Genomic DNA, 230686 nt, shown 5'->3' on the forward strand with positions numbered 1-230686 from the left:
ACCTGTATAAACGGGGCGGATGAAGGTACATGTCATGTCTTGACCAATAAAATGAAACTGACCGCCAAGCTTAGTAGCCAGACTTGCTGTGAGAAAGCCGTGAACCACTCGCCTCCCCCGGTCATCCAGCTCGGTATGGTGTTTGCCGAGATCGCCTGTCATTTCGCCGAATTGAATCACGTCTTCGTGTGTATAGGTTCTGCTTGTTTGAAATTGATCGCCCGGTTGAATCATCTTTCCTTCAACTCCTTTTTTTAAATGTATCAAAGGAATAAATGAATGTACATTCATTTTTAAACGATAGGTCTGCATCATTAATTTGCGAGCAAAAGAGAAGGTATCTCTTCAACTCCTTTGCTAAAAGGAAAACATGCAGTTTCATATCGTGTAATCTAGTAGAAAAGTTCATACATTTATCAGGTCCGATGGCCTGTTCTTTTTCTGACATACACATTTCTTTTGACTCCTCTCTTGATTATTAGTACCATTTTATTAACCAGTTAAGAGTGGAGGTTCAGATGGAAACAAAAGAGCAGATTGTATTAAAAGCGATTCAAGATCTGATTATGCATAGGGAAAAGAGACGGAATGATCCAACAGATCCACTGATTACCACGACTGATACACTCAAGCAAGATTGGACACTCACACAGCTTCACATTTTATCGATGATTCAAGCCAATCCAAACGAATCAAATAATACATTTCTATCTCAACAACTGAAACTATCAAAGCCAGCCATTACAAAGGCGGTGAAAAAACTAATTGAAAAAGGCATGGTGGACTATTGCCACCGGCAAGGTGATAAGAAATCGGTCTATTATTCATTGACAGAAAAAGGGGCGCAATTGGCGGCGCTGCATGATGAACTCCATGAAAAAGCAGTCACATCCTATTTAGAATTCCTCCATCAGTTTAATGAAGACGAATTACAAGTGATCGAACGCTTCTTAAAGGCTTGGAAGGAAAAGATATAGATAAAAAAAGACCGAAACCATCCTACATACTAGATGATTTCGGTTTTTTTATGGTAAAATTAACATATATTGACGTTATTCGTAATCATGATCAAAAGGAGGGAGCCTTTTTGGAGAAAGAAATGATAGAAAATTTTAAAAAGTCCATGTTCATCATGCCGTTCGTTGGATTGTTTGTCAGCTTGCTATTATTTGTTTATTTTTTTGGCATTACAGGAGTGGAAGGGTCGATTTGGGCTGCTGCTTTGTATTGTGCTCTGCCTTTTTTGGGGTACACGATATTCTGTTTGCCGTTAAGTATCTATTTTTCGGTCAGCAAAAAACGCTCAATCCATAGAAATGAGGAACATACGTGATAGTCGTCAGCGCTTGTCTTGCTGGTTTGAAGGTCCGTTATAATAGCAGCCATCGATTAGATCAGCGAATCGAGGAGCTTGTTCAGGAGGGAAAGGCAGTCACGGTTTGCCCCGAGCTGCTAGGCGGCTTCTCCACGCCAAGGCCTCCAGCAGAAATCATTGGTGGCGATGGATATGATGTATTACAGGGCATTGCCTCTGTTGTCGATGTGCATGGAACTGATGTGACAGAGATGTATGTAAAAGGTGCAAAAGCCACGCTTGAACAGGTTCAGTCTCTTGAAGCGACAGCGGTTGTGTTAAAAGAGTACAGCCCTTCTTGCGGCAGCCGGATGATTTATCGGGGCGATTTTAACGGTAAGACGAAGGCTGGAGATGGTGTGACGTCCGCCTTGCTGAAACAGCATGGGATTCAGGTGTTCTCTGAGGAGGATGATTGGACCTCGTTGTTTTTATAGGTGTGACGGGATAGAAGGGGGAGTCAGGTTGAAAAAGTGGATCATTGGTTTAGTAGTCGTTATTTTAATTGGCATTGGCATTGGCATTTATTTTATGATCAATGCGAAAACATACTCTTTTGATGATGTGGTCTCAATTGATAAAAACAAGGTGACTTCGATTCAAATTGAGCATGATAAAGAACGTGTTGTGGTGGAAAAGAAAGAGGATATTCAAAAGCTGCTGAAGGAATTTTCAGGTATCAAATTAAAGAAAACGAATGAAGCTAAAAAAACCTCAAAAGAGCCCTATTGGATCAGAGTGTATGAGAATGAGAAGGAAACATATGGTCTGACTTTTTACGACCAATCATTTTTAGAGATATATGATTTTTCTAAAACGAAAGATCAAACGAGCGAATATCGAATCGTTGATGCCAATCAAGCCGATATGGGGCAATATATGAAATAACATCAATCAGCATTTCATGCATGATAAATAAAAAATTCGGGTATAGTGCTTGGTAAGTAAAAATGAAGCGGAGGTTTGTTTGATGAGTGGATTAATAGATACAGTCACATTAGCAAACGGAGTAAACATGCCAAAGCTGGGCTTTGGTGTATGGCAAGTAAAAGATGGGGATGAGGCTGTCAATGCAGTCACAGACGCTCTTGAAGCGGGCTACCGAAGCATTGATACAGCAGCGGCCTATCAAAATGAAGAAGGGGTAGGCAAAGCCATTCAGCAATCAGGCATCTCTCGCGATGATCTGTTCATTACGACAAAAGTCTGGAATCGTGATCAAGGCTATGAGTCAACACTCGAAGCCTTTGAAACGAGTATGAACAAGCTGGGTCTGGATGTATTAGACCTTTATTTAATTCATTGGCCGGTTGAAGGCAAATATAAAGAGACATGGAAAGCGCTAGAGAAGCTGTATAGGGATGGACGCGTTCGAGCAATCGGGGTGTGTAATTTCCATCAGCACCATCTAGAGGATTTATTAGAAGAGGCAGAAGTCGTGCCAATGGTCAATCAAATTGAGCTGCATCCAAAGCTGACACAGGAGCCTTTACGAGACTACTGCAAGGAGAAAGGCATTCACGTAGAAGCGTGGTCGCCATTAGGCAGCGGGAAGCTTCTTAACCATCCCGTTCTTCAGGATATCGCGAAAAAACATGACAAATCAGTGGCCCAAGTGATTCTTCGCTGGGACTTGCAGCATGGCATTGTGACCATTCCGAAGTCTGTGACGAAGAGTCGAATTATTGAAAACACACAAGTATTTAATTTTGAGCTGTCCGCACATGAGATGGGTGTCATCGATCAGTTAAATGAAGACGAGCGGACGGGTCCAGACCCAGATAACTTTGATTTTTAACATGGAGAAAAGCACAGGCTGCGACGCCTGTGCTTTATTGTTTGCCAGCATGTTCAGACGGTTTTTTTGGACTGATATGTCTCAATGATATGAATGGCGTCGACAATTTGCTCTTTCGAATAGTCACCAATCAAACAAAAGGTTTCATCTGCGCGTGCAGCATGGCTCGCCACCGTAATAGCAGCTTCGTTCAGATCAGTCCTGATGCCAAGCTCATGCATATTTCTAGGTAATCCAAGTGTTTGATAGAGCTCTAGTAATTCATCTACTTCGGACATTCGGTTTTCTGCGGCAAGCTGAACGAGAATGCCATAGGCTACTTTTTGTCCATGTAACACATGATGCGTTTCTTCAATAAATGTCAATCCATTATGGATGGCATGGGCTCCTGCCATTCTTCCATAGCGTCCCCCATACCCGCCGACCGTACCGGCTAATGTAATAATCGTATCCGTGACATCCGCAAATGCTTGCGAAAGCTGACCTGTTTTTAAGCTGTTGACGGCTTCTTCACTATGAGAAAGAAGAATATCTCGAACATATACAGCTTGTTTTAATGCAGCATGTACCATGAGCGGCAAGGAATCTTTTGCATTACGAATAATGGCTTCCGCTTCATACCATTTCGCGAGCGTATCACCAATTCCGCTTTGGAGATAGGAAAGTGGAGATGAAAGCAAAAAGGTATGATCAATTAAGGTAAGATAGCTGGACCGCTTATGATAATCGACTCTCACGAAATTCCCTTTGTCATCATAAATGACGCTGAGCGGTGTAGACGCAGCACATGTACCTGGAATCGTTGGAACCATGATGACTTCAATTTGAAGAGCATCTGCAACCGATTTGGCGGTGTCTAAAATAGTGCCGCCCCCGATCCCGATGACCACATCTGCTCCTTTGAGTTCTTCTGCAATTCGTGTAATCGCATTCGGTGAACTGTATCCTTTGTGCTGGACAACCGGCCAATGGGACGGGAGCTTTGAGTACTGTGAAAAAGCATGATATGACTGATATCCAGTCACTACAGCGGGTGATTGAAAGGAAGAAGCAAGTGTCTCTAGTTGATGATAAATCCCCTTTTGAGAAATAAATTGGTTGGGACCGCTTCTGACGATATCTTCTGGATGGATCATTGATCTCTGCTCCTTTTCAAAATCATATAGTCCATAAATCATCTCATTATACAGAAAGTTCTGTCAAATTATCCGACAATATGAGGGAATAAGCCCTTCCGTTTTATGGAATTAAGCCACTGACATTGCCTTTAGGTATGTATTTCCTGTATGATAAACAATGGTATATTTTCATTAAATTTAAGAGGTGTTTATATATATGGAAAAACAATATCGTGTATTACTTTACTATCAATATGTCCCCATTGAGGACCCAGAGACGTTTACAGCAGAGCATTTAGCTTTCTGTAAGGAGCTTGGTTTGTTAGGCCGTATCCTTGTTTCATCAGAAGGCTTAAACGGAACGGTTTCAGGAACCATTGAGCAAACGGAGAAGTACATGCAAGCGTTAAAAGAAGATCCACGCTTTGCGTCTATGCCGATTAAAATTGACGAAGCAGAAGGCCATGCATTTAAGAAAATGCACGTCCGCCATCGTAATGAATTGGTGAATCTAAGCCTTGAAGATGACGTGAATCCGTTAGAACTAACGGGTAAACATCTCAGCCCGGTCGAATTTTACGAGCAAATGAAATCACCTGATACAGTGGTCATTGATGCGCGTAATGATTATGAATTTGATGTTGGTCACTTCAGAGGTGCGGTGCGTCCTGACATTGAAACATTCCGTGAATTACCTGAGTGGATTCGTGACAACAAAGAGATTCTTGAAGGGAAAAAAATCCTGACTTATTGCACAGGCGGCGTCCGCTGTGAGAAATTCTCAGGCTGGTTAAAGCGTGAAGGCTTTGAAGATGTATCTCAGCTTGACGGCGGGATTGTCACTTACGGAAAAGACCCGGAAGTCCAAGGGAAGCTATGGGACGGTCAATGTTATGTGTTCGATAACCGTTTAACAGTGCCAGTCAATCAAACAGAGCACGTGGTTGTCGGAAAAGATTTCTTCTCTGGTGAGCCTTGCGAACGTTATGTGAACTGTGCGAACCCTGCATGCAATCGCAAAATCATTGCGACAGAAGAAAATGAGCACAAATATATGCGCAGCTGCAGTCATGAATGTCGTACAAGCGAACGCAACCTTTATGTCAAACAGCACAATCTGTCTGAAGAAGAAGTTCAAGAAAGACTAGCTGTGATTGAAAAAGAACAAACGATTTCACAAGGATAGGAGGGTTTCCCTTTTATCCTTTTTTCTTTGCATCATCGTGTTCATAAGAAAGAAGAAGTCATTTCTTCTTTCTTTTTTGTTTTGCTTTTTTCAAAATAAGGGTAAAAGTAGTTAATCAGTCTAATAGATTGACAGTTGAAAAAGCGTTCTCTTTTGAAATAAGCATGTTCTCCTATTTCAGAAAATGAAGAATTGAGAGATAATGTAGCAGGCGAAAAAATGAACAAGGGTAAAGGTTCCATTTAGAAAATATTTACAAGTTGAATGAAAAGTGAGCTGCTATGAAGAAAGACGCTTGCTCGACACATGCTCTTTATTTTAATCGAAAGGTGTTATGAACATGAATCATTTGCATCGTAGGATGGGAACTTTCGCTTTAATGATGGTAGGTCTTGGCTCAATCATTGGTTCAGGATGGCTCTTTGGTGCTTGGCGTGCCGCTCAAATCGCCGGCCCTGCTGCTGTTTTGTCCTGGTTGATTGGGATGATTGTGATTTTATTTATCGCTTTGTCTTATAGTGAACTCGGATCGATGTTTCCCGAGGCAGGCGGGATGGTTAAATATACGCAATATTCGCACGGCTCTTTTATCGGGTTTATCGCAGCATGGGCGAACTGGATCGCCATTGTTTCTGTTATTCCTGTTGAGGCGGTTGCTTCCGTCCAGTACATGAGCTCATGGCCTTGGGAGTGGGCAAAGTGGACAAGCCACTTGGTCACAAAAGGAGTTTTGACAACAGAAGGGCTCATGGTCGCTAGTGTACTTCTTGTGATTTACTTTCTGCTCAATTATTGGACAGTTGGGTTATTTTCAAAAGCCAATACCTTTATTACAGTGTTTAAAATTATCATTCCAGGATTAACAATTGGTGCGCTCTTATTCGTAGGTTTTCATAGTGAGAATTTTACTTCTGGAACAAGTATTGCCCCAAACGGCTGGGCTAGTGTGCTGACAGCTGTTGCGACATCAGGGATTGTGTTTGCCTTCAATGGCTTCCAAAGCCCGATTAATATGGCCGGTGAGGCAAAAAATCCAGGCCGCTCGATTCCAATTGCGATTGTAGGATCGATTTTGATTGCAACTGTCATCTATGTGCTTTTGCAAATCGCCTTTATTGGAGCGGTCGATCCATCCATGATTGTGAATGGGTGGGGGCATTTAAATTTCAACTCGCCATTTGCTGATCTTGCCATTGCGCTTGGGATTAACTGGCTTGTCCTGGTTTTATATGCGGATGCGTTTGTGTCACCTTCTGGAACAGGCATTACGTATACCGCGACGACGTCTCGTATGATTTATGGAATGGAAAAAAACAAATACATGCCAAGTGTGCTTGGCCGTCTGCACCCTATTTACGGCGTGCCTCGCCAAGCGATGTTTTTTAACTTAGCTGTATCGTTTATCTTTCTGTTTTTATTTAGAGGCTGGGGTGTACTTGCTGAAATCATTTCTGTCGCGACACTTATTTCTTATCTGACAGGACCAGTTACTGTCATGACGCTGAGAAAGACAGGGGCGGATTTATATCGTCCATTGCGAATTAAAGGGCTCAGCATCATTGCTCCTCTAGGCTTTGTCTTTGCATCATTGACGCTGTATTGGGCGAGATGGCCGTTAACAGGTCAAGTGCTGTTCATTATTCTCATCGGTCTTCCCATCTATTTTTACTATCAAGCAAAAGCGAAGTGGAAGGGATTTGGGCGAAACTTTAAAGCAGGTGCTTGGATGGTTGTGTATTTACTTGTGATGATGACCATTTCCTGTCTCGGCAGTGACAAATTTGGCGGCTACAATGTGATCCATTATGGCTGGGATATGGCACTCATAGCGGTCGTTGCCTTGCTATTTTATATGTGGGCACTCAAAAGCGGATTTGAGACTGAGTTTTTAGAAGGTGCGAAGAAAATCAATGATGAACTGCGTACTTCTCAGAAAGAAGCTGCATCATCAAAAGAATAAAGGAAAGGCTGCCTGAACATTGCGGGCAGCCTTTTTTATTTTGATGAGCTATGCATCACATGCCGCTTCAGCCAAGTAGTGACGCCGCGCAAAACAGCTGCTGTGACCAGTGAGATGAGCACATATCTCCATAGCTGATTCAAGCCTTGTCCACTAAGCCAAAACACTATTCCTAGAAAAACGAGGGTGAAGATGAGCATGAATAAAAAAGATGCTGACCAGAAAAAATTCTTCATAGATGGACACCTCCTCGGGGTATTGTATGCAGGCTGATGGAGGATCAGACCAGTAATGAAAAAGTAGAAATATTGATGAAATCTATTTCAAAAGTCAGATAAAAACACCAAGTGATTTGACAGTTGTGTTAAGATGAGAGATATTTTGAGTGAAGTTGTGGGTCATAGACGGAGGTGTTTGGAGATACAGATTCAAAAGGTTCTAAACAATAATGTCATTAGTGTGATAGATGAACACGGAAAAGAAATTGTCGTCATGGGCAGAGGCATTGCTTTTCAAAGACGTCCCGGGGACCCGGTGGACGAAGCGTTAATTGATAAAGTCTTCCGCCTAGAAGATCATTCCGTTCACGAGCGGATGAAAATGCTGCTGCAAGAGGTCCCGTATGATGTGGTCAAGGTGACCGAGGAAATGATTCAATATGCACATACAAAGCTGAACCGAAGATTAAACGAAAGTCTGCATGTATCGCTCGCAGACCATATTCATTACGCCATCGAACGATTAAAGAAAAATCACCTGATTGAGAATTCGCTCATTTGGGAGATTAAACGCTTATACAAAGATGAATTTCTCGTGGCGAAAGATTGTCTTGAGATGATTGAAGAGCGTCTTCATATTGAACTGCCTGATGATGAAGCGGGCTTTATTGCCATGCATATCATTAATGCAGAGCTGAATGAGGATATGAATACGACGGTCAATATCACAAAAGAAGTCAATGCTATTCTCACCATTGTGAAATATCATCTCAACATGGAGTTTGATGAGGACTCACTCAACTTTTACCGTTTTCTCACGCATTTGCGCTTTTTCGTTCAGCGTCTGATCAACGAAACATTACTTGCCAGCGAAGATCAGGATTTATACCAGCTGATCAAAGTGAAATATCCAAAGGCATACGAATGTGCAAAGAAAATCGCAGAATATGTCTATCAAACGTATCATCGAGATCTTACATCAGAGGAAATGCTGTACCTGGCAATTCATTTGAATCGGCTCATCAAACGAGAGAAATAAAGATAGATTTTCAAAGAAAGCGTTGACATGAGAAAAGGTGAGTGGTACTATTTGCTCATAAACATAAAAGAATACGGTTTCACAATGATCGTCTTAGAGGATTGTGACTGTTCGGCAGGCAAAACCTAAACGTTCACTGAAAAAGCGCAATGGCAAGTTGCGACTATTTTTGGTGCCCGTTTAGGTTTTTATTTTGCCTAAAAACGTATTTTTTTGAAAAAAAGGGGGTTTTTGTATGAGTCATCGTCAATTAGCAGAAGACATTATCAAACACATCGGCACAGAGAAAAACGTTCATTCATTGGTCCATTGCGCCACAAGACTTCGTTTTACATTAAATGACAGGTCAAAAGCAGATAAAGCAGCCATTGAAAAATTAAATGGTGTCGTGACGGTCATGGAAAGCGGCGGCCAATTCCAAGTGGTCATTGGCAATACCGTACCAGAGGTCTATCGAGAGATTGGGGAGTTTACGAATCTATTAGAGGATTCAGCTTCTTCATCTGCCAGATCGAGTGAAGAGAGTACAAGCCTTTTTGGAAAATTCGTTGACATTGTTTCAGGCATTTTCACACCACTTCTCGGCGTGATGGCGGGTGCCGGTATTTTAAAAGGTCTGTTGGGCATTTGTATCAATGCGAAATGGTTATCTCCTGAAGATACGTCGTATCAAATTTTATTTGCTGCGTCAGACAGTTTGTTCTACTTCCTGCCATTACTGCTCGCATTCACTTCTGCTAGGAAGTTTAAGGCGAATCCGTTTGTCGCTGTGACGATTGCAGGTGCACTGATCTACCCAACCATTCAAGAGCTGACAAAAGGCGGCGGAGATGTTACCTTCTTCGGTATTCCAGTTGTCTTAATGTCATATACATCAACGGTCATCCCGATTATTTTGGCAGTGTTTGTCATGGGATATATCGAACGTTTCTTTAACAAAGTGATTCATGAGAGCGTCAAAAACTTTATCACACCACTGATTTTACTCGTCACGGTTGTTCCGCTGACACTCATTGTGTTTGGACCATTTGGTGTGTATGCAGGAAACGGCATTGCAGCCGTATTGCTAAAAGTATTCTCCTTTAGTCCTACACTTGCCGGTGCTTTAATTGCGATGGCATGGCAGGTTCTTGTGATCTTCGGCATCCATTGGGGGCTTGTGCCAGTCATTTTAAATAATATTGCGGTCCATGGTAAGGATCATATCAAGCCGGCCACTGCGCCAGCTGTGTTCTCTCAAGCCGGTGCCTCAATCGGTGTTATGCTGAAAACAAAGAATAAAAAACTGAAATCATTGGCTGGATCGACAGCGGTTTCTGCTGTGTTTGGGATTACAGAGCCTGCTGTATACGGGGTTACGCTTCGTTTGAAAAAACCATTTATTGCAGCTGTAATCTCTGCCGGGGTCGGCGGTGCGATTATCGGTTATTCACAAAGTATTGCCATTGCGTCAGGGCTTCCAAGTTTACTGACACTTCCGATCTTCTACGGCCAAGGATTTACAGGTTTCTTAATCGGAATCTCGGTCTCGTTCGTCCTATCCATCGTCTTAACATATTTAATTGGATTTAAAGATCCTGTTGATGAAGATGAGACGTCTGTATCGAGTGCCGCACCAAGGGCTGAACATGAACATGGTGTCCAAGCAGCTCATGTGAAAAGTCCTTTAAAGGGCGAGGTCATCAAGCTGGAGGAAGTGCAAGATAAGGCATTCTCATCTGGTGCACTCGGAAAGGGCGCAGCCATCATTCCAGCAGAAGGCAAGCTGTTTGCACCGGTATCAGGAGTCGTGACAACGGTGTTCCCAACAGGGCATGCGTACGGTCTCACCTCTGAAAGCGGAGCAGAAGTACTCATTCACATTGGACTGGATACCGTACAATTAGGCGGTCAGCATTTTACCCCGAAGGTTGTGCAGGGACAAACGATCACGGAAGGTGAACTGCTTGCTGAGTTTGATATTGAGGCGATTCAAGCAGCCGGTCTGTCAGTCACAACACCAGTGATTATTACCAATTCCGGTGAGTTTAGCGATATGATTGAAACAGAAGAAAAACAAGTCACACCAGGACAATCATTTTTACACTTAGTTTAATAAAAGGGAGGAAGAAATGATGAGATATTCAACACTAGCACCATTTCCAAAAGACTTTTTCTGGGGCGGATCTACTTCCGCCTATCAAGTAGAAGGTGCATGGAACGAGGATGGAAAGGGGCCTTCTGTCATTGACATGAGAGAAAGTTACCCTGAAGGAACAACTGATTTTAAGGTAGCCAGCGATCACTATCACCGCTATAAAGAGGATGTGAAGCTGTTTGCAGACATGGGCTTGAAGGCTTACCGCTTTTCCATTGCGTGGACACGCATCATGCCAGATGGAGATGGGGAGATCAATCAAAAGGGGATTGATTTCTATCATTCTCTCATTGACGAATTGCGCCGTTATGGCATTGAACCAATCGTGACGATGTATCACTTTGACCTGCCTCATGCGCTTCAAGTGAAGGGGGGATGGTCGAATCGTGCGACAGTAGATGCCTTTGAACGCTATGCAGAGGTTCTGTTTCAGGAGTATGGTCAGAAGGTAAAATATTGGCTGACCATTAATGAACAAAATATGATGATCTTACATGGATCGGCTCTAGGTACACTAGATCCAAATTTAGAAAATCCGAAAAAAGAGCTGTATCAGCAGAACCACCATATGCTTGTGGCACAGGCGAAGGCAATGACGTTATGTCATCGTTTGCTGCCTGAGGCGAAAATTGGACCAGCACCAAACATCGCCCTCATTTACCCGGCATCTCCAAAGCCTGAGGATGTACTTGCTGCGGCAAATTACAATGCGATCCGCAACTGGCTTTATCTTGATATGGCGGTCTTCGGCCGTTATAACAACCTTGCTTGGGCTTATATGAAAGAAAAAGACATTCTTCCTGTGATTGAAGAGGGAGATATGGACATTTTGAAAAGTGCGAAGCCAGACTTCATTGCGTTTAATTACTACACATCTCAAACGGTTGAAGCAAGTAAAGGAGATGGCAATGACGAGTTTGCACGCGGCGGAGATCAGCATTTGAAATCCGGTGAAGATGGCGTATACAAAGGCGGCAATAACCCGTACTTAAGTAAAAATGCGTTTGGCTGGGAGATTGATCCTGTCGGCTTCCGTTCAACGATGCGCGAGATTTACGACCGCTATCAGCTGCCGCTCATTATCACTGAAAACGGGCTGGGTGCTTTTGATCAGTTAGAAGAAGATGGATCGATTCAAGACGATTATCGAATTGATTATTTAGAAAAGCATATCGAACAAATCAGGTGGGCGATCACTGACGGTGTCGAGGTGTTCGGATACTGCCCGTGGTCAGCCATCGACTTAATCAGCACACACCAAGGATGCTCCAAGCGCTACGGTTTCATCTACGTCAACCGTGACGAATTTGACCTAAAAGACCTGAAGAGAATTCGTAAAAAGAGCTCTTACTGGTATGAAACCCTGATTCAGCAAAATGGAGAGAACATCGGGAAGTAAAACGTGAAAAGCCAATCACCTCTTGTTAGCGGGTGGTTGGCTTTTTTCTTGTTCACTCTGTTGGCAAGATCATATTGTTCAAGTTGTTCTAAAATGATAGTCTAATGATATATTGTAAAAATTGGTTAAACATCCATTATAAGAAAGAGGGCTGTTTATATGATGACGATCCTTTTTATGTTCTTCTTATTATTCTTCCTGTTTTATGCTTTGAACTATATAGGTCAGAAATTAATTGCGAAGGAATACCCAATGAACCATGGAGTGATTGTGACACTGTCAGCTGTAGAAGGTATTCTTGTTTTTGTCCTCGTTGGAATCAATTGAAATTCCCTTTTTTTTAAATCGTTCATATCCATCACGTCTTGTTCTCTACTATTATGATAACCCGATTTGAATATCATTTATAGACTGTTTTCCACCCCTATCAGGCCGTATACTGTTATACGCAAGTCAAAAACGATAGGGGATGTGGCTGTATGAATGATAAGCAACAGGTTTTAGATCCTGGTCCATTTTTTCATGGGACGAAAGCAGAGTTGAAGATTGGAGACCTGCTTGAACCGCAGCACTTATCGAATTATCAGGATCATAAATCAAACCATATCTATTTCACCGGAACATTAAACGCTGCTAAATGGGGTGCTGAATTAGCAAGGTCTGATGCAAAAGAGAGAATTTATATTGTAGAACCATTAGGCGAGTTCGAACATGATCCGAATTTGACCGACAAAAAATTTCCCGGCAACCCCACACGTTCTTATCGATCTAAATTCCCCCTGAAAATAGTCGCTGAATTAGGTTCGTGGGAAAGACATTCCGATGAAGAAATTCATCATATGCTGTCATCTTTAAAAAAGTTAAGTGAAGAAGGAAAAAATGTCATATACGATTGATGAACCATACATCTAAATACATGAAGGCCGCCTGATCAACAACTGGGCGGCCTTTGTTCTATTTTATTGAAACAATGCATCCATCAGCTCATCAAATGTTTTTGCTTTCTTGAGTGAGTGAATGCGGTCTGGACTGTCCAGTAAATCGACGGCTTGCTCAAAAAATTGGTTCATGCAGGCAGCGTCATCTTTATGAATGGCTAATAAGAAAATAAGTGATACTTGATCCCCCTGCCAGTTAATCGGCTGTTTCAGGCGTGCGATGGCTACGCAGGAGGTGCCTTCATTTGTGATGAGCGGGTGCGGCATGGCAATTCCTCTGCCAAGATAGGTGGACGACATTTGCTCCCGCTCAAGCACCGAGGATCGAAAAGAAGATGATACAAGCTGATGCGCCTCTAAACGGCTGCATAGCGTGTCTAATACCTCATCTTTGCTTGATAAATGAGCATCCAATAAAGTCAATCGTTCTTGGAAGAAGCCCATCAGCTCTTTGGAGGGTGAACCGTGTCCGTTTAATAAATGAATGACCTCACTCACGCGCTGTACATCATGATGTTCAAAAAAGGCGTTGACCTGAATCATCGGTTTTCCCTTTGATGCTAGCGGGACGGTTGTGATGATGACATCACAGGGCAAAGAGGTGCTAAATGCATAATCTTGATAAGAATAGAGCTCGACAATCTCAAGTTCATGCTGAAAGGCGGCCTTCAATTTAATTTCAAGCAGTCTTGCCGTCCCTAGTCCAGATCCGCACACGATAATGGCTTTCTTTTTTTGCGAGGTGCCGAGCTGACTTCTTTCAAATGAAGCAGCGATATGCAAGGCAACATATGCGGCCTCGTCTTCATTTGGTGTACGCACCAGCTGTAAAGCATTCAGTCCGCTGACAGCCAAGTCAAACGGGTAAGGATAAGACGCTTTGATCTCATGCAAAAGCGGGTTTTGTAAGGACACGCCGTATTGGATTCGATTTAATAATGGCTTCATATGAAGCATCAAGTCTTGCCGCAGGATGTCATCATCAGCAAAGCGATGTCCGCTTGTTCTTTCAATGTACTGGAGAAATACCGTAACCGCCTGCCGTACTTCCTCTGTCGTTTGATGCTGGTCAGCTTCTTTCCACGTTTGATTCGCCAAGAGATGCATCACTAAGTAATCTGTTTCATCCTCTGACAAGGTAACATGAAAAGTGTCGCTTACTTGCTGAGTGATTTTTTCGGCAATTTTAGTGAACACTGGCGACCTTTGTGTGCGTTCGGTGCTGGCGGATATTCTCTGTTCTTTTCGTGTTTGCTGAATCGCAATGGCTAAATGAATAACTAAATTTTTTAGGGCAATGTCTTTAATGAGTAATGATTCCTGATACAGATTCGTCAGCACAATGGACCGAATGGTTTCAAGAGAAATATCAGGAAAATGAAGCTGCTCCCGCTCGGTGATATTTGATAGCGCAGGCTCTTCCTCAAGCAGCAAGTCTGCATAGCACGTTCTTTTTTGCAATTCGTCTCCCTCAACCTTTAAGCCAAAGCCAGGCTTTGATACAAGGGTCATGCCGTAACGGGCTAATAGTTCTCGTCCTTTTTTTAAATCACTGCTGACCGTCATGCGGCTGATAAACAGCTCTTCAGCCAGTTGATCAATTTTTAAGTAGTCAGATTGAAGCAATAGTTTTCTCATCATAAATCGTACACGCTCTTCTGGCATGACGGGTACGAGAGAGCGGGCAGGAAGCTTCTGTTGATGAAGCCAAAGCAGGAAAGCGTCTTGGTCACTCGTTAAGAGAGTGTATCCTCTCCCGCGGATGGTCTTAATGATGGCCCCGGCTTCCTTTAATAGCTCATTTGCTTCTTTAATTAAATTGCGGATGGAGCGGTCAGATAAGCGAAAAGAGGCAGTTAGCTCCTCCAGCTTCACGAACCCTTTCGTTTCAAATAGCCGCTGAATGAGCTGATAGGTTCGAGTATCTGCCGTCATCATCATTGCGCCGCTCCTTGTGCCTGTAAGGCATCAGTACCAAGAGCGATTGCACCCATTAAACCAGATAATCCGTCAAAGGATGGCTTTGTGATAATTTCATTTAAAGGCTTTGGCAGTTGCAAATACCCATGAAGCCGCTTCTCTGTTTCATCAAGAATGAGCGGCAGCATAGCTGGCTGTTTCATCACACCTCCGCCAAGAATGATACGCTCTGGTGAAAGAGTGAGTAATAAATTGGCGGCCATTTGCCCGAGGTAGTAGGCATGAAGTGACCAGGCAGGATGATCTTCTGGCAGCATTTGTGCCAATGTATGATAGCGTTCTTCTATGGCGGGTCCAGATGCCAGTCCCTCTAAACAATCATGGTGAATAGGGCAGCAGCCGCCATAGGTATCATGAGGATGGCGCTGGACTGTGACATGGCCCATTTCTGGATGCAGCAATCCATGAATGAGGCGATTTTCAATATATGCACCGCCGCCTATTCCAGTTCCAACGGTGATGTAAACCAAAGAAGCAGGATTTTCTGCTTCAGTCGAAAAACGGGCTTCCCCGAGCGCTGCACAGTTCACATCAGTATCAAGCTTCATAGGGAGCCCGAGCGCTTGTTTTAAGGTAGAGAGTAATGGAAATTGGCGCCACGCTGTTTTTGGTGTGTCTAAAATCGTCCCATAGCTTGGGCTGTGTTCCTTCACATCGACCGGCCCAAACGCCCCAATTCCAAGTGCATCGACTGGATGCTCTGTAAAATAATCGATCACTTTTTGGCATGTTTCATCTGGATTCCCTGTTGCAAAGGAAGTCATGTGTTCAATCGTTCCGTCTGTTTTTCCGTAGCCGCAGACAAATTTCGTACCGCCTGCTTCAATGCCTCCAATTCTCATGATCAATGCCCTCCATTAAAGAGGGACGGAATCCAAATGGATCCCGCCCCTACATGTTCATTTTTTCTTTACAATGTAGGTTTGTACCTGACAAGGTGTGAGCGGTTCAATCTGTAATGATCCATGTTGTGCTTTGAGTATATGTCCTTCAGGTGTTTCGCCTAAATTCGCTGTTTCTCCGTGTTGTAGAGATGAACTATTGATTGAAGCGGCTGTTTGACGCGTTAAATATGGATTGAAGAGACGGATGACAATGCCTGTTCCATGCTCTTCCTTTTTCAAGGCGCTTAGAATCGCTCCGTCTGTTTCAATGTCAAGCAGGCTATAAGTAGATTGTAAGTCTTCTTCTTCATCTCGGAAAGAAAAAATTAAACGACCGTTTAAAAAGTCTGCCCGCCCGTAGCATTGAACTGGAGTGGAATACCGCTTGGCAAGCTGCGCTAAGTGTCCTTCGCTTACTGCTTCTTGGCTATAGTGCATGCCAAATGAGAACGATAGCGCGCCTTGAAGCTGAGCGTCAGGTGTCTCAACGATTTTTTCCCCAGATGCCCGGCCAGGACGGTAAAGAAGATTTTCTTTCCCCATCTTTCCGAAACAGCGGAAGAGGGTGTAAGCAATCGTTGTGTAGTCTTCGCCTGTGATTTGGTATTCTCTCACACAGTCGGTCAAAAGAGTGACGCCGTAGGCTTCATCACGAAGTGCAACAAATGATTGCATCGGTTCAATGGTGATCGGCTTTTCTTCCCAATGCTCATTGCTCCACCATTCAAGCTCTTGCGTCAGCTCTGTTGGACGTTCGATTGTGCCAAACTGCTGATCGCTCAGTGATACTTTTGATGCAATGCCTGTATCAAATAGTACACGCAGACGATGGTCTAACGCATGGTTGTCGACATCCACATGAAAACGGATGACAGCCTCATCTTTATTTAACGCCACCTTCGCTGTGATTGGGAGGGAAGTCGTGACCTTTTGCTCCGATCGTTCCTTTAAGTCATACGGGACAGTGAGATGAAGCTGGATGGTAAGCTCCTCCTGTAACCCGCTTTTAGACACTGTGATGCCTGCTGATGAGATATCTTTAGACGATACATAAAGATCCTCACGCGGTGGTGAATAGTTGTAGGAATCCCCATCGTCTCCATTGTCTTCAAAGATCATTTGCTCAGAGAATGTTCGTCCTGTTTGTTTATCAGTGATCTCGAGTGACCCATTGTCATTTGCCGCAATGCGGTAATACGTATTTTCAATGACACGGCCCTCTGTTTGTTCCCATACGGATTCGCTTGATTCATCGAAGACCATGCTGACTTGTGTATAACCAACTGATGGTAAATCGATTGCTTCAATGATCAGAACGGCTTTCCATACTTGTTTTGGCATGTACACCTCTTTGCTTGGATTAAGAGAAATTTGCTGTGCCAAGACATAATCAGTGACATCGGTTTTGCTTTTCACCGTGTAGTGAAGAGTTCTTCCATTTGCGTCTTTTAGCGTAAAAGGACGTTCCGTGATAAAGGTTTCGACTTCAATGACTTCAGAACGCTTTGAAGGCAATGTATTAAATAAAGTGAACGTGATTTCTTGCTCTGTTTGCAGTCGAATGGCGATGAGACGCATGTGTAAATCGACAAGGTTCTCGGCGATTTCTTTTGCCTGCTTGTAGCGGAAGAAGACGTCTTGATTCGTCGTGTCACTATTACAGCCGCCAATGCTGTCGTGCGCTGCATTCTCAAACATGAGGTACCAAATATCACGAACGGTGTCATGCGGATAATCGTGCCCGAGTGAATAGCTGATCGTTAAGATGGGTTCCATCACATTAACGAGATAGTTTTCAATTTGATTGTTTAAGATTTTTAAATCTGCTCTTGTTGAAAAAATAGATTTATGAATCCGCATATGCTTCGCATGAATGAGCTCTCCTTGTAATGTGTCAAAAGACGTCCGCTCTTTTTTCACCGCTGCAATGTAATCTTCTAGACTGCTGATTTGATAGTGATGCTCGTCAAGTTCATTGGCTTTTTCTAATAAGTCAGGCAGGTTTTTGCGGATAGGTGCCTGGTCAAAGCCGTTTGGAAAATAGACATTTTTTGTGGTCGCCTTTGCTTGCAGCGCACCGATTTTTTCAGACAGAAAAGCTTGTAATTCCTCATCCTTCTCAGGAATATTTCCACCGTAGTAGTAGCCAAATGGCAGGTTCACTGCAAAGACTTCACTGCCATCAGCGCCTCGCCAATTGAATTCTGTATGATTCGTCATATGGTCAGAAACGCCACGCCAAAATGCTGTATCTACAATGCCAAAGCCTTGATAAATTTGAGGCATTTGTGCGGATTGACCGAAGGAGTCAGGGACATAACCGACTTTCATGACATGGCCAAACTGCTGACAGCGCTCAATTCCATATTGCAGGTTACGTACAATCGATTCACCTGAAATGACGAGCTGATCGGTTTGTGTATACCATGGGCCGATGATGAGGCGTTTAGCCGTGACGAGCTTTTTGATTCGATTTTCATCCTCTGGACGCCATTTGAGGTAATCGTCCAATAAGGATGCCTGGGCATCGAGCATGAAGTAATGGAACCTTTCATCTGTTTCAAGGGTGTCTAAAATGTCCATTACGCTTTTCATTAAGTAGATACGGGAGCGGGAGGTGGTGAAATACCATTCCCGGTCCCAGTGTGTATGTGGAATCACATGTACATTGACAGTCATTGATCAACGACACCTTTCTTTGTTCAAATTATCCTTCTAGCACAAGGTCAAAATCGTCTTCTTCTTTCTGCTTCTGATCATGTTCGGGCTTTTGAGGCTCTTTTTTCTCAGAGAAATTTACAAGCAGGTTGGCGCCAATACCGATAACGAGTGCGCCAGTAAGAGCACCGATTAAATAAGCCCACCAGTTTCCAACTGAGAAGAACCCATATAGTCCACCAATTGGCGGCATGATGTCATGGACACCTAATAATGCAGCTACCCCGCTTCCAGCAGCACAAGCGACGACATTCAGCGGAATCAATTTCAAAGGATTGACGAGGGTAAAAGGAATCGCTCCTTCTGTAATGCCGATAATGCCCATGACCAAGCCGCCTCGTCCGGCTTCTCTAAAGGTTGGGGAGAAGTTGCGTTTTCGAATCAATGTCGCAAGTCCGTACCCAAGCGGCGGAATGACAATCGCAATATTGACGAGGATGGCAGGGAGGTAGACGCCTGACAGGAAGAGTGCGTTACCAGCCATCCAAGCAGATTTATTCACTGGTCCGCCAAGGTCGAAGCCAATCATCGCGCCTAGAATCAGAGCGAGTGCAAGTGTGCTTGTGCCGTCAGCGACCATACCTTTAATCCATTCAATTAATGCCGTGTTCAAAGCGCCTAATGGCCCGCCCAGCAGAACGGACATGAGAAGTCCGGTTAAGCCAACGGTAATGAGCGGCAGGATGAGCAGAGGGACGAGCCCTGCTGCAGAGCCTTGTATTTGAATTTTTCTTTTCACAAAAAGAGCAACATATCCTGCGAAGAATCCTGCAATGACGGCACCAATAAATCCAGCATTTGTTGAGCTGGCGAGGGCACCGCCGATAAAACCGGCCGCAAGACCTGATTTATCCGCAATCGAATAGGCGATAAATCCAGCGAGCAGGACGTTCATTAAGCCAATACCTGTCCAGCCAACCTGCTCCATTAAATAGGCGCCGTGTAAAATGCCGCCAGCATCCTTATAGGCGTTTAAATCTGAAACACCAAACCCTAACCCGACTAGTTTTGCTAAACCAACGATAAGTGAGGCACCGATGATCACAGGAAGAATATAAGAAATACCGGTCATGAGATGGCCTTCAATGACTTTTAATTTTGCTTTCATTTTGCTTTGCTCCTTTCTATATGGCATTGCTCACGTTTATTGAGATTCAGATTTTTTCTTTTCAACAAGTGCTACGGCTTTTGTGATGATTTGCTCGGCATTTTTTAAGGCGCGTCCAATCTCGACACGTACTGTGGGAATGCCTGAGAAACGTTCCGCATCGTTGATATGCTGATTGGAGGCAATGATACAAAGGTCTGCCTGTCTTGCTTCCTCTGCTGTAATGCCATTCACCTGTCCCATAATTCCTTGCTGCTCGATTTTGATCTCGTGTCCGAGCTGTTTACCTGCATTCTCTAATGCTTTTGCTGCCATTGGTGTATGAGCTAACCCTGCTGGACATGAAGTGACACCGACAATTTTCATTGTGTAATCCCCTCTTTCAATTGTTGTTCAATGACTTCGTAATAATAGTCAGCTGTTTGACCAGGTTGAATCTTTTCGATGAAAGCAGGCTCCATTAAGCTAGTGGCAATGCCTGACAGTAGTTTCAGATGCGTGACATTTGCCTCTTCTAGTGGAACCAGCAGTGTAAATAAATAGCTCGTCGGTAAATCGTCGAAGCTTCCCCATTCAACGGGCTGTTCAAGTTCTAAAAAGAGAAGTGAAGCCGTTTGTACAGTGGAGCTTTTTGTATGAGGAATGGCAAAGCCTTGCTGAAGTCCTGTTGAGACTTCGTCTTCGCGTTTCAACAAATCTGCTAATAACCTCGACTGATCGTTTGTAATATGAAGGTCTTCAGCTTTCTCGGAAATGTATTGTAAAATCTCATTCTTTGATTGACCGTTTACTTGTGTGAAAACATGATCTTTTTGGAACAAGCTGATCCCTTCTCTCTTGTTTGTTAAGCGCTTACAAGTTGATTGTAATGTACTTTTCGACATGGTTAAATAGCATCATTTTCCGTTTGAAATGGCAAAAAGTTTATGAGGCAATAAGTCTTGCTGTCTGATTATCTCAAATCCTAGCTTAAAACGAGTTTAATTATGTGAAAAACAGATTCTACTAAATGTCTTTCTGTGATATTCTTCCAAGGTATCGTAAAAGATAAGGGGGTCTTTTCATGTTCAAAAAGCAGGTCAAATCCTGTGTGATGGTACTCATGGCCATCATTTTATGTATGGCAGCATTACCTGGATACGAGGCAGCAGCTGCCAGTAAAGGAACAAATGTCAATGAAGCCATTGGATTGAAAAATGGTGAAGTCATCTCAGGTGCATTACAGAATGAAAAGGAAGAGTCATGGTATCAAATTACGCCACCTGCACAAGAGGTGGCAAAACATACGCATATGAAAATTTCTGTAAAAAGTAAACAAATGTTGTCCATATCGGTCTATCCAAGTAAGGACAGAGCGATGAAGGATGACACTTATTCCAGATATCGTGTGGACACAGCAAGCGGAGAGACAGAGATCGACTTCCCGCATGCATGGTCAGGTCCTTACTTTGTCAAAGTGCTCTATTTAGGTTCGGAGGAAGACAGCCGTGATGAGGAAGAGGATGCGGCATATACAATCGGGTATAAAGGAGCCAATCTTCCGCCATCTGAACCGATTTTTCCTGAAGAAGAAGAGCCTGGAATCATTATTATTGAGAAAAAGTATGGGCGTGAAATCCTTCAATCCATTCGTACGATCGAAGATAAACGTTTCAATGAAACAGCAGATGGTCAGAAGCTCGCTCGTTTGCTTCAAAAAACAAAGCCGTTTCTCAAATCGAAGCTGATCAAACATCAAAAAGAGCAGCAAAAGGTATACAATCATCTGCTTACATTAAAATCACTGCTAAGTGACATAGAGAAAAATGGTGCATTCAGCGGTCATATCGTCACAGAGAAAGAACAACAGGCGATCCGCTCCCTTTTTAATATGCTCAAAGAGGCAAGTCCGGCATATTTAAAGAAGGAATTAGAAGCAGTGAGTCAAAAAATTGGAATCGATCAGCTTGAAGGAAAATCGGTCGGTTATGTACTAGAGAAGCAAAAGCTTGTAAAAGAAGAAAAGGTCAAAACGAACAAAATCATTTTTAAATTAAAGGATGGCCAAACGCTTCAATCAGCGAAAAAGAAGATGAAAAGCTATGGAATCCAAGAAAATCGTGTGACATCGCAGTCAGTGAGTCCTTTATTTAAAGGAATGTATGTCTATGATGTGCCAGTAGGGCAAGGATCAGCTGGAAAGACACTAAAAGCAGGCAAAGCCGTCATCAAAAGCACTGCAAGAAAGCTATCCAGCATGCCGAATGTTGAATTTGCAGAGCCTGTGCAAACCTATCGTGCGTTTAGCAATGATGTGCAGTATGGTTACCAGTGGCCGCTGAAAAACAGTGCACAAAACAGCGGGAAAAAAGGCGCCGATGTGAAGTTTGAACAAATGAATACACTAATTGGCACAAGCAAAATGAAGCAAACGTTAATTGCTGTTGTGGATACAGGTGTCGACAGCCGTTTGACAGATTTAAGCGGAACCGTTCGTACGGATTTAGGTGCGAATCTCATTGGACGAAATAAAGATGCGATTGATGACAATGGACACGGTACTCATGTAGCAGGCATCATTGCTGCAAAAGCCGATAATCATTACTCGATGGCAGGGCTGAACCAACATACGGGCATTATTCCGGTCAAGGTGCTGGATGCCTATGGATTTGGAGATACAGAGCATATTGCTCTTGGGATCAAGCATGCGGTGGACAAAGGCGCAAAGGTCATCAACATGAGTCTTGGCGGCTACTACAGCAGGGTCATTGAATATGCCATGAACTATGCTGCACAAAAGAATGTACTAGTGGTCGTGGCGAGCGGAAATGATGGCATTCCAGAAATGGGCTATCCTGCGACTTCAAAATACGCAATGGCGGTTGGCGCAAGCAACCGCATGGATATTGCCGCTGAGTTCTCAAGCTATGGCAAAGGACTGAGCATGTCTGCACCGGGTTCTGATATTCCAAGCTTAATGCCGGATGGGAATGTCTCCTACCTTAGCGGGACATCAATGGCTACACCATATGTTGCAGCAGCAGCAGGATTACTGCTTTCTAAAAATCCATCCTTAAAACCAAATCAAGTGAGGAATATTTTGCAAAGTACAGCCGATGATATTTCCTTTACATCTGTTGATGGAAAAGATGACGTTTTCTATGACGAAAACGAGGAGCCAATTGTCGATCCGAAAATTCCGGGTATCGATTGGATGACAGGACATGGCAGACTGAATGCATTTGCCGCATTAAGTGCTGTTGAACTGAATGCATCTGTCAACAAAGTAGAGGATCAGCATCAAAAGGTGACAGGAAAAGCGAAAGCAGGTGCTGCTATTTCTGTGTATAGAGGCAAGACATTACTCGGAAAAGGCACGGCAAGCAAAAAGGGAACCTTTAGTGTGAAGATCAAGCATCAGAACAAAAACAAAGTGCTGCACATCAAGATTTCTAAAGGAAAGGCCGCGACTTCTCTCAAAACAGTCGTGAAAAAGGGCAAAGCACCTGCTAAGCCGAAGGTAGGTAAAGTAACGGTCAAAAGTAAAACGGTCAAAGGGACTGCGGGTGCAGGCTTGACCATTAAAGTGAAAAACAAATCAAAGAAAGTCATCAAAACGGTGAAAACCAATAGTAAGGGTGCATTTACTGCCCAAATCAAGCCGCAAAAAGCAAAAACCGTCTTATACGTGACAGCTTCCGATGTGAGAAAAAGAGAAAGTAAAGCGGTGAAAGTTGTCGTGAAAAAATAGCTTAAGTGCTTCCCTTTCTAAAAAGGGAAGTTTTTTTGGTTTGTTACTGGAAAAATACCAATTACTGTCGATAGTAATAAAGTAGGAAAAAAAAGGAGGATTTATAGATGAAAAAAATCATGTTTGCATTCTTTCTATCATTGCTTCTCGTATTCCCAAGCTTTGCACATGCAGAGGAAACAGGAGCAGTACCAGCATCTGTACAAGTAACAAGTGTCACAGCAGCAGATGGTGGAAAGGTGAATTACGGATCTGGCAGCAAATATCGAGTGGGTTCCTATCATCCAGCTGTTTTTAAAGGAACATTAAAAGATACGAACGGAAACCTCATGGCTAATCAGCCAATCCAGCTTTATTTTGAAGCAGCCATCAAATCATTGGCCCAAACAGCGACAGGCACAACGGATGAGAATGGACAATTTTCACTGACGATCCAAGTTCCTTCAGGTGCAGGCTACCGTACGTACAACAATGCAGGCTGGTCTACACATTATTACGATATCGTTCCAGTGACGTTCACTTCAAACGACATCAAGCTTTCCTCAAATGTCACAAGTGTGTATCATTTGGCATATACATTACGCAATCGTTAATACGGTAAAAAAAGACGACTTGGCTGCAGCCTTGTCGTTTTTTTCATAGAAAAAGATGTCAGCTAGTGACATCCTGAACCTGGTGCTAGACACCAGGTTCTTCTCGTTTTTTGCGAATCCAAGCCGTCACGTAATATGCAGCATAGCAGAGCGCGATGAAAGGAATGCCGCAGATGAGGGCAATCCGCTGATTTGGATCAAAGGCAATGCCGATCACAGATGCAAGGCACAGGAAGAAGGCAGCAATCGGAACCACTGGATAGAGCGGGGTTCGAAAGGATAAATCATGCAGCTGTCCGCCATCCTGTAAAAATTTTTTCCGAAACATGAACTGTGAGGCAGCAATCCCCATCCAGACCACAACAACGGCCAGTCCAGAGATCGAAACAAGAACAAGATACACCGTTTCCGGTGCGATGACACTCGATAGCAAAGAGAGAATACCGCCGATCATACTTAAAATGAGTGCATTCAAAGGAATTCCCTTTGATGTCAATTTCGCTAGCTTCTTAGGCAGTGTCCGTTCCTCAGAAAGTGACCAGAGCATGCGAGATGACGCGTACAGTCCCGAGTTGGCGGCTGATAAGATCGCCGTCAGAATGACAAAATTCATGAAATCTGCAGCATAAGGAATACCGATCCGATCAAAAACCACGACAAATGGACTTTTGATCACCCCGGCTTCTTCCACTGGAATCAAGCCGGCTAAAACAATGATCGTTCCGACGAAAAACAGGACGAGACGCAGCACGGTCGTTCGAATCGCCCGCGGGATGGTCTCATCTGGATTGACGCTTTCACCCGCAGCAATGCCAATTAATTCAGTACCCGAAAAAGCAAAATTGACGGCAAGCATGGTCATTAAAATCGGTAAAAATCCGTTTGGGAAAAGTCCGCCTTCTCCAGTAAAGTTAGAAAAGAACGGAGCGGCCTCGCCACCTTTTAATGGAATCAAGCCAAACATTGCAGCTCCGCCAAGAATAATAAAGAGAATGATCGCCATCACTTTAATACTAGAAAACCAAAACTCTGATTCTGCAAAGAATTTGACTGTAAATGCATTAAGTAAAAAGATGATAAGAGCAAAAACACCACTCCACATCCAAACCGATGTGTCTGGGAACCAGCGCTGCATTAAAAGTCCTGCCGCTGTAAATTCCGAACCAAGTGCGACTGTCCACGTCAGCCAGTAAAGCCAAGCGACCGTATAGCCCGTGCCAGGACCAATGTATTTTGTTGCATACGTATGAAAAGCCCCTGTAACCGGCATTGCGACAGACAGCTCACCTAAACAGAGCATCACAAGATACACAATTAATGCCCCGACAAGATAGGCAAGAATCGTTCCTGCAGGTCCCGCTTGGCTGATGGTATACCCTGAGCTTAAAAAGAGCCCTGTTCCAATGACGCCGCCTAACGAAAGCATGAACAGGTGCCGGCTCGTCATTTTTCGTTGATATTGTTGTGACTGATCTTTTGCTTGTTCCATGTCTTCCCGCCCTTTTGCTTAGAAGTATGTGAGTTGATTCATGTTGCTACGATGTTGTCCGTTTGAGGATGTCAGTAATATCTTCTGGTGTCGTCCGGCAGCAGCCGCCGATGATGCGCGCGCCGTCTTTGTACCATTGATGCGCACATTCACCAAACGTATGATGAGACGTATCTCCGCTCCATACCTTTTCTTTAGGATCGTATAATTCACCTGAGTTTGGATACACCACAATCGGTTTGCTCGTTCCCTTTTTCATCTCTTGAATGAGAGAAGAGATGAATTGCGGCGGTGTACAGTTCACGCCAACAGCAGCAATCTCTTCATACGGCTCAAGTGCTTGTACACATTCTCTCAGCAAATCACCTTCACTAATGTGCAGGTCATCCTTTGCGCTGAAGGTGATCCAAGCATACACACCGCTGAATTCATCCCGCAGCAGTTTTGCGATGGCCGTTGCTTCAACCAGACAAGGAATCGTTTCACACGCAAGAATATCTGCACCAGCCTCGACTAATGCCTGAATTCTTGGTCGGTGAAAATCAATGAGTGCCTGCTCTGTGAGTCCGTAATTTCCCTTATATTCTGAACCATCAGACAAATAAGCGCCGAATGGCCCCACAGATCCAGCGACAAAGGGTTTTGTCCTTCCTTCACGACGCGTTTCATCCTGCCAAAAAAGATCGCGTGCATCTTTCGCTAAAGTGACAGATCGTTTCATGAGTTCAATGGCTTCTTCTTTTGAATAGCCTTTTTCTGCGAAGCCATCAATCGTTGTTTGGTAGCTGGCGGTTGTTGCACAGTCAGCACCCGCTTGGAAGTAGTCCAAATGTACTTGCTGAATCAATTCTGGCTGTTCAATGAGTATTTTGGCTGACCATAAACTGTCGTTTAAGTCACAGCCCTTTCGTTCAAGCTCCGTTGCAAGTGCGCCATCTAAAATCAAAGGTGCGTGAGCCTGTAAACGGCTTTGAATAGGGTTCATAGGAATAGAACAACCTCCTTTTTTGATCGGAAATGATGGGTATGATATGAGGCAGTAGTTTAAATGACTAAAGTGTTTTTGTCAAGGAGAGGAAAAAGCATATCATGGCGGAAAAACCCTGAAAACAAGCGAGTTTTCGTGCATAAACATGCAGTTAAAATAATAGAAAACCAAGTCATTGACAGCCTCTAAAAAGAGATATATATTATGGAAAGGTTCATTTCAGAAAGCTTCATCAAAAGGCGCTGTCTTTTGATTTTATTTTGTCCAACGACAGTCTTCTTTCGTGCAGAAAGAGGGTTTTTTATATGCTTAAAAAAGGAGGAAAGAAGAAAATGAAAAAATGTGTAAAAGATATTGCAATGATTCTTGTTGGTTCTTTTTTATTTGCCGCAGCTGTGAACATGTTTGTCATTCCGCTTGAATTTGGTGAAGGCGGCGTAACGGGGCTGTCCATCATTTTTTATTATTTGTTTGAGATTGCACCATGGCTGACGAATCTTGTGTTTAATGCCATCTTATTGCTGGTGGGGTATAAATTTTTGGACAAGAAGACGACGATTTACACAGTGGTTGCCGTCGCAAGTAACTCCCTATTTCTACACCTGACCACAACATGGGTCGTGAATGTACATGAATTGATCATTGGAGCGATTTTCGCAGGAATTATCATCGGTATTGGAATTGGTCTTGTGCTAAGAGCAGGCGGTACAACGGCGGGTTCTGCCATTCTCGGAAGAATTGCCAACAAGTATTTAGACTGGAACGTGAGCTACGCCATCTTGTTCTTTGATCTCATCGTCGTATTTGCTTCCTATTTTATTATTGGTGCGGAAAAATTAATGTTTACCATTGTGATGCTTTACGTGGCCACAAAGGTGATGGACTTCGTCATAGAAGGACTCAACACGAAAAAGGCGGTCACGATTATTTCTTCATGCAAAGATGATATTGCCGAAGAAATCAATCACACCCTTGACCGAGGCGTGACGATTTTAAACGGTCGCGGTCATTATTCAAAGGAATCGAAGGAAATTCTCTACGCTGTCATTCAAAAGCAAGAGCTCATGCGGTTAAAGAAAATTATCAAGAAAATTGATCGAGACGCATTCGTTGTTGTCCATGATGTGCGGGATGTGTTTGGAGAAGGATTTGTGAATATATAAAAACGAAAAGACCCAAATCGGGTCTTTTTTTATGCTTTATACCTCTTGTCACACAATACTATGTATTGTATAGTATAAATGGTTAGGAGTTGTAATCATGAATGCACAATTAAAAAAAGGATTGCTGGAATTTTGTGTACTGGCGGTATTAAAGAAAGGCGATTCCTATGGTTATCAAATCATTAAAGATATGTCCCATTGTATTGAGATATCTGAATCAACATTATATCCAATATTAAAGCGGCTAGAGCAAAACAATTATGTAGAGACCTATTCCCAGGAACATAACAGTCGATTAAGAAAGTACTACCGGATGACAAAAAGCGGCAGGGAGCATATGGCGCAGTTTTTAGAGGAATGGGATCAGGTGATGGCGATTTACGACTTTATTTCTGGAGGACAGGGCAATGAATAAAAAAGAATTTTTAGCCAGCTTAGAGAAGCACCTGCATCGTCTAGGCGAAAAAGAAAGTGAACGGTTTATCGAATACTACGATGAGATGATCGAGGATTATCAGGAAGATGGATACAGTGAACAGGAAGCGGTTCATCAAGTCGGGCAGCCTGCCATCATCGCTGAAGGAATTATGAAGGAACAAGGAATGAAAACTGCTCAGGTGCCGACGTTTGGAGAAAAAGCCACAAGACTCTCCATTCTCATTTTAGGCTTTCCGTTATGGGGCAGTATTTTAGCAACAGTCTTCCTGCTGATTCTTTCTGTGTATATGGTGATTTGGTGCATTCCGCTCGTGACAGGTACAGTGACGCTGATTGGTCTGCTTGGAGGTTTTTGGAGCATCATTGGTTCTCCATTTATTTTTCAGGACGGTTTGCATGTGGTGGTGACGCAGATTGGCGTGGGTATTCTTCTATTAGGTGTTGGATTATTATGCGGCATAGCCACGGTGTATTTGACAAAGCTATTTGTGCATTTGACTGTTCAAACCACTAACGCATTCATGGGGATGTTTAGAAAAAAGGTCGTGAGAATATGAACGTGAATGAATTAAAGAAACAATGCTTCAAATGGGGTATCATTTTCACCGTTGTCGGAGGAATTGTCATGGCAATTGGTTTTGCGCTATCAGGCTTTGATGTAGATGCATATCACACAAATGACGAGCACAACGTGTTCCGCACCATCAATTGGTAGACGGTCATTATGAAATGAAAAAACCCGCTTATGCGGGTCTTTTTTTCGCTCGGGCAACAAAGAAGAAATAACAACAAAGTGCGCCAAGTTCACAAAGCATAATAATCAGGCCCATTGGAAAGGCCGTTTGGCTGCCGGCTAAGCCGACAAGAGGTGTCATGCATGCGCCTAGCAGCATTTGCGCGACACCGATGAGGGCAGCAGCACTCCCTGCATGCGCACCGTGGTGCTGCATCGCAAGAGACGGTGCAGAGGTGCCGACAATCCCAACGCTTGAGACAACAAAAAAGAGCGGAATGAGAATGCCATACAATCCTGCATCAATGGAAATCATGATAAATAGGGTGACGCCGCCTAGGGCAGCTGTCAGCAGTCCAATGCGAAGGACTTTCTCTTCTCCGATTTTTGCAGCGACACGGGCAAATACTTGTCCAGCTGTGATAATGCCAAGACTATTCACCGCAAAGGCAGCACTAAATCCTTGTGGAGAAAGGTGAAAAAGATCCTGGAGCACAAACGGTGAGCCAGAAATATAGGCAAACATCGCTGCGAATACAAGACCTTGCGAGAGAGCATATCCAACAAAGAGACGGTCACTCGCTAAAATTTTCATGGCACCAACAATCTGTTGAAAACCTCCGGTCTGTCTGCGCTCCGCAGGTAAGCTTTCCTGTAGTGAAAACATTGATCTGACCAGCATCAAAGCCCCAAGGATTCCTAGTAGAACAAATACACCCTGCCATGTTGTGAAGCGTAAAATCTGTCCGCCCACAATCGGTGCCGCTGCCGGAGCAACTCCGTTGACTAGCATTAGCAGTGCAAAGAATTTCGTCATCTCTGACCCTTCATAATGATCTCGTACGATGGCTCGTGCAATCACAATACCTGCTGAACCAGCGAGTCCTTGAATCAGCCTTAAGAGAATGAACGTCCAAATCGATGTGACCACTGTACATAAAAGAGATGCTGCTATAAAGATGAGTAAGCCAATCATCAGCGGCTTTCTTCTGCCGATCGTATCACTGATCGGTCCCGCAATCAGCTGTCCAAGCGCGAGTCCAATCAAACAAGCCATGAGACTTAATTGGGACAAAGCCGTGCTTGCTTCAAAATCCCGGGCGATATTAGGCAAAGCAGGTAAATACATATCCATTGCCAGCGGTGCAAGGGCTGTTAAAGAACCAAGCAATGCGGCAAGGAGAAATCGATTTTTTTTCGATTCTTGGGGATAAGATAAAGAACTCATATGATGACAACACTCCTCGTATACTTCCTCAAATCAGCATAATGAATCAAGCGTTCCTTTTCAATGAAAAATTTCGAAAGCCGATTTCGGGCAAAATGATTGATCTTTCGAATGAGACTCTTTACATTGAATGAGTAGAGAAAAGAACGAGATCATCGGCATGCATTGATTACATGATACGTATATCGATCCATAGACAACAGGAGGTGCTGACATGAAGCAGAAAGAGTTGATGATTCAAAGAAGATCATAAGGCCATCAGGCACGTGCTGATCAAATCATACGCACAGTATGAACCTCAATTTACAGAAGAAGGCTGGCAAAATTATTCTGCAGCACTTGCAGCAGCTGTAGATAATCCGAACATGGAGCTCATGCTTGTAGCTGAGCTTGAGGACAAGGTTGTGGGGACGCTTCAAATGTTCCGGTCATCTGAACAAGCGTATGACAAACCTGAAATGGGCATTACATCAGCCATTGTCCGTTTTTTAGGAGTAGATCCTGATGTCAGGGGAAAAGGAATCGCAGAGTCATTGTTACGTAAAAGTATTGAACTGACGCAATCATGGGGCGAGAATGTCCTGTATCTTCATACATCTGATAAAATGCAGGCCGCCATTCGTCTATATGAAAGAATGGGCTTTGAGCGTGCACTTGATAAAGAATTTGTGAATCAAAATGGGACGCATGTGAAGAGCTATCGATATGTGATCCAGAAAGAACAGCCGGCTGGTTCATCACATCACGCGTAATAAAAGGAAGAGCAAGTCCTTCAGGGACAGCTCTTCCTTTTTCAATTTACGCCCACAATTACAAGCGCCCAATATGATACCCCCCACGAGAGTAAACCGAACATGACAAAGAATTTTAACATGCGCTTATAATGGGACAGCTTTCGTTCTATCTTCGTTTTCACCTGCCGCCAATAAAGGGCATAGCCGCAAAAAATGAGGATGATTTGTCCAAGCTTTGTAAGGTTTTCAAGAATCGTGACTCCGTTCATTTAATTCACCTCATCATAGGTCTTCCATAAGTAAATACAGCAATCCTTTATTTCTTCAAAAAAAATCGGTGTATACTGGAAAGAGAGAACCTAGATGCAGAGGGAGTTGTGACATGTTGTTTTCGCTACAAGCGGATCGTTGGGATGAAGTAATCGAGAGAAAAATCAAATACGATCAGAAAGTTGTGGAACATACCTGTCAGCTGTTAGACGCACAGGGACAGCAGGCTGTGCTGTTTCACAAGATAGAAGACACGTTTATGATGAGGGCAGGCGATGGTGCTCTGACCATTCCAAAAGGGAGCTATACGACCGCCTATTATTGGAAGGATCGTCCTTACAATTTATATTTCTGGAGGAATGATCAAGGGAAGGAACTTGGGTCTTATTTTAATATTGTGGGAGATACACGGTTCAACGGCCAGCTGGTCATGTTTGAAGATCTCATTGTTGATCTTCTCGTTCTTCCGAATGGTGATTTCTTTGTGTTGGATGAAGATGAGTTGCCAGAGAGTTTAACGGATTTTGAACACGGTTCAGTGCGCCGGGCATTAGAGGGTGTGATGGCTTCGTTAGAAAGCTTACTTGATCAAGTGAGGGCAGATGCCAAAGGAAAATATCATCACAGCTTGTTTGAGCCGATGTTAAAATAGAAAAAACGATTCCTTTCAAGCGAGGAATCGTTTTTTCTGTTAAACCTTGATACGGTTTAATCGTTTTTGTAAACTGGTTTTCGTTTTGGAGGCTTTTAGCTGTTTGACAGCACTTTGAGCCGATGCTTTATTTTTCTTTGTCCGTTTGGCTTCAGCTTTTTTGACCTTTTGTTTGGCGTCTGTCACTTTCTTTTGATAGGCGACTTGTTTTTTTACCTTGTCGAGACGGTTTTGCAGGCTTGTTTTTTCTTTGCCTTTGTTTAGCTTTTTGATGGCCGTTTGGGCGCTTTTAATGGCGCCCTGCGTTTTGTTTTTTTCGGCTTTTTTGACCTTTGCACGTGCGGAACGGATATCGATGGTTGCTTGTACTTTTTTCACCCGTTCTGTGAGTGCTGTTTTTTGTTTGCTTGCAGTGAGTCGGCCGATTCTCGTTTTGGCTTGATCGACATCTGCCTGCTTTTTAGATGTTTCGGCTTTTTTGACAGCGCTTGTCGCAGCCTTTAAAAAGGTTGATTGCGGAACATATTGCACGCGGCCATAGCCGAATTGTGAATCCTTTCCTTTCGCACCAAGATCCACTGTATAGCTGCGCAATAAGGTGCGAAGCTGTGCATTTGTTTTCTTCGGATGAAGCTGCTTTAACAGCGCCAGCATTCCTGTGACATGCGGTGCAGCTTGTGATGTACCAGTTGCATACCAATATTCATTTTTCAAATAAGTGCTGATGACGTTCTCGCCAGGGGCAGAAAATTCGATCCCTTTCCCTGTATTGGAGATAGACGCGAGTTTGTCTTTGGCAGTTGTTGCGGAGACAGCAATGACGCTATTGTATGCGGCAGGATAGCTAATATCATTCTTCTTCCCGTCATTTCCGCTTGCAGCAACCACCAGCAGTCCTTTTTTGTATGCTTCATCTACAGCTGAGCGCAAAATCGGAATATTATCTTCAAAGCCTAGACTTAGATTGATGATGTCCATCTTATTGGTAATGGCCCAATCGATGCCTCGAAGCAGACTGTATAAGTCGCCTTCTCCCTTTTTATCTAACACTTTCACAGCATACAGCTTCACGCCAGAAGCGACGCCGACTGTGCCATAATCGTTATTGAGCGCCCCAATAGTGCCAGCGACATGTGTTCCATGTCCTTCATCATCTTTATAAGAGGATGTGTAATTCACGAATGACTTACCACCGGCTACCTTTAAATCCTCATGTGGGAAAATACCAGTATCTAAAACGGCTACTTTCACATTTTTACCTGTGACGCCTTCTTTGATCGCTTGCTTTACATTTAGCTTTTGCAGGTTGTACGACTTTTGTACCAATGCATCCTGGCCAGTAGCACCTGCGTTTTTTTTCACGGTAGAAGAAGCGAGTTTGACTTTCACATTCTTTGAGACATAAGCGATGTTAGGGTCTTTTTTGAATGAGGTGACCGCTTGTTCATCTGCTGTCACAGCGACAGCGGGAAGGTGTATGTACTGTGCGTTCACTTTTTCACTTTCTTGAATAGCGGTTTGCTTCCCTTTTTGATTTTTATAGACGATGATAACATCTGTTTCTTTTGGCGGTGCAGCTGCCTGCGAATGGAAGGGCAAAGCAGTTGTCAAAGCAAGAAGAAACGCGATGACCACGAATATTTTCTTTTTCAAGGCAATGGCTCCTTGCATACGAGATGACCTCCGTCTTTTTTTCTTTATTATATCGGAGAAATCAGATGGATGGTTAGAAGAATCATAGTCTTGTCAGAAAATTTTTTTGCAAGTAGCCTGAAATTGAAATTCATACAATTCTAGTAGACAATAGAGAGATCATAATAAGAGAAAGAAGGACATGCCGATGAACGTAAAAGAGTATATGACGTATGATGCGACTGGCCTGGCAGCACTTGTACGGAAAAAGCAGGTAACACCTGAGGAGCTTGTACATGCCGCATTTGCTAGATTGGAGGAGGTCAATCCAGAACTAAATGCGGTGATCCAGACAAGACATGATCAAGTGTTAAAAGACATGAAGCAATTAGATATGGATCAGCCGTTTGCGGGTGTTCCGTTTGTGCTGAAAAATATATCGCAAGGGCTGAAAAATGAACCGCTGACAGCAGGTGCTATGCTGCTAAAGGATATAAAGGCGAAAACGGACTCCCACTTTGTCCATCGATTGAAGCAGGCTGGGCTCATTATGATCGGCCATACAAACACACCGGAATTCGGTTTGAGGAATGTGACAGAACCCGCTTTATATGGTCCAACGAGGAATCCTTGGAACGCCGCGCATTCCCCGGGCGGTTCAAGCGGCGGGACGGCTGCGGCTGTTGCAAGCGGTATCGTTCCTGCGGGCGGAGCAAGTGATGGCGGAGGATCCATTCGTATACCCGCATCCTTTACGGGTTTGTTTGGACTCAAGCCAACACGAGGTAGGACGCCAGTAGGTCCAGGTGCAGGAAGACAGTGGCAGGGTGCTTCCATTGACTTTACACTCACAAAAACAGTTCGAGACAGTGCAGCTCTTCTTGATCTGCTTCAGGTCATTCAGCCAGAAGCAGCTTTCCAAACCCCGTTATACGACGGCAGCTACCAAGAGGATCTGGTGAAACGTACCTCTTCAATGCGAATTGCTTACAGCGTAGAATCTCCAGTTGGCACAAAGGTCAGTGAGGAAGCGAAGCAGGCGGTACTGCAAACGGTGAAATGGCTGAGTGAGCAAGGGCACCAACTAGAGGAAGCGAAACCGGCAATCGATGGTATTCATCTGATGCAGCAATATTACGTCATGAACAGCGGAGAAATGTCTGCATTATTCACTTCCTTGGCTCGTTCACTAGGGCGTCCAGTGAAGCCCGAGGAAACAGATATCGTGGCATGGGTGCTGGCGGCGGCTGGAAAGAATGTGACCGCTGCCGCCTATACAGAAAGTCTTGATGCGTGGGATATGGCCGCAGCACAAATGGCCGCATTTCATCAAACCTACGATCTTTATGTGACACCAGCTACTGCCTATTCGGCTCCAAAGATTGGTGAGCTTATGCATTCGGATCAGGAAATAGCCGCACTTTTACGTGTGTCTTCTCTTTCCATGCAAGCGCAGCAGGATCTCATTTATGACATGTTCCTAAAGAGTCTGACCTACACTCCATTTACACAGCTTGCCAACTTAACAGGTCAGCCTTCTATGAGTGTTCCTGTTCATCTCACTGGGGCGGGCATGCCTTTAGGTGTACAGGTGACAGCGCCTAAAGGAAAAGAGGACTGGCTGCTCAGACTTGCAGTTGAAATGGAGACTTCCTCGATTTGGAAAGGGACAAACCAATTAAATGAATAACACGATGAAATCGACTTTGGTCTATAGAGGGAAAGGGGTGTCACACGTGAGTACGAAGGACAAAGTCATTCAAACGGCCGCACTTCTTTTGCGTAAACAAGGGTATCATGCGACAGGATTGAATCAAATCATTAGAGAGAGCGGCACGCCTAAAGGATCTCTTTATTATTACTTTCCAAATGGAAAAGAAGAGCTAGCCATAGCAGCTGTTGAATATATTAGTCAAAAGGTCATCAATCGAATTGAAGAAAGCTTTGCCTATTCGGATGACCCATATATCGCCATCGATCGTTTTATGACAAACATTATTCAGGGATTTATGGAGCAAGAAAGTGAAAGAGGGATTCCGATTGTCTTGCTGGCGGCAGAGTCAAAACCAGAGCATACAAAGCTGCATGATGCTTGCAAACAAGAAATGATCCGCTGGCAAGAGCTTGTGAAAGAAAAGCTGATGAACACCGGTTATGAAGAAAACAAAGCCGATGAGCTGGCTTCTCTCCTTCATTCAATGGTGATCGGAGGTCTATCGATGACCACTGCTCTCAAGCAAACGACACCTTTAGAACACGTAAAATGTTACCTTAGACACTTATTTATGCGAGAGGAGTAAAATCTCTCGCATATTGTCTATCTATTATATCGATTGGTCTATATAATAAAGATAGTCAATTAGTCATGAGGAGTGATGGGATGTCGGAGCAACCGCAATCGATCAAGCAATCCGAAGGTACCTCTTTTTATACCGTGTCTGGTTCGGGAAAGCTGTATGGTTTGGAGAATCAGCTTGTTCATGTGCTGGCAGAAGCAAATCAAACGAATCAACTGTTTGAGCTTGTCTTAATCACAGGTGGGAAAGGAGCTTATTTTCCACTGCATTGTCATGAGACATTATTTAAAACCATCTTTGTGCTCGAAGGTAAGCTTGAGGTGATGCTGGACGGTAAAAAATATATGGTGACAGCGTGCGATTATATTCATATTCCGCCTAAAACAATTCATGGCTACAGAATGCATAGTCACAAAACAAGGTTTATTTCGTATACATTGGGCGGACAAATGACAGATATCTATCAGCAAATTGGGAAAAGGCTCTTGCAGAATGAATGGCCGATGACCGATCAAACCTTTGATGCAGACTGTTTTCAACAAGCTGAAAAAGAAAGCGATCTCATGCTGATGCACGGAATCAGAGAGCTATCGAATACAACCAAGCCCTCAGTGTTATTTCATAGTCAGCTCCCTCATTCAGTGCAGCCCTATGTATTAGAGGCTGGTGAAGGGAAGCAATACATCATTGATGGTCAGCTTCATGAGCTGATTGCGACAACAGAAACAACAGGAGGCGGATTCAGTCATTTTGTGATAGAAGGGACGAAAGGAAAATATTTTCCTCCGCACTATCATCAAGTGCATACAGAAGCACTCTATTGTGTTGAAGGGAAAATGAACCTTCATTTGAACGGAGAGGATATTTGTCTAACGCCGGGTGACTTTGCCTATATACCGCCGGATACCATCCACGCTTATGAATTAGTGTCTCATTCAAATAAATTTTTGATTTTGCTGCTCCCTGGAGATATTGAGCAATTATATGAACAGTTTGAAGAATCTCAAAGCCCAAGTATGTGTCCTTATTTTATTCACGAAGGGAACCTGATGATCGATCGGGAGACATCAGCTCAATATGATTTGTATTTTCTCGAAAAAGAATGAGTGTGTAACGCGTTACACATGTTCCATCAAAAGCCTGTCGAATCAATCGACGGGCTTTTTCGCCTTTCGCCTTCGTGACATATATTCCTGATCTGATGAATGAACTGTCCATTCAAGGTGAAGATAAGGGAAGATGACTCGAGTGAAAGGAGGAAATGCATGTGAGAGCTGTTACCTATCAAGGAAAAAATCGCATTGCAGTGAAGAAAGTAGATGCGCCGTCTATTCAAGATCGTGAAGATGTCATCGTTCGGATTACATCAACAGCGATTTGCGGCTCGGATTTACATTTGTATCAAGGGAATTTCCCGCTTCCTATCGGCTATGTGATTGGGCACGAGCCGATGGGAATTGTGGAGGAAGTTGGGCCGGATGTTACGGCGGTAAAAAAGGGAGATCGTGTTGTCATTCCATTTACGGTTGCATGTGGTCAATGCCAGTATTGCCATCATCACTTAGAAAGCCAATGCGACCACTCAAACCCGCATTATGATTCGGGCGGACTTTTTGGATATAGTGAGAAATTCGGGAATTATCCCGGAGGACAGGCTGAATATTTACGCGTACCCTTTGGAAACTATACCCCGTTTAAGGTACCGGATGATTGTGAGTTAGAGGATGAACAATTATTGTTCTTATCAGATGTCCTGCCAACTGCTTATTGGAGCGTGGAGCACGCAGGAGTGAAAAAAGGCGATACGGTCATCGTGTTAGGCTGTGGACCTGTTGGGTTAATGGCACAGCAATTTGCTTGGCAAAAAGGTGCAGAGCGGGTGATCGCCGTCGATTATATTGATTACCGCCTGCGGCATGCAAAACGGATGAGCGGTGTAGAAGTATTTGATTTTACAGAAGATCCCGATATGGGAGAAACATTAAAGGAGCTCACCAAGGGCGGAGCGGACGTTGTCATTGATTGTGTAGGAATGGACGGGAAGAAATCGCCGCTTGAAAAAATTGAGCAGAAGCTCAAACTGCAAGGCGGAACGATTGGACCGATTCAAATTGCCACAAAAGCTGTTCGAAAATGTGGAACAGTTCAACTGACTGGTGTGTATGGAGGGCTGTACAATATGTTCCCATTAGGCGCTTTTTTCGCAAGAAACGTCACGCTGAAAATGGGACAGGCCCCGGCAAGAGGGTACATGACAAAGCTCTATCAAAAAGTGACAACGGGTGAAATTGATCCTAGAGCGATCATCACACATCAATTGCCATTAGATGATGCCGCACATGCTTACCAAATATTCAACGAAAAACAGGATGATTGTATAAAGGTCATCTTAAAGCCATAAAAAAGAAGGCTTAGGAATTCTCCTAAGCCCAGCGTGAAGACAAACCCTCGCATTCGGTGTCAGTCTGCGTGCTGATGCTCACGAATAAAGAATATCAAATTCGCTCCGCGCCAGTACTCGGCATTCCTAGACTTCAAGGGTTTTCACGCTGAAAAGAAGACAAAGGGCTAAAATAAAGATCATTTTAGCCCTTTGTCAACAATCTGAGGCTTAGGAATTCTCCTAAGCCTTTAATGTGCGCTCATCCATCATTTTTTCGATTAATTCAAAAAATGTTTTTTTGTCGTCCTCAGATAAATGGTTGAACAGTTGATTGACAAGCAATTGTCGATTGTCGATCATTTGTTTTGCTATTTGTTCACCCGATTCAGAAAGGGTAATCCATACAGTACGGCGGTCATTGTTATTTCGAGAGCGGATAATCAGCCCTTCATCTTCTAAGTGATTGAGAGCGGTTGTTGTCGCAGAGGGAGATAATGAAACTTCCTGTAGAATATTTTTCACAGTACATGATTGATGGCGGTAGATGATGCGTAAAATAAACCCTTTGACATTCGTGACGTTTCTCGGAATGTTCTCTTCGTCTATTCGTTTCGTCGCCTTTAAATACTTTGTCAGTGCATGGTCTAACAAACTTGCCTCTAGCTTGAAATGTTGCATTCTCCATACCTCTTTTCCTATTGCATTCGCATTTTCCGATCAATTACTAGGTCTATCTTATCATAATAATCATCATCATTTAAACCAAAATGGAAGACGGCTATAAAATTACCTGTATTATCAATTAATAAAAAGAATAATTCCAAAATGAAATGATTTTACTTTCAGCTATTTTTATTTTAGAATGTGAATGAGATAAAATCTGCCAATCCAATTCTCTGGAAATTGGCTATTGAAATCAAACGTTTGGAGATGAAGATATTGAATACTTTACAGGCATTGCTAAACGACAGAATGGAACGCTCTTCACAAATTGAAGCGGTAACTGGCGGAGGTGTGTCTTATACATTTGAAGAATATGCAAAACGCATTGACCAGCTCGCTCATTACTTACATCGTAAGGGGATTCGAAAAGGTGACCGCGTTTGCTTTATTTGTCAAAACCATCATCACTTTTCAACGATTATGCTGGCAGCCATCAAAGCGGGTGCAGTCGCAGTCCCACTTAGCTGGCAGCTTACTTCTTTTGAACTGGAAGGCATTTTGAAAAAAGCAGAGCCAAAGGCTTTATTTTTTGACCGAGAATTCCGTGACATCATTGCCGCTGTGAATGTGTCTTTAGAGGATTGCCTCATGGTGGAATCCGGTGTGAATGCGAAAACAACGCAGCTGTTTGAAGACCTATTGGCTTCAAACGATGGAAGTGATCTTGCTGAGGAGGTGTCAGAAGAGGATCTAGCTATGATTCTATTCACATCCGGCACAACGGGTAACCCAAAAGGCTGTATGGTTGGACATGGACGACTCTATCAATTTTTAACAAGACATGGGAATCGAGGATTTGACCTAAAAGGAAAACGATATTTGGCGAGTCACCCTCTGTATCATATGAGCTCGATTAACCATCTCATCGCAGCTGCAATTGAAGGGTATACCCTAGTCTTTTTACATGATGCAACGCCGAAACGCATTTTAGAAACGATTGAAAAAGAAAGAATTACGTTTATGATGGCCTTCCCATCAGCTTATACGTACATGTTAGAAGAGCTGAAACGCGGTTCGTATGATCTCTCTTCCTTTGAAATTGCGATTTCTGGCGGCACGAAGGTTCCAGTACGCTTGATTAAGGACTACAAAGAAGTGGGTATTCACATGATGCATGGCTACGGAAGTACCGAAGCGTGGGTTGTCAGTGCATGGTACCCTGCAATGGGTGAAGATAAAATGGGATCTGCCGGTAAAGTCGATGCGGATGTAGAAGTAAAAATCGTTCATCCTGAGACAGATGAGACACTGCCAGCTGGAGAAATTGGCGAAGTTGTCATGAGAAGCCCATTTTATTTCCTAGGCTACTACCATCAGCCTGACGCTACTGAGAAGGTACTCAAAGATGGCTGGTTCCATATGGGAGACGCAGGCTATCTAGATGAAGAAGGTTTTCTTTATATCACAGGCAGATACAAAGATGTCATTTTGTACGGCGGCGATAATATTTATCCTGACCAAGTGGAAGAAGTCATTGATCAAATTCCAGGAGTCATTGAATCAGCTGTCATTGGTGTACCAGACGATTTATATGGTGAAGTGCCAAGTGCATATATCGTGAAAGACGAATCCGTCGATTTTTGCGAGCAAGATGTTGTGAACTATTGCCAGGAGCGTTTGGCAGATTACAAGGTTCCGTCCATTCATTTCACGAAGGAACTGCCAAAAAACAAACTTGGTAAAATTATGAAGAAAGATTTGCGTGAATTGGTTGTGAATGCGTAGGACCTATTCTGCTATAATGAAATTTGAATAATTTTTTGTTTTTCTAACGTTTTGGAGGGAAAGGGTTTGCGACAAATTCTTCGTAAGAAACAAATTCACGATTTGTTAGAACAGAGTAGGCAGCAAAAGGTAAAGAGAACGCTGGGCGGGCTTGATCTAACGCTTCTTGGTATAGGGGCTGTGATCGGCACAGGGGTCATGGTGTTAACCGGAATGACAGCAGCTAAGGATGCAGGACCGGCTGTCATTTTCTCCTTTGCGATCGCAGCGATTGTGTGCAGTTTAGCAGCACTTTGTTATGCAGAAATGGCTTCAGCGCTTCCTGTATTCGGCAGTGCATACATTTATTCATATACAACGATGGGTGAGCTTGTGGGCCATCTGATGGGATGGACCTTATTGTCTGTTTATATGCTGACTGCTTCGGCTGTGGCCAGTGGCTGGTCTAGTTATTTCAACAGCCTGCTGGAGGGGTTTGGAATCTCTATCCCCCATCAATTCCTAGCAGGGCCAGAACAAGGCGGATACATGAATCTGCCAGCGATTATCATTGCTTTACTGATTGCGTGGATCTTATCTAGAGGAACGAAGGAAAGTAAAAAATTCAATAATATCATGGTGTTTGTGAAGCTTGGCATTATTGTTCTTTTCATTGTAGTAGGCGGCTTTTACGTACAGCCAGACAATTGGCAGCCGTTCATGCCGTTTGGCGCGGAAGGTGTCATTGCCGGTGCAGCCGCTGTGTTTTTTGCCTTTTTAGGATTTGATGCGATTTCGGCCTCTGCAGAAGAGGTGAAAAATCCACAGCGGAACCTGCCAATTGGTATTATTGGTTCATTACTGATTTGTACGGTCATTTACATTGTTGTTTGTTTGGTCATGACAGGTATGGTGCACTATACAAAGCTGAATGTGACAGAGGCCATGTCCTATGTGCTGCAAAGTGTGCATCAAAATAGCGTGGCTGGTATTATTTCTGTCGGTGCTGTCATTGGATTGATGGCTGTGATTTTCGCCAATAATTATGCAGCAACTCGAATTGCCTATGCGATGGGTCGAGACGGGCTCTTGCCTAAAGTGTTTTCGAAAACAAACAAGAGCGATACACCTGTTGCAAGCATATGGATGATTGGCGGAATGACAGCTGTTATTTCAGGGTTTATTGATTTGAAGAATCTGTCCAACTTAGCGAATATCGGTGCTTTATTGACGTTTGCGATGGTGAGCTTATCTGTGCTTATTTTGAGAAAGACACATCAGCAGCTTGAAAGGGGATTCCGGGTTCCTTTTGTACCGGTTTTGCCAATCATATCAATGGGCTGCTGCTTGTTCCTCATGCTCAACTTACCGGGACGCACATGGCTTTACTTTGGGGTTTGGCTGTTAATCGGTGTCGTCATGTACGCAGCGTATTCAAACAAACATAGTGAATTAGCGAAGTCTTCATGAGAAAAAGGTGCAAATCCGTTGACGATTTGTGCCTTTTTTCTTACGATTTGGGATAAGCTATAAAAGAGAAGATGGACGGAACAAGAGGAGGATGAGGGATATGATCAGCGTTAGTCCTTATATTGTAGTAGAAGATGTGAAAGAATCTCTTCAATATTATCAAGGAATTTTTGGCGGAGATATTCATATTTTAAATGAACATCAAGACCGTGTGTTACATGCTGAATTGCACCTTGGAGAATCACTGCTCCACTTTTCAGATACGTTTGGCCGCACACCAAAATCGGAGAATCTCAGATTGATTATGCAGTTTGACAATGAAGAAGAACTAAAGACCGTATATGAAGCGCTCGAAGCTGACGGGGATGTACTGGTGGAATTACAGGATACGTTCTTTGGCGCACTTCACGGACAAGTACAGGACCGGAAAAATGGGTTGATCTGGGTTCTGAATTATATGAAATAGATAAAGGCCTTCACAGTGGTGAAGGTTTTTTTGGAGTGTTTTCATTTTCTGAAAAATGGAAAATATGCTATGTTGGAAGAATAATAAGACATGGGGAAGGGTGGCAACGGAATGGAACAAGTTGAGTTTCAATATATCCAAACAAATGGCATAAGGCTACATACTGCAATGGCTGGCCCTGAGGATGGCCCGCTGCTTGTCCTGCTGCATGGATTTCCTGAGTTTTGGTACGGCTGGAAAAATCAAATCATTCCCTTAGCAGAGGCAGGCTATCGTGTCGTTGTTCCTGATCAAAGGGGCTACCATCTAAGTGACAAGCCAGATGGAGTCGAATCATATGTATTGGATCAACTGAGAGATGATATCGTGGGCTTGATTAAGACGCTGAGTCCAAATCAAAAGGCCATTGTCGGCGGACATGATTGGGGCGGAGCGGTTGCTTGGCATTTGGCTTCTACACGTTCTCAATATGTAAATAAATTAATCATTGTCAACATGCCGCATCCGCGTGTGATGATGAAGGTTCTCCCTTTTTATCCGCCACAGTGGAAGAAGAGCTCCTATATCGCTTTCTTTCAGCTTCCAAATGTACCAGAGGCAGCACTTCAAGAAAACCAATTTCAAAGGCTGGATGAAGCGATTGGGCTGACTGATAGACCACACTTGTTCACCAAGGAGGATGTCTCAAGCTACAAGCTCGCTTGGACGCAGCCAGGAGCTATTACGTCAATGCTGAATTGGTATCGGGCCATCAAAAAAGGCGGCTTTGAAAAGCCAATTTCAAAACGGATTCTCGTTCCTGTTCGCATGATCTGGGGGATGGAGGACAAGTTTCTAAGCAGAAAGCTGGCAAAGGAATCGATTAAGATTTGTCCAAATGGACAGCTGGTTTTTGTCGATGATGCCTCTCATTGGATCAATCATGAAAAACCAGAGGTCGTCAACAAACTCATACTCGAATTTTTGAAATAAAGGGAAAAGCTCTGATCAAAGGACCAGAGCTTTTTTTATTTACCCGATTTGATTCTTTTTCAAAGAAGCAGGTTCGTCGTCCCAGCATTCAATATGTTCATTGTTCGGAACGGCATTTTTATAGAAAACAGGATCTTTTCCTTCTTTTTTCTGTCTCGTATAATCTTTCAATGCTGCAAAGGCGACCTTAGACAGCATGGTGATGGCAATGAGGTTGACGATGACCATCAGTCCCATGAATAGGTCGGCGAGATTCCAAACAAAAGGAACACTTGCCACAGCACCGAATAAAATCATTCCAATAACTGCAATACGGTAACCGATTAGCCATGTCTTGCTTGATTTAAGGAACTCGATGTTCGTTTCACCATAGTAATAATTCCCGATTAACGTACTAAACGCAAACAAGAAGACCATAATGGCAAGTACACCAGAAGCCCAAGGGCCAATGTGCTCACTTAAAGATGCCTGAGTGAGTTCAATACCCGTTAGTTTTGTTGTTCTATATGCATTTGAGAAAAGTATGATAAAAGCAGTACTTGTACAAATAATGAGGGTATCAATTAAGACACCTAATGCCTGAATGAGTCCTTGCTTTACAGGGTGACTAGTCACGGCCGCAGCAGCAGCATTTGGTGCACTACCCATCCCAGCTTCGTTTGAGAAGAGACCTCGTTTAATCCCTTCCATAATGACGGCACCCATCGTACCACCTGCAAATTGTTCAATACCGAATGCATGGGTAACTATTGTGTGAACGACGCCAGGAAGCTCTGTAATATTCGTGACCATGACAAAGAGAGCAATCCCGATATAAGCTACAGCTAGGAAAACAACAATGTATTCTGCCATCTTTGCGATCGTTTTGACACCACCGAAAATGATGATGCTAAATCCAATAGCCATAATCACTCCAACAATTAAGCGGTTTGTGCCAAATGAATTTTCAAAAGCGATGGTGATGGTATTCGACTGTACAGCATTAAAGACAATACCGAAAGAAATAGTAATCAATACAGCAAATAAAATCCCCATCCATCGTTTCTTTAAGCCTTTTTCAATGTAGTAGGCCGGCCCCCCACGAAAGCCTGACACATCCTTTGTTTTATAGACTTGGGCAAGTGTGCTTTCAACAAAACTAGAGGCGGAACCAATAATCGCCAGAATCCACATCCAAAAAATAGCACCAGGACCACCCATGGCAATAGCGATAGCAATACCGGTAATGTTTCCTGTTCCAACTCGAGCTGCCATACTAATAGCGAACGCTTGAAACGGTGACACACCAGATTTTTGTTTATTTGTTCCTTCTTTAAGAACGATCACCATTTCCTTGAGCATACGAACCTGAAGGAAACGAGATCTAAATGTAAAATAAAGGCCAACAAGAACTAATAGTGCAACAATAATATATGACCATAGAAAACCATTTGTTGTTGTTAATAAACCATTGATAAAGTCATTCATAACATCACCTCTTCTAATTCCATCCTATTTCTTTAAAAAATACTGAGATCCCACTCTTTGGCGAGTTTTTTCAGCATCATGACACCGGTAATACTATTTCCGCAATCATCAATGGCGGGACCGTAAATGCCGATTCCACAGCCTGTCTGAAATGGGAATTCTCTTCTTGCGCTTGGCGGAACGCAAGCCATAATTCCTCCAGACACACCACTTTTGGCTGGAACGCCTACGAAAGCAGCAAAATTACCAGACGCATTATACATGCCGCATGTCAGCATCAATGCTTTTGTTAGTCTTGCGATATCTTTTGGGATGACTTGAACTTGTTTAAAGGGATGGTAGCCATCACTTGATATAATCAGTCCAATCAAGGCGATGTCCTCTGTTGTGACTTCGATGGAACATTGTTTTAAATACACTTCTAATGTGTCCTCGACATCTGATTCTAAGTAATTGGTTTCTTTCAAATAATAAGCAAGTGCCCGGTTTCGATGGGCAGTTGCCCATTCTGATTGATAAACCTCTTCATTAACAGAAGGACGCTTACCTATTAAGTTTTCGATTAAATCGAAAATATATGCTAGCTTTTCTGTAGAAGTCTTTCCCGGAAGGATGGAGGAAACGGTAATAGCTCCAGCATTAATCATTGGATTAAAGGGCTTCCCTGGTTTATGCATCTCAAGGCGGTAGATGGAATTAAATGCATCACCAGTTGGCTCTACATCTACCCGATCCAAGACGTAAGGTACGCCCCTTCCTAAACAGGCAGCTATAAAGCTGATGACTTTTGAGATACTTTGTAGGGTAAAGGGAACGTCCCAATCACCATATTGTACAGATGATCCATCTGGGCCTATCACGCTGATACCAAGTTGAGAGGAATTCACTTTTCCGAGTGCTGGAATGTAGCCAGCATTCTGACCGTTTTTGTAATAAGGCCGTATTTCTTCTGCCCAGTGATCAACAGAAGACTGGCATGCGTGTTGTGTATTATTAGAAATTGCTGTTTTCATACGATTCCTCCAATCAAAAATCAAAAAGTACCCTATTGAATTGGCGGATGACAAAAAATGCGATCAAATAGGCACGAAAACATGTTACACATCTTCAAAGAACTTGTCATGCGCTGCTTGTACCACTCCTTTACACCTAAATATATGTTTAAATGAAGGCTTTGGCGGCGAAAAAACAAAAAGGGTTTTTAGTGAAAATTCAGAAAACGCTTACATATAGTTTCACTAAAATTGTTCATTCAATTTATCTTGGAAACTACACAATCTGACGTAAATCTACAGAAAAACTTACAAATAAAAATCAGTCTGTCGACAATTGTCTAAACAATTCCCATTATTGTAGACAATCCCCATAATGCAGAATAGCTGAAAGGTCACCTTGCTCCCTCGGAGAATAGTCATAAAAAAGGATTTTGGAGATGAAAGGCGTAGTGAAAATTATTTTTTTGCACATTGTGAAGAAAAGAGTCTCCTTGTATACTGTGGCTATGCAAACAGGGGAAGGGATGTCAGTCATTTGAGTTTAAACCAGCTTGTCAAAAAAGACGCATTCATTTTAATTTTTATGGTGGTCATTGTGCCGCTTGCAGGAGAGCTGAAGTTTTATCCTGTGAACGAGACATTTCGCATCAGTTTTGGAGCACCTGCGTTTTTCTTTTGTTTATTACTCTTAAGAAAATCTAGACCACTCCTGCCGGGATTTTTAACAGGCGCAGCCATTGTACTTTTTCGAGTAGGCTTAGATCTGATTCAGCAGAATGCTGATATGGCTGCGTCGTTTTATCAGCAATTCCCAAGTTTCTTTTTCTATTTTACTTATGCTTTTCTGTTTTTTGCCGTTCGTACGGGACGTTTTAAGCAGCGCTCTATTTTCATTGGGATCATCGGTCTCATGATCGAATTACTGGCTGATTTTGTCGAGCTGTTTGTACAATTTCTAGTGTTCGATACAACGATGACCCTATCAAAGCTGAGTGATATGTTCCTCATCGCGTTTGCTCACAGCTTTGTGGTGATCAGCTTTTTTAATATGATGAGGCTGTACGAGGCACAATCAAGAGAGAAACAAATCATGAAACAAAATGAGCATATGATGATGGTCATTTCGAATTTATATGAGGAAACGGTTCACTTAAAGAAAACGTTAAATCATACAGAGCACATTACGCAAGAATCGTATCGGCTTTACCGTCTACTGCATGACCACGAACTAGGGAAGAAAGTGAGTCAGGAGCTGCTAAAGCTCGCAGGAGAAATCCATGAGGTGAAAAAGGACAATCAGCGTATTTATGCTGGGCTTTCAAAGCTGATTTCAAAGGAAAATATGCAAGACTATATGAGAGCCGAAGAGCTTGTTCGCATTGTGATCCGCATCCAAGAGAAATACGCCCTATCTCTAGGGAAAAACATCTCCTTTACCTCTGATATACGTGGCATTCATTTGCATGATTATCATGTTTTTATTTTCTTATCTTTGATTAATAATTTAATGGCAAATGCAGTTGAAGCAATAGAAGATAACGGAACGATCTCACTCGTATTAAAAGGCGGTCATGATAAAATAGAGATTCGGATTGAAGATGATGGCCAGGGTATTCCTGAAAAATTGAGAGATGTTGTGTTTGATCCAGGCTACACTTCGAAATTTGATGCATTTGGTACACCGTCAACTGGGATTGGCTTATCCTATGTGAGAGAGCTGGTTCAAGAGCTTGGGGGTCAAATCCAGATCGAACAAAAAGAAACAAAAGGTACAGCATTTCAGCTTGTCCTTCCTATACAAAATTTAATACAGAAAGGGTGAGTGTATGCGATTTTTCATTGCAGATGATGATCGTGCAATACGCTCGATTTTAGGTCAAATTATTGAGGATGAGGATTTGGGAGAGGTCGTGGATGAAGCCGATGACGGAGTTGGATTAGAAGCTCATTCATTAAATCTCAAAAAAGTAGACATCCTTCTGATTGATCTTTTAATGCCTGCTAGAGATGGCATTCAAACCATTCGTCATATACACCCTGAATTCAAAGGCAAGGTCATCATGATTTCTCAAGTAGAGGCGAAAGAGATGATGGCAGAAGCCTATGAACTGGGGATTGAATATTATATTCATAAACCTGTCAATCGAATTGAGATCGTCAGTGTCATTCGAAAAGTCATGGAGCGCATCAAGCTGGAAAAATCGATTTACGATATTCAAGCTTCCCTTCGTCATGTGCTGCCATTAGAGCCCGTGATTTCTCGTGATGGGGGCTCTGGGGCGAAGCGAAGAACGATGAAAGAGGCAGGAGAATTTCTCCTGTCTGAATTAGGAATTGTCGGAGAGAGCGGCTCTAAGGATCTAATAGAGATACTGATCTACTTACATGAAACACAGACAGCCAATTCCCATGAGGTCAATTTTCCTCCACTAAAGCAGCTGTTTATCAAAACGGCTGAAAGAAAGCTGGATCATGGTGCGACTGATGTGGAAGTGATGCGGGAAGTGAAAGCGGCAGAGCAGCGAATTAGACGAGCCATTCATCATTCCTTGAATCATTTCGCTTCACTAGGATTAACAGATTTTTCGAATCCTAAGTTTGAGCACTATGCGTCGAAGTTTTTTGATTTTACCGATGTCAGCCAAAGAATGAAAGAAATGCAGAAGACATCTTCACCCGCAGGATCGACGGGCAGAGTCAATACGAAGAAGTTCGTTCAAATCTTTTATTTCGAAGCAAAACAGTTATTCGAAGGAATGAGCTAAGAAAAATCTGTTGGAATGATTGGAGAAAATAAACAGTGGAAGGGAGCCCTTTTCTATGATCAGACGTGCTCGTCAGGTGTCTTTGTTATTTATCTGATCATTCTGATTTTTCTTTTTTCTTGAAAATAAAACCCTCCTGTGCAATCGTTTGTTAAAATAGTGAGGTTAGACTAGAATGTCGGAGGTTTTATTTTGGGAAAAATTAAACGAAATGCGCTCTGCCCTTGCGGAAGCGGAAAAAAATATAAACATTGCTGTGGTCAAAAGTCAGGCGGAGAACAAACGTCTGAGCTTGTGTTTAAGGAAGCTGTACAAGTTCAAAAGGATGTAATGAATTATGCTTTCTCTAAGCATCAGAGAGCCATCAATCAATTCATTAATGAGTTTTCTTTCCTTGCAGATATGGATAAAGAAACGCAACAAATTTCAGTTTTCCATTTGAGTGTATGGGGCATTTTCTTCCGTCCATTAACGGATCAGAAAGAAACCATCTTCCATGAATTCCTGACAAAGAAAGCAGAGGAAATTACCCGTCCGAAAACAAAACAAGTAGTTCAATCTTGGACAGACATGGAACCATCATTGCTTTTATTAAATGAAAAAACGGACGAGTCTCTTTACTTTGAGAATATGGTGACAGCGGAGAAGGTTGAAGTTGATGTAAAACCGGATCAAACAGTGCTGCCAGAGAAGGGCAGTCTCGTGCTTGGTTTCCCTGTTCAGTTTGAAGACAAAGCAGAGTTTTTCATTCAATATACGATGTTTGCGAAAGAGTTTACAGATACCCTTCTTCTTCAGGTTCGCCAGCTCGTTGAAGCACACGAAGCAAATGGAGGAGCGCGCAGCACATTTATGAGAGAATCATTCCCTGAAGTGCTGAAGTGTATGTTTGCGAAGCAAGAAGTAGAAGAACCGGAAACACCTGCTCAAACAGAAGGCGGTACAGGACTATTAGCAGATCGTATGGACTGGGCAAGTGACGTTCAGCTGGAAACAGCCAAGCAGATTGAAGACGGGATGAAGGAGCACGGTGATCAAAGCCTGACAGATGGCGCTTTAACGGTTTGGAAAGCGTACTGTGATCAGAAATCACCTGTGATCCGTAAAGCAGCGTCATTTGCTGCGGGAATCGAATATTATATTCATTCGCTTGCAAGTGATGCCCCGCTTTCTCAAGCACAAGTTGCTAAAAAGTATGGCATTAGTGCGTCTACTGTATCGAGCCGTTTTAAAGATATCGAAAAAGCGGTTAAAGAAGAGCAAGAGGCGACTGTATAATAGTAATCAAAAAAGACGCGGTAACCTTATTGAGGGTTCCGCGCCTTTTTTAAACATTATTCTGTGATGATAAAACTGTTCATATATTCTTTTGTGTTAAAATCGTTCAAATCAATTTTCCACTGACCTTCACCGTTACGTTTCATTTTCACTTCAAATTCAGTAGGGCTGGATGCCGGAGGAAGTTTTTCAAATTCACTCGCATATATCTTCAAGCTCTTTTTGTACAACTCTTTTTTTGTGATTTTCCCTTTATAAAATTCTTTTGAAATATCAGCCAGCTTGTCTTCTAATTCAGATGCGTCAATGCCTGTAACTTTTGCCACAACTTCAGCTTCTTCATTTTTGATAGCTTTTACACTAGTTTCTACTTTGGCTTTTTCCTTCACTGTGTTTTGAATGCGCTGATACATGCTTAGAATGTCTTCATCACTGACTTCGTTCCCATAGATACTTGCACTTCTTCTAAAGTCTTTAATAAACATTTCATTATATTTATTCACGAGATCAGCCTTATTGTCACCAGTTAGTTCAGGGAACTGTTTATTTTCTTTACCGAATACGATGACATCTGTATATGCATTAAGGGCCTTTGCTGCGTTGTTTAATTTTTCTGCTGTATCAATAATCTTTTTTCCATCAAGGTCAATTTCAATTGGATCACTATCTTTATTGATTGGATTTTGATAAACGAGTTGGTATTTCGCTCCTTTATCTACCAAGAAATAAAGAGAGCCTTTTACAGATTTGCCTTTATTTAATGAAGTTGAATTAAGTCTGTCTTTGCTGCTATAAAAATCTAATTCTGACACTTGTGAATCACCCTGATAGAGAGTAAAATGTCTGCTTAATAATGAAAGTGGTTTATTTTCTTTGTTCGTAATGGTTAGGTTGACTTTTAACACTAATTCATTTTCTCGAAGAGTGGTCGATGCGTCGTCTGGCAAAGTATATTCATAGCTATTCACTTTTACCTCTACTGTATTAGAGGATTTTTTTTCAGAATCTGTTGTTTTTACTGAGCTTTGACAAGCTGCAGAGAAAATCATCATTAATGCAATCATGACTAGTACACTTGTTTTTTTAATCATTTCATACTCCTTTGTATATATTCCCGCTTTCTTTAGCGTCATCCTTCTAAGATAAAAGTGATATATTGAATGGTATATTCGGGTTAGAAAGGGGAAATTATCCTAATGTCAATTTACCTTATTTATTTTATCGGTTTTATTCATGATGATGAATAGGTTTTAATTCCTATTTTGGTAGGTTTTTTCACAAAAATATATGAATATAAGAAGGTGATGAGAGGAAAAGACTAGTAAAAAAGAATTGATTATAGATTTATTTTTAGATGCTTTTAATGAAAAATCTTGAAAGAGAGATAGTAGTTATATACAAGAAGATGACGGATCACGAAGACCACGATCCGATCATATTGCCAATTTGGTAGTAATGCCAGGGCAAGAAGACCATCAGCAAATCTTATACATGGGAGCTGACTGTCATATGGAGCAGGATGATGATGACGATTTTGATGGTCATGAGAAGCTCCGCTTTTCGTTTTAGTGTATCTTCACCTATTTTCGCGACGTCCACCTGCAGGTTGATTTTCAGAGAGCAGGATACTTGAATTTTGAAAATGATTCATGGGAAAATAAGGATGATTAAGCAGATAAGGGAGATGAGCTTTTGAAAAAGGTAACGCTTGGACGAACTGATTTACAGGTGAATCCGATAGGGCTTGGTACGAATGCGGTAGGTGGGCATAATTTATTCCCGAATTTGAGTGAAGATGCTGGACGGGAGCTTGTGGAAACGGCTCTTGATCAAGGTGTCAATTTCTTAGATTCTGCTTTTATTTATGGGCTGGGCCGTTCAGAAGAATTGATCGGTGAGATCATTGCCAAACGAGGCGGCAGAGAGGAGCTTGTCCTTGCGACAAAAGGAGCTCATAAAGAAGTAAACGGGCAAATTGAACTTGATAATAGCCGCAATTTCTTAAGAGAACAGGTCGAAAATAGCCTGAAGCGACTGCAAACAGATTATATTGATTTGTACTATATGCATTTCCCTGACGGCCGCACGCCGTTGGATGAAGTAGCAGGCACATTAAAGGAATTGAAGGATGAAGGGAAAATCAGGGCAATTGGTGCATCAAATCTTGATTTTGAACAGCTTCAAGTCTTTAACCGAGATGGCTACTTAGATGTACTTCAATCGGAGTATTCTCTGCTGAAACGTCAGGCGGAGCAGGATCTTCTCCCATACTGTGTCGAACATGGCATTTCCTTTATTCCTTATTTTCCGTTGGCATCAGGCTTGTTGACTGGAAAATTTACGAAGGATGCGACATTTGATGACATTCGAGCAAAGGACCCGCTTTTCCAAGGCGATGCGTTCCTTCAAAATCTCGAAAAAGTAGACAAGCTGAAGGTCATTGCACAATCAAAGAACGCAGAAACAGCACACGTAGCACTGGCCTGGCTTTTAGCGCAGGACGGCATTGATGCCATTATTCCTGGTGCAAAACGAGCAGAGCAAGTCTTGCAAAACCTAAAAACAAACGATGTTCAATTAACAAAAGAGGAAATCAACCAAATCGACCAGATCTTCTCTTAATATATAAAAAAATAAGGTGCGCAGCTGCACCTTATTTTTTTATGTCATCGTGAGAGGGATTTTGATCACGAGCCGAAAATTTGGAGAACGGTAAGTGAAATCAAGCGTACCGTCTGCTTTTTCAACAAGCTGATGGATGATATAAGTCCCCATTCCTTGGTGATCGCCGCCTTTTGTGGAACGGCCAAAAGTTTTGAACAAATGATCTAATACGTGTTTCTCCATTCCTTTTGTGCTGTTTTCACAATGGATCAAAAATAGCCCGCTCCGTATAGAGGTCGTGACCGAGATGCTGCCCTCTTTCCCGGCTTGCTTCGCTTCAATTGCTGCATCAAGGGCATTGTCGAGCAGGTTGCCAGTAAAACTCACCTGATCAGCCTTAGAAAATGGAAGAGAAGAAAATGGTGCTTGAAGATCTACGGAAAGTGCAATGTTCTCTTTTTCAGCCCGCTGGAAAAAGGGATGAAGGGTTGAGGCCAGATAAGCGTTTTCCCCTTTGATCCAAGGGAAATGTTTGACGTATTGTTGAATCAAATCCTTGATATCATGCTCGTCTTTCGACGCGGAAAAGGCATTTAAATGTCTGGCTGTTTCATGATGTTTACTGCGCAGCTCAAGCAGCAATTCATTGGTTCTCGATTCTGCGTTTGTCAGCTCTTGAAGCCGTCCGTTTAACCGGCGCTCCGTCTGCATCATCGTCAATGTAAGGAGATCTGCTGTGATCATGATCATGAAAGCCAAAAGATGGCCCAGCCCATTCCCTTGAGTCAGAAAAAGAGAAAGCCCTGCGCAGGTGATCAGCACAAAAGCGCCTAATATCACGTATCCACTGATACTAGGCCAAAACCTTTTGTACATGAAGAATGTATAAAGACAAATGACACAAAAGGTGAGGAGCCACAAAACCACTGACGTCACCGGAAGAAAAGCTTCAGCAGTTGCTTGAAACGCAAGACCTAACCATATGAGAGCATATATGCGGAATCCAAGATAGTAAGCGTTCACGTTCGTTCTCCTTAAAAGTAGTATTTCTTAAAGTATTCTAATTGCTGCTTGGTCATCATGGCCTTTTTATCAGTGCCTTCAAAAGACACGACAAATGAATTTTTGGCATACGCCGAAAAGTTTTTAATGTAATGAATATTGATGATAAACGAGCGATGGGAACGGATAAAATCCTTCTCAGCTAAATCGCCCTTTAACTCGTTTAATGTCTGGTACGTTTGGATATCTCCTGTTGTTGTGACAATGGTCGTTGATCGGCCGGTTCGTTCAACAAAAATGACATCCTTCTTCTGCAGCACATGGATATCTGACTGCTGCTTGATGAGAAGCCGTCCATGAATGCTTTTCTCCTGCTTGGTTGACATGTAGCGCTCTAAGGATTTGGCGATTCGATCGGCGTGGTATGGCTTCATAATATAATCATGTACATTCAAATCAAACGCATGGACCGCATATCCGCTGTTTCCTGTCACAAATACAACATCGACATTCAGTGCGTGAGAGTGAATGAGGTCCGCTAATTCATAGCCGGACATTCCAGGCATTTCAATGTCTGCAAACAACAGATCAATGTCTCCCTGTTTGACCTTCTCGTATGCATCCTCTGCTGACTGCGTGACAAAGACAATGTCAACAGCCTCCATTCTGCCGAGAATGGCGTGCAGCTTTTCTAAGTCCACTCGGTAATCATCGACAAGACCTACTTTTATCATAAAAATCACCTATGACCATTCTTATTATTTGTCTATTTTACCATTTGTTTTTTTAAAATCGATCATTTCAAGACAGAAAAAGGACGTTTCGCGACATTTTTATGTCAGGCAGGCATCATTTTTTCTATCATAGACTTAGAAAGACGAAAGGGGCGAACCAAATGATTACTCTCAGCGATTGCAGCTGCTGGTTTAAAGATAAGAAAAAAGTCGTGAAGGCGATGAAGCATATGACGTTCTCCGTGAAGGAAGGGGAAGTCGTTGGCATCCTAGGAGAAAATGGTGCAGGAAAAACCACATTATTGCGCGCCGTTGCGACTTTATTAGAGCCTACTCATGGAACCGTGAATGTTGCGGGCTTTGATACAGTAAAAGAAGCAACAGAAGTGAAGAAACGAATTGGTGTCTTATTTGGCGGAGAGACGGGGCTTTACGACCGTTTGACGGCTCGAGAAAATCTTGAATACTTTGGGAAATTATATGGCTTAGATCAGCATGAAATCAAAGCAAGAATAGAGGATTTAGCAAAGCGGTTCGGAATGAGACAATATATGGATCGCAAGGTGAAAGGATTCTCACGGGGGATGAAACAAAAGGTGGCGATTGCCAGAACATTGATTCATGATCCTGACATTATCTTATTTGATGAACCGACAACAGGCTTAGACATCACGTCAAGTAATATTTTCAGAGATTTTATTCATCAGCTTAAACAGCAAAATAAAACCATCCTATTTTCAAGCCACATCATGGAAGAAGTCAGTCTGCTTTGTGACAGTGTCATGATGATTCATCAAGGAGAGCTTGTGTACAAAGGAACACTTCCAGAATTATACGCACAGGAACAAAGTGAAGACTTGAACTATATCTTTATGTCGAAGCTCGCAAGGGGGATTTCATAATGTGGAAAACCGTATTTTTAAAAGAAATGACAGATGCGTTAAGGGACCGGAAAACGCTCCTCTTAACAGTGCTGATACCCCTTTTGACGATGCTTGGACTAGTGTTCTTCTATGAAAGCATGATCGCAGATCCAGGGGATGAAACCTATACGGTCGCAGTCAATGAAAAGCTTCCATCCGAAATGAATCAAATGATCAAAGAGGTCAAAAACATTCATCTTGAAACATTTGATGACCCGCAGCAAGCTGTCAAGGACGGTGAGGCAAATGCTTACCTGGAAATGCCGAAAGAGGCTGACGAAATGCTTCAGCATCAAGAATCATTTGCAATTAAAATCCATGGGTATACAACGGACGATGATTCGGTCATAGCGGTTCAAATGCTGCAATCATTGCTGGAGCAGTACCAAAACCAAGTGGTGGAAAAGCGTTTAGCAAACAATCAGATCAACACGTCCGTTATTCATCCGTTTGAGGTACAGTCCGTTGATGTAGAAGAAGGCGAAGAAGGGGAAAACGGAATGACCGCTATGCTTTTGTCGATTCTCCTTCCTATGATTTTAGTAACTTCCGTCATCTCAGGCGCTTTGCCAGCTGCGCTTGATATTGTAGCGGGTGAAAAAGACCGAAAATCGATTGAAGCATTGTTCCTGACACCTGCCAGCAGACTCCAGATTCTCATAGGAAAATGGCTTGCTGTCTCCATGTTCGGTATTTTAAGTGGAATTGTGGCGATCGGCATGCTGCTTCTATCCACATTACTCTTTACAGAAAAGCTGAAACAAGCACTGAACTTTGGTGATCAAATGTGGAGCATTATCGGCGTCATGTTTGCGGCGCTCATCATCTTCTCATTCATGGTATCGATGATTGAACTGCTGCTCAGTGTGGTTTCAGGCTCAGTCAAAGAAGCACAGTCGTACATGTCCATGATCATTACACTAGGTGTGATCCCGATGTTCTTTACCATGAGAGCAGGTGCTACGCAGCTAGATACGTATTACTTTGCTGTCCCATTCCTTAATATTCATGCGCTGTGTAAGCAATTGATGTTTGGCATCCTCGATCCAATGTCGATTGCACTCACCCTAGGCTCTACTGCGCTCGTTGTGGTTATCTTATTTGTGGCCGTTAGAGTCATGTTTATGAAAGAAAAATGGATGCTTGCAAAATAAAGAAAGCAAAAACTTGTAGATTTCTTCTGCAAGTTTTTTTATATAAAGAAATTAATATAAAAATGGCTCGCGACATGGTTAAAGGTTATGGCATAATGGAAGGCGAAATGACATAATTAACTCAATTTTACTAAAGAGGTGATTTGTGTATGTCTTATCAAACAGATGATGATGATGTTTTAGAGTTATGTAATATATATGCTCAACAAACATACCATTTTGAAGCATGTATTTTGGGGAACAGGAAAGGTTTATTAGAATTAAGAAATGCAATAGACAGGGCTTTAGAAACTGGTCGTTCTGTTGCACATTTATACCCATCTGATTTTGAAGGATATGAAACTTATATTGCTTTAGTAGACGATGAGCAAAGGTTTAAGAAATTAACAACTCCTTATGTAGAGGAATACGTACAAGAAGATGATGCGGTTGATCCAATTGACATGATAAAAGAATATGATGCTAAAAAGGGGAATTCCTCTTGATAGAATGTATCATTTTTCAGCCATCCATATCATGTTATTTTTAAGCATAAAGAATAAGGTGATGAAAAATTGAATATAACGATGATCAACTTCATAGCCTGCTTTATCATCATTTTCGTTCTCGCTCATAAAAACCTTGAAAAAAAGCTCGATCTCACCATTTTGATAGTAGCAGCTATTATCATATTTATAATGAACAGTAAGTGGGTGTGGGTCGCAGTTTTCTTACTTACTTGTATGTATTTCGGAATCAAATATAGGAATCAACCGAAAAAAGGATAAAGAAAAAAACCCCGGAAATCGGGGTTTTTAAATCGGGGTTTTTTCATTAGTTCTTGATGAACTTTTCAACTAATGAGCTTGTTTTGTAATCGTTCAAATCAAGTTTCCATTGGTCGATGTCATTTTTCTTCATGTTAACTTCTACTGTTTCTTCAGAAGATGATGGTCCTAATTTTTTAAACTCTTCTGGGTAGATCGAGAGTAAATATTTTTGTGCATCATCGTAAGACGCTGTACGGTTTTTGCTGTAGAACTCAGTTGCTTTCTCTTTCAAACGATCGACAAGCGGACTTGCATCAATTGGTGTAAGGGTCACAGTCACGATTGCTTTATCACCACTGATGGCTTTTGTTTTTGTTGATACTTTTGCTTTTTCAGCTAATGTTTCTTTCACAGCTTTTAGAAGCTTATCAAGGTTTTCGTCTTTCGCTGCGCTAGATGAAATACCAGATGAGGAGATATAGCCCTGTTTGAATGATTTATCAAATTCGTTCACAACTGTTGATTTGTTATCACCAGTTAATTTTTCGAAATCGTCGTTTTTCTTACCAAAAATCATGACATCAATATAAGAAGAAAGAGCTTTTGCAGATGCTTGAAGTGTATCTGCTTTTTTCATTAAGTCTTTTCCTTTAATATCGAATTCTAGTGTTTTATCATCTTTTTTCGATCCAGTACTAGGCTCTGTGTAAACAAGTTGATAGTCTTTGTCTTTATCAACAACATAGAAAAGACCGCCTTTTGATACTTTTCCTGCATTTAGAGAACTTGTAGATAATACTTCGTTGTAGTCATCTGGAGAGATGGTAGACACCTGTGCGTCATCTTGGTAAAGCGTAAAGTTGCTTTTATCAACATTAAGAGGCTCTTTGCTGATGTTTTTCACAGATACGTTCACTTTTAGCACATACTGATCGTCTTGTACAGATGTATCGTATTGAGGTGGTAATGTGTACTCAGCACTTTCTACCTTTATTTCTGCTGCATCAAGGGATTTTTTTGTATCGTTTTCTTTCGCACCTGTTTTGTCTTTTCCACCACTACAAGCAGCAGCGACAACAGTTACACACAAAATTAGAAGAAACAGGGATAATTTCTTTTTAAACATGACATGTTTTCCTCCTCGGGTTTATGGTGAATTTCATTGGAAAGCTTTAGTTCATATCGTTCTTTTTGCACAAAAAGAAAAATACTGTATGTTTTTTACTGTTGAATGAAGCGAAAGTACTGTCAATCCCTTAGTGCGTTTCGAAGGTTGATCAGCTTCAAGTAGTAAAAATGACACTAAGTTGAGAGGAGAAACTTGTATTTTATTGTTTGTTATCTCCTGTAAAAACTCAACATTTTATATTTTAAGGTTTTGAGTCGGATTATTGAATAGGTTCAAATGACTGTTTTTGAAGAAGTTGCATCAATTAGAAGGATTTTTATGACTTGTAAATGAGTCTATGGTAATGAATATTTTTTCCTGCTATGTGTATGATTGCATGGTTTGTGTGTTGTTGACAGAGAGACACATGTCTAGCGAAATCTTGAGATGTATAGACAGGCTGTCGACACTGAACGTGCTTTTTCATGTCAAAATGGCAGTCATCTACACAGAAATGCCACATAAAATAAAAGAGAAATGAGAAGGAGGTGGATGTATGGCAGTGGTAAGAGCGACAAGCTCTGATATTGATTTAATGGCCAGACTGCTAAGAGCGGAAGCAGAAGGTGAAGGGAAGCAAGGGATGCTGCTTGTAGGAAATGTAGGCATCAATCGTTTGCGTGCCAACTGTTCTGACTTTAAAGGGCTGCGTACGATTCCACAAATGATTTATCAGGAGCATGCGTTTGAAGCGGTCACGCACGGTTACTTTTATCAGCGGGCACGAGAAACTGAAAAAGCACTTGCGCGGAGGAATATCAACGGAGAACGATTTTGGCCTGCGAAATTCAGCCTTTGGTATTTTAAACCGCCTGGAAATTGTCCACCCACTTGGTACAATCAGCCGTTTGTGGCAAGGTATAAGTCGCATTGTTTTTATCAGCCAACAGCTGAAACGTGTGAAAATGTCTATAACACCTTTTAGATTGATGAACAGCACAATCCTCTTTGAACGAATACAGGGGGGGTTGTGTTTTTCTTTTTTTCAAAATGGGTAACCATTGTGTATCAACAAGGTGAAGCGCGTGATTGGAGGAAATGAAGATGTATCAAGATTTAAAAGGGAAAACAGCCATTGTCACAGGTTCCTCAAAAGGAATTGGACAAGCCATCGCATTGCGGTTTGGACAAGAGCAAATGAATGTGGTTGTGAACTATAAAGGCGATGAAGATGGAGCTGAAGAGACAGTACAAGCCATTCAGCAGCATGGAGGTCAAGCGGTGAAAGTACATGCCGATGTCTCCAAAGAGGAAGGGATTCAAGCCATAATGGATACGGCACTGGATCATTTCAGTACAGTGGATGTGTTCGTCAATAATTCAGGTTTTAACGGCGAAGAAGCGATGCCGCATGAGATGACACTGGACCAATGGCAAAAAGTTATTGATGTGAATATCACAGGCTCATTTTTAGGAGCAAAGGCTGCAATCTCCTATATGATGGAGCATGACATCAAAGGATCGGTTTTAAATATATCCAGCGTACATCAGGAGATTCCGCGCCCGTTCAATGTTCATTATTCCACTTCAAAAGGCGGAATGAATATGTTGACGAAGACGCTGGCTCTTGATTATGCTGAAGCGGGTATTCGGGTCAATGCGATTGCACCAGGTACAATGGCAACCGAATCGAATGATGATTTGCAGGATGAACAGAAAAAACAAAAGCAGCTCGAGAAGATTCCGATGAGGGCCTTTGGTGATCCGAAGGAGATTGGGTCCGCCGCTGCTTTCCTCGTATCCAAAGAAGCTGCCTATATCACAGGCACCACATTATTTGTGGATGGAGGAATGACGCTTTATCCTCCTCAAATGAATGATTAATAGAAAAACATCCGTCCGATTAGCCGGCGGATGTTTTTTGTTCGTAGCGGTGTGCTGCTTTGGCTGGTTTGCCGAGCAGCATAGGATACTTGCTCAGGAAGGAAATGCATGGCACCATGAGCAGCAATGTGCCGATCGTATAAAAGAGTGTCCAAGAGAGCTGCGCTGTATCAGAAATATTGATGCCAAGTCCATAATAAACAAATGCTTTCATGATATCGATGCCGGCAAACTGCAAGACGAGAATGACAATGGAATTTCGTCCGAGATACGTCAAAATAGGGGATGTTTTCAATTTGAAGCTTAAATAAATAACAGCAGCTGAACCGAGCAGTGCACATACATAGAAAATGAATAGATCGCCATAGTCGTTAACGCGCATATCGATCCGAGAATTATAGCTTTGCATGTAAGCCGTCAGCACAAGCAGACCAGTGCATAGCAGAAGAGTTGGATCTGTTTTTAATTCCACAAACCATTGCTTTGCCAAAAATCCAATCGAATAAAACACAACAGCCGTCAAGGCAACATTGGCATTCCAAGGAAGACTTTGATCTAAAAGAAAAGTAGAAGCATATCCAGCACCCCCGCAAAGAACAGTCAGTAAAATCAAGGCGGCGGGTTTTCCTTTTGTCAGGCGGTGCATAAAGAAAAATAAGATTTCCACTAAAAAGAGTGTCGTTAAAAACCAGATCGCTGGGTTATGTGTCAGCCTTGCTTCATCTGCATTGGATATGAAAATACCTGTAAATGGAACGAAGGGATCAATATCCGTTTGCCCCTTGAATGCGAAAAAACGGGTAACGGAGAACCAGAAAACATACGTAATGATGGAGAAATAGAGATACGGTAAGAGTAAGCTTTTGGCTTTCTTCTGAATAAATGACAGAGCAGGGCGTGAGGATGATCTAAACATCATGCCAGATAGTAAAAAGAAAAGCGGCATATGAAAAGAGTAAATGAATTGCTTTAACGAATCTGGAATGGGCACATGCGCCATGACCACCAGCAGAATGCCGATTCCTTTTGCTGCATCTACCCAATCGAGTCTTTTTTTCATTTCCTATCATCTCCTTCCCTCTCAGCATCGTAAACCGTTCATTCAATCTGTACCTCTACTATATAAAAGGTACACCTTTCATGCGTTTACAGTTCGCTAACGATTAGAAGACACATTTGCGATCAGATGACAGACGGAAGGATTTTGACATCTCTATGTTACAATTCCCATTTTTTATGACAATGTAAAAAAGAAGCCAAGAGGATTGGCTTCAAAATAGTTGTGCTATTCGCTTGAAGGAGCGCTGTTTTTCTAGTGGATCAAATGAATTGTTCAAAATCATGATCTCATCCGTTTGATAGCGATCCATTAAGATTTGTAATTGCTCTTTCACTGTTTGCTTCGAGCCAACAATCATTCGCCGGCGGTTTTGTAACACTTTTTTCTTTTCCTGTGCGGTGTAGTGATATTCAGCTGCTTCTTCTAAAGAAGGAACGCGGCTATCGAGTCCCTTTTCAACACGAAGCAGCCATAAATCTGTACTCCTGGCGATCCGGTCGGCCTCCTCATCTGTTTCACTGCAGATCACAAAGACAGCAAACATAGATTGAGGCTGGCTGGAAAAAACAGACGGAGAAAAGTGTGACCGATACGTCTCAAATGCTTGCTTGCCGCGCGCAGGGTGGATAAAGTGGCCAAAAATATAGTTGATGCCAAGCTCCGCAGCCTGCTTTGCACTATTTTCTCCTAGTCCAAGCAGCCAAACCGGCGGATGAGAATCAACAAGCGGAGCCGCTTTTACCCCTGCATGCGGATGACCGGAAGGCAGACTGTCTGATAAGTAAAAAAGCAGATCCTTCAGCTGGCGGTCAAACTGAGACAGATCTTTATTCACGCCGTCCGTCAAAGCGAGTCTCGTCCTTTCAATCCCGCCTGGAGATTTGCCGACACCAATCTCAATTCGTCCAGGATAAAGAGCTTCAAGCTGACGCGTGACCTCTGCTACTTTAAAAGGACTGTACTGCGGAAGTAAAATACCGCCAGACCCTGTACGCAAGGTCGATGTATGAGCCGCAATATGAGCCATTAATATTTCAGGCGCTGTACTAGCGAGCCCTCTTGTGCTGTGGTGTTCAGCGAACCAATAGCGCTCATACCCAAGTGTTTCTGCAAGCTGAGCCAGCTGCGTTGTGTGAATCAATGTCTCCTGCGCTGTCTGACCCTTAGGAATGGCGACTTGATCTAATATATGAAGTGATGGCATCATCAACATCCTTTCATCAACACGTTGAATGTTCTCTATTCACAAGTATAAAGAAATAGATGGATGGAAGGAAACGAAAGGGTTTATCCTCCATACGAATGCATTTATATTTTCTATATCAACATATGAAACCTTGCCCACACTTCCGTTCATCAGTAAAGACTGTTTACCGGGAGCATTCGACAATGTTTCACATGAAACACTTCGTTTACGACATGGATCTTTCTTTAAAAAAATATTATGTTGTTGAAACCTATCATGAACATAGATCGTATATACTAGTAAATAGAAAAAAGAGTAAGAGGCTCCAATGTCATTTCATGAATTTTGTCGAATTTTCATGTATGATGATTTTAATAGGGTCCATCGCTTAATAAATAGATTTTTATTATGCTTGAGGAGTGATTGATTTGGCGATTACATTAGAAAAAGGTCAACGTATTGATTTAACAAAAGGGAAAGCAGGACTAACGAATATTCTGGTTGGACTTGGCTGGGACCCTGTATCACAAGGCGGCGGTTTTTTAGGAAAGCTGTTTGGCGGCGGAGGCGGCGCTGATATTGATTGTGACGCTTCAGTACTGATGCTGAAAAATGATAAGTTTGTTGAAAATAAAGATTTGATTTATTTTGGCAACTTGAAAAGCAAATGCGGCAGTGTCGAGCATACAGGTGACAACCTGACAGGAGAAGGAGACGGAGATGATGAACAAGTCCTCGTCAACTTAAGCAAGGTGCCGGGCAATGTGAATAAATTGGTGTTTGTCGTGAACATCTATGATGCCCTTAGAAGAAACCAACACTTTGGTATGATTCAGAATGCTTACATTCGCATCGTTGATCGTTCAAACAATCAAGAATTAGTGAAATATAATTTGAAAGATGAGTATGCAGGAAAAACCTCATTAATCGTGGGAGAGCTTTATCGTCACGAGAATGATTGGAAGTTTGCGGCTGTTGGAAATGGTACAAATGATGCGAAGCTAGCCGATATTACGAGAAATTACATTTAACCAGAAGGGAGAGGTTCCTAGTGGGAATTTCTTTAGCGAAAGGTCAAAAAATTGATTTAACAAAAACGAATCCAGGTTTAACAAAAGTGGTAGTAGGTCTTGGCTGGGACGTAAATAAGTATGACGGCGGACAAGACTTTGATCTAGACGCAAGTGTATTCCTTTTAGATGCGGCAGGTAAAGCGAGCTCTCCATCTGACTTTGTCTTTTACAATCAAACAACTGGCGGAGGCGGCAGTGTCGTACATACTGGCGATAACCGCACTGGAGAAGGAGACGGAGATGACGAGCAGGTCAATGTCGACCTTTCAGCTGTGCCAGCGAGTGTTGAGAAGATTTCATTTGTCATTACGATTCATGATGCAGAAGCACGCAGTCAAAATTTCGGACAAGTGTCTAACGCATATGTACGTATTTTAAATGCGGCATCGAATGAAGAGCTCATTCGTTATGATTTGGCAGAGGACTTCTCAATAGAGACGGCCATTATTGTAGGTGAATTATACCGTCATGGCGGGGAATGGAAGTTCTCAGCTGTCGGATCGGGCTATCAAGGCGGACTTGCACGTATTGCAACGGACTTCGGCTTAGATATCGGGTAACGACTGGTTTTCATATTTTCAAAGACAGGAGAGAAACGAATATGGCGATTCAGCTTTCAAAAGGACAACGTGTCGATTTAACAAAAACCAACCCAGGGCTGACAAAAGTGATGATCGGACTTGGCTGGGATACGAATAAATATTCTGGCGGAGCCGAATTTGATTTGGACGCTTCGGCTTTCTTAGTGGATGCAAACAATCGTTGTCAGCAAGATACAGACTTTGTGTTCTATAATAATCTTCAGCATCCGAGCGGCAGTGTCACTCATACAGGTGATAACCGGACGGGTGAAGGAGATGGAGATGACGAGCAAATTCTCGTTGATTTCTCGAAAATTCCTGCTAACATTGATCGTATCGGAATTACAGTTACGATCCATGAAGCAGAGACGCGCAGCCAGAATTTTGGACAAGTCTCAAATGCATTTGTTCGTGTTGTAAATGAAGAGGGCGGGGAAGAATTGATTCGCTTTGATTTAGGGGAAGACTTCTCAATTGAAACAGCTGTCGTGGTGTGTGAATTGTACCGCCACGAAAGCGATTGGAAGTTTAACGCAATCGGAAGCGGATTCTCTGGCGGACTTGCAGCTCTTTGTCAAAATTATGGGTTAGAAGTGTAAATAAGAGAAACAAATCCATTCGAGAGGCGCTGCCAATGACTCATATAAGGGCCTTTTCCAAAGTGAGAAAGAAAACAGCGATCAAGAATAGCAGCAGGCGAAAGCCTGCTGATGCTTCTACACTTATAGGAGGAAAACCAGTTGGACATTTTGAAACATATGTTGGACACGTATGCCTCGTTTTTTGATTGGCATATGTGGGCAGAGGTATTATCAGACCCTGTCTCTTGGGGGCTCATCGGGACCCTTGTTGTGCTTGAAGGATTGTTATCAGCAGATAACGCACTTGTATTAGCGGTCATGGTGAAACATTTACCAGAAAAACAGCGTAAAAAGGCATTAACCTACGGATTAATTGGCGCTTATTTCTTCCGTTTTCTATTCATTGGCGTAGGGATGCTGCTGATTAAGTTCTGGTGGATTAAGGTTCTAGGAGCTGCATACTTAGCTTGGCTTGTCATTAAGCACTTCTGGTTAGGTGATGGAGATGACGAAGCGAAGGAATTGAAAAAAGAAGGCTGGATGATTCGTGTATTTGGTGTCTTCTGGGCAACCGTTATTTCTGTAGAAATTATGGACCTTGCCTTCTCGGTTGACAGTATCCTTGCTGCATTCGCTGTATCTGAGGAAGTATGGATTCTTCTATTAGGCGGAATGCTTGGCATTCTCATGATGCGTACAGTCGCACAGTTATTCCTTGTTCTCATTGACCGTATACCAGAGCTTGAGAATACAGCATTTATTCTCATTGGGATTATCGCAGCCAAAATGGCATTGAGTGCGGCTCATATTGAAATCCCGCATCTTGTATTTTTTGCGATTATTATCCTAGCCTTTATCGGAACGTTTATTGTTCATAAAATCAATAAGAAGAAACATCAAGATGTGACAAATGAAGCTGCGGCTTCAAAAGAAGAATAGGACGATCAAAAAGGAATGGAGTTGACTAGCGGCTCCATCCTTTTTTGAATCATCAAGTCATTTGTTCGATTTTCTCTAAACAACAGGAGGTGGCACAGCATGCGGTATTTTCGATTTTTATCAGAGGCGAGGCAGCACGATATTTTTTTCAAGCGGCCGGCGGCGATTCATTCAATGACGCCAAAGCATGTACTTGCGCATGCATTAGGTGCTACTTTGTATATGCCTGCGACAAGACAGGATGTAGCAGACATGCTGCTTTCGCAGAAATATGAAGCGCTTTGCTCTGTTGTGTTTTGTTTGGAGGATGCCATCGGTGATCAAGAAGTGGACATGGCCGAACAGAATGTAGTGGCACAATTGGCGAGTCTCAAGGAGAAATTAACTCATTTTCCTGAAACAGCTGAACATTTGCCGCTTTTATTTATTCGGGTGCGTTCGCCGAAGCAGCTGCTCAAAATGGCAGACTTGCTTGGTTCATCTCTTCATTTACTTACGGGTTTTGTGTTCCCGAAGTGTTCCGTTCATAATGCAAAGGCATATTTGGACAGCCTGAAACGGGCTTCGGCACAAACGAAGACGAAACTTTATGGAATGCCCATTTTGGAAACACCCGATTTATTAGAAAAAGAAACAAGATATGCGGTGTTGTCCGAGTTGAAGCAGATCATGCTGGGTGACGAGGAATATATTTTGAATATTCGCATTGGGGCTACAGATCTTTGTGGGTTATATGGCATTCGCCGTGATCGTGAGACCACTATCTATGAGATCAGACTCATTGCTGATTTGATCACAGATATCATCAATTATTTTGGCCGTTCTTTTGTGATATCTGGTGCTGTATGGGAACATTTTGGCCCGGCACGAAAAGAACAGAAGCCATTCATCCGTGCGCTCTCTAAGGGCGTGGAGTCTTTTTCATCTGAGTTCGATCCTGTACAAGGCTTACTCAAGGAGACAAGGCTGGATGTGGCAAACGGCATACATGGAAAGACAGTGATTCATCCAACACATCTTAAGCCAGTTCAAAGCATGTACGTTGTGACAAAGGAAGAGTACATGGATGCATTAAGCATTTTGGAATATGCAGATGGCACAGTTGGCGTGATGAAGAGTGTATTCTCTAATAAGATGAATGAAACGAAGCCGCATTATCGTTGGGCAGAGCACATTTTAATTAAGTCAGACATTTACGGGGTGTTTCATGAAAATAGAAGCTATATCGACATACTCACAGAAGCAGAAGCTTCATACGCTGAACATCTTGGAACATATGGAGGTTGACCTTGACCTCAAAGAAGGTGCGCTTCAGCTGGAAAAAGAGCATCTTTTTGAAATGGCGGCAAGGGTGAATAAAAAACGAGCCTTTTTATTTGTTAGTAAGGTGCTCGGTAAACATATTCCCGTTCATCCAGTGAAGCCGCTCCTTGTCTCTGGTCTTTTGGCAATGGCTTATGCCAAAGAGCAAACGGGCAAGACGCCCCTGCATCAAGACCGTCTAGTAGAGTCACTCAAGACGGATGACCACGCGACGTTAACAGAAGCCTATGAAGCGCTCAAAAAAGAGAAGCTTTCGGCAGGCAAACAGCCTATCGTGATCGGTTTTGCTGAAACGGCAACAGCACTTGGTCATGGTGTGTTTGACGTGATAGAAGGAGCATCTTACATTCATACGACTCGTGAACAGCTGCTAGATTTTGATCCTGCATTGGTATTTGAAGAAGAGCATTCGCATGCAACAGATCAGCTTTGTTATGCAGACGAAGCATTACTTCGTACAGACCGCCCCATTGTGTTAGTAGATGATGAAGTCACGACAGGCCGCACAAATATCAACATCATTCGGGACCTTCATGCAAAGTACCCGCGGAATTCTTATACCATTCTTTCCATTTTGGATTGGCGGACAGAGGAGCACGAGGAAGCCATGCTTCAGCTTCAAGAAGAGCTTGGTATTCACATCACAGCATTGTCTTTATTAAGAGGACAGATGGTCTTTCGGGGCAAAACACTAGATGAGCCTGCTTATTCATATGAGATTACTGAGCAAGAGAATAGACCAGATCTCTCTTTTCATTCCCTTCAATCTTTCTTTAGGCAAGTTCCATATTCACTTTCTCATGCAACAAATTTGGCTGGTCATACGCCATATATACATGAAACAGGTCGTTTCGGTTTAAACGAAGCGGATACGGAAGCCATCGATCAAGCAGCTGCTGAGGCTGGGCTGAAACTAAAGAAGGAGCGGAAAGGGAAACTGACACTCTGTTTAGGAACAGGCGAGCTGATGTATGTGCCGATGAGACTTGCAGCACATATGGGGGATGGCGTTCTTTTTCATTCAACGACGAGAAGCCCGATCCATCCGGTCGAAAAGGATGGATATGCTGTTCAGAATGGGTTTGCGTTTATGAGTCCAGAGGATGCTCGAATTCAGCACTACGTGTACAACATACCAAAAGATCAATACGATGATGTATTTCTCTTTTTCGAGAAAAAGGTCTCTCAGGGGGCATTGCTTCCGCTTGTTCACTTATTTGCCGAGCGGCATGTGAAGCATGTGCATATTGTGACTTTATCAGACGAGGTGAAGGTGAATGGCTAATGTGTATACAAAAATGGGAAGCTATCCAGAGCAGGATGTAACCTTCTTACTCAAGGATTTATCATCAATTGAGATGGAGAAAAGTACAGAGGAGCGAGAACGTTCTATTCAGAGCGGTGCGCATTATTCAGAAATGCTGCCAATTGAATATAAACCAACGCCATCTTATATGACCTTATTCTATCAATCTCTAGAAGAAAGTAAGCAAAAGGTAGCAGAAGCAGTAGCGGTTGTGGCAGAACAAATTGTGAAAAAGCGAGGCTTCCAAACCGTACTTTGCAGCTTGGCGCGGGCTGGGACACCGATCGGGGTGCTTATCAAACGATATATTCGCAAGACGTATGGTCTCGATCTACCTCATTACAGCATCTCTATTATTCGAGACCGAGGAATAGACGAGAATGCGCTGCATTATATGCTCAAAGAACATCCAGGCTTTGAGATTGCCTTTATTGATGGCTGGACCGGAAAAGGTGCTATTTCCAAAGAGCTTCAAAAAGCTGTGATTGATTTTGAACATAAATATGAGATTCGTCTTTCTAGTGAGCTGGCTGTGCTGGCTGATCCTGGCTATTGTACCAATGTATACGGAACAAGGGAGGACTTCCTCATTCCAAGTGCCTGCCTGAATTCGACGGTGTCAGGGCTTGTTAGTCGAACGGTATTAAACAACCGCTGGATCAATGCCGATGATTTCCATGGAGCCAAATATTACGAAGAGCTGCTGGATGAGGACGTGTCCAATCTGTATGTGGATACGATTGAAGAAGCATTTTCTTGTCTCGGACCAAATGTAAAAGAAAAAGCAGAGACCATTCTCGCGCAAGGGACGCCTGCTGACTGGCGGGGGATGACATCTATTGAAGCAATCGGTCAGGAATTCGGAATTGAAAATACACATTTGATTAAGCCGGGTGTTGGTGAGACGACCCGTGTGCTGCTCAGAAGAATCCCTTGGAAAATCCTGATTCAGCCTGGGTCTCAGGAGAAGCTTAAGCATATTTTGCTTTTGGCAGAGGACAGAGGCGTTCCAGTCATTGAATATGCGAATATGTCTTACACGTGCTGCGGATTAATTCGCCCAATGGAGCAATCGTCATGAAGAAATGTGCGTTTGCCAGTGATTTAGACCGGACGCTGATATACTCACATCGAATGCTTGAACAGTATGCGTATGAGGGATCATATGATTTAGTTGAGGTATTGGATGAACGGCCGCTTTCCTATATGTCTGTTGAAACGAAAAAAACCTTACAGATGATTCATCAAACAGGCTGGTTCATCCCAGTGACGACAAGAACGACTGCACAATATGAACGGATCACCTTCTTTCAACAAGAGCTCAAACCGGAGTATGCCGTCACGACAAATGGCGGCTGTATCCTTCATCATGGCAAGCCGCTTGAGGATTGGCAGGTCATTGTTGATGAGAGACTCAGAGAGTGTATGCCAGTTAGAGATATGCTGCGGGCCATCTCTGAACTTCCGGTTGCCGCATGGGTCAAGCGCACCCGGACAGCAGAGGGAAGATTTCTTTATTTGATCATGAAGGACGAGCATCTTTCTCACATTCCGCTTGCTGAATTGAAGCTGTGGGGCGAGGAGAGAGGCTGGCAGGTTTCACTTCAGGGCCGGAAGCTCTATTTTATCCCACAGCCGCTCAATAAGTGGGCTGCTGTTGCTTTTCTAAAGGAAAGGCTACAGCTTGAATACGTATATGGTGCGGGCGATTCCTTGTTAGATGCAGATCTCATTCGTCAGGCGGATACGGGCTTTGCCCCAAGGCATGGGGAAGTTCTCGACTTTGACCCATCACTTGAGCCGACAGCAGCATCTGGCATGGCTGCGGCAGATGAAATCACCGCTTGTGTCATAAAGCAGATGACCACTGCAAAAAAGCCTTCAATTCGATAGCAGAAGTAGAAGGCTGAATGATATGATAGTAGTAGCTTTCGAGAAAATATAGGAGAAAGGAAGGAGCGGCGTGAGCTATAAAGAAATCAATGTTACCCATACACGGGCGGAGCAGGAAGCCTGGAAAAACGTGCTGAAAAAGCCGCTCCCTGAACGAGACGGCTATGTAAAGGACGAGCATACGTTATCCTTGCCGCATCTCGCCGCCCGGGTCCTTGGAACTCCGCATGATGCAACCGATTATTTTATTTATTTACATGAATTATATGAAACAGACGGCATGCATATTTTAAGTGAATCACTTAATCGTCATATTGAGCCGGAGCATTTTCAAGCTCTTCAACGAATTCATTTGATTAACCAAGAAGAAAAGGGATTGTCCGTGAATCGCTTTGTGGCTTTTTTAGATGGCGAACAGCTGATTGTACGCCATCCAAACCCTGTAATGAACCGGCATATCCGCCTTTCATTGATCAAGGTGTTTGAGCATTTCAAGCAGCTGCATGAGGGCGGATTTCAGCATCCCGATTTCCGCCGCGTCCTACTAGATGTGGTGAAGTTTTCAAATAACCATCTAGGACCATGGCTGAAGGAAGTAAATGTAGAAGAAAAAATGCCGGCAGTCATTTGGTATGGAGAGGCGAATAAAAGTCAGCTTTATTTTCTTTACTATGTCATGCTGATTGGCTGTGATGTTGTGCTATTTCATCCGGAAGGCAAGGATCCGTTCCGCGAATTAGATCCAGAAGAAAAGCTGACTTTTATTGATCAGTATCCGGGGACTTCAAAGCTTGAGCCGTTCCCCACTGAAAAGCCTGAGAGAAAATCAACGGTGGCGTACCGCTCGACAAGAGAGCTTGAAGAGGTGCTTCACACAGAAGATTCAATGCTGTATAAGCCGTGGCAATTCAGAGATCATACACCTCATTCCATTACGTTAAAGACAACGTATGACGAGCTGTTTTTAATTGCGAAAGAACGATCTTTTATCCGCCCTAATTTCAAAGCAGACCGGGACACAATACAGATTCCGAATCTTTTTGCGAAAATGATGGGGGTCACGCGAGACAAGCGTGAATACTGGGACCGTATCCACACATTAATGGAGGGGAAAGAGACGAAGATCATTCGCCATTTCCCTTTTACGAAAGAAGTGTCTTCGAATTATCAATTTCATTATCAGCATGCACTTTCTCCTGTGGGAGAGATTGATCCTGAATTATTAATGAAAAGCAATGTGTGGCAGTTTTCTCATTTATATGAGGGCACGCAGCGTGCGATGGCAGAGGCGATATCTCGAATCTGTCAGCATCCGAAGCTAATAAAAGAAGGCCAAGAGACCGAATTAGATATTCGTATTTATTTATTCAAGCAGGTTCTGCATATTAGCCAGGATCTCATTGAACTCATTCAAACCTTTGATTATGCACAAACCGTACCGAAAGTGATTTTATACCATACGGAATACAATGGTGAGCTGACTCGTTCTGATGCGGCTGCCCTGATTTTTCTGAATGAAATGGGTGTGGATCTCTTCGTGTATCATCCGGCGGGATATCAGTGTATAGAGCGGTATATAGATGACCAATTATTTGATATACATTGGCTCGATGAAATGGTCATGAACCAGGAGTTTAAAGAGCCGTCCATCGTCAGAAAGTTATTTCAATCCATTAAAAACCGATAAGGAGATCAAAGCTTATGACAAATACAAACGGAAATGACATCATTTCAATTGATAAAGAGGAAATCACCATTGAGAAGGCAGACGACATTCGCGTTCAGCTTCGAAATGAACCAGAAGTGCAGAACATTGCGAGACAGATTGATGCGAAAAATCAGCTGGATCTGCTTGAATACGGAAAGCAGCCTGCTGTCGAAATCTCTAAGTTTTCTGATCGTATCCTTTCCATGATGCGTTCAACAAGCGTCACAGACTCAGGAACGATGCTCACGCAGCTTGGAAAGATTATGGATCGTTTTGATAAAAATGATTTTGACGAACCAAAGGGTGGTTTATTGTCAAAAATCTTTAAGCGCGGCGGCAGCATGATCGAAAAGATTTTCAGTAAATATCAAACACTCGGTGCAGAAATTGAAAAAATCAATGTGGAAATCAGTAAATATAAAGACGAAATGACCAAATCGACCGTGACGCTTGAAGAAATGTATGAGCATAACATTCAATACTATATGGAGCTTGAAAAATATGTCGTAGCAGGTCAAATGAAAATCGAAGAATTAAAGCAATTGGTTCCATCTTATGAAGAAAAAGCGGCTGGTGGGAACCAGCTGGCACAAATGGAGCTTGATACGCTTCGTAATGGCATTCAAGCGCTGGAAGAGCGTGTATATGACCTTGATATGGCACGGATGGTGGCTCTTCAAACGGCACCGCAAATCCGTTTGCTGCAGCGTGGTAATACGAAATTGATCGGGAAAATCAACTCTGCCTTCATCATCACCATTCCAATTTTCAAAAATGGAATCATTCAAGCTGTCACAGCGAAGAGACAAAAGCTTGTGGCTGATTCAATGAGTGAGCTGGATAGAAGAACAAATGAAATGCTGAAGCGAAATGCTGAAAATATCTCTAGTCAAAGTGTTGAGATTGCCAAGTTATCCGGACGGCCGAGTATCGACATTGAAACGATCGAATCCTCCTTTAATACGATTGTACAGGGGATGAAAGAGACGAAGCAGATCGAAGAGGAAAACAAACGATTACGCGAAGATGGAACAAAACGAATGCTCGAGCTTCAAGATAATATTAAGCGGGCTGCCCTAGAGTCCTAAAAAAACGAGCTGCCTGTAACAAAAGTTGCAGGCAGTTTTTTATAAATTTTATTAAAATTTGAATGAAAAAGGTTTTTATGTGACCATTTTCGGGTAAATCCTGTTCAGGGGAAAGATTCACCCATCAATGAAAAGTCCGGTGTCATGAGCATTCGACTTATTTTTTAGCACAATTAGGAATTTACAGTAAAATATTGTCTGATGAGAGAAAATACCCCGTAAAATATGTAGTTTTTGAAGCATTCTATAGGATTTAAGAGTAAAACGGCGTATGGTCTCTAATCACCAGACCTCTATATGGAATTCATACATATTGTGCGGAAATAAGCGAATTCTAAAGATTGTTCGCATCATAACGCTTATGTTACGGTTATAAAGATGCTAATTTGGAGGGAAAAAATGAATTCTGAAGAGAGAAATATCAAGATCAAGATAAATAATGTATCTAAAATTTTCGGTAAAAATGCTAAAAAAGCATCTCAAATGCTTGAACAAGGGAAAACAAAAAGAGATATCCTAAAAGAGACTGGCGCAACAGTTGGTGTCAATCGAGCAAATTTTGATGTTTATGACGGCGAGATATTTGTCATCATGGGGCTATCAGGGAGCGGAAAGTCCACACTTGTGCGGCTGCTAAATAGGTTAATCGAACCAACCTCCGGAGAAATATATATTGATGGGGATATGATAACAAATATGTCAAAGGATCAATTGCGTGAAGTGAGACGAAAAAAGATGAGCATGGTCTTCCAAAACTTCGCATTGTTCCCGCATCGTACAATTCTGGAGAACACAGAATACGGACTTGAATTGCAAGGTGTAGAAAAAGAAAAACGAAAGCAAAAAGCAATGGATGCACTCAAGCTTGTAGGTCTTGAAGGGTTTGAGGATCAGTATCCAAACCAATTAAGTGGAGGAATGCAGCAACGTGTCGGACTAGCTCGGGCACTTGCAAATGATCCAGACATTTTATTAATGGATGAAGCATTCAGTGCGCTTGATCCACTTATTAGAAAGGACATGCAAGACGAGTTATTAGACCTGCATAGTTCGGTCGGCAAAACAATTGTTTTTATTACACATGATTTAGATGAAGCTCTTAGAATTGGTGATCGTATTGTATTAATGAAGGACGGTAACATTGTACAAATTGGTACACCAGAAGAGATATTAATGAATCCTTCAAACGAATATGTAGAGCGATTTGTTGAGGATGTAGATTTGTCTAAAGTGTTGACAGCTGGGAATATTATGAAAAGAGCTGAAACGGTTCAGATTGATAAGGGGCCAAGAGTTGCTCTAACCTTAATGAAAAACTTGGGTATATCTTCGATTTATGCTGTTGATAAACAAAATCGCCTGTTGGGGGTCATTTCTGCTGAAGAGGCGCAGCGTGCAACGGAAAATCAACTGACTTTAAAAGATGTGATCCATCAAAATATGAAAACCATTCACCAAGATACGGTTTTAACCGATCTTTTTGAACTTGTTTCGGAATCCAATATCCCAATTGCTGTAGTAGACGATAAAAACCGTATGAAGGGTATCGTTGTGAAAGGAGCACTCATTGGAGCGCTTGCAGGAAACGATCAATACATTAATTTAATTCATACACAGGAGGTGAACTAAATGCTATCTTTATCATCACTTCCTAGAATCCCTTTAGCAGATTGGATTGATCAATTTATTGATTGGTTAACTGCGACTTTTGGCGGTATATTTGATGGTATTGCTAATGGTTTAGCTGCATTTGTTCAAATGATTACAGATGGTTTAGGATTTGTTCCACCCATCATTTTGACGATTATTTTTGCTGGTATTACGTGGTTTATTAGTAAAAGAGGAATTGCTATCTTTGCTTTAGTTGGTTTCTTTATTATTGATTATCTAGGCTATTGGAGTGCCATGTTACAGACATTATCCTTGGTCTTAACATCTGTTATCATTTCGATTATTATCGGTATTCCAATTGGTATTTGGGCTTCACAGAAAAATACAGTTAGGCAGATTGTTACACCTATTTTAGACTTAATGCAGACAATGCCTGCTTTTGTTTATCTGTTACCTGCTATTTTCTTCTTTAATATTGGGGTAGTACCTGGAGTTGTAGCTTCTGTTATTTTTGCGATGCCTCCAACGATTAGAATGACGATATTAGGTATCCAACAAGTTCCGGCCACTTTAATTGAAGCGACTGAGGCATTTGGTTCGACAACGAGTCAACGATTAATTAAAGTACAGCTGCCACTTGCGACAAAGACCATTATGGCAGGGATTAACCAAAGCATTATGTTAGCCTTATCTATGGTTGTCATTGCATCAATGGTTGGTGCGCCTGGATTAGGTGAAGAAGTATACCGAGCTGTGACTCAATTGAAAACAGGAACTGGTGTAGAGGCAGGGATTGCCATCGTTATTTTGGCTATTGTTCTTGACCGAATTACACAAAATATAAAAACCAAAAAAACTAGGGGGGACGTTTAATGTTTAAGAAAATTGTAGGGATAAGTGCGGCGGCGATTTTGACTTTGGGATTAGCTGCTTGTGGTAGTGCAACAAATAATAAAGATGCAACAGTTGGAGAACAGGTGAAGTATAAAATTACTGGAATTGACCCAGGTGCGGGAATTATGGAAGCTGCAGATAATGCTTTAAAGGATTACGATTTATCTAAGTGGTCAGTGACTTCAGGATCTAGTTCTTCTATGACAGCGTCTTTAAAGAAAGCTTATGATAAAAAAGAACCGATCATCATCACTGGATGGAATCCTCATTGGATGTTTTCTAAGTATGATTTGAAGTATTTAAAAGACCCTAAGGGTGTGTTTGGTGAAGCAGAAGAAATTCACACAATCACAAGGAAAGGTTTTGCAGAGGATCAACCTCAAGCAAATCAATTACTTAGTCAGTTTAACTGGTCTGAAGATGACATGGGAGAAGTCATGCTTGCGATCCAAGAAGGGAAAAAGCCAAAGGATGCGGCTGCGGACTTTGTGAAGAAGCATAAGGATTTAGTAAGTAAATGGACTAAAGGTGTAGATAAGGTAAATGGAGAAAAAATGAAACTTGTCTACGTTGCTTGGGATAGTGAAATTGCTAGTACAAATGTGGTAGGAAAAGTGTTAGAGGATTTAGGTTATAACGTAACATTGACTCAAGTTGAAGCTGGTCCAATGTGGACAGCGATTGCTGATGGAAGCGCAGATGCTTCACTTGCAGCATGGTTGCCACAAACACATAAAGTATACGCAGAGAAATTTAAAGGCAAATATGAAGATGTGGGAACAAGTATGAAAGGTGTTAAAATTGGTCTAGTTGTTCCGACATATATGAAGAACGTGAATTCCATTGAGGATTTGAAAAAATAGCCAATTATGTAACGGTTCCCTTATAATAGAAGGGAGCTATGGAAAAAGCAGTCTGCTCAAAAAGCGGCTGCTTTTTTCTTATACATAAGGATGGTGGACGAGTTGTCGATGATGGATAAGCCAATCATGATTTTCCTGCATGGTGGAGGAGTAAGCAGCTGGATGTGGCAGGAACAGATTGAAACATTTAAAGAAGTATATGATTGCTATACCCCTGATCTCATCGGTCATGGGACAAGAGCAAATGAACAGCCGTTTTCCATGCGAGAAAGCACCCGTGAGATCATCTCATGGATTGAGGAGCATGCGCACGGCCGTACAGTCATTCTCATTGGATTCTCTCTAGGTGCGCAGATTGCCGTTGATATGTTATCGAGAGAGCCAGACATCGTAGACATAGCCGTGATCAATAGCGCCCTTGTGATGCCGTTGCCTTGGCTCTATTTGATGGTGAAGCCTATTTTACCTCTTACGTACCCGTTATTAAAGAAAGATTGGTTTATCCAGCATCAAGCTGAAAAGATGGGGATTCCAAAGCATGTACTGGAACATTATGCGGCTGATTCGAAACATTTGCAAAAGGAAATTCTTCTTACAATGTTTCAAGAAAACCTTCATTACAAGCTGCCAGACACGTTTCAGCAAGCAAAAGCACGGATTCTTGTGACAGTAGGAGAAAAGGAAAGAGGCATCATGAAACGGTCAGCGAAAAAAATCACGAATGCACACCCAAAGGCAGAAGGATTCATCGTTCCAGCCATTGGACATACGTTTACTTTTGAAAAGAAAGACCTCTTTACCGAAATGATCAAATGCTTTGTAGAGGCGCGTGAGTTACCAGCTGAATTAATAGAAATCAGGTAGTCATGCCATGATGAAGTGAAGACAGGCATAAAAGGGGCAGCCGTGTCTTAGAATTTGTATGATATAGATATAAACATGCTTACAGCTGAGCTGTTGCACGACTGGAAGCTCGTGAGCCATAGAAGGAGGAGCTAATGAGAAAAAACTATATCATTTTCGGTGCAAGTCAAGGATTAGGGGATGCTTTTGTGAAAGGTCTTCCTTCAAGTGGAGATACAGTTTGGATTGTGTCACGAAGTGAACCAAGCAGTTTGAACATAGATGACGGAGTACATAGAATTTGGCTGAAAATCGATTTATCAAGCCAAACACATATCCCTTTTATGCTCGAAGCATTGGGGAACAAGGCCATTGATGTCCTGATTTATAATGTGGGTTTATGGGAGAAACGAGGCTTTGAAGACGATTATTCTTTCAATGAGGATCAGCCAGAGGATATCGCTCATTTAATCAATGTGAATGTTACCTCAACCATTACCTACATCCAAGCATTGCTTCCGCACGTAAGGAAATCTGAGAGTGGAAAGATCATCGTGATTGGCTCTACTGCGGGACTCGACCATACGAACCTGCCGCAGGTTTCCTTTGTAGCGTCTAAATTTGGATTGCGCGGGATTGTGAATGCACTGAGAGAGCATGTGAGAAAAGATAAAATATCCGTGACCTGCATCAATCCAGGAGAGCTTGCGGCTGAGATTCCTTATGAAGATGGAGTAGAAAAAGCCATCACCCTATATGATGAAACAAGAATACCTGTGCAAGATATTGTGGAGCTTGCGAGATGCGTGATTCATTTATCAAGGGTATCTTGTGTGAAAGAAATCAACGTCCCAGCGATGACAGATTTGAATGCTTAAATGGTCGGAATAAAGTAGACCACCCGCTTTAAGAAAAGACGGGTGGCTTTTTTTATTTTACGATACATGCTGCTGAAGCGTTTTGTATACAGCCTCAGTCAAAATCTCAATGCCGGTAAAGATAGCAGAGCGGTCGAATGTCATATAAGGATGATGAAGCCCTGGTGTTAAATCACAGCCTAATCCGAGCATCGTGGATTTGATATGCGGAACTTCTGCTGCATAAAAATGAAAATCCTCTCCACCTGTCGTCACGATCGGCGGATCGAGCTGCTCTTTGCCTAAAACGTGTTCAATCGCATCAGACATGATCTGGACGGCATCCTCATTTAATGTCGCAGCTGGCAAACGATGATCTGTTGAAAGTGTAATAGAAGCGCCAAAGGCGTCCGCTACAGAATGACAAGCTCTTTCAATTTCCTTTTCTAGTTCATCCATCACTTCGTTTGTTTGTGCCCGAATATCTAGTGTAAAAGAAGCCTTACCAGGTATGATGTTTGAGCTGCCGCCGCCTGCATTCAGATTGGTCATTTTCACAGAATGCGCTACTCTTGGGTCGACATGTATATGCGCTAGTCTTTGCACGAGGGTAGCAGCGACTTCAATAACATTGATACCGAGGTGTGGGCGTGCACCGTGCGCTTCCTCTCCAATAATTGTTCCGATGTAATGATTACTTGACCCGTGTAAAATCGCTGGAGCGCAGCGTCCGTTTAGTGTTTCTTGAATTGGGCGCACGTGCACTCCGTATAAGTAATCGACATCTGATAACACACCTTTTTCAATCATCTTCAGAGCGCCTCCGCCTCTTTCTTCAGCTGGCTGAAAAATGAACCGGATCGTGCCGTTCGGTCGTTCTTTTTCCTTTAATGCCATGAAGGTGCCGAGGGCCATCGTCATGTGCGCATCGTGACCACATGAATGATTGGCTTGAAACACCCCATCTACTTCCTGCCAAAGTGCATCAATATCGGCTCTCACTGCGACCACTGGTGCGCCTTCTCCAATTTCACCGATCACCCCTGTACAGTCTTCAAATGTTCGTGTCTTGCAGCCCAGCTTCTTTAAAGTGTCTTCGATATAAGCGGTCGTATTCGTTTCTTCCCAGCTTATTTCTGGATGGGCATGCAGGTGCTCAAAGATGTCTGTCACGGTTTGTTTCATTTCGTTTGTCAAAGTTGTCATGAGAAGCCTCCTTGCTGACAGATAATCTGCCAAAACATTCTTTTAGTGAAATAATATTGATCTTAAATATCATTGATGTTTATAATATAACACATCATTTGATTATTCAGAAAATTAAGTTAAATTCTGATCGGGACAAAGGGGTTATGCCAGATGAAAACAGCGACAGTATCAGCACCTAAGAAGCAAAAACGAAAACTTCAAATGCCGGATGCGTATGTGCTCTTATTTATGATTGCACTGATTTGTACTATTGCAACGTATTTTGTACCAGCAGGTGAATTTGACCGAAAAACATCAGGAGATATCACAACAGCCGTTCCTGGCAGCTATCATCGCATTGATCAATCATCAGTGAGTGCGGTTGGCTTTTTCACAGCCATTCAAGAAGGAATGGTGGGGTCATCTTCTATTATTTTTCTGATTTTATTTACTGGCGGAACCATTGCGATCTTGGAACGGACAGGTGCAATTAACGGGATGATTCACCATGTCATCAGCCGGTTTCAAACAAAGCAGTTACTGTTCATTTGTATTGTCGGTGGCTTATTTTCTGTGCTTGGGACGACCGGAATTGTCGTGAACTCTGTCATTGGCTTTATTCCTATCGGCATCATTGTGGCACGATCTTTGAAGTGGGACGCTGTGGCGGGGGCGGCGGTCATTTACATCGGCTGTTATGCCGGCTTTAACGCAACGATTTTATCACCATCTCCACTAGGTTTATCTCAAACGATTGCAGAGCTGCCAATCTTTTCTGGAATTGGTCTTCGTGTCATTATTTATCTTTGCTTTCTGATTTCTAGTATTGTGTACATCTACTTATATACAAGGCGCCTGAAGAATAAAGAAAAGGGAAGCCTTCTTGGCGATCAATGGTTTCCTGCTAAGGGGCTTGGAGGAGCTGAAGCGGAATCAGTGGACAAGCCTGCCTTTACCAGCAGACATAAGCTGATTTTAGCGGTGTGTGGTTTGTCACTTGGGGGCTTTTTATATGGCGCGCTTCAGCTTGGCTGGACCGATAAGGAAATGGCGGGTGTGTTTATTTTTATGGCGATCGCTGCTGGACTGCTTGGCGGATTAGCAGCCAATGATATTGCGAAAACGTTTATTGTCGGCTGTCAAAGCCTTGTATACGGCGCACTTATTGTCGGGATGGCGCGCTGCATTTCAGTTATTCTAGAAAACGGTAAATTGCTTGATACAGTGGTCAATGGCTTGGCGAGTATGCTGACAGGATTTAGTCCAATTGCTGGTGCGATCGGGATGTATATGGCGAGTGCGCTCCTTCACTTTTTGATTTCATCAGGGTCAGGAGAAGCTGTTGTCTTTATTCCGATTCTTGCGCCGCTGGCTGATTTAATGGGCATCACGAGACAGGTAGCTGTAGAAGCTGTCATGCTCGGCGAAGGAGTAGTCAACTGTGTCAATCCTACTTCAGGTGTGTTGATGGCTGTGCTTGCTGCAAGTGGTATTCCTTATGTGAAGTGGCTGCGTTTTATGGTGCCGCTTGCGCTCATTTGGTTTGTCATCGGTCTTGTGTTTATTTGTATCGGAGTGATGATTAACTGGGGACCTTATTAAACATGTATGAAGCTGCTGAAGAGAGTTTGGCAGCTTTTTTTGTGGAAATATGTATGGAAACAGCGGTTTTAAAGCACAATAAGTGTGTTCACAAATTCGCTACATATTTTTTTGAGTAACCCCCTTGCAAAAGTTTGTGAAATATTGCACAATAAGTATGTGAAATACTTCACAAATAAACACAACCTAGTTTTACTCAGGAGGATGAGGAAACATGACAAACGAAAAAGTAAACAAAGTAGCACTTATTGGAGCAGGTTTCGTCGGCAGTAGTTATGCCTTTACATTAATAAATCAAGCGATCACAGATGAATTGGTTGTGATTGATCTGAATCAAGACAAAGCAATGGGTGACGTAATGGATTTAAACCACGGGAAAGCATTTGCCCCGCATCCTGTGAATACGTGGTATGGAGATTATGAGGATTGTAAGGATGCAGATATTGTGTGTATCTGTGCTGGAGTGAACCAAAAGCCAGGTGAAACGAGACTTGACCTTGTTGAGAAAAATTTAAATATCTTTAAAGGCATTGTAGACAATGTGATGAAAAGCGGATTCGATGGCATTTTCTTAGTTGCCACAAACCCTGTTGATATTTTGACATATGCCACTTGGAAATTCAGTGGACTTCCAAAAGAACGAGTGATTGGTAGTGGGACCACTCTTGATACCGCAAGATTTAGATACATGCTCAGTGAGTATTTTGAAGCAGCGGCACACAACGTGCATGCGTACATCATTGGAGAGCATGGTGATACAGAGCTTGCTGTTTGGAGTCATGCGAATATCGGGAGTGTACCGATTACAGAATTAATGAAGAGAAATGATCAATACAAACAAGAAGACTTAGATGAAATCATGGAAAATGTCCGTCACGCCGCATACCAAATTATTGAGAAAAAAGGTGCCACTTACTACGGCGTAGCGATGAGTTTAGCCCGCATCACAAGAGCGATCTTGCACAATGAAAACAGCATTTTGACTGTCAGCACTTATTTAGATGGAGAGTACGAAGCAGAAGATGTCTACATTGGTGTACCTGCCCTTGTGAACCGAAATGGTGCAACAGAAATTATGGAGCTTGCACTGGACGAGACGGAAAAAGAAAAGTTCGCACACAGTGTAAATGTGCTAAAAGAGATTTTGGCTCCTCATTTTTAATCAATCAAAGACAATCTATCTGAGCAGAAAAGGATGAATCACTATGTGGCAGCAAATATATGATCCGTTTGGTAATGAGTTCGTAAGTGCATTGGTGGCAATGCTTCCAATTTTATTTTTTCTATTTGCATTAACCGTATTTAAGTTAAAAGGTGTTTTAGCCGCTTGTTTTACCTTAATCGTCAGTTTTGTAACAGCTGTTTTCTTCTTTCATATGCCAGTTGAAAAGGCACTATCTGCTGTGCTGCTCGGTATATCTAATGGGCTGTGGCCGATTGGATATATCGTCATCATGGCCGTATGGCTCTATAAAATTGCTGTGAAATCTGGAAAATTTGATGTCATTCGTTCTAGTATTGCAGGAATATCTCAAGATCAACGTCTTCAGCTCTTATTAATTGGTTTTAGTTTTAACGCATTTTTAGAAGGAGCAGCTGGGTTTGGGGTACCGATAGCGATCAGTGCCGCCCTCTTAACAGAGCTTGGATTTAAACCACTCAAAGCCGCAATGCTCTGCTTAATTGCCAATGCTGCGTCTGGCGCATTTGGTGCAGTGGGCATCCCAGTCATTACAGGGGCGCAAATGGGCAATATGACGCCGCTCGCTTTATCTCAAACCCTTGTGTATACGATCCCATTTATTTCTTTCTGTATCCCGTTTCTACTCATTTTGATTGTAGACGGCTTCAAAGGGATTAAAGAAACGCTGCCAGCCTTGCTTGTTGTTAGTGGAAGTTATGCGATTTTGCAAGCTGTAACGATGGTGATGATGGGCCCTGAGCTTGCCAACATTATTTCAGCCTTAGCAAGTATGGGAATTTTGGCTTTATTTCTTCGAAAATGGCAGCCAAAACACATTTATCGTGAAGAAGGAGCACCAGCCATTGAACAGAAACAAACGTATCGCGGAGTTGAAGTCTTGAAAGCATGGTCTCCATTCTATATTTTAACTGCCGTTATTACTGTATGGAGTCTGCCAGCATTTAAAGCATTGTTTGCTGTGGGAGGACCACTCAACTGGACGACGATTTTAGTGAAAATGCCGTTTCTACATCAGCAAATTGTGAAATTACCACCAATTGCACAAACAGAAACCCCCATTGATGCGATCTTTAAAATTGATGTCATCAGTGCAACAGGTACTGCCATTTTCATTGCGGTCATGCTGACAGGATTGCTTAGTAAACATATTAAATTAACAGAAGGCGCTGCCTGCTTAAAAGCAGCGGTGAAGGAGCTGTGGGTACCTGTTCTCACCATTTGTTTTGTCATGGGTTTTGCAGGCTTGGCGAACTTTGCCGGACTGAGCTCTGCAATTGGACTTGCGCTTGCAAAAACAGGCGATTTGTTCCCGCTTGTCAGCCCAGTACTTGGCTGGATCGGTGTGTTTATTACGGGATCTGTCGTGAGTAACAACGCATTATTCGGTAACCTTCAAGCGGTCACTGCTTCTCAAATCGGCTCACAGGCAGGTTTGTTAATCGGTGCGAATACAACCGGTGGTGTCATGGCGAAGTTAATTTCTCCACAATCAATCGCCATCGCTACAGCAGCCGTTGGAGAAACAGGTAAAGAATCTGAGCTATTCCAAAAGACAGTGAAGTACAGTGTCATCCTGCTTGCCATCGTGTGTATATGGACGTTCATTCTTGCTCAATTTGTATAGGTTTTAAAAAAGACTGAGAGCCATATCAGTCTTTTTTTGTTTATGTAGATTCTCTTGTCACGAGCCGGGTAGGCAGCTGAATATGCTCACGCTCTAATGGTTTTTGGTTTTGCAGGAGCTGGATCATTTGCTGCACAGACCGCTGGCCAAGCTCTACGATCGGAATGTCGATGGTGGTGATCGTTGGAGCCGTTACCTCGCAAATGTCTTGGTTGTCATAGCCGATAACCGCTAGATCCTCGGGGATTTGATAACCATATGAAATGGCTTGTTTAATGAGCCCTGCTGCGACTTGATCATTGCCGGTAAAAATGGCATCAGGTGTATCCGGCATGTCATGGATCAAATCCATTAAGCGAAAGCCGTCTTCAATGGTAAAGGCCTCCCCAAACAGCCAATCTTCATTTAGCGGCAAACCGTGAGCAGAAAGCGCATCAAGATAGCCCTGTCTTCTTTGTTTCTGTGCCTCACTACTTTCTGTATCAAAGCAAAACCCAATCGATTTACGTCCTGACCGAATCAAATAGTCAACAGCTTTATAGGCGGCTTCGCGCTCATCGTATCCAATAATCGGGATGTCTGCTGTTTGATGATATTCATTCGCCATGACAATGGGGCCGTTTGCTAAAAACGGCTCGATCTTTTCCCACTTATTTTCTAATGCCCCTAAGATGACGCCATCTACTTCTTTTCTTTTTAATAATTGAAGCCCTTCGATCTCTAGGGATTCTTGGTAAAACGTCTGGAGCACGATAGCTTTATACCCTTGATCCAGTGCTTCCTTTGAAATGCCTTTAATCAATTGTGCAAAAAAAGGATGGTCCACAGCCGGGACAGACACAGCAATGGTCTTTGTCTGATGTGAACGAAGGGTGCGAGCCGCTGAACTCGGCGTATACTCCATTTCCTTCATCACCTGTAAAATGTGCTGCCGCTTTTCCTCTGACACATATGGATGATGATTCAGCACCCTAGAAACAGTAGTGGTTGAAACCCCGCAGCGCTTGGCAATTTCATAAATTGTACACATATTAACAAATCCTTTACACAAAGTTATTGTTCTGAAATCGATAACATCATTTACAATGTGAAACAAGTTAAATATTAACAAATGGAATTGATTAATTGGAGGGAATGGAATGCAAATATTGACGAAGATATCAGGTAAAAGCAAGGATTATCTACCTTTGCTGGATATGATCAATCAAGGTGTTCAAGTAAAGTCTGATTCAGTTGAAAAGCATCTAGCGAATGAAAAGCTGGTGACGTTCCTGGAGCAAGATATTGAGCACACGGGCTTGGAAAAAATTCTCTTCCATTATAAACAAAATAAGGAAAAAAAGATACCGTTCCTGCCAGTTGATAAATTGATTTCAGAGGATGAGATCGATGATATTATGCAGGTGCTGAAAGAAGTATTGAATTCTGGCCGTTTTACTTCAGGGCCATATATTCCACGTTTTGAAAAAACGCTCGCTGAGTACTTAGGAAAAAAATATGTCATTGCCACGTCAAGTGGAACAGATGCCCTCATGATCAGCCTCATATCAGCAGGCGTCCATCCAGGAGACGAGGTCATTCTGCCAGCCAATAGCTTTGCTGCAACAGAAAATGCAGTACTTGCCGTTGGGGCTGTTCCGGTTTATACCGATATTGACCCAGACACCTACTGTCTGGCACCGAGTGAAATAGAGAAGCATATCACGGATAAGACGGTATGCATTCTTCCGGTTCATTTATATGGAAAGCAAGCGGATATGAAGGCCATTTCGGCAATTGCGAAGCAGCATGGTCTGAAAATCATTGAGGATGGCTGTCAGGCGATTGGCAGCAGCGGCCTTGGGGCATTTGGAGACGGACTTGTTCTCAGCTTTAACCCATACAAAAATCTCGGAGTCTGCGGAAAGGCAGGAGCCATCGCAACGAATGATAAAGCCTTAGCCGAAAAATGCATGGAGATCAGCTATCACGGCTTTGAACCTGGAAAGAAAAATGTCAAACGCAGTGACTACGGCTTTAATTCCAAGATCGATAACTTGCAGGCAGCGATCGGACTAGAAAGGATGAAGTATTTAGGTCTGCAAAACTTTAAACGTTTTTACTTAGCAAAGCGATACATTGATCAGCTGCAATCGCTTGAGGATAAAGGGTATATTAAGCTTTCGAAGTTGACGGATGATCATGTATGGCATCTATTCCCAATCAGGGTGCTGAAAGGAGACCGAGATGAGCTGGCGGCGCAATTGCTGGAGATGGGCATAGAGACAGATGTCTATTACCCAATTCTATCGCATCAGCATCAAACAAATCTTGTTTCTCAAAAGTATAAACAAACGACGCTTCCGCACACAGAAAAAGCAGCACAGCAATTGCTCCATTTGCCACTTTACCCAGGAATGCCGCTGCAAGATCAGGAGAAAGTCATCGAGGGGGTCCGTCATGTTCTCAAATCTTCCATTCAATAAAAAGCTGTTAAATCAGCCGCAGAACCCTCAGTGGATCGTCTTCTGTGACTTTGATGAAACCTATTATTCTCACGGGATGACGGAGAAGCAGAGGGAGGATGTAAAGCGGCTGGAAGCATTTGTGGCAGAAAAGAGTGAAGCAGGGCAGCTCATGCTGGGCTGGGTGACGGGAAGCAGCCTCGATTCTGTCACGAGCAAAATGGAAAAAGGCGGCTTCAGCCAATTTCCGCATTTCATTGCGTCGAACTTAGGAACTGAGATTGTGTATACGTCGGATGCTCAATTTGGACAGCCAGATGCGGAATGGATGAAACGGCTGGATGCACAGGGTTTTTCAGATGAAAAAATCGAAGACATCCTGCAAACCGTACGTGAAAAGGGGATTACCCTCAAGGCGCAAACGCAGCTGGGCAGCTCAGGATATAAGAAAAATTTCTATTATCAGGAGCAGGATGAACGGACAGACCTTCATCATCTCTCGTTCATACAAACGCTTGCCAAGGAGCGGGGTGTGGCAGTCAACATCAACAAATGCAACCCACTCGCAGGAGACCCTGCGGATTGCTATGATGTCGATTTTTTACCAGTCGGAACAGGGAAGGATGAAATTGTCCGCTTTATGCTGAGTCAATATGATCTATCAAAAGACCAAGGCTTTGCCTTTGGAGATAGTGGGAACGATTTGAAGATGCTTCAATCCGTCACGCACGGGTTTCTCGTCCAAAATGCGACGGCCGAGGCCAAACGGCACCATCACCAAATTTGTCATCATGGGTATGCAAAAGGAATCTACGAAACACTGAAAACAGTGATGTATAAACATGAGGAGGCACATTCATGAAGAAAATTGGAATTGTTGGAGCTGGGAATATTGCAAAAGCACATGCAAGAGCATTATCAACGATCAAAGGTGCAGAATTATCTGGAGTCTATGATTTGCACGAATCAGTAGCACAGGGATTCATTAAACAGTACGGAGGGCGGGTGTATTCAAGTATCGATACGCTAGCGGATGCATCTGATGGGTTGATCATTGCCTCCCCTAATTTTTGTCACAAGGACCATGCCCTTCAGGCGCTAAGAGCGGGACAGCCGATTTTATGCGAAAAACCGATGGCTGTGTCGTTGAAAGAAGCGAAGGAAATGGTGGAGACAGCCAAACAGTTCCAGGTTCAGGCCAGTATTGGTTTTAACTATCGGTACTTATCCTTTGTGAATATTTTGAAGAACTTAATTGCCAACGGTGAATTGGGCCGAATTTTAACAGTCAGGACACACTTTAAGAAAAATAGTGCCCTCAGGAGAAAAACATTTTCGTGGAGAGACAGCGGCGAGAGTCTGCGTACAAGCGGCGCTCTGGGGGATCTTGGGATTCATTTGATTGATATGCTGTGGTACTTATTTGGCAGTGAAATGAAAAAAGAATCTCTTAACACGAAGATGCTGACACATGTAAAGGAAAAAGAAGAGAAAAAGGTGCAGGTCGATGATCATACCGAAATTTTTGGGCAAATGGAGAATCAAGTGTTCTTTCATTTGGTGACGTCTAAAAGCTCGCAGCCAGAGGAATGTGGATTTAGTGTAGAAGTGATTGGTCATGACAAGGTATTCAAATACCATACGAACATGAAAAACGAATATGAAATTAGTGATGGTTTAAGTGTAGAACGTCATCAAATGCCGCAAACCCTGCTGACTGATCCGCTTAATGAATTTTACGGATGGTCCGATACATTCCGTGATCAGCTATTGCATTGGGTGAATACAGATCCATACCCATCTCATATGAAGGTGGCTGATTTTGAAGATGGATATCGCGCGCAGGCTGCGCTCAATACGTGCTTCGAGAGGGAAGAGGCTGTCGTTTCTGCCCGTGCATATTAAAGAGGTGGAGCGGAGGATTTATGACTCCGCTCCTTTTTAGAGGAAGTGAAAAGATGAAAAAAGTGTTTTATTTTGGCTGTGTCTTTTATTTTTTTATTGGGACCATTCATGTGTTTTTTGGCAGCTTAACTCCTTATTTGCTATCTAGTTATGATAAGGGTCCCGGGGAATTATCTTCTTTAATCTTTTTTCAGTTTATTGGTTTTTTGACAGGTGTTCTTTTATCCCCCATTCTTGTGAGAAAAAAAGGCTATGGCGCAGTTCTGACCATGGGTTTGCTGCTGATGATCGGCTCACTTCTCCTTGGGCTTTTGGTGCCGGGCTGGACAACGCTTGTGCTGGCAGGGTTTTTTCTTGGGAGCGGTGCGGGCAGTCTTGAGACAACAGCTGGGGCGTATGTGATTTCAATGGCAAACAGTGCTAAACGAATTAGCATCATGGAAGTCTTTTTTGGATTGGGTGCACTCCTATTCCCTCTTTTGATTCTGCTGACCGTCACAGAACAGACGTGGCATTATGTGTTTTTATTTCAGGTGGGTGCGCTGACATTTTTCCTCATGCTCTGGCTTGTCTTTATGAACAAATTGCCTCATGGGCAGATGGCAGCTCCTTCTCAAAAGATGAAGAAGCCGTCTTTGCTTGTTGATCGCAGCAATCGAATGATTGTCGTGCTCATGATATGCTTTGCTTTTTTCTATGCAGGGATTGAAACGAACTTTGCGAACTTTTTGCCGTCTATCATGCTGGAAAAAGGGGGGGACAATTGGGGTCTCTTTGCTGTCTCCACTTTTTGGACGGCGATTGTCATCGGCAGAACCGTGATTGCGAGAAAAGCAGATCAGCTGCATCCGCTGCGTTTTTTAAAGCTCAGTGCAGCTCTCATGATCCTGCTGCTCGTTGTATTTGCACTGACAACCCACATAGCCGCACAGCTGATTCTCATCTTTTTCATCGGCTTGTGCGCAGCTGGCATGTTTCCAATTGCGCTGACTGCCTCTGCATTAATGATTGAAAATGCCATCGACGAGGCAACGAGTTATTTTATTGCAGCCGCGAGTTTGGGCGGAGCCTGCTTGTCCTTTTTCATTGGATTTAGCCTTGAATGGGCAGGAGCGGCAAGTGCCATCTTTGTTTTCGCCTTCTTAGCCGTTCTTCTGTTTGCGGCTGCTATTCAAATGAATCGCTTCAGGAAAAGAGAAACGGCCCTTCCGCAGCAGTCGGCGCTGAAAGCAGATCGGTAGGTAAGCAGCGTACCCAATGGCTCCTCTTTTTTTGAGTCCGCCTGAAAAGATGACAAAGGACTTGTACTAAAACACAGAAAGTTTGAATAACATGTACAAGTCAGCATCAAAAGGAGGAAGTCTATGTGGCGGTGTTTTTTGGTTATATCTTTTTAGGGTTGTCACTTTCAGCGCCTGTTGGGCCAGTCAATGCAGCCCAAATCGATAGAGGGATTAAAAGTGGATTTTGGCACGCGTGGATTTTTGGTGTTGGGGCTATGGCTGCGGATATCGTCTATATGCTCCTCATATATTTTGGTGTCGCCCAGCTTTTGACCGCACCTCTTGTGAAAACCTTTTTGTGGCTGTTTGGTTTTTTCGTTCTGACCTATACCGGCATTGAAAGTCTGCGTAAAATCAATTTGCAAGAGAGTCCAAAGAAGGACGGAGGAAACACAACGATTGGCCATTCCTTCATGACGGGATTTTTCATTTCTCTTTCCAATCCGCTCAGTATTTTATTTTGGCTTGGAATCTACGGCAGTATTTTGGCCAATACGATCGAAAAGTATGGGGCTTCCCAAATGCTGATGTACAGCATGGCTATTTTTATCGGCATGCTCATATGGGATTTCAGTATGGCGTTACTTGCAAGTACGTTTAGGCGCTACTTGAATGAGCGCATTTTACATGGCTTATCTGTTCTTGCAGGTGTATCCTTACTTGGCTTCGGTGCCTATTTTGGGTATCAAGGCATCATGGCATTGATTGGGTAGAAATGTTGTAAAACAGACTGACGCAATCAGTCTGTTTCAGCGTGTAGACAAACCCTCGCATTCGTTGTCAGGTCTGCGCGCCGGTGCTCACGAATGTCAAATTCGCTCCGCGCCGGTGCTCGTCCTTCCTAGACTTCAAAGGTTTTCTATCACGCTGAAAAGAAGACAAAGGGCTAAAATAAAGGTCATTTTAGCCCTTTGTCGACAATCTGAAACAGACTGACGCAATCAGTCTGTTTTTTTGTAAGGATTGACAGACATAGAACATACTTGATTAATGGTGGAATATAAAATTGATTCAAGGAGCTTCTGCCATGCGCATTTTTCTGCCAGTATTCAACTATGCATGTATGCTAATGTTGTCTGTCATTTCAGCGACATTCGTGTATACCATCTTATTCACTCCGCCTGAAGTGGGCTTCAGTTATATGGAGATAACCAGTCTTTTGATTTTGATTGCTATGTGATTTTTGCTGCACCGATACAAATTGTTTTACACCGAAACCCTAAAAAGTTTCGAGGCCGTGATTTGCTGATTTATTTGATTGCGGCGTGGGTTGTTTGTTCGGCGTTGGCTTTGTGGATTGATGATGGACTTGTCGTGTTCATTAGCTACAAAGTCTATCTGTTTAGCTTTTGCGCCGCTCTCATTTATTGGTTGTTGGATTCCGTCTTTTTGATGAAGAACCGATCATAGGGTTTTACGAGGTCATCTGTATATTACTAAAGCGAGAGTGCGCTCTCTATGAAAAGGAGTAGCATGATGGTTACATACACTTGATCATACATAATTGGACTCAATTGAACCAATAGATCCACCTTATGGGTGCGCAGGGAAAGTCGTTGAAGGACAGTCACCACAGCCTTTTTTCCTCATAGGCTATGGAGAAGACGCTAAAACGAGGTGGAAGGAAATGGCCCAGCTGTATGCAAAAAGTTGCCTTGATCAAAATCTACGATCGCTAGAAGGATGGAAGCAGGATGCTTTCACGCAATTTGGAGAGATGGTAGGAGATGAGGCAGATACATTCCCTTGTGTACCAGGAAGACAAGGATTTTTCCTCGATCATTTACGTTATGGTTTTGTTGGTGACCCGAGGGGAGAAGAAGCTGTCAATGAGCTTGCAGAGCTGTTAAGGGCTTATCAAAGCTGTTCAAGACAAACCGGTCAATATGCTTCATTCATCTGCTTTTTTGAAACGCCTCAGGATTTGCAAGAACGTTCGATTGAAGAGTTTGAGGATCAGTTTTGGTCGCTCGTTCAACGATTACATCAAAAAGATGAAATGAAATGGCCTGATGACATTCCGGCAGATCCTGAGCATCATGAATGGGAGTTTTGTTTTCACGGGGAGCCTTATTTTATTTTATGCGCCACACCTGCTCACAAGCTCAGAAAAAGCCGTCACTTCCCTTATGTCATGATGGCGTTTCAGCCAAGGTGGGTGTTTGAGAAGATGAATGGTTCGACCACATTTGGACAAAAAATGAGCAAACTCGTTCGTAAGCGGCTCAAGGCATATGATCAAGTAGATGTACACCCTGCGTTAAAATGGTATGGGGATCAGAAGAATTTAGAGTGGAAGCAATATTTCCTCTCAGATGATGAGGCGGAGAAACCAGCCTCCGCCAAATGTCCATTTACTGCATTAAAAAACATGATGAAATTATGATGCGGTCTGATCCTGTTTCCACTTTTTCTTCATAAATAGCACCATGATGGCAATTACTGCAATGATCCCAATACTGATAAAAAAGCCTGGTCGTCCGCTGGCCTCTGTCAATGTCCCTGAAACGGCGGCTCCAATTAAGAGCAGCGCAAGAATCATTTCACACGTTTGGCGAGTGGATGGCTTTGATAGCTTTTTACTTGAGAACAGGATGAACACCCATGTGTACAGAAGGGTAAGACCGGCTGCTGTTGTGAGGTGCTCATAGATGTGTTTGGACAAAAAGAGCGCAAGCAAAATCGAGACAATTAAGCCAGCGGCAGTTAAGATAATCGAAGGCCATCCGACATGAGTTGGGTCTTTTTGTTTAAAACAAGCAGGTGCATCTTGATGCTCCGACATTGAGCCAAGCAGTGTCGTGACCGCATAAAGAGAGGCAACCAATGTCGAAAAGCCGGCAATAATGAAGATGCCATTAAAGATATGAAGAAAGATCGATAAATGAAACGGCTCCAATGATGTAATAAATGGACTGCTGTTCTTGTCAAAGGCGGTTACTGGGACAAGCAAGAGAGCAAGTCCAATTGAGACGATATAGATGACCGCTAGAATGATCAGCATGACGCGTCCAGACTTTGCCGCATCCTTCGGGTCCTTTAAATGAACCGCCATCAGCCCCATGACTTCAATTCCCCCAAATGCATAAAACGCGTAAATCAATCCATTCCAAAGACCAAGCGGACCGAGGGGCATCCATTCGTGATCTTTGTTTGGCAGATGCAGGGTCGGTTTATGATCTGTCAGAATGCCGAATAACACAAGCACAGCAAGGATCATAAATAGAAAAATCGCCGCTGTCTTCAGTACTGCAAGGACATTTTCTGTCTTTTGAAAAGAAGAAAGCCCTATGATAATCACGAGCAGGGCAAGAGCGGAATAAATCGCAGAAAACACCCAGAGCGGAACAGATGGAAACCAGTGGCGGGTAAAAAGAGAAATCGCTGTTAACTGACTTCCCGTAATCAACATTTCTGCAAACCAATACACCCAGCCATTGCTAAACCCTGCCCAGCGTCCATATGCTTTACGAGCATAGGAACAAAATGACCCTTTATCAGGGTTATCGGCTGTCATCGCAGCCAAATGCTTAAAGACGAGATAGGTTCCGACGGCAGCAAGCAAAAAAGAAATGCAGACGGAAAAACCGGACTTTGTAATGGCAATGCTGGAACCAAGGAAGAAACCAGTGCCAATTGTACAGCCGACTCCGATGAGAGAAAGCTGCCACCAAGATAAAGTTTGTTCTTCTTTCAAAGCATGTGCAACACCTTTCGATTTCAATGACATTAGCTTGTGACCGCCGTCTTTTTTTATACATGATCAAGGGGACGTTTTGGGCATACTGACATGGAAAGGAGTGCATGTGATGAACGGAGAATATGTCATTTTACCAAAGGATGGACACGGCTTTCGCTTAGGAAAAGGCCAATGTATGCGGGTCGTTGATATTGAAGGTCAGCAAGTAGCAGATGTCATGGCCTATCATGAAAAGGATTTTTATGAAAAATTTGACCAAGGCGCGACAATGGACAGCCTATTTTCGTCAAAAGTGAAAAAAGGGGATAAGCTCTATTCTAATTTATATAAACCGATGTTTACGGTCATTGAAGACACAGTCGAATGCCATGATTTATACATGCCCGCCTGCCGGCAAGAAATGTATCAGCTTTTATACGGACGGACGCATTTAGAGGTCATGCATACATGCTACGATAATTTGCGGACTGCCTTTGAACCATTTGGGATTCCTAAGGAGGATATGTACTATCCTTTTAATGCCTTTATGAATACAGTCATTGATGAAAAAGGAAAACTGTCTGTGGAGCTCCCAAAATCTCTTCCCGGTGATTACATTCGTCTGCGAGCCGAAATGGATCTCATTGTGGCCGTATCCGCATGTCCTTCTGATATTGGGAAGTGTAATGGCGCAGCCTGTACATCTATACGGGTAGAAATTGATTGAAAAAGAAAAGGGCCAGTCCTTATAGACATGGTCTTTTTCTTTTGTGAATGTTTGATCATTAATGAAATAGGGGAACGTCTAACAAAATGTTCTTCTTGAAAACATGCTATAATGAAGATTCTAAAATCGTTGTCAAACCAATTAAATTGAGAGTAAAACCTGTTCTCTTCATGTAGAGGATGCTTAGGAGGAAAAGTGTATGAGTTTGCAGAAAAAGATCAGCCAAGAGTTGCATGTGCAGCCCTCAATTGACCCAAAGCAGGAGATCGAAAAACGGGTTGGATTTCTAAAGGATTACTTGAAAAAAACCGGTGCAAAAGGCTTCGTCCTCGGCATTAGCGGCGGACAGGATTCGACGCTTGCTGGCCGTCTCGCTCAGCTGGCTGCATCTGAGCTGCGTCAAGAAGGAAAAGAAGATGCTGTCTTTATTGCGGTTCGTCTCCCGCATGGCGTGCAGCAGGATGAAGACGATGCTCAGCTCGCTCTATCATTTATACAGCCAGACAAGTCATGGAAATACGATATTGCGCCTGCGGTGGCTGCATTCAGTGATCAGTATCAAAAGGAAACAAACAAGCCGCTGTCTGACTTTAATAAAGGGAATGTGAAAGCACGTATGAGAATGATCGCACAGTATGCCATCGGTGGAGAGGAAGGGTTACTTGTCCTCGGTACAGATCATGCGGCTGAAGCAGTGACCGGTTTCTTCACGAAGTATGGTGATGGAGGTGCAGATGTTCTGCCGCTCACGGGTCTAACGAAACGCCAAGGACGGACTCTGCTAGAAGCTCTTCAAGCACCGGAACGCCTGTACTTAAAGAAACCAACAGCCGACCTGCTGGATGACAAGCCTCAGCAAACGGATGAAACAGAACTCGGTATTACGTACAATGAAATTGATGATTACTTAGAAGGAAAACCAGTTTCCGATCAAGCTGCTGAAGCGATTGAAAAGCGCTATGTTCAATCAGAACATAAACGCCAAGTACCAGCTTCAATGTTTGATGACTGGTGGAAATAAGAAAATGCCGGAACCCTCTCCAGTGAAGGAGAGGGTTTTTAATTTCAGGTGAATTTGACAGAATAAAAAGAACATGTTGCATTTAAATTAGTAGAACGATATACTTACGTCTGTTTTACTAAATGAAGGGTGAATTTTTTGATAAGATAGTGAAATGATTAGTTCGATTCACTTAATTCATCAACAAATGACTGTATTTTCAGAAAAAATATTGACGGCAAAAACGAATGCGCTTACAATGAAATCACATTCCAAAAAGTGAAATTAAATTCCACTAGACGGAATAAGAGGAGCTTCATCTCCAAAAATAAGCTAAAGGAATGAATGACACAATGAAAAATCGCAGTGCACTGGAAATATACAACGAAGGGGGTGCTTGGTGGGAGACAGAGATTAGTGATATTCAGAAAAACTCCATTGAGCTACGAGGGTATCCAATTGAAGAGCTCATTGGCGAATTGTCATATCCACAGATGCTTTATTTATTGCTTGTCGGAGAATTGCTGGATGATTCTAAAGCTGCCCTTTTTGAGAGTGTTCTTGTCGCAGGTGCAGACCATGGGCCAAGGGCACCGTCTATTGCAGCAGCAAGAATGGCCGTTACGTGTGGCATTTCATTTAATTCCTCTGTAGCGACAGGGATGAATCTATTAGGTGATATTCACGGTGGTGCCGGCGAAAAGGCGATGTGTATGCTGTACGAGGCAAAATCAATTTACGATGAAAACAAAGATATAAAATATGCTGCAAAGCAAGTGTGTCAGGCTTGGTTAGCCCGTAAAGCCAAGATACCAGGTATCGGCCATCAGCTGCATGATGACGATCCGCGGGTGAGACGTTTATATGAATTGAGTCAGACCTATGTCGAGCACGGTCATATTAGCGGTATTTACTTGAGGTTAGCGGAGGCAATCAGGCACGAACTTGAAAACCGAAAAGGGAAAAAAATAACGATGAACATAGATGGCGTATCAGCTGCGATTCAATGTGAATTAAACATCCCGGCTGAAGCAGCAAAAGGCATCTTTTCCTTATCAAGAGGAATGGGCATTGTGGCGCATGCGTACGAGGAGCTGACAAGGGGAGCCCTCGTGAAAGGACCTTGTCCAAATGAAGAAAGACTGGTTCGTTACGTTGGGCATGGAACGCGGCATTTGAAGGAGGGTGAGACAATTTGAGTGAATTGAAAGCGTTGTCATATGTAGGTGGAGATTGGCTTGAAGCAAATCGTGAAAAAGAGGACATCATCAATCCGTACTCTGGAGAGACAATTGGCACATCTTATTTAGCGTCAACAGGAGATATAGAACACGCACTTACTGTTGCACAGCAAATCAAAAAACAACTAGTGGGTATGTCAGCGTTAGATCGTTCGATTCTTTTGAAAAAAGCAGCTACATTGCTAGAAGATCAAAAAGAATATTTTGCGAAACTCATTTCTTTAGAATTAGGAAAGCCGCTTAAAAACACACGAGATGAAGTCTCACGATCTATTGAAACGTTAGTGCAATCAGCCGAAGAAGCCAATCGATTAATAGGGGAGACCATTCCTGGTCATGTATCATCTCGCGGACAGGGAGCAATGGCGATGACATTTAAAGTGCCAGTTGGTGTGGTGTTAGCCATTACTCCTTTTAATGCACCACTCAATCTCATTTGTCACAAAATTGGTCCTGCTTTTGCAGCAGGGAATGCCATTATATTAAAACCGGCTCCGCAAACATCAGCGGTTGCCACAGCATTTGTCAAACTGCTGCTTGAAGCGGAATTCCCTGAAAAAAGCGTGCAGCTCATTATCGGTGGAGTAGATGCCGGAAGACAATTAGTGACGGATGAAAGAACAAATCTTGTTTCTTTTACCGGAGGCGCAGTTGGCGGAGAACATATTTCTAATTCCGCTGGATTGAAAAAGGTACTACTAGAGCTTGGTGGAAATGGAGCTACTATTGTCCATCATGATGCGGATATTGAAAAAGCTGCATCCCTTTGCGCAAAAACGGGTTTCAGTAATTCTGGTCAAAGTTGTATTTCCGTTCAACGAATTTATGTCCACAAGGAAATCCTGGCAACATTTACTGAGACACTAAAAGAAAAAGTGGATCAGCTCATCGTTGGAGATCCGCTGTCCAGTGAAAGCGATATCGGCTGTATGGTTGATGAACAGGCAGCAAAACGTGTAGAAGTTTGGATACAAGAAGCAGAGAAAATGGGCGCTAGCATCATTTCTGGAGGACAAAGAAATGGAGCAAGCGTTAGACCAACTATTTTGCTCAGCCCGCCAAAACAGGCCAAAGTCGTGTGCGAGGAAGTATTTGGTCCGGTTGTCAGCATCCTTCCTTATGAAGATTTAAATGAAGCGATCAAAGAAGCAAATGATAGCCGCTACGGTTTGCAAGCCGGAATCTTTACGAGCCAGCTGGCTGTAGCGTTACACGCAGCGAAAGAGCTTGAAACTGGGGGCGTGATCATCAATGGGACATCGAATTTCAGATTGGATCACTGGCCATATGGCGGTATTAAGCGAAGTGGTATTGGAAGAGAAGGTCCACGTTTCGCCATTGAAGAGATGACGGAAACCAAAATGGTCGTCCTTCCAGAAGGGATATAAGGGGGAAGCAGGTATGGATGGAAATGCATTTCAGCACAAGCTGAAAGTCGTGCAGGCAGGTGGTCGGCCCATGGTTTGTACTCCATTAATAGGGCAAACAAAGGAAGAACTGCTTCATGAACTAGAGGTGTTAGCCGAGAAGAAACCCGATGTGATTGAGTGGCGAGCTGACTTTTTTACGAACCTCCATGATAAGGAACAAGTAATAGAGACCCTTCATTGGATGAAAGACAAGGCGCAGGGAATTCCAATTTTGTTCACCATTCGTTCTGAAAAGGAAGGCGGCGAACCAATATCGCTTTCAACGGAAGAAAAGGTAACGCTGCTTGAAACGCTATGTGCCACTCAACTTGTGGAGGCCATTGATTATGAATTGATGCATGATGAGAAATTTATGCAGAAAGTCAGTCAAGCGGCCAAAAAGAATGGGGTGACCTTGATTGTCTCTTATCATGATTTTGACAGTACGCCTGAAGTCGCTCGTCTCGTGCAAATATTCGGTAATGCGGAATCGGTTGGCGCTGACATTGCAAAGGTAGCTGTGATGCCGCATTCATATGAGGATGCATTAAAGCTGCTCTATGCAACCAGTCATGCCAAAAATCAATTGAAGGTGCCTCTCATCTCAATGGCAATGGGAGAGTATGGAGCTTTTACAAGAATGATTGGCGGACTTTTTGGGTCAGTCATGACCTTTGCCGTGGGGAAAGAAAGCTCAGCCCCTGGTCAAGTCGCAATACAAGATTTGAATACCGTTTTATCTGTTGTGTTTTCAAAGAATGAGTGAGTAGTAGAGTCATAGCTGCACCAAGAGAGGAGAGAAATATGAAAAAGAATATATCATCACAGGTCATTCAGTATTTAGAAAACCGGGGAGTGGAGCATATTTTTGGCCTCTGCGGTCATACGAATATTGCTTTTCTATCAGCGCTTGAAAAAAGCAGTATCAAATTTGTGAATGTGAGACATGAACAGATTGCTGCACACGCGGCAGATGGATATGCAAGAGCGAAGAAACAGACATCTGTTGTTCTCAGTCATTTAGGACCGGGACTTACGAATGCGGCAACAGGAGTGGCGAATGCAGCACTTGATTCCATTCCAATGGTTGTTATTGCAGGAGATGTCCCAAGTCATTACTACGGAAAGCACCCACATCAAGAAATTAATCTTCATTCCGATGCTTCTCAATATGAAATTTATCGACCGTTTGTGAAAAGAGCATGGCGTGTCGACATTCCAGAATTATTCCCAGAGATTTTGTCAAAAGCATTTCAGTTAGCCGAAAGCGGCCGTCCTGGACCAGTACTCATTTCAGTTCCAATGGATGTGTTTTCAAAAGACTTAGATGTTTCCCTATTTAAACAAATGGAACAACATACACACACAATAGAAAAACCATCCATTGATGATCATACGGCAAATCGTATCATGGAACGATTACTGCAGGCTGAAAAACCACTTTTATATGTAGGAGGAGGCATTTTACTAGCCGATGCTGCGGAGGAATTAAAGGCATTCTCTGAGCATCTCAGTATCCCTGTTGCCCATTCATTAATGGGGAAAGGAGCGATGCCGGATAATCACTCAATGACCCTTGGAATGACCGGGTTTTGGGGCACAAAGTTCATCAACGATCAGTGTAAAGAGGCGGACTACATTTTCGCCTTGGGAACACGTTTTGCTGAAGCGGATGCAAGTTCTTGGGAATCGGAATATACATTTAACTTCTCAACAACCAAGCTGATCCATATTGACATTGACCCGAATGAAATTGGACGGAACTATCCAGTAGAAATTGGAGCTGTAGCTGATCTCAAGCAGGCGTTAACCGTGCTGAACCGTGTGGCGAGAGAAAGACTGCCAGAAGGTCTGGATCGACCTGAATTGAAAAAAGACATTGCTGCATATCGTGAGGAATTTCGGAAGAGCAATCTGACGAATATTCAAGATGAATCCTTCCCGATGAAGCCGCAGCGTATTTTGCAGGAAGTACGTGAAGTATTGCCTGCAGATGCTTTTATTACAACCGATGTTGGCTGGAATAAAAATGGAGTAGGACAGCAATTCTCTGTGTATACGCCAGGTACGATTTTAACACCAGGTGGGTTTGCGACGATGGGATTCGGAGCACCCGCAGCACTTGGAGCAAAGGTTGCTCAGCCTGATCGTGTCGTTGTGTCACTTGTTGGAGATGGCGGGTTTGGCCAAAACCCATCTGTTCTGGCAACAGCCGTGGAAGAAAACATTCCTGTTGTGTGGATTGTGATGAACAACAGTGCGTTTGGGACGATTGCCGGCTTACAAATGGCACATTATGAGACGACTTATGGCACGGTCTTTAGAAAAGATGGTGAGAGCTATTCTCCTGACTTTGCCGCCATTGCTAGAGGTTATGGAATGAAAGGAATAAAAATTACTTGCGCTGCTGAATTCAAAGAGGCATTAGCTGAAGCAATTTCATCCCAAGAACCGTGTGTGATTGATGTGGCAATGAAAAATGATCCTGTGCCTACTGATGGGCATTGGAATATCAATGATATTTATTCACCAAATACAAAACGCTCACACGTCAGTGTGAATTAAAAAATGGGGAGGAATTATCAATGAAAATTAAAGTATTGAACCCGTTTAAAGATGGGCATCCATTATGGTTAGGTTTAGATCATCCTGAAGAGCAAATGATTCGGAAAGTATTTCAAACCATTACACCAGATACGGTTGGATCGGAGCATATGATGGCAGGTCTCACCATTTTTGAGCCGGGGGAAGCAAGCTCTGTTCACAATCACCCAGGTTCAGAGGAATTTGATTATGTGATTAAGGGGTCTGGCGAGGTCATTTGTGATGGAGAAAAACAGTCCTTTAAACAAAATGACTTTATGTTTATTCCAGATGGTGTCTCGCATCAGCATGTGAATACAGGGGATGAACCTTTATGGCTCATTTGGCTGTATACACCACAAGGACAGCTGCCAAAGGATTAAGAAATCAGCCCAAGAAGCTCATCCTTCTAGCCTTCAAGGGTTTTTAGGTCACACTGAAAGAAGACAAAGGGCTAAAACAGGCAATATTTTAGCCCTTTATCACATGAATGAAAGGGAGTCACGCAATGAATAAGAATACACCACTTGAAGGATTGAAAATATTGGACGTTTCGACGATGATTGCTGCACCCTATGGCGCAGTTCTTCTAGGGGATTTTGGTGCAGAAGTCATCAAAGTTGAAATCCCTGGAAAAGGAGATACGCTTCGGCATGTTGGTCCTTTTGCGGACGGTGAACCGCTAAGATGGTCAGGACTATCAAGAAACAAAAAATCCCTCACACTTGATCTTCACAAAGAAGAAGCGAAAGATATTTTTAAAAAGCTTGCAGCGCAGGTCGATTTGATTATCGAAAATTTTCGTCCAGGAACACTTGAAAAATGGGACGTTGGGTACGATGTATTAAAGGAAATCAACCCTCGTTTAATTATGATTCGTGTATCAGGCTATGGACAGACAGGCCCATTTAAGGACAAGGCGGGGTTTGGAACCCCTGCGACGGCGTTTAGCGGCTTTACGTATCTTCAAGGGTTTCCAGATCGCCATCCAGTCAGTCCGTCCTTTTCACTGACAGATTACATTGCGGGTATCTATGTGGCGTTTGCCGCTGTGACAGCCATGTATTATCGGGATACACATCCAGAAGGTACCGGGCAAATGGTGGATCTAGCACTCTATGAGTCTGTTTTCCGTATGCTGGAGTTTTTGGTTGCAGAATATGACAAGCTTGGCAAGGTACGCGAACGTTCACCAGGGCTAAGCGGTCATTCGAGTCCTGCTGGCACTTACGAAACAAAGGATGGGCATTATCTCGTTCTAGTAACGAGTACAGATTCGACCTTTAATCGACTGGCAGAGGCGATGAATCGATTAGATTTACTAGAAAACGAAAAATTCTCCGTAAATGCAGCGAGGCTGAAGCATAACGATGAAATGGATGCTATCGTCTCTCAGTGGATTGCATCCAAATCAAGGGATGAGGTATTGGACACTTTAGATACTCATGGCGTACCTGCGAGTCCGATCCTCAGCATTCGGGATATCTTTGAACATCCGCAATTCAAAGAACGAGAAAATATCGTTGAAGTTCATCATCCTCGGCTTGGAAAAGTGAAAGTACCTGGCATCATTCCGAAGTTTGAAAAAACACCAGGGAGTATCCGCCATATTGCACCTGATTTGGGTGAACATAATTATGAGATTTTAACGAACATGCTCGGACTGACAGAAGAAGAGTGCAAACAGTTAGAAGAAAAAGGAGTTATTTAAGGACGCTCAACCGATCCGCACAGTGCGGAAACAAAGGAGGATGGTTATGAAAGTGCATTCAGAACTGAAGGGGAACGAACTGCAGCCCGCTTATATGAAACCAACGAAAGCCCGTTTTGGTATATTGATTCTGTTGTTTTTTATTACGGCCATTAATTATATTGATAGAGCCAGTGTGTCCATTGTTGCACCAGCTATTCAATCTTCCCTGCAATTAAATCCTGCATTATTAGGCCTGATTTTTTCGGCGTTTAGCTGGACGTATACAGCCATGCAAATACCAGGCGGCTTTATTCTTGATAAATTCGGATCAAAGGTTACGTATGGGATTTCGCTCATTACTTGGTCTATTTTCACTGGCTTACAGGCGTTTGCAAACAGCTTTGCTTTTTTATTCGGCTGCCGTTTGTTTATTGGAATTACAGAATCTCCAGCATTCCCTGCCAACAACCGCATTGTGACAACGTGGTTCCCTAGAAGAGAGCGGGCTTTTGCTACAGGCGTTTACACTGCTGGAGAATATGTTGGCCTAGCTTTTGCAACTCCTCTTCTTTTTTGGATCATGACCACTTTCGATTGGAGAACTGTATTTATCACTGCAGGTGCGCTCGGTATTATATTTGCTTTTTTTTGGTATAAGTATTATCACGAACCGAAAGAACATCCGAAAGTCAATGAAGATGAGCTAGAGTTGATTCGTCAAGGGGAAGGGCTGACAGTGGCCTCACAGGAGAAACTGAAATGGGCAGACTTTGCCGCCCTTTTAAAATATCGCAAATTGATTGGGCTCTATATTGGTCAATTTTCTGTGGCGTCCACACTCTTTTTCTTTTTAACATGGTTTCCTACTTATTTAGCTGAGGCGAAAAATATGGCGTTTCTAAAGGTAGGTTTTGCAGCTTCTCTTCCATACATTGCGGCATTCTTTGGAGTGCTGTTTGGCGGTTATGTATCCGATTGGCTGCTCAAAAAGGGTGTATCTGTCAATGTGGCAAGGAAGCTGCCTGTCGTTGTTGGTTTGCTCCTGACAAGTACCATCGTGTTGGCGAATTTCACGACAAGTATTCCGCTTGTACTGACCATTTTGTCCATTGCTTCCTTCGCACAAGGGCTGTCAAATATCTCATGGACCATGCTGTCTGAGGTAGCGCCGAAAGAGATGGTAGGCCTTGCTGGAGGCGTGTTCAACTTTTTTGCTAATTTATCTGGGATCATCACACCGCTGATCATCGGTTTGATCGTATCCGTGACAGGCTCGTATAACGGAGGTATTTTATTTGTCAGCCTTGTCGCATTAGGCGGGGCGTTATCCTACATATTTATCGTAGGTAAAATTGAACGCATCCAATTAAAACCATAGAATGAAAGAGAGCTCATCTCAGTGATGAGCTCTTTTTGTTATGAATAAAAGATGACGGTGATAACCGTTGCGAATATGATTCCCATACTGATGTAAAAGCCAGCAAACCATATATTCCAGCGGGTGATACGATAAGGGTTGACCTTCATCAAATCTGCCAATAGCGAGACGGAAACATTAAATGGACTAAACATGACCGTCGACGTTCCAGCCGTAATGAGTACAATCGCGATAGGCAGGGCAGGGAGCTCATGAATGAAAGGTGTTAACATGCTTACTAACAGAGCAAGCGACACAAGTGGATGGAAGCCGCAAAGTGCAGTGATCAGAAAATATAAGCCAATGACACAATAAACCCAGATCGAATGGTCTGATATACTGACAATAAATGCTTGGATAGGCTTTAGACTGTTAGTAACGAGGAGCATATCGACAAAGAAACCGGCACTTAAAAATAGACACATATAATTGGAGAGATGACTGGTGCGCTCCTTCCAATGAGGAACAGAGACGGCGACATATTGTTTCCGTTTTTTGATGACAGATGAGAATAATAGAGCAAATGGAATAATCGCTAACACAACGGCGAATAAATAACCTTTCTCAACCCATCCATCAACTAGCGAGACGACTGTGATAAAACTCAGCAGCATCAAAGCGAGCTGAAGGGTTTTTCGCTTAATTCTCTTTGGGTTGGTACGTGTATCCTCTAATTCGATGATATCTGGTAATTGCTTGCTCTGGCGAGAAAACAGGAGCCAATCCGTCATCAATACAATCAGCATTAAACAAAAGGTAACAGGTGCAATTTGATAATATTTCAGCTTGGTTGCATCAATGGTCACACTCACCAGCACTTCAACAGGGCTCCAGCTTAGGCAAAGCGCATAGGACCTTAAGAGATTGCGCGTATAGAGCTGCTGTCTGACATGTTCTGTAAGGGAGTCCAGTGAAGGTTTTAAAGAGGTATATAGTAAGGGAATGGTGGCGATATTTAAAAACATTCCGAGGACATGCGTCACAAATGAGCTCTTTTGATAGAGCTGTTTTGTGCTGGTTGTATGTAAGGTGAGCAGCTTATTTAATTGTGTATCAAAGTGTCCAACATGTATGAGAGAATGAATAAAAGGCAGCATGAAAAACAGAGCTAGTAAGCCTAGCATGGAATGAAAATGGAGAAAAAACGTATGCAAAGGCTGGTCAGATAAGAAAAACAACACCAAACCAATGAAGAGAAACATAGAACCAGTTTTCAAATAAAGCCCATTGGCCTTCTTGAGAGAAATGGTGAGCGAAGCGACAGCCAGTAAACCGACAAAATAGGAGAGAATGGGAGCAGGAAATAGTTGATTGACGATGTAAAAACTAATCAGAAGTGTATAAATCATCACGTACATCAGAACATCTCCTCCGACAAACAGCATTGATTGTTTTCGTTCCATCTAGTGGAATTTGTTTTCTTATAATGGAATATTTAAAATGGATTATAGCAAAGTTGGCTGTTCATGTCGACACAGAAATCAAAAGGAAAAGGAGAAATTGAACATGGCTGATAAAAAGTCAAAAGAAGAATCGGGACTGCGTACCGTTCAGCGGGCTTTGGATATTCTTCATTGTTTTAGCGAAGAACGGCAAGAGCTGACGCTAACGGACATTTCAAAAGAGATGAATTTAGCAATGTCTACCACGACGAGACTGCTCAAGGCACTTGAAATGAATCATTTTGTGGAAAAGAACCAAGATACACTCAAATATCGACTCGGTCAAAGGCTTTATCTGCTCGGTTACATTGCTGGGAAGTCCATCAAATTGAGGGAACTGGCAAAGCCGCTTATGTACAAACTTCGTGATGAAACAAAGGAAACCGTCAATTTATATGTGCTAGATCATACAAGCCGGATTTGTATTGAACAAGCTGAAGGGCTGCAATCCATCAGGCATCTTGTCAAGATTGGTGAGAAGCTGCCATTATACGCAGGTGCTGGTGGAAAGGTTTTGCTTGCCTTCCAAAGCGAAGAATTTCAGCAAAAAGTATTCATGTCTGAGGCTGAAAACGTGAAGAAAGATGACTGGCAAAAGGAATGTGCACATATTCTTAAGGCGTATACTGCTTGCAGTATTGATGAACGGGAGGTCGGATCTGCGGCAGTGGCAGCGCCGATCTTTAACATTCATGGCGAGGTGCAGGCATGTTTATCAATATCTGGTCCAACTCATAGATTTACTGAAGAAGTCATTCCTCAGTTGCAGCAAAAAGTGAAGGAACACGCCCAAAAGCTCTCCGAACAGCTCGGTTACGTTGTCAAACACAATTTTTAAGAATGCCTATCTTTTCACAGCCCATTTATCATATAATAGAAACATTATGTAGCATTCCTTGTCGTAAGGAGGACGTGTCACGAACATGAAAAACAATAGAGAAATCCCTGTGAGACAGCGAAATATTGTCCTCATTGGCTTTATGGGCGTTGGTAAAACAACCATTGGGCAGCTCGTCGCCAAAAAGTTATATAGAGATTTTATTGATGTCGATCAGGAGATTGAGAAAAAGTACAACATGACGATTCCAGAAATGTTTCAGCAAAAAGGAGAAGCTTTCTTCAGGCAGGCTGAAAAGGATTATATCGTCGATTTATGTGAACATACACAGCTGAAGATTGTGTCCCTAGGGGGCGGTGCGTTCAAACAGGAAGAAATCAAACGATCCTGCTTGAAGCATTGTACGGTTCTTTTCCTTGATTTATCTTGGGAGAATTGGAAGCAGCGGCTGGATATTTTAATCGAAAACCGCCCTGTTCTTCATAACCGGTCGATTGACGAGATGAAAGAGCTGTTTGAAGAGCGCCGGGAAATTTATGCCCTTCATAACTCAAGAGTCGAAACAGATCATCTAGAGGCTGAGGAAGTTGCCAATTATATTGTGGACACACTCAAGCTTGGCTGGGATTTATACTCGAAATAAAAAGTCTACCGTCTAGGGTAGACTTTTTTCTATATAGAAGAGGGCTAAACAAACGTTTAATTAAACACGAAGATTTCGTTTTTTAATATAAGTCTAGACGCTGATCTGTCATGACAGGAATTTGTTGTCTCACTTCATCCACTAGCTGAAGATCAATTTCTGCATAATGAATGTCTTCGTCATGGCTTGTTTCAAGCAGTATACGGCCGAGTGGGTCAATCACCATGGAATGTCCAGGGAATTCAGTGTCCCTGCTTGTGCCCGTCCGGTTGACAGCAATCATAAAGGATTGGTTTTCGATGGCTCTTGCGATGAGCAGGCTGCGCCAATGGTCCACTCTTGCTGACGGCCATTGGGCGGTATTGACGAGCACTTTCGCACCTTTGTTCACAAGTGTTCTGGAGAGCTGCGGGAAACGGAGATCATAGCAGATCATCGCGCCGATCTTCACATCTTCACCATAGTCAAATAAACCAAGCTGATCACCAGCGGTTAAATAGTTGTGCTCATCCATTAAGCGGAATAAATGAATTTTATCATAATCTAATACAAGCTCACCTTGGCGGTTAAACACATACATCGTGTTGGTGATGTCTTCATTTTCTGCACGCTTATTCAATACACTTCCTGCGATGAGATACACTTGGTGCTTGCGGGCAAAGGAAGAGAAGAGCTGTTTCGTGCGTTCTCCGTTTACATCGGCGAGCTGATCTGCCTGTTCTAGCGCATATCCGGTATTCCACATTTCGGGTAAAATGATCAGGTCAGGCTGTTGACGGATCGCTTCTTCTAAAAACGCTTCTGCTTTCTTAAAGTTCACATCAGGTTTTCCAATTTGTACGTCCATTTGGATAAGGGCGATTTTCATGACGGTTCCTCCTTTATTCGTTTGCGTGCAAATGTAAAAATTCATGAATGATCCACCTTCATGAATGAATGTATAGGCTGATCCTGCCTGAGAGCATCTAGGCTTCAAGCCAGTTTCTTTATCATAAAGGTTTATGTCATCTTTGCCAATAGAAATGTCAGAAGGTTTCGTCTATATTGAGAGAAGAGAGTGAAAAGGACTGTCTAAGTAAGGAAATCAGTGATATGATACATATAACTAATAAAACAAAGGGGAATAGTATGATATGCAATTGTTCGATTTACCACTAGAAGAGTTAAAAGGATATAAACCAAAGAAAACAGCACGTCCTGATTTCTCTGCCTTTTGGAAGACATCGCTTGAAGCATTGCATCAAGTGGAGCCGAAAAAAGCACTTGAACCTTACGACTATCCAGCAAAAGGGGTCAAAGTGTACCGCCTGACGTATCAAAGCTTTGGGCATTCTCGTATTGAAGGCTGGTATGCTGTCCCGGATCAAACAGGTCCGCACCCAGCACTTGTTCAATTTCATGGCTACAATGGCAGCTATGACGGCGGCATTCATGACATCGTCAACTGGGCGCTGCATGGCTATGCGACGTTCGGAATGCTTGTTCGCGGTCAAGGCGGCAGTGAGGATACGGCGGTAACACCAAGCGGGCACGCATTGGGGTGGATGACAAAAGGCATTTTATCAAAGGATACCTACTATTATCGCGGCGTTTATTTAGATGCGGTTCGTGCACTTGAAGTCATTCAGTCCTTCCCAGAAGTTGACCAGCACCGCATCGGCGTGATTGGCGGAAGTCAAGGGGGCGCATTAGCCATTGCAGCTGCAGCACTTTCAAACATTCCGAAGGTCGTTGTGGCTGATTACCCTTATTTATCAAACTTTGAACGTGCAGTCGATGTGGCCTTGGAGCAGCCTTATTTAGAAATCAATTCATACCTTCGAAGAAACAGTGATCCAGAAGCTGAAGAAAAGGTACTTGAGACATTAAGCTACTTTGATTTAATCAATTTAGCCGGTTGGGTGAAACAGCCAACATTGATGGCGATCGGTCTGATTGATAAAGTGACACCGCCATCTACTGTATTTGCGGCATACAACCATTTAGAAACTGACAAAGAGCTCAAGATTTATCGGTATTTTGGGCACGAGTTCATACCCGCTTTTCAAACAGAGAAGCTGTCCTTTTTACAAAAGCATTTGCTTATATAAAAAAGAAAGAGGCCGCTCAGCGTTTAGACAAACCCTCGCATTCGTTGTCAGTCCTGCGCGCTGGTGCTCACGAATGTCAAATTCGCTCCGCGCCAGTGCTCGTTCTTCCTAGACTGCAAAGGTTTTCTATCACGCTGAAAAGAAGACAAAGGGCTAAAATAAAGATCATTTTAGCCCTTTGTCAACAATCTGAGAGGCCTCTCAGCGTGAGGGCCTCTTTTTCAATAACTCGTGTTCTGTCTTGTTTTTTCATCAGGCACTAAAGCAGTGATGATGAGGACAAGAGCTGTGATGATATGCAGGATGAATCCGAGAATCGGAATCCAGGCCAGGCAGGATGTGACAATTCCGATGATACTTCCAATCATTGGTCCATGGTCTCGCTTCGATAAGACGAGTGTGATAATATGCAGAATAAGCATGACCATGAGCGGTGTGTAGCCATTGCTGATGACAAATAGTCCTCCAATCACAGGGATGGCAAGGCAGGCTTCAAAAATTCCGGTGATCCATTTCATGATGCGAGATATAGACATCAGATCCAACTCCTTTTTCATATATGTCTTATTCGTATTTTCCCAAAACGTGAAGAAGTCATGCAGAATTCTAAAGAAAGAGTTGATGGACGCTTGAGAGAGAGAATCAAGGAAGAGCTGAAAATCATCGAAGAAACGTATGACGTAAGGATTTGTCTTGCCGTCGAATCAGGCAGCAGGGCATGGGGATTCCCCTCGACTGACAGTGATTATGATGTTCGTTTTTTATATGTTCCCCGGAAGGAATGGTACTGGTCGATTGAAGAACATCGTGATGTCATTGAGCTGCCCATTGATGACGAGCTTGATATGAGCGGCTGGGAGCTTAGAAAGGCGCTGCGCTTATTCAATAAATCAAATCCATCCATTATGGAATGGCTGTCTTCTGATATTATCTATGCTGAATCTTTCTCTTTGGCAAAGCAGCTAAGAGAATTAAAGGATCGAGCGTTTTATCCAGCAGCATTGATGTATCACTATCTCAATATGGCCAAGCGGAATGAAAGTCAATATTTACGAGGAGAGCAGGTGCGAATCAAGAAGTACTTTTATGTGCTTCGTCCTCTGCTTGCCTGTCAGTGGATTGAACGCTACCGGACGGTTCCTCCTATAGATTTTCATGAACTTCTAGAGGAACTGGTGGAGGATGGACCGCTTTTAGCTGAAATTCATGAGCTGCTCAAACGCAAAATGGATGGAGAAGAAATGGATGTAGAGAACCGCCTCGCCTATGTCCAGCCATTTATCGACAAAGAGCTGGCTCGCTTTCATGAATTGGTGAAAAGCTACAATCAGCCGAAAGACAATCTGATGCAAGAATTAAATGAGCTGCTGCACTCTACCCTTGATGAGGTGTGGGCGTAAGCGAGGAAGAGCCAGCCGGTTAGCGGCAGGCTCTTTTTTATCTCGTATTGTGATAAAACCACAAAAAAAGTCAGAATTTTTGTCATCTTCAAATATTGTAGCGGACAGCTCATGAGCCTTACAATAAAGACATAGCTTACAAAGAGTGGGAGGTGCCCTTTATGGAGTCGGTCACAAGAAATTTCTTCTTGTTTTTGTCAAAGAGCAGTCTCTTGAACCATATTGCTCGTAATTGGGGAAGTGCTGTTGCATCAAAGAAGATCATCGGGGGGAAGAATTTTGAGAGCGCTATCCCTGTGATCAAACGATTTAATAATCAAGGTATGGCCGTAACAGTCGATCACCTTGGTGAGTTTGTCACAAAGGCAGAGATTGCAAATGAGCGGACGAATGAGTGTATTCAAACCATTCAGCAAATTGCAGAGGCGAAACTCAATTCCCACGTGTCACTCAAAATGACATCACTTGGACTAGATATTGACGATGACCTTGTGTATCGCAATATGAAAAGCATTTTAGATACGGCAGAGAAGCATCGTATCATGGTGACAATTGATATGGAGGATGAACAGCGCTGTCAAAAAACGCTGGACATTTTTAAAGAGATGAAATCTCAATATGAGTATGTCAGTACGGTTCTTCAGGCGTATTTGTACAGAACAGAAAAGGATCTTGATGACCTAAATGAGCTGCAGCCATTTTTAAGACTAGTAAAGGGTGCCTATAAGGAGTCCGCCGAAGTGGCGTATCCAATCAAAAAAGATGTCGATCAGAATTATAAGAAGCTGATCGAAAAGCAATTACTGACAGGGAACTATACAGCCATTGCGACTCATGACGATCAAATGATCGAGTTCACGAAAAATATTGTGAAAAAACACAATATACAGACAAGTCAGTTCGAATTTCAAATGCTGTATGGCATGAGGTCAGAAACCCAGCTAGCGCTTGTGAAAGAAGGCTATCAAATGAGGGTCTATACCCCGTATGGACGAGAGTGGTATGGCTACTACATGAGACGTCTTGCAGAACGGCCGGCAAACATTGCATTTGCTTTAAAAGGGATGACGAGAAAATAATTTGAAACGGGAGCGTGACAAAGATGACAACACCTTACAAACATGAACCATTCACGGATTTTAGCCAGGAAGAAAACCGCCAAGCGTTTGAACAAGCATTAGCAAAAGTAACTGAATCTCTTGGTCAAACCTATCCGCTAGTGATTAACGGAGAAAGAATCGAAACAAAAGACCAGATTGTATCGATCAATCCGGCGAAAAAGGATGAAGTCGTTGGAACTGTGTCAAAGGCGGGGAAGGAAGAGGCGGAACAAGCGGTTCAAGCTGCGGCAAAAGCATTTGAAACATGGCGCTATACCTCTCCAGAAGAAAGAGCAGGCGTATTATTCCGTGCTGCGGCAGGTATTCGCCGTAAAAAGCATGAGTATTCAGCACTTCTTGTAAAAGAAGCAGGAAAGCCTTGGAATGAAGCAGATGCAGATACAGCAGAAGCGATCGACTTCCTAGAGTATTATGCCCGCCAAATGCTGGAGCTGGCGAAAGGTAAACCAGTGAACAGCCGCGAGGGCGAACGAAATCAATACGTGTACACACCAACTGGCGTGACGCTCGTCATTCCGCCGTGGAACTTCTTGTTTGCGATCATGGCAGGAACAACAGTAGCTCCAATCGTAACGGGAAATACAGTCGTCTTAAAACCAGCAAGTGCTACTCCTGTCATCGCTGCCCGCTTTGTGGAAGAGCTTGAGCAAGCAGGTCTTCCAAAGGGTGTTGTCAACTTTGTACCAGGAAGCGGAGCAGAGGTGGGAGATTACTTAGTGGATCATCCGAAAACAAGCCTCATTACATTCACTGGTTCAAGAGAGGTAGGGACACGTATCTTTGAACGTGCGGCAAAAGTGCAGCCAGGTCAGCAGCATTTAAAACGTGTCATTGCTGAAATGGGTGGTAAGGATACAGTTGTTGTAGATGAGGATGCAGATGTTGAACTAGCAGCTAACGCCATTTTTACATCAGCCTTCGGTTTTTCAGGACAGAAATGTTCGGCTGGATCTCGCGCTGTCGTCCACGAGAAGCTGTATGATCAAGTGATCGAGCGAGTGAAGGAAATCACAGAAACGAAAACCACAGCCAATCCTCTATCAGCTGATGTCTACATGGGACCTGTCATTGATCAGGCTTCCTTTGACAAGATCACGGACTATATCGAGGTTGGCAAGCAGGAAGGCCGCCTAGTCACTGGCGGAACGAGTGACGATTCGCAAGGTTACTTTATCCATCCAACCATTTTTGCAGATCTTGAGCCAACATCTCGCTTGATGCAAGAAGAAATCTTTGGACCTGTATTGGCCTTCTCAAAAGTCTCAAACTTTGATGAAGCACTTGAAGTAGCCAACAATACAGAATACGGTTTGACTGGTGCTGTCATTACAAATAATCGTGATCACATCAACCGTGCGAAACAGGAGTTTCACGTGGGGAACCTCTACTTTAACCGTAACTGTACAGGAGCAATCGTGGGATACCACCCATTCGGCGGCTTCAAAATGTCAGGGACAGATTCAAAAGCAGGCGGTCCAGATTACCTAGCGCTACACATGCAGGCGAAAACGATTAGTGAAATGTTTTAATTTGGAAAAGCATGAACCTGTGCAGGCGGGTTCATGCTTTTTTTGCTTGTCTGCGACTTGTTTCTATGCAAATCTGTCCGGAAAGAAGTATGATAAATGTATCACTTAATCAGGGAGCAATCGGGATGGAAGAGATATTAGAAAAGCTTCATACATTTTTTGATGTCGATAAGTTAATTGCATTTATTAGCGGGTATTTAAAAAAACCAGTCATTTTAGAAAGCACAGAGTGCCAGCTCCTTGCTTATAATTCTTACAGCATTCAGCAGTTTGACCCAGTCAATCAGCAAACGATTTTCTCAAAGGAATGCCCGGGGTCTGTAGTCGATTGGTTAAAGAAAACCGGGGTAATCGAGCGGCTTCTCGCGGAGTCAGAGCCTTTTTATGTGAGCGGTCATGACGAGCTCGGTTTTAATCGGCGGGTGGCTGTGAGCGCAAAGCATAAACAAGAGGTTGTGGGCTTTATTTGGGTGCAGGACATTGAGGATTCTCTCTCTCAGGAGGAGCTGCAATTTTTGCACGAAGCTTCCTTTCAGGTTGGAAAAGTTATTTATAAAAATAAGAAACAGCTGGAGAAAAAGGAAGGTAAAATTGAGGAATTTTTCAAAAAGGTCATGGATGATCATTTTTATACAGAAGAAGAGCTGAAATGGGAGGCTGAGAACTTAAGCATTCCACTTCCGGCTGTATTTACCGTCATGGTTGTACACGCTGCCGATAACAAAAGTGAGACGGCAGAAGATGTGAAGGATGTCATTAGAACGTATTTGCAGCTAGAAGATAAGGTCAATCACGTCTATTCCGTGCAAGCAGACATCGTCGTCATATTAGGCAGTCTGTCAGACCGGCACTCACCGAAAGCGACCGCCGCTGATGTCATCGCTCATCTGAAATCGAAAACGCATTCACATCCATCCCCTTTGTATATTGGGATGGGAAGAGAATATCGCGATGTGATGAAAATGAGTACAAGTCGATTTGAAGCGATAGAGGTAGTGAAGGCTGTGAAAATTGTCGGGGGACAGGAACTGATTCCCTATGATTACGAGAATCTGGGGGTCTTCCGTTTCTTAGACTCAATTTACAGCCACCAAAAGAAGAAAAACGACTTCAATCCAGATTTGTTACGTTTGAAGGAAAAAGACCGCGATAGCCAAACCTCTTTTTTAAAAACCCTTGAGGTCTACTTATTGAATAATTGCAAGCTAAAGCCAGCTGCGGAGCAGTTGTTTATTCATCAAAATACATTAAACTATCGAATGAAACAAATCTTTGATATGACCTCGATTGATTTGAGTCATTTTAGTCAGCGATGTGAGTTATTTATTGAATTGATGCTGATGAAAAAAGATCAATAATCATGGAATCCGCAGGTGCTCAGGATCACCTGCGGATTTTCATGCGAGTTGTGAAAATGGCATACAACTACTGCGTTTCGTTGTATGATAGATAAAGATTTTATGAGAAAAGTGAAAGGGGGCCACCCTTTGGGATCAGTCACCTTGGCCATTTTGATTTTCATCATGACCCTCGTCCTTGTCATTTGGCAGCCAGGACGTTTAACCATTGGATGGTCAGCATGTGGCGGAGCCATTCTTGCTCTTGCCTTTGGTGTCGTTCATCTGAGCGATGTGTGGGAAGTCACGCAAATTGTATGGAACGCCACCTTTGCATTTATTGGCATTATTATCATTTCGTTAATTTTAGATGAGATCGGTTTTTTTGAATGGGCTGCACTGCATATGGCAAAAGCCGCAAGAGGGAACGGTGTCCGCATGTTTATTTATTTAACATTGCTCGGCGCTGTGGTGGCAGCTTTCTTTGCCAACGATGGAGCGGCACTGATTTTGACCCCAATTGTCTTATCTGTGGTGAGAGCGTTGAAGCTGGATGAGCGTATGATCCTGCCCTTTGTGATGGCAAGCGGCTTTATTGCTGATACCACCTCCTTGCCATTTGTCATTAGCAACCTCGTCAATATTGTGTCTGCCGATTATTTCCATATTGGCTTTCTCGAATATACAGCGAACATGTTCGTGCCAAACCTCGTGTCACTTGGAGCGAGCATGCTTGTGCTTTATGTGTTTTACAGAAAGTTCATCCCAAAGACATACGATCTGTCACAGGCGAAGGAACCAGCGTCAGCCATTCGTGATATGCGCATGTTCCGCTTGTCTTGGTATGTGTTAGGACTCTTGCTAGTTGGTTATTTCGCAGGGGAATTGATTGGCATTCCCGTGTCAATCATTGTAGGAGGCATTGCTCTTGCTTTCTTGTGGCTGGCGAAAAGAAGTCCGCAAGTGGCGACAAAGCGCATCATAAAAGAAGCACCGTGGTCCATTGTATTTTTCTCAATCGGCATGTATGTCGTCGTCTATGGACTGAAGAATGTCGGTCTCACAGAAATATTGGCGGCATGGATTGAACAAGGCGCATCGCATGGGTTGCTTGCCGGAACGATGTTTATGGGCGTGCTTGCGGCAGTGCTGTCCTCTGTCATGAACAATCTGCCTACCGTGTTAATTGATGCGATTGCGATCGGACATACAAATACAGCAGGCGTCATGAGAGACGGACTGATTTATGCCAATGTCATCGGTTCCAACCTTGGTCCGAAAATGACCCCAATCGGCTCATTGGCGACATTGCTGTGGCTTCACGTTCTCAAGAAAAAGGGCGTCCATATTTCTTGGGGTGCATACATGAAAGCCGGAATCATCCTGACCATCCCAACATTGATCCTTACTTTATTGGGGTTATATGCGTGGTTATGGCTGATACATTAAAGAGCAGGTGCTCTCAGTCAGGTCTCGTCCTTTTTTCATCTACGCTGAATATAAAAAAAAGAGAAGATCGTTGGATCTGCTCTCAGCGTGTAGACAAACCCTCGCATTCGTTGTCAGTCCTGCGTGCCGGTGCTCACGAATGTCAAATTCGCTCCGCTCCAGTACTCGTCCTTCCTAGACTGCAAAGGTTTTCTATCACGCTGAAAAGAAGACAAAGGGCTAAAATAAAGATCATTTTAGCCCTTTGTCAACAGTCTAAGAGAAGATCGATTGGATCTGCTCTTTTTGTTACAGATATTTTGCATAGCGTTTTTCCAAATAATCTTGCAGCAATGAGACCACACTGCAAATGCCCCAGTAAATCAATGCGACCAAAATATACATGGTCATATAATCGAATTCTCGTCCGCCAACAATTTTTGCCTGCTGGAAGAGCTCTGGTACAGTAATCATCGCTGCCAGTGAGGAGGCTTTGATCAAGTCGAGCATGACATTGGTCAATGGCGGCAGTGCAATGCGAACGGATTGAGGCAATATGACACCACGCATGGTTTGCCAATAGCTGAGACCTAATGATTTAGCGGCTTCCACCTGACCACTTGGAACAGAGGAGAGGGCCGCTCGGTTGATTTCTGCTATATAGGCAGCACTATTGAAGGTGAACCCAATAATGGCAGCAGTTACAGCTGTAAACTCAATGCCGATATAAGGGAATCCGAAATAAAGAATAAACAAAATCACCAGAATGGGAACGCCTCGCATGAATGAAATATATAGCCGTGCAGGCAGCCGAAGCAACCACGTATTCGCCATTCTGGCAAGGGCAATAAAAAAGCCAAGAATCGTGCCAAAAAACATGCTCACAAAGGATATGAGCAGCGTCAGCCAAATGCCTTTCATGACAAACGGAAACGACGCCTTTGCCAGTGCAGGATTAAATATATATTCTAAATGAATATCTCCCACGATTGCGGCTCCTTATTTGGAAATGTCGACATCTTCGACATCAGCATCAATTTTCTTTGAGACGTCTGCATGATGAAAGAACTTCTCGGAAATCTTTTTCATCGTTCCGTCTTTTTTCATGTCTTTTAATACACGATTTAATTCTTTTTGAAGCTCTGTGTTGTCTTTCTTCATCACAAAGCCCTGTTCATTCGGCATGTATTTCAGGTCAGGGTGAATCGTAATATTTAATTTAGGAAATGCAGCAAGAGCCAGTGTTTGCAAGTAATAATCATTTAAAATGACATCTGTTCGGCCGTTTGCGACATCCTTTAAGTATTGCTCGTTTGTGGCATTATCATAAATGACTTCCTTTGCACCGTACTTACGGGCGACATCCATGTAAATGGTCGTTGCAGCACCTGCTGCTTTCTTGCCTTTTAAATCTCTTAAAGTTTTAATGCCAGACAAATCATCTTTCCGTACGATAGCCGTTCCGTAGGAATATTTATAAGGAGTTGAAAATGCAAACTTATCCTTCCGGTCATCTGTGATGTCGATATCGTTTGCAGCGGCATCTACTTGACCAGAATTAATGGCACTCAGCATCCCATCATAGCCCATTTCTTTAAATTCTACTTTCACGTCAAGGCGTTTAAAAGCTTCTTTGACGACTTCAACTTCATAGCCAGTCAGCTGATCCTTGCCGTTTGATGTATCATGATAAGACGTAGGATAAAGGGTGCCTGAAGTAGCAACCACGATTTTCCCTTTCTTTTGAATCTGATCCCACTTTGATTCTCCAGACTGAGATGAGCCTGATTGACTGCAAGCAGACATGACAAGCATGAGAGCAGACACAACAAGCAACACCCATATAGGTTTTCTATGATAAAAACGACTCATTTAAGAATCCTCCTCTATTTTTTATACAAAACAAAACATAGCACGCTTTTTCAGTTAGGACAACGTTTTCAGATGAAAAGCGAAAAAGTAAGAATATTATGCTCAATTTGACGTTGTCAAAGAATGTATAAAAAAGGAAGGAGCGTACAAAATAAATTCGAATAAAGGAGGGAACAAAAGATATGAAAAAAATAAGTGGCTTGATCTTATTATCAATGATGCTGTTATTTGGTTTTCATATGGAAACGGCTCATGGAGAAACACCACAAATGGAAAAGCGTCCAGTGACGCATCAAGTAAAATTAACAACAGAACAACAAAAACAAATCGAAAAGCTTGAGCAGCAAATTCTTTCGAAACGAAAAGAAGTCATTGAGAAATATGTTCAGTATGGTGTGTTAACAAAGGAACAAGGCACACACATCACGAAACGAATGGATGAACATTACAATCACTTAAAAAATAACGGATTTGTTCCACTACTGAAAAAACCACAGCACCATCGACCATAATGATGAAACCGGCAGCGAGATGCCGGTTTCATCTTGTTTATCGATCCTATCTGAAGGTGAGAGTCTCACCATCTTTAGGGACAAAAATAGCTTGATCTGCATGATGTTCATGAATGTAAGCTTCCAATGCAGCTCTTGTTAACAGGCAATGATTCACAGCTTCAAGATGACAAGCGATCATTTGAGCATTTGGGTGAGAGCGGTGAATGTCTAAAATCTCTTCCTTGGTCATTGTGATCGGATCACCTTCTAAAAATTGAGCAGCCCCACTATTGACCACAATGACATCTGGCCTGCATGTATTCACAACTTCTTTCGGCTCATCACACCAAATGGTATCACCCGCAATATAAAGGGTAGGTTCATCAGGATGAGAGAAAACAAAACCGCTGACCTGTCCCATCCGTTTTGCCGTTTCCCCTGTCCCATGCTGCCCGCCTGTACGTCTAATATGAACACCACAAATGTCCATTTCATCTTCAATGCATGTGACATGCTGGAAGCCAGCTTCTTTGACTTCTTTTTGATCCTTTTCCGATTGAGTATAGATTGGTTGGTCTTGAGCTAATGTCTTTTTCGCCTCGTCGTCAAAGTGATCCACGTGTAAATGAGTGAGCAAGACAGCATCCGGCTGTAACATCTTGTCTAAATCAATGTTTACAGGCAGATCCACAATGGGGTTGTTCAAATGTTGATTCGCTGTATGAGGGAACGGTGGATATGTTCCTTTGGCTGCTAAAAAGGGATCGATTAAGAAAGTTGACTGACCATATTGAAGGTATAAAGTAGCATTACGAATGAGCGTTATTTTCATTAAAAAGGCCTCCTTTTTTTCTGATTAAGTTTACAGTATATTAAAAGAGCTTCATGTGAAAGAGGATCATGAAAGTCTTTCAGCGGAAGGACTTGATTTTTGAAAGAGGTGAGCCAATGCTAGATCAAACAGATATGGACATTTTAAAAGAACTCTCAAAGAACAGTCGATTAACCATGAAAGCACTAGGTGAAAAAGTTCATTTAACCGGTCAAGCGGTTGCAAATCGTGTGTTAAAGCTAGAAGAAGATGGTGTGATTGAAGCTTATACCATTTCGATCGATTGGCGGACACAGAAGACCATCCAAACATTTATGCAGCTCTATACCCGAAGCCTTCATCATGAACCGCTACTGTCGTTTCTTCATCAAAAGGAAGAAATCAAGAATCTATTTAAAATAAGTGGAGAGGGCTGTTATATGGCTGAAGGACATTTCTCCAGTCACGATGAGCTTGATCAGTTTTTAACGGAGCTGACAAATTACGCAAATTATAAATTGTCTATTGCGGTTAAACGTCACATTCATCGGTAATAGAAGAGCCGCAGGAGGATAGCAACAATGCAAAAATTCATTAGAAATCAAGCTGAACCGATGACAAAGGAAAGAATCAAAGCTGACTTGGTTCAACTTGGTGTGAAAAAAGGCATGATTTTATGTGTTCACTCATCTTTATCATCTATCGGCTGGGTGAATGGAGGTGCTGTAGCCGTCATACAAGCATTAATGGAAACCTTAACAGAAGAGGGAACCTTGGTTATGCCGGCACAAACGTTAGAGCTGTCTGATCCCGCCGATTGGATCGATCCGCCCGTTCCCTACTCATGGTGGAAATCGATCAAAGAGACGATGCCTGCATTTGATCCGGCTTACACGACGCCAACAGCAATGGGAAAGGTAGCGGAAACATTTTGGAAGTACCCAGGCGTGGCGAGAAGCACTCATCCCAATTTTTCATTCACAGCTTGGGGGAAAAGGAAACATGAAATTCTGAAACACCATGCGCTTTCTTATGGTTTAGGAGAAAATTCGCCGCTTGGGCGCATGTACGATCTTGATGCTCAAGTACTGCTGATTGGTACGTCATTTGAGAGCCATACAGCCTTCCACTTAGCTGAATATAGAATCTCTCAGCAAGACCTCATGATACGAGGGGCCCCTATTTTAGAAAATGGATGGAGGGTATGGAAAGAGTATCAAGATATCATGACAAGAGAAGAACTATTTGAACAGATTGGTCGTGATTTTTTACATTCAGGATATACCCATTACCGTGGTCAAATCGGGCTTGCCAATTCGTATTTATTACCGGTAAGAGGATCGGTAGACTATGCGGAAAAGTGGCTTGAACAGTACGACCAGTCATGATCTACACAGTCTGAAAATGAAAGTAATAGAGATCTTGATCAGGTTGTTGTGAAGTATAGCAGGTGAGCTGATAGTCTCCTTTTGGAATGGAGAAAGACAGAACCTGTGCCATGACGCTTGTGATATGAACTTGATCGCTTGAATGTGTAAATGGCACCGTTATGACTCTATCAAAGGATGCTGGGGGCTCATTTTCATTTAATGTCACGAAAATAAAAGCCTTTCCATTGTTGACGCCTTCAAAAGAAACACCCTGATCTCCAGTTGCGAATCCTTGAAGAATGTCATCATCTGTCCAATCAATCACAGGGGGTGTATCGCTTCCAGCGTATACGGTGATTTGGTGATAGGAAATCGATAAGGAATAGGTTTGATTTAAGTCATTCATATAAAAAACTCCTTTATTCATAAATTTATGTTGAAAAGTGAATGTTTGAAAGAATGAACTTTGAAGAGAATGTTAGGCAGCAAGACGATTGTCGCCGTCTTGCGCTACTGTTTGAGGGGTCTAGATGTGAAATTGTGAGACCATTTCTTTTAAGTCTCCTGCTAAATGGGAAAGAGCTTCTAATGTAGAAAAGATGAATGGGACTAATCAATGATAAATTGAATTTTTGTGCCATCAGGATCATCTGATAATTGATGACTTACCCAAGAGCCTGCCCCTCTGTTATCTGAAGGACGTACATATTTAACAGAAGCTCCTTTGCCCCCTTCTTTACACATCGCCATCGGCCATTCGTCCCGGTCATATCCGCGCTTTGTCGGGATGCCATGAAGTGAGCGGTCTCTCTGCTCATCGCTATTTTTACGATCAATTGTACAAATGGAGGATTGACCTTCCTCAATTGCCTCTTCTATGTGCTTCGCTGTTTCTGGATAACGATCTGATGGAAAGTGAATGGTTTTGTCGTAAGATGAATTCGTCGTCTCTTGTTTACTTTGCTCCAGCTGGATATAGCCTGTTGCTACACCAATGACAATCAATAAAAGCAAGAGAATGGTTTTAAGAAGTTTCATAGATGCTAGCTCTCTTTCTTTTTTGCGTATTTTGTAAACAGAAGTATAGCAGAATTACTTACCAATTTCTCCTGGTTTTGAAAAAACGTCTTTTAAAGTTCGAAAAACGTTTTTTAACCGTTTTCTCTCCCTTCATATTTGTAGAAATTCATAAAAATTTTAATTTTGCTGCTCATAAAATGATTATGCTTATGCAAAACGGCTTTATCACTGCTTTTTGGGCTAATTTCAAGAATTTAACACACAGAAATTTTAAAAAAATAAAATTGACTAGACCGATATGCTTTAATAATATGGAGTCAAATATCAAAAAATGTCGTAATTTATCAAAATATGATTCTATTTACATTGCAGGAGGGAAGTACAAATGGCGGATGTCTCTTATCGGCTCGGAATAGACATAGGCGGAACATTTACTGATTTATCGCTGATGAATGAAGCAACAGGGGAGCTGATCGAACTCAAAACACCCACAGTGACAGATGACCCAGCCCAGGGAATTATCAATGGGCTACATCTTTTAAAAGAAAGAGATGTCGATTTATCCAACATCCAATATCTCGTACACGGAATGACAATCGGCCTTAATACATTATTGCAGCGAAAAGGAGCAGATTTAGCCCTTTTTGTGACGGAAGGTTTTCAAGATATTTTATCACTACAACGTTTACGACTACCCATTCCTTATGACTTCAATTCTCGTTTGCCAGAACCATTGATACCACGAAAGCATGTATATTCAATCTCTGAAAGGTTGATACACGATGGTACGATCAAAAAACCTCTCCACCTGCAGCCATTAGATGATGCTGTCCAGCAGGTCATATCTAAAAAGCTAGCAGGTATTGTCATTTCATTTTTACATAGTTATCAAAATCCAGTTCATGAATTACAGGCAAAATCCTATATCAACCATCATTACCCGCAGTTAGAAGTCCTTACTTCATCTGAATTATGGCCTCAAATGAGGGAATACGAGCGTACAGTGATGTCTGTTGTCAATTTGTACATTCAACCAAAGGTGAAACAGTATTTACAAACATTGAAAAGCCGCTTGAAAGAAGAAGGTGTACCAATTTCTCCATACATTACGCAATCAAATGGTGGTTTAATGGATGCAGAAAGTGCAGCAACCTCACCCGTTAAAACCCTTTTTTCTGGTCCGGCAGCTGGTGTCATTGGTGCAGCAAGAATTGCAGCATCTGCGAACGAATCCAATCTGATCACTTTTGATGTTGGGGGTACAAGTGCGGATATCTCGATCATTCAAAATGGCCAGCCTACAATGGCCCAATCAAATCAGCTTTCAGGTTTTCCTATCATTCTTCCATCTGTTGCGATGTATTCAATAGGAGCAGGTGGAGGTTCTGTTGCGTGGATTGATCAGGGCGGACTTCTAAAAGCAGGACCGGAATCCGTTGGCTCGCAGCCGGGTCCAGCTTCGTATGGAAAGGGAAAGAAAGCAGCTGTAACCGATGCGTTTCTCATATGCGGTTATCTCAATCAAGAACGTTTTGCCGGAGGACATTTACAATTGCGGCTGTCTGCAGCGAAAATGGCCTTTAAGCCAATTGCGGATCAGCTCCATAAAACGATTGAACAGGCGGCTGACCAGCTGATTCAAGTAGCTGTAGCCAATATGTACACGGAATTAAGCAATGTCATGGAGCAGCAAGGGTTTGACCCGAGAGATTTTAGTTTACTGGCGTTTGGCGGCGCAGGACCTGTTGTGGCAAATTTCCTTGCAAGAGAAATTCATGCAAAAAATGTGGTCGTTCCTCCAAGTCCTGGCACATTATGTGCGTTAGGTGCTCTCACAGCTGATTTTATTCATGATGCGGTGTTGTCTAAGAAAATATGTTTACAAGACTATACGATAGATCAATTAAAACAAGATTATGAGATGCTTTCGCGTAAAGCGACTGATTGGTTCAGTCAGCAAAACATTCAACATATTAAACAGACGTCTATTCTATTATTGGCCGACGCACGCTATCAAGGGCAGGCATTTGAGATTGAATTGCCATTATCGGCTGATTGGCTGAGGCAAGAACAAGACATCCATCAACTCACTGAAGCATTTCACAAACTGCATAAGCGTCAATATGGACATAGGGACGATCAGGCGAACATTGAATTTACGCATTTACGAGTTCGAGTCATAGGCGAGACGCCGCCCCTGCCTTTCTCTTCTGTTCATGAAAGCAGCGGACAGTCTTTGAAGCCACATGAATTTAGACGTATCTTTATAGAAGAAAAAGAGTACGAAGCATCTGTTTATAACCGAGATGCTCTGTCAGTAGGTTCTGTCGTAAAAGGACCTGCTATTATCGAGCAGGATGATACGACAACATTGGTCCTGCCAAACTGGTTAGGCAGGATTGATCCATCAGGAAACTTAGTAATTTCAAGGGAGGCGGCTTTACATGAGAACTGATCCAGCAAAGCTTGAGATGATGCGCAGTTACTTTAATGCGATCGCATCAGGCATGGGGCATGTCATTGAGCGGACGTCATTTACGACCTTCGTAAAAGAATCTGCTGATTTTGCAACAGCATTAGCCACGCCTTCTGGAGATTTCTTTGTTTATCCGAAGACAGTCGGTGTGACGATCTTTCTAGGGCTGAGCCTAAAAAAAGCGATTGAAGAAAGCGGACCGATGCAGCCAGGAGATATTATCATCACAAATGACCCTTATACGACAGATGGTTTAGCGACTCATCTGCCAGATGTCCATATCATTAAACCCATTTTTGTAGATGGTGAAATTGTAAGCTATGCCTGGTCTTTTGTTCATGTAAGTGATGTGGGCGGACTTGTGCCTTCGAGTATTTCACCGACTGCGACGGATGTTCATCAAGAAGGATTAAGAATACCGCCAGTGAAAATTTATGAAGGCGGAAAAGAGAATCAGGTGGTTCGTACCTTTTTAAGAGCCAACAGCCGGACCAGTCATTTAAATGATGGGGATATCAATGCGATGATTGCCGCAGTCAATACAGCAGATAATCGGTTAAAAGAAATGATTGTGAAATTTGGGAAAAACGAAGTGAAACAAGGAATGTTTGACCTGCTGAAGCAAGCCGAGGATCGTGCAGGGAAGGTCATTGAAGCAATTCCTGATGGAACGAGCGAATTCGCTGATTATTTGGATGATGATATGATCTCGGACGTGCCTATCCGATTAAAAATCAAGCTAACGGTCAAAGGAAAAAAGCTGACGCTTGATTTTTCTGAGTGTGACCCGCAAGTAAAAACGGCCTTTAACCTTGTCACCAATGGTCAGAAGCATTCCTTCCTATATCAAGGATTGATTAATTACATCATTAGTAAAGATCCATTTATACCGATCAATGGTGGGATTACATATCCAATCGAAGTGATTTCTCCTAAAGGAACGCTTGTACATCCAGAATATCCGGCTTCTGTCGGTATTCGACATTCGATTACGATGAGGCTGTACAATGTCGTGTTAGGCGCCATTGGTAAACTATTACCTGAAGCAGTACCGGCAGCAGGTGCTGGTCAATCTGCCATTGTTGTTCTCTCTGTTCCTGATGATGATACAGGAGGTAGGAAAATGTCTGTTGTCGAACCGTTAGGCGGAGGCGGCGGTGCTCAAAAAGGGACTGATGGAGTAGATGGTATTGATCATTCGTCAGGCTTTTTAAAGAATACACCGATTGAGAGCTTGGAACAGCATATTGATATTCATGTTCACCGATATGAGCTGCTGCCGAACACAGGTGGAGCGGGAGAAAATAGAGGCGGGCATGCGATCGGTTTGGAATTTGAGATGATCAAGCCTGAATCCATGGTGACAGCACGAGGAATGGAACGGATGAAGTTTCAACCTTGGGGATTAATGGGCGGCCGAGCGGGAGCTGTTGGTGAGGTAAAGCTGATCACAGCGAATGGAGAAAAACAAGACCAGCCAAAAATAGATGTTCTGTGTCTTGAAAAAGGCGATATTGTTCAATTGGTTTCACCAAGTGGAGGAGGCTGGGGGGCCCCATTTGCTAGAAAGAAAGAGAACGTCCTTGAGGAAGTGGAAGCAGGTCTTTTAAGTGAAGAACGAGCGCTGCAGCAATATGGTGTCAAAGTCTATCTAGACCAAAATGAATGGAAAATTGACGAGGAGCAGACTAGGTGGCTTCGCGAAAAGATTGATGATGATATTGACGTCGTGTGGGATTTTGGAGAACAAAGAGCAGCTTATGAGAAAGTATGGTCGGACGAAGCAAGCAGCGAACTTGCTATTCAGCTGCGTTCATACTCAGCTAATGAACGTACGCACTATAAACATGCGGTTCATACTCATTTCAGTCATAGACATGAACCGTTAACAAAGACAGATATTATTCAAGCACTTCGTCAAATGAATGAACAAAAAGGGGGAAATGAATCATGAAAAGAAGATTAATTACTATTTTTGCAGGCATCCTATCAATGGTTCTACTGCTGACTGCTTGCGGTGGACAGGATCAAAGCAAACAGCAGCAGACTGTCATCGTTGGCGTATACGGCGGCGATTGGGAAAAGAATATCAAACCAATCCTTGTAAAGTTTGAAAAAGATACGGGAATTAAAGTTCAAACCGTCTCTGGGGCGGATTCTGAATGGTTTACGAAATTAAAAGCATCAAATGGTAAAAATCCACCGTATGATTTGCTGATTTTACAGCCTGATACGATTCAAAGAGGCATTGCAGCAAACGTTCTTAATCCTATTGACGAAGAACAAGCACCGAATGTGAAAAAACTTTATCGTTCTGTTCAAAAGAAGCTCACTGTTGACGGAAAACAATATGCAGCAGGCTTTAGTATGGGGCAGCTAGGGATTGCTTATAGAAAAGATCTTGTTAAGCAGGAGCCAAACAGCTGGACAGACCTATGGAGCAGTCAGCTTAAAGGGAAGGTGGCTATTTCTTCTCCGACCTATTCAGCCGGCTTGCAATTTTTCTCTGCACTTGTCCACGCTCAAGGAGGAACAGAATCGAATCCTAAGGATATCGACAAAGCATTTAAAAGCCTAGCACAATTAAAAGGGCATGTAGCTGCTTTTCCAGATAACCCAGGGTCTATTCAAACCTTGTTAGAACGTGGTGACATTGCGGCAGTTCCATATTGGGATGGCCGATCATTTGCCCTTGAAGAAGAAGGGATGGATATTGGTTTCTCCTATCCGAAGGAAGGCGCTGTTGCAGCTGTTGCGAGCTGGGCTTTAACGAAAGGAAGTCAGCATGAGGAAGCTGCTTACAAACTATTAAACTATTTAAGCGGAAAAGAAGCACAGGAGGCTTTCTCGGAAAAATCTTATTATGGCATGTCAAATTCTGATGTGAAATACGGTGACAAGATTAAGGGGAAAGTGAAGGTTGGAGAGAATTATTATAGCAAGCTGACTTGGGTAGATTACGAAACAGCGACTTCTGAGCTTGGTAATTGGACAAATCGATGGAACGAAGTATTAGGCGGAGGAAAATAGGTGATCGCATGAGTGGAATCCATTTAGAACACATCAGCCAGCATTTCGGTGAGCAGATTGCTCTTGAAGATGTCAGTCTTACGGTGAATGAGGGAGAGTTTTTCTCCCTTCTTGGCCCTAGTGGCTGCGGAAAATCAACGCTATTAAACATCATTGGCGGTTTTTTAGAACCGACAAAAGGAGTCGTCTACATTGGCGATCAGGATGTGACAGCTTTACCGCCTTATCAAAGAAAAACGGGTATGGTCTTTCAAAGCTATGCGCTTTTCCCTCATCTCACTGTATTTGATAATGTGGCATACGGGTTGAAGGTTCAAAAGAAAAAGAAGGCAGAAGTCAAACAAAAGGTCATGGAGAGTTTATCTCTTGTTCAATTGGAGGAATATGCGAAACGTATGCCGCACCAATTAAGTGGTGGTCAGCAGCAGCGGGTGGCAATTGCGCGGGCGCTGGCCATTCAGCCGTCTGTTCTCCTACTTGATGAACCTCTCAGCAACCTAGATGCAAAACTAAGAAAAAATATGCAGACTGAGCTTCGAAATATTCAAAGGAATGTCGGGATTACGACCATTCTCGTGACACATGATCAGGAAGAAGCCTTAAGCCTATCTGACCGGATTGGGATTTTAGGTGAGGGAAGAATTCAGCAGATTGGGACGCCTTTAGAGGTATATCGTCAGCCAAACAATCGCTTTGTCGCTGAATTTATCGGGCAGGTCAATCTATTTGAGGCAGTGTATGATGAAGCTGGTTCCACATTCACAGTTCCACATTACACCCAGTCAAACGGGCAGCATATTCAGTTAAAGCCTGCGGCGCATAAAGAAAAGAGAGAGAAGTATTTACTCATGCTGCGTCCTGAGAGAATCAGCATATCTTCTGTCAAAGAGGATTTTCAGCCAAACCATGTCACAGGTGTTTTAGCAGACGTCAGTTATATCGGGCACTCATTACGTTTGGTCGTGGGGCTTGATAAAGGTGAAATCATAGTACATGCATCAGATGCAGCATTTCCTCAGCTGCCGGAGGTTGGAGAAACTGTCCATATCAATTGGCAGCCTGAAGATGTCGTTTTCTTAGATTCGAAGGTGCATACGTGATGCGAATCAAAAAAAAGAATCAACGATTTCATTGGTTTATGCTGCTGCCAGCCTGTTTGTTTCTTGTTGTATTTCTTCTGGCTCCACTTGTGATGATGTTCGTTCTCAGTTTTCGTGATGTTGATTCGATGATGAATACATTACAAACGTATAGCTTTTCTCAATATATTCATGTGTTCACCACAGATGCATATGTGAAGGCGATTGGAAGTACAGTGTGGGTGGCCTTGCAGACAACGGTAATTTGTTTATTGATGGCATATCCTGCAGCGTACGTACTAGTCAAGGCACCTAACCGACGGCTGCGGGCATTTTTCTATATCTTACTTGTATCGCCGCTTTTGACAAGTGTTGTTATTCGGACGTTTGCCTGGATCGTTCTTCTCTCGCAAAATGGTCTGATTAATGGCATGTTATTAGATTTACATGTGATTGAGCAGCCGTTATCTATGCTCTGGAATATGAATGCGGTGATTATTGCTTATGTTCAAGTCATGCTGCCTTTTGCAGTGCTTCCTATCGCAACAAGCTTAACCGATATGGATCGTCATTTAAGACCGGCTTCTATGAGCCTTGGAGCTGGCCGTATTCGAACCTTTTTTCATGTGACTCTACCACTTACTATTCCAGGTATGATCACTGGAGCGATTATTGTCTTCTCACTAGCAGCAGGGAGCTATATCACCCCGCTTTTAGTCGGCGGAAGGATGCAGCCGCTGCTGCCGCTGTCTATTTATCAGCAGGTCATGCAGGTCTATAACTTGCCTCTTGCTGCTGCCATGTCGTTTACTTTGTTGGTGTGTGTGCTTGTGGTGGTCAGTCTATTAAGCTATCTATTGAAGCGTTGGGAGGCGAGGATGCATGCGTAAAAAGTCAATTGGTGACCGCTTGCTTTCGATCCTGATTTGGACTGCTGGCTCATTGGTTTATCTCTTTTTAACCATACCTGTTCTTGTCATTGTCCTTTCTGCTTTTAGCCCGAATGCTTTTCCTGAATTCCCGCCGACATCGTTCTCAGTTCGTTGGTTTCATGAGGTCGTGTCAAACCCAGAATGGATGGAATCTCTGCGTATCAGTGTCATTCTGCTACTCATCGTGACGCCCCTTACTGTTCTTTTAGGAACAATGGCTTCGTATGCTTTAGCGAGGCTTTCCTTTAAGGGAAAGGAGGCCATCCAAGCTTTTATTTTGTCCCCTCTCATGATTCCTCAGGTGGTGTTAGGGATTGCAATGCTTTATTTGTTTACAGCTATGGGCTTTACGGGTTCTTTGTGGGCGCTAGTTATTGGTCACGTCATCATTGGTTTTCCATATGTGGTTCGAACGGTAGGTGTCAGTGTCTCGAATCTTGATCCGCGACTTGAGCTAGCTTCAATGAATCTTGGCGCAGGACCCATTCGCACATTCTTTCGAGTGACACTGCCTTTGATCAAGCCAGGGATCATTGCAGGCGGAGTGTTTTCAGCTGTGACGTCATTTGGGGAAATATCGATCAGTTTGTTCGTCTCCTCTCCCCAAACCATTACGATTCCAGTGAGGACGTTTAATTACATTGAGCAAACCTTTGATCCAAGTGTCAATGCGATATCCGTCATATTTATTATCATTTCTATCATTGCGTTGCTCATTATTGAGAAAACGATTGGTCTGTCTAAGGTGATGTAAATATAATGAAGAAACAAGGAGCTGTCATTTGAAATGGCAGCTCCTTTTGTATTGTTTTTTATGGTAAAAATTTTCAGAGTTTCAGGGAATATAGTTCTTAAGATTTAAGAAATTGCGAGAAATGAAAGGAGACCTCTCTCCTACATTTTCGGTCATATTTGCAAAATTTAAGGGAAAACATGAAATTTTTGCGGTATTTAGTCGATTATTTTCGGTGATGCGCAACTATTATTAGTTATTTTCGGTAAATATCGTAAATTATGACGTGATCCCTTCGGCATAACGCATGAATCTTTACACCCATTTTTCGGTGAAAAAAACAATAATTTCATATAAAGTGGACGTAAATAGAAAATATCTAAAAGAAAAGAAGAAAAAGGCAAATCTATGGAAACGTAGAGACGCAAAGCCATGTCCTAAGGTAAAAGTTGCTTTTTTGCTATGGTCGGCAGGCTACCGAATCAAAATGGGAGTCTCTCCGTTTTATTCGGGGTGGGCTCCTTTTCCGTTATTCCGTCTATTTTAATGAAATAGACTTGGTTCTTTTGATATAGAGGGTGCAGGGTTTCACGTTGGTGGAGAAAACATAGAAGAGGCGGAGATAAGAATGAATACAGTTTATTACCCCTTAACACATGCGCAAAAGAGAGTATTCTACACGGAAAAATTTTATCCAGGTACAAGTATTTCTAATTTGGGCGGATTCGCCAGGTTGAGATCGGTATCAGGTCTGAATCCCTCTTTGGTCGTTGACGTTCTTCAAGAGTACATTCGCCAAACTGACTCTCTTCGTTTGAGGCTTGTGTATCGAAATGAACAGGGGGAGCCTGTTCAATATATCAAACCATATGAGAAGCAGCCGATTCGCATGGTGAAAGGCTGGAGTGAAGAGGATGTGAGGGCTTGGGCGAACGAGCAAATCCGTGAGCCGATGCCGTTGATTGACAGCCCCTTGATTGAATTTACGGTCTTTCAAATCAGTGATCAAGAGTGCTGGCTGTTCTGTAAAGCACATCATATTGTGGCAGATGGTATTTCCATTATCTTGATGGGAAATCGCATCATCGATTTATACCATGACATGCTGCACGGGGGAGACATTTTGCCGGTTGAGGAGATTTCCTTCGTTGATCACATTATGAGTGAACAAGCCTATGAATCTTCTAAACGTTTTCAAAAAGACCGAGCTTTTTGGAACGGGCAATTTGATCATATTCCAGATTTCGCTTCTTTAAAACCGCATAAGGGATACGAGATGAGTTTACATGCGGAGCGATTTTCAGGGGATATCCCAGATTCTTTGAAGGAGAAGCTTCGTGTCTTTTGTGAAGAACAGAAAGTCAGTATGCTTTCTATGTTTATGTCCACTGTTTATATTTACTTACATCGATTTAGCGGCATGGAGGACGTGGTCCTTGGAACCTTTATGGGCAACCGGACGAATGCCAAAGAAAAAAAGATGATTGGTATGTTTGTTTCCACGATCCCAATGCGAGCATCTGTTCATGGGTCACAATCCTTTCTTGATTTCGTAAAGCAGGTCATGGCGGATCAAATGAAGATATTGCGTCACCAAAAGTATCCTTATAATCTGCTCATGAATGATTTGCGAGAAAGAGAAGGGTTTACAGGGCGCCTTTTTGATATTTCTTTAGAATATCAGGTCATGCAGTGGCAGAAAAAAGAGAATCTGTCTTTCATTACTGAACCGATTTTTAGTGGGAGCGGAATGAATGATATTTCGATTCATGTGAAAGACCGCTGGGATACAGATACATTGACCATTGATTTGGATTACCGTACAGATTTATTCAGTGAAGAAGATATGAGTAAGATGTTTGATCGGTTCACGATATTGCTGGAAGCGGCGGTCTCTCAGCCTGATCAGCTGATCGGGACATTGCCTTTACTTTCAGCGGGTGAGCAAAAGGAGCTGCTGCAATTATCTGAGGGAGAATCTTTTGAACTACCAGCAGCGAAACCGGTTCATCAGTTATTTGATGAGGCAGCAAACAAGTATGCAGAGCGAGCTGCCGTTGTAGCGGAAAATGGAACATTCACTTATGGTGAGCTGTACCAAAAGGCAGAAAAGCTGGCACGATTTTTACAAATGAAAGGTATTTCGCGTGATGTACCTGTTGCGGTTTTAATGGATCGGACGGCAGATGCCATGGTGGCGATCTTCGGCATATTAAAGGCTGGCGGGGCGTATGTACCGATTGATCCGGCATTACCTGAGGAGCGCATTCAATTTATTGTGGAGGATTCAGGTGCTTCCATCGTTTTAACAGAGGAATCGTTAGCTCAAAAGTACCCAGCCCTCTCGGAGAAAATGATCGTGCAGCAGCATATTTTATTAGATGATGGCCTGCTGTCTGAGCTCGTAGATCAGACGGTACCTGAGGATTTGGCTTATATGATTTATACGTCGGGTACGACTGGGAAGCCAAAGGGCGTCATGATTGAGCATCTTCAGCTGCATCATTTGGTCCATGCTTTGCATCATGAAATGTATCAAGGGGCCAGTGAGCTTCAAATGGCGCTTCTTGCACCATTCCATTTTGATGCATCGGTGAAACAAATCTTTGCTGCCCTTTTATTTGGGCATACGCTTCATATCGTCCCAAGAGAATCGACGAGAAATGGTGTTCAGCTAGCGGCTTATTATCAAAAACATCAAATTGAAGCAGCGGATGGAACGCCGGCGCATGTGCAGCTTTTACTTGCAGCGGATTTGAGCGGGGTGTCATTGACTCACATGTTGATTGGAGGAGAAGCACTGCCTGCGAAAGCGGCGCAGTCTCTGATCGAAGCTGTTCGTATGAGTCAGCCTGATTTTAATCTATGGAATGTGTATGGTCCGACAGAGACGTGTGTGGATGCGGCGGTTCATCGCCTAGACCTCAATGAACTGCGGGAATTATCTGAACAGCGTTATGTCTCGATTGGAAAGCCGCTTGGGCATCACCGTATTTATATTTTAAATGAACATGATCAATTGCAGGTGCAGGGGGCTGCTGGAGAGCTATGCATTGCGGGGATAGGTGTTGGACGAGGCTATGTGAATCAGCCTGAATTGACGGAGCAGGTATTTACGGGCGACCCGTTTTCTCCACATGATCGAATGTATCGAACAGGGGATCTCGTCAGATGGCTTCCAGATGGCACGATTGATTATCTTGGCAGAATGGATGATCAAGTGAAAATTAGGGGTTACCGCATAGAAACAGGCGAAATTGAAGCGGTGATGGAGCAGGTAGAGGGAGTCGGTCAGGCTGTCGTACTTGTAGTTGGTGAGGCGGATGGTGAAAAAGCGTTAAGTGCTTATTATCAGGTCCAGCAAGAAGGTGTGTCAGTGAACACGCTGCAAGCCGCTATCAAACAGCAGCTTCCTGCTTATATGATGCCTCTCTATTTTAAAGAACTAGATGTATTTCCACTCACAGTAAGCGGAAAAGTCGACCGGCGTGCACTCGCCGCATTAAAAGGAGACAAGGCTGTCAGTGCTGTTTATGTAGCGCCTAGAAACGATGTGGAAACGGAGCTTGTTCGTATGTGGGAAGAAGTTCTTGATCAAGAGAAGATCGGTGTATATGATTCATTCTTCGATCGAGGCGGGCATTCGCTCAAAGCGATGACAGTACTCACACATATTGAGCGGGCTTTTCAAGTAGAAGTGCCGTTGTCTGTTTTATTTGAACAGCAGACGATTGCCGCATTGGCCGCCTATATTGAGCAAGCGGAAAAATCCGCTCAAACGGTCATACCGAAAGCACCGATTGCCGCCGATTATCCGTTGTCACCTCCACAGCAGCGCATCTATATGGTGAGTCAATTAGAGCAGAGCATTGCATACCATATGCCAGCTGTTGTGCGGTTAAAAGGAACACTGCAACGAGAAAAGCTGACTGAAGCCTTTGAAAGACTGATCACACGTCATGATATACTGCGTACTTCTTTTCATACAATCAAAGGTGTCCCTCGTCAGCGGGTAGCTCCATCAGTGCCATTTCAAATAGAGCAGCTGACAGGCGGCACGATGGAAGAGAACATGCATCGTTTTGTCAGGCCTTTTGATCTTGCGTGTGCACCACTTCTTCGTATTGGCTTGCAGTCAATACATGATCAGGAGCATCTGCTCTTTTTCGATATGCATCACTTGATTTCAGATGGTCTTTCGATCGATTTGATGCTGCGTGAGCTGTCAGATGCTTACGAGGGATCGGTCAAAGCGCCATTGAAGCTTCAATATCAAGATTATGCTGTTTGGCAAGAACACCAGGCAGATCAAGGTTTTCAAAAAGAAGAGGCATTTTGGCTGCAAGAATTTTCGGGCGATATTCCTGCTTTACAGCTGCTAACAGACCATCAGCGTCCAGCTCTTCAATCCTTCGCAGGGGATCGTGTGATCAAAGAAATAGATGAAACGTTAAAGGAACAATTACAGGAGCTTGCAGCGAATCATCATACGACACTGTATACGGTTCTGCTTTCTGCTTACTATACATTGCTTGCGAAATACACAGGTCAAAAGGAATTTGTGGTCGGGACACCAACAGCAGGGCGTGTGCATGCAGATCTGAATGACATGATCGGCATGTTTGTCCAGACACTTGCTTTGCGGTCAGAGGTTGATCCGAACAGAACAATGACGCAGTTGATTGAGCATGTAAAGGAAAAGACGATAAAGGCGTTTGAGCATCAGCAATACCCATTTGAGCGGTTGCTTGAAAAGCTGAATGTGCAAAGAGATTTTAGCCGCCATCCATTATTTGATACCGTCTTTACCCTGACGCCGGATCATTCGCCAGCCCAGCATATTGGAGAAATGAAAGTCGAAGTCGAGGAAACCAATTTCCATATTGCGAAATTTGATTTAACACTGCAAGCGATGGAGTCAGGTCATGGTGTATCCTTCGTTCTCGATTACAGTACGGCCTTATTTAAACGACATACAGCAGAGCAGATGCTCAAGCATTATGTTTATCTTTTGGAGCAGATGGTCAAAACGCCGGGGGAAGCCATTCGTTCCTATCGTTTACTGTCTGAACAAGAGGCTGAAGCTCAACTGAATAGGTGGAACCCGTTACCTACGCCTTATCCTGCGGAAGAAACCATTGTGACGCAGTTTGAAGCACAGGTGCAGCAACATGGTCAAAAACCTGCACTGCAATGTAAAGGTGAGGTTCTTTCTTATCAAGAACTGAATGACCGAGTGAACCAACTGGCTCATTATTTACGTGAAAATGGTTTTGAGAAAGGGATGAAAGCGGCCTTATTCTTTGAACGATCCAATGAGATGGTGCTGTCTGTTCTGGCTGTACTAAAGGAGGGCGGTGTCTATGTACCAATCGATCCCGATTTCCCTGATGAGCGCGTGAAGTACTTTTTGTCAGATAGCGATGCACAATTTTTACTGACACATCAGGTGCTGCGTCATCGCTCGGTGCTCACTGCTTTTGAGGGAACAATTATAGAAACAGAAGATCAGGCTGTTGATCAGCAATCAAAAAGAAATACAGCTGTACGTGTTTCACCTGAGGACTTGGCGAATTTGACCTATACATCTGGTACAACAGGCAAGCCTAAAGGGAACATGGTGACACACCGGAACATTTTGAGAACGGTGAAGCAATCGAATTATCTCACCATTCATCATGAAGACACGGTGATGAGCCTCTCAAACTATGTATTTGATGCCTTTATGTTTGATGTGTTTGGTGCTTTATTAAACGGAGCGAAACTCATTGTTCTGCCAAAAGACAACATTTTAAATATGAATGAGCTTTCTGGAGCGATCGAGAAAGAAAGAGTCAGCATTTTAATGATCACGACAGCTCTTTTTCACTTACTCATTGATATGAAAAAGGACAGCCTGAAGAACGTAAGAAAAGTTCTGTTTGGCGGAGAACGTGCTTCTGTGCCTCATGTCGTGTCAGCGCTTGAAACGGTTGGGGAAGACAAGCTTGTTCATATGTATGGACCATCTGAAAGCACGATTTTCACCACGTATTATCCTGTGAATCGCATTGAGAAACAGGCGCTATCTATCCCAATCGGAAAGCCAGTGAGTCAAACAGCTGTTTATATTGTTGATGAATTTGGGCATGTGCAGCCGCCAGGTGTTGCAGGAGAGCTGTGTGTCGCTGGTGATGGACTTGTGAAAGGGTATTATGGGCAGCCAGAACTCACAAGCGGAAAGTTTGTCAAAAATCCTTTCCGTCCTGGTGAGAACATGTATAAAACGGGTGATCTTGCACGTTGGCTGTCAAATGGAGATATTGAATTCATTGGACGGATCGATCATCAAGTCAAAATTCGAGGACAGCGAATTGAACTTGGAGAAATTGAACACCAGCTGCTGCGGCACCCGCAACTGAAGGAAGCTGTCGTAATTGCAGCATCAAATGATACATTATGTGCGTATTTCACAGCAGAAGGTTCTGTCTCATTGTCTGATTTACGTGAGCAAGTAGGACGTGAATTACCTGTATATATGATACCGGCCTTCTTCATGCAATTAGACGAGCTTCCGCTGACGGGTAACGGCAAGGTAGACAGACGGGCTTTACCGGCGCCTGATCTAAGTGAGCACGCAGCAAATGAATACGCCCCTCCTCAATCGGAGACAGAGCGTTCGTTGGCACACATTTGGGAGGAAGTACTTGAAGTGCCGCAAATCGGCAGGCACGATCATTTCTTTGAATGCGGGGGCCATTCGCTGCGCGGCATGAAAATGCTGAACAGGCTGTACGAAGAGATGCAGGTGGAGCTCACCTTGAAGTCTTTATTTGAATCCCCAACATTAGAGGCATTTGCCCTTGTGGTTGATCAAGCGGAGCAAAAGGAAATTAAGCGAGTGGAGAAAGTGGAAGAGGCGGCCTATTATCCAGTGACGTCTGCTCAGAAAAGACTGTACGTTCTGGAGAAAATGACCGATGCTGAGCAAAGCTATCATATGCCAGCTGCCTTAAAGCTTAAAGGCGTATTTGATGAAAAACGATTTGAACAAGCCATTGAACAGCTTGTTCGTCGTCATGAAGCGTTCCGTACGAGCTTTGATTTTGTTCAGGGTGAACCTGTTCAGCAGATTGAAGAAAATGTCTCTGTAGACATTGAAAAAATCGAAGGGAACGGCCGAGACATTCAGCAATTAATGAATGACTTTATCCGACCATTTGATTTAGAAAAAGCGCCTCTACTCAGAGTGGGTCTTGTGTCTGTTTCCGTAAATGTCCATTATTTACTGATTGATATGCATCACATCATTTCAGATGGTGCGTCTGTCGGTATTTTAATTGAGGAGCTTTCAACCTTGTATCGAGGAGACAAGCTAGAGGACTTACCTGTTCAATATAAGGATTATGCTGTTTGGTCAAAAAGTGAGGCATCTGCTGCGCAAAAAGGTGCTGAACAGGCGTTTTGGCTGGAGCAATTACACGGAGAACTGCCTGTACTGGCATTGCCGGAAGACCTGCCAAGGCCAAAAGTGCAGACATTCGCAGGAGATCGCATCTCATTTACGATCGACGGCTCGCTTAAAGCACAATTGGATGAGCTAGTCAGGTCACTCAACAGTACGACTTATACAGTCCTGCTTGCTTGCTACAGCACCCTTTTAAGCAAGCTTGCGAGACAGGAAGATATCATGATCGGTTCTCCGGTTGTGGGCAGAACCCATCCTGATATTCAATCGGTGATCGGTATGTTTGTGAATACGCTGGCACTTAGAACGAAGCCAGCAGGACATCAGACATTTGCTGAATTTGCGTCAAATGTTCATCAGCTTGTGTTAGAGGCAAACGAACATCAGCTGTACCCGTTTGAAGAATTGGTAGACCAAGTGCAAACGGTTCGAGACACAAGCCGCCATCCAATCTTTGATGTGGTGTTCTCAATGGAAAATGCGGATATCCGTGACTTGTCGATGGATGGACTTCATATTGTTCCACAGCCATTCGAAGAGAATATTGCTAAATTTGATTTGACCTTAACTGGAAATGAATCTCCTGATCAAATTGAGCTTGTGTTTGATTTTAATTCTGCTATCTTTCATCAGTCGTCAATTGAGAAGTGGAAAGAGTATTTCCTTTACTTGATTGAACAAATGGTGTCAGCACCGGATCAATCGTTAGATCAGATGCAATTATTATCACCACAGCAGCAGCGAAAACTGCTCGGCGAATGGTCAGGACCGGTCCTCGACGTCCCGTCAGATCAAACCGTTCATGCATTGATTGAGGCACAGGCACATGAAGCACCTCATCAAAAAGCGGCGACCTTCTGCGGATCCAGCTGGACATATGAAGAACTGAATAACCGGGCAAATGTAGTCGCTTCAAGACTCATCTCAAACGGCACAAAACCAGGAGATCGCGTCGGCATTCTCACCCGCCCGTCCCTTGACATGACGGCCGCCGTCCTTGGCATCCTCAAGGCTGGTGCGGCATTCGTGCCGATTGATGCCGATTATCCAGCGCAGCGCATTGCATACATGCTGGAAGACTGCGGGGCAGAAGTGCTTCTTATCCAAAAAGAGCTCAATGCACCAACTTCTTTCACAGGTCACGTTCTGTTGATAGAAGATGCCGCAGAAGGAGAAGCACAAGACGTTCAGGTTGATGTCAAACCAACTGATCTCGCATATATGATTTACACATCCGGGACGACTGGACAGCCGAAGGGTGTCATGGTCGAGCACCAGTCACTCGTGAATCTTGCTTTCTGGCACAATGATGCCTTCCAGGTGACGAATGAAGATCGAACCGCCAAATATGCCGGCTTTGGCTTTGACGCCTCCATTTGGGAGATGTTCCCGACATGGATCGCCGGCGCAGAGCTGCACATTATCGACGAAGCGATTCGCCTCGATATGATCAAGCTCAATACGTATTTCAATGACGAAGGCATCACCATTGCGTTCCTGCCAACTCAGCTATGTGAGCAGTTTATGTCGATGGACAATTACTCTCTGCGCTACTTACTGACAGGCGGAGACAAGCTGAAACAGGTGAAGCCCGTTCGATACAAACTAGTGAATAACTACGGCCCGACTGAAAATACGGTCGTGGCGACAAGCGGTATCATCAATCCAGATCAAGGCACGCTTCCTATCGGAACAGCGATTGCCAATACTCGTTTTTACATTTTGGGTTCGTTATATGACCTCTCGCCGCCAGGCGTACCGGGTGAGCTCGTCATTGCGGGGAAAGGACTGGCAAGAGGGTACTGGAATCTCCCAGAGGAGACGGACGAACGATTTGTACGAGATCCATTTTATCCAGAGGAGCGCATGTACCGCACAGGCGATTTGGTGAAATGGACAGAGGATGGCGAGCTCATCTATCTCGGCAGAAAAGACCATCAGGTCAATGTCCGCGGCTTCCGTATTGAGCTGTCGGAAATTGAAGCTCAGCTGCTTGAACTGGATTCAGTAAAAGAAGCAGTCGTGACAACGGTGAAAGATGCAAGCGATCAAGACGCCCTTGCCGCATATGTCATCACGGAGAATGGAACAGAAGACTTAAAAGAAAGCTTAAAACGCACCTTGCCAGAATATATGGTGCCACCATGGATCATAAGCCTAGACCAATTTCCAATGACGGCAAATGGCAAAGTCGATCTCAAAGCGTTGCCAGCTCCAAATATGGAAGCGGATCAAACGGCATACGAAGCCCCAAGAGACGAAATCGAAGCCCTTCTTTGCGACATTTGGGCAGACGTGCTCGGCGTGAGCCAAGTCGGCATTCATGATCATTTCTTTTTCCTTGGCGGAGATTCGATTAAAGGCATTCAAATGGCGAGCAGGCTCACGCAAGAGGGCTGGAAGCTTGATATGAAGCTGCTATTCCAATATCCAACGATTGCGGAGCTCCGTCCATATATCGAAGAAGCTGATCAAATGACAGCTGACCAATCACCTGTCGAAGGGGAAGTCATTTTGACGCCGGTTCAGCGCTGGTTCTTTGAACGAAACTTTAGCAGTCAGCATCATTGGAATCAATCCGTTATGCTTCATGCCCCAAAAGGTTTAAATGAAGCGATCGTCAAGCAAGTGTTGGAGCAGCTGATGATCCATCACGATGCATTGCGGTTGATTTATCCATTGGAAGAAGGACGCATCATCCAGCGTCATCGTGGAGTAGAGGAAAACAATGTGGCAGTTGACGTGATTGAAGTAAAAGGGGAGCTCACGCAGCAAATCCAGCAGGTAGAAAAGCTGGCAAATGAAGTGCAGGCGAGTATTTCTTTAACAGAGGGCCCATTAGTGAAACCTGCTATTTTCCGAACGGAGCAGGGAGATCACCTATTGCTTGCCGTACACCATCTTGTCATCGATGGTGTGTCATGGCGTATTTTCCTTGAAGACTTCATGGCTCTTTATGAACAGTCGAAGCGCGGGGAGGTCCTGACACTTCCTGAAAAAACACATTCATTCCAAGAATATGCCCAGAGGCTGACAGAATACGCTGTGTCAGATGACCTGCTAGCGGAAAGAGCCTATTGGAAAAAGGTACTTTCACATTCAGTCACACCGCTTCAGAAGGATCATGTCACGGAGGATCAACGAATGCTTCATACGCAGACAATTCGATTTACATTGTCTGAAGAGGAAACGCACAGCCTCCTGACGGGTGTACACGAGGCCTACCACACAGATATAAACGATATTTTGCTGACAGCATTAGGATTATCGATGAAAGAGTGGACAGGTGAAGACAGACATTTGATTCACCTTGAAGGGCACGGAAGAGAAGAAATCCTTCCGGCGGTCAATGTGTCGCGGACTATTGGCTGGTTTACAAGCATGTATCCTGTGTTACTGGATATGTCGCATGCAGACGATCTTTCTTATCAAATCAAGCATTTAAAAGAGGAACTCAGGCACATTCCGAACAAAGGGATCGGTTATGGCATTTTAAAATATTTAACACCTGACAAAATGAAGGGGGATATCGCCTTTGATGTCACACCGGACATCAGCTTTAACTACCTTGGCCAGTTTGATGAACAGATCGGCGGCGGTGAACTGAATCGATCCGCATGGCATGCAGGTCAATCGCTTAGTCCTGAATCAGAGAAACCTCATGCACTAGATATTGTTGGTTTTGTTGAACAAAGCATGCTCCATGTGACGATTTCATATCATCACCTTGAATTTGAAGAACATACGATGGAACAGTTCAAGGATCTCCTAGAAAAGAATGTGAAGGTCCTGATCTCTCATTGTGTATCACAGGATGAGACCCAAATCACACCTAGTGATGTAGGGGATGATGATCTCACGATGGATGAACTTGAAAAGCTAATGGATATATTTTAAGCAAATGAAGAGGTGGACTATGAGCAAACAGAAAATTCAAAAGGTATATCCTTTAACACCAATGCAAGAAGGCATGCTGTATCATGCCATGCTAGACCCTAATTCCTCCTCTTATTTCACACAGCTTGAGCTTGGAATAAGCGGAGAGTTTGATCTCGATCTTTTTGAAAAGAGTCTCAATGAGCTTATACGGACATATGACATTCTCCGTACAGCCTTTGTCTATCAGCAATTGCAAAAGCCTCGTCAGGTTGTACTAGCTGAACGTCATCTAGATGTGTATAGAGAGGATCTATCTCATCTGAATCATCAGGAGCAGCAAAAGGTATTAGATCAATATAAAAAGCAATTGAGAAAGCAAGGATTTCACTTAACGAATGATCTGTTGTTGAAAGTCGCTGTTTTTCAATTAAATGAAACAAACTGGCATCTCATTTGGAGCAACCATCACATCATCATGGATGGTTGGTCCATGGGTGTTTTGATGAAAAAACTGTTTCATTACTATGAATCTTACCGAAACGGACGAACGCCTGACCGCTCACAAGGTAAGCCTTATGCAGACTATATCCAGTGGCTTGGAAAACAAAACAAACAAGAAGCGGAAGGCTATTGGAAGGAGCGTCTAGACGGTGCTGTTCAGCATCAAGGGCTGCTTCATCAGAAAGAGACGAACGGGCAATACGACCATCAGGAATCGACGTTCACATGGGATGCTGACATGGTACAAGCCATTCAAGATGCAGCAAGACAATGCCAAGTGACAGCACCGAACCTGTTTCAAGCTGTCTGGTCCGTTCTTTTAGGCACATATCATGCGGCAGATGATGTCACATTCGGAACGGTCGTATCGGGAAGGCCTCCAAGTGTGTCTGGGATTGAGCGCATGGCAGGGCTGTTTATCAATACGATACCAGTCCGGGTGACATTGGATCAGGAGCAGACTTTCAAACAACTGTTTCAAAAGGTTCAGCAGCATGCCCTGGAAGCGGAAAGCTATGATTTCATGCCGCTTTATGAGATTCAGCAAAAGACAGCCGGTGGAGGACAGCTCTTCGATCACTTGGTTGGGTTTGAGAACTATCCTTTGGATCAAGAGCTGTCTGGTGACACCATGTCTGCACGTCTTGGTTTCTCGATTGATGTAAAGGGTGGATTTGAACAAACGAATTTCGATTTGAATGTCCTTGTCTATCCAGGTGAAACGTGGACATTGAAAATGAAATACAATGCAATAGCTTTTGAAGAACAGGTGATTGGAAATATCTCTAAACACCTGACCCATCTCATGAAGCAAATCATCCAAAACCCTGACGTACGCCTTCATGAAGTGACATGTATGACGGAAGAAGAAAAGCAGCAGATTGAAGCGTGGAACAAGACAGAGCGAGATTATCCGAAGCACCTGTCCATTCCTGAGCTTCTCAAGGAACGCATCAAGGCGCAGCCTGACCATCTGGCATTAGTCGAAGGAGATCGAGCATTCACATATGAAGAGCTTGGACAAGAAATCCATCAATTAGCTGGCAGTCTGGTTGAAAACGGTGTACAGCCCGAGGATGCTGTCGCGGTGTATATGAACCGATCAGCAGATGCGGTCATCGCCATTTTAGCAGTTCTTCATGCAGGGGCTGCTTATGTACCGATTGATCCATCCCAGCCTGAGGAGAGAATCCAATTTATGCTTGAAGACAGCGGCGTATCGATTTTGCTTTATGCTGACAGTCAGCCGCCAGTTTACGAAAACATCAAGGCTATTCATGTGACAGAAATGTCTAATTGCTCAAACGTGGACTTCTCAGTCCGGACGTTTCCTTCTCAATTGGCGTATATCATGTATACGTCGGGCTCAACTGGACGGCCAAAAGGTGTTCAAATTGAGCATCAGCATATTGTGAGATTAGCATGTTCTCAGGAAAAATTGGGTTTGAACGCTTCGGATCGTATGGCGCATACAGGGGCAGTCAGCTTTGATGCCATTACCTTTGAAATCTTCACCACGCTGCTGGGTGGTGCGACGCTTTATCCTGTTGACCGTAATACTTTATTGGATATCAATCGATTCGAACAATTTATTCAAACACATCAGATCTCGGCGCTCTTTTTAACGACTGGATTATTTAATCAGCTGGCTCAGCAGCGGCCGCAGATGTTCAAAGGATTAACCACATTAATCACAGGCGGCGATGTGATCAATGTGAAGAGTGCAGAGCTTGTGAAAAAGAATCATCCAGCACTTGTATTACTGAATGCATATGGCCCGACAGAAAATACAACGATCTCGACCATTTATGAAGTGAGAGGGAATGAAACGGGCACGATCCCAATTGGTCAGCCGATTCATCATTCGTCAGCCTACATTTTAGATGACTATCAAAGACTTCAGCCAATTGGAGCGCCAGGAGAGCTGTATGTCGGCGGTGATGGTGTCTCAAGAGGATATCTCCATCGTCCAGATTTGACCAATCAAGTATTCATGGCAGACCCTTTTAAGCCGGCAGGACGTTTGTATCGAACGGGGGATTTGGCTAGGTATGGCGCGGATGGCCAGATTGAATTCCTCGGCCGGAAAGATGATCAAGTGAAAATTCGCGGCTTCCGTATTGAGCTCGGTGAAATTGAAACGATGCTTCAGCAAGAGACTGGCATAGATGATGCGGTTGTACTCGTCCATGAGTCTTCTTCAGATGAAAAGGAAATCACCGCTTACTTCACGGGGACTATGACAGAAGAAGAGGTGAGAGCTTTATTCAATCAAGAGCTACCAGCTTATATGGTGCCGCACCATGTGATGAAGCTCGATGCCTTTGCGCTTACAGCGAACGGAAAGGTAGACCGAAAAGCCTTACCAAAGCCAGACGAAGCGCATCGTGAAGAGATCAAGATCATTCCGCCTAAAACCGAAACGGAAAAGGCACTCGCTCAAATTTGGGAGGAGCTCCTTGGGAAAACGATTGGAGTAGACGAGCATTTCTTCATGGCTGGGGGACATTCTCTCAAAGCGATGATGATGTCAGCGAAGATTCAAGAGGTGTTTCAAAAGGAAGTCCCGATTCAAGTGATTTTTGAGAAGCCAACGATTTGTTCACTTGCGGCATATATCGATCAGGACGGTCAAGAAGAACAGGGCCATCCGATCTTGCCAGCAACGCAGGCGGAAGAATATCCGGTGTCGCCAGCTCAGCGCCGCTTATACATTTTGCAGACACTCGAACCTGACAGCACGAACTATCATATTCCGATCGTATTAACACTTGAAGGTGTACTCGATCATCAGCGGCTCAGCTCAGCGTTTGATCAGTTGATCCAAACGCATGAAATTTTGAGAACGAGTTTTCATATGAACGGAGAAGACATTGTACAAAGGGTGCATGAACGTGCTGCATTTGACCTTCCCGTCCATGACATAAAGGAAGAAGATGCAGAGGCGTTTCTTACTGAACGTCAATCACCATTTGATTTGACAGCCGCACCCCTTTTACGAGCGCAGCTGTTGAAAGTCAATGAAAACCGTCATCTTCTAGTATTGGAAGCACATCATCTCATTACAGATGGCAGCTCCATGAAGACGTTCATTCAAGATTTGGCGAAGGCCTATGATGGAGAAGCACTTGCAGAAAGAGCCATTCATTATAAAGATTACGCTGTCTGGCAGTTAAGTGAAGAAGAGACGGAGAAACAGCGGGAGCATGAAGCGTATTGGCTGAAGCAATTCGAAGGAGAATTACCGGTTTTAGATTTACCAACAGACTATCCGCGTCCAGCCGAACGTGATTTTGCCGGAGAACGAGTGATGTTTGGCTGTGATCAAGTGACGACTCAGCGCATTCATGAATTGCTTCAGAAAACAGATACGACCTTGTATATGTTCTTGTTATCTGCATTTCAAGTGCTGCTCGCTTCTTATAGTGGGCAGGAAGATATCATCGTTGGTTCCCCTGTTGCAGGGCGGACACACCCTGATATACAGGACATGCCGGGGATGTTCATCAATACCATTGCGATGCGCGGGAAACCAGAACAAACCAAATCATTTTTACAGCTGCTTGAAGAAATAAAAGAAACGAGTGTCGAGGCTTTTGCACATCAAAGCTATCCACTCGAAGAGCTAATTGCACGTCTTCCGCTAGATCGTGATACAACTCGGAGCCCGCTCTTTAGCGTTTCGTTTAATATGCAGAACATGGAGGTTCCAGCTCTAAGGCTCGGCGATCTTCACATATCGCCTTATGCCATTCAGCATCGCTCGGTCAAATTTGATTTGTCTCTAGAGGCATTTGAACGTGAGGGAGAATTAAAACTGAGCCTTGACTATGCAACGGCATTATTTAAAGAGGAGACCGTCCGCCGGTTAGGAACTCATCTTCTGGCGATTATTCGTGAGGCGATCCACCATCCGGATGAACAGATCGGCTTGCTCAATATACTGGACCAGCATGAGCAAATGGAGCGGTTGGAGAAAAAAGATGAAGGGCAAACGAATCGTCATGAGCCATTTCATGTCCAATTTTCACGTCAGGCAAAGGAAACGCCAGATGCCATTGCGGTCATGGATGATCAAAGGAAGCTCACCTATCGCGAGCTTGATGACATGTCAAATGCACTTAGCAGTGAACTGAAGATTAGAGGCGTAGAGAAAGAAAGTACTGTGGCGCTCATCCTTGATCGCTCTGTTTATGTCATCGTCTCAATGCTCGGTGTGATGAAAGCAGGAGGTGCATTTGTACCAATTGATCCGGCTTTTCCTGCCGAACGTATCCGCTATACATTAGAAGATTCAGGTGCACAAGTCATCGTCACAAATGAGACGCATACCCATTCATATAAGGATCAGCAGTCTCTTCAAGTGGTACATGTCGAAAAAGCAGTGCACCAAAACCATTCGTTAGATCTGCCGGATGTATCGGTTGATCAGCTCGCTTATGTGATTTATACATCTGGTACAACAGGGAAGCCGAAGGGTGTACAGCTTACGCATCGTAATCTATCACACTACGTCACCTGGCTGACAAATGAGGTAACACTGCAAGAATATGATCGAACTGCACTGCTTTCTTCTTATGCATACGATCTCGGTTACACAAGCATTTTCCCTGTCTTAAAAGCAGGGGGTACACTCTATGTTCCTCGTGAAGATGTGTATACAGACCCTGTGCGTCTCATGCGTTTCATTGATGAGCAAGAATTGACTTATATCAAAATGACACCATCCCTATTTCATATGATGGCAGATTCTAAGAATCATGAATTTGACGCTTTACGCCTTGTTGTACTTGGAGGAGAATCCATTGTCCCTGAGGATGTTGAGACATTTATGAAGCAGCATCCATGCGTTGCAGTGATGAACCATTATGGTCCAACAGAGACAACCATCGGAACAGTGACCAAGCTGATCACACCGCATGAGCTGGACACTTTAAAGGAACGCTCTATAATCGGGCAGCCAATTGCTCATACAAGAGCGCTCGTATGCAATCGAGAGCAGCGCCTTGTCCCTTATGGCGCACCGGGAGAGCTTTATATATCTGGGGAAGGCGTGTCGAAAGGGTATTTGAATCAGCCTGAATTAACAGCAGAGCGTTTTCTTGAAAATCCATTTTTCCCTCAAGAGCGGATGTATCGGACAGGGGATTTGGTCAGACAGCATGCAAATGGAGACATTGAGTTTCTTGGAAGAGTAGATGATCAAGTGAAAATCCGCGGCTACCGAATTGAGAAACAAGAAATTGAGCATGCCGCGCGTGCACTTTCAACCCTTCAAGAAGTGTATGTCAAAGTGCTTCACCTGTCCCGTTTACCTGAGCTTGCGCTATATTACACAGCGCCTGAACACATTGGAACGCTGGCGTTTAGAGAAAAGCTTGCGGAGGCACTGCCGGATTATATGATTCCAACCTATTTTGTCAAAGTGGATCACATTCCGCTCACACAAAACGGAAAGGTGGATGCGAAGTCTCTGCCGCTTCCACATGAGGTGCATATGAACCGTACGGCGCACGTAGCACCAGAAACGGTACTTGAGCAAACGCTTTGTGCCATTTGGTCAGATGTTCTTGGGGTTGAACAAATCGGTGTTCATGACCATTTCTTTGAATTAGGAGGTCACTCCCTCAAAGGCATGGTACTCATTTCGAAGATGCAAGCCAAGCTAAACAAGCATGTGCCGCTCAAAGTCCTTTTTGAAAAGCCAACCATACGGGCGATGGCCGCATACTTGGAAGAAGCTGATTCTTCGGTCGTCACATCCATTCAGTCAGCGGAAAAGCAAGATTTCTATCCCGTCTCTTCCGCACAAAAGCGTATGTATGTGTTACAGCAGCTGCATCCAGACGCAGTCACCTACCATATGCCAGCCGTTTTAATGATGGAAGGAAGCCTTGATCTGCAGCAGCTGGAAGAAGCGCTTCAAGCTTTAATCGAAAGACATGAATCTTTGCGGACAGCCTTTGTGGAAATTGACGGTGTGCCAGTCCAAAAAGTTTATCGCCAGGTACCGTTTACGTTAGAGGTTGTTGAAATACAGAGCGATCAGGAGCAATCTGTCGTAGAGGAATTCATCACACCATTCTCATTACAACAGGCACCATTAATGAGAGCGAAAGTGGCAAAGCTTTCTGATGAGAAATTTGTGTTCATGATGGATATCCATCATATCATTGCAGATGGTGTCACACGCAGTCTGCTCGTTCAAGAATTGGCAGAGCTGTATGAGAAAAGGTCGTTACCGCCAGTTCAGCTGCACTACAAGGATTATGCGGTATGGCAGCAGGAGGAAAAACAGCAAGTATCGCTTGAAAAACAGCGGCAGTATTGGCTGGAGCAATATGCACAACCTCCAGAAGATTTGGCGCTTCCGCTTGATTTTCCGCGCCCTAGTGTTCAGTCATTTGAAGGAGACCGAGTCGATAGATGGTTATCTGCTAAAAAAACGCAGTCCATCAAAACGCTCATGGCTGAAAAAGGTGTGAGCTTGAACATGGTGATGCAAACCGCGTTTGCCATTTTCCTTCATAAATTAACTGGGCAGACAGATATCGTGATAGGCGCTGTGACAGCAGGACGTACACATGCTTCACTCGAACGGATTCCAGGCATGTTTGTGAATACACTGGCCCTTCGAAATGAATTGCAGCTGGAAGAAACCGCCGAGCACCTGCTTGAAAAAATGAAAGATCGCAACCTATCAGCCTATGAACATCAAGGATTCCCGTTTGAGGAATTGGTTTCACAGTTAGATCTTCCGAAAGACGCGAGCCGCAATCCATTGTTTAGTGTCATGCTGACAACGGATGACCGTGACCTGACGTTACCGGATCTGAAACTGAATGGACTAAAGCTCTCCCAAAAGCAGCAGGACACGGTTCATGCAAAATTTGACTTAACTCTTGGTGTATTTGAAGAACAAGATCAAGTGGGCCTGCGCTTTGAGTATGCAGCGGCACTGTTTAAAAAGAGTACCATTCAGCGCTGGAGTCGATATTTTGAACAAATTATAGACGAAATGCTGGCTAAGCTGAATCAGCCAATTTCAGCGCTATCTATCTTAACGAAAGAAGAAAAGAAGGAACTGCTCGGCGAATGGTCAGGACCGGTCCTCGACGTCCCGTCAGATCAAACCGTTCATGCATTGATTGAGGCACAGGCACATGAAACACCTCATCAAAAAGCGGCGACCTTCTGCGGATCCAGCTGGACATATGAAGAACTGAATAACCGGGCAAATGTAGTCGCTTCAAGACTCATCTCAAACGGCACAAAACCAGGAGATCGCGTCGGCATTCTCACCCGCCCGTCCCTTGACATGACGGCCGCCGTCCTTGGCATCCTCAAGGCTGGTGCGGCATTCGTGCCGATTGATGCCGATTATCCAGCGCAGCGCATTGCGTACATGCTGGAAGACTGCGGGGCAGAAGTGCTTCTTATCCAAAAAGAGCTCAATGCACCAACTTCTTTCACAGGTCACGTCCTGTTGATAGAAGATGCCGCAGAAGGAGGAACGCAAAACGTTCAGGTTGATGTCAAACCAACTGATCTCGCATATATGATTTACACATCCGGTACGACTGGACAGCCGAAGGGTGTCATGGTCGAACACCAGTCACTCGTGAATCTTGCTTTCTGGCACAATGATGCCTTCCGGGTGACAAATAAAGATCGAACCGCCAAATATGCCGGCTTTGGCTTTGACGCCTCCATTTGGGAGATGTTCCCGACATGGATCGCCGGCGCAGAGTTGCACATTATCGACGAAGCGATTCGCTTCGATATGATCAAGCTCAATACGTATTTCAATGACGAAGGCATCACCATTGCGTTCCTGCCAACTCAGCTATGTGAGCAGTTTATGTCGATGGACAATCACTCTCTGCGCTACTTACTGACAGGCGGAGACAAGCTGAAACAGGTGAAGCCCGTTCGATACAAACTAGTGAATAACTACGGCCCGACTGAAAATACGGTCGTGGCGACAAGCGGTATCATCAATCCAGATCAAGGCACGCTTCCTATCGGAACAGCGATTGCCAATACTCGTTTTTACATTTTGGGTTCGTTATATGACCTCTCGCCGCCAGGCGTACCGGGTGAGCTCGTCATTGCGGGGAAAGGACTGGCAAGAGGGTACTGGAATCTCCCAGAGGAGACGGACGAACGATTTGTACGAGATCCATTTTATCCAGAGGAGCGCATGTACCGCACAGGCGATTTGGTGAAATGGACAGAGGATGGCGAGCTCATCTATCTCGGCAGAAAAGACCATCAGGTCAATGTCCGCGGCTTCCGTATTGAGCTGTCGGAAATTGAAGCTCAGCTGCTTGAACTGGATTCAGTAAAAGAAGCAGTCGTGACAACGGTGAAAGATGCAAGCGATCAAGACGCCCTTGCCGCATATGTCATCACGGAGAATGGAACAGAAGACTTAAAAGAAAGCTTAAAACGCACCTTGCCAGAATATATGGTGCCACCATGGATCATAAGCCTAGACCAATTTCCAATGACGGCAAATGGCAAAGTCGATCTCAAAGCGTTGCCAGCTCCAAATATGGAAGCGGATCAAACGGCATACGAAGCCCCAAGAGACGAAATCGAAGCCCTTCTTTGCGACATTTGGGCAGACGTGCTCGGCGTGAGCCAAGTCGGCATTCATGATCATTTCTTTTTCCTTGGCGGAGATTCGATTAAAGGCATTCAAATGGCGAGCAGGCTCACGCAAGAGGGCTGGAAGCTTGATATGAAGCTGCTATTCCAATATCCAACGATTGCGGAGCTCCGTCCATATATCGAAGAAGCTGATCAAATGACAGCTGACCAATCACCTGTCGAAGGGGAAGTCATTTTGACGCCGGTTCAGCGCTGGTTCTTTGAGCGAGCATTCAGCGACCAGCATCATTGGAATCTCTCGATGATGCTTCATGCGCCAAATGGATTTGACCTTTCGATTACAGAACAAGTGATGCAGAAATTACTTTCACATCATGATGCACTGCGTATGGTCTACAGGCAGGAGCATGATGACATTCTGCAATACAATCAGCGGGATCTCACAGAACCGTTTTCGATTATTTCTCGTGATGTCTCAAAAGAGCAGGACGTGATAAAGGCCATTTCCACATATGCCAATGAGTATCAGCGTCAGCTGAACCTCCAAAAAGGTCCGCTCATGAAAGTGATTTGTTTCCATACAGAAAACGGTGATCATCTACTTATGGTGACCCACCATCTTGTCATTGACGGTGTCTCATGCCGAATTTTACTAGAGGACTTTATGTCTCTTTATCAGCAGGCAGAACAAGGACAAACACTGGTTCTGCCGCCAAAAACCCACTCCTTCAAAGAATGGGCAGAGGCGATTGAGCGCTACGCGCAGTCACAGCCATTAAAAAGCCAACATGAGTATTGGACAGGGATTGACAGCATGCCATTTACCACTTTACCTGTTGATCATGAAGTGAAAGTAAGAAAAGTCGCTCAAACCAAAGCGATCCAAATGCAGCTGACAGAAACAGAAACTGAGCATCTTTTGACCGATATTCACCTTCCGTACACAACAGAAATAAACGATGTTCTCCTGTGTGCTCTCGGTCTTGCCGTTCAGGAATGGACAGGTCAATCTCATGTACATGTGCAGATTGAAGGTCATGGAAGAGAGGATATTTTATCAGGGTTAGATGTATCCCGCACGGTTGGCTGGTTTACGAGTATGTATCCAGTCGTTCTTGAAGCGAAGCCGGGTCAGACAATAGCTGAGGCTATTAAAGGAACGAAAGAGATGCTGAGACGTGTGCCGAATAAAGGAATTGGCTACGGCATTTTAAAATACCTGACAGCTACGGAGGCGGCAGCACAACACATACATCCTGAAATCAGCTTGAACTATCTTGGGCAGATTGATCAGGAAGTGACGACAGAACTTTTTGGACCGTCCGCCTATGATATGGGACGACAAGCAAGCCCTGATTCAGAAGCTGTCTATAAGCTGAATCTCAGTGGTCTTGTTCAACACAATCGATTCATTTTGTCGTGTTCCTATTGTACAGATGAATATGAAGAACAGACGATACAGCAGTTCATGGCATTGCTGAAGGGGAAAATCCAATCCATTATCACCCATTGCTTAGCGCGTCACGAGCGAGAGTTTACGCCAAGTGACTTCTCTGCTGCTGACCTTGAAATGGATGAAATGGATGATATCTTTGACATGCTTGAGGAGAAATTGACCTAACACCACTAGATCAGTCATAAAAAAGGGAAAGGAGGAATGAAATAGATGAGTCAATTTAAAAGGGATCAAGTTCAAGACATGTATTATCTGTCACCGATGCAAGAAGGAATGCTGTTTCATACCCTCCATCATCAAGAAAAGGGTTTTTATGTAGAGCAGATGGATATGAACGTCAAGGGCACACTTCGTCATGACTTGCTTGAAAAAAGCATGAATATCATCGTGGAACGGTACGATATTTTTCGTACCGTGTTCCTCCATGAAAAAGTGAAGCGCCCTATCCAAGTTGTGTTGAAGAAACGTCCTTTTACACTTGATGTCGTGGACATGCAGGATCTTTCTGAAGACGAACAGCTTGTGCGTATTGAGGCTTTCAAACAAAAAGATCAACTGAGAGGCTTTGACCTCTCGAGGGATTCTCTCATGCGGGCCACCGTTTTCCAAACGGGCCCTGCTAGCTATCGCTGGATATGGAGCTATCACCATATCCTGCTAGATGGCTGGTGTTTTGGACTTGTCGTGCAGGAATTATATGCGGTTTACCATGCGCTTTTGCATGACCTGCCTTACAAGCTAGAGCCTGTCAAACCATATAAAGAATATATTCAATGGCTGGAAAAACAAGATAAACAAGCGTCACTTCAATATTGGCAGCAATCATTAGCAGGATTTGATGGACAATCGACCTTTAAAGAACAACGAAAACAAACAAATGAGTATGAATTAGACGAAATCGAATGGTCTATGAGCAAAGAAGAAACGGCTGCTTTATCAGAGCTAGCATTGCAGCAGAACGCCACGTTAAGCAGTGCGCTTCAATCGGTTTGGTCGATTCTGCTGAGCAGGTATCAGCGGTCAAATGATGTTCTGTTTGGAACGGTTGTGTCAGGACGTCCGGCAGATTTGGCTGGCGTTGACCGGATGGTTGGATTGTTCATCAATGTCATCCCAAGAAGAATTCAACTGACAGATCAGATGACATTTTGTTCTCTATTATCAGAAACACAGCAGCAGTCTCTTGCGGCCGAACCGCACCAATATATCCCGATATATGATATTCAGGCAAAGACAGGTCAGCAGCAGCTTATTGATCATATTGTGGTGTTTGAGAATGTCCCAGCTGCAAAGAAGGATGAACAAGAGGCACTGCTAGGATTTACTGTGGAAGATATGAATGTATATGAAAAATCGAACTATGATCTCAATTTGCTTGCATCGCCCGGAGAACAATTGCAATTGAAGCTGGCTTTTAACCAAAGAGCATTTGATCCTGCATTTGTCCACCGGTTAAAGGAGCAGCTGATTCTTTTGATAAAAGAGGCGATCAAGCATCCAGATCAATCGGTTCACACACTTACTCTCGTGACGAAGCAGGAAAAGCAGCTGATTCTTGAGGAATGGAATGCACCTGAGCTTGAGCATGATCAGCTCTATTTGTCTAAATGGTTTGAGCATAATGTCCGCAAACAGCCGAATGCGGTGGCTTTATCAGCGGAAGAGCACACGATGACATATGCGGAGCTGAATGAACAGGCCAATCGATTGGCAAGGCATTTACAAAAAAATGGGGCTGCACCTCAAACGGTCATCGCCATTTTAGCAGATCGCACGTCTGAACTCATTGTCAGCTTGCTTGCTGTCTTAAAAGCAGGCGCAACCTATGTGCCAATTGATCCTGATTATCCGGAAAGCCGCATTCAATATATGCTGAAAGATAGCAGGGCCACGCATCTTCTGACTCACTCAACCTTCATTAGTCAGGCGAAGGCACTCGCGTTTGATGGCACGTATCTTTTTGCAGATGATCAGGAAATTTCACTGATGAGCTCAGAGAATCTGCCGCTTGAAGCAGGTTTACATGATACGGCATACATCATGTATACATCTGGAACAACGGGACAGCCAAAAGGCATCATGACGACCCATTCCAATATTGCCCGGGTGGTCAAAAATACGAATTACTTAACCATTTCAGAAACAGATACATTGCTGTCGTTATCTAATAGCGTATTTGATGGCTTTACCTTTGATGTATATGGCGCGCTTTTAAACGGTGCGAAGCTTGTACTGCCGAAAAAAGAGACCATTTTAGACATGCGCGAGCTGACCGGGCTGATTAGAGAAGAAAGCATTTCTGTCATGTTTATTCCAACGGCTTTATTCCATCTTCTCGTTGATGAAGGGACAGACTGGATGCGCGGTGTGCGTAAGGTGCTGTTTGGAGGAGAGCGGGCATCGGTTCAGCATGTGAGGAAAGCCTTTGAGGTGATGGGGAAAGGCAGACTGATCAATGTATACGGCCCGACCGAATCAACAGTCTTCGCCACCTATTATCCTGTAGATGAAGCCATACCGGCAGAGGCACGTTCTATTCCAATCGGGAAGCCGCTCAATCAGACGAGTGCTTATATATTGAGTCAGCAAGGACAGCTTCAGCCGATTGGAATGGTCGGAGAACTTTGTCTTAGCGGCAAAGGACTAGCGAAGGGGTATTTGAATCGTCCGGACCTGACAAAACAAGCCTTTATCGCGCATCCATTCGCTGCGGGTGAAAGGCTGTATCGCACGGGAGACTTAGCTTATTTTCGAGAAGACGGTCTGATTGATTATGCAGGCAGAGTAGATGATCAGGTGAAAATTCGCGGACATCGAATTGAGCTGACAGAAATTGAAGCCCATCTTCTCGTGCATCCAGGTGTAAAACAAGCTGCACTCATAGCTGACCATGATGAAACAAATCATACAAGACTGCTCGCCTATATCACATGTGAGGATGAATGGAAGGACAAGCTCGATGTGATCAAGTCTGGGCTGAAGGAGCGTCTTCCGGCTTATATGCTTCCTCATGAGCTGATCAGACTCGATAACCTGCCGCTCACGACAAATGGCAAGATTGATAAACGCCAGCTGCCAAAGCCAGAGGCGCCGCAAGGAAAGCGCCATGTGAAGCTGCCAGTAAATGAAGTAGAACAAAAGCTGCTCGTGATGTGGCGGGAAGTGCTTGAACGAGATGATATTAGCACGGATGACCATTTTTTTGAGCTTGGCGGGCATTCCTTAAAAGCGATGTCTCTTTTGTCCAAGGTGTCGAAGGAATTCGAGGTCCAGGTGCCTATTCATTTGCTGTTTGAGACGCCAACGATTGAAGCAATCAGTCGTTATATTCAAAAGCAGGACCAGGAAGCCGCTGGCTATCTTGTATTCAATGAATCTCAATCGCCAACCGTCTTTGCTCTCCCGCCATTACCGGGCTACGGCTTTATCTATCAGGAAGCAGCAAAAACGCTCGATGGTGTTCGATTGATCGCCTTTGATTTTATAGAAGCTGATCACCGAATCACGCAATACGTTCAGCATATCCAGCATCTTCAGCCTGAAGGACCGCTGACTTTGATGGGGTACTCTGGCGGCTGCTATCTAGCCTTTGAGCTCGTTCAAGCGCTTGAACAAGCAGGGCGTACAGTCGAAAAGGTCATCATGATCGACTCCTATAAGAAAATTGGAGAAAGTGATTTAGAAGGACGATCCATTGATGATGATATAGATGCGATTGTCCATCAGTCGAAGCAAAGTGAATTGGCTCATGCGGAGCTCGTCCAAGAAGCGCTTGCTCAAAAGACACGGGCCTACTATGAAACATTTGTTAAGGGGGTGAATCAAGGAGAGATACAGGCAAATATTGCTTTCATCCAATCTGAAGAACAAATGGACATTCCGGACTGGATGGAAGGTTGGGAACATGCGACGACTGGTGCTTTTAGCCAATATCAAGGCTACGGTCAACACGCTGAAATGTTCAAGCATAAAGAATGTGCAGCTCAAAATGCACAGCTGATCAAAAGGATATTCAATCAAAAAAATAGAGAACCAGTCTTGTAAACTTTAGGTTAGGCAGGGGTGCAGTCTTGCAGCCCTGGCTGACAAAAAAGGAAAGGAACTCATATGAAACCATCAACCATTAACCAATCTAGTGTAAATGAATCAATGGATGCGATTTTACAAGATGTAAAGACAACCATTTTACAAACCAACGAAATTGAACGCTTCGCTGTTTTTTCGCGTGAAAAAACCATTCGACCGCGGCCATATCACCTCTCTCATTTATTTCTCGACAATCATTTTGAGCAGGAGGCCGCAGCTGAATCGATACACACGCAAACGGCTGCGCCTGCTTTAGCTGACATGCCGCCCGCCCTTTCCTATGGAGGGGATCTAGATGTCACAACAGGAGCACAGACCTTGCAGGACGTCTTAACAGAGGCAGCAAAAACGACAAATGGACTCACCTATATCGTGAATAGCGAGAACGAACTCAAGCAATCCTACGCGCGGTTAAAGGAAGACGCTGAGCGGGTTCTGACGGGTTTAAGAGAGCTGGGTCTAAAGGCAGGCGATCCTGTTTTCTTTCAATTTTCATCGAATCATGCGATGGTGACAGCCTTTTGGGCATGTGTGTTAGGCGGATTTGTTCCGACACTTGTATCGGCTGCTCCGACCTACCGGGAGATGAATGCCGCAGTGAAGAAGCTCCATCATGCATGGGAGCTGCTAGAGCATCCGCTCATTTTAACAGATGAATCACTGATCGAAGAGGTGCAAGGCTTAGCTTTACTGTGGCACACAGATCAATTACATGTAGCAGCAGTCGAGCCGATGCTTTCTTTAGAAAGGGATACAGAGGCTCATCCTGCGGCGCCAGATGATTCCGTCTTTTTTATCTTAACGTCTGGAAGTACAGGGATGCCAAAATGCGTAGAGCATTCTCATAGAAGTGTGCTTGCGAATGTCAAAGGAACGGTGGCAGCCAATCAATTTACACAAGAGGATGTCTCGTTAGACTGGATGCCTTTAGACCATATTGGCGGTATTGTCATGTTCCACCTTGTCAATGTGTATACGGGCTGTGAGCAGATTCGGGCAAAAACAGATGATTTCATCGCTCAGCCGCTGCGCTGGCTTGACTGGATGGACCGCTACCGTGTAACGAAGACGTGGGCGCCTAACTTCGCGTTTGCGATGATCAATGATTATGAGAAAGAAATCTCTTCAGGGTCTTGGGACCTTTCTGCCATGACCTGCATGATCAATGGGGCAGAAGCAGTCGTACCGAAGACGATTCACCGGTTTTTACACCTGCTGGCTCCGCACGGCTTAAAGGGAGATATCATCAGGCCGGCTTTCGGTATGTCTGAAATCTCATCAGCAGTTGTCTTCTCCTTTGCGATTGAGCGGGGAGATGAAAACAGCGGGGTACTGACCTTTGAAGAAACATCGCTGACAGAGCAGCTAAGACCAGCTGAGGCGCGTGAGACGGGAACTGTCAGCTTTACAGAGCTGGGAAGACCGATTCCAGGTATCACGATTCGCATCGTCAATCATCAGCAGGAGCTTCTTCCAGAAGATCACATTGGCAGCGTGCAAATCAAAGGGCTAACGACAATGAAGGGCTATTACAAGAATGACGAAGCGAATCAAGAAGTATTTCAAACGGATGGCTGGTTTCACACGGGAGATTTAGGTTTCCTGCACGAAGGAAGGCTGACGTTAACCGGTAGAGAAAAAGACATGATCATCATCAACGGGAAAAATTATCACAACTATGAAATTGAAGCCATTGCAGAGGAAGTGCGAGGAGTAGAAACGAGCTTTGTGGCTGCTTGCTCCGTTCGGATGGAGGCTTCTGCATCCGATGAACTGATTCTCTTTTTTACACCGAAGCTATATGAGCCTTCTTATATCATGAGGGCAAGCCAGCACATCAAATCCCATATTGCGACAAAAATGGGTCTGTCTGCATGGCGCATTATTCCTGTCCAGAAGCATGCATTTCCGAAAACAAGCTCTGGCAAAATAGAAAGGGCGCAGCTCAAGACAAGATGGCAGGAAGGCGAATTCGATGAAATCATCAAGGAAATGGACATCAGACTAGAAAATGAACACACCTTGCCTGATTGGAGCTATCAAAAGGAGTGGACACCTGCTCCGCTTGATGCAGCTGAAAAGCAAATAACAGGGGACATTGTGATCTTTGCAGACGCATTAGGGCTGGCAGATCAATTGAGATCTCTTTCAAACAGCGAACAAACATGCATTACGGTTGAACCGGGTCAAGAATTCACACAACTCACTCATACTCACTTCATCATTCACCCGAATCGGCCGTCTGACTACGAACAACTCTTTGAGACGCTCCGTTCGTATGGCGTTTCGGTGAAACACATCATTCACCTTTGGAACTATACAAGCCAAGAAGACAAGCTTCATGTGGCCAAGGCGAAACAAGCACAGAAAACAGGCAGCATGAGTGCATTATTTTTAACAAAAGCGATTTCCGTCTATGAGGAACCTGTGGCGGTCACCTTTGTCTCAGCCCATGCGATGAATTTGCCGGAGGATCACACACATGATGTAGAAAAAGCGACGACAGTGGGACTGATGACAGCTGTTCAGCATGAATGGCCGTTTATCAAGGTAAAATGTCTTGATTTTTCTCTGACAAAATCGGCATCTAGTGATTCCCATGCATCAGCGATTATGGCAGAACTCACACATGACAAATACAGTCATGTTGCCGCTTATCGCGGGAGTGTTCGTTATATTCCTCTTTTGACACCTCTTCATCTGGAAAAGGAACAGAAGATGAAGAAACCGCCATTTGAAGCATCTGGGCTCTATGTGATGACAGGTGGGCTTGGCGGAATTGGGCGTATGCTCAGTGAACACCTGCTGAAATCTGATCAAGCACACCTCGTGTTGCTTGGGAGAAAGGAGCGAGAGGCTTTATCTGCGGAGCAGCAAGACATATTGACTTCACTCGAGAAACAGGCGAAAGACCATGGTGGCACCGTTCTTTATGAAAAAGTGGATATCACTGATGCGAAAGAGGTTGAAGCCCTCATCTCCAGGCAGGAGGTGGCTCGAGCCAAAAGGCTGGATGGCATCATTCATTTTGCTGGCATCATTCAAGAAGAGCTGCTTGCTGACATGACGTCCGTTTCTTTACATGACATGTACGCAGCAAAGGTATATGGAACGATTGCGCTTCATGAAGCTGCTTCCAAACGTCAAAACGTCTTATTCCTTTCTAGCTCGTCAGCACGTACGTTAAAGGGCGGTATGACAGTTGGCGCCTATTGCGCTGCTAATGAGTTCGTTGAACAATTTGCTCATTATCAGAAGCTGACATCTACAGTGAAGCCGTATTGCTTTAGTTTCAGCATGTGGGATGAGATCGGAATGAGCGAAGGCTCCATGATCAAAGGCATTTTAAAAGAAAGAGGCTATCTCCCGATTTCAAAGCAGGCAGGCTTCCAAACGATGCTGGCATGTTTGATGACAGATGCTTCACTCATTTATACGGGATTAGATCGGTCGAAGAAAGAGATTCAGGAGATGGTGCATGCTGAGATACAAAAAGAGCAAGCCATTTATGTCTTTTTCAAAACCGATCAAACAAAGGCGATTGAAGAACGGCTGTATCATTCCATTCATACGTGTTTACAGTCTCGTCTATCTGGTGAATACTCCGTGCATCTCTATCCTGAGGAATGTTGGAAAGAAACAGAAGACGGGGTGCCGGACGAAGCGTTTTTCAATGAATTAATAGAAGAAAGCGGACAGGATTCAGAGGACAGAGCACCTCAAACAGAGACGGAGAAACTTTTGGCACACATTTGGTCAGAGCTGCTCGATGTCTCAAATATCAGCTGCGGTGATCATTTCTTTCTACTGGGAGGTCATTCGCTCAAGGCAACGCAAATGCTGTCTGCGGTAAGACAAAGAACGGGATTTGACGTGCCGCTCGCTGTTCTTTTTGAACATACGAGACTTGGGGAATTAGCGGACTGGATCGATTCACATGCCAAAACGGATGAAGCGATTCCGATCAGAAAAATGGAAAAGGATCAGAAGATACCGATGTCCTACGCCCAGAAAAGACAATGGTTTCTCTATCAATTAGAGCCAGATCTGCCGTTTTACAATAATACGATTTCCTTTCGAATGAATGGACCTTTAGATGTGAAGATGCTTCATAGCAGTCTGCAGCATATGGTGCAAAGACATGAATCGCTCAGAACATCCTTTACAATGAGCGGAGATGAACCGGTACAGATCATTCATGAACATATGACCAATCCAGAGCTTGAGGTGGTGGATCTTTCAGACATAGCTTCACAGGAAGAAAAAGAACAAAAAGCAGCTGAATGGGCGAAAAGAGAGGCGGGCACACCGTTTCAATTAGAAAATGAAGCGCTCTTTCGAGTGAAGCTTATTCGGCTTTCGGCCACAGATCATGTGCTGCTGATGTCCATTCACCACATCGTGTCAGATGGATGGTCGATCGGCATTGCCGCGAGAGAGCTATCCGAATGGTATACAGCGATGATTGAAGGGCGAGAGCCTCACCTGCCGCCACTGCCAATTCAATATGCCGATTATGCGCTATGGCAGAAGGAGTATTTGACAGGAGAGACACTGCATAAGCAGCTTTCTTATTGGAAGGAGCAATTTGCGGCACCTGTGGAAGACTTGGTATTGCCGTATGACCATCCGCGTCCGGCCGTTCAATCCTACAGAGGAAAAACGAAAAAATACCGCTTGTCGAAGTCGTTGTCTGAGCAGCTCGCTGCACTTTCCAAGAAAACAGACAGCACACTTTATATGACCTTACTTTCTGCTTTCTCTACGCTTTTACATCGATTGTCTTCACAGGATGAGTTTGTGATTGGGTCGGTCATTGCTGGAAGAAATCGGACTGAGATGGAGCATTTGATCGGGTTTTTCGTGAATACATTGGCACTTCGGATCGACCATAGCGGGAATCCTGCATTTGCAGAGCTATTAGAGCGAGTGAAAGAGACAACAGTCGGCGCTTATGCGCATCAGGATGTGCCGTTTGAGATGGTGGTAGATGAACTGAACATTGTCCGTGATGCCAGTAAGCAGCCGCTGTTTCAGGTCATGTTCGTTCTGCAAAACTTACCGCTGGAAGCATCTCCAATGGGGGAGGCGACATCGGTTTTAGCCATTGAAGATAACGATACAGCTAAATTCGATCTATCCCTATTTGTTTTTGAAGGGGATGAGGGTCTTCAATTAAAACTTGAGTATGATGCGGACTTATTTTCTGAAGGCACGATGGATCGATTCCTCCGTTACTATGAGCATCTGCTCGAAAGTATTTGTGAAAATCCAGCGCAGCCGATCAGACAAATGAATTTCCTGCCAGAAAAAGAGAAGCATCAATTGCTCTATGAATGGAGCGGCAAAACGGATCAACCAGCAGGCTCACTTCTGATTACGGAACGATTTGAAGCGCAAGTGAAAAAGACACCTCATGCCGTTGCTCTCGAATCCCAGGGAGAGCAGTGGACGTATCGTGAGTTACAAGAGAAAGTCGATCGGCTTGCCGCCTATTTGCAGCAACGAGGAGTCAACCCGCATGAACCAGTAGGGCTTTTGATCGACAGGTCGCCTGAAATGATTCTTGGGGTGCTGGCAATTGTGAAAGCTGGAGGAGCTTACGTGCCAATTGATCCTGAATATCCAGAATCACGCATTGATTATATGCTGAAGGATACAGGCATTCAGCTTTTGCTGACAAAAAACGAATGGCTGAAAAAGGTGTCGATCAGTCAAACCGAGCTCATTTGTCTTGACGAGGGGTATGAAGAGTTTTTATCAGAAGCTGAACTCATGCCCGCTGCCTTAAAACCTGATGGGCTTGCTTATATCAATTACACATCAGGATCAACTGGACAGCCAAAAGGAGTTCTGATCCCGCATCAAGCGGTCATCCGGCTTGTATGTGAAACGGATTATGTCACCCTTGATGAACATACGCGCATTTTACAAATCGCGAGCTTCTCTTTTGATGCCTTTACGTATGAAATATGGGGAGCCCTTCTGAACGGGGGAAGGCTCATACTCACCGATCGAAATACGATTTTATCAATGGATACGCTGGCTGACACGCTGAAAGCTTACAAGATCACAACAGGGTTCCTGACTGTGCCGCTGTTCAACCGGTTAACAGAGGAACATCCAGAAGCCTTATCTGGATTCAACGCATTATTGGTCGGCGGTGATGCTTTGTCAGCCGCTCATATCCGTAAAGCACTGCCGTATTTGCCTGAAGGGCTTTTAAACGGCTATGGACCAACTGAGAATACGACGTTCTCCTGTGTGCATCACATTCGAGCATTGGACGAAGGTCAGGCGACGGTTCCAATCGGTCAGCCAATCACTTATTCACAAGCCTATGTATTAGATGACCAGCTGCAGCCAGTCCCGCAAGGCGTCATTGGTGAGATCTACGTTGGCGGAACAGGGCTTGCACTTGGCTACCTTGGAGATGAAGAAAAAACAACGCAATCATTTATCCCGCATCCTTTCCAAGAAGGAGCGCGTTTATATAAAACAGGCGATATGGGCCGCTGGCTGTCAAATGGCATCATCGACTGCCTTGGAAGAATTGATCATCAAGTGAAAATTCGCGGTCACCGCGTTGAATGCGGAGAAATTGAAGCCGCGATGCTGAGCTTTGAAGACATCATAGAATGTGCTGTTATCCCGCATCAACACGAGAGTGGTCATAAACGCTTGATCGGTTATTTTGTCCAAAAAGGTGCATTGACCCAGCAAGCCATTCGCCAAGCATTAAAAGAAATGCTGCCAGATTATATGGTGCCAAGCCTATTGATGGAGCTGGATGAACTGCCGCTCACGCCAAACGGCAAGGTAGACCAAAAGCGTCTCCCGCCGCCAGAGTGGAGGCAGGAAGAAGTGGATACGCCAATTGACAGGGCAGCCAGTGAGGAAGAACGAGTGTTAGAAAAAGTGTGGTCTCAGCTGCTTGGTGCTCCTTCTATCGGTGTACATGATAACTACTTTGAGCTTGGCGGAGATTCCATTATTGTCATACAAATGGTGGCACGCTTAGCACAGGAAGGCTACACCATCCAGCCGAGAGATGTGTTTGAAAAGCAGACCATTTCACAGCTTGCCCGCGCCATGAAAAAGGCAGATGTTTCAGTGTCTTATGATCAGTCACCTATTACAGGAGATGTTCGTCTGCTTCCGATCCAATCTTGGTTCTTTGAGCAATCGATGACAAACCAAGATTATTGGAATCTATCGGCACATTTCGAATTCAAGCAGTCCGTGCCGCTAAAGCAGTTGACACAGGTTCTCTCAAAGCTTGTCGATCATCACGATATGCTGAGAGCGGCATATACAAAAGAGTCAGATGGCACGTGGATCCAAACGATTCGTGAGCCCGGCATCACCCCTTGTATCACATGCTTTGATTTGACGGATGTTTCTCAGGAGGAAGCGCTTGAACAAATCCGATTAGAGACAGGCGCTTGTCAAGGAACATTGTCATTAGAGCGAGGAGAAGTGATCAAGGTGATTCTTTTTCACACAAGTCATGACACATCAGAGCTTTTCATCGCTGCCCACCATCTCGTCATGGATGGAATATCGTGGCGCATTATACAGGAAGATGTATTAAATGGACTGAAGCAGCTTGCTGCGGGGCAGGACATAGTACTTGCAAAGAAAACCGCCTCCTATGAGCAGTGGGCAGATGCACTATATGAATATGCACAAACAGATCAATTACAAGAGCAGGCCTCTTTTTGGCAAAAGATCACGGATCAAGAGGAAGAGGGTTCCCCTTTTCAAACGCCTGCGCTTTCTAATATAGAAGAACATGCAGATATCCTGTCTGTTCAATTGACGAAGGAACAAACCGACATTTTACTAAGGCAGGCATCTCAAACGTACCGAACAGAGGTAAACGATTTACTCTTATCAGGACTCACGCAAGCCGTTGGAAAGCCAATACTCATGACGTTAGAAGGGCATGGACGCGAGGATTTATTTGAACAGATGGATTTGTCACGGACAGTCGGCTGGTTTACAAGCTCTTATCCTATTTTTATTCCTTTTATCAAAACCGATATCGAAAGACAAATCAAAGACGTCAAAGAAACCTTAAGAGCTGTGCCGCAAAAGGGAATTGGCTATGGCTTACTTCAATACATGACAGAATCTCGTTTACTCAAAACGGCAGCGCCGCAGATGAGCTTTAATTACCTTGGACAGTTAGATCAGACAGATGGCGAGGTAAAGCTTTATTTAGCAGATGAACGAAATGGGTATGTTCACGATCCGAAAGCAGAAAGGCAGCATTTGATTGATGTGTACGGATACGTTGTCAATGGACAGCTTCAAATGAATTTTATGATCAATCGAGAGTTGCTCCAGCATGAAGATGTGCGCCTGTTACCTGAGCGTTTCAAAGAAAAAATGGAGGACATTCTGACGCATTGTATAGAGGCAAGAGGCGGCTTTACACCATCTGATTTCCCAATGGTTCAGCTCACGCAAAAGCAAATAGACGAGCTTCCAGACAATGTGGTCGATGTGTATCCACTGTCTCCAATGCAGCAAGGGATGCTGTTTCATGCACTGTTAGATCAAGCGTCACAAGCTTACTTTGGTCAGGTGCATATGACGCTCGAAGGCTTAACGGACGGCAAGGCCTATGAACAAGCATGGAATCTCCTTGTAGAACGTCATTCGATTTTGCGGACAAGATTCGCTTGGGAAGGGTTAAAGGAGCCTGTCCAGTTGATTCAATTAGAAGGAAGCATTCACCTCACTCAGCACGATGTGCGCCACCTGAGTGAAACGGATCAGAAGAAGACCATTGAACACTATTTAGTATCCGATCGTTCAAAGGATTTCGATTTAGAACATATTGATGAACCGCTCATTCGCATTGCTTTATTCCATTGTGATGAGAAAAAATGCACGTTTGTCTTTAGCTTTCATCACATTTTAATAGATGGCTGGAGCTTGTTCAGCTTTATTGAAGAATCCTTTGCGCTGTATCGTTCTCTTGTGGATGAACGAGAGATCAGCCTTCCTGCTGTACGTCCATATAAAGATTTTATCGAGTGGCTGCAAAAGCAGGATCAAGGGAAGGCGCATACGTTTTGGAAACATTATATGTCAGGGGTAGAGGAAGCAACACCGCTTCCTGGAGACGGCGAGCATGCTTCGGATCAAGAAGCAGGTATCACGCAGGTCAGCGTCAAACTGACGCCCCAGATGCAGCGTAAGCTGGAAGAAATGACAGGCACGCAGAAGGTCACGATGAGCACACTGATACAGTCAGCGTGGGGACTGCTCCTGCACCTTCATTCAGGCTCAGAGGATGTCATATTTGGTGTGACAGTGTCTGGCCGGCCAGCGGACTTACCAGAGGTGGAAAGCATGACAGGGCTCTTTATTAACACATTGCCGCTCCGTTTGCCGATTGCACCAGACTGGACCATCGCCCGCCTGCTGGCACATACGCAGGAAACCGTTTTTCACATGCGGGAATTTGAGTATACAGTGCTGCCAGATATTCAGCAGATGACCGATATCCCAAGTGGAGAATCATTGTTTGACAGCATTGTCGTGTTTGAAAACTATCCGATTGAATCCATTGAGCCGTATGGCGTACGCATCTTAGACATCGCAAGCCATGAAGAAACGAATTATGACTTAACCCTTGTGGCTGTCCCGGGAGATACGATGGAGCTTCGGGTCACATACCGTTTAAATCAATATACAGAAAAGCAAATACAGACGCTGATGCAGCAGCTGATTCACACACTTGAAGCCATGACAGAACAAGTGGAGACACCGCTCTCTTCCTTTACGATCGTGACAAATGAAGAAAAAGAACGGATGATCAGCGATTGGGCGAGAAACGCACAAGTCAGCGTGCTGTACCCAGACCAAGAAGAGGTCTACTCAGGTGTGCATGATCCTTCCTGTGAAACGGACATTTATGTCCTGAGTGAAGAGCATCAGCTCATGCCGATAGGCTTTCCTGGAGATATCTTTATCGGCGCAAAGGATATAAAAGCACTTTGTGGGGAGCTTGCTGATTGGATGGAGACGCATAAAATTCCGCATCCATTCAAACATCAAACAGGCGAATACCTCTATCCGACAGGGGATGTCGGCGTTTGGACTGAAAAAAGCAAGATTCAGATTTTGGATTGGATGTAGGAGGAGAAGAAGAATGCTAGTTAGTAGACGAAAAGGAAATGCAGCAAATCATATCGTCAGAATCAACGGAAAACGAATCGATCTCAAAGCAGTAGAGCGCGTCATCATGCTTCACTTTCCCCTAGAGGAATGTGTTTTGATCCCGAAGAAAAAACAAGAGGGCGGCCTATCGCTTGTGCTATTTGCACAGGCGAAGGACCCTTCGCTGACAAGGGAGGATCTGATGAACGGCCCGCTTCATCCTTATGAAGTGCCAGCCGCTCTCGTCTTATTACCTTCCTTGCCAAAGACAGAAAGTGGAGCAGTCGATACAGAGGCACTGCTTTCAATTGATCTACTAGATCAAGAGGAATTAAGAAAGATAGAAGAACGCACCAAAGACATAGATGGAGTAGAGGAAGCGGCTGCTTTCATTGAGAGTCAGACAGAAAGACAGACGCCCTATCATTTAGATGACTTATTCCCTGATAGACAGCGTACTCAAGGAAACGAATCGATCTCAAAGGGTGAAGCCAGCGAAACAAAACAATCATCTGCCCATGAAAAACCGCCAGCACTTGTTTACGGCGGTGATGTCATCGAAAAACCAGGTACACCTGTCACACTGACAGAGGTGTTGATCCGTGCAGCCTTTATGTCACCTGACCGCGGGGTCACTTATATCAAAGAAGGCGGTCACACGGTGAACCAAACCTACCCTGAACTACTAACAGGCGCTGAACGGGTCCTGTCTGGATTAAGGGCAGCAGGACTGACAAACGGTGATCAAGTGTTACTACAATTGAAAGATCATCACGATTTTATCACGGTGTTCTGGGGCTGTATTCTCGGTGGAATCATTCCAACCCCAGTCTCTGTGCCGCCTGTGTATGATGAAATGAATCAAGGTGTGAACAAGCTGAAGGGAGTGTTTCAGCTGCAAAACGAACCTTTCATCATTACAAACGAAGCGAGTGCTGAGGAGATTGCCGGGCTGCGAGAGACATTTGAATCAAAAGCGATTCCTATTTTAACAATCGAAACATTGCTGGCGTGTGAACCAGATGAACAGCATTATGAGCCGGAGCCGGATGAGCCTGTGCTTCAGCTGCTATCTTCAGGAAGTACGGGTGTACCAAAATGTATCCGTCACAACCATCAAAGTATTTTGTCTAGAATCATCTCCTTTGAGCAGGCAAATGGTTTTACGTATGAGGATGTGTCGCTTAACTGGATGCCGCTTGACCATGTAGGAGGTATTGTCATGTTTCATGTACATGATGTTTACCTAGGCTGCCAGCAGATTAGTCCATCCATTGATCAATTTATCGAGCGGCCGATGGTGTGGCTTGATTGGATAGAAACATACGGCGTCACCAGAACATGGGCACCAAACTTTGCTTTTGCCATGATGAATGAATATGAGGACGAGATTCGCAAGGGGAGCTGGGATCTCTCTACCCTGACCTATATCATGAATGCAGCCGAAGCGGTGGTTCCAAAAGTAACGCAGCGTTTCATGCACATCATGGGTCAGCACGGGTTAAGCCGCCATGCGATGGTGCCGGCTTACGGTATGTCAGAAACATCCTCAGCCATTGTTCAGTCAAAGGAATTCATGCGGCAGGGTGATCAGGATGGACAGCTGACCATCGACCAGACCTCGTTAACAAGTGAGATTCAATATGTAGCGCATGATCATCCGCACAAGATGACGTTTACAGAAGTAGGTGCGCCGATTCCTTCTGTATGGATTCGGATTGTAGATGAGCATCACCAGGTACTTCCAGAAGATCAGGTGGGGCGCTTGCAGGTGAAGAGCCCAACGATCATGATGGGCTACTATCGAAATGAGGAAGCCAATCAAGAAGTATTTGCGGAAAACGGCTGGTTTCACACAGGGGATTTAGGGTTTATTCACGAAGGGCGTCTTGTTCTTACAGGCCGGGAAAAGGACATCATCGTCATCAACGGAGCGAACTATTTGAATTACGAAATTGAAGCCGTTGTGGAAGAAGTTGACGGGGTTGAAGTCACCTTTGCCGCTGCGTACGGCATTTATAATCCGGAATCAAGCAACGATACGCTCGCCGTCTTTTTTGTCTCACAAAAGGATTCGATAGAGGATCAAATCATGATGATTCAGCAGATTAGAGAGGCGATCATTCGAAAAATTGGGATAGAGCCTGATCATATCATTCCTGTGAAAAAAGACCAATTTCCGAAAACAGAAAGTGGGAAAATTCAGCGTGCCCAGTTAGGCGCGGCGCTTAAAGATGGAGTGTTCCGCGACATTGAACGTGCACTTGATCTTGCCTCAGAAAATGATCAAACACTCCCAGATTGGTTTTTCAAACGCATATGGGCGAAGGAACATATCGGTCCGTCTCAGCCAGCTTCCACTGATCATATACTCGTTTTCGAGGATGAAAAAGGGCTTTACCAATCGCTTTACGCACAATTCGAACAAACGAATCAGTCCTATGTTTCTGTGAAGAAGGGGCATGAATTTTTACGCCTGTCAAAAGGAATGTATCAGATGAATCCGAGAATCAAGGGGGATTACGTCAGGCTCATTGCAGCGCTTGAAGCAGATGAACTAAAGACCGGCCGCATGCTCCATCTGTGGAATGTGTCGGACAAAGAAGAGATCGTTGATCCTGCTCAGTTCAAAGAACTGCATGAAAGTACCAGCCAATCCATTTTGTATCTATATCAAGCGCTGAGACAAGAAAACCAAGAGCCGATCCGTCTCGCCGTTGTGACAAAAGGTGGTCAATTTGTGAACCCGCAAGACGATCTTCATGTTGCAAAAACAGCGCTGGTCGGTCTGTTAAAAACCATCCCGCAAGAATGGGAAGGGGCAGAGGTGTCTCATATTGATATTGAAGCGGAGAATGTGGAACAGGATGCCAAACGCATAGCTGAAGAACTGTCTGCGATTCATATGAAATCAGAGGTGGCTTACCGACAGGGGCATCGTCTCGTACCAAAGCTGGAAAAAGTCGATATGATCGAAGCACCTCAAACAGAAGGATTTTTAGAATATGAAGGTCTTTATTTGCTGACTGGAGGACTTGGCGGTATTGGGTTTGAGCTGTCTAAGCAGATGCTCCAATTTGGCTTAAAGCTCGTGTTAATTGGACGGACGCCTCTTGAAGAAGACGGGGAAAAGGAAAAGGCGTTCTCACAGCTTAAAGGTCTTGGAGACGTCATCTATGTCCAAGCCGATGTGACCCATTTATCCGATGTCGAGCAGGCGATTTATGAAGCGGAAAAGCATTTTGGACAGTCGATCCGGGGAGCGCTCCATTTAGCCGGAGCTGGCAATGTGTCTGAGCATTTTCAGCATGCGGACAAGTATACACTGGCTCATACATCAGAGGAAGATTTCACAAAAGAATTATCAGGAAAAGCAGACGGAGCCTGGGTGCTGCAGGAAGCCTTCAAGCATGATCCGACAGTACCACTCGTCTTTTTTGGATCGGTCAATGGCTTTTTTGGCGGTACAACATTCGGGGCATACTCTGCGGCGAACAGTTTTTTAGATGGACTCGCGCACGCTCTCACCTTTCAAGAGGGAAGAAGAGCGATCTCTTTGAACTTCAGCATGTGGGATAATCTTGGTTTGTCTAAGGGACATACCGGGGCAGCACTAACCGTACGCAAGGGATTTCAAATGATTGGAAAGAAACAAGGTCTTCACTCATTATGTCTAGGTATTCGGCTAAATGAAGCGCACCTATTTATCGGCTTGGACGGAGCGAATCCGGAAATCGCTGGGCATCTTCAACCAGCTCCAATGCCGCATTTTGAGAAAAAGCTTTATTATACTGTTCAGCCCGGTAAAGAAGTGAATCTTGACGATATCACGGGCGTAACAGTGGGTGACTGGGAGATCAGACAACTACCGGATATACCGAAAAAACAAGATGGCTCTATTGATCATGAAGCCCTCGAGCTGAATCATCATAAAAACGTACACCAGCTTGAAAAACAATTACCAGAAACGCAGACAGAGCAGGTGCTTGCGGCTATATGGGAGGACATTTTAGAAGTAGATCGTGTGTACAAAGAGGATCAATTTTTTGACCTTGGCGGACATTCATTAAAGGCGACTCAAACGATTTCCCGCATCAATCATGAGTTTTCAATCAAGGCACCATTAAAAATACTATTTGAAAGCAAACATCTGGCACATTTGGCGCAAATGGTCGAGGACATCAAAGGAGCTCCAGCCGTTCTTGAAGCCAAGATTCCAAAGCTGGAAAAGCAAACAAGCTATGAGCTGTCACATGCCCAGCAGCGGATTTGGTTCTTATCCACATTAGAAAAGAGCCACCATTACAATATATTAGGTGCTTGGAAGCTGACAGGACGATTACACATTCAAGCATTAACGAAAGCGATTGGTCATTTAACGAAGCGTCATGAGGCACTGCGCGCAACATTCAAATCACTTGGCGGCAAGCCGGTTCAACTCATTCGTGAAGACCTGCCGCCATCAGTGACAGTTGCGAATTTCTCATTATTTAATGAAAAAACAAGAGCGAGAAGACTGGAGCAGCTCATTCATCAAGAAGCGAACCGCATCTATGATTTAGAAAGAGGCCCACTTGCACAGTGGACAATTGTGAATATGGGCAAAGAGGAATATTACCTGCTTTGCGCACAGCATCACATCATTTCAGATGCATGGTCGCTCAGCCTGCTCATTCAGGAACTAGAAGTGGTATATGACGCGTTGCTTGCAGAGAAAACACCTCAGCTCCCAGCGCTTGAAATTGAATGGACAGATTATGTTCATTGGGAAAATGAACAATTAAAGCATCATCAAGCTGACCAAACCTATTGGCTTGATACATTACAAGGAGAGCTTCCAGTGTTAGAGCTGCCGTTTGACCGCCTTCGTCCGCCGGTTCAAACATTCAACGGAGCTACAGAGCAAATCGTACTGGATGAACCGCTTGTCCGGCGCTTGCAGGCCTTGTCCAAGCAGCAGGGCACAACGCTCTTCATGACGATGCTGTCAGCGTATTACGTTCTGCTTCACAAGCTGTCAGGGCAAACAGATGTCATCGTTGGTTCGCCTATCGCAGGACGCGATGCCGAACAATCAGAGCAGATCGTTGGGATGTTTGTGAATACACTCGCGCTGAGACAGGACGTCTCAAAAGTGGATACATTTGCTGATTTAATGGAAAACGTGAAAGAGATGACATTAAAAGCCTTTGAGCATCAGCATTATCCATTTGACAAGCTTGTCGATGACCTTTCAATTGATAGAGATTTAAGTCGATCACCTATTTTCCAAGTCGCCATGGGATATGTAACAGATTCGTTAGAGGTAAACCTAAAAGGGCTGACAACTGAACATGTGATGGTTCATCATACAGTATCTAAATTTGATCTGACTCTGCATGTATTTGAACAGGAGGATCAGCTGTCGATTCATGTGGAATACAATACGGATTTATTTGATCAAGAAACCATCCATCGTTATATGAATTATTATCTCCACCTGTTAGATGGCATGACGGCTCAGCCTGAACGCACTTTTGCTGATTTTTGCTTAATGGACAAAGCAGAACAGGATGCGATGATCATAGGCAAAAATCAAACCGAAACGTCTTATCCAAAGTGTACGCTTCAAGAGTTGTTTGAAGAACAGGTACAGCGTGATCCGCAGCGCATTGCCTTGTCCTATATGGAAGAGCACATGACGTATCAAGCCTTGGATGAGAAGGCAACACAACTTGCTGCTTACTTGCAGTCAAAAGGAATTGGACCAGGTTCACTTGTACCGATGCTCTTTGACCGTTCCTTTGACATGATTGTCTCGGTACTAGGGATCGTCAAGTCGGGTGCTGCGTATGTTCCGATGTCACCTGAATATCCTGATGCACGAATACGTCTGATCGTTCGTGATACACAAAGTGATGTGATCTTAACCCAGTCTCATTTTGCAGAGCGTCTAGTAGATTTTACAGGTACAAAGATTGAAATGGACAAGCCATTACCAGAAACAGACGCAGTGTATGAAAGAGAAAAATCGATCATAGGAGGAGACCAGCTGGCCTATGTCAACTACACATCAGGCTCAACTGGCACACCTAAAGGCGTGATGCTCCCCCATGCAGGAGTTGTTCGCTTAGTTAGAGAAACAAACTATATTGAACTAGGCTCAGAAGATAAGATGCTTCAGCTGTCAAACTATGCATTTGATGCTTTTACATTTGAATTATGGGGAATGCTGCTGAATGGCGGTCAGCTGATTTTGATCCCAAAATATGCAGCACTGAATATGGACGAATTAACTCGGTTGATCAAAACGCATCAAGTGACAGCCAACTGTCTGCCAACCGCATTATTCAATCGACTGATTGAGCACGACCCAAAAAGTGTGGCAGGCTACCGCACATTACTCGTTGGCGGAGAAGCCATGTCTAGTGAGCATGCCCGAAAGGCATTGCCACATATGGAAGGTGTACTCGTCAATGCTTACGGTCCAACAGAAAACACGACCTTAGCGACAACTCATCGAGTCACACACGTACCAGAGCATGCAAGATCAGTTCCAATTGGGGTCCCAGTGGCAAACTCGACTGTCGTCATACTAGATGAATATTTCAAACCAGTACCAGCAGGCGTAAAGGGAGAAATCTATATCGGCGGAACAGGACTGGCTAAAGGGTATCTCCATGACCCAGAACGGACGCAGGAACGGTTTATTGACAATCCATTCCCGGCTTTAAAAGGAGACAAGCTGTATCGTTCAGGTGATCTAGGGAAATGGCGGTCAGATGGCAGCATAGAATATCTCGGCCGAAAAGACAATTTGGTGAAAATTAGAGGCTACCGGATCGAATGTGGAGAAATTGAGACAGCCCTGCTCAAGCATCCGCAAGTAAAAGAATGTACAGTCATCGCCAAAACGTATGGCAGTTCAAAACGGCTGGCGGCTTACCTTGTCACAGATGGGGAGAATCCTGTTCCGGGCTGGAAAGCCTTTTTACAGGAAAGCCTGCCAAGCTATATGATTCCAAGTTACTTTATCGCACTGGATGCGATTCCAGTCACAACGAACGGGAAAGTCGATCAAAAAGCCCTGCCAGAACCGACGGAAATGATCTCTTCCTCTCATGAAACCGGCAAACCGGCAACTGAAACGGAACAACTGGTTGTCTCAGCTTTCATGGAAGTGCTTGGTGTGAAACAAGTTGGCGTGCATGACTCCTTCTTTGATTTAGGCGGAGATTCGATTATGAGTATCCAGGCTGTTGCCAAATTAAAAGAAAAAGGCGTTCGTGTTGATCCAAAATGGATTTTCATGCATCCAGCGCCAGCGCAGTTAGCCGCTTACTTGGACACATTGCCAGAAACCGGCGATCACGTAGAAAGAGAACCGAAGGACTATGTGATCGAGCTGAAAAAAGGCGATCCAGCTGAACCGAGTATTTTCTTTGCACCACCTGCCGGGGGGACGGTGATGGGCTATATCGATGTCGCTAAGCTCATGACACATCAAGGAGCCGTTTACGCTTTGCAGTCACCAGGCTTATATGAGGATGAAGAACCACAATTTCTTCATTACACAGAGCTTGTCACCATTTTTATCGAAGCCATTGAGACCTTCTATCGACCAGGAATTGACTATCTAGCAGGGCATTCGATGGGCGGCCATCTTGCATACGGAATGAACCAGCGGCTCTGCCATGCAGGAAAAGCGCCGAAAGGACTGATCATTTTAGATACGGTTCCAGTGCTAAGAGATGAGGCAGATCAAGCACTCCATGCCGATATGAACGAAGAAGAAGTGAAAATGCTTGCGCTCGTCCTTGGAATGGGAAATCTTGTCGGAATCCAGCCAGAAGCTTTACAAGGATTGAGCTTCCAAGAAGTGAAGCAGAAAATACTCAAAGAGGCAGAAAAGGATGAAGTGGTCCATCAATTTATGAATGATCACTATTTAGATAAATACTTGCAAATGCAGACGCATAATACGATCATGTCACAAGCCATTGAATTAGAAAAAGAACCGTTCCCTGTGCCGTTTTATATTGTACAAAGCAGTGATCACGCCACAGATTTCCAGAAGAAGTTTGCAGACTGGGAGGCTTATACGAAAGAGACATGCACCTATTATCAAATCAAAGGCGACCATGTCACCATGATGAAGAGGCCGCAGGCTGACGAACTTGCACGGATTCTTCAAACTATCATAAAGGGGTAAGGACGTATGAATCAGTTATTTAAAACCTTTGAAAAAAAATCAGACCTCATTCAGCTTATTTGTTTTCCTTTTGCAGGCGGATATTCCGCCTCTTACCGTCCACTCTTTGAACAGCTGAAGGGCATTGCCGAAGTGACAGCAGCAGAGCCCCCGGGCCATGGGACCAATCTCATGCCGCTTGAATCAAGCATTGATCGGCTGGCTGAGTTGTACAAAGAAGGATTGACAGGCAAATTGAACCGTCCATTTATCTTATTCGGACATTCAATGGGAGGACTTGTGGTGTACAGACTGACCCAGCTGCTAGAAAAGGAAGGGATATATCCTGCAGCAGTAGTGATCTCAGCCATTCAGCCGCCGCAAACAAAAAGACAGATTCTGACCCATTTATCCAATGAAGCATTTGTTCAGCATATTGCCGAAATGGGCGGGATTCCAAAAGAATTATTAGAGAACAAGCCAATGATGGATTACTTTACACCGTCCTTGCGTGCAGACTATCAAGCACTAGAAACCTTCCAGCATACAGACAAATCCATCATCGAAGCACCCGTATATTTATTCAACGGAAAGCAAGATGAGAAATGCATGCAAGATGCAAGCGGCTGGCTAAAATGGGCAAAAACCATCGAGCGCACCAATTTCGACGGAGGTCACATGTATATCAACACACACCTTGAGCATTTCGCAGAACAGATGAGACATGTCATTGAACATGCAACAAATCAACAATTGATCAGACATTAAAAAGAAAGCGGTCCTCGTTTGAGGGGCCGCTTTCTTTTATGAATTCTGCTTCTTCACCACATTCCCGCCAATTACCCCGCCAATGACCAACACAGCCCCGATGATATGATACATATCAATCGTTTCATGTAAAATGAGAACCCCGGCGCCTATTGTGATAAACGCAGATAGATTGTTAAAGGTGCTGACCTTTGCAGCTTCAAGCTGAGAGAGTGCGTAGTTAGATAAATATGCAGTGAGAAGTGATGAGAAAATGCCTAAAAAGAGCATAGACCATACAAAAGATGGATGTGTAAATGGACTGAAAAATTGCGTCATTGTATGGTTTACCGAGTGTCTAATGAGCGCTGCTGCATTGAAAAAGACAAATCCAAAGAATGTCATCATGAAGGTGAGTTCAATCACATGGAACCGCCGTGTAATCACCCGGGCAAATACACTGTAAGCACTGGATGACAAGGCAGAAAGTAAAATCAGCACATAGCCGATCATGTGTGAATGTTTCACATCAATTCCCTTCATCACAAAGAGGAGCATCACCCCGCACGCAGAAAGAATGGTAAAGAGCACCTGTATCCATGTGGCACGTTCCTTTAAAAACCACGCTGCCAGCACCATCGTCAGAATGGGAATCGTCGCCTGAATGATACCAGCCTCTGACGAAGACGTATACATTAGCCCCCACACTTGAAATGCAAAAAACAAGACAGGATAAAGCAAGGAAAACGGTACAAGGTAGAAGAGATCACGCCATTGAAAGGATAAACGGTACTTCTTTCGTAAAAATGGATACAGCAAAAGAGCAGCTGCAAAAGAAACTGTAAAGCGGTGTGCCAATAAATCAATCGCATTCGCTGATTCTAATGCGATTTTGACAAATAAGAATGAAAAACCAATGATACAAGCGTATGCTATCGCGGCAAAGTACGCTTTTTGTTTTGAAATGTCCACAACGTTTCTCCTTACAAGAGCATGCATGCTTCAGTTGAATAGACCGGTTCTGTCTTTCTATCGTAAACGGATTATCTTAGGTGTACAATAAGAGTTCATGATATCTGTACCGGTACAAGGGGGAAATGGTGTGAGGAAATATGATCAGCTTGTTTTGAGCTTAAAAGAGAGAATCGAGTGCGGTGAGTACAGGGCTGGTATGAAAATCCCTTCAATTCGCCACTTAGCAGCTCAATATGCTGTGAGTAAAAGCACGGTCATTAAAGCGCTAGACACATTGGAACGTGAACACCTGCTTTATTCTGTGGAAAGAAGCGGCTATTTTGTCGTGAAAACGAATCAGTCTTTGGGCAAGCAGGACAGCACACGGATTGATTTCGCTTCATCGGCGCCTGATCCTGTTGTGTTTCCATATGTCGATTTCCAGCACTGCATCAACCAAGCGATCGATTTGTATCAAAATGATCTATTTATTTACGGCACAGCCAACGGATTACCATCGCTGCTGCCAGTCATTTCAAAGCGATTGATGGATTATCAGGTATTTGCAAATCCAGAACAGATCGTCATGACCTCTGGTATTCAGCTGGCTTTATCGATTTTAAGCACCATTCCGTTTCCGAATGGAAAACAGACCATATTAGTCGAACAGCCTGGCTATCACCTATACCTCAAATATTTAGAGAAAAATCAATTGCCCGTGCGCGGGATTCAGCGGACTGAAAAAGGACTAGACCTTCAGGAATTGGAGCGCATCTTTCGAGAAGAGGAGATTCGCTTTTTCTACACGATGCCAAGATTTCAAAATCCGCTTGGAACGAGTCTATCGAAACAAGAAAAAATAGCGATTGCTGCCCTTGCTAAGACATATGATGTCTACATCGTTGAAGATGATTATGTAGCTGATTTAGAATTCGATACAAAAAGAGACCCGATCTATTCTTACGATCAGGCGGGAAAGGTCATTTATTTAAAAAGCTTCTCAAAAATCATCTTTCCAGGACTTCGAACAGGAGCTGTCGTCTTACCTGAAGAACTGATTGGACCTTTTAGTGAACACAAACGGCTCATTGATATCGACAGCTCGATGCTGTCTCAGGCAGCCTTAGAAATTTATTTGAAAAGCGGGATGTTTGAGCGGCATAGAGAAAGGATGCGGACAACCTATCGAAACCGATCCAAACAGCTGGTGACATGTTTAAAAAACGACCAAGGCACCTACCAGCTGGGGGAGGAGGACCCAGCTACCCATACACATCTTCTTGTCGATCGGTCCATTCCAATGAATCACCTCATTCAGCAGCTGAAAAAGGCATCTGTTTACGTTCAGCCAATAGACCGCCATTACATCTCTACTTTTCAGAAAGACTCCATTCTTCCACTGAACATCTGGCACGTGAAAGAAGAACAATTAACACGTGGAGTCGATTTGTTAAAGACGGCACTTCAGCAAATCGCACGTTATTAAAGGCGGGACAGCACCTCGTTGCAAGTGAGTGTCTCGACACTCTCAGCCGCAGCAGGTTTTCTTGTGCAAACGGCCATTTGATAAGCAGGATCAAATGAGTATGTTTGGACAAAGCAAGGGGCTTCATGATCAGGTAATGTCAAAGAAGCCTGTCCATCTGCTGACAGACGGGCTGTAAAGGACGATAGACCATAGGATAATCCCTTTCCAGTCAGCTTGATAAAGGCCTCCTTCATTGACCATAGATGAAAGAAGTAGGCTTCCTGTCGTTCCGCCGGTTGTGAGAGTAAATCCTGATATTCATCAGCTGAAAAAAACCGCTTGGCAATCGCTAGATCAATGGGTTTTATCTCCTCAATATCTATGCCAACGGGTGCATCATCTACTGCGCAAACCACCCAATCGCCAGAGTGAGAAAGGTTAAAATGAAAGGAAGGGATTTGCCGGACGACAGGCTTGCCATTTCCTTCTGTTTCAAAAACGACCTGATCGATGGGAAGGTCGTACATATCATGGATGATTTGACGAATCAACACTTCTCCTAACAGCGTTCTTCTTGCATCGATCAGAAAACGAAAGCGCTCAGCCGCAGCGCGCTTTTCAGGTGACACAAAGGGCTTCAGCCGATCGATTTGTTTTCGTGCTTCTATGTCATGTAATTGTTGTAATTGGATAGCGAAAATCTTCATAACGAACCTCAATTTTTTACATTTATTGTACCATTTGAGGGAGCCACGCAAAAGGAGAACAGGAATCATCGTGAAAAAAGCTGCATGAGGATTCTTCTCCTATTTGTGGATATGGGAATATTCAGTTTATTTGGTGTAGCACAAGAAAAGCCATTCTCATCAGTAGAATGGCTTTTTCCTATCGGGTAAGGGTTTGAACGGGTTTCTCTGCCGTTTTTGTAATAAGCAGCTGCAAAAGCCGTGTGGATTGTGGCAAGGAGAAACGGAGTACGAGTCCTGTAAAGATGGCGGTCAGAATTGTTCCAATTCCGATCGGTCCGCCAAGCATCCATGCAAATAGAAGCACTGTTAGCTCAATTCCATTTCGGACCCATTGCACGTTCAAGCCTGTTTTTGCTGAGATGAGCAGCATTAATGAATCTCTTGGCCCGGCGCCAAGATTGGCTGAAACATAAATGCCGACACCGTAACCAGAAACAACAACGCCCGTAATAAACACATATAAAGCGGGTAAATACCCATGTGGTGCAGGTAATACCGCATTAAAGAAATCAATAAACACGCCAATCAGCACCATGTTCAGTAAAGCGCCGATCTTTGGAAATGATTTCGTGAAAACAGATGTCAGTGTCACAATCAGTGCACCAATAATGATGGACCATTGCCCAATCGTGAGTCCAAAGTGCTGAAACAGTCCGTAATGAAAAGCGTCCCAAGGACCAATTCCAAGGATCTTTCCTTTCACTGTCAGCGATAGTCCAAAAGCAAGTACAATCAATCCAACAAAATAAAAAAACCAACGAAAAAGATGTTCCCGCTTCAAAAGCATTCCCTTCTTTCTTAAACACTCGATTTCCATCGTAACATACTCACACGCCCCTTTAAATGGCTTTGCTCAATTGTAATCGCTTACTTCAGAAAAGAATTTTCCCACTAAAAAAGAGTGAAAACATCAAAATAAGCAGCAAGACTTTCGAATTGTTTTTTCTTGACAATGCGAACCATTAATTTCCTTTTTTTAAGAGAATAAGAAAAAAATTCAATATAGATTGACAGAAAAATAAGCTTTAACCAATTAAAGAATAATTATCATGAAATAGAAGAGATTGTATGCAAATTACGTCATTAGACCTGTTTGAAAGGCTAGATAAATACTGAGATTTATTATAAAAAGAGCTTCTTTTATTGGAAAAAACACAAGAAAACCAAACAGTTAGAGGCATCTATTACCAAAGGGCTATTTTTGTCGAAAATAGTCGTTTAGTCATGTTGAGGATTCTGAAATATTACTGATATTCTTTACCAAAGTATGGGGGGTGAGCTGGTACATACCTTTGCTATATGAAGCACGAAAAAAGGGAGGGCAAAGAATGAACATATTGAAAAGAACGAGTCAATTATTTCTTATATTGGTGCTGATTGTTGGAAATTTATTAACGGTCTCACCAGCTGTTTCTCAAGCAGCTGGGACGGTGGTTGTAAACAACACAGATTCCTACATGATTGGAAGAGATCCATTGACTCTTTATCAGCTTGATGGGAATAATCCAACCAGCGTAAAGGCTAGTGTGCAGGTGAAAGGGATTAATACGAATTTAGTCAACGGTGTTGCTGTCAATGATCAAGAAAATACTGTGTATGCTACTACGACAGCAAGCGGAGAGCCTGTTCTTTATAAAATAAATGCAACTTCTGGACAAGCAGAGCGTGTAGGTGTACTAGGTGGAGGTGCTTCTAATGCCATTGTTCATAATGGTAAATATATACATTCTTATGCTTCAGGTGGTGAATACTTCCTTGGAACGTACGATTTAGCTACGGGTCAAAAAACGTCCAAAAAAATTGTAGGCTATGACATCGGCTCTGGCGTTGGCGGGGACCTTGTAGTCGATAAAGACGGCTATCTTTGGTTCGCATCTAATGGAAGTGGAGCCATTGCGCAAATGAATCCTGATACAGCTGAAGTCATTCGTGTCATTCCAATTAAAAATGCGGATGGTAAAATGATTGAAGGAGGCGTTCGGGGGATTAGCTTTTTGCCAAATGGACAAATGCTATTACAGTCAGGGTTAAATGAGTCTATCGGACATTCTACTCTTTTTACACTTGATGCGAAAACATTAAGTACAACTTATATGGGTACTGCAGGTAATTCATTATCTTACGACTTAGCTTCACGGGTGAAACCAGAATTTGATCCATATCCTCCAGAGCTTGAATCAGAAAAATCTGTTGTCTTACAGAAAAAAGCAGAGGGCAACACAGATGAGAAGCATCCAGAAGTAGGCGACACGCTGCTTTATACAATTAAAGCAAAAAATACCGTGCAATATGGTATTGTTAAAAATCTGATCATATCAGATAATCTTCCGAGCAGCTTAACCTATGTTCCAGGCTCGCTTAAGGTGGATGGCGCAAGTGTAACAGATGCCAAAGATCAAGACAAAGGTGACTATACAAACGGCACTGTGACTGGTCAAATAGGTGACGTGAAAAATACTGGTTGGCACACAGTGACATTTGAAGCGAAAGTAGGAAAAGGTCAAGCGGGTAAAGACATTCAAAACACAGCGAATGTAAAGGGAGAAAATACCCCGCCAGACAAACCAACAACGAACATAGAAATCTACCCGCGCGATCCAAAGCTTGAATCAGAAAAATCAGCGGTCTTACAGAAAAAAGCAGATGGTAATACAGATGAGAAGCATCCAGAAGTAGGCGACACATTACTGTATACCATTCAAGCCCGTAATGCTGTTGAAGACAGCGTCATTGAAGATCTTGTGATTTCTGACAAGTTACCTCAAGGATTATCTTATGTACCAAATTCGCTACAGATAGATGGGAATCCAGTCACAGATACAAAAGATCAAGACAACGGTGATATGACAGATGGAACTGTTACTGGAACGTTCGGTGAAGTGAAGGATGCGACATGGCATACCGTGACGTTCGAAGTGACGGTGGACAAAGGTCAGGCAGGCAAAGATATTCAAAATACAGCCAACGTGACAGGCGGCAACACACCGCCGGACGAGCCGACAACGAATGTAGAGATCTATCCTCGTGAACCAAAGCTGACTTCTGAAAAAACAGCCGTCTTGCAGAAAAAAGCAGATGGTAATACAGATGAGAAGCATCCGGAGGTCGGTGACACACTTCTTTATACAATTAAAACCAAGAATACGATAGAAGACAGTCTCGTTGAAAACTTAGTGATCTCAGATGAACTGCCAGAAGGATTAGCATATGTGCCGAATTCACTTGAGGTAGACGGACAAGCGGTTACAGATGAGCAAGATCAAGACAATGGGGACGTCACAAATAGGACCGTCTCAGGACAATTCGGTGACATTAAGGATACAGATTGGCATACAGTGACTTTTGAGGTCACGGTTGAAAAAGGACAATCTGGTCAAGACATTCAAAACACAGCCAGCGTCACAGGTAACAACACACCACCAGATGATCCGACAACAAAAACAGAAATCTATCCTCGTGACCCAAAGCTTGAATCAGAAAAATCAGCGGTCTTGCAGAAAAAAGCAGAAGGGAACACAGATGAAGAGCATCCAGAGGTCGGAGATACCCTGCTTTATACAATTAAAACAAAGAATACGATAGAAGACAGTTTGATTAAAGATTTAGTGATTTCAGATCAATTACCAAAAGGGTTGAAGTATGTCACGGGGTCCCTTCAAATTGATGGAGAATCTGTCTCAGATGTGAAAGACGACGATAGCGGAAACTACACAGATGGAAAGGTCACAGGTTCTTTTGGTGATGTCAAGGATACAGACTGGCATACAGTCACCTTTGAAGTGACAGTTGAAAAAGGACAGGCTGGTCAAGACATTCAAAACACAGCCAGCGTCACAGGGGAAAACACACCACCTGATGATCCGACAACGAACACAAAAATTTACCCGCGTGATCCAAAACTATCATCAGAAAAATCAGCGAGCATTCAGAAAAAGGCAGAAGGCAACACAGATAAAAAGACACCACAGGTAGGCGATACCCTGCTTTATACGATCAAAACAAAGAATCTTGAAGAAGACAGCATCGTTGACAATCTCGTGATTTCTGATGAACTGCCAGCAGGTCTTCAATATGTTGAAGGATCACTGAAGGTAGATGGACAGACTGTTACAGATGCAAAAGATGACGACAACGGAGATTACACAAAAGGCACAGTAACCGGTCAATTTGGCCAAATCAAAGACACGGACTGGCATACGGTTACCTTTGAAGCGAAGATCGCCAAAGGCCAAGCGGATAAAACCATTCAAAACACAGCGAAAGTAACAGGCGATAATACACCGCCAGACGAACCAACAACCGAAACAAAAATTGATCCAAGAGATCCAAAGCTTGAATCAGACAAAACATCTGAGATCTCTCAAAAAGCAAAAGGAAATACAAATGAAAAACAAGTTCAGGTAGGCGACACTCTCCTTTACACCATCAAAACAAAAAATAGTGTAGAAGACAGTATCATCAAAGATTTAGTTATCGCAGATAAACTGCCAGAAGGTCTTGAATATGTCGAAGGATCATTAAAAGTAGACGGACAAGCTGTCACAGATGCAAAAGATGACGACAATGGAGATTACACAAAAGGCACAGTGACCGGTCAATTTGGTGACATCCAAGATACAAAATGGCATACAGTGACTTTCGAAGCGAAGGTTGCTAAAGAATATGAAGGTCAAACGATTCAAAATATCGCAGTAGTGAATGGTGAAAATGTAGACGATCCAGACAAACCGGAAAACTCAACTACGGTGGAACCACCTCATGTGCCAGAGGTGCCAGCTAATCCAGACCAACCTTCTGAGCCGCAAAAGGATACACCGGGTCATCACCTTCCGAATACCGCAACAGCGATGTACAACCTTTTACTAGCAGGATTTGCCCTTGTTTTAATAGGTGCAGCCCTTATTGTATGGAATAGAAGAAAAAGAAACGGATAAACGTCCATGTGTCAAAAATTGATCTCTGCCATATTGATCACGGCGGGTCTTTGTCTAGCGATTGTTGGATATTTGAAGGTCATTGATGGACAAAGGGAAGTCGATCAGTCATTCCAGTCTGCACAAGCAGCCATCCAGCAAAAGGAGTCTTCTTTTGCACCGCAGGCTGGAGAAATCATTGGGCTTTTGCACATTCCAAAACTAAAGGCTGAGTTGCCGATTGTAGAAGGAACAGAAGCAGATGATTTGGCAAAAGGTGTTGGACATTATCAAGAGAGCTATTTTCCTAATGAACAGGGACAAATTGTTTTATCTGGGCATCGAGATACTGTGTTCAGACGAACAGGAGAACTTGTAAAAGGGGATCAACTCGTCATTGAGCTTTCATACGGTCGATTTACTTATGAAATTGAAAAAACAAAGATTGTGAAGAAAGATGATACAAGTATCATCACACTGCAACATAAAAAAGAAGAACTTGTCCTAACCACATGTTATCCTTTTTCTTATATTGGTCCTGCACCAAACAGATATATTATATATGGGAAGCGTGTTTAGTCACTGGATCAGCTTGCAACTTCTACTTATCTAGCTGATCGCCTGATAAGGGGGAAATCGCCTATATAAGATCTAGAGATGCAGGAGGGGGTCAATTTGATAAACGAAGACGATGTAAGGCATATAGATAAATTCGGAAGAGTTGTCCTTCCGACGAATATTAGAAAAAGGCTGAAGATTCGCCCGCAAGATTTTATAGAGATCTATCTTGAAGAAGGCCAGATTGTGATGAAACCATACTGGCAGGACAAACCTTGTATAGTGACGGGGCAAGTGACATGCTCCAACAAGGTGCTATCAGGTGGATTGGTCATCAGTCCAGAGGGAGCGAGACTGCTGTTGCAAGATCTACTGGCGCTTCGCTTACAAAAAGAGATATAAAAAAAGCTGTTCTCATCACGTGAGAACAGCTTTTTTTCATCATACCGGATTCAAAATCCGGTTTAAGAATTGCTTTGTTCGTTCTTCTTTCGGTTGTTTGAAAATTTCTTCCGGAGGACCTTGTTCGACAATGACGCCGCCATCAATAAAAATCACTTCGTCTGCCACTTCTTGGGCAAATTTGATTTCATGTGTGACAACCGCCATGGTCCAGCCTTCTTTGGCCAGATCCTTCATGACCTTTAACACTTCCCCGACAAGCTCAGGGTCAAGCGCAGAGGTTGGTTCATCAAAAAGCATGAGCTCTGGCTGAATGGCAAGTGCACGGGCTATGCCGACACGCTGCTTTTGACCGCCTGAAAGCTGGAAGGGATACAGATCTTTTTTATCTTCAAGGCCAACCTTTTGCAAGAGCTGGATGGCTTCTTTTCGAACCGTTTCCTTTGGCCGGCGCTGCACTTGAACAGGACCTTCCATCACGTTCTCAAGCACGGTGCGGTGTGGAAACAGGTGATAATCCTGAAACACCATTCCTGACTTGCGGCGAAGTTTCAGCAGATCAGCTGATTTATTTTTTTTCGAAAAATCAATCGAGAAATCATCGAAGGTAAAGGAGCCGCCATTTGGTGTTTCAAGTGCATTCAAACAGCGAAGCATCGTTGTTTTTCCTGAACCTGATGGACCAAGGATGGCCACAACCTGTCCTTTGTTGATCGTAAAATCAATCGACTTTAGAATCTCATTTTCACCAAAGGATTTCTTTAAGCCTTTGACTGTTAACATGTTGTTCCCTCCTTACCTTGCGACATATCGATCAAGTCGTTTTTCAATTTGGTGCTGAACGAGCGATAGAATGAAGCAGAATACCCAATAGATGAGGGCTGCTTCCATATAAATGAACAAAATTTGATCCAAGTTCGCCGCAGCAATTTCCTGTGACTTACGGAAAAGCTCTGCCACAAGGATTTGGGATGCAAGGGACGTATCCTTCACTAAGCTAATAAATGAATTAGACAGCGGCGGAATCGATACACGCACCGCCTGCGGTAAAATGACACGGACGAGCGTTTTACGATGCGTCATCCCGATGGAATAACCAGCTTCCCATTGTCCTTTTGGAACAGAAAGGACGGATGCACGGATAATCTCCGACGCATACGCACCTACGTTTAATGAAAAAGCAATAATCGCACTTGGATATGGATCCAGTGTGATATTAAATGTCGGAAAAAAATAGAAAATAATAAACAATTGCACAAAAAGCGGCGTTCCGCGAACGGCCGACACATAGATGGAAAAAATCCATCTGAGCGCTTTGATTTTAGACATTCTAGCAAGAGCTGTCACAAGCGCAATAAAAATACCGATGATAAAGGCAATGATGGCGAGGGGAATTGTATAATAAATTCCCTGCATCACCATTGGCCAGAAAGATTGCTGAAGAAGATCCCAAGGAATGACGACTCCTAGGGTATTATTTTGTAACATCTTCACCAAACCATTTCTTAGAAATCTTCGCGAGAGTACCGTCTTTCTTCATTTCTTTTAATGCGCCATTCACTTTGTCAACGACTTCGCCGCTGCCTTTTCTGAAGGCAAAATAGGTTTCTTGAGGATCTCCTGTTTCAAATGCAACTTTTAGGTTTTTGTTACCGCTTGTTTTCAAGTAGTTCAATACAGCCAATTTGTCATTGAACGTCAGATCAGCACGTCCTTGCTGAATCAATTGAATGGATTGTGCAAGACCTTCAACGCCTTCAATCTTAGCGCCAGCATCTGTAGCAAGCTTATTGTAGTTACTTGTTAATGATTGTGCTGCTTTTTTTCCTTTGACATCAGATAGTTTTTTGATGTCGTTGTTATCTGATTTTGTCACAACTATGGCTTGAGACGTTGTGTATTTATCAGAGAACTCGTATTGATTTTCACGTCCAGTTTTACCAACTTGGTTTGCTACCACGTCAAAACGTTTTGAATTCAGTCCAGCAAACATACTGTCCCATTGTGTTTCTTTGAATTCAGGTTTTAAGTCAAGACGTTTTGCTACTTCTGTGATGACCTCTACATCGTAGCCAGTTAATTTATCTGTCTTTTTGTCATGGAATGTGAAAGGAGCATAAGTACCCTCTGTACCGATCGTTAATACGCCTTTATCCTGAATGGATTTCCAAAGGTCACCTGATTCCTTAGACCCAGATTGTTTATTCGCGTTGTCGTTTGCACCTGATCCACATGCCGTGATCAATGCAACACAAGCGCCTAGCATAATGGCAAAGAACATTTTTTTCATTTTATTCCCCACTTTTCTTGTTGGTATTTACAACATATGATCTTACAGAGAAGCAACCTAAAAGTAAAGCATTTGAAATTATCTTGAGCGAATCTCACCAACTTTATGCTCGGACAACCGATAGAACTATACCAAATCAAAAGATGAATACAACAAAACACGAACTCAAGCGGTCATTAAGATCAATCGAGTGGTGAGAATGTTAGATAGACTATTTAATGGGGAAATATGCTATGATCATCACATCGAAAGAGTTAAGGTGATGTTTGACATTAGATTCATTTGACTTGTAAGAAAATAAAGGAAACGATCCTCCAGTGAACCAAAGTATAAAAGGGAAGTGTGATCATTTGCAAACATCAAAACAAAAACCCGTCATGATCTTAATACACGAAATATACGGAATAAATGATCATATGAAGAGGATGATCGATCATTTTGAAAAAGCTGGTTTTGAGGTCTACTGTCCTCATTTATTGGGACAGGTCAAACACTTCCCTTATGCCAGTGAGAATGAGGCTTACGGCTACTTTATGAATAAAGTTGGTTTTGATGAATCGGTAAAGAGCGTACTGAATGTAGCAAAAGAGTTGAAAACAAAAAATCCAAAGATAAACATATTTCTACTAGGTTTTAGTGTGGGGGCAACAATTGCCTGGCGATGCAGCCAATATGATCAGTTGTTTACCGGAGTCATTGGATTTTATGGTTCAAGGATCAGAGATTACGTCGATATTACGCCTGCCTGCAAAACGCTGTTATTTTTCCCAGAGGTCGAAGCATCCTTTAACCCTCGGGAGGTTGCGAGTGTTTTGGAGAAAAAGGATGAGCTTCGCGTGACAATAGTAGAGGGAAAGCATGGATTTGCCAATCCATATTCTGCGGCTTTTCACGCTGAATCGAAAAATTGTTGCTTTCAGGAAATAGATGATTTTATCAAAGCAGGTCTGCTGAAAGAAGTATGACTTGTGGATGTTTAAACAGTGGTGTCTTATAGTGATCATAAGAAATGTCTGAAATGAGACTCGAAAAGAGCGAAATGAAACCAGTGTGTAAAGATAAAGTTGCACGCTGGTTTTTTTGTGAAAACATTTTGGATAAATGGCAACCTATCAAATGCTCAGACCCACCGCCCATTTGTGCGAACATTACTAAAATAAAGACTTTGTGACAGTGACCATAGAAGGAAGCATATTTATTATAAAAGATGTATAATTAGTAGGTTGTTTTAAAAATGGAATGAATCACATGGAGACATGTTTTGATAACAGAGCATCTTAGAAGAAGGAGGACATCATTGTGGATGTTGGACAAAATCAGCCTGAACAATTGAAAAGGGCGATGACCTCCCGCCATTTATTTATGATTTCACTTGGCGGTGTCATTGGGACAGGCTTTTTCTTAGGAACGGGCTATACGATTGGACAAGCAGGTCCAGTCGGAGCCGTTCTTTCTTATATTGTGGGTGGATTGATTATGTATTTAACCATGCTGTGTCTTGGAGAGCTGTCAGTTGCACTTCCTGTCTCGGGGTCGTTTCACACGTATGCGACCAAATTTGTCAGTCCTGCCGCTGGTTTTGCTGTTGGCTGGATTTATTGGCTCGGCTGGGCGGCAACCGTCGCACTTGAATTCTTATCAGCAGGACAGCTGATGAGGCGCTGGCTCCCGCAAGTGGATGTGTGGATCTGGTGTTTCATATTTGGGCTGTGTCTTTTCTTATTAAATGCCCGATCTGCGAAAGCGTTCGGGGAGTCGGAATTTTTCTTTTCAACCATTAAGATTGTTGCCATTTTATTATTTATTGGTGTAGGCGGAGCGGCGATGTTTGGTTTCATTCAAACGACGAGCGGGGAACCGGCTCCTTACTTCAGTCACTTTGTAAGTGATGGACTGTTTCCAAATGGATTGCTTGCTGTTGTGGTCACGATGATCACGGTGAATTTTTCGTTTCAAGGGACAGAGCTGATCGGGATTGCGGCAGGGGAGAGTGAAAACCCTGAGAAAACCGTTCCTCGTTCTATTCATCAGACGGTTTGGCGTACACTCGTCTTTTTCGTTTTATCTGTTTTCGTATTAGCGGGTATGGTGCCTTGGAAGGAAGCTGGTGTGCTGGAAAGTCCATTTGTCACCGTGTTTGAGAGAACAGGAATTCCTTATGCGGCAGATATCATGAACTTTGTCATTATCATTGCTTTATTATCTGTTGCAAACTCTGGCTTGTATGCTTCAACGAGAATGCTGTACTCCTTATCGAAGGAAGGAATGGCAGGAAAGGCGTTCAGACGAGTGAATCGGCGCGGTATTCCGATGAATGCCTTACTGCTTACCTTCCTGTTTACAGGGATTTCGCTATTATCTGGGTTCTTTGCAGAGAAAACCGTCTTTGTCTGGATTGTTTCAATTGCCGGAATGAGTGCCCAGGCTGGCTGGATCACAATTACATTATCACAGCTGCTTTTCCGCAGGAGATATTTGAAAGCAGGCGGAAAGCTGGAAAATTTGAAATTTAAAACACCCCTTTATCCGGTTCTGCCGATCATTGCGATCACGATGAATACGATCGTATTGGTCAGCCTTGCCTTTGATCCGGAGCAGCGTATCGGGTTATATGTCGGCGTACCACTCATGATCATTGGATATGTCGTCTATCACCGCTATGTGAAGAAACATCAGGTGAAAAGCGAACCGCTCAAACTGCAAATTCGTGGAGATGATGAGATTCGGTTTTAAGACTAAAAAAAGAAACACTAAATTTAAGAGTATGAGATATTTTAAAACACCTTTGATATAAATTTAAAGGTGTTTTTTGCTAGAGGTCATTTTTCATATTCAACTGAAGTTAGTTCAATCAAAATCTATTGGACTTAATAATTATAAAATTAAAGGGGTGGAAAATGGTAATTTTTAAGAATGAAAGATTAAAACAACCTTAACTTTGTAAAATATACTTGTTTTTTCCAAAAAAATAAATTAATATTATCTTGTATTTTGGAGAGCAGCAGTTAGGAGAGAATAAAGTGTTTGTCATTAGTAAAATTGAGAATAAATTAATGTCTGGTTTATATAAAGTAGGATCTTATTTAAATGAAAAACATAAGGACGTTATTGAAAACAAATGGATAGTATGGGTTATTATTTTAATAGCATTACTTTCTGGTATTGCTTATGCATTTTATTGTACAAGTAAAGGCTACAGTTTCTCAGGTAAAGTTAAGTGGAATTGGCCAAAAGTTTGGGATATCGGGATAGGTTGTAAGGCAAAATAAATTAGTCTATATGCTGTTCTTCAAAATCTCTATTATTTAAATATAGGAATGATAAAAATGATCACTATAAATGACTTAGAAAAAAACTATAATGGTAGCCCTGTTCTGAATAACTTAAGTATAACGTTTGATTCTAAAGGAATCGACATTATTGTTGGAGTAAATGGATCAGGGAAAACAACACTTCTAAATTGTATATGCGATATAACGTCCTTCCAAAAAGGAGATATAAAAATTAATTCTGTTAGCAGAAAGGAAAAAGAAGCAAAACTTAAAATGTTCTATATACCATCTGACTTTTATTTGCCTGAATATTTGTCGGGAAATGAATATGCTGATTTTATTTTTAGACGATATAAGGATGTAAACAAGAAATTATTTGAGTTTATTACCGAAATGTATCATTTGACATCATTTTTAAACGAAAAAATTAGCAATTATTCTTATGGAATGAAAAAGAAATTACAAATAGGCATTGCTTTAGCTTTGGAAGTTGAATACGTATTGGCGGATGAAGTATTTAATGGACTCGATTATGAAAGCTATTTATTGACAGAGTATTTAATAAAAAAATACTCTGCACTCAGAAAATTCATCTTAATTTCACATAACATGGATTTTATTACGCGTAACGACCAGGCCAATATCTATTTACTTAGCAAAGGCACTCTAAGCACTATTAAGAATGTTGGAGATATTGAAGGGATCGTAATAAATAATGGAGAACTACAAAAATACTATGAAAAAATTGATGGATTCATTTCTCGTAACAAAAGTCTTGCTTAATGAGATTTGTCATAATTTATTATCAAATAATATTTTCAAAAAAAGGCATAATCGATATCTTTTATTAGGTATTATTGTAGCTGTTTATATCATGTATTTCTATTTGAATATGTCTGAATTAAATAAAATTTTTATAAGCAAGAATGAAGTTTCTAATGAATTGAGAAACTCACTGTTCTCTAGTCTAACTAATATGATCATTATTATCACTGGTGTTATTTATTTAATTGTAACACTATCCTTCTCTCTTACAAAAAAAATGCAATATCTGTTAAAGATCCTTCCTTTTGAAAAGGGAAGTATATGGTTTGGCAGTGTTATTTTCAAACTATTATTAAGTTATTGCTCTTTTTTAATTGTTTTTGCAATAATGATCCCTATGTTGCGGTTATTTCACTATACTATAGGATTAAATTTTTTAATCTTGATATATTGCCAACTTTTATTCGTTGCAAGTATCTGTTTTTATTATTTAATTTTTTATTCTTTAAGTAGCCTTATTAGATTAAATTTTTTTAATATAAATAATGGGTTATTAGTGTTATTTCTTTTCCTTTATTATTTCTCTTTTCGTTTTAGTATTGACATGAAATTTCAGACATTTAATATTATTGTTGACCATACCTTAGTGGTTAAGTTAATGCTTATTTTATGTGTTTTAATTGCTTCATTTGTGCTATGTATCAATTATCTACACACAAAGATTGATAACGATATATATACTTCTAATGATTTTTATATTTTGAAACTGCCGGTTAATATGAAAATGAATAAATTAAATTTATTAATACTTGGAACTATTAGGAATAAATTAACAATAAGGCTTTTAGGTGTAGTATCTCTAGTCTTTTTATTATCTCTTTTTGATACTAAAAATTTTCTCATTTCATTGACTACACTTGCATACATATATCCCCTTATTTCATTTTCATCTATTAGGTATTTTAATACAACTGTATCATATCGTAAAATGAATTCTTTTTTTGGGATAACTTCTTTAAAAGAATCTTTTATTACAACATTTATGAATTTCCTAATCAATTTCCCACTTATAATCACATCATTGGTGTTATCAGGTGATTTTGTTAAAAGCCTCTATTACGGTGTCATTTTATTTGAAGCAGGGATGATAATGAGTATCATATTTCCGAAAAATAAGAGTTCTTTAAATGAGTTTTCTGCTTCTGTGTTATGTATTGTAATGGCTGTAGGACTTTACCTGATTTCAAATAGTTTGTTTATTTTTATCTCTGTATACTTGTTACTATTTTCAGTTAAATACTATTTATTGGAGAGGAGCTATTTAGATGAGACTGCCTAGATGGATTTTTTGGGGGACAATTTTGTATTTAGTTGCGTTTTTAATTGATTATATAACGACTCTTTTTTCTATTGATCAGACTGGCGTATATATGTCAAAATTAGGACTGAAAATTGACATGACAATGAATGAAGAAGAATTGTACACGAATTTTTCATTTACATCTCAAATTTTAATTATATATATGATATATATTCTCTTTATTATTGCATTATTTGCTATTATAAAGTCTAAAAAAACAGCTAAATAAAGTATGGAAAACCTGCTTTTATTTATAAAAGGGTTTATACTTTTTTATCTTATATTAATGAGTGTGCTTTTAATCCATGAAGCTATTCATTTGCTGTTGATTAAGAAATTTCGAAAGAAGATTTTAGGGATGAAGCTTAATTTATTTGGAGCTAGCGTTATATACCGGAATGATAAGAAATATCTTCATATCTTTATCATTTCAGTAGCACCTAATCTTATTTTGCCGATAAGCGGAGGGATCTTATTATACTATGATATCAGTATATACTGGAATGCATTTGCATTTATGTGTATTTTAAACCTTGTGAATTTGTTCCCTTTTACTGCTGATGGATCAATCATTTTATATTCCATAATGAAGATGCTGAAAAAATGAAGAATTATTATAAATAAAGATATATAGAAAAAACTGGACATGAAGTACTCATGTCCCAGTTTTTTATTAATGAACGCCTTTCATCGCTTTCTTAATCACGGGTGAAAGCATCAGCATGACACCACATAAAATGATGGCGATGAGGCCGATGATACCGAAATAAACGGTTTCTGGCACTTTATCAAACAGTTTGACCACTTGTGCATTAATTGCCTGTGCCATCGCATTTGAAAGGAACCAAAGGCTCATTGTTTGCGCTGAGAAGGCAGCAGGTGCAAGCTTGGTTGTCGCTGACAAACCAACTGGTGACAAGCAGAGCTCTCCGATCACAACAAGGAAGAAGCTCAGAACGAGCCATAATGGACTCACAAGTGTGTTTGGACCAGACATGTATGCAGGAATGATCATGATGATAAAGGATAACCCAGCAAACAGTAGGCCAAGTGAGAACTTAATCGGGGTAGACGGCTGTTTCTTTCCAAGTCTGACCCATAACCAAGCAAATACTGGGGACAGCAGCACAATAAAGATCGGGTTCAATGATTGGAACCAAGAAGAGGCCAGTGTCATCCCAAAGAAATTCAAGTTTGTTCGTTGATCCGCATATGTGGCTAAAATGTTTGAGCCTTGTTCTTGAATGGCCCAGAACATCACCGCAGCTAGGAACAATGGAATATAAGCGAGTACCCTGGATTGCTCCACTGCGCTCGTCTTTTTACTGAAATACATCACAATAAAGTAAACAATCGGAATGAGGACGCCAAGGACACTGACAAACCAAGTGAATAGGTTAATGGTAAGCGCGCCTGTTTGGATACCAATGACAGCAAAAACAGCGAGCACAATCACGATCAATGTGCCGAAAATTTTGATGTTCTTGCGTTCAGCGGCTGATAGTGGATTTGTGACATAGGTGCCGGCAAGGCCAAGATTCGGCTTTTTCGTGATCACAAACGTAATGAGTCCAACAAGCATACCAACGGCAGCGAGTGAGAAACCAAGATGGAAATTCACTTTTTGACCGAGTGTTCCGACAATTAATGGCGCAATAAAACCACCCATGTTGATTCCCATGTAGAAAATACTAAACCCCGAATCCCTGCGAGGGTCCGTTTTTGTATACAGGTCACCGACAATGTTTGAAACGTTTGGCTTCAGAAGACCTGTCCCAATAATAATCAGCCCCATACTAATAAAGAGCGCTGTTGCTCCGCTTGGCAGAGCCAAAATGACATGACCAAGCATAATGAAGACCCCGCCATAAAAGACCGTACTGGACGAACCGAATACCCGGTCAGCGAGCCATCCACCAATCACTCCTGACATATAGACAAGGGCACCGTAGACAGACATGATCGAATTGGCTGTCGTCTGGTCAAAGCCAAGACCGCCTTTTGTCACCTCTGTGTACATATAATAAATAAGCAGTGCACGCATGCCATAATAAGAAAAACGCTCCCAAAATTCAGTGAAAAACAGTGTATAAAGTCCTTTAGGATGTCCAAAAAAACCTTTTTGAGGCACACTTTTAACAATTTTATCGTGATCAATTGTAGACATGGCATAGATCCTTTCTTAAAAAAAGAGATATGAGAAAAATGATATTCTTGTATAGTTCTTGTGTCAATATAAAACTATTCTAAAACAGGAAAATGTTAGATCAATAGGCGTAAAGACTCAAAATTATTAAAAATTCATTCAAGTGAAAATTATCGGAAAGTTATTCCAGAAGAATTTATATAAAATTTGAAGTATTGTACAGGCAAACCTTTCCCACATGCATAGGATGATGAGAGGACATGTGTGAAAAGGAGGGATTTTGGTTGGGGGAATTAAATGAATCTGATCTGAAAAAACCGGTTGTCAATGTACTAGATTTTGGTGTGATTGCTGACGGGAAAACGGACTGTACAGCCAAACTCAATGAATGCTTAGAATGGACGAAAGCACAAGGCTACTCCCACGTCTGGCTGCCGAGTGGAACGTATCTGGTAGATGCGGTGTACAGAAGTGATCCATTTTTTCCTTTCCGGGGTGCAGGCATACGGGTGCCAAGTCATATATGCATTGAGATGGCATCAGACGCTGTGATAAAGGTAAAACCAAATGATTCGTGGGGGTATGCGGCCTTTTATATAGGGAAGGTTCAGCATGTGACCATCCGGGGCGGGCGGATTGAAGGGGATCGTCATGAGCATGTGTACAAGTCACTCCCCGCTGAAAGAAAAACCCATGAGTGGGGCTTTGGCATATGTATTGAAGGCGCCTCCCATGTAAATGTGAATCATGTGCAAATAAAGAATTGTACGGGAGACGGCATCATTGTCAGTCCCCACGGTTTATTGACACAGATTGAATCGTACTCGCCGGCTTCGTCTATTCACATTTCTGGCTGCACCATCATGGATTCAAGACGAAACAATATATCGATTACAGGCTGCGATGGGGTCATTGTCGAGGACTGTCTGCTGGAAAGAGCAGGAGTCAACGGGGTCGAGCCGAGAATGGGGATTGATATTGAAGGTTACGGAGAAAGTGCGATCAATATGGAAGAACCGCTGAATATTCAGATTCGAAATAACATCGTTAGAGGTGGTGCAGCAAGCTCCATTTATAACTTCAACGGCTATGGTGTGATCATTGAAGGTAATCATACAGATAGCAGTATTTCCTATGGCTTCGCCACCGAAACAATCATTGCAAACAATTTGATCCGTGCAGTGGGAGGGGGCGTAACAAAAGCAGGGATTACGAGCTTAGGTGTCTCGCTTGGTCAAACGGAAAACAATGTGATCATTATTGGCAATATGATTGAGGGGTTTGAAAAAGGCATTGATGTGAGGGGAGACAGCGTTCACATCACAGGCAATAAGATCAGTCTTTTTGAAGATGCGGCAGTGTCCGTTTACATGGCGAATCGCATTCTAATAGAAGGAAATCATATTGAATCAGGGACGAATACACGCCTGAGAAGCACATCCCTGCGTATCTATCAATCGGATAGCGTCGTCTTTTCAAACAATACGATCTACTCTGTCATCGATGCGGCGATGGTGAGAGGAACGAATATCCTGATCCAGCACAATCAATTCAAAGAATTCAGCAGAGGGATATGGGTACAGGAGGGAGAAGCTGGGATCAACGGCAATCACTTTATTCAAGAAGGGCAAACGCAGCTCACGTCTTCGTATACGATCAGTGTTACAGGAAATGCAAAGGCTTTCATATGGCAGAATCGCTTTAAGCACTACCAAAACTACGCTGTATACAGCAGCACGACGGGGCCTTTAGAAATTAAAGATAATTCCTTTGAAGAAACATCCTTATATGTAGTGATGTATATTAAAAATGGCTCACCACAGATTGGAGATAACCGCTTTTATTTAAATCGTTCGATCGGCCAGCCGACGGCGATTTTTATTGACCAAGCCGCATCGGCACGTGTGCTGCGGAATAATATCATCAATCTATCTCCTCAAAAGGCGATTGCCATTCGCACAACGTCTTCAACTCATTCTGTTATCGCCCATAACATGCTGGAGCGCAGTCAATTGATGACACATACGACGGACCGGCTCATCGGAAATATTGAAATTGATACACCGTAATGGCTTGTGAAATCCCTTATTTTGGAGGTGCAGAAGGCGGTTGACAATCATGTAAAAAGGGCATATAGTAATAATTATTTTTCATTTTTCGCAACATTTGCCCTTTTTTTATTGTTAAAACCGATTAATTCAATCAGAAAAATGTATCTTATGAGGACTTCAGTTTGATATAGCAGGATATAGAAAGGATGAAGAACAAGTGTCACAGCCGAAAAGGAAGCTCAAGCTAGGCGTATTCATCGCAGGAACTGGACATCATGTCGCCTCTTGGAGACATCCGAATGCAGTACCAGATGCAGCTATGAATCTTGATTACTTTAAACAATTAGCAAAAAAAGCAGAGGAAGGAAAGCTGGATTTGCTCTTTTTAGCCGACAGCTTATCAATTAATCAAACCTCTCACCCGAACGTATTAACGAGATTTGAACCGCTCACACTGCTTTCGTCCATTGCAGAGTCTACCTCTACAATTGGCTTAGCAGCAACAGCATCCACTACATACAGTGAGCCATTCCATATTGCGAGACAGTTTGCCTCACTTGATCATTTATCAGGCGGCAGAGCTGCATGGAATGTGGTCACCTCTTCTATTGAAGAAACAGCAAAAAATTTTAGCGGAGAAGAGCATTTAGCGCATCACAAACGATACGAGCGAGCAGAAGAATTCGTAGAGGTCGTCAAAGGCCTTTGGGATTCTTGGGAAGAGGACGCACTTGTGAGAAACCAAGAAACGGGAAAATTCTTCGAGTCTAGTAAGCTTCATGAGCTGCAGCACAAGGGTGAGTTCTTCTCTGTACGGGGCCCGCTCAACGTATCACGTACGCCGCAAGGACATCCGGTGATCATTCAAGCAGGGTCTTCCGAAGATGGTCAAAAGCTTGCAGCCAAAACAGCTGAGCTTATTTTCACTGCCCAAAACGATCTCGATAAGGCGAAGGAATTTTATCAAAGCTTGAAAGGGAAAGTAGAGGCTGCTGGACGTGCTAGAGAGGACGTCAGCATCATGCCGGGCATCTTCCCAATCATTGCCGATACAGAGGAAGAAGCAAAAGCGAAGTATGAAGAATTACAAGAGCTGATTGTTCCTGAGATTGGTCTAAGCATTTTGCAAAACTACTTAGGTGGTATTGACCTTTCCCAGTATCCATTAGACGGGCCGCTTCCAGAGATTGATCCAAGCACGTCAAATGCGGTGAAAAGCCGCTTTGATCTTGTGATGAATATGGCGAGAACCGGCAACCTGACCATTCGCCAGCTCTACCAATCTGTTGCCGGCTCTCGCGGTCATCATATTTTCATTGGAACACCGGAGCAGCTAGCAGATGTCATGGAAACGTGGCTCACTGAGGAAGCAGCAGACGGCTTTAACGTCATGCCGCCATTATTGCCAGAAGGACTTGATGTATTCGTAGATCGCGTCGTCCCGATCCTTCAGGAAAGAGGCTTATTTAAAACAGAATACACAGGACAAACCTTACGAGAAAATCTCGGATTAACGCAGACAAAAAATCGTTATACGACATAAGGATGAGGTGACTAACGTTGGGATACACTTTTCGTCTGGCAACAGAGGCAGATACAGAAGCGCTGCTTGAACTGACAACAAGAGCTTATGAGCCGATTCGTGAGCTCGGCATCCAGTTCCAAGCAGCACATGCAGATTTTGCTCTCGTTCAGCAAAATGTACAAAAGAATCTTTGCTATGTCATGGAAGAAAACGGGGAGATTTTATCCACCTTATCACTCCGTATGCCTTGGGGAGAGCAGCCAGGACCGTTCGGCGTCCCGCACATCTGGTGGTTTGCCTCAGAACCAGCCGCTAAAAAAGGCACAGGCTCTGCCTTGCTGGAATGGGTTGAAACCGAAGTGCTAAGGGATACACTGAAGGTACCATATGTGTCTCTCGGTACAGCAGATAAGCATCCGTGGCTCATGGATATGTATGAGCGAAAAGGCTACGTCAGAGCAGGTGAAAAGGATTTAGGCAAGGGCCATATCACGGTTTATTTTAAAAAACAATTAAGATCAGATATGACACAACCATAAGAGGAAAGAAGGGTTTACGAACATGAAAAACAAAAAGTGGCTAGTCGTTCTATTTGCGGCAATGCTTGCGGTTTTAGCAGCTTGCGGCGGCAACAATCAAAGTGAAGGCAAAGACGAAAAAGTGTTAAAAGTAGGCGCAACAGGACAAAGTTATCCATTTGCTTATAAAGAAAACGGCAAGCTTGTTGGATTTGATGTCGAAGTCACAGAAGCGATTGCGAAAAAGCTGGGCTACAAACTAGACTGGCAGCTGAGTGAATTCAGCGGACTCATGGGGCAGCTGACATCTGGTAAGCTGGATACAGTGTCAAACCAAGTAGCGATCACAGATGAGCGTAAACAAACGTTTAACTTTACAGATACGTACGCTTACGCAGGAACACAAATCATCGTGAAAAAGGACAACAACGACATCAAAGGTCTTGACGACTTAAAAGGAAAAACAGTGGCGGCGGTTCTTGGCTCAAACCATGCCAAAAACCTAGAGAGCAAAGACTCAGATAAGAAAATCAATATCAAAACATATGAAGCGCAAGACGGCGTATTAAATGAAGTGGCAAATGGCCGCGTGGATGCTTACGTCAACGGACGCAGTGTATTACTTGCTCAGATTGAAAAAACAGGTCTTCCACTGAAGATCGTAGGCAACCCCATTGTGTATGAAGAAGTGGGCTATCCATTTGCCAAAGATGAAAAGCATAACAAGCTAAGAGAAGAATTTAACAAAGCCATCAAAGAATTAAGAGAAGACGGGACACTTAAGAAATTGTCTGAGAAATATTTCAAAGACGATGTCACAGTGCCGATCAAAAAATAAAGACAGCGGCGGTGAACAGCAGACATGAATAACATTGATTGGCAGTATATGGTGACGGTTTTTCCGACCTTGATTCAATACTTGCCGATAACGATCTTCATGGCGATTGTCTCCATGGTATTTGCCATTATCATTGGTGTGGTATTCGCTCTCATTACAAAAAACCGGATACCTGTCCTATACCAATTTGCCAAGCTGTATATTTCTTTCTTCAGAGCGGTTCCAACCTTGGTTCAGCTCTTTCTCATTTATTTTGGTCTTCCGCAGCTATTCCCTGCGATGACCTCAATGGATGCCTTAACAGCGGTCATTATCGGATTAAGTATTAAAAACTCAGCGTACTTAGCAGAAATTTTCAGAGCGGCACTCAATTCTGTGGATGAAGGGCAGCTTGAGGCCTGCCTATCTGTCGGCATGACAAGATGGCAGTCTTACGTCAGAATTATTTTCCCGCAGGCAATTAGAAATGCGATTCCAGCGACGGGAAATACCTTTATCGGTCTTTTAAAAGAAACATCTCTTGCCTTTACCATCGGGGTGGCAGAAATGTTTGCACAAGGGAAGATGATTGCCTCGGCGAACTATAAATACTTTGAAACCTATTTAGCCGTAGGGATTGTGTACTGGGTGCTGACCATCATTTATAGCTTCCTGCAAGACCTATTTGAACGAAAAATCAGCAAACCTTACCGGAATTAAGGAGGTGTGGACATGATCAAGCTCACCAATTTGAAGAAATCATTCGGCGACCTTGTCGTCTTGGACGGAATCAATCTTGACGTACAAAAAGGGCAGGTTGTGGCCATTATCGGACCTTCTGGCTCCGGTAAATCAACCTTACTGCGCTGCTTAAATTTATTAGAAACGCCAGATGAAGGCATGATTGAAATTGGCGATGCGAAGCTGAATGCGTCCAAATATACACGTAAAGAAGCACATCACCTCCGTCAACAAACGGCCATGGTGTTTCAAAACTATAATCTATTTAAAAACAAAACAGCCCTACAAAACATTACAGAATCACTGCTTGTGACGAAAAAAATGACGAAACAGCAGGCGAATGAGATCGGTATGAAGCTATTAAAGCAGGTGGGGCTAGAACAAAAGGCTGACAGCTATCCGGTCACGTTATCTGGCGGACAGCAGCAGCGGATTGGCATTGCCCGTGCGTTAGCTGTTGATCCACATGCGATTTTACTGGATGAACCGACGTCAGCATTAGATCCAGAGCTCGTCTCAGGTGTGCTTCAGGTCATTAAATCCATTGCGATTCAAGAAACAACTATGATCATTGTCACACATGAAATGGCGTTTGCAAGAGAAGTGGCAGACCATGTGATTTTCATGGCGGATGGTCATATTATTGAGCAGGGGACACCAACAGAACTATTTGATAAAACGAAGAATGAACGAACAAAACGATTTATCCAAAAAGAAGCAGCGGCTGAAGAAGCATAAGCTGCTTTTTATTCTTAAGAGGGGTGAATGTCCAGTGAAATCAATAGGAAATGAAGCCTTAAACAAACGTTTAATTAACATTCGCCGAGCGCTTCATGAGCACCCAGAATTGTCATTCGAAGAATATGAAACGACAAAGAAACTGCGCCGCTGGTTAGAAAAGGAAGGGATCACTGTACTCGATGTCCCAGCTCTTCAAACAGGGATTGTCTGTGAAATAAAGGGAGAACAAGAGGGGCCGACAATTGCCCTGAGAGCCGATATTGATGCACTTCCGATTGAAGAAGCATCTGGCGAACCATTTTCTTCAAAGGAACCGGGCAAAATGCATGCATGCGGTCATGATTTTCATACAGCTTCGATTTTTGGTGCGGCGGTCTTATTAAACGAGCGTAAACACGAGATCAAAGGAACGGTCCGCATTTTGTTCCAACCGGCTGAGGAGGTCGCTCAAGGGGCGAAACACGTCATAGAGGCAGGTGTTTTAGATGGGGTGGATGCAATTTTCGGTATGCATAACAAACCTGACCTGCCAGTTGGCACCATCGGCATCAGAGAAAAAGCATTAATGGCAAGTGTCGATCGATTTGAAATCGATATTAAAGGAACAGGCGGTCATGCAGGGATTCCGAATCACACAGTGGATCCAATTGCCATCAGCGGGCAGATCACAAGCGCCCTCCAGCAAATCGTCAGCCGCCGCATTAGCTCATTGCATCATGCGGTTGTCAGCATTACACGTATTCAAGGCGGGACGTCATGGAATGTGATTCCTGACCGTGTCGAGATGGAAGGAACCGTTCGTACGTTTGAGCCAGAAGTGAGAGCGATGATTCCAGATCTCATGAAACAAATCGTAAGCGGGATTGCAGAAGGGTTTGGCGCAAAGGCAGAAGTGAGATGGCATCCCTATTTGCCTTCTGTGATGAATGACGAGCGCCTGACAAAGGTTGTAGAAGAAACGGCTGGTGCACTTGATCTCACAGTAGCACAGGCAGAGCAGTCACCCGGCGGAGAAGACTTTGCCCTTTATCAAGAGCGCATTCCAGGCTTTTTTGTATGGATGGGGACAAACGGCACCGAGGAATGGCATCATCCTGCCTTTACGTTAAATGAAGACGCACTTCCAGTCGCTGCTGCTTTCTTTGCCGAGCTTGCCATTCGGGCTTTGGAGTCACCATCATGGAACTAACGAAACAGCTGGCAGAGGCTGTGCTTTCAGCTGATCCGCTGCAAGATCAGCGGGCCATACAAATGGCCAAAAACGGTCTATTAGACGCTGCGGCAGCAGCGCTTGCTGCGAAAGAGGATGAAGGGATTCAGAAGCTGATGCAGCTTGTTGAAAAAGAAGGCGGGGCAGCGCAGGTTCCCGTCATTGGACAGGGTAAGAAGATCAGCCGTCAATCCGCAGCAATGCTAAACGGCTACCTCATCCATGCCCTTGATTATGATGATGTGCATTCAGATGTGAGAGGACATCCGAGTGCGGTCATCATCCCGGCATTGCTTTCACAGCTGACAGACGACAAAGGATACGGCGAACGATTTTTAGCCGCCTACATAACAGGTGTCGAAGTGATGGCAAGGCTTGGCGAATCCATCGGCAAGGCGCATTATGAGCGGGGCTGGCATAATACCGGAACCCTCGGAGCCATTGCGGCAGTATGTGCTATCGGCTATTTGAAACAAGTCTCACGAGAAGAGCTGACAAAAGCGATCGGCTTTGCCGGAGCGCAATCATCCGGAATGCGAAAGCAGTTTGGCTCTGATATGAAACCATTACAAGCTGGCTTAGCCGCTAAAACAGCCGTGTGGTCCATGGATTTAGCTTGTTCAGGTTTTGGCGGGAATGAATCGGTTCTTGATGGGGAGAATGGTTTCTTTTCACTCTATGGAGATCAGGAGCTGGCGGAAAAACGGTTGCTAGAAGGCTATGGTTCTATATGGCGCATTGTCTCGCCAGGGTTATGGTTCAAAGTATATCCGTTCTGCTCCGCCGCGCACCATGCAGCAGAAGCGATTGAATTTTTGGTGAAAGAACGCCCTTCCATACAGGATCAGATTGAACAGGTCGACGTCATTTTTCCGCCTGGCGGAGATGCGGCGCTCACGGAGCGGACGCCCTTGACTGGAGAAGAAGGACGATTCAGTGTCGAGTACGTCATCGCACTTGCGGTGTTTGGACACACTTTATCACTGGATGCCTTTACGGAAAAAACCATTTCACCCGAGATGCGGACATGGATGAAGCGGGTCAGCAGAGGATATGATCAAACAATAGACCCCCATCCAGACGCTGTCCCAAAAGGACGCTTTACCATTGTGAAGCTCACCTTATCTGACGGCACCACCATCAGCAGGCGGGTCGATATCCCGCGGGGAGCACCCGGACACGCATTATCGAAAGAAGACATCATGCAAAAGTTAAGCAGTGTCATAGACGCATCACATGCACAGCAGGTCCTACAAGCAATTGAAGCGGCAAACGACTCTTCTTATCTGCAGCTGCTGGATTAGTAAGGAAAAGGCTCATCAATCGAGATGAGCCTTTTTGTATAACAAAAATAAGTGTGATTTACCTCAACATCCAACGCCATCAAAAAGTATGAATAAAAGATGACCAAACCATGATAAGTTCATGAAATCGTTTGAATCCAATTGAGATTTGAGAAGGAACATGTAAAATAAAGCTACATAAAGAAAAACAAGCAACAGCGGAGGCTGATGATGAAAATATTAATGATTGAAGACAATCAGAGCGTTTGTACAATGACAGATATGTTTTTTCAAAGAGAGGGGTTTCAAGCAGAATTCGTTCATGATGGACTAGAAGGACTGAATCGGTTTCAGCAAGAGGAGGATTGGGATTTGCTCATCTTAGATGTCATGCTTCCGTCGATGGATGGTTTGACCATTTGTCAAAAGGTGCGCAAGATCAGTGATGTTCCGATTATTATGCTGACGGCAAAGGAAACCGAGTCTGATCAGGTGCTTGGTTTTGATCTTGGAGCAGATGATTATGTGACCAAACCTTTTAGTCCTTTGACCTTAATGGCAAGAATCAAAGCGGTGAAACGACGCTTTGCTCATACATCCACTCTAGAAAAGGTGAAAGAGGACGAACGGCTGAAGACAGCGCATTTTCAATTAGATAAGAAAACGAGAGAAGTCTTTCTAGATGGAGAGCGTATTGAGAACTTGACGCCAAAGGAATATGATCTGCTGTGCTTTTTTATTCACCATCCTCGGCAAGTGTTTTCGCGCGAGCAATTACTGGAACAGATTTGGGGATATCAATTTTATGGAGATGAACGGACGGTTGATGTTCATATTAAACGGCTTCGCCAAAAAATTGGAGACGGGCCTAAGCCCTTTTTATATACAGTATGGGGCGTAGGGTATAAGTTCGATGAAGATTAAATATTTTTATCAGCTGCTGATTAGCCACCTTGGGTTATTGCTCATCGCCATCATGATTATCAGCACCCTCTTATCTCATTTTGTGAAAGATATTGCCTATCAAAACAGGGTCGATGAAATGAGCTCCTATGGCAATGAAATCTTGCAGAATTTTAAACAGCTGCCTAAAACCGAGATGATCTTCCGTCTGCGTCCATTTGAAGATATTCTCTCGACAAGACAAATTCGCTTTTTCGTGTTTGATGAGAAAGGGGATGTTCTGTCTCAGCAGCAGGGGATGCCTCCGCATGAAGCTTTGCTGACAAAGGATTTATGGGTGAAGCTCTCAAAAGGAGAGCAAATCATCGTGAAGCGGAGTGATTCACGCCGCCTCGATCAAGAGGCATCACTTGTGGCGCTCCCTGTCATGGAGGATGGGAAGCTGAAGGGCGGAGTCGTCCTCATTGCTCCGATTCAAGGAGCTGAACAGCTCATCGCCCAGATGAACCGCTATCTGTATATCATCGTATTTGTGGCACTGACGATTACCTTTATTCTCAGTCTGTTTCTATCTAAATTTCATGTGAAGCGAATCAAAAAATTGAGAGAGGCGACTGAAAAGATTGCACAAGGCGATTACAATATCAACCTTGAAAACAAACACCTTGATGAAATTGGCACACTTAGTGAGGATTTTAATATGATGGCCGAACGCCTCCAACGATCAAGAGAGGAAATTGACCGGCTTGAAAAGCGGAGACGTCAATTCATCGCTGATGTGTCTCACGAATTAAAAACGCCGCTGACCACCATTCGAGGGTTGGTAGAATGGCTGAACACAGCGGATGTGCCGGCAGAAGAGAAAGAGAAATGCTATGCCTTAATCACAGACGAGACAAAACGAATGTTGCGCCTTGTCAATGAGAATATGGATTATGAGAAAATCAGATCGAATCAAATTACCCTTCAAAAATTTCACTATCCACTCATTGATACGTTTGAAGTGATCAAAGAGCAGCTGAGCCGAATCGCTGAAGAGAAAAACAATCAGCTGATCGTAGACGTTGATCCTGAACAAAAGGTATACGCAGATTATGACCGGCTCATTCAAATCCTTGTCAATATCACAAAGAACGCCATTCAATTCACAGAAGGCGGCCATATTTCCTTAAGAGGGAAACAAGAGAATCAAGAGACGGTCATTGAAATTGAAGACACGGGCATTGGCATTGCGCCAGACGAAGTCAAACACATATGGGAACGTTTTTATAAAGCGGATATCTCCAGAACGAATACACCGTATGGAGAATACGGACTGGGTTTGTCCATTGTGAAGCAGCTTGTGGACTTGCATGAAGGGCATATCGATATGAAAAGTGAAAAAAACAAAGGAACAACATTTACCATTCGACTGCCGTTTCCAGAAGAAAAGGGCTAAAACAAAATCTCTAGCCCTTTTGAAAATCATCACTTATTCATTTTTGGTAAACGTTAAGCCGATATGAGCTAGCGCTTGCGGTAAATCTTTACGAATGGTGATGTCTTTAAATGAAATATTAGACTGAATCGCACTTAAAGCAAGGTCTTGCTTAACACCTGTTAATACAGCCGAAATCCCTAAAAGTCTCAGCGTTTGCGCATAGCTGTCCAAATATTGAATGCTTTGTTCATTCAGGCGTTTTGTTCCCGATACATCGATGACCAGATGAGAGAGCGACAGCCTGTAGCTTTCCTGTAAAATGGTTTCTAAAATATGCTGAGCACGTGTCTCTTCGATATCACCAAGAAGAGGGAGCACGGCGACACCGTCAACAACTGGTACGATCGGTACAGATAATTGCTGAATCTGCCGGTTGGCACGGTCGAGTTCAAGGACGTAGCTTAATAAAGAAGCCATCGTTTCAAACATATACACATGCTCTTCTGTAAACTGCTGCGCCCTTAGATCAAGTCCACAAATCGTTCCGTAGTTCGTGCCATCTGTAAAATCAATGGGAACCCCAATGAACGAGCCGGCTTGAAGCCGTTTCGTGACCTCTAAGTATCTAGAACGGTCATCCAATGAAATATCAGGGATCACCAGTGTATCCTGATAATCGACCGCCAGCTTGCAAAATGTCTTTTCGTAAGGAAGTTCTTCCCCTTCTTCAAGAAGCTGCTCGTCATGATTTAGCACCTTTACAATCTGATTGGTGTTTTGATCATTTTTAGCAATAAACAGTGTATTCACATCAATGAATTGACTCATCATGTTTAAAATACTTGTAGAAGCATCATGAAAATTGCGAAACTGTTTTAATAGTTGTTGACGAGGCATTGTTTTAGGACTCCTTGTAGCTCCGATCAAAGGCCGGAACGGTAGTTGATTTGTCTCTATCATACAAAATCAAACGAGAAATAGATATACTTTAATGCGCAAATCAGCTCGAAGCGCGTTAGATCAAAAAGACTGCCGATCCGGAGATCTGACAGTCTGCTAATTAAATGGAGACAGGTACAGTAGACATAGAGAAAAATTCCTCATACAAGGCCTGAACGGCTTCTTTTTCTTGAGCCGCTTTGACGCCAAACATCATGCTGACCTCTGAAGAGCCCTGGTTGATCATTTCAATATTGACCTTGGCTTTTGACAGTGCCTTTGCCGCTCTTGCTGTTGTGCCAACATTATGACGCATCGCTTCTCCTACGACCATAATGAGGGAGAGATTCCGCTCTAAAGTGACCTCATCAGCATTAAGCACGAGCGTCAGGCGGTCTAACAGCTCTTGTTCAATATGCTGCTCCTCCAGCTGATCCTGCCTTAAAATAATGGTCATATCATCAATACCTGAGGGAACATGCTCATAAGTAAGGCCATATTCCTCTAATGTTTGCAGCACCTTACGTCCAAAGCCGACTTCTCGGTTCATCAAATATTTACTGATATAAATGCTGCAAAATCCATGATCTGAGGCGATGCCAACAACAGGTCCATTCGTATGATCCCGCTGACTCACGATTTTTGTGCCTTTGGCTGCTGGATTATTGGTGTTTTTAATTTGAACAGGGATGCCTGCCCGGAAAGCCGGAATGAGCGCTTCATCATGGAACACAGAAAAACCAGCATAGGACAGTTCACGCATTTCCCGATACGTCAGTTCAGTGATCTCCTTTGGCTCGTGAACGATCGTTGGATTGACGGCGTAGACAGCATCCACATCTGTAAAGTTTTCATACACATCTGCCTTCAGCCCGTTTGCCAAAATGGAGCCGGTAATATCTGATCCGCTTCGAGAAAAGGTGACGATATCACCCGCTAGACTGAAGCCAAAAAACCCAGGGAATACAATGATGCCAGAGCGTTCTCTTAATTTGTACAAATGATCATATGATTCCGGGAGGACTTGCGCTTGGCCAGGCTCGTTGCTCACAAATAAACCAGCTTCCTTTGGATTCACATAGTGGGCCTCGACACCTTGATGGCGGAAATAGGCGGCAATCAGCTTCGCGTTATTATCTTCACCACTTGCTTTGATAGCATCAAGATAACGCTCAGGATGAGACGAATCAGCCTGTAATAATGCGTCTAGGTCGTGCCGGATGGTGTCAATAATGTGATGACCTAAACCTAGTTCATCAGCAATCGAGGCATACCGCTCGATGACGGCTTCCTGTAAATCATGTGCTTCACCTAAACGTAAATATTGTTCACCACACCTAATTAATAGATCGGTGACCTTCGTATCCGTTGAATGCCGTTTTCCTGGTGCGGAAACAACGACTGCTTTTCGAGCTGGATCTGCTGTTACAATGTCAAATACCTTTTGCAGCTGCTTGCCAGATGCAAGAGAACTGCCACCAAATTTAACGACCTTCAATGCATACATCTCCTATAGTAAAAATTTTCTCACAAATTGAATAGTTCTTATTATCAACTCTTTTCTTCAAATGATCAAGGTTTTTCTTCTCTATAAAAACAAATGTATTTTCAGAGAGGACGATATAGAGGATCATATGAAAAAAGGGCTGGCAATATGCCGAGCCCTTTTTCTTATGAAGAAGATGAGGAGGAAGACAGCTCCTGTTTCCTCACTTTGTTCTCGCGTTTTTCCTTTAAGAAAAACGCGAGGACGAGTCCAACGACCGCAATCAGACCAGAAACGATAAATGACGTATTCATGCCATGAACGGCTGATTTCAATGGATGAGCTATTTCTGCATTTGCAGCAGAACTGCTCATAATAGAGACAAGCACAGCCGTCCCAATAGAGCCGCCCATTTGTCTCATCGTGTTATTCATCGCTGTCCCATGCGGGATAAGCTGCGGTGGTAAAGAGTTAATACCTGCTGTTGTCAGCGGCATCATGATCATCCCAACTCCGATTAAGCGAAGCGTGTAGGCCACCGTAATGAGAGCAATCGAAGAATCAAGGCTTAGCATCATAAATGGCAGGGAGGTGACGGTTAATATCGTAAACCCGCCTATTGCCAGCCCTCTTCCGCCGACTTTATCAAAAATCCGTCCGATAATCGGTGACAGGAATCCCATAAAGAGAGCACCCGGCAATAAGATAAGTCCTGTATCAAGCGCAGACAACCCTCTGACATTCTGCGTATAGAGCGGCAGAATGGTCTCAGTTCCAATCAGTAAAGCAAAGACGAGCATGCCGAGGAAGGTTGTTAAGCTAAAGACCGCAAACTTAAATACACCAAACTCAAGCATCGGTCTTTCCAAATTCGACTGACGCAGGATAAAGAGGAATAAGCTCACGGCGCCGACAATCAGCGAAATGAGGACAGGTGCACTCGTCCATCCATATGAGCCCACACTAGAAAACCCGTACAGTAAACCGCCGAAACCGAAGGACGACAGGATGACGGATAAGACATCAATACGTGTCTCTCTTTGCTGCGTGACATTTTTCATTAAGAAATAAGCAAGAATGAGATCAATGATACCGATTGGCAGAACAATATAGAACAAAAATTTCCAACTAAAGGAATCGACAATCCATCCGCCAAGTGTTGGCCCAAGCGCTGGTGCAAACGAAATGACAAGTCCGACCATTCCCATGGCCTGCCCGCGTTTTTCTTTCGGGAAAATGGTCAAAAAGATCGTTTGCATTAGCGGCATTAAAATCCCTGCACCGGCTGCCTGTACAATACGCGCTGCAAGTAACACAGGGAAATTTGTTGCAAACGCAGCAAGAATCGTACCTGCTGTAAAAATGCTAAGAGCCGTTAAAACTAAGGCACGGCTCGAAAATTTCTCTATTAAGAAGGCAGTAATCGGGATGAGAATCCCGTTTGTCAGCATAAAGGCTGTAGTCAGCCATTGTCCTTTACTGACATCAATATTGAATTCCTCCATGATGTGTGGGATCGCTGGAATGAGCAGCGTTTGGTTTAGAATCGCGACGAATGCCCCGACGAGAAAAATCCCAACAATCACAGGTCGATTATACGATGTTGTTGATTGGTTCATGTTATCCCTTCTTTATCTATAAAATGATGCTTTTCAGCTGTGACACGTTTTGAGATAAAACGCTGTTTTTGCCTAAATAATCGAGCAATGAGCTGATTAAAAAGGTTCTCGGTTGATCCTTTGATAATTCTTGATTCAGCAGCTCAAATGCAGAGAGGAGATCGTCCTTTTCTTCTCCGTTTGAAAGTGCATGAAGCTCTTGCTTGATCTTCGTTAAGTACGTAATGACATGTTTTTCTTCATCATATTCGTCCTGTGAGGAAAGCAGATAAGAGTCCATCAGCTCATCTGTTAACACAGGCTCAATGGAGCAAGGCTTTTTCGATACACGGTCCATCACACCGATGATCATTTCGGCAGCATTTTCTAATTGAATGTTCTTATGCTCAATCGCCAGCATTAAGATGACTTCTCTCATTAATCCATTGAGGACAATCACAAGATCCCAGACATAAGGAGCAACAGTTTCGCCATATGTGCTTAAAATAATATCTCTGTGCCGCTGCATGATAATAGAGCGTGTTTCACGCAAATGCTTTTTGACAATGGGGGAATGCTGAGAAAATGCTTCGAAGGACAGCATATTTAAAAATTTATGATTCTCTTTAAACTCTTCAAGCTCAAGCTTAATCTTCTTTGTGAATTTTTCCTTTTTGGACAGCGTCGCTTCTGAATGAATGAGGTGAGAAATCTCCCTCATCTTGCGCTGATTATATTTAATCAGTTCTAATAGAAGCTCTTCCTTTGAATCAAACAGTTTATAAATAGACGCTTTTGATATTTTACAGGCATCAGCAATCGACTGCATGGAGACACTCATATAGCCTTTTTGTGAAAACAATTTTTTCGAAACCCGCAAAATCTCTTCTTGCTTTTCTTTCATTTTCTTAAGTCCTTTCCGAATCGGCAAAACCATGTGGTCACAATGGAAACCGAGTGGTCACTTTTGACATGATAACAAAACCAAGGGCTTATTTCAAGAAAACGAACTTAAAAAAATACCTATCTGTATGACAGGTATTGATCGTTCTATTTAGGAATGAGATTGTATGTTATAAAGAAATACGATACATTTATCGTATGAATAATCCAATCCATCCAAACCGAGAAGACATGACACTGATTTCTGTGCTGCAAGCATTGGCTGACCCTGTCCGATTAGAAATTGTCCGCTGCTTAGCAGAAGCGGGGGAGAGGACATGCGGCACATATGATATGAACATTGCCAAATCCACGCTTTCCCATCATTTCAAAGTGCTGAGGGAGGCAGGCGTCGTGAAAGTGAGAATTGACGGGAAGCACCGCTACTATTCTCTAAGAAAAGAAGACATCGAGACCGCTTTTCCTGGACTTGTGTCATCGATTTTATCTGTAGATAAAGAGCGGTGGTAAGCCAGCTGTCTATGAAGAGCAGCTGGCTATTTTATTTCCCATAAATCGACTCGTACAGCCGTTTCACCGCTGGCTGAATATCCTCTGGCCGCATATGTGAGAAGCCGAGGACGAGCGGGACAAAGCCTTCTTGATGCCCTGGCAAATGCTCATCAAGGGTAAAACGGTCCATCCCGTACATTTTCAGCTTTCTTTCTTTGGCTCGCTTTAAAATGTCGTGCTGCGTTCGATCTGAGCGGAACTCTGCGATAAAATGAAGACCTGCATTTTCCCCAATAATGCGCACGTTGTCAGCAAAAACAGTGTCGAGTTCTCCGATGAGCTGCTTCCTTTTTTCTTCATATAATCCATTCATTCTCTTAATATGCCGCTGATACGCGCCGTCTTTAATAAAATGAAGAAGGGTGTATTGGGTAAAAAGATTGGCTGTTTGAATGAAAAAATGCTGTTCTTCCTTATAGCGTCTTAATAAATGCTGCGGGAGCACCATGTAGCTGATCCGCAAGCCGGGCAGCAATGATTTAGAAAAGGTCCCCATATAAATGACTTTGTCATATCGATCAAGGCTTTGCAGCGCTGGTATGCTGTCTGTGCCATACTTAAATTCACTGTCATAATCGTCCTCAATGATATAGCGGTCTTGCTGATCAGCCGCCCAGTTTAACAACTGTATCCTCCGAGAAATCGGCATGATGACCCCTGTTGGGAACTGATGAGAAGGGGTAATGATTAAGACATTCGGCTGTTTTTTGTGAATGTCGCTCATCCGCACACCTTTTTGGTCAATCCCAATCGTTTCAATTCGGTGATGATTGTTTTTCAGCATTTGATAGAGCCTGCGGTAGCCAGGGTTTTCTAACCCGTATACTTGATCAGCCGGAAGGATGCTCGATAACGAATGAATGAGTGACTGTGTGCCTGCGCTTAAAATGAGCTGCTCTGGGTAGCATTTAACGCCTCGTGCAAGTCCAATCAGCCGGGCAATCGTTTCCCGCAGCTCATAAATGCCTTGTGGATGCGGAAGCTCACCAAAGGCTTCTTGGTGAAGACTGATCGCCTTTTGTTCACTTTTCAGCCAGCTTTTAAAAGGAAAGTTTGCTGTATCAACGGAGATGTGTGAAAAGGAATACCAGTCGTCTCGCGCAATAGGCTCTTCCTTTAAATCCGCTGGAAGGGAAGAGGGTTTCAGCTGACCTGCTTCATGAAACGTTTCAAGTGATTCCACAAAAAAGCCTTTGCGCTCAACCGAATATAAATATCCCTCGGCAAGCAGCTGTTGATACGCGCCATTCACCGAATTGACGCTGACTTTTAATGTATCGGCTAACTCTCGTTTAGAGGGTAATTGATCGTGCGGCTGAAGATTTCGATTTAAAATTTCATCTTTAATTTTTGTATAGATTTGATGATAAATAAATCCGTTTGCTCTTGTTTGATCTAGTTGAATTGTCAGCATCACGCCATTCCATCCTCTCTGATACCATCAAAAAAATGATATTGGTACTTTCTATCATACCAAAAAATATTCAGAATAATAAAAAAGACATAAAGGGGATGGATGACAATGAGTCAAACGACAACAAACCGTTTTTCAACAGAAGAATGGCAGGGGAAAAGAGATCAATACGTCGCAAGGGGCGTCAGTAATGGCAACCGTCATCTTGCAGCGAAAGGGAAGGGAGCCGAGCTGTTCGATATTGATGGGAATCGTTTTATCGATTTTGCAGGCGCTATCGGTACATTAAATGTAGGGCATTCACATCCAAAGGTTGTGGAAGCGGTGAAAGCACAGGCAGACAGTCTGATTCATCCAGGATTCAACGTGATGATGTACGAATCCTATATCGAATTAGCAGAAAAGCTATGCCACCTAACGCCAGGCGACCATGACAAGAAAGCCATTTTCTTAAATTCAGGTGCAGAAGCTGTTGAAAATGCGGTGAAAATTGCCCGTAAATATACGAAACGACAGGCTGTTGTATCTTTTACAAGAGGCTTCCACGGCAGAACAAATATGACGATGAGCATGACGAGCAAGGTCAAGCCATATAAATTTGGGTTCGGGCCATTCGCATCAGAGGTGTATCAAGCACCGTATCCTTATTACTATCAGAAGCCTGAGGGATTAAGTGATGCGGCCTACGATGAGTACATCATTGATCAATTCAATCAATTCTTTGTGGCAACCGTTGCACCAGAAACCGTTGCTTGTGTGGTCATGGAGCCTGTCCAAGGGGAGGGCGGATTCATTGTACCATCGAAGCGCTTTGTACAGCACGTCGCTTCATTCTGCCAGCAGCACGGTATTGTATTTGTCGCAGACGAGATCCAAACAGGTTTTGCGAGAACGGGGAAATACTTTGCCATTGAGCACTTTGATGTTGTGCCAGACTTAATCACTGTGTCAAAATCACTTGCAGCTGGCCTGCCGCTAAGCGGTGTCGTTGGCAGAAAAGAACTGCTTGATGCAGCGGATCCAGGCGAGCTGGGGGGAACGTATGCTGGAAGTCCGTTAGGCTGTGTGGCAGCATTAGCGGTTCTTGATATCATTGAAACAGAACAATTAAATCAACGATCTGAACACATTGGACAAGTCATTGAGGACAAAGCAAATGATTGGAGAACAAAGTACCCATTCATTGGAGAAGTCCGGAGATTAGGGGCAATGGCAGCAATTGAAATTGTGGAAGATCAAAGAACGCGTACACCTGATAAGAAAACAGCCGCTGCGATTGCAGCATATGCAAATGAGCATGGGCTGCTCTTATTAACGGCAGGGATTAATGGGAATATTATTCGCTTTTTAACACCACTTGTCATCACAGATGAGCTGCTGCATGAAGGATTAGGGATCATCGAGGACGCCTTCAAAGCACGCTAAACAACAAAGGGGGATGGTTGTATGCAAAAACAAAAAATGGCTAAAACCATGTCGCAGTCAGACGTAATGTTTTTGTCCATTGGTGCAATGCTTGGCTGGGGCTGGGTTGTACTTTCGGGAGATTGGATTTTAACAGCTGGATTTTTAGGAAGTGTGATTGCCTTTGTCATAGGGGGCATTCTCGTCATCTTTATTGGACTCACGTATGCCGAGCTTTCGTCGGCAATTCCAGAGACAGGCGGAGGGCTCGTCTTTGTCCAGCGGGCCTTTGGGATAAAATCAGCGTTTGTCTCCGCATGGGGCGTATTGTTTGGTTATGTGTCCGTCATTACGTTTGAAGCTGTCGCACTGCCGACAGTGATTGACTATGTCATTCCAACACAGCATGTTGGTTTCCTATGGAATATAGGGGGATGGGACGTTTATTTCACGTGGGTATTGATTGGATCTGGCGGTGCGTTATTTTTAACAGCTCTGAACTACATTGGCGCAAAGCCTGCTGCCATTTTTCAGTCAGTGTTCACAGTGGCGATTATTCTGACAGGTTTTCTCCTTTTAGGTGGAGCGACGTTTAATGGCGATTTTGCAAACCTTGAGCCGATGTTTCAAGGCGGGGTTGGCGGTCTCATGGCCGTTTTAGTCATGATTCCCTTTTTATTCGTTGGATTTGATGTCATTCCGCAAGTGGCGGCAGAGATCAATGCACCGAAGAAAATCATCGGGAGAATCTTGATTATCTCCATCGTGAGTGCGGTTGTTTTTTATCTGCTCATTGTCTTTGGCGTATCGGCTGGGTTGTCAAAGGGCCAGCTTGAAGCCTCTTCATTGGCGACAGCAGATGCCATGGTGCAGCTTCTCGGTCATCAAGCATTTGGGACAGTGCTTGTGATTGGCGGTGTAGCAGGAATTGTGACGAGCTGGAATGCTTTTATCATTGGTGCAAGCCGTATTTTATACGCAATGGCGGAAAGAGGCATGATTTCCAAATGGTTTGCGTATATTCATCCAAAGTATAAAACACCGACAAATGCGATTTTATTTTTAGGGGCACTGGCCTTTTTTGCTCCACTGCTAGGCCGCCCTGCCCTTGTCTGGATTGTGAATGCAGGCGGTGTGGGAATTATCGTCGGGTACTTAATTGTGTCCATCGCCTTTATGAAACTTCGCAAAACAGAACCCGAGCTTGAGCGTCCATACCGCATTAAATATTGGCGGACGACAGGCGTTTTAGCCATCGGACTTAGTCTCCTTTTTCTTTCATTTTATTTTCCGGGGATGCCGGCGTCTCTGTCATGGCCAGCTGAATGGATCTTGCTTTTAGGTTGGGCACTCATTGGGTATATACTATATGTAATGAATCCAAGAACGAAGGAGAAGGTAGAGCATGACAAACGAACTCAAAGTGTATAATCCTGCAACAGGGGAAGAGATTGCTTCAGTTGCTCAGCATACAAAAGAACAGATCGAAGACGCGATATCTCGCTCACACAAAGCATTCAAAACGTGGGCAAAAACGTCAGCCCATGATCGTGCAAATATCATCCGCAAGTGGTTTGATCTCATGATCGAACATAAAGAAAGGCTTGCAAAAATCATCACGGAAGAAAACGGGAAGCCTTATCAAGAAGCATTAGGGGAAATCGTCTATGCAGCTGGATATATTGAATGGTATGCAGAGGAAGCAAAGCGAATCTATGGCAGAACCATCCCGTCTCATACGACAAATAAGCGTCTTTTCGTCACAAAGCAGGCAGTCGGTCCTGTCGCTGCGATTACACCGTGGAATTTCCCTGCGGCGATGATTACGAGAAAGGCAGCACCAGCACTGGCGGCGGGCTGTACGTTTATTGTGAAACCTGCTGAAGACACGCCGCTCACGGCCATTGAACTTGTGAAATTAGGACATGAAGCCGGGATTCCAGAGGATGCTCTGCAATGGGTTGTTGGAGATGGAAAAGAAGTTGGTGAAATCTTCACAGATAGTCCATTGATTCGCAAGATCACGTTTACAGGCTCAACGCCAGTCGGAAAGCATCTGATCAAAAACAGTGCGAGCACAGTGAAACACGTATCGATGGAACTTGGCGGTCATGCGCCGCTGATCGTAGACAAGGATGCAAATCTTGAACTGGCTGTGAAACAAGCAGTAGCATCTAAGTTCCGCAATGCAGGACAAACCTGTGTCTGTGCCAACCGCTTAATTGTACATGAGGAGATTCATGAAGCGTTTGCTCAAGCGTTCAGCAAAGAAGTGAAAAAGCTGAAAGTGGGAAATGGATTTGAAGAAGGCACATCAATCGGTCCAATTATCAATAAGCGCGGCTTTGATAAAATTGTCGACCAAATTCAAGATGCAGTGGATAAAGGGGCGAAAGTGCTTGTCGGCGGCGATACGGATTTTGACGATGAGAAGTCATATTATTTTGTTCAGCCAACGGTGCTCACACATGTCGATCCTTCGATGAACATCATGCATGAAGAGACCTTTGGTCCTGTGGCACCGATTACGACGTTCCAAACTTTAGATAAGGCGATTGAATTAGCCAACGATACACCTTTTGGACTTGCGGCATATTTCTTTACAGAGAATTACCGGAACGGACTCTACATCTCAGAGAATCTTGATTACGGTATTATTGGCTGGAATGATGGCGGCCCATCGGCTGTTCAGGCACCTTTCGGCGGTATGAAAGAGAGTGGAATTGGTCGTGAAGGCGGTATTGAAGGCATCGAGCCATATTTAGAAACAAAATATGTATCCATTGGTTTAGATGGATAATGAACGATTGAGACTGACCGAGAAACCTCGGCAGTCCTTTTTTATTAAACAGCTGGCGGGAAGAGTTGATCCACTGTTTCTTTCGTTTCCTGGAGGATTTCGTGGATATAATCAGCAGATGCTTGATCCATGCTGCTAAATAAAAGCCGTTCGACAGGCTCAACACCGATAAAACTGAAGACTTCTGTATCAGTTGTCATGTGATGGGAAGGGGGAACGATCATATTGGAATCAAGAAAGGTCCTTGGGGCATCGTGTGTGTTGATAATAACACCTTTTTTGTCCCGAAGAAGATTTTCAATAGCCCCGTGCTCATTTACCTGATAAGCAAATCCCTCCGAAAAGACGCGCTCCACATAGCCCTTTAGCATAGCCGGCAAGCCTGTCCACCATATCGGAAAAATAAACGTCAGGACATCCGCTTGTTGAATAAGCATCTGCTCTGTTTGAATGGCGATCGGCACATCACCGCGTTTGATCGCAGCCTTTTCGGCTATGGTGAGCTCTGGCTGAAAGCCGAGGGCATAGACATCACGAACAGTCACATCATGACCATTGTTCAAAAGAGTGCTCACAACAAGATCTAATAGCGTTTGATTTAAGCTTTGCTGGGGATGAGCAAATATAATTAGATGGTTCATCTCATAGCCTCCTAGGTGGTCATCTGTCTCATTATGGCATGCGCCTGCATCCTATTCAATCCTATATTGGAAATGATAGGTTGGGAAAATAAAAAGCGATCGCTTCCGAAAAACGATCGCTCATGTATGATTTATTTCTTTCTAAAAGCAAGACCAAGTGCAATAAGTGCTACGACTAGAGCGGCAATGGACAGGCCAAGGACAAGTGGTGAGGAAGAAGTGGACGCTGTTTCAGACGCTTTTTCTTCTTTTGGTTTTTCTTGACCATGTGAATCCGTTACGGTATTAGATGCAACAATGTTTGTGATGGAATGAGGTTTATCAGCGTCTTGATCGCCAGTCCATTCAACGACCGTTCCATCTTTATAATATTGATACGCATCCCATGCAGCTTCACCTGCTTTTTCAGGATTTTTTGCCACAAAAACGAATTGTTGGAACTGTCCAGCAAGTACACCATCACCCGTTGCTTCCCAAGTGACTCTTGTCACCTTGCCATCTTTCTCTTCAGTTGTTGTTTTCCAGCCAGGTACTGGCTCGTATTGTTGGAACTCTACGCCTTTAGGCATTGTGATGACAACCTTTGTTGTCGGGCTGTCACTTTCAGAAGGTACTTTTAACGTATAAGTTTCCCAAGCGTTTGTCGTAGACGTATCAGGTTTGACTGTCACGTGCGCACTCACAGGAATCGCCAGTAAAAATGAAGCGAGAAGCATTGGTAATAAAGCTTTAACGTATTTTTTCATGTGATCTAAACTCCTTTTAGTTTCTTCTAATAAATGTGGTATCGATCTTTTCAAAAGAACCAGTCAACGCATGGATGTCAATTTTCCAAGTGCCTTTTTCATTTAATAAGAGATTTTCAGCAGAGAAATGTCCATTTTTTAATCGTTTCAGCTGAAATTCACTCGGGGACTCATCACCGAACAAGGCAACTTTATGGATATTGGCTGTCACAGATTGAATGTCAGTGATCGTTTGTCCATCCTTCTTTGTAAATGCCACCTCAAATGTATTTTTCCCAGGGGCATTCGGGGTAATGCTCAAGGACACAATGTCACGATGCTCGACCTGATTTGCTCCAAAGAATGGCTCAGGTGCAGGCGGCGGAGGGCTTGGAATATTGGTGAACACAGCCGTTAATAACAAAATAGCGATCCCAATGATCCATTCTGCCCGTAAGGAAACATGGCGCTTCTGCTTCTTTTCCCATCTCAGCATCAAGTAGTGGACAAGTCCAAGGAGGCCCATGATGATAAATAAACCAAGCTTGATTAAAAAGGTTCGTCCGTACGCTGATTGGAAAAGGGCATCAAACGATTGCAAAATAAAGATGGCATTCACAAATCCTGAAAACACAATGAGTCCAACAGAAAGCAGTGCCCACGGATGAAAGGCTGTCAGTGTCCTGCGTATGAGCGGCTGATCTTCATCTGGCAGCTTCTTCATTAACAGAAGGACAATGGCTGTTAAACCACCGACCCAAATGGATGCAGAGACGAGATGGATGAAATCAAGTGACGTTGTCAGTATTTTATTATCTGTTGCTGCTGGATGACCGATTTGTGCTTTCAGCCAAAGGAGCACCGTGAAAATGAGCAGCGGGAACAGCCATACCCGAAAAGCAGTGAAGTTCCCTTTTTTCATCGCCACAATGGTCCAAATGGCAAGAAGAACAAACGATGCCATGAGCATCATCCACAGACTCCCACCAGAAGTAGACGCAATGGTTTCTTGTAAAAGCGATGGGTGAAACGCCCCCCAGAAGGACACGTCTGCTGCTGCTTTTGTTTGAATCGGCAGCTGGAACACGAGTGCTCCGCCCATCATGATCAGTGACAATGTCAGAAGCCGCTTCATTCGTTTAGCTAATACGTGTGAAATGGCTGCTTTAAACCAAAACAGTCCAAACAAAATGGTTCCGAGGAATAAGCTGAACGACGTATAAAGAAAGGTTTTGTCAATGGTCGAAGCCATATCGATTGATTCATTCGATTGACCTTGATCTAATTGGTCAAATCCTCCATCCGCTTTTCCAATACTAAACGGGATCATGCCAGAGACAGAGTGTCCATCCGCAGATACCGCATTCCACTGAATGGTGTAAATCCCTTTTGGTAAATCCTTTTTTAATGCAGCTTCCATGATCTTTTGATCTTGAATGACCGTATCTCCCTTATCCACACGATCACCCTTTGCATTGAACACCTTAATGGCATGAAATCCGCTTTCGATTCCTTCACTAAATGTGATCGAGACTGAAGGAGGCTGCTGATCCAGCTCTTCATTTGCCGCTGGGTTCGAGCTCACGACGTATGCGTGAGCAAATGCTTCCTTTGGAATGAAAAAAGCGAACATGACCATAAGAAGCAGAAGCCACTTACTATTTTTAAACAAGGTGAATAACCGCCTTTCTACCTATGAAAATGTCTCATGTATCAGAAAGAAAGCGGCAGTAAACTGTGAGTCACAGAAAAAACCGCTCCTCCTATTGTACCGCCCTCTCTAAAAGGTAAACGAAACAAACAGCAAGATGGTTCACTTTTTCTGTGTCGTGTCTGCGCAGACGTTTCTTGAATGAATAGGTTTGTTCAATATAAGCCTATTCGATTTAAGAAGAGGAAACAAGAAGTGACCATTTGAAAGTTGTGAAATTCCAATGAATTTTGCGCCAAAACAACGGCATATCAACCTTTTCACCTGTTATAACCTGTGATCTGACAGAGAATTCACATCATTTTTCAATTTTGTCACACACTAAGTGACAAAGTGACGTTTAGTTTCAATTGAAGGGAAAGTGAAAGCGTTTTACGATAGGGATAAGGGCTTCACTGACACTTGTTATTATATCTTTTGACCTATAAAGCCCTGAATAAAGGGAGAGAAGAAAGGAGTTTTCACAGATGCAGGAAAAAAGCGGATTCCGCGTAAAAGTACAGCGCTTTGGAAGCTATTTAAGCGGTATGATTATGCCGAATATTGGAGCGTTTATCGCTTGGGGACTTATTACAGCTTTGTTCATTCCGAGCGGTTATTTTCCAAATGAACAATTAAATACACTCGTTGGACCAATGATCAACTACTTACTGCCGCTATTAATCGGTTACACAGGCGGTAAGCTCGTATATGACCACCGAGGCGGGGTACTCGGTGCAACCGCTACGATTGGGGTCATTGTCGGTTCGGACATCCCAATGTTTTTAGGTGCCATGATTATGGGACCACTTGGTGGTTATCTGATTAAGAAAATTGATCAGCTGTTCAAAGATCGTATCAGATCAGGCTTTGAAATGCTTGTGAATAACTTCACGGCAGGTATTCTAGGTGCCATTCTTGTCGCAATTGCTTTCTACGCAATCGGCCCAGTGGTACTAGGCCTTAATAAAGCTCTTGCGGCAGGTGTAGACGTCATTGTCAATGCACACTTGCTTCCGCTGGCGAGTATTTTCATTGAACCGGCTAAAGTATTGTTCTTAAACAATGCGATTAACCAAGGAATTTTAGGTCCTTTAGGAGTCGAGCAAGCGGCGAAGACGGGTCAGTCCGTTCTGTTCTTACTTGAAACAAACCCAGGACCAGGTTTAGGTGTTCTACTTGCATACATGTTCTTCGGAAGAGGGAATGCAAAGCAGTCTGCACCGGGTGCGATTGTCATTCAATTTTTAGGAGGAATTCATGAGATTTACTTCCCGTACATCTTAATGAAACCAAAGCTCATTTTGGCGGTGATTGCAGGGGGAGCCAGCGGCGTTCTGACCTTTACACTTTTAAATGCAGGATTAAAGGCTGTGCCATCACCAGGAAGTATTATCGCGCTCATGCTGATGTCTCCAAAAGGCGGCCACCTTGCCGTTCTAGCAGGTGTTGTGGTGGCAGCGATCGTATCCTTCCTTGTTGCTTCTGTGATTTTAAAAGCGTCCAAGGCAGCAGATGAGGATCTAACAGCAGCAACAGAAAAGATGCAAGATATGAAAGGGAAGAAAAGTGCAGCAGCGGCTGCTCTAACTGCACAAAAGGAAGAAGCTCAAGGAAGCGAGCAATCAGCATCTCCGAGTGATGTCAATCCAGATGACGTGAACAAAATTATCTTTGCCTGCGATGCAGGAATGGGCTCAAGTGCGATGGGCGCATCCATCTTAAAGAACAAAGTCAAAAAGGCAGAGCTTGATATTGACGTGACAAACACATCTATCAGCAACATTCCAAATGATGCCGATGTGGTCTTTACTCATAAAGATTTAACAGACAGAGCCAAGGCAAAACTGCCAGGAGCTGTGCATATCTCAGTTGATAATTTCTTAAACAGCCCGAAATACGATGAGCTGATTGAGAAATTGAAAAAATAACATGACGAAACGGGTTGAGTTCAATTTTTCCTTATTGAACTCCCCGTTTTGGTTGTTTTCCTGTTTTCCATTCTAAAAAAGGTGTGTGATCATTTATGAAACAAGTACTTTCAAAAGACAATATTTTTCTAAACGAACAAGCAGGCTCTAAAGAAGAAGCCATTAAAAAAGCAGGCGAAGTCCTAGTGGCTAACGGCTATGTTACAAGCGATTATGTCGACAAAATGTTTGAAAGAGAAAAGATCTCTTCTACATTTATGGGGAACGGGATTGCGATTCCTCATGGAACAGAGGATGCCAAAGCCGCTGTCCTTCATTCAGGGATTTCAATCATCCAAATTCCAGATGGCGTTGAATATGGAGAAGGAAATATCGCCAAAGTCGTATTTGGCATCGCTGGTAAAAACAACGAGCATCTCGATATTCTTTCTCAAATTGCGATTGTTTGTTCAGAAGAAGAAAATGTAGAACGCATCATCCATGCAAAGGATCAGGATGAACTGATCGCCATCTTTAACGAGGTGAACTAACATGAAGGCCCTTCATTTTGGAGCAGGAAATATTGGCAGAGGGTTTATTGGATCTTTGTTAAAAACATCAGGCTTTGAGCTTGTGTTTACCGATGTAAATGAAGCGGTGATCCACGAGCTGAATGAAAGAGGAGAATACACAGTCGAGCTTGCAGCACCAGGTCAGAAGCAAGAAGTAGTAGGTCCTGTTTCAGCGATCAATTCCGTGCAAAATCCAGCGGCATTAACAGAGGCCGTTGCAACAGCAGATTTGATTACAACAGCTGTTGGACCAGCCGTATTGAAAATCATTGCTTCATCTATTGCTGATGGATTAAAACAAAAAAAGCCTGACCATATCGTCAACATTGTTGCGTGTGAAAATATGATTGGGGGCAGCTCTCATTTAAAAGAAGCCGTCTTCTCTCATTTAACAGCAGATGAAGAAAAAGCGCTGTCACGTACAGTTGGTTTTCCAAACTCAGCCGTTGACCGCATTGTTCCTATTCAGCAGCATGAGGACATTTTGAAAGTATCAGTCGAACCATTTTTCGAGTGGGTCATTGATGAGACGGGCTTTATTGGAGGTGTTCCTCAGATTGACGGAGCGACCTTTGTACAAGATTTGACGCCGTATATTGAGCGCAAACTCTTTACTGTCAACACAGGGCATGCACTAGCTGCTTATGTCGGGTATCAGCAAGGCGTTCAAACGATTAAAGAAGCCGTCGATACACCAGAGATTCGCCAAGTGGTTGAAGGTGCACTTCACGAAACGGGCAGCTATTTAATTGACACATATGGCTTTCAAAAAGAAGAACATGATGCGTATATACAAAAAATCATCAAACGATTTGAAAATGCCTTTATTTCCGACGAAGTGACTCGTGTCGCACGTTCCCCGCTTAGAAAGCTGGGGGCAGATGACCGCTTAATTGGTCCAGCGAAGAAGATCAAACAGCCAGTTTATTTAATCAAAGGCATTGCCGCAGCTTTGGCTTACGACTTTGCCGCAGACGAAGAAGCGGTTCGTTTGCAGGCATTAAGAAAAGAAAAAGGCATTGAAGGTGTGCTAGAAGAAGTATGTGGCCTCACGCCAACAGACGATCTCTATCAAGCCATTCTTAAAGAAATAGCTCGATAACCAGAAAATCCCTTTCCGACGAGTGAAAGGGATTTTTTGATGACTTTTTTAATACTTTACCCCGCTTGACGATATATGAAGTAAGGGGGAATTTGTATATGAAAAGGAAAATGTTTTCGTCAAGAAATGTCTTTTTTCAATTAATGTCTGCCATTATCGTGATCACGATCTTAACCGGCGGACTTGTTGGAACAACGGAATATTTGTTAGCGAAAAATGTCTTAATTGATGCGGGGAAAGCAGATTTAAAGCACATCGTCAGCGGAGCGATGGCCACACTTGACCAGTTGAATGACCGTGTGGAGAAAAAAGAACTGACGCTTGAACAGGCGCAGGAACAAGCGCGCATTTACTTAAGCGGGCCTAAAAACGACAACGGGAAAGGATACCAATTTCAAAAATCGGATTTTATCTATAAAAATAAAGGCTATCTCGTCGCATATGGAGCGGATTATTCATCACAAGTCCATCCTGTCAACGACATTGGCGTCATCCCGGATAATACGACCAATCGTCAAAAAATGGTCGCTGGAGCCACAGCAAAAGGCGAGGATGCACACTATGTGACCTATCTAGATAAGGACGATGCAACTGGGGAAGAAAAGCAAAAGCTTGCTTATATGAGCCAGTTCACGCCGTGGAATTGGAGTGTAGGCATCGCCGTCTTCCAGGATGAATTTTATAAAGAATTAGAGCAGATGAAGCTCTATATGATTCTCATTACAGCGGGTGTTGCTCTCCTGAGTCTTGGGGTCTTTTATTTGGCCGCGCGAGGAAAAGTCAGGCTGCTTAAGCAAGTCACCGCAGCTTCAAAAGAAATTGCGGCGGGAAATATAGAACGCACGAACTTAAAGGAAACAACGGATGAAATCGGACAGCTGGCAAAAGGCTTTAACCATATGTCAGGAGAGCTTAGAACACTTGTGAGCGGTTTACAGGAAACGAGCAGCCAGCTTGTTGAATCAGCGACAGATTTATCGGCGATATCTGAAGAAACCTCAGCCAGCAGTGAAGAGATTGGTCGAGCCATTGGCGACATATCGACCGGAACGCTTCATCAGGCATCTGACCTTGATGCAGCCAATCAACAAATGACCCAGTACAATCAATCCATCGAAAACGTCAAAGAACAAAGCGATCAAATTAAACGAATTTCTGACCAATCGAATCAATCATCACAGCAGGGCCAGCAAATTGTTCAGCAATTAAAACAATCAAATGAACAATCCATACAGGCATCTCAAGGCATTAGAGCAGGCATCGAGCAGTTAAGTACAAAAGTACAGGATATCTCTCAAATCACAGATACGATTGAAAGCATTTCAAATGAAACCAACTTACTTGCACTGAATGCGAGCATTGAGGCAGCCCGCGCAGGAGAGCATGGCAAAGGCTTCTCAGTTGTTGCGAGTGAAGTGCGGAATTTAGCTGAGCAGACAAAACAATCAGCGGTTCAAATTCAGCAAATGATTCAAGGCATTAAAGAAGAAACGACTGCAACAGCCGGCATGATGTCCAACACAATGGATCGTTTTGCAGAGTTAGATGAGGCGGTACACGCAACAGAACATGAATTCAATGCCATCTCTACGTCGATTTCACAAACCATTGTCGAAACAAATGCGATGACAAAAGAGCTGAACGCACTGCTGGAGCAAAAGGATCTCATCACAAAAGCGATGCATGGAGCGGCACATATTTCTCAAGAAAATGCTGCTGCTATTGAAGAAATCACAGCATCTACAGACGAACAAGTGACAGCCATCTCCAATGTGGCCAAGGCAGCAGAAAGACTCAATGAGCTGAGTATGCGATTGAATCAGGATATTGCACGTTATCGTCTATAAATCATTTTGACTGCGTGTCTCGCGTAAGGTAGTATGAAGTTATTGAAACCCTGCTCACAGGATAAAAAAAGGAGTGTTCCGGTCATGAAAAAGAAAATATTGATGTTCTTATCTTGTGGCTATGGATACTCCACTGCTGTTTTCTTTTAGGATAGACAGAAATTGGTGAAGTCTGTCTACATGATGAAGAATCTAGCAGAAAAATCATAGTGAGTGAGGGATCTACATGGAAAAAATCACGAGGAAAAACCCAGAATGTATGCCGAAACCAGTGGGCAACTATAGTCATATCACAAGAGTGCCAAAGGGTGCGGGGTTATTTGTTACATCGGGTCAAGTAGGAACAGATATGGATGGGCAGATACCATCAAGCTTAAACGACCAAGTAACAAATACATTTGAAAATATTAAAAAAGTCCTTGAATCAGAAGGACTGAATGAAGAGCATGTGATTAAGGTCAATATATGGGCAACAGAAGAAATCGACTGGGATCATCTATATCCTCAGTGGGATACGATCTTTAAAACAGCTTACCCATCAATGACGGTTGCTTATGTATCAGCTTTAGGATGGCCTGAGCTGAAAATTGAAATTGAACTATGGTGCGCCGATATTTGATCAAAAAAAGAACAGTGCAAGCTGTTCTTTTTTTCATGAGTATTTATGAAACAGCTTTGATTCGCTTTGTGATCAATCCAGCGAGAAACGTAAAGACTGTGTAGATCATGACCCAAATGAGAAAGGATTCATCCCCGCCAATATAGGTGAACATCAGGATGACACTCGCTAACAACACAATCAAAGTTGGCATCCAAACCTTCTTCAAAAGCAGCGTGCCGAGAATACCAATCAGCACGGAGATGATGGGAAAGCCAAATACAATCAATAACACAAAGACAGCCATATCGCGAACTCCTTTTTATCAAGTGTTTACATCAAAACATATAAGACTGCCGCAGCCATATGTGGAAGTGCAAAGATCATAAAAAGAAAAGCCGTATCAAGACGCCACATGCGGAGCTCTTTTGTTTCAGAGTGATAGGCTGCTCGTGTTTCTTCCCCGTTTGTCCATGCACCCATTAAAAATCCAGACACAACGATCCCAATAATAGCGATCCCACCACTGACAAACCCAATCCACTCATAGTGCTGTAGAATGATAGCGGCACTGCAAATCACAATCATTGAGCAAACACCGGCGAAAAAAGCATGTTTTTTTCTCATTCCGGTTCACTCCCTTCAACAATGACATTAAGAGATGGCATCACATATTTCAATGTAATGACCATCAGGATCAGACACATAAGCGACGGTTTGACCCCATGGTTTTTTTGCGGGTTCTTTGACGATAGGTACCCCTTTTTCTTTCATTGACGCAATCGCTTGATCCACATCGTCGACGACAAAGCCAATCTCAAAGGTTTGAGACGAGCTATTCGCCTCTGGGACAGGTAATCCAAGTGCATCTTTTACATCTTGGCGCGAATTAATGGATAAGGTCACTTCTCCAGTATCAAACTCAACATAGGATTCAACTCTCAATTTAATAGGGAAACCAAGTACATGCTGATAGAAATGAATGCTCGCCTCAACATCGTTTACATATAGAATGGTATATTTCATTTTCATGTGAAAAACTCCTCTCTTCATATACGTGTCAAAACCGGAAAGGTTTCCCACCTATTTTATCATATAGTAAATAAGGCGCATCCAATTCCAAAAAAAACAATATTTTTAGCTAAATAGACTTGAAAATCAAAAAATGGTGAATTATGATAAAAATGTAAAATGAGAAAAAATAGGGGGATTACACATGTTGAAAAAAATCATGGTGGCTGTCTTGTCTTTAGGTCTTTTACTAAGCTTTACACAAGTCGACACTCACACAGCGGATGCAAAGACAGTCAAGTACAAAAACTGCAAAGCACTCAACAAGGTTTATAAAGGCGGAGTGGCGATCAGCAAAAATACGAAAAACAAAGGCGGCAAAACAAAGTACAAGCCTTATGCATCAAAAGCGCTTTACTTAAAAAATAAACACCTTGACCGCGATAAAGACGGCATTGCTTGTGAACGCTAAACACATGTGAAAAGACCTGTAACAAGGTCTTTTTTTCTATGGGATCATTCTCGTCCCTTTGTGCCATCATCGTCTTTATATTAAAATAAAGATAGTTTCAAAAAATGATACAAAGTGGGGTACTCAATTTGTCAACACAAGCTGATAAGAAAGACATCCGATTGATTGCCATTGATATGGATGGCACACTATTAAATAGTGAGCACGTCATTCCTGAGGAAAATAAACAAGCCATTAAAGAAGCAGAAGCGAAAGGGGTCCATGTCGTCATTAGCACAGGGCGTACGCTGATAACTTGCCGAGAGCTTGTGGAGCCGCTCAAACTCTCCTCCTATCTTGTGACAGCAAACGGAAGTGAGATTTGGGATTCAAATTTTCAGCTGATCGAACGAGATCTGCTCCATCCTGATCACGTCCAAATGATGTGGGATCTAAAAAACAGGTACGAAACCGATTACTGGGCTTCCACTGTGGATAAAGTGTGGAGAGGTGAATTCCCGGATCGAATACATGACCATGAATGGCTAAAATTTGGCTTTGATATTCATGATGATGACGTTCGTGAGGAAGTGCTCAATACATTGAAAACAAATGAGCATCTAGAGATCACAAATTCAAGTCCAACCAATATCGAAGTCAATGCGGCAGGCATTAACAAAGCTGCGGCACTTGCAAAGATAGCAGAACGTATTGGCTGTACAATGGACAACGTCATGTCACTTGGCGACAGCCTAAATGATATGGCCATGATTCAAGAAGCCGGATTAGGAATTGCGATGGGAAATGCGCAAGAAGTGGTGAAAGAAGCCGCTGATTGGATTACGGCTCCTAATACAGAACACGGTGTAGCAAAAGCTATCCAACATTGGGTGCTATCTAAATAAAAAAGCGAGAGGACATCCCCTCTCGCTTTTTTGCTTTCTCCTAGTTCTATTGTTATGTTTTCTGACAATTTCATGTGCAGTCTCTCCAAAGTTGGTATAATCAATATAAATTCGAATATTCGGACTTGTGATTCCGTATTTCGGAACATTAAGGAGGGGTCCTATGTATCAAGTGGATATCAACTGTGATTTGGGAGAAAGCTTTGGTCAATACACAATCGGTGCAGACGAACAAATTCTTGAATATGTCACCTCAGCCAATATTGCTTGCGGTTTTCATGCAGGAGATCCAACGGTGATGAGAAAGACGGTCAGAATGGCGCTAGATAAAGGGGTTCAAATCGGTGCGCATCCAGGTTTGCAAGATTTAGTCGGCTTTGGCAGACGTCCAATGGCCATCTCGGCAGAGGAAGCCTATGATCTCGTCATTTATCAAATTGGAGCTCTATCAGCCTTTCTCAAAGCAGAAGGCGGCAAGATGCAGCATGTCAAACCACACGGTGCTCTCTACAACATGGCGGCTAAAAATACTGAATTATCTGAATCAATTGCGAAGGCTGTATATGATGTTGATCCGAACCTTGTGTTATTTGGTCTGTCTGGCAATGAACTCGCGTTAGCAGGTGAAAAAATAGGTCTTCAAGTGGCACATGAAGTCTTTTCGGATCGGACGTATCAAATTGATGGGACACTAACGTCCCGCCGCGAACCACATGCACTCATTGAAAAGGATGAGCTGGCGGTCGAGCAGGTCGTTCGTATGGTGCGAGAAGGAAAGGTTCGGACAGTTCAAGGGGAAGATATTCAGCTCAAAGCAGATACGGTTTGCATTCACGGAGACGGCAGCCATGCGCTTCAATTTGCAAAAACCATTACAGCGAAGCTAAAAGAAGCCAATATTCACATCGGGGCCTTTCAATAAAAAACGACATCAAAGGGGGGAACAGCATGAAAACAGAGAAAATCAAAAACATGAAGGCGCCAAAGGGAAACCGGTCTATGCTGATGGGCGCAGCCTTCTTAATGGCTACGTCCGCCGTCGGACCGGGATTTTTAACACAAACAACCGTGTTTACACAGCAGCTTGCAGCTAGCTTTGGATTTGTCATTTTGATCTCCATTCTGTTAGATATTTTTGCACAAACAAATGTATGGCGCATCATTGCCGTCTCAGAAAAACGAGGGCAGGATATTGCAAATATGGTTCTGCCGGGTCTCGGTTATGTGCTAGCTTTTTTGATTGTCATTGGTGGTCTCGCCTTTAACATCGGAAATATCGCCGGTGCTGGTCTCGGTTTTCAGGTCATTTTCGGTGTCGATCCGCGAATCGGAGCAGGAGTCAGTGCTGTCATTGCTATTCTGATTTTCGTGATCAAAGAGGCTGGAAAAGCGATGGATCGTTTCACACAGATAGCCGGCTTTGTCATGATTGCTCTTATGCTGTATGTGGCCATTTCAACCGCTCCACCAGTTGGAGAAGCAGCTGTGAGAACATTTGTCCCAGAAAAAATTGATATTTTGTCGATTGTGACACTTGTGGGCGGAACAGTAGGCGGCTATATCGTCTTTGCTGGTGGTCACCGCCTGCTGGATGCTGGTATTAAGGGGAGGGATGCACTGCCGCAAGTGACGAAAAGCTCCATTTTCGGTATCTTGATTACATCTGTGATGCGTGTTGCTTTATTTTTAGCGGTTCTGGGAGTTGTCTCAAAAGGCTTACAGATTGATCCATCGAACCCGCCTGCTTCAGTTTTTCAACTAGCATCTGGAAATATCGGGTATAAAATGTTCGGGATTATTATGTGGGCTGCGGCGATTACTTCGGTCATTGGAGCGGCATACACATCTGTCTCCTTTTTTAAAACCTTCTCGCCAAAAATTGAGCAAAATCAACGCGGCATTATCATCGGATTTATTGCCCTCTCGACCATATGTTTTATTACGATCGGAAGACCTGTGAACATATTGATTTTGGTTGGGGCGATTAATGCATTGATTTTGCCGCTGGCACTTGGAACATTGCTTATTGCGGCCTATAAAAAAGAGATTGTCGGTGATTATCGTCATCCATTCTTTTTGACAGTGTCAGGTGCGTTTGTTGTCGTCATGATGGCTATTATGAGCGGGTATACAATCATGAATGAAATCCCTAAATTATGGAGCTGATTCGGATGAATGCATATCAAACTTGTGAGCCTTCACAGCTTAGGGAATTGATTCGCAAAAAGGAGATCACAGGACCAACAGCAGGCTTTGCAGAGGGATTTGCTCAAGCCAATTTAATGATTGTCAAAAAAGAACTTGCCTTTGATTTTCTTTTATTTTGTCAGCGGAATCCGGCTGCATGCCCCTTGCTTGATGTGCTGGAGCCAGGTGATCCAGTGCCAAGGCGGTCAGCGCCTCAAGCGGATATTCGAACGGATTTTCCAAAGTACCGTATTTACCGAAAAGGGATTCTTCAGCAAGAGGTGACAGATATCTCCTCTTATTGGGAGGATGATATGGTTGCCTTTCTCATCGGATGCAGTTTTACGTTTGAGCACGCGCTCATGCTGAATGATATCCCTGTACGTCATATTGAAGACGGTCATAACGTGCCGATGTATGAAACGAATCTTTCCTGTGAACAGGCAGGAGTGTTCCATGGCCCGATGGTTGTCAGTATGAGACCTATTCCGGCGCATCAAGTCACAAGAAGTGTTCAAGTGACGTCTAGATTTCCTTCAGTACATGGTGGTCCCATCCATATAGGTGACCCTGCTGTGATTGGAATCGCAGATGTGGATAAACCAGACTTTGGAGAACCGTCTGTTATGAAAGAAGGAGAAGTCCCGGTGTTTTGGGCATGCGGTGTGACGCCGCAAACCATTGTCATGCACACAAAACCAGACATTGCGATCACTCATGCACCCGGTCATATGTTCATCACAGACCGAAGAGATCAACAGCTCGGAGTGCTTTAGAAAGAGAGGTGTCCTCAAGTGGCGTTTTCAACGATAAAAGATTCTATCACCTTCCACCCGCTAGGAGATGCAGCGATCGTCATTCAAGCTGGCGCCGACATACGTGAAGAGATTCATGAGCGTGTTGAGCAGCTGTTTGCATGTATTGAACAGCATCCATTTGACGGATATGTTGAAGCCGTTCAGGCCTTTACAAACGTGACGGTTTTTTACGAGCCGTATACCGTTCATCAATCTGCTCATCTTGATCCACATGGCAAGTCTCCATATGAATGGGTCAAAGCCTATATCCAAAAACTTCTTGAAGACAAATGGCAGGAGGGGGTTCACGCAAAGAGCCGCATCGTCGATATTCCTGTTTGTTACGGAGGAGCGCTTGGTCCTGATTTAGAAGAAGTCGCCCGCATCAATGGGTTGACGCCTGAAGAAGTCGTGCGTATTCACACAGCAGGGACGTATCTTGTCTATATGGTTGGATTTGCCCCGGGGTTTCCGTTTTTAGGCGGGCTTTCTGAAAAGATCGCAGCTCCGCGCAGGGAAACACCGAGAATGTCTATTCCGAAAGGGTCTGTGGGCATTGCGGGGAAGCAGACAGGCGTTTATCCGATTTCCACCCCAGGAGGCTGGCAGCTTATTGGACAGACCCCGCTGTCATTGTTTCGGCCGGATGATGAGATACCAAGTCTACTGAAGGCAGGGGATGAGGTCAGGTTTGTCCAAATGTCTGAAAAGGAATTTTTCAGCATGAAGGAGGCAGAACGTTGAGTATTCATGTCATCAAGCCGGGGATGTTCACAACCATTCAGGATAAGGGGCGCAAAGGCTATCAGAAGTATGGCGTCTTAACGAGCGGCGGCATGGATCCGCTCTCACTCAGAATCGCCAACATCCTCACCGGAAACCAAGAAAATGAAGCCGTGCTGGAAATGACTTTGATGGGGCCAGGTCCTGTGTTGACGTGTCAGAAGGATCAGCTGATTGCAGTCACTGGCGCTGATGTGGAGATCGATATTGATGGAGAGCCAGCACCTTTATGGAAGCCGCTTTTTATTCGAGCAGGAAGCACCATCACCTTTGGGCCTTGTAAGAGAGGCTGCCGTTCCTATCTTGCTGTGGCAGGTGGATTCGACGTCGAGCCAGTCATGCAGAGCAAAAGTACCTATGTGAGAGCGGGGATAGGCGGACTGAAAGGGCGTACGCTAGAAAAAGGAGACGTCCTGACCATTGGAGAGCCCTCATCAGTAGCAGCTAGCCTGTTTCACATGCTAAAAAGCAAAGAGAAACAAGCGAGATATAGCGCCCCTGATTGGACAGTCAGCCATGCTCATTTCTTGCCGCTGCGGAAATCACCAGTGATTCGGGTGTTGGCAGGCCGACATCTCTCTTATTTTCAGGA

The 230686-nt window shown here is 43.4% G+C and carries 181 protein-coding genes, 1 pseudogene and 1 riboswitch (2 of these 183 cut by a window edge); of the genes and pseudogenes, 130 read left to right on the forward strand and 52 right to left on the reverse strand.

The window, feature by feature from the left end; translation table 11 throughout:
• Positions 1-234, reverse strand: the 5' portion of a protein-coding gene (locus tag ACYH0L_RS01330; protein ID WP_482354279.1) for a MaoC/PaaZ C-terminal domain-containing protein. 141 nt of this gene lie to the left of the window's left edge; only the first 234 of its 375 coding nucleotides appear in the window; the start codon lies at positions 232-234; the stop codon falls past the left edge of the window.
• A gap of 284 nt (positions 235-518) precedes the next feature.
• Between ACYH0L_RS01330 and ACYH0L_RS01335 the strand changes: the two genes are divergently transcribed.
• The 5 genes from ACYH0L_RS01335 (at position 519) to ACYH0L_RS01355 (ending at position 3152) form a co-directional block, all read left to right on the forward strand.
• Entirely contained in the window at positions 519-977 is a 459-nt protein-coding gene (locus ACYH0L_RS01335) for a MarR family transcriptional regulator (RefSeq protein ID WP_099726196.1), read from the forward strand.
• Positions 978-1087: 110 nt separating this feature from the next.
• The gene (locus ACYH0L_RS01340) at positions 1088-1333 is read left to right on the forward strand and encodes a hypothetical protein (RefSeq protein WP_230031211.1); all 246 of its coding nucleotides are present in this window, start codon (positions 1088-1090) and stop codon (positions 1331-1333) included.
• Positions 1330-1791 (forward strand): 2-thiouracil desulfurase family protein, encoded by a 462-nt coding sequence (locus ACYH0L_RS01345; RefSeq protein ID WP_327924612.1) that lies wholly within the window; start codon positions 1330-1332, stop codon positions 1789-1791. Before ACYH0L_RS01340 ends, ACYH0L_RS01345 begins: the two co-directional genes overlap by 4 nt.
• 28 nt (positions 1792-1819) lie before the next feature.
• A complete protein-coding gene (locus tag ACYH0L_RS01350) occupies positions 1820-2242 on the forward strand; it encodes a DUF5301 domain-containing protein (protein ID WP_482354280.1) in 423 nt (140 codons plus the stop codon).
• An 82-nt stretch (positions 2243-2324) separates the two neighbouring features.
• Positions 2325-3152 (forward strand): aldo/keto reductase, encoded by an 828-nt coding sequence (locus tag ACYH0L_RS01355; protein ID WP_327924608.1) that lies wholly within the window; start codon positions 2325-2327, stop codon positions 3150-3152.
• 53 nt (positions 3153-3205) lie between these two features.
• On the opposite strand, the gene ACYH0L_RS01360 is transcribed toward ACYH0L_RS01355, so the two are convergent.
• Positions 3206-4288 (reverse strand): iron-containing alcohol dehydrogenase family protein, encoded by a 1083-nt coding sequence (locus ACYH0L_RS01360; protein ID WP_327924607.1) that lies wholly within the window; start codon positions 4286-4288, stop codon positions 3206-3208.
• Between the two features lie 199 nt (positions 4289-4487).
• Between ACYH0L_RS01360 and trhO the strand changes: the two genes are divergently transcribed.
• Together trhO and ACYH0L_RS01370 are read left to right on the forward strand one after the other, a co-directional pair.
• Positions 4488-5456, forward strand: a complete 969-nt coding sequence (gene trhO, locus ACYH0L_RS01365; protein WP_099726191.1) for an oxygen-dependent tRNA uridine(34) hydroxylase TrhO — start codon at positions 4488-4490, stop codon at positions 5454-5456.
• 340 nt (positions 5457-5796) lie between these two features.
• Positions 5797-7416, forward strand: a complete 1620-nt coding sequence (locus ACYH0L_RS01370; protein WP_099726189.1) for an APC family permease — start codon at positions 5797-5799, stop codon at positions 7414-7416.
• 35 nt (positions 7417-7451) lie between these two features.
• On the opposite strand, the gene ACYH0L_RS01375 is transcribed toward ACYH0L_RS01370, so the two are convergent.
• Positions 7452-7652: a hypothetical protein gene (locus ACYH0L_RS01375; RefSeq protein WP_099726188.1), complete on the reverse strand. Its 201-nt coding sequence runs from the start codon at positions 7650-7652 to the stop codon at positions 7452-7454.
• A 184-nt stretch (positions 7653-7836) separates the two neighbouring features.
• Between ACYH0L_RS01375 and licT the strand changes: the two genes are divergently transcribed.
• The 5 genes from licT to arr all read left to right on the forward strand — a co-directional run bounded on the left by licT (position 7837) and on the right by arr (position 13105).
• Positions 7837-8673 (forward strand): BglG family transcription antiterminator LicT, encoded by an 837-nt coding sequence (licT, locus tag ACYH0L_RS01380; RefSeq protein ID WP_099726319.1) that lies wholly within the window; start codon positions 7837-7839, stop codon positions 8671-8673.
• 235 nt (positions 8674-8908) lie between these two features.
• A complete protein-coding gene (locus ACYH0L_RS01385; RefSeq protein WP_482354281.1) occupies positions 8909-10768 on the forward strand; it encodes a beta-glucoside-specific PTS transporter subunit IIABC in 1860 nt (619 codons plus the stop codon).
• 19 nt (positions 10769-10787) lie between these two features.
• Complete coding sequence (locus ACYH0L_RS01390) at positions 10788-12209, forward strand: glycoside hydrolase family 1 protein (protein WP_230031216.1); 1422 nt, start codon at positions 10788-10790, stop codon at positions 12207-12209.
• Positions 12210-12368: 159 nt separating this feature from the next.
• Positions 12369-12536, forward strand: coding sequence for a hypothetical protein (locus ACYH0L_RS01395; RefSeq protein ID WP_180275464.1), 168 nt, complete (start codon positions 12369-12371; stop codon positions 12534-12536).
• A gap of 152 nt (positions 12537-12688) precedes the next feature.
• On the forward strand, positions 12689-13105 hold the full coding sequence (gene arr / locus ACYH0L_RS01400; RefSeq protein ID WP_482354282.1) for an NAD(+)--rifampin ADP-ribosyltransferase: 417 nt from the start codon (positions 12689-12691) through the stop codon (positions 13103-13105).
• A 63-nt stretch (positions 13106-13168) separates the two neighbouring features.
• On the opposite strand, the gene ACYH0L_RS01405 is transcribed toward arr, so the two are convergent.
• Genes ACYH0L_RS01405 through ACYH0L_RS01430 form a run of 6 tightly spaced genes read right to left on the reverse strand, consistent with a single transcriptional unit; the run spans position 13169 to position 20658 of the window.
• Positions 13169-15088 carry a BglG family transcription antiterminator gene (locus ACYH0L_RS01405; RefSeq protein WP_249704781.1) on the reverse strand — a complete coding sequence of 640 codons (1920 nt, stop codon included), beginning with the start codon at positions 15086-15088 and terminating at the stop codon, positions 13169-13171.
• Complete coding sequence (locus tag ACYH0L_RS01410; protein ID WP_482354283.1) at positions 15085-15969, reverse strand: ROK family protein; 885 nt, start codon at positions 15967-15969, stop codon at positions 15085-15087. Before ACYH0L_RS01410 ends, ACYH0L_RS01405 begins: the two co-directional genes overlap by 4 nt.
• A gap of 57 nt (positions 15970-16026) precedes the next feature.
• Complete coding sequence (gene mngB / locus ACYH0L_RS01415) at positions 16027-18690, reverse strand: mannosylglycerate hydrolase (protein WP_482354284.1); 2664 nt, start codon at positions 18688-18690, stop codon at positions 16027-16029.
• A 28-nt stretch (positions 18691-18718) separates the two neighbouring features.
• Positions 18719-19837: a PTS fructose transporter subunit IIC gene (locus ACYH0L_RS01420; protein ID WP_017358746.1), complete on the reverse strand. Its 1119-nt coding sequence runs from the start codon at positions 19835-19837 to the stop codon at positions 18719-18721.
• Between the two features lie 36 nt (positions 19838-19873).
• Positions 19874-20203 carry a PTS fructose transporter subunit IIB gene (locus ACYH0L_RS01425; RefSeq protein WP_099726180.1) on the reverse strand — a complete coding sequence of 110 codons (330 nt, stop codon included), beginning with the start codon at positions 20201-20203 and terminating at the stop codon, positions 19874-19876.
• On the reverse strand, positions 20200-20658 hold the full coding sequence (locus ACYH0L_RS01430) for a PTS sugar transporter subunit IIA (protein ID WP_099726179.1): 459 nt from the start codon (positions 20656-20658) through the stop codon (positions 20200-20202). Before ACYH0L_RS01430 ends, ACYH0L_RS01425 begins: the two co-directional genes overlap by 4 nt.
• Positions 20659-20900: 242 nt before the next feature.
• Here ACYH0L_RS01430 and ACYH0L_RS01435 point away from each other — a divergent pair, with 242 nt between their 5' ends.
• The gene (locus ACYH0L_RS01435; protein ID WP_482354285.1) at positions 20901-23567 is read left to right on the forward strand and encodes a S8 family peptidase; all 2667 of its coding nucleotides are present in this window, start codon (positions 20901-20903) and stop codon (positions 23565-23567) included.
• 107 nt (positions 23568-23674) lie between these two features.
• Entirely contained in the window at positions 23675-24160 is a 486-nt protein-coding gene (locus tag ACYH0L_RS01440; RefSeq protein WP_099726177.1) for a hypothetical protein, read from the forward strand.
• Between the two features lie 85 nt (positions 24161-24245).
• Here ACYH0L_RS01440 and mmuP read toward each other — a convergent pair whose 3' ends face one another.
• Both mmuP and mmuM read right to left on the reverse strand, forming a co-directional pair.
• On the reverse strand, positions 24246-25649 hold the full coding sequence (mmuP, locus tag ACYH0L_RS01445; RefSeq protein WP_099726176.1) for an S-methylmethionine permease: 1404 nt from the start codon (positions 25647-25649) through the stop codon (positions 24246-24248).
• Positions 25650-25695: 46 nt separating this feature from the next.
• A complete protein-coding gene (gene mmuM / locus ACYH0L_RS01450; RefSeq protein ID WP_099726175.1) occupies positions 25696-26634 on the reverse strand; it encodes a homocysteine S-methyltransferase in 939 nt (312 codons plus the stop codon).
• A 335-nt stretch (positions 26635-26969) separates the two neighbouring features.
• Between mmuM and ACYH0L_RS01455 the strand changes: the two genes are divergently transcribed.
• The 4 genes from ACYH0L_RS01455 (at position 26970) to ACYH0L_RS01470 (ending at position 28953) form a co-directional block, all read left to right on the forward strand.
• Positions 26970-27800: a YitT family protein gene (locus tag ACYH0L_RS01455; RefSeq protein WP_249704779.1), complete on the forward strand. Its 831-nt coding sequence runs from the start codon at positions 26970-26972 to the stop codon at positions 27798-27800.
• Between the two features lie 97 nt (positions 27801-27897).
• Complete coding sequence (locus tag ACYH0L_RS01460) at positions 27898-28215, forward strand: PadR family transcriptional regulator (RefSeq protein WP_099726173.1); 318 nt, start codon at positions 27898-27900, stop codon at positions 28213-28215.
• Complete coding sequence (locus tag ACYH0L_RS01465) at positions 28208-28795, forward strand: DUF1700 domain-containing protein (protein ID WP_230031226.1); 588 nt, start codon at positions 28208-28210, stop codon at positions 28793-28795. Before ACYH0L_RS01460 ends, ACYH0L_RS01465 begins: the two co-directional genes overlap by 8 nt.
• Positions 28792-28953 (forward strand): hypothetical protein, encoded by a 162-nt coding sequence (locus ACYH0L_RS01470; RefSeq protein ID WP_180275463.1) that lies wholly within the window; start codon positions 28792-28794, stop codon positions 28951-28953. The genes ACYH0L_RS01465 and ACYH0L_RS01470 overlap by 4 nt, the downstream gene beginning before the upstream one ends.
• Before the next feature lie 28 nt (positions 28954-28981).
• Here ACYH0L_RS01470 and ACYH0L_RS01475 read toward each other — a convergent pair whose 3' ends face one another.
• Positions 28982-30199, reverse strand: coding sequence for a multidrug effflux MFS transporter (locus ACYH0L_RS01475; RefSeq protein ID WP_099726171.1), 1218 nt, complete (start codon positions 30197-30199; stop codon positions 28982-28984).
• A gap of 242 nt (positions 30200-30441) precedes the next feature.
• Between ACYH0L_RS01475 and ACYH0L_RS01480 the strand changes: the two are divergent.
• Positions 30442-30951, forward strand: a pseudogene (locus tag ACYH0L_RS01480) (GNAT family N-acetyltransferase); the annotation flags it as partial.
• A gap of 41 nt (positions 30952-30992) precedes the next feature.
• On the opposite strand, the gene ACYH0L_RS01485 reads toward ACYH0L_RS01480, so the two are convergent.
• Positions 30993-31202 carry a hypothetical protein gene (locus ACYH0L_RS01485; protein ID WP_482354286.1) on the reverse strand — a complete coding sequence of 70 codons (210 nt, stop codon included), beginning with the start codon at positions 31200-31202 and terminating at the stop codon, positions 30993-30995.
• A 113-nt stretch (positions 31203-31315) separates the two neighbouring features.
• Here ACYH0L_RS01485 and ACYH0L_RS01490 point away from each other — a divergent pair, with 113 nt between their 5' ends.
• Positions 31316-31855, forward strand: a complete 540-nt coding sequence (locus ACYH0L_RS01490; RefSeq protein WP_249705326.1) for a ribonuclease FAU-1 family protein — start codon at positions 31316-31318, stop codon at positions 31853-31855.
• Between the two features lie 39 nt (positions 31856-31894).
• Here the strand turns inward: ACYH0L_RS01490 and ACYH0L_RS01495 are convergent, their stop codons facing one another.
• Positions 31895-33508, reverse strand: a complete 1614-nt coding sequence (locus ACYH0L_RS01495; RefSeq protein ID WP_256499252.1) for a S8 family peptidase — start codon at positions 33506-33508, stop codon at positions 31895-31897.
• Positions 33509-33695: 187 nt separating this feature from the next.
• On the opposite strand from ACYH0L_RS01495, the gene ACYH0L_RS01500 reads away from it, so the two are divergent.
• The 4 genes from ACYH0L_RS01500 (at position 33696) to ACYH0L_RS01515 (ending at position 38185) form a co-directional block, all read left to right on the forward strand.
• The gene (locus tag ACYH0L_RS01500) at positions 33696-35177 is read left to right on the forward strand and encodes an amidase (RefSeq protein ID WP_482354287.1); all 1482 of its coding nucleotides are present in this window, start codon (positions 33696-33698) and stop codon (positions 35175-35177) included.
• Between the two features lie 46 nt (positions 35178-35223).
• Positions 35224-35787 (forward strand): TetR/AcrR family transcriptional regulator, encoded by a 564-nt coding sequence (locus ACYH0L_RS01505; RefSeq protein ID WP_099726316.1) that lies wholly within the window; start codon positions 35224-35226, stop codon positions 35785-35787.
• Between the two features lie 80 nt (positions 35788-35867).
• Positions 35868-36890: a quercetin 2,3-dioxygenase gene (locus ACYH0L_RS01510; protein WP_482354288.1), complete on the forward strand. Its 1023-nt coding sequence runs from the start codon at positions 35868-35870 to the stop codon at positions 36888-36890.
• A gap of 161 nt (positions 36891-37051) precedes the next feature.
• Entirely contained in the window at positions 37052-38185 is a 1134-nt protein-coding gene (locus ACYH0L_RS01515; RefSeq protein WP_099726166.1) for a zinc-dependent alcohol dehydrogenase, read from the forward strand.
• A 222-nt stretch (positions 38186-38407) separates the two neighbouring features.
• Here ACYH0L_RS01515 and ACYH0L_RS01520 read toward each other — a convergent pair whose 3' ends face one another.
• A complete protein-coding gene (locus tag ACYH0L_RS01520) occupies positions 38408-38845 on the reverse strand; it encodes a MarR family winged helix-turn-helix transcriptional regulator (protein ID WP_099726165.1) in 438 nt (145 codons plus the stop codon).
• Between the two features lie 261 nt (positions 38846-39106).
• On the opposite strand from ACYH0L_RS01520, the gene ACYH0L_RS01525 reads away from it, so the two are divergent.
• From ACYH0L_RS01525 to ACYH0L_RS01540, 4 genes are all read left to right on the forward strand, one after another.
• Positions 39107-40615: a class I adenylate-forming enzyme family protein gene (locus tag ACYH0L_RS01525; RefSeq protein WP_256499254.1), complete on the forward strand. Its 1509-nt coding sequence runs from the start codon at positions 39107-39109 to the stop codon at positions 40613-40615.
• A gap of 66 nt (positions 40616-40681) precedes the next feature.
• Complete coding sequence (locus ACYH0L_RS01530) at positions 40682-42064, forward strand: amino acid permease (protein WP_099726163.1); 1383 nt, start codon at positions 40682-40684, stop codon at positions 42062-42064.
• 100 nt (positions 42065-42164) lie between these two features.
• Positions 42165-42530 carry a VOC family protein gene (locus ACYH0L_RS01535; protein ID WP_482354289.1) on the forward strand — a complete coding sequence of 122 codons (366 nt, stop codon included), beginning with the start codon at positions 42165-42167 and terminating at the stop codon, positions 42528-42530.
• Positions 42531-42641: 111 nt separating this feature from the next.
• Complete coding sequence (locus ACYH0L_RS01540) at positions 42642-43502, forward strand: alpha/beta fold hydrolase (protein WP_099726315.1); 861 nt, start codon at positions 42642-42644, stop codon at positions 43500-43502.
• A gap of 39 nt (positions 43503-43541) precedes the next feature.
• On the opposite strand, the gene ACYH0L_RS01545 is transcribed toward ACYH0L_RS01540, so the two are convergent.
• Together ACYH0L_RS01545 and ACYH0L_RS01550 are read right to left on the reverse strand one after the other, a co-directional pair.
• Positions 43542-44969 carry an alanine/glycine:cation symporter family protein gene (locus ACYH0L_RS01545; RefSeq protein WP_099726161.1) on the reverse strand — a complete coding sequence of 476 codons (1428 nt, stop codon included), beginning with the start codon at positions 44967-44969 and terminating at the stop codon, positions 43542-43544.
• Positions 44970-45001: 32 nt separating this feature from the next.
• Complete coding sequence (locus ACYH0L_RS01550) at positions 45002-45982, reverse strand: glutaminase (RefSeq protein WP_099726160.1); 981 nt, start codon at positions 45980-45982, stop codon at positions 45002-45004.
• Between the two features lie 517 nt (positions 45983-46499).
• Between ACYH0L_RS01550 and ACYH0L_RS01555 the strand changes: the two genes are divergently transcribed.
• The 3 genes from ACYH0L_RS01555 (at position 46500) to ACYH0L_RS01565 (ending at position 50007) form a co-directional block, all read left to right on the forward strand.
• Positions 46500-47786, forward strand: a complete 1287-nt coding sequence (locus tag ACYH0L_RS01555) for an ATP-binding protein (protein WP_482354290.1) — start codon at positions 46500-46502, stop codon at positions 47784-47786.
• A 4-nt stretch (positions 47787-47790) separates the two neighbouring features.
• The gene (locus tag ACYH0L_RS01560) at positions 47791-48729 is read left to right on the forward strand and encodes a response regulator (RefSeq protein WP_099726158.1); all 939 of its coding nucleotides are present in this window, start codon (positions 47791-47793) and stop codon (positions 48727-48729) included.
• A gap of 192 nt (positions 48730-48921) precedes the next feature.
• Positions 48922-50007: an SEC-C metal-binding domain-containing protein gene (locus ACYH0L_RS01565; protein ID WP_482354291.1), complete on the forward strand. Its 1086-nt coding sequence runs from the start codon at positions 48922-48924 to the stop codon at positions 50005-50007.
• Positions 50008-50063: 56 nt separating this feature from the next.
• Here ACYH0L_RS01565 and ACYH0L_RS01570 read toward each other — a convergent pair whose 3' ends face one another.
• On the reverse strand, positions 50064-51098 hold the full coding sequence (locus ACYH0L_RS01570) for a DUF5105 domain-containing protein (RefSeq protein WP_482354292.1): 1035 nt from the start codon (positions 51096-51098) through the stop codon (positions 50064-50066).
• Between the two features lie 601 nt (positions 51099-51699).
• On the opposite strand from ACYH0L_RS01570, the gene ACYH0L_RS01575 reads away from it, so the two are divergent.
• Entirely contained in the window at positions 51700-52629 is a 930-nt protein-coding gene (locus tag ACYH0L_RS01575) for an aldo/keto reductase (RefSeq protein ID WP_367308256.1), read from the forward strand.
• Positions 52630-52668: 39 nt separating this feature from the next.
• On the opposite strand, the gene ACYH0L_RS01580 is transcribed toward ACYH0L_RS01575, so the two are convergent.
• Both ACYH0L_RS01580 and ACYH0L_RS01585 read right to left on the reverse strand, forming a co-directional pair.
• Complete coding sequence (locus ACYH0L_RS01580; protein ID WP_099726155.1) at positions 52669-53634, reverse strand: sensor histidine kinase; 966 nt, start codon at positions 53632-53634, stop codon at positions 52669-52671.
• A gap of 11 nt (positions 53635-53645) precedes the next feature.
• Positions 53646-54347, reverse strand: coding sequence for a LytR/AlgR family response regulator transcription factor (locus ACYH0L_RS01585; RefSeq protein ID WP_099726154.1), 702 nt, complete (start codon positions 54345-54347; stop codon positions 53646-53648).
• A 161-nt stretch (positions 54348-54508) separates the two neighbouring features.
• Here ACYH0L_RS01585 and ACYH0L_RS01590 point away from each other — a divergent pair, with 161 nt between their 5' ends.
• The 3 genes from ACYH0L_RS01590 to ACYH0L_RS01600 all read left to right on the forward strand — a co-directional run bounded on the left by ACYH0L_RS01590 (position 54509) and on the right by ACYH0L_RS01600 (position 56909).
• On the forward strand, positions 54509-55249 hold the full coding sequence (locus ACYH0L_RS01590; RefSeq protein ID WP_034320560.1) for an ATP-binding cassette domain-containing protein: 741 nt from the start codon (positions 54509-54511) through the stop codon (positions 55247-55249).
• Positions 55249-56424, forward strand: coding sequence for an ABC transporter permease (locus ACYH0L_RS01595; RefSeq protein WP_482354293.1), 1176 nt, complete (start codon positions 55249-55251; stop codon positions 56422-56424). Before ACYH0L_RS01590 ends, ACYH0L_RS01595 begins: the two co-directional genes overlap by 1 nt.
• A 149-nt stretch (positions 56425-56573) precedes the next feature.
• The gene (locus ACYH0L_RS01600) at positions 56574-56909 is read left to right on the forward strand and encodes a hypothetical protein (RefSeq protein ID WP_482354294.1); all 336 of its coding nucleotides are present in this window, start codon (positions 56574-56576) and stop codon (positions 56907-56909) included.
• Between the two features lie 328 nt (positions 56910-57237).
• Here the strand turns inward: ACYH0L_RS01600 and ACYH0L_RS01605 are convergent, their stop codons facing one another.
• Positions 57238-58299 carry a DUF4352 domain-containing protein gene (locus ACYH0L_RS01605; protein ID WP_099726150.1) on the reverse strand — a complete coding sequence of 354 codons (1062 nt, stop codon included), beginning with the start codon at positions 58297-58299 and terminating at the stop codon, positions 57238-57240.
• 538 nt (positions 58300-58837) lie between these two features.
• On the opposite strand from ACYH0L_RS01605, the gene ACYH0L_RS01610 reads away from it, so the two are divergent.
• Together ACYH0L_RS01610 and ACYH0L_RS01615 are read left to right on the forward strand one after the other, a co-directional pair.
• On the forward strand, positions 58838-59266 hold the full coding sequence (locus ACYH0L_RS01610) for a cell wall hydrolase (RefSeq protein WP_099726149.1): 429 nt from the start codon (positions 58838-58840) through the stop codon (positions 59264-59266).
• 119 nt (positions 59267-59385) lie between these two features.
• Positions 59386-60165, forward strand: a complete 780-nt coding sequence (locus ACYH0L_RS01615; protein ID WP_482354295.1) for a glucose 1-dehydrogenase — start codon at positions 59386-59388, stop codon at positions 60163-60165.
• A gap of 19 nt (positions 60166-60184) precedes the next feature.
• Here ACYH0L_RS01615 and ACYH0L_RS01620 read toward each other — a convergent pair whose 3' ends face one another.
• Together ACYH0L_RS01620 and ACYH0L_RS01625 are read right to left on the reverse strand one after the other, a co-directional pair.
• Positions 60185-61225, reverse strand: coding sequence for an acyltransferase family protein (locus ACYH0L_RS01620; protein WP_410610142.1), 1041 nt, complete (start codon positions 61223-61225; stop codon positions 60185-60187).
• A 211-nt stretch (positions 61226-61436) separates the two neighbouring features.
• The gene (locus ACYH0L_RS01625; RefSeq protein ID WP_249705174.1) at positions 61437-62429 is read right to left on the reverse strand and encodes an LLM class flavin-dependent oxidoreductase; all 993 of its coding nucleotides are present in this window, start codon (positions 62427-62429) and stop codon (positions 61437-61439) included.
• Between the two features lie 410 nt (positions 62430-62839).
• Between ACYH0L_RS01625 and ACYH0L_RS01630 the strand changes: the two genes are divergently transcribed.
• The 15 genes from ACYH0L_RS01630 (at position 62840) to ACYH0L_RS01700 (ending at position 77992) form a co-directional block, all read left to right on the forward strand.
• Complete coding sequence (locus ACYH0L_RS01630; protein ID WP_034320581.1) at positions 62840-63442, forward strand: TerD family protein; 603 nt, start codon at positions 62840-62842, stop codon at positions 63440-63442.
• Between the two features lie 20 nt (positions 63443-63462).
• Entirely contained in the window at positions 63463-64044 is a 582-nt protein-coding gene (locus tag ACYH0L_RS01635; RefSeq protein ID WP_099726145.1) for a TerD family protein, read from the forward strand.
• 41 nt (positions 64045-64085) lie between these two features.
• The gene (locus tag ACYH0L_RS01640) at positions 64086-64664 is read left to right on the forward strand and encodes a TerD family protein (RefSeq protein ID WP_482354296.1); all 579 of its coding nucleotides are present in this window, start codon (positions 64086-64088) and stop codon (positions 64662-64664) included.
• 141 nt (positions 64665-64805) lie between these two features.
• The gene (locus ACYH0L_RS01645; protein WP_034320586.1) at positions 64806-65585 is read left to right on the forward strand and encodes a TerC family protein; all 780 of its coding nucleotides are present in this window, start codon (positions 64806-64808) and stop codon (positions 65583-65585) included.
• Between the two features lie 99 nt (positions 65586-65684).
• On the forward strand, positions 65685-66872 hold the full coding sequence (locus ACYH0L_RS01650) for an HpcH/HpaI aldolase/citrate lyase family protein (RefSeq protein ID WP_099726144.1): 1188 nt from the start codon (positions 65685-65687) through the stop codon (positions 66870-66872).
• Positions 66862-68193, forward strand: a complete 1332-nt coding sequence (locus ACYH0L_RS01655) for a phosphoribosyltransferase family protein (protein WP_327924667.1) — start codon at positions 66862-66864, stop codon at positions 68191-68193. The genes ACYH0L_RS01650 and ACYH0L_RS01655 overlap by 11 nt, the downstream gene beginning before the upstream one ends.
• Positions 68186-69295 (forward strand): cysteine protease StiP family protein, encoded by a 1110-nt coding sequence (locus ACYH0L_RS01660; protein ID WP_099726142.1) that lies wholly within the window; start codon positions 68186-68188, stop codon positions 69293-69295. The genes ACYH0L_RS01655 and ACYH0L_RS01660 overlap by 8 nt, the downstream gene beginning before the upstream one ends.
• The gene (locus tag ACYH0L_RS01665; protein WP_230031239.1) at positions 69292-70107 is read left to right on the forward strand and encodes an HAD family hydrolase; all 816 of its coding nucleotides are present in this window, start codon (positions 69292-69294) and stop codon (positions 70105-70107) included. Before ACYH0L_RS01660 ends, ACYH0L_RS01665 begins: the two co-directional genes overlap by 4 nt.
• Before the next feature lie 70 nt (positions 70108-70177).
• Positions 70178-71794 carry a YceG family protein gene (locus ACYH0L_RS01670; RefSeq protein ID WP_230031240.1) on the forward strand — a complete coding sequence of 539 codons (1617 nt, stop codon included), beginning with the start codon at positions 70178-70180 and terminating at the stop codon, positions 71792-71794.
• A gap of 14 nt (positions 71795-71808) precedes the next feature.
• Positions 71809-72903, forward strand: coding sequence for a toxic anion resistance protein (locus ACYH0L_RS01675; RefSeq protein ID WP_099726139.1), 1095 nt, complete (start codon positions 71809-71811; stop codon positions 72901-72903).
• A 399-nt stretch (positions 72904-73302) separates the two neighbouring features.
• The gene (locus tag ACYH0L_RS01680) at positions 73303-74532 is read left to right on the forward strand and encodes a quaternary amine ABC transporter ATP-binding protein (protein ID WP_099726138.1); all 1230 of its coding nucleotides are present in this window, start codon (positions 73303-73305) and stop codon (positions 74530-74532) included.
• Entirely contained in the window at positions 74533-75387 is an 855-nt protein-coding gene (opuAB, locus tag ACYH0L_RS01685) for a glycine/proline betaine ABC transporter permease subunit OpuAB (RefSeq protein WP_099726137.1), read from the forward strand.
• Positions 75387-76271, forward strand: a complete 885-nt coding sequence (locus ACYH0L_RS01690) for a glycine betaine ABC transporter substrate-binding protein (protein WP_230031242.1) — start codon at positions 75387-75389, stop codon at positions 76269-76271. Before opuAB ends, ACYH0L_RS01690 begins: the two co-directional genes overlap by 1 nt.
• A 108-nt stretch (positions 76272-76379) precedes the next feature.
• The gene (locus ACYH0L_RS01695) at positions 76380-77135 is read left to right on the forward strand and encodes an alpha/beta fold hydrolase (protein ID WP_256499275.1); all 756 of its coding nucleotides are present in this window, start codon (positions 76380-76382) and stop codon (positions 77133-77135) included.
• 134 nt (positions 77136-77269) lie between these two features.
• Positions 77270-77992 (forward strand): SDR family NAD(P)-dependent oxidoreductase, encoded by a 723-nt coding sequence (locus ACYH0L_RS01700; protein WP_367308262.1) that lies wholly within the window; start codon positions 77270-77272, stop codon positions 77990-77992.
• A 57-nt stretch (positions 77993-78049) separates the two neighbouring features.
• On the opposite strand, the gene ACYH0L_RS01705 is transcribed toward ACYH0L_RS01700, so the two are convergent.
• The gene (locus tag ACYH0L_RS01705) at positions 78050-79177 is read right to left on the reverse strand and encodes a M20 peptidase aminoacylase family protein (RefSeq protein WP_099726133.1); all 1128 of its coding nucleotides are present in this window, start codon (positions 79175-79177) and stop codon (positions 78050-78052) included.
• Between the two features lie 153 nt (positions 79178-79330).
• Between ACYH0L_RS01705 and ACYH0L_RS01710 the strand changes: the two genes are divergently transcribed.
• The 3 genes from ACYH0L_RS01710 (at position 79331) to ACYH0L_RS01720 (ending at position 83589) form a co-directional block, all read left to right on the forward strand.
• Complete coding sequence (locus ACYH0L_RS01710) at positions 79331-80761, forward strand: YfcC family protein (RefSeq protein WP_230031244.1); 1431 nt, start codon at positions 79331-79333, stop codon at positions 80759-80761.
• A 214-nt stretch (positions 80762-80975) separates the two neighbouring features.
• Positions 80976-81923, forward strand: a complete 948-nt coding sequence (locus ACYH0L_RS01715) for an L-lactate dehydrogenase (RefSeq protein ID WP_230031245.1) — start codon at positions 80976-80978, stop codon at positions 81921-81923.
• 43 nt (positions 81924-81966) lie between these two features.
• Complete coding sequence (locus ACYH0L_RS01720; protein ID WP_256499276.1) at positions 81967-83589, forward strand: L-lactate permease; 1623 nt, start codon at positions 81967-81969, stop codon at positions 83587-83589.
• Positions 83590-83629: 40 nt separating this feature from the next.
• Here the strand turns inward: ACYH0L_RS01720 and ACYH0L_RS01725 are convergent, their stop codons facing one another.
• Positions 83630-84619 (reverse strand): LacI family DNA-binding transcriptional regulator, encoded by a 990-nt coding sequence (locus ACYH0L_RS01725; protein ID WP_099726129.1) that lies wholly within the window; start codon positions 84617-84619, stop codon positions 83630-83632.
• Between the two features lie 109 nt (positions 84620-84728).
• Here ACYH0L_RS01725 and ACYH0L_RS01730 point away from each other — a divergent pair, with 109 nt between their 5' ends.
• The 7 genes from ACYH0L_RS01730 (at position 84729) to ACYH0L_RS01760 (ending at position 91607) form a co-directional block, all read left to right on the forward strand.
• Positions 84729-86054 carry a DegT/DnrJ/EryC1/StrS family aminotransferase gene (locus tag ACYH0L_RS01730; RefSeq protein ID WP_482354297.1) on the forward strand — a complete coding sequence of 442 codons (1326 nt, stop codon included), beginning with the start codon at positions 84729-84731 and terminating at the stop codon, positions 86052-86054.
• A complete protein-coding gene (locus ACYH0L_RS01735) occupies positions 86029-86895 on the forward strand; it encodes an HAD-IIB family hydrolase (protein ID WP_099726127.1) in 867 nt (288 codons plus the stop codon). The genes ACYH0L_RS01730 and ACYH0L_RS01735 overlap by 26 nt, the downstream gene beginning before the upstream one ends.
• A complete protein-coding gene (locus ACYH0L_RS01740) occupies positions 86892-87938 on the forward strand; it encodes a Gfo/Idh/MocA family protein (protein WP_099726126.1) in 1047 nt (348 codons plus the stop codon). The genes ACYH0L_RS01735 and ACYH0L_RS01740 overlap by 4 nt, the downstream gene beginning before the upstream one ends.
• A gap of 53 nt (positions 87939-87991) precedes the next feature.
• The gene (locus ACYH0L_RS01745) at positions 87992-89179 is read left to right on the forward strand and encodes an MFS transporter (RefSeq protein WP_099726125.1); all 1188 of its coding nucleotides are present in this window, start codon (positions 87992-87994) and stop codon (positions 89177-89179) included.
• 125 nt (positions 89180-89304) lie between these two features.
• The gene (locus tag ACYH0L_RS01750; RefSeq protein WP_099726124.1) at positions 89305-89934 is read left to right on the forward strand and encodes a LysE family translocator; all 630 of its coding nucleotides are present in this window, start codon (positions 89305-89307) and stop codon (positions 89932-89934) included.
• 463 nt (positions 89935-90397) lie between these two features.
• Entirely contained in the window at positions 90398-90631 is a 234-nt protein-coding gene (locus ACYH0L_RS01755) for a UPF0715 family protein (RefSeq protein ID WP_249705166.1), read from the forward strand.
• A 217-nt stretch (positions 90632-90848) separates the two neighbouring features.
• Positions 90849-91607 carry a YqcI/YcgG family protein gene (locus tag ACYH0L_RS01760; protein ID WP_099726123.1) on the forward strand — a complete coding sequence of 253 codons (759 nt, stop codon included), beginning with the start codon at positions 90849-90851 and terminating at the stop codon, positions 91605-91607.
• Here the strand turns inward: ACYH0L_RS01760 and ACYH0L_RS01765 are convergent.
• On the reverse strand, positions 91602-92951 hold the full coding sequence (locus ACYH0L_RS01765; RefSeq protein WP_230031249.1) for an amino acid permease: 1350 nt from the start codon (positions 92949-92951) through the stop codon (positions 91602-91604). The genes ACYH0L_RS01760 and ACYH0L_RS01765 overlap by 6 nt on opposite strands.
• A 79-nt stretch (positions 92952-93030) precedes the next feature.
• On the opposite strand from ACYH0L_RS01765, the gene ACYH0L_RS01770 reads away from it, so the two are divergent.
• The 9 genes from ACYH0L_RS01770 to ACYH0L_RS01810 all read left to right on the forward strand — a co-directional run bounded on the left by ACYH0L_RS01770 (position 93031) and on the right by ACYH0L_RS01810 (position 102931).
• Complete coding sequence (locus ACYH0L_RS01770) at positions 93031-93627, forward strand: DUF1989 domain-containing protein (RefSeq protein WP_106031565.1); 597 nt, start codon at positions 93031-93033, stop codon at positions 93625-93627.
• Between the two features lie 199 nt (positions 93628-93826).
• A complete protein-coding gene (nadE, locus tag ACYH0L_RS01775; protein WP_099726120.1) occupies positions 93827-94648 on the forward strand; it encodes an ammonia-dependent NAD(+) synthetase in 822 nt (273 codons plus the stop codon).
• 320 nt (positions 94649-94968) lie between these two features.
• A complete protein-coding gene (locus ACYH0L_RS01780; RefSeq protein WP_099726119.1) occupies positions 94969-95826 on the forward strand; it encodes a citryl-CoA lyase in 858 nt (285 codons plus the stop codon).
• Complete coding sequence (locus ACYH0L_RS01785) at positions 95823-97256, forward strand: aldehyde dehydrogenase family protein (protein ID WP_230031251.1); 1434 nt, start codon at positions 95823-95825, stop codon at positions 97254-97256. Before ACYH0L_RS01780 ends, ACYH0L_RS01785 begins: the two co-directional genes overlap by 4 nt.
• 13 nt (positions 97257-97269) lie before the next feature.
• Positions 97270-98043, forward strand: a complete 774-nt coding sequence (gene aroD / locus ACYH0L_RS01790; RefSeq protein ID WP_099726117.1) for a type I 3-dehydroquinate dehydratase — start codon at positions 97270-97272, stop codon at positions 98041-98043.
• A 38-nt stretch (positions 98044-98081) separates the two neighbouring features.
• On the forward strand, positions 98082-99842 hold the full coding sequence (locus ACYH0L_RS01795) for a thiamine pyrophosphate-binding protein (protein WP_482354298.1): 1761 nt from the start codon (positions 98082-98084) through the stop codon (positions 99840-99842).
• Between the two features lie 20 nt (positions 99843-99862).
• Positions 99863-100243, forward strand: coding sequence for a cupin domain-containing protein (locus tag ACYH0L_RS01800; RefSeq protein ID WP_099726115.1), 381 nt, complete (start codon positions 99863-99865; stop codon positions 100241-100243).
• 125 nt (positions 100244-100368) lie between these two features.
• Positions 100369-101571: a CaiB/BaiF CoA transferase family protein gene (locus tag ACYH0L_RS01805; protein ID WP_482354299.1), complete on the forward strand. Its 1203-nt coding sequence runs from the start codon at positions 100369-100371 to the stop codon at positions 101569-101571.
• Between the two features lie 46 nt (positions 101572-101617).
• On the forward strand, positions 101618-102931 hold the full coding sequence (locus ACYH0L_RS01810) for an MFS transporter (protein ID WP_099726113.1): 1314 nt from the start codon (positions 101618-101620) through the stop codon (positions 102929-102931).
• Between the two features lie 38 nt (positions 102932-102969).
• Here ACYH0L_RS01810 and ACYH0L_RS01815 read toward each other — a convergent pair whose 3' ends face one another.
• Entirely contained in the window at positions 102970-104328 is a 1359-nt protein-coding gene (locus ACYH0L_RS01815) for a hypothetical protein (RefSeq protein ID WP_482354300.1), read from the reverse strand.
• Between the two features lie 148 nt (positions 104329-104476).
• Here ACYH0L_RS01815 and ACYH0L_RS01820 point away from each other — a divergent pair, with 148 nt between their 5' ends.
• Positions 104477-105250, forward strand: a complete 774-nt coding sequence (locus ACYH0L_RS01820) for an IclR family transcriptional regulator (RefSeq protein ID WP_099726112.1) — start codon at positions 104477-104479, stop codon at positions 105248-105250.
• 85 nt (positions 105251-105335) lie between these two features.
• Complete coding sequence (locus ACYH0L_RS01825) at positions 105336-105893, forward strand: shikimate kinase (RefSeq protein ID WP_099726111.1); 558 nt, start codon at positions 105336-105338, stop codon at positions 105891-105893.
• Between the two features lie 82 nt (positions 105894-105975).
• Here ACYH0L_RS01825 and ACYH0L_RS01830 read toward each other — a convergent pair whose 3' ends face one another.
• Entirely contained in the window at positions 105976-106761 is a 786-nt protein-coding gene (locus ACYH0L_RS01830) for a carbon-nitrogen family hydrolase (protein ID WP_099726312.1), read from the reverse strand.
• A 265-nt stretch (positions 106762-107026) separates the two neighbouring features.
• Here ACYH0L_RS01830 and ACYH0L_RS01835 point away from each other — a divergent pair, with 265 nt between their 5' ends.
• Positions 107027-107983, forward strand: coding sequence for an acetylxylan esterase (locus ACYH0L_RS01835; RefSeq protein WP_482354301.1), 957 nt, complete (start codon positions 107027-107029; stop codon positions 107981-107983).
• 221 nt (positions 107984-108204) lie between these two features.
• Here ACYH0L_RS01835 and ACYH0L_RS01840 read toward each other — a convergent pair whose 3' ends face one another.
• Entirely contained in the window at positions 108205-108519 is a 315-nt protein-coding gene (locus ACYH0L_RS01840; protein ID WP_099726109.1) for a hypothetical protein, read from the reverse strand.
• A gap of 60 nt (positions 108520-108579) precedes the next feature.
• Here ACYH0L_RS01840 and ACYH0L_RS01845 point away from each other — a divergent pair, with 60 nt between their 5' ends.
• The 5 genes from ACYH0L_RS01845 (at position 108580) to ACYH0L_RS01865 (ending at position 114819) form a co-directional block, all read left to right on the forward strand.
• Positions 108580-109383 (forward strand): nucleotidyltransferase domain-containing protein, encoded by an 804-nt coding sequence (locus ACYH0L_RS01845; protein WP_099726108.1) that lies wholly within the window; start codon positions 108580-108582, stop codon positions 109381-109383.
• A 161-nt stretch (positions 109384-109544) separates the two neighbouring features.
• Positions 109545-110462: a proline dehydrogenase family protein gene (locus ACYH0L_RS01850; RefSeq protein WP_099726107.1), complete on the forward strand. Its 918-nt coding sequence runs from the start codon at positions 109545-109547 to the stop codon at positions 110460-110462.
• A gap of 23 nt (positions 110463-110485) precedes the next feature.
• Positions 110486-112033, forward strand: coding sequence for an L-glutamate gamma-semialdehyde dehydrogenase (gene pruA / locus ACYH0L_RS01855; RefSeq protein ID WP_230031257.1), 1548 nt, complete (start codon positions 110486-110488; stop codon positions 112031-112033).
• Positions 112034-112158: 125 nt separating this feature from the next.
• The gene (locus ACYH0L_RS01860) at positions 112159-113391 is read left to right on the forward strand and encodes a PucR family transcriptional regulator (protein ID WP_099726105.1); all 1233 of its coding nucleotides are present in this window, start codon (positions 112159-112161) and stop codon (positions 113389-113391) included.
• 129 nt (positions 113392-113520) lie between these two features.
• Positions 113521-114819 carry an arsenic transporter gene (locus tag ACYH0L_RS01865; protein ID WP_482354302.1) on the forward strand — a complete coding sequence of 433 codons (1299 nt, stop codon included), beginning with the start codon at positions 113521-113523 and terminating at the stop codon, positions 114817-114819.
• A 288-nt stretch (positions 114820-115107) separates the two neighbouring features.
• Here the strand turns inward: ACYH0L_RS01865 and ACYH0L_RS01870 are convergent, their stop codons facing one another.
• Both ACYH0L_RS01870 and ACYH0L_RS01875 read right to left on the reverse strand, forming a co-directional pair.
• Positions 115108-115785 (reverse strand): amino acid ABC transporter permease, encoded by a 678-nt coding sequence (locus tag ACYH0L_RS01870; protein WP_099726103.1) that lies wholly within the window; start codon positions 115783-115785, stop codon positions 115108-115110.
• Positions 115786-115797: 12 nt separating this feature from the next.
• On the reverse strand, positions 115798-116613 hold the full coding sequence (locus ACYH0L_RS01875; RefSeq protein WP_370461129.1) for a transporter substrate-binding domain-containing protein: 816 nt from the start codon (positions 116611-116613) through the stop codon (positions 115798-115800).
• A gap of 239 nt (positions 116614-116852) precedes the next feature.
• Between ACYH0L_RS01875 and ACYH0L_RS01880 the strand changes: the two genes are divergently transcribed.
• Entirely contained in the window at positions 116853-117182 is a 330-nt protein-coding gene (locus tag ACYH0L_RS01880; RefSeq protein WP_099726101.1) for a YckD family protein, read from the forward strand.
• Positions 117183-117228: 46 nt separating this feature from the next.
• On the opposite strand, the gene ACYH0L_RS01885 is transcribed toward ACYH0L_RS01880, so the two are convergent.
• The gene (locus ACYH0L_RS01885; RefSeq protein WP_256499288.1) at positions 117229-117996 is read right to left on the reverse strand and encodes an MBL fold metallo-hydrolase; all 768 of its coding nucleotides are present in this window, start codon (positions 117994-117996) and stop codon (positions 117229-117231) included.
• Positions 117997-118112: 116 nt separating this feature from the next.
• On the opposite strand from ACYH0L_RS01885, the gene ACYH0L_RS01890 reads away from it, so the two are divergent.
• Both ACYH0L_RS01890 and ACYH0L_RS01895 read left to right on the forward strand, forming a co-directional pair.
• On the forward strand, positions 118113-118529 hold the full coding sequence (locus ACYH0L_RS01890; RefSeq protein ID WP_180275460.1) for an Lrp/AsnC family transcriptional regulator: 417 nt from the start codon (positions 118113-118115) through the stop codon (positions 118527-118529).
• A gap of 27 nt (positions 118530-118556) precedes the next feature.
• A complete protein-coding gene (locus ACYH0L_RS01895) occupies positions 118557-119363 on the forward strand; it encodes an AAC(3) family N-acetyltransferase (RefSeq protein ID WP_099726098.1) in 807 nt (268 codons plus the stop codon).
• Position 119364: 1 nt separating this feature from the next.
• Here ACYH0L_RS01895 and ACYH0L_RS01900 read toward each other — a convergent pair whose 3' ends face one another.
• Both ACYH0L_RS01900 and ACYH0L_RS01905 read right to left on the reverse strand, forming a co-directional pair.
• Positions 119365-119751, reverse strand: coding sequence for a competence protein ComJ (locus ACYH0L_RS01900; RefSeq protein ID WP_099726097.1), 387 nt, complete (start codon positions 119749-119751; stop codon positions 119365-119367).
• Between the two features lie 203 nt (positions 119752-119954).
• Entirely contained in the window at positions 119955-120383 is a 429-nt protein-coding gene (locus tag ACYH0L_RS01905) for a NucA/NucB deoxyribonuclease domain-containing protein (RefSeq protein ID WP_099726096.1), read from the reverse strand.
• Between the two features lie 367 nt (positions 120384-120750).
• Between ACYH0L_RS01905 and ACYH0L_RS01910 the strand changes: the two genes are divergently transcribed.
• The 12 genes from ACYH0L_RS01910 (at position 120751) to ACYH0L_RS01965 (ending at position 173714) form a co-directional block, all read left to right on the forward strand.
• Complete coding sequence (locus ACYH0L_RS01910; RefSeq protein ID WP_099726094.1) at positions 120751-122820, forward strand: hydantoinase/oxoprolinase family protein; 2070 nt, start codon at positions 120751-120753, stop codon at positions 122818-122820.
• Complete coding sequence (locus tag ACYH0L_RS01915; RefSeq protein WP_256499289.1) at positions 122810-124795, forward strand: hydantoinase B/oxoprolinase family protein; 1986 nt, start codon at positions 122810-122812, stop codon at positions 124793-124795. The genes ACYH0L_RS01910 and ACYH0L_RS01915 overlap by 11 nt, the downstream gene beginning before the upstream one ends.
• Positions 124792-125871: an ABC transporter substrate-binding protein gene (locus ACYH0L_RS01920; RefSeq protein ID WP_367308409.1), complete on the forward strand. Its 1080-nt coding sequence runs from the start codon at positions 124792-124794 to the stop codon at positions 125869-125871. Before ACYH0L_RS01915 ends, ACYH0L_RS01920 begins: the two co-directional genes overlap by 4 nt.
• A gap of 8 nt (positions 125872-125879) precedes the next feature.
• Complete coding sequence (locus tag ACYH0L_RS01925; RefSeq protein ID WP_099726091.1) at positions 125880-126971, forward strand: ABC transporter ATP-binding protein; 1092 nt, start codon at positions 125880-125882, stop codon at positions 126969-126971.
• Positions 126971-127840: an ABC transporter permease gene (locus ACYH0L_RS01930; protein ID WP_230031263.1), complete on the forward strand. Its 870-nt coding sequence runs from the start codon at positions 126971-126973 to the stop codon at positions 127838-127840. Before ACYH0L_RS01925 ends, ACYH0L_RS01930 begins: the two co-directional genes overlap by 1 nt.
• Complete coding sequence (locus ACYH0L_RS01935) at positions 127833-128636, forward strand: ABC transporter permease (RefSeq protein ID WP_034320747.1); 804 nt, start codon at positions 127833-127835, stop codon at positions 128634-128636. Before ACYH0L_RS01930 ends, ACYH0L_RS01935 begins: the two co-directional genes overlap by 8 nt.
• A gap of 368 nt (positions 128637-129004) precedes the next feature.
• Positions 129005-129097: riboswitch (cyclic di-GMP riboswitch) on the forward strand.
• 146 nt (positions 129098-129243) lie between these two features.
• The gene (locus ACYH0L_RS01940; RefSeq protein ID WP_482354303.1) at positions 129244-139959 is read left to right on the forward strand and encodes a non-ribosomal peptide synthetase; all 10716 of its coding nucleotides are present in this window, start codon (positions 129244-129246) and stop codon (positions 139957-139959) included.
• 19 nt (positions 139960-139978) lie between these two features.
• The gene (locus ACYH0L_RS01945; protein ID WP_482354304.1) at positions 139979-150679 is read left to right on the forward strand and encodes a non-ribosomal peptide synthetase; all 10701 of its coding nucleotides are present in this window, start codon (positions 139979-139981) and stop codon (positions 150677-150679) included.
• A 45-nt stretch (positions 150680-150724) separates the two neighbouring features.
• Positions 150725-154558 (forward strand): non-ribosomal peptide synthetase, encoded by a 3834-nt coding sequence (locus ACYH0L_RS01950; protein WP_482354305.1) that lies wholly within the window; start codon positions 150725-150727, stop codon positions 154556-154558.
• Positions 154559-154621: 63 nt separating this feature from the next.
• On the forward strand, positions 154622-164755 hold the full coding sequence (locus ACYH0L_RS01955) for a non-ribosomal peptide synthetase (RefSeq protein ID WP_482354306.1): 10134 nt from the start codon (positions 154622-154624) through the stop codon (positions 164753-164755).
• Positions 164756-164768: 13 nt separating this feature from the next.
• A complete protein-coding gene (locus ACYH0L_RS01960; protein WP_482354307.1) occupies positions 164769-172967 on the forward strand; it encodes an amino acid adenylation domain-containing protein in 8199 nt (2732 codons plus the stop codon).
• Positions 172968-172973: 6 nt separating this feature from the next.
• Positions 172974-173714, forward strand: a complete 741-nt coding sequence (locus ACYH0L_RS01965; protein WP_099726081.1) for a thioesterase II family protein — start codon at positions 172974-172976, stop codon at positions 173712-173714.
• A 36-nt stretch (positions 173715-173750) separates the two neighbouring features.
• On the opposite strand, the gene ACYH0L_RS01970 is transcribed toward ACYH0L_RS01965, so the two are convergent.
• Complete coding sequence (locus ACYH0L_RS01970) at positions 173751-174665, reverse strand: DMT family transporter (protein ID WP_099726080.1); 915 nt, start codon at positions 174663-174665, stop codon at positions 173751-173753.
• A gap of 130 nt (positions 174666-174795) precedes the next feature.
• Here ACYH0L_RS01970 and ACYH0L_RS01975 point away from each other — a divergent pair, with 130 nt between their 5' ends.
• Positions 174796-176133, forward strand: a complete 1338-nt coding sequence (locus ACYH0L_RS01975; RefSeq protein WP_099726079.1) for an aminotransferase-like domain-containing protein — start codon at positions 174796-174798, stop codon at positions 176131-176133.
• On the opposite strand, the gene ACYH0L_RS01980 is transcribed toward ACYH0L_RS01975, so the two are convergent.
• Positions 176130-176822, reverse strand: a complete 693-nt coding sequence (locus tag ACYH0L_RS01980) for a 4'-phosphopantetheinyl transferase family protein (RefSeq protein WP_410610220.1) — start codon at positions 176820-176822, stop codon at positions 176130-176132. The genes ACYH0L_RS01975 and ACYH0L_RS01980 overlap by 4 nt on opposite strands.
• A 178-nt stretch (positions 176823-177000) precedes the next feature.
• Positions 177001-177645 carry a YczE/YyaS/YitT family protein gene (locus ACYH0L_RS01985; protein WP_099726077.1) on the reverse strand — a complete coding sequence of 215 codons (645 nt, stop codon included), beginning with the start codon at positions 177643-177645 and terminating at the stop codon, positions 177001-177003.
• A 547-nt stretch (positions 177646-178192) separates the two neighbouring features.
• On the opposite strand from ACYH0L_RS01985, the gene ACYH0L_RS01990 reads away from it, so the two are divergent.
• The 3 genes from ACYH0L_RS01990 to ACYH0L_RS02000 all read left to right on the forward strand — a co-directional run bounded on the left by ACYH0L_RS01990 (position 178193) and on the right by ACYH0L_RS02000 (position 182737).
• The gene (locus ACYH0L_RS01990; protein ID WP_482354308.1) at positions 178193-181798 is read left to right on the forward strand and encodes an isopeptide-forming domain-containing fimbrial protein; all 3606 of its coding nucleotides are present in this window, start codon (positions 178193-178195) and stop codon (positions 181796-181798) included.
• Positions 181799-181804: 6 nt separating this feature from the next.
• Positions 181805-182356: a class D sortase gene (locus ACYH0L_RS01995; protein WP_410610222.1), complete on the forward strand. Its 552-nt coding sequence runs from the start codon at positions 181805-181807 to the stop codon at positions 182354-182356.
• 96 nt (positions 182357-182452) lie between these two features.
• Positions 182453-182737, forward strand: a complete 285-nt coding sequence (locus ACYH0L_RS02000; RefSeq protein ID WP_099726074.1) for an AbrB/MazE/SpoVT family DNA-binding domain-containing protein — start codon at positions 182453-182455, stop codon at positions 182735-182737.
• 39 nt (positions 182738-182776) lie between these two features.
• Here the strand turns inward: ACYH0L_RS02000 and ACYH0L_RS02005 are convergent, their stop codons facing one another.
• From ACYH0L_RS02005 to tcyA, 3 genes are read right to left on the reverse strand one after another with little or no spacing between them, the layout of a single operon-like run.
• Positions 182777-183520, reverse strand: a complete 744-nt coding sequence (locus tag ACYH0L_RS02005; protein WP_099726073.1) for an amino acid ABC transporter ATP-binding protein — start codon at positions 183518-183520, stop codon at positions 182777-182779.
• A 12-nt stretch (positions 183521-183532) separates the two neighbouring features.
• Entirely contained in the window at positions 183533-184225 is a 693-nt protein-coding gene (locus ACYH0L_RS02010) for an amino acid ABC transporter permease (RefSeq protein ID WP_099726072.1), read from the reverse strand.
• Positions 184212-185027 (reverse strand): cystine ABC transporter substrate-binding lipoprotein TcyA, encoded by an 816-nt coding sequence (gene tcyA, locus ACYH0L_RS02015; RefSeq protein WP_044140489.1) that lies wholly within the window; start codon positions 185025-185027, stop codon positions 184212-184214. The genes ACYH0L_RS02010 and tcyA overlap by 14 nt, the downstream gene beginning before the upstream one ends.
• A 350-nt stretch (positions 185028-185377) precedes the next feature.
• Here tcyA and ACYH0L_RS02020 point away from each other — a divergent pair, with 350 nt between their 5' ends.
• The 6 genes from ACYH0L_RS02020 to ACYH0L_RS02045 all read left to right on the forward strand — a co-directional run bounded on the left by ACYH0L_RS02020 (position 185378) and on the right by ACYH0L_RS02045 (position 191031).
• Positions 185378-185992 (forward strand): dienelactone hydrolase family protein, encoded by a 615-nt coding sequence (locus ACYH0L_RS02020; protein ID WP_099726088.1) that lies wholly within the window; start codon positions 185378-185380, stop codon positions 185990-185992.
• Between the two features lie 334 nt (positions 185993-186326).
• The gene (locus ACYH0L_RS02025) at positions 186327-187760 is read left to right on the forward strand and encodes an amino acid permease (RefSeq protein WP_099726070.1); all 1434 of its coding nucleotides are present in this window, start codon (positions 186327-186329) and stop codon (positions 187758-187760) included.
• A 287-nt stretch (positions 187761-188047) separates the two neighbouring features.
• The gene (locus ACYH0L_RS02030) at positions 188048-188296 is read left to right on the forward strand and encodes a hypothetical protein (protein WP_099726069.1); all 249 of its coding nucleotides are present in this window, start codon (positions 188048-188050) and stop codon (positions 188294-188296) included.
• A gap of 57 nt (positions 188297-188353) precedes the next feature.
• Positions 188354-189082, forward strand: coding sequence for an ATP-binding cassette domain-containing protein (locus ACYH0L_RS02035; protein ID WP_180275458.1), 729 nt, complete (start codon positions 188354-188356; stop codon positions 189080-189082).
• The gene (locus tag ACYH0L_RS02040; RefSeq protein WP_099726067.1) at positions 189036-190403 is read left to right on the forward strand and encodes a hypothetical protein; all 1368 of its coding nucleotides are present in this window, start codon (positions 189036-189038) and stop codon (positions 190401-190403) included. Before ACYH0L_RS02035 ends, ACYH0L_RS02040 begins: the two co-directional genes overlap by 47 nt.
• A 307-nt stretch (positions 190404-190710) precedes the next feature.
• Positions 190711-191031 (forward strand): metalloprotease family protein, encoded by a 321-nt coding sequence (locus ACYH0L_RS02045; protein WP_099726065.1) that lies wholly within the window; start codon positions 190711-190713, stop codon positions 191029-191031.
• Between the two features lie 66 nt (positions 191032-191097).
• Here ACYH0L_RS02045 and ACYH0L_RS02050 read toward each other — a convergent pair whose 3' ends face one another.
• A complete protein-coding gene (locus ACYH0L_RS02050) occupies positions 191098-192591 on the reverse strand; it encodes a peptide MFS transporter (protein ID WP_482354309.1) in 1494 nt (497 codons plus the stop codon).
• A gap of 263 nt (positions 192592-192854) precedes the next feature.
• On the opposite strand from ACYH0L_RS02050, the gene ACYH0L_RS02055 reads away from it, so the two are divergent.
• The 10 genes from ACYH0L_RS02055 to ACYH0L_RS02100 all read left to right on the forward strand — a co-directional run bounded on the left by ACYH0L_RS02055 (position 192855) and on the right by ACYH0L_RS02100 (position 203797).
• Positions 192855-194639 (forward strand): right-handed parallel beta-helix repeat-containing protein, encoded by a 1785-nt coding sequence (locus ACYH0L_RS02055; protein ID WP_099726063.1) that lies wholly within the window; start codon positions 192855-192857, stop codon positions 194637-194639.
• Between the two features lie 199 nt (positions 194640-194838).
• The gene (locus tag ACYH0L_RS02060) at positions 194839-196164 is read left to right on the forward strand and encodes an LLM class flavin-dependent oxidoreductase (protein ID WP_482354310.1); all 1326 of its coding nucleotides are present in this window, start codon (positions 194839-194841) and stop codon (positions 196162-196164) included.
• Positions 196165-196181: 17 nt separating this feature from the next.
• On the forward strand, positions 196182-196685 hold the full coding sequence (locus ACYH0L_RS02065) for a GNAT family N-acetyltransferase (protein ID WP_099726061.1): 504 nt from the start codon (positions 196182-196184) through the stop codon (positions 196683-196685).
• A gap of 22 nt (positions 196686-196707) precedes the next feature.
• Positions 196708-197502: an amino acid ABC transporter substrate-binding protein gene (locus ACYH0L_RS02070; RefSeq protein WP_482354311.1), complete on the forward strand. Its 795-nt coding sequence runs from the start codon at positions 196708-196710 to the stop codon at positions 197500-197502.
• A gap of 24 nt (positions 197503-197526) precedes the next feature.
• The gene (locus tag ACYH0L_RS02075) at positions 197527-198201 is read left to right on the forward strand and encodes an amino acid ABC transporter permease (protein ID WP_230031282.1); all 675 of its coding nucleotides are present in this window, start codon (positions 197527-197529) and stop codon (positions 198199-198201) included.
• 12 nt (positions 198202-198213) lie between these two features.
• Positions 198214-198960 carry an amino acid ABC transporter ATP-binding protein gene (locus ACYH0L_RS02080; RefSeq protein ID WP_367308322.1) on the forward strand — a complete coding sequence of 249 codons (747 nt, stop codon included), beginning with the start codon at positions 198214-198216 and terminating at the stop codon, positions 198958-198960.
• A gap of 34 nt (positions 198961-198994) precedes the next feature.
• The gene (locus ACYH0L_RS02085; protein ID WP_099726087.1) at positions 198995-200152 is read left to right on the forward strand and encodes an amidohydrolase; all 1158 of its coding nucleotides are present in this window, start codon (positions 198995-198997) and stop codon (positions 200150-200152) included.
• Positions 200143-201477, forward strand: a complete 1335-nt coding sequence (locus ACYH0L_RS02090; protein WP_482354312.1) for an MmgE/PrpD family protein — start codon at positions 200143-200145, stop codon at positions 201475-201477. The genes ACYH0L_RS02085 and ACYH0L_RS02090 overlap by 10 nt, the downstream gene beginning before the upstream one ends.
• A 210-nt stretch (positions 201478-201687) precedes the next feature.
• Positions 201688-202380 (forward strand): response regulator transcription factor, encoded by a 693-nt coding sequence (locus ACYH0L_RS02095; protein ID WP_099726056.1) that lies wholly within the window; start codon positions 201688-201690, stop codon positions 202378-202380.
• Positions 202370-203797, forward strand: coding sequence for a HAMP domain-containing sensor histidine kinase (locus tag ACYH0L_RS02100; RefSeq protein WP_327925483.1), 1428 nt, complete (start codon positions 202370-202372; stop codon positions 203795-203797). The genes ACYH0L_RS02095 and ACYH0L_RS02100 overlap by 11 nt, the downstream gene beginning before the upstream one ends.
• A gap of 33 nt (positions 203798-203830) precedes the next feature.
• On the opposite strand, the gene ACYH0L_RS02105 is transcribed toward ACYH0L_RS02100, so the two are convergent.
• The 4 genes from ACYH0L_RS02105 to ACYH0L_RS02120 form a co-directional block, all read right to left on the reverse strand.
• The gene (locus ACYH0L_RS02105; RefSeq protein ID WP_482354313.1) at positions 203831-204676 is read right to left on the reverse strand and encodes a GAF domain-containing protein; all 846 of its coding nucleotides are present in this window, start codon (positions 204674-204676) and stop codon (positions 203831-203833) included.
• 163 nt (positions 204677-204839) lie between these two features.
• Entirely contained in the window at positions 204840-206216 is a 1377-nt protein-coding gene (locus ACYH0L_RS02110) for an aspartate kinase (RefSeq protein WP_482354314.1), read from the reverse strand.
• 173 nt (positions 206217-206389) lie between these two features.
• Positions 206390-207823, reverse strand: coding sequence for an MDR family MFS transporter (locus ACYH0L_RS02115; protein ID WP_099726052.1), 1434 nt, complete (start codon positions 207821-207823; stop codon positions 206390-206392).
• Between the two features lie 16 nt (positions 207824-207839).
• Complete coding sequence (locus ACYH0L_RS02120; protein WP_230031289.1) at positions 207840-208706, reverse strand: TetR/AcrR family transcriptional regulator; 867 nt, start codon at positions 208704-208706, stop codon at positions 207840-207842.
• A gap of 197 nt (positions 208707-208903) precedes the next feature.
• On the opposite strand from ACYH0L_RS02120, the gene ACYH0L_RS02125 reads away from it, so the two are divergent.
• On the forward strand, positions 208904-209215 hold the full coding sequence (locus tag ACYH0L_RS02125) for an ArsR/SmtB family transcription factor (protein ID WP_099726050.1): 312 nt from the start codon (positions 208904-208906) through the stop codon (positions 209213-209215).
• A gap of 31 nt (positions 209216-209246) precedes the next feature.
• Here the strand turns inward: ACYH0L_RS02125 and gabR are convergent, their stop codons facing one another.
• On the reverse strand, positions 209247-210671 hold the full coding sequence (gabR, locus tag ACYH0L_RS02130) for a MocR-like transcriptional regulator GabR (RefSeq protein ID WP_249704764.1): 1425 nt from the start codon (positions 210669-210671) through the stop codon (positions 209247-209249).
• A 108-nt stretch (positions 210672-210779) separates the two neighbouring features.
• Here gabR and gabT point away from each other — a divergent pair, with 108 nt between their 5' ends.
• From gabT to ACYH0L_RS02145, 3 genes are read left to right on the forward strand one after another with little or no spacing between them, the layout of a single operon-like run.
• The gene (gene gabT, locus ACYH0L_RS02135) at positions 210780-212096 is read left to right on the forward strand and encodes a 4-aminobutyrate--2-oxoglutarate transaminase (RefSeq protein ID WP_099726048.1); all 1317 of its coding nucleotides are present in this window, start codon (positions 210780-210782) and stop codon (positions 212094-212096) included.
• A 21-nt stretch (positions 212097-212117) separates the two neighbouring features.
• Entirely contained in the window at positions 212118-213506 is a 1389-nt protein-coding gene (locus tag ACYH0L_RS02140; protein WP_099726047.1) for an APC family permease, read from the forward strand.
• Entirely contained in the window at positions 213481-214875 is a 1395-nt protein-coding gene (locus tag ACYH0L_RS02145) for an NAD-dependent succinate-semialdehyde dehydrogenase (RefSeq protein WP_099726046.1), read from the forward strand. Before ACYH0L_RS02140 ends, ACYH0L_RS02145 begins: the two co-directional genes overlap by 26 nt.
• A gap of 44 nt (positions 214876-214919) precedes the next feature.
• Here ACYH0L_RS02145 and ACYH0L_RS02150 read toward each other — a convergent pair whose 3' ends face one another.
• From ACYH0L_RS02150 to ACYH0L_RS02160, 3 genes are all read right to left on the reverse strand, one after another.
• Positions 214920-215516, reverse strand: coding sequence for an NAD(P)H-dependent oxidoreductase (locus ACYH0L_RS02150; RefSeq protein WP_099726045.1), 597 nt, complete (start codon positions 215514-215516; stop codon positions 214920-214922).
• A 131-nt stretch (positions 215517-215647) separates the two neighbouring features.
• The gene (locus ACYH0L_RS02155; RefSeq protein ID WP_099726044.1) at positions 215648-216262 is read right to left on the reverse strand and encodes a YcnI family copper-binding membrane protein; all 615 of its coding nucleotides are present in this window, start codon (positions 216260-216262) and stop codon (positions 215648-215650) included.
• 16 nt (positions 216263-216278) lie between these two features.
• Positions 216279-217913, reverse strand: coding sequence for a copper resistance CopC/CopD family protein (locus ACYH0L_RS02160; protein ID WP_482354315.1), 1635 nt, complete (start codon positions 217911-217913; stop codon positions 216279-216281).
• Between the two features lie 506 nt (positions 217914-218419).
• Between ACYH0L_RS02160 and ACYH0L_RS02165 the strand changes: the two genes are divergently transcribed.
• The 5 genes from ACYH0L_RS02165 (at position 218420) to ACYH0L_RS02185 (ending at position 223981) form a co-directional block, all read left to right on the forward strand.
• On the forward strand, positions 218420-219862 hold the full coding sequence (locus ACYH0L_RS02165; RefSeq protein WP_099726042.1) for a PTS mannitol transporter subunit IIBC: 1443 nt from the start codon (positions 218420-218422) through the stop codon (positions 219860-219862).
• 95 nt (positions 219863-219957) lie between these two features.
• Complete coding sequence (locus tag ACYH0L_RS02170) at positions 219958-220392, forward strand: PTS mannitol transporter subunit IIA (protein ID WP_099726041.1); 435 nt, start codon at positions 219958-219960, stop codon at positions 220390-220392.
• Position 220393: 1 nt separating this feature from the next.
• Positions 220394-221515, forward strand: a complete 1122-nt coding sequence (locus ACYH0L_RS02175; protein WP_099726040.1) for a mannitol-1-phosphate 5-dehydrogenase — start codon at positions 220394-220396, stop codon at positions 221513-221515.
• A 98-nt stretch (positions 221516-221613) separates the two neighbouring features.
• A complete protein-coding gene (locus ACYH0L_RS02180; protein WP_482354316.1) occupies positions 221614-223362 on the forward strand; it encodes a methyl-accepting chemotaxis protein in 1749 nt (582 codons plus the stop codon).
• 226 nt (positions 223363-223588) lie between these two features.
• Entirely contained in the window at positions 223589-223981 is a 393-nt protein-coding gene (locus ACYH0L_RS02185; RefSeq protein WP_099726038.1) for a RidA family protein, read from the forward strand.
• 43 nt (positions 223982-224024) lie between these two features.
• Here ACYH0L_RS02185 and ACYH0L_RS02190 read toward each other — a convergent pair whose 3' ends face one another.
• From ACYH0L_RS02190 to ACYH0L_RS02200, 3 genes are read right to left on the reverse strand one after another with little or no spacing between them, the layout of a single operon-like run.
• A complete protein-coding gene (locus ACYH0L_RS02190) occupies positions 224025-224267 on the reverse strand; it encodes a DUF2651 family protein (RefSeq protein WP_099726037.1) in 243 nt (80 codons plus the stop codon).
• A gap of 26 nt (positions 224268-224293) precedes the next feature.
• Entirely contained in the window at positions 224294-224587 is a 294-nt protein-coding gene (locus tag ACYH0L_RS02195) for a DUF5316 family protein (protein WP_099726036.1), read from the reverse strand.
• 27 nt (positions 224588-224614) lie between these two features.
• Positions 224615-224992, reverse strand: a complete 378-nt coding sequence (locus tag ACYH0L_RS02200; RefSeq protein WP_099726035.1) for a VOC family protein — start codon at positions 224990-224992, stop codon at positions 224615-224617.
• 184 nt (positions 224993-225176) lie between these two features.
• Between ACYH0L_RS02200 and ACYH0L_RS02205 the strand changes: the two genes are divergently transcribed.
• From ACYH0L_RS02205 to ACYH0L_RS02235, 7 genes are all read left to right on the forward strand, one after another.
• Entirely contained in the window at positions 225177-225443 is a 267-nt protein-coding gene (locus ACYH0L_RS02205) for an excalibur calcium-binding domain-containing protein (RefSeq protein ID WP_099726034.1), read from the forward strand.
• Positions 225444-225547: 104 nt separating this feature from the next.
• A complete protein-coding gene (locus ACYH0L_RS02210) occupies positions 225548-226327 on the forward strand; it encodes a Cof-type HAD-IIB family hydrolase (protein ID WP_370461130.1) in 780 nt (259 codons plus the stop codon).
• Between the two features lie 163 nt (positions 226328-226490).
• The gene (locus ACYH0L_RS02215) at positions 226491-227249 is read left to right on the forward strand and encodes a LamB/YcsF family protein (protein ID WP_482354317.1); all 759 of its coding nucleotides are present in this window, start codon (positions 226491-226493) and stop codon (positions 227247-227249) included.
• Positions 227250-227275: 26 nt separating this feature from the next.
• Positions 227276-228493 carry an NRAMP family divalent metal transporter gene (locus ACYH0L_RS02220; protein WP_099726031.1) on the forward strand — a complete coding sequence of 406 codons (1218 nt, stop codon included), beginning with the start codon at positions 227276-227278 and terminating at the stop codon, positions 228491-228493.
• A gap of 5 nt (positions 228494-228498) precedes the next feature.
• Entirely contained in the window at positions 228499-229290 is a 792-nt protein-coding gene (locus tag ACYH0L_RS02225) for a putative hydro-lyase (protein WP_482354318.1), read from the forward strand.
• 18 nt (positions 229291-229308) lie between these two features.
• The gene (gene pxpB / locus ACYH0L_RS02230; protein WP_230031297.1) at positions 229309-230055 is read left to right on the forward strand and encodes a 5-oxoprolinase subunit PxpB; all 747 of its coding nucleotides are present in this window, start codon (positions 229309-229311) and stop codon (positions 230053-230055) included.
• Positions 230052-230686 carry the 5' portion of a 5-oxoprolinase subunit C family protein gene (locus ACYH0L_RS02235; protein ID WP_230031298.1) on the forward strand. 382 nt of this gene lie beyond the right edge of the window, so the window shows 635 of its 1017 coding nt (coding positions 1-635); it begins with the start codon at positions 230052-230054; the stop codon falls past the right edge of the window. The genes pxpB and ACYH0L_RS02235 overlap by 4 nt, the downstream gene beginning before the upstream one ends.

This window comes from Bacillus sp. MC1252, assembly GCF_056838025.1.

Excerpts from the sequence above, each read along its gene's own strand:
- ACYH0L_RS01770 (WP_106031565.1), top strand. The coding sequence starts at position 93,031 with ATGAACGGAGAATATGTCATTTTACCAAAGGATGGACACGGCTTTCGC.
- ACYH0L_RS02100 (WP_327925483.1), top strand. The coding sequence starts at position 202,370 with ATGAAGATTAAATATTTTTATCAGCTGCTGATTAGCCACCTTGGGTTA.
- tcyA (WP_044140489.1), bottom strand. The coding sequence starts at position 185,027 with ATGAAAAAAATGTTCTTTGCCATTATGCTAGGCGCTTGTGTTGCATTG.
- ACYH0L_RS01595 (WP_482354293.1), top strand. The coding sequence starts at position 55,249 with ATGTGGAAAACCGTATTTTTAAAAGAAATGACAGATGCGTTAAGGGAC.
- ACYH0L_RS01640 (WP_482354296.1), top strand. The coding sequence starts at position 64,086 with ATGGCGATTCAGCTTTCAAAAGGACAACGTGTCGATTTAACAAAAACC.
- ACYH0L_RS01735 (WP_099726127.1), top strand. The coding sequence starts at position 86,029 with ATGTTCTCAAATCTTCCATTCAATAAAAAGCTGTTAAATCAGCCGCAG.
- ACYH0L_RS02225 (WP_482354318.1), top strand. The coding sequence starts at position 228,499 with ATGAATGCATATCAAACTTGTGAGCCTTCACAGCTTAGGGAATTGATT.
- gabT (WP_099726048.1), top strand. The coding sequence starts at position 210,780 with ATGAGTCAAACGACAACAAACCGTTTTTCAACAGAAGAATGGCAGGGG.
- ACYH0L_RS02215 (WP_482354317.1), top strand. The coding sequence starts at position 226,491 with ATGTATCAAGTGGATATCAACTGTGATTTGGGAGAAAGCTTTGGTCAA.
- ACYH0L_RS01610 (WP_099726149.1), top strand. The coding sequence starts at position 58,838 with ATGGCAGTGGTAAGAGCGACAAGCTCTGATATTGATTTAATGGCCAGA.
- ACYH0L_RS01930 (WP_230031263.1), top strand. The coding sequence starts at position 126,971 with ATGCGAATCAAAAAAAAGAATCAACGATTTCATTGGTTTATGCTGCTG.
- ACYH0L_RS01740 (WP_099726126.1), top strand. The coding sequence starts at position 86,892 with ATGAAGAAAATTGGAATTGTTGGAGCTGGGAATATTGCAAAAGCACAT.
- ACYH0L_RS01390 (WP_230031216.1), top strand. The coding sequence starts at position 10,788 with ATGAGATATTCAACACTAGCACCATTTCCAAAAGACTTTTTCTGGGGC.
- arr (WP_482354282.1), top strand. The coding sequence starts at position 12,689 with ATGAATGATAAGCAACAGGTTTTAGATCCTGGTCCATTTTTTCATGGG.
- ACYH0L_RS01650 (WP_099726144.1), top strand. The coding sequence starts at position 65,685 with ATGCGGTATTTTCGATTTTTATCAGAGGCGAGGCAGCACGATATTTTT.
- ACYH0L_RS01660 (WP_099726142.1), top strand. The coding sequence starts at position 68,186 with ATGGCTAATGTGTATACAAAAATGGGAAGCTATCCAGAGCAGGATGTA.
- ACYH0L_RS01935 (WP_034320747.1), top strand. The coding sequence starts at position 127,833 with ATGCGTAAAAAGTCAATTGGTGACCGCTTGCTTTCGATCCTGATTTGG.
- ACYH0L_RS01980 (WP_410610220.1), bottom strand. The coding sequence starts at position 176,822 with ATGAAGATTTTCGCTATCCAATTACAACAATTACATGACATAGAAGCA.
- ACYH0L_RS01410 (WP_482354283.1), bottom strand. The coding sequence starts at position 15,969 with ATGAGAATTGGAGGCATTGAAGCAGGCGGTACGAAATTTGTCTGCGGC.
- ACYH0L_RS01960 (WP_482354307.1), top strand. The coding sequence starts at position 164,769 with ATGCTAGTTAGTAGACGAAAAGGAAATGCAGCAAATCATATCGTCAGA.
- ACYH0L_RS01375 (WP_099726188.1), bottom strand. The coding sequence starts at position 7,652 with ATGAAGAATTTTTTCTGGTCAGCATCTTTTTTATTCATGCTCATCTTC.
- ACYH0L_RS01875 (WP_370461129.1), bottom strand. The coding sequence starts at position 116,613 with ATGCTTGTCATGTCTGCTTGCAGTCAATCAGGCTCATCTCAGTCTGGA.
- ACYH0L_RS02185 (WP_099726038.1), top strand. The coding sequence starts at position 223,589 with ATGGAAAAAATCACGAGGAAAAACCCAGAATGTATGCCGAAACCAGTG.
- ACYH0L_RS02115 (WP_099726052.1), bottom strand. The coding sequence starts at position 207,823 with ATGAACCAATCAACAACATCGTATAATCGACCTGTGATTGTTGGGATT.
- ACYH0L_RS01360 (WP_327924607.1), bottom strand. The coding sequence starts at position 4,288 with ATGATCCATCCAGAAGATATCGTCAGAAGCGGTCCCAACCAATTTATT.
- ACYH0L_RS02075 (WP_230031282.1), top strand. The coding sequence starts at position 197,527 with ATGAATAACATTGATTGGCAGTATATGGTGACGGTTTTTCCGACCTTG.
- ACYH0L_RS01605 (WP_099726150.1), bottom strand. The coding sequence starts at position 58,299 with ATGTTTAAAAAGAAATTATCCCTGTTTCTTCTAATTTTGTGTGTAACT.
- nadE (WP_099726120.1), top strand. The coding sequence starts at position 93,827 with ATGAGTTTGCAGAAAAAGATCAGCCAAGAGTTGCATGTGCAGCCCTCA.
- ACYH0L_RS01830 (WP_099726312.1), bottom strand. The coding sequence starts at position 106,761 with ATGAAAATCGCCCTTATCCAAATGGACGTACAAATTGGAAAACCTGAT.
- ACYH0L_RS01675 (WP_099726139.1), top strand. The coding sequence starts at position 71,809 with ATGACAAATACAAACGGAAATGACATCATTTCAATTGATAAAGAGGAA.
- ACYH0L_RS02175 (WP_099726040.1), top strand. The coding sequence starts at position 220,394 with ATGAAGGCCCTTCATTTTGGAGCAGGAAATATTGGCAGAGGGTTTATT.
- ACYH0L_RS02005 (WP_099726073.1), bottom strand. The coding sequence starts at position 183,520 with ATGTTAACAGTCAAAGGCTTAAAGAAATCCTTTGGTGAAAATGAGATT.
- ACYH0L_RS01335 (WP_099726196.1), top strand. The coding sequence starts at position 519 with ATGGAAACAAAAGAGCAGATTGTATTAAAAGCGATTCAAGATCTGATT.
- ACYH0L_RS01405 (WP_249704781.1), bottom strand. The coding sequence starts at position 15,088 with ATGATGATGACGGCAGATACTCGAACCTATCAGCTCATTCAGCGGCTA.
- ACYH0L_RS02180 (WP_482354316.1), top strand. The coding sequence starts at position 221,614 with ATGAAAAGGAAAATGTTTTCGTCAAGAAATGTCTTTTTTCAATTAATG.
- ACYH0L_RS01950 (WP_482354305.1), top strand. The coding sequence starts at position 150,725 with ATGAGTCAATTTAAAAGGGATCAAGTTCAAGACATGTATTATCTGTCA.
- ACYH0L_RS01715 (WP_230031245.1), top strand. The coding sequence starts at position 80,976 with ATGACAAACGAAAAAGTAAACAAAGTAGCACTTATTGGAGCAGGTTTC.
- ACYH0L_RS02105 (WP_482354313.1), bottom strand. The coding sequence starts at position 204,676 with ATGCCTCGTCAACAACTATTAAAACAGTTTCGCAATTTTCATGATGCT.
- ACYH0L_RS01850 (WP_099726107.1), top strand. The coding sequence starts at position 109,545 with ATGGAGTCGGTCACAAGAAATTTCTTCTTGTTTTTGTCAAAGAGCAGT.
- ACYH0L_RS01535 (WP_482354289.1), top strand. The coding sequence starts at position 42,165 with ATGATCAGCGTTAGTCCTTATATTGTAGTAGAAGATGTGAAAGAATCT.
- ACYH0L_RS01945 (WP_482354304.1), top strand. The coding sequence starts at position 139,979 with ATGAGCAAACAGAAAATTCAAAAGGTATATCCTTTAACACCAATGCAA.
- ACYH0L_RS01840 (WP_099726109.1), bottom strand. The coding sequence starts at position 108,519 with ATGTCTATATCTCGCATCATGAAATGGATCACCGGAATTTTTGAAGCC.
- ACYH0L_RS01600 (WP_482354294.1), top strand. The coding sequence starts at position 56,574 with ATGTCTTATCAAACAGATGATGATGATGTTTTAGAGTTATGTAATATA.
- ACYH0L_RS01705 (WP_099726133.1), bottom strand. The coding sequence starts at position 79,177 with ATGACAACTTTGACAAACGAAATGAAACAAACCGTGACAGACATCTTT.
- ACYH0L_RS01955 (WP_482354306.1), top strand. The coding sequence starts at position 154,622 with ATGAAACCATCAACCATTAACCAATCTAGTGTAAATGAATCAATGGAT.
- trhO (WP_099726191.1), top strand. The coding sequence starts at position 4,488 with ATGGAAAAACAATATCGTGTATTACTTTACTATCAATATGTCCCCATT.
- ACYH0L_RS01765 (WP_230031249.1), bottom strand. The coding sequence starts at position 92,951 with ATGTCATTGAAATCGAAAGGTGTTGCACATGCTTTGAAAGAAGAACAA.
- ACYH0L_RS01910 (WP_099726094.1), top strand. The coding sequence starts at position 120,751 with ATGGCGGATGTCTCTTATCGGCTCGGAATAGACATAGGCGGAACATTT.
- ACYH0L_RS01455 (WP_249704779.1), top strand. The coding sequence starts at position 26,970 with ATGAAAAAATGTGTAAAAGATATTGCAATGATTCTTGTTGGTTCTTTT.
- ACYH0L_RS01620 (WP_410610142.1), bottom strand. The coding sequence starts at position 61,225 with ATGAAAAAAAGACTCGATTGGGTAGATGCAGCAAAAGGAATCGGCATT.
- ACYH0L_RS01395 (WP_180275464.1), top strand. The coding sequence starts at position 12,369 with ATGATGACGATCCTTTTTATGTTCTTCTTATTATTCTTCCTGTTTTAT.
- ACYH0L_RS01920 (WP_367308409.1), top strand. The coding sequence starts at position 124,792 with ATGAAAAGAAGATTAATTACTATTTTTGCAGGCATCCTATCAATGGTT.
- ACYH0L_RS01370 (WP_099726189.1), top strand. The coding sequence starts at position 5,797 with ATGAATCATTTGCATCGTAGGATGGGAACTTTCGCTTTAATGATGGTA.
- ACYH0L_RS01655 (WP_327924667.1), top strand. The coding sequence starts at position 66,862 with ATGGAGGTTGACCTTGACCTCAAAGAAGGTGCGCTTCAGCTGGAAAAA.
- ACYH0L_RS01690 (WP_230031242.1), top strand. The coding sequence starts at position 75,387 with ATGTTTAAGAAAATTGTAGGGATAAGTGCGGCGGCGATTTTGACTTTG.
- ACYH0L_RS01570 (WP_482354292.1), bottom strand. The coding sequence starts at position 51,098 with ATGATTAAAAAAACAAGTGTACTAGTCATGATTGCATTAATGATGATT.
- ACYH0L_RS02010 (WP_099726072.1), bottom strand. The coding sequence starts at position 184,225 with ATGTTACAAAATAATACCCTAGGAGTCGTCATTCCTTGGGATCTTCTT.
- ACYH0L_RS01460 (WP_099726173.1), top strand. The coding sequence starts at position 27,898 with ATGAATGCACAATTAAAAAAAGGATTGCTGGAATTTTGTGTACTGGCG.
- ACYH0L_RS02190 (WP_099726037.1), bottom strand. The coding sequence starts at position 224,267 with ATGGCTGTCTTTGTGTTATTGATTGTATTTGGCTTTCCCATCATCTCC.
- ACYH0L_RS01485 (WP_482354286.1), bottom strand. The coding sequence starts at position 31,202 with ATGAACGGAGTCACGATTCTTGAAAACCTTACAAAGCTTGGACAAATC.
- ACYH0L_RS02210 (WP_370461130.1), top strand. The coding sequence starts at position 225,548 with ATGATACAAAGTGGGGTACTCAATTTGTCAACACAAGCTGATAAGAAA.
- ACYH0L_RS02090 (WP_482354312.1), top strand. The coding sequence starts at position 200,143 with ATGGAACTAACGAAACAGCTGGCAGAGGCTGTGCTTTCAGCTGATCCG.
- mmuM (WP_099726175.1), bottom strand. The coding sequence starts at position 26,634 with ATGAACCCTATTCAAAGCCGTTTACAGGCTCACGCACCTTTGATTTTA.
- ACYH0L_RS02040 (WP_099726067.1), top strand. The coding sequence starts at position 189,036 with ATGAAAAAATTGATGGATTCATTTCTCGTAACAAAAGTCTTGCTTAAT.
- ACYH0L_RS01420 (WP_017358746.1), bottom strand. The coding sequence starts at position 19,837 with ATGAAAGCAAAATTAAAAGTCATTGAAGGCCATCTCATGACCGGTATT.
- ACYH0L_RS02125 (WP_099726050.1), top strand. The coding sequence starts at position 208,904 with ATGAATAATCCAATCCATCCAAACCGAGAAGACATGACACTGATTTCT.
- ACYH0L_RS01440 (WP_099726177.1), top strand. The coding sequence starts at position 23,675 with ATGAAAAAAATCATGTTTGCATTCTTTCTATCATTGCTTCTCGTATTC.
- ACYH0L_RS01725 (WP_099726129.1), bottom strand. The coding sequence starts at position 84,619 with ATGTGTACAATTTATGAAATTGCCAAGCGCTGCGGGGTTTCAACCACT.
- ACYH0L_RS01845 (WP_099726108.1), top strand. The coding sequence starts at position 108,580 with ATGCAGAATTCTAAAGAAAGAGTTGATGGACGCTTGAGAGAGAGAATC.
- ACYH0L_RS01905 (WP_099726096.1), bottom strand. The coding sequence starts at position 120,383 with ATGAAACTTCTTAAAACCATTCTCTTGCTTTTATTGATTGTCATTGGT.
- ACYH0L_RS01940 (WP_482354303.1), top strand. The coding sequence starts at position 129,244 with ATGAATACAGTTTATTACCCCTTAACACATGCGCAAAAGAGAGTATTC.
- ACYH0L_RS01820 (WP_099726112.1), top strand. The coding sequence starts at position 104,477 with ATGGCTGATAAAAAGTCAAAAGAAGAATCGGGACTGCGTACCGTTCAG.
- ACYH0L_RS01895 (WP_099726098.1), top strand. The coding sequence starts at position 118,557 with ATGCAAAAATTCATTAGAAATCAAGCTGAACCGATGACAAAGGAAAGA.
- ACYH0L_RS01435 (WP_482354285.1), top strand. The coding sequence starts at position 20,901 with ATGTTCAAAAAGCAGGTCAAATCCTGTGTGATGGTACTCATGGCCATC.
- ACYH0L_RS01700 (WP_367308262.1), top strand. The coding sequence starts at position 77,270 with ATGAGAAAAAACTATATCATTTTCGGTGCAAGTCAAGGATTAGGGGAT.
- ACYH0L_RS02200 (WP_099726035.1), bottom strand. The coding sequence starts at position 224,992 with ATGAAAATGAAATATACCATTCTATATGTAAACGATGTTGAGGCGAGC.
- ACYH0L_RS02045 (WP_099726065.1), top strand. The coding sequence starts at position 190,711 with ATGAGTGTGCTTTTAATCCATGAAGCTATTCATTTGCTGTTGATTAAG.
- aroD (WP_099726117.1), top strand. The coding sequence starts at position 97,270 with ATGGATGGAAATGCATTTCAGCACAAGCTGAAAGTCGTGCAGGCAGGT.
- ACYH0L_RS01815 (WP_482354300.1), bottom strand. The coding sequence starts at position 104,328 with ATGTACGTGATGATTTATACACTTCTGATTAGTTTTTACATCGTCAAT.
- ACYH0L_RS01890 (WP_180275460.1), top strand. The coding sequence starts at position 118,113 with ATGCTAGATCAAACAGATATGGACATTTTAAAAGAACTCTCAAAGAAC.
- ACYH0L_RS02080 (WP_367308322.1), top strand. The coding sequence starts at position 198,214 with ATGATCAAGCTCACCAATTTGAAGAAATCATTCGGCGACCTTGTCGTC.
- ACYH0L_RS01880 (WP_099726101.1), top strand. The coding sequence starts at position 116,853 with ATGAAAAAAATAAGTGGCTTGATCTTATTATCAATGATGCTGTTATTT.
- ACYH0L_RS01665 (WP_230031239.1), top strand. The coding sequence starts at position 69,292 with ATGAAGAAATGTGCGTTTGCCAGTGATTTAGACCGGACGCTGATATAC.
- ACYH0L_RS02205 (WP_099726034.1), top strand. The coding sequence starts at position 225,177 with ATGTTGAAAAAAATCATGGTGGCTGTCTTGTCTTTAGGTCTTTTACTA.
- ACYH0L_RS02145 (WP_099726046.1), top strand. The coding sequence starts at position 213,481 with ATGACAAACGAACTCAAAGTGTATAATCCTGCAACAGGGGAAGAGATT.
- ACYH0L_RS01500 (WP_482354287.1), top strand. The coding sequence starts at position 33,696 with ATGAACGTAAAAGAGTATATGACGTATGATGCGACTGGCCTGGCAGCA.
- ACYH0L_RS01710 (WP_230031244.1), top strand. The coding sequence starts at position 79,331 with ATGAAAACAGCGACAGTATCAGCACCTAAGAAGCAAAAACGAAAACTT.
- ACYH0L_RS01355 (WP_327924608.1), top strand. The coding sequence starts at position 2,325 with ATGAGTGGATTAATAGATACAGTCACATTAGCAAACGGAGTAAACATG.
- ACYH0L_RS01915 (WP_256499289.1), top strand. The coding sequence starts at position 122,810 with ATGAGAACTGATCCAGCAAAGCTTGAGATGATGCGCAGTTACTTTAAT.
- ACYH0L_RS01795 (WP_482354298.1), top strand. The coding sequence starts at position 98,082 with ATGAAAAAGAATATATCATCACAGGTCATTCAGTATTTAGAAAACCGG.
- mmuP (WP_099726176.1), bottom strand. The coding sequence starts at position 25,649 with ATGGAACAAGCAAAAGATCAGTCACAACAATATCAACGAAAAATGACG.
- ACYH0L_RS01385 (WP_482354281.1), top strand. The coding sequence starts at position 8,909 with ATGAGTCATCGTCAATTAGCAGAAGACATTATCAAACACATCGGCACA.
- ACYH0L_RS02070 (WP_482354311.1), top strand. The coding sequence starts at position 196,708 with ATGAAAAACAAAAAGTGGCTAGTCGTTCTATTTGCGGCAATGCTTGCG.
- ACYH0L_RS01465 (WP_230031226.1), top strand. The coding sequence starts at position 28,208 with ATGAATAAAAAAGAATTTTTAGCCAGCTTAGAGAAGCACCTGCATCGT.
- ACYH0L_RS02170 (WP_099726041.1), top strand. The coding sequence starts at position 219,958 with ATGAAACAAGTACTTTCAAAAGACAATATTTTTCTAAACGAACAAGCA.
- ACYH0L_RS02150 (WP_099726045.1), bottom strand. The coding sequence starts at position 215,516 with ATGAACCATCTAATTATATTTGCTCATCCCCAGCAAAGCTTAAATCAA.
- ACYH0L_RS01540 (WP_099726315.1), top strand. The coding sequence starts at position 42,642 with ATGGAACAAGTTGAGTTTCAATATATCCAAACAAATGGCATAAGGCTA.
- ACYH0L_RS01885 (WP_256499288.1), bottom strand. The coding sequence starts at position 117,996 with ATGAAAATAACGCTCATTCGTAATGCTACTTTATACCTTCAATATGGT.
- ACYH0L_RS01625 (WP_249705174.1), bottom strand. The coding sequence starts at position 62,429 with ATGCCATCACTTCATATATTAGATCAAGTCGCCATTCCTAAGGGTCAG.
- ACYH0L_RS01900 (WP_099726097.1), bottom strand. The coding sequence starts at position 119,751 with ATGAATGACTTAAATCAAACCTATTCCTTATCGATTTCCTATCACCAA.
- ACYH0L_RS01860 (WP_099726105.1), top strand. The coding sequence starts at position 112,159 with ATGGAAGAGATATTAGAAAAGCTTCATACATTTTTTGATGTCGATAAG.
- ACYH0L_RS01470 (WP_180275463.1), top strand. The coding sequence starts at position 28,792 with ATGAACGTGAATGAATTAAAGAAACAATGCTTCAAATGGGGTATCATT.
- ACYH0L_RS01730 (WP_482354297.1), top strand. The coding sequence starts at position 84,729 with ATGCAAATATTGACGAAGATATCAGGTAAAAGCAAGGATTATCTACCT.
- ACYH0L_RS01490 (WP_249705326.1), top strand. The coding sequence starts at position 31,316 with ATGTTGTTTTCGCTACAAGCGGATCGTTGGGATGAAGTAATCGAGAGA.
- ACYH0L_RS01550 (WP_099726160.1), bottom strand. The coding sequence starts at position 45,982 with ATGAAAACAGCAATTTCTAATAATACACAACACGCATGCCAGTCTTCT.
- ACYH0L_RS02050 (WP_482354309.1), bottom strand. The coding sequence starts at position 192,591 with ATGTCTACAATTGATCACGATAAAATTGTTAAAAGTGTGCCTCAAAAA.
- ACYH0L_RS01475 (WP_099726171.1), bottom strand. The coding sequence starts at position 30,199 with ATGAGTTCTTTATCTTATCCCCAAGAATCGAAAAAAAATCGATTTCTC.
- ACYH0L_RS01720 (WP_256499276.1), top strand. The coding sequence starts at position 81,967 with ATGTGGCAGCAAATATATGATCCGTTTGGTAATGAGTTCGTAAGTGCA.
- ACYH0L_RS02195 (WP_099726036.1), bottom strand. The coding sequence starts at position 224,587 with ATGAGAAAAAAACATGCTTTTTTCGCCGGTGTTTGCTCAATGATTGTG.
- ACYH0L_RS02220 (WP_099726031.1), top strand. The coding sequence starts at position 227,276 with ATGAAAACAGAGAAAATCAAAAACATGAAGGCGCCAAAGGGAAACCGG.
- ACYH0L_RS01520 (WP_099726165.1), bottom strand. The coding sequence starts at position 38,845 with ATGCAACATTTCAAGCTAGAGGCAAGTTTGTTAGACCATGCACTGACA.
- ACYH0L_RS01680 (WP_099726138.1), top strand. The coding sequence starts at position 73,303 with ATGAATTCTGAAGAGAGAAATATCAAGATCAAGATAAATAATGTATCT.
- ACYH0L_RS01965 (WP_099726081.1), top strand. The coding sequence starts at position 172,974 with ATGAATCAGTTATTTAAAACCTTTGAAAAAAAATCAGACCTCATTCAG.
- ACYH0L_RS01760 (WP_099726123.1), top strand. The coding sequence starts at position 90,849 with ATGGCCCAGCTGTATGCAAAAAGTTGCCTTGATCAAAATCTACGATCG.
- ACYH0L_RS01590 (WP_034320560.1), top strand. The coding sequence starts at position 54,509 with ATGATTACTCTCAGCGATTGCAGCTGCTGGTTTAAAGATAAGAAAAAA.
- ACYH0L_RS01805 (WP_482354299.1), top strand. The coding sequence starts at position 100,369 with ATGAATAAGAATACACCACTTGAAGGATTGAAAATATTGGACGTTTCG.
- ACYH0L_RS01745 (WP_099726125.1), top strand. The coding sequence starts at position 87,992 with ATGAAAAAAGTGTTTTATTTTGGCTGTGTCTTTTATTTTTTTATTGGG.
- ACYH0L_RS01800 (WP_099726115.1), top strand. The coding sequence starts at position 99,863 with ATGAAAATTAAAGTATTGAACCCGTTTAAAGATGGGCATCCATTATGG.
- ACYH0L_RS01585 (WP_099726154.1), bottom strand. The coding sequence starts at position 54,347 with ATGATAAAAGTAGGTCTTGTCGATGATTACCGAGTGGACTTAGAAAAG.
- ACYH0L_RS02120 (WP_230031289.1), bottom strand. The coding sequence starts at position 208,706 with ATGAAAGAAAAGCAAGAAGAGATTTTGCGGGTTTCGAAAAAATTGTTT.
- ACYH0L_RS02035 (WP_180275458.1), top strand. The coding sequence starts at position 188,354 with ATGATCACTATAAATGACTTAGAAAAAAACTATAATGGTAGCCCTGTT.
- ACYH0L_RS01780 (WP_099726119.1), top strand. The coding sequence starts at position 94,969 with ATGAATGACACAATGAAAAATCGCAGTGCACTGGAAATATACAACGAA.
- ACYH0L_RS01835 (WP_482354301.1), top strand. The coding sequence starts at position 107,027 with ATGCAATTGTTCGATTTACCACTAGAAGAGTTAAAAGGATATAAACCA.
- mngB (WP_482354284.1), bottom strand. The coding sequence starts at position 18,690 with ATGACTGTCAATGTACATGTGATTCCACATACACACTGGGACCGGGAA.
- ACYH0L_RS01925 (WP_099726091.1), top strand. The coding sequence starts at position 125,880 with ATGAGTGGAATCCATTTAGAACACATCAGCCAGCATTTCGGTGAGCAG.
- ACYH0L_RS01510 (WP_482354288.1), top strand. The coding sequence starts at position 35,868 with ATGTCGGAGCAACCGCAATCGATCAAGCAATCCGAAGGTACCTCTTTT.
- ACYH0L_RS01990 (WP_482354308.1), top strand. The coding sequence starts at position 178,193 with ATGAACATATTGAAAAGAACGAGTCAATTATTTCTTATATTGGTGCTG.
- ACYH0L_RS01560 (WP_099726158.1), top strand. The coding sequence starts at position 47,791 with ATGCGATTTTTCATTGCAGATGATGATCGTGCAATACGCTCGATTTTA.
- ACYH0L_RS02095 (WP_099726056.1), top strand. The coding sequence starts at position 201,688 with ATGAAAATATTAATGATTGAAGACAATCAGAGCGTTTGTACAATGACA.
- ACYH0L_RS01425 (WP_099726180.1), bottom strand. The coding sequence starts at position 20,203 with ATGAAAATTGTCGGTGTCACTTCATGTCCAGCAGGGTTAGCTCATACA.
- opuAB (WP_099726137.1), top strand. The coding sequence starts at position 74,533 with ATGCTATCTTTATCATCACTTCCTAGAATCCCTTTAGCAGATTGGATT.
- ACYH0L_RS01695 (WP_256499275.1), top strand. The coding sequence starts at position 76,380 with ATGATGGATAAGCCAATCATGATTTTCCTGCATGGTGGAGGAGTAAGC.
- ACYH0L_RS02140 (WP_099726047.1), top strand. The coding sequence starts at position 212,118 with ATGCAAAAACAAAAAATGGCTAAAACCATGTCGCAGTCAGACGTAATG.
- ACYH0L_RS01615 (WP_482354295.1), top strand. The coding sequence starts at position 59,386 with ATGTATCAAGATTTAAAAGGGAAAACAGCCATTGTCACAGGTTCCTCA.
- gabR (WP_249704764.1), bottom strand. The coding sequence starts at position 210,671 with ATGCTGACAATTCAACTAGATCAAACAAGAGCAAACGGATTTATTTAT.
- ACYH0L_RS01545 (WP_099726161.1), bottom strand. The coding sequence starts at position 44,969 with ATGAATGACTTTATCAATGGTTTATTAACAACAACAAATGGTTTTCTA.
- ACYH0L_RS01825 (WP_099726111.1), top strand. The coding sequence starts at position 105,336 with ATGAAAAACAATAGAGAAATCCCTGTGAGACAGCGAAATATTGTCCTC.
- ACYH0L_RS01995 (WP_410610222.1), top strand. The coding sequence starts at position 181,805 with ATGTGTCAAAAATTGATCTCTGCCATATTGATCACGGCGGGTCTTTGT.
- ACYH0L_RS02165 (WP_099726042.1), top strand. The coding sequence starts at position 218,420 with ATGCAGGAAAAAAGCGGATTCCGCGTAAAAGTACAGCGCTTTGGAAGC.
- pruA (WP_230031257.1), top strand. The coding sequence starts at position 110,486 with ATGACAACACCTTACAAACATGAACCATTCACGGATTTTAGCCAGGAA.
- ACYH0L_RS01810 (WP_099726113.1), top strand. The coding sequence starts at position 101,618 with ATGAAAGTGCATTCAGAACTGAAGGGGAACGAACTGCAGCCCGCTTAT.
- ACYH0L_RS02155 (WP_099726044.1), bottom strand. The coding sequence starts at position 216,262 with ATGAAAAAATACGTTAAAGCTTTATTACCAATGCTTCTCGCTTCATTT.